The organism is Paraburkholderia sp. BL17N1, from assembly GCF_003634175.1.
Classification (GTDB): Bacteria; Pseudomonadota; Gammaproteobacteria; order Burkholderiales; family Burkholderiaceae; genus Paraburkholderia.
In genome coordinates this window covers 4,183,007-4,404,085 of record NZ_RBIW01000001.1, presented here as the reverse complement: position 1 = coordinate 4,404,085, position 221,079 = coordinate 4,183,007, and the positions used below count along the sequence as shown (strand labels likewise).

Here is a 221,079-nt window from a genome sequence, read left to right as displayed (position 1 = left end):
CGCGCAGACCCGCGACCAGCTCGCGTTGCTGCGCCAGCGCGTGTTCGGCGCGAACGTCGGCGATCACGTGTCGGGCGTCGATTAAGTCGTCCGCGCGCCTGGGGCGCGGCAATGCGCCGCGCCCGGTTAATCCATGCCGGGCACTCGCCCGCCATCGCCTCACTTCCTCCCCAGCGCTTCCTTAAGTCTGCCTTAAGACCCTGCTGCCACAAGGCTTGCCGCGCGCTCTCATTTGTTCTCCCTCGCGATCAATGATAAACTCGACCAATATTGAGAATGGTTCGCATTAACGTTCGTAACGGCCAGCCCGCCGGCGATCGATCGGGGCGCTCATGCGCCGCTGCATCGCAAGGCGTGCGCGACGCACTGTTCCAATGGGTTCGATTCCAGTCTGATAAAAACAAGGAGTTTCAATGCGGATTTCTTCATTTGTACGTGGCGGCGCGGCAGCGGTGGCCGCGGTCGCGGCTTTCTCGGCAGCGGCGGCGGAATATCCCATCGGCAAACAGCAGATTCACGGCGGCATGGAAATCAACGCGGTCTATCTGCAGCCGATCACGATGGAACCCGAAGGCATGATGCGCAAAGCCTCGGATTCGGACATCCACCTCGAAGCTGACATTCACGCGGTCAAGAACAATCCGACCGGTTTCGCGGAAGGCGACTGGATGCCGTATCTGCAAGTGCACTATGAACTGACGAAGGCCGGTTCGACTCAGACGCAAAAGGGCGACCTGATGGCGATGGTCGCCAACGACGGCCCGCACTACGGCGACAACGTCAAGCTGCAAGGCCCGGGTAAGTACCACCTGAAGATGATCGTCGAAGCGCCGATGCAAACAGGCCATATGGCGTTCGGCCGCCACGTCGACAAGGAAACCGGCGTGGGTCCGTGGTTCAAGCCGATCACCCTCGAATACGACTTCGCCTATGCCGGCATCGGCAAGAAGGGCGGCTACTGATCGCCGCGCATCATCGCGCGCGAGCACGCGTGGCCGCGCGTGCGCGGGTGATCAGCGAGTGTCAATGAGTGACCGAACGAGGCTGAACGAGCCATTGCAGCAGACGGCGCGTCGGCGGTCGACCGCCAACGCGCTGCGTTTTCCGGAAGGGCTAATGAGAATCAACCGAAAGATCGCGACCTTCGCCGCCACGATTTTGCTGGCAAGCGCGGCCCATGCAGCCGACCTGCCGACCTTCAAGCTGGAAATGAACGACGGCAAGCTGAACCCGGCCCGCATCGAAGTGCCGGCGGGGCAGCGCATCAAGATCGAAGTGCGCAACACGGGCAAAGGCGCGGCCGAATTCGAAAGCGTGCAGTTGCGTAAAGAAAAGGTGTTGGCGCCGGGCGCGGATTCGTTCGTTGTGATCGCGCCGCTCGAACCGGGCGAGTACAAGTTTTTCGACGATTTCCACCAGCAGGCGCAGGGCGTCATCGTCGCGAAGTAAGGGCTTGGGAGGCGAGTGCAGGCCGTGAACGGCCCGTCGTTCGCACAAGCAGTAGAAGGGCAGAGGGAGAGCTTGATGGGGCAGATTCTATTCATCGTGTGGCGGGAAAGTGTCGAGGCGTTGCTGGTCGTCGGCATCCTGTACGCGTGGCTGAAAAATGGCGACGACGACGCGCGCCGCGGTTTGCCGTACCTGTGGGGCGGCGTGGCGGCCGGTTTGATTGCGGCGGTAGCGCTCGGCGCCGCGCTGGTCGGTTTCACCGAAGTGCTCTCCGGCGACGCGCAGGATTATTTCCAGACCGCGATGGTGCTGGTCGCCTGCGTGCTGATCGTGCAGATGGTGCTGTGGATGAAGCAGCACGGCCGCACGCTCAAGCGCGACATGGAACAGTCGCTGCAGAAAAGCCAGCGCGATTCGAACTGGTGGGGTGTCGCGTTGCTGGTGGCCTTGGCGATCGCGCGTGAAGGCAGCGAGACGGTGATCTTTCTGTACGGACTCGGCTTCGGCCAGTCGGGTCACGTGGACGCCAGCCAGATGCTCGCGGTCGTGATCGGCCTGGTGCTAGCGTTCCTGACCTTCTACGCCCTGCAACTGGGCGGCAAGATCTTCTCGTGGCGGCTCTTTTTCCGCATCACGGAAATCATGCTGCTGTTCCTCGGCGCGGGTCTGTTTCAGACCGGTGTGGACAAGCTGATCGACAAGGAAATCCTGCCGACCATCGTCGACCAGATGTGGAATTCGTCGGCGATCCTCGACGATTCGAGCACCTTCGGTTCGCTGGTCGCCACGCTCACCGGCTATCGCGCTCACCCGGCGCTGATGAATCTGATCGCTTATGCGGCTTACTGGGGCGTGGTCTACCTGCTGCTGCGCCGCGCGAATCGCAAGCCGGCACGACAAGCCGCTGGGCGCACGGCATGAGTACGGTAATGACCCGCCCGGGCCGCCTCGCCGCGGCCGGGCAGTGGATGCAGCGTCACGGTGCCGCGATTCGCGGCATTCAGTGGGTCGTGGTGGCGGTGTACGCGTTTCTCATTCTGGTGCCGGCAGTGATGCCGCTGCCGGACGACTCGGCGCACTTGTGGAACAACCTGACGCTCGCGGCGCAGTTCGTGTTCTGGGGTATATGGTGGCCGTTCGTGTTGCTCTCGATGGTCATGCTCGGCCGCGTCTGGTGCGGCGTGCTGTGCCCCGAAGGCGCGCTCGCCGAATTCGCCAGCAAGTACGGGCGAGGCTGGGCGATCCCACGCTGGATGCGCTGGGGCGGCTGGCCGTTCGTCGCCTTCGGCATCACCACCATCTACGGACAGATGGTGAGCGTCTACCAGTATCCGAAAGCCGTGCTGCTGGTGTTAGGCGGCTCGACCTTCGCGGCGATGATCATCGGCTTGCTCTACGGGCGTGAGAAGCGTGTCTGGTGCAAGTATCTCTGCCCCGTCAACGGGGTTTTTTCGCTTCTGGCGCGGCTCGCGCCGTTTCACTACAAAGTCGATGAAGAGGCATGGCGCCGTTCGTACAAGAACGGCGAGCATGGGCATCGCGTGATTCCGATCAATTGCGCGCCGCTCGTGCCGTTGCGCAACATGAAGGGCGCATCGGATTGCCATATGTGCGGCCGTTGCAGCGGCCACCGCGACGCGATTGCGTTGACGTGGCGCGCGCCGTCGTCGGAAGTGGTGCAGTTGGGCGACAAGCAGGCCAACCCGTGGGACACCGCGTTGATCCTGTACGGCCTGCTCGGCATCGCGATCGGCGCGTTCCACTGGACCGCGTCGCGCTGGTTCGTCGATCTGAAGATTTTCCTCGCGAACTGGCTGGTCGATCACGACATCACATGGCCGCTCGACACCAACGCGCCGTGGTTCCTGTTCACGCATTACCCCGAGCAGAACGACGTCTTCTCGTGGCTCGACGGCACCATGCTGATCGGCTACATCCTTGCCACGGCGCTGGTGTACGGCACCGTGCTGCTAGTGCTGCTGATGGGCGCGACGCGCATGCTGGGGCGCTTCGATGGCGTGCGTCTGCATCATTTGACGCAAGGACTGATTCCGATTGCCGGCGCGGGCGTGTTTCTCGGCCTGTCCGCGACCACGCTGTCGCTGCTGCGCGCGGAGCATCTGTCGTTGTGGTGGGCGTCGGATATGCGTATCGCGATTCTGGCGATTGCCAACCTGTGGAGCGCATGGCTCGCCTGGCTCGTAACGCGCCGCTACAGCGAGCGTTTCGTTCAACGCGGCCTCGCGATGGTGTGGTTCGCCGCGGCACTGGCCGTGGTCGACAGCGCGTGGTGGCTGATGTTCTGGGGCTGGGCTTCCAAGTAACTCATTCGACGCATTAGCGCGCTTGCAGTAGTCCGCGCTTGCCCAAACAAAAAGCCGTGGAGATGAAATCATCCCACGGCTTTTTCATTTTTCGCATGATCGACGCACGTTCAAGCGTGTCGCCGTATCGAGTGAGAACGAAAAAAGCGGCCTGGCTTGCTGCGACGGCTGGCTTGGTGTCTGCACGAAGGGGTCTAGTTCTCACGTGCAAGCCGTCGTGGCTGGCTACTGCCCAACACCTCTCTGGGAGGTGGTCCCCACAATACCCGGTACTAACTGCTATTCGTTCCTACTTCGTCAGAATCAGCTTGCCTAAGCGCGTTGCCCGCAGCTGGTAGGTCTCGCCGTTATGGACGATGCTGACGTGGCTATGTCCTTGCAGCAACGTGTCGCTGTGAACGACCCGCTGCGATGTCTCGCCCGACCCGTTGGTGCGATCCGACGCGCCGGGCTTCTGACCGGTCACCGTTGCCGTCGATGTTTTTGGACGGCTGGTCAGCGCGGCAGCCGGGCGGCGCAGGCTGAGTGTGGAAGGGCGCGTGAGATCGGTCATTCGTTTTAGCTGTTAGTCGATTCGATGAACTAATTCTAAATGATAACTATTCCTATTTACAAGAAAGAGAAATTGATCGGATTTGAGTTTCGATAGTCAGAGAGGTTTTAAGGCGGAACAGCGTCGGGAAAACGACCGCCCGGTCGTTGGGCGGTCTTGCGCTCGCTGGCGGGCAGGGCTGCCCGCGCGATGTTCAATGCAACGTGCCGGGCTCCTGCTTCGCCTGCACGTATTGACGAATCAGCCGAACGGTATCGATATCGTTCTCGCGATACGCCGACTTCACGATCTCCTGCGTCTGATGCGCATCCGGATCGGTAGATTCGGGCAGCGTGGTCGCGTATTCGAAGCGCAGGAACAACTGCAACTCGTCCGGCTGCTCGATGGTCATGGTGAGCGAGCCGCCCACGTAGTCGGCCGTCGGCAGAATGTCGTAGCGCACGCTCTGGCTTTCCTCGAGCGTGACGCGGTCGCGCACCGTGGCTTGGCCGTAGTGCAATTCCCGTTCGAGTACGTTGCCTTCGCGCGAAAGGATCGTGCAACTGTCGAGCCCCATCACGAACAACTGCGGCTGTTCGGCGCGCAGCACGAGACCTTCCCACAATTGCGCGCGGGTCATCGATTCGACAAACGGATTCAACGGGTCGTTGATCTGGATAAGGTGTTCGAAATTCAAAACGACAGCTTCCTATGAAAGCGTTTAAGCGACGGCGAGCCCCGAACGGATCGTGATCGAATGCGTGAGGATCTTGTGAACCGGGCACTGGTTGGCTATCTGCAAAAGCCGTTCCCGCTGCTCGTCGGACAGATCGCCTTCGAGCACGATCTTACGGTCGATGGTCGTGCCCGCGTCGCCGGTTTCGAGCGAGAGCGTCACGCGCACGTCGGCGAGCGGCCAGGCCTTGCGCTGAGCGTACATCTTCAGCGTAATCGACGTGCATGCGCCGAGGCTCGACAGCAGCAGCGACACGGGCGTCGGCCCGCGATCACCGCCGCCGAGCGACTCGGGTTCGTCGGCCAGCCATGTGTGCTTGCCGTCGTCGAAAAGAACCTGGAAATTCGTCGAGCCGATGTGGGCGGTGACGGTGGACTCTGCCATGCGCGCTCCTGAACAGGGACGGAAATTGCCGCGCGCCACGGCCCGTTATCAGTGAACGGCGTGGCGCGCGGCCTGAATTGCTATTGTGAACGAATTTACCGGCCTTCGCGCCTTAGCTGCGACACGCCCGCTGGCGATTCAATGCGTGATCGTGCCCATGCGCCCAGCCTGGTAGTCGACGACGGCCTGGCGAATCTCGTCTTCCGTGTTCATCACGAACGGTCCGTAGCGCACCACGGGCTCCTTCAGCGGCACGCCGCCTAGCAGCAGCACCTCGAGTGGCTCCGCGCCGGCCGTGAGCGTCACCGAGTCGCCATCGTTCTGAAACACGACCATTTTCTGCGCGTCGATTTCCTGACGCGCTTCGCCTTCGCCGTAAAAGCCCTTACCGGACAGGCTGTACGCAAACACGCGATAGTCGTCCGGCACTGGCTGCTGGATCGTGGCTCCAGGTTGCAGCGAGAAATGCTGGTACAGGATCGGCGTACGCGTTTCGATTGCTGCTTTAACGCCGAGCGCTTCGCCGGCGATCACCTTGACGCGCACCTTGCCGTCCGCGGAGGTCGCCACGGGAATGCTCGCTGACGGCATTTCCTGGTAGCGCGGCGCGATCATCTTGTCGCGACGTGGCAGATTCACCCAGAGCTGCAGGCCGTGCACGCGTCCGCCCGTGCGCACGAACGACGGGTCCGGCATCTCGCTGTGCACGACGCCCGCGCCCGCGGTCATCCATTGCACGTCGCCGGCGTGCAGGGTGCCGGAGTGGCCGGCAGAATCCTTATGGCCGAACTGGCCCTCGAGCACATACGTGACCGTCTCGAAGCCGCGATGCGGATGGTCCGGTGCGCCTTTTGCCTCGCCCGGCGCGTAGTCGATCGGCCCCATTTCGTCGAGCAGCAGGAACGGATCGAAGTCCATCAACAGGCGGGTCGGAAACGGGCGGTGGACGATAAAGCCGCCACCCTCGGTCGTGCGAACGGCCGGAAACGTACGTTCGATCGTGCGGGTCGTGCTCATCAAAGTCACCTCAAAAAATCGGGAATAGCGTTATTTTTGAAACATGGAGCTATTATAGGGACCGTTTTCGGGGGTGCCAGCCGTCCTCACGCAATGGATTGTTCTATTACTGGAACGATGAGATGAAGATCGATTCACACAATCTGAATGACCTGATGTATTTTTCGCAGGTCGTCGAACACGGCGGTTTTTCCGCCGCCGAACGCGTGCTGGGAATTTCCAAGTCGCGCCTGTCGCGCCGGCTGACCGAACTGGAGGCGTCGCTCGGCGTGCGGCTGCTGCAGCGATCCACCCGCAAGCTGGCGTTGACCGAAGCTGGTCAACTGTTCTACCAGCATTGTCAGGCGATGCTGAGCGAGGCGCAGGCGGCCGTCAACGTCGTCCAGCAACTGCGCTCGTCGCCGCGCGGCACGGTGCGCGTCAGCGTGCCCGTCACGGTTTCGCAGACCATCCTGTCGCAGATCCTGCCCGAATTCATGCATCGCTATCCGGAAGTGCGCGTGGTGATGCGCGTGACGAACCGCGTGGTCGATCTGTTCGAGGATTCGATCGACGTCGCGCTGCGCGTGCGCTCCGATCCGCCCGAAAATGCCAACATCGTCGTGCGGCCGCTGTGGCGAACGGAACAGATGCTGGTCGGCGCGCCGAGCCTGTTGCAACAGAACGCGCCGCCGTTGCTGCCGGCCGACCTGAACGGTTTCGAAACGCTCGACGTGCCGACCGGCGACGGGCGTCACGTCTACAACCTGATCGCGCCCGACGGCACGCGTCACGCGCACGAACACGAACCGCGCCTCGTGACCGCCGATCTGATGACGATTCGTGAAGCGGTGCTCGCCGGCGTCGGTATCGCGGCGTTGCCGGAGATGATGTACGGCGCTGCGCTGCGAGCCGGGCAATTGTCGCCGGTGATGCCGGGCTGGACCTTTCCGACGCCGCAGTTGTACGCTGTATTCGTGTCGCGCCAGGGAATGGTGCCGGCCGTGCGCGCCTTTGTCGATTATCTGGTCGAGATGCTCGATCCCGACGAGGGTAAGCACATCATGGGCGAGTGTCCGGCGCGCGAGGAAAAGGTCGTTCCTGCGCAGCCGATGTTCGCGATCGCGTCATAGCAGTTCTCACGGGCCGTGGCATCGCTTTTAGCATTTAAGCGTGGCCTGTCATGAGTACTTTCAATGGCTGTTTGCTTGATTGCGCGGGCTCACGGGCATATAGTGAAATCCCTTCGCTAAGGAGTCTCTTATGCGGAAACTCATGGCCGCTATGATAGCCGGCCTGATAGGGCTGACCGCGCTGTCCGTGTCGATCACGGCTGTCGCATGTGGTGATTCGAGTAGCTATCAATCTTCGACCGATGGCAAATGATCCCGCCGCCCGAAGGCGCCGAGTGCGCACAAAAAAGGCCTTCATCGTCAGATGAAGGCCTTTTACTTTTTGGCCCTTGTTTCAAGGGCTTTTCACCACATTACCTGCTTTTCGGCTCGGTCACGAAGCCGATCTTCGTGAGGCCGCCGGCCTGTGCGGCCGCCATCACTTGCGCCACTTTCTCGTACGGGACCTTGCGGTCCGCGTCCAGATGCAGCTCAGGCTGCGGGTTCGCTTGCGCGGCTTCCGCGATCTTCGCGCTCAGCGCGGCTTCGTCGACCTTCTTGTCGTCCCACGTGACGTTGCCGTCCGCGTCGACTGTGACCGTGACTTGCGCGGGCTTGGTGTCTTCCTTTTGACTGCTTGCGTGCGGCAGATCGATTTTGACCGCGTGACGGATCACCGGAATTGTCACCATGAAGACGATCAGGAGAACCAACATCACGTCGACGAGCGGCGTCATGTTGATTTCGTTCATCAGGCCGTCGTCATCGTCGCCGGCGAAGGGGCTCATTGCCATCGGAGTGCCTCGTCGATCAGTTCGTGCGTGCGGCCAAGCGCAGGCCGTCGCCGCGCTTGGACGACGACAGGCGCGCGCCCGTCACGAAGAATGCATGCAGGCCATGCGCAAAGCGGCTCAGTTTGGCGACCACGGCCTTGTTGGCGCGCGTCAGTGCGTTGTAGCCGAGCACGGCCGGAATCGCGACGAACAGGCCGAACGCGGTCATGATCAACGCTTCGCCGACCGGACCGGCGACCTGATCGATCGACGACTGACCGCTCGCGCCGATGGCCAGCAGCGCGTGATAGATGCCCCACACCGTGCCGAACAGACCGACGAACGGCGCCGTGCTGCCGATCGACGCGAGAATCGCGAGACCGCTCTGCATGCGCGCGACGCTTTCGTCCATCGTGTCTTTCAGGCAGCGCGTGACCCAGTCCGACACGTCCATGCGGTCATGCAGATGCGGCTGCGTCTGATGATGATGATCGGCCGCTTCCTGGCCCGACAGCGCCAGCGCGAGGAACGGATTGTCCTGCGGCGTCGACGAACCGGCGCCGAGCTTCTTCACGCCGTCGGCGAGATCGTCCGAATGCCAGAACGCCTGTTCGGCGTTCTTCGTGAGTCGGTTCAGGCGCATCACATTCCAGCCTTTGATGACGATCACGCTCCACGACATCACCGACATGATCAACAGCGCGAGCGCGATGCCGCGCGTCACGAAATCCCCTTGCGCCCAGACGTGCGCCAGTCCGTAGTTTTGCATTGCAATTCCTTTTTTTAAAAGCTGCCTCAATCGTTCAGATTGAAGTCGTAACGCTGGGTGGTCGGGACCCGTACCGGCTGCCCGTTCTCAAGATAGGGTTGGCAGGCGCTCGCGCGCACCGCTTCGAGCGCGGCGTCGTCGAGGCGGCTGAAACCGCTGCTCTTTTTCAGAGCGACGTTTTCGAACTTGCCGGTCACGCCGACCACGAGACTCACGATCACCGCGCCAGTCTCGCCGCGGCGCCTGGACAGCGCCGGGTAATCCGGCTTGACGATGTTGCACGTGAGGTGCGATATGTCTTTGGGCGCGCTGATCTCCATCGTCTGACGGCCGATCGCGGGAGCAGCAGGCGCGGGCGGCGCAACCGGTGCGGCAGGCGCGGGCGGCGTCGGATCGGGCGCGGCGACGGGCGTGGGTGACGGCGCGGCGGCCACCGGTAGAGGTGTGGGCGTCGGTCTGGGCGTGGGAGCCGGTTTCGGCTGAACCTTCGGCTTGGTGCGAACCGGTGGCGTCGGCGTGGGTGGCGGCGGCGCGATCGACTGAATCGCGACCGGCGCGGCAACCGGCGCCGGCGGCAGCAACTGCGCGGTCATGACGCGCGACTCGAGCACGGGCTGCACGGGCTCATGACGCAGGGTCATGATCACGGCAAGCAGCGCGACGTGAATCGCTGCAACCACGGCGGTTGCGGTCAGGACGCGGGAGTTCAGTCGGGTAGACGAAGCCGGCACGGCGCCGGCTGAAACGATAGGCGAGGCCGGCATGTTAACGTGGTGGCGCGCTGTCGATGCAGCGCGTCAGACAGGACATCGTCATGTTCGAAAAATCAGCAGCGAAATGAACAAAGTAGTCACGAAACCAATCAGCAATTCCATCTCGAACTCCTGTGACGGGTGAGCGGGTAGCTGGCTGGTACGAATACTGGCTTGCTGACGGCAGTGGGATAACGCTGGAACAGCGAGAACGGCATTGGGCGCGAGGCGCCCGAGGCGCGGAGCGAGCCGCGCCTTAAGGGCTGGCTTAGGCCGCTTTGCGTTCGTAAAACGTCAGCGGTACAGCTTGCGGGTGATGCTCGAAACCACAGCGGCTCGCACAGACGCCGCTTTTCATCATGACGTCGCGCACGGAATCGGCGCACTTGCCACAGCAGGATGCGACGCCGAGCTCGAACTGGAGCTCGTCGAACGAATCCATGCCTTCCTCGATCGAAGCACGGATCTTTCGGTCAGAAACAGACTTGCAGACACAGACAATCATGGCGGGCGTCATAGCTAACGTTAATGCGAATTATTATCATTTTGTTTGGGCCGTTTGGCAAGCGTCCTGCGTGATTTTTTGTAACAAAACCAGACTCTTAGAAGGGTTTCGTCTATGGAGCGGTGGCGCGCGTAGTTGGCGGGCGGCGCGCGAAGTGGCCTAAAAAGCCGCCGAAAAACCGCTCGGTGCCCTGAAAAAACGCGCTTGGGCGGCAGTTATGCGGCTTGGGAATCAGGCGCTGCCGTGCGGCGCGAGGGGATCGACACCTGTTCGACCGTGGCGTCGATATGCAGCAGGGTAGCGGCCAATTGCTGCTGATGTGTGCCGTCGCCCGTGGAAAAAAAGCGGGGCAGAACGGTGGCCGCGCTTTGCGACGCCGCGCGCAAACCATGTTGGTCGAGCACGCGTTCAAGCTGCCGCGCAATGGCGACGCTCGTGTCGATCAGCATCAGCCGATCGCCGACGATATCGCGAATCGCCGCATCGAGAAACGGGTAGTGCGTGCAGCCGAGCACCAGCGTATCCGCGCCCGCGTCGAGCATGGGCTGCAAGTAGCCGCGCAGCAGCTCACGTAACTCGGCGGAGCCGATGTCGCAGCGTTCCACGGCCTGCACGAGCCCATGGCCCGGTTGGCAGAGAAAGCGGCAATCCGCGGCGTAACGTTCGAGCAGCGCCTGAAAGCGGGCGCTGCGCAGCGTCACTTGTGTGGCGAGCACGCCGGCGACACGGGTTCTGGATTGCAGCGCCGCGGGTTTGACACCCGGTTCGACGCCGACCAAAGGAATAGGCAGCTTTTCGCGAACCATCGCGATGGACTGCGCGGTAGCCGTATTGCAGGCAACCACCAGCGCTTTCGCGCCTTGCTTGACGAGCCATTCGCCGATGGCGAGCGTGCGGTCGGCGATGAAGTCGTCGTCACGCTCGCCGTAGGGGGCGTAGAGCGAGTCGGCGGCATACAGGATCGCTTCGTCAGGCAGTTGCGCCCGGACCGACCGCAACACCGACAAACCGCCCAGCCCCGAATCGAAAATGCCGACCGGTGCGCGCGACCCGGCGCCAGACGTGAACGTTCGTGTATTCGCGGAGGAGGATTCTGCGGGCATAGACGGAGAGGACGCGTGCGGCACAGCGCTCAAGGGAGACTCGGAAAAACGGCAAGGTGCGCAAGTATATCGCCCGCGCGGCGTGGGTCATCGCAAATAAGCGGAGCCATGAACGGCGCGCGGGCGGATGCGGCTTAGGGCGATCAGGACTCGACCGAGCCCATTGCCGTTTGCTGGTAGTTCTGGATGCCGACCTTGTCGATCAGGTCGATTTGCGTTTCGAGCCAGTCGATATGTTCTTCGGTGTCGTCGAGAATCTTCGTGAAGATTTCACGGGAGATGAAATCGCGCACCGTTTCGCAATACGCGATAGCTTCTTTACAGGTGCTCTGCGAAATCTGTTCGAGCTTCAAATCGCATTCGAGGATTTCTTTCGTTTCCTCACCGATCAGCAATTTGTGCAGGTCTTGCAGATTCGGCAGACCGTCGAGCATGAAAATGCGTTCGATGAGCCAGTCGGCGTGCTTCATTTCACCGATCGATTCGTCGTATTCGTGCTTGCCGAGTTTCTCGAGACCCCAGTGCTTATACATCCGCGCATGCAGGAAGTACTGATTGATGGCGGTCAGTTCGTTCTTCAACTGCGAGTTGAGATATTCGATGACCTTCTTGTCGCCTTGCATGGTGTGTCCTTATAGGGGCTTTGAATTTCCCAGAACAATAAACGGCGAAACGCAAAAAGCCAAGGCAAAAAATCAGATTTTCGCCGGATTTCAGAGGGTTTTTCGCGTGATGCGTACCGTTCTCATTTCATCATAAAGAAGCCGGGGTTTGAGGCCCCGGCTTTGAGTTATTCAGCGGATGTCAATAGTTCAAACCGTCGCGACCGGAATCTTGCCGATCTTTGCTTGCCATTCCTTCGGCCCGGTTTGATGAACGGAAGTGCCGTTCGAATCGACGGCCACCGTCACCGGCATGTCCTGCACGTCGAACTCGTAGATCGCTTCCATGCCGAGGTCTTCGAACGCGAGAACCTTCGCGCTGCGAATGGCCTTCGACACGAGGTACGCCGCGCCACCCACCGCCATCAGATACGCGGCCTTGTGCTTCTTGATCGCCTCGATGGCGACAGGACCGCGTTCCGCCTTGCCGATCATCGAGATCAGGCCGGTTTGCGACAGCATCGTCTCGGTGAACTTGTCCATGCGCGTTGCCGTGGTCGGGCCTGCGGGACCGACGGCTTCGTCGCGCACCGGATCGACCGGGCCGACGTAGTAAATCACGCGGTTCGTGAAGTCGACCGGCAGCTTCTCGCCCTTCGCGAGCATGTCGGCGATGCGCTTGTGAGCGGCGTCGCGGCCCGTCAGCATCTTGCCCGACAGCAGCAGCGTCTGGCCGGGCGTCCACGCAGCGACTTCTTCCGGCGTCAGCGTGTTCAGATCGACGCGCTTGCTCTTCTCGGTGTCCGGTTCCCACTGCACCTTCGGCCATGCGTCGAGCGACGGCGCTTCGAGCTTGGCCACGCCCGAACCATCCAGCGTGAAGTGCGCGTGACGCGTAGCCGCGCAGTTCGGGATGATCGCGACCGGCTTGGACGCGGCGTGCGTCGGCGCGGCCATGATCTTCACGTCGAGTACGGTGGCGAGACCGCCGAGACCTTGCGCGCCGATCCCGAGCGCGTTGACCTTCTCGTGCAGTTCAACACGCAACTCTTCGATCCAGTCCTTGGGGCCGCGTGCGATCACGTCCTGAATGTCGATCGGGTCCATCAGTGATTCTTTCGCCATCACCATCGCTTTCTCAGCAGTGCCGCCGATGCCGATGCCGAGCATGCCCGGCGGGCACCAGCCCGCGCCCATGGTCGGCACGGTCTTGAGAATCCAGTCGACGATCGAATCCGACGGATTCAGCATCGCGAACTTCGACTTGTTTTCCGAGCCGCCGCCCTTGGCCGCGACCTGCACGTCGACGGTATTGCCCGGCACGATCTCGTAGTGGATCACGGCCGGCGTGTTGTCTTTCGTGTTCTTGCGGCCACCTTCCGGCGGGCTCACGATCGACGCGCGCAGCACGTTGTCCGGGTTCAGGTAGCCCCGGCGCACGCCTTCGTTGATCATGTCGGTGACGCCCATCGTCGCGCCGTCCCAACGCACGTCCATGCCGACCTTCACGAACACCGTGACGATGCCGGTGTCCTGGCAGATCGGGCGCTTGCCTTCGGCGCACATGCGGCTGTTGGTGAGAATCTGCGCGATGGCGTCTTTCGCGGCGGGGCTCTGTTCGAGCTCGTAGGCGCGGCCGAGCGCCTGGATGTAGTCGAGCGGATGGTAATAGCTGATGTACTGAAGCGAATCAGCAATGCTCTGAATCAGATCTTCCTGTTTGATGACGGTCATGGCTAGCTCAGTGGGGACGGTGGCGCTTGTTGTCAGACTTGCCGCGCAGGGCGAGTCAGTCGCGCGCCTTCAGGGGAGTGGAACCTTTAGCGGAGCCCACGGCGTGCAAGACGGCGGGCTCTTCGAAATGCTTTGGATGCGTGTGCGTGGTGAGGCGGTCGACCAGCGCCATTACGAGCGCAGACACAAGGAATGCGACGTGGATGATCACTTGCCACATGATCGTATGCGTCGAATTCTGGTCCGGGCTGATGAAGGTCTTCAGCAGATGGATGGACGAAATGCTGATCAGCGCCATCGACAATTTGACTTTGAGGACGCCGGCGTTCACGTGATCGAGCCATTCCGGTTCGTCTGGATGACCCTCGACGCCGAGGCGCGACACGAACGTTTCATATCCCCCGATGATCACCATGATCAGCAGGTTCGAGATCATGACCACGTCGATCAGGCCGAGCACGACGAGCATGATGTTGGTTTCGTCGAGCGTCATGGAAGCCGTGACGAGATGCCAGACTTCCTTGAGGAACAGCACGACGTAGACGGCCTGGGCCACGATCAGGCCCAGATAGAGCGGCAACTGCAGCCAGCGGCTCATGAAGATGATGGAAGGGATCGGGCGCATCGGGCGGCGCTGATGGGCGAAGTCGGATCGCGGAGCGGTCATGGGCAAGAGTCAGACGAAACGCAGGTGACGGAACATGGACTAAATGCGCGGACTAAATGCGCCGGCGCGGCATGCACGGTATGCGGCACATACATGACAAACACGCGGCCTATACGCGGCCTGTGCGCGGCGGACCAGGCGCGCAAACCACGGAGTGGACGGCGCGACCCACGGCCGGAGAAGACCGGACAAGCTCGCATCAGGCGCGCTATTGTACAGCGCCGGGTGAATTTGCTGCGTTGCGGCGGGCAGGATGGCGGCGCGGCGACAGGCGGCGCGCTTGACCCAGTACCTTGCGAACGGCGGCCAGCGCCTGGCGGCCGCGCCTTAAACAGTCACGACACCACGGGCGGCACCCGTCTGACCTTCAGGCTCGCCAGCCCGATCCCCGTGACCACGCAGGCAAGCGCGATGCCGTGCGCCAAGGTGGGCCGCTCGCCGAGAAACGCGATGCCGTAGATCGCGGCCGCCACGGGCAGCACGGCGCTGAACACGCCCGCGAGACTGCCCGGCACATGACGGATGCCCTTCATCCACAACCAGAACGAAAAGATGCTCGCCGACAGTCCGTACCACAGCACCAGCGTCCAGACGCTGAGCGGCACGGCGCGATAGTCGAAGTCGAGCAGCGCGCTCGCGCCGAGCGGCAGCATCAGCAGAAGGCCGAAGAGATGCGTGTACGCGCAGATGTCGATCGGTGCGAGCGTTTGCGTGAGACGCCGTGACAGGATGATGTAAAGCGATTCGCAGCACACAGCGCCAAGCACCATCAGGTTGCCCGCGAACGACGTTTCGCCGCCCGAACTCCGATCCACGTGCGCGAGATTGATGACAACCACGCCGACGATCGCCAGTGCGATCGACGCAAGCGCCCGACCGTTCGGACGCTCTTTGAGGATGAGCCACGCGAGCAGCGCGACCACCGCGGGGATCGTGCTCATGATGACGCCGGCCGCGAGCGCGCTCGTGCGTTGCACGCCGCCGAGCATCAGCAGCGTAAACCCGAAGGTGCCGAACAGGGCCTGCAGGAAAAGGTTGAACCACTCGTCACGCTTCACGCGGCGCAGTCTGGACACGCGCAGAAGCGGCCACAGCACGACTATCGCGATCACGAAGCGCAGTAGCGCGAACAGAGGGACGGGGAGGAACTCGACGATCGATTTACCGATTCCGACATTGCTGCCGACCAGCAGCATCGAGGTGATGAGAAGCAGGGAGTAACGATTCAAGCTGGAATCCGGACGGCTAGTTCAGTTAGCATTGTAAGAGGCCGTGCGAGCCAGCGTAAAGGCGCGCCACGGGTATGCGAGGTTCGCACGGCGTCACGGCATGCGGCGTGTTCGGTCCGCGCTCGGTCTGTCTATGCGCGGGCTCGGATACATGATCGTCGTGGAACGCGTAGCATGCGTTGCTTCGCGCTGCATTCATCATTCGACGCTGGAGTCACAGGAGCGGCGTTAGGGTTTTCGCTGGCTATCCGGCGCGTTGCGCGTAAGTGGCCGGTAAGTTGCAGCGCTTATGTTTGAGCATGAGGGCGGAACGTCGTCTGACATGCATTCATGCTGCGGTGCCGCATGAGTCATCGGTGCAGACGGACGGCCCGTGGCGCAATGATCGGCGATCGGCGCGCGAGGGTTGGAGACAGCGCCGCTCGTTGCGGCGTCAACAAGACAGAGGGCGCGCCAGAGGCGCGCCGGCACAGGTTTTACGTTTCATCTTCACCAAGGGGTTGTCGATGTCTGCGATTGAATCGGTTCTTCACGAACGCCGTGTTTTCCCTCCCTCCGCTGAAGCAGCGGCAGGTGCCGCGATCTCCGGCATGGACGCGTACCGCGCGTTGGCCGCCGAGGCGGAACGCGATTACGAAGGTTTCTGGGGACGCCTCGCTCGCGAGACGCTAAGCTGGAACACGCCCTTCACCAAAGTGCTCGACGAATCGAACGCGCCGTTCTACACGTGGTTCGAGGACGGCCAGATCAACGCGTCGTATAACAGCATCGACCGTCACGTCGAGGCCGGCAACGGCGAGCGCGTCGCGATCATTTTCGAAGCCGACGACGGCACCGTTACCAACGTCACGTATCAGGATCTGCTGCAGCGTGTATCGCGCTTCGCGAACGCGCTGAAGAAGCGCGGCGTGAAGAAGGGCGACCGTGTGGTGATCTATATGCCCATGTCGATCGAAGGCATTGTCGCGATGCAGGCATGCGCGCGGATCGGCGCGACGCATTCGGTGGTGTTCGGCGGCTTCTCGTCGAAGTCGCTCAACGAACGGCTGGTGGACGTGGGCGCGGTCGCGCTCGTCACCTCCGACGAACAGATGCGCGGCGGCAAAGCGTTGCCGCTGAAGAACATCGCCGACGAAGCGCTGGCAATGGGCGGTTGCGAAGCAGTCACGAGCGTGATCGTCTATCAGCGCACCGGCGGCAAGGTCGCATGGAACGAAGGCCGCGATCTGTGGATGCACGAACTCACGCAGGCTGAATCGGATCAATGCGCGCCCGAATGGGTCGGCGCCGAGCATCCGTTGTTCATCCTGTACACGTCCGGTTCGACGGGCAAGCCGAAGGGCGTGCAGCACAGCACCGGCGGTTATCTGCTGTGGGCCGCGCAGACGCTGAAGTGGACCTTCGACTGGAAGGCGTCCGATGTGTTCTGGTGTACTGCTGACATCGGCTGGATCACCGGCCATAGTTACATCACGTATGGTCCCTTGACGCTCGGCGGCACGCAGGTCGTGTTCGAAGGCGTGCCGACCTATCCGAACGCCGGCCGCTTCTGGGACATGATTGCGAGGCATAAGGTCTCGCTGTTCTACACGGCGCCGACCGCGATCCGCTCGCTGATCAAGGCCGCTGACGCTGACGAGAAAGTGCATCCGAAGAGCTACGACCTGTCCACGTTGCGCATCATCGGCACGGTTGGCGAGCCGATCAACCCGGAAGCGTGGATCTGGTATTACGAGAACGTCGGCGGCAGCCGTTGTCCGATCGTCGATACGTGGTGGCAAACCGAAACCGGCGGCCACATGATCACGCCGCTGCCGGGCGCCACACCCTTGGTGCCGGGTTCATGCACCTTGCCGCTGCCGGGCATCATGGCCGCGGTCGTCGACGAAACCGGCCAGGACGTGCCGGACGGGCAGGGCGGCATTCTGGTGGTGAAGCGCCCGTGGCCGTCCATGTTGCGTAACGTGTGGGGCGATCCGGACCGCTACAAGAAGAGCTACTTCCCCGAGGAACTCGGCGGCAAGCTGTACCTTGCGGGCGACGGCGCGGTGCGCGACAAGGACACGGGCTACTTCACGATCATGGGCCGTATCGACGACGTGCTCAACGTGTCGGGCCACCGGCTCGGCACGATGGAGATCGAGTCGGCGCTGGTGTCGAACCCGCTCGTCGCGGAGGCCGCCGTGGTGGGGCGCCCCGATGCAACGACCGGGGAAGCCGTGTGCGCGTTCGTCGTGCTGAAGCGCGCGCGTCCGGATGGCGAGGAAGCGGTGAAACTCGCCAACGAACTGCGCAACTGGGTCGGCAAGGAGATCGGTCCGATCGCCAAGCCGAAGGACATCCGCTTCGGCGAGAACCTGCCGAAGACACGTTCGGGCAAGATCATGCGCCGCCTGTTGCGCTCGCTCGCGAAGGGCGAGGAAATCACGCAAGACGTATCGACGCTGGAGAACCCGGCGATTCTCGATCAACTGGGCGAGTCGCTTTAAGCTTGCACGGGTCTGTGTGAAGGGCAAGGGTTTGTCGACGGCATACCCTTGGTCCCACGCGGATTGCTGGTCATGAAGCCACGTTGTTGAAGCCACTGGGCGGACAATCCCGATTGCCTGGCCGGTGGCTTTTTGATACATAGGCGCATGGCCGCGCCGCATCACTCCTCTCACGCCACGCTCAATCCCCTGCCTGAACCGCCCGCGGTCTCGGCAGCGATGGCGCGCGCGCATCAAAAGTATTGGCGCTTCAACCTCGCATTGATCGCGACGTTGATGACCTTGGGCTTCATCGTGTCGTTCGTCTTGCCGCTGATGGCGCCCGCTCTCGCGCAGGTGCGGGTCGGCGGCTTCAGGTTGCCGTTCTACTTCGGCGCGCAGGGTGCGATCCTGATCTATCTCGCGCTCATCGTCGTGTATATCGTGCTGATGCAGCGCGCCGACCGCCAGTTGAAACGCGCCTTTGACGCGGATGCCAGCGCCAGCGCTAGCGTCGGCACCGACGCTTCGGTCGCGCGCGGAAACTGAGCCGATGAAGCTCACGAACCGGCTGATCAGCTCCTACGCCCTTTACACGCTCGGCTTCCTGCTTTTCATCTATGTGATGTGGCGCATCGAGCGCACCACCGGCCCCGGCGTGTGGATCGGCTATGTGTTCCTGTTCGTGCCGATCGCGGTCTATGCGGTGATCGGCCTGCTGTCGCGCACGTCCGATCTGGTCGAATACTACGTGGCCGGGCGGCGCGTGCCGTCCGCCTTCAACGGCATGGCGACAGCGGCCGACTGGCTTTCAGCAGCCTCGTTCATCGGCCTTGCCGGGTCGATCTATGCGACCGGATATGACGGTCTCGCTTATCTGATGGGTTGGACCGGCGGCTATTGTCTCGTCGCGTTCCTGCTCGCGCCGTATGTGCGCAAGCTCGCGCGCTACACGATTCCCGATTTTCTCGGCACGCGGTTTTCGAGCAACGCCGTGCGCGGCCTTGCCGCGCTGGCGGCGATTCTATGTTCGTTCGTTTATCTGGTCGCGCAGATCCAGGGCGTCGGCCTGATTGCGACGCGCTTTATCGGCGTGGATTTCGCCGTCGGCATCTTCTGCGGACTGGCGGGCATTCTGGTGTGTTCGTTTCTTGGCGGCATGCGCGCCGTGACGTGGACGCAGGTCGCGCAGTACGTCATCCTGATCGCGGCGATTCTGATTCCGGTGTCGATGATCGCGCACAAGGACGGCCTCGGCTGGGTGCCGCAATTCAACTACGGCCGCTTGATGGAGCGTGTCGAAGGCCTCGAGAAGCAGGTGCGCGACGCGCCGCTCGAGCAGACCGTGCGCGACGATTATCGCCGCCGTGCCGCGTTCATGCAGATGCGGCTCGACACCTTGCCGCAATCGTTCGTCGACGAGAAACTGCGTCTCACGCAGGAAGTCGCCGATCTACGCCGCCATAACGGCCCGCTGCGCGAGATCAAGGAGCGCGAGCGGGCGCTCGAACAGTTTCCACGCGATGCCGCCGCCGCGCAGATCGTCTGGACCCAGCGACGCGATGAAATGCTGATGCGCGCGGCCGCGCCGGTGCCGATGCATGAGCCGTTCCCCGCCGTGAGTGATGAAGACCGGCGCATTCACGAACGCAATTTTCTTTCGCTGCTGCTATGCCTGTCGCTCGGCACGGCGAGCTTGCCGCATATTCTGACGCGCTATAACACGACGACCTCGGTGGCCTCGGCGCGACGCTCCGTCGGATGGACGCTGTTCTTCGTCGCGCTGTTCTATCTGACGGTGCCGGTGTTGGCGGTGCTGATCAAGTACGAGATATTGACCAACCTGGTCGGCCATCACTTCTCCGACTTGCCGCAGTGGCTCATGCAATGGCGCAAGGTGGAGCCAAGCCTGATCAGTCTTGCCGATACGAATGGCGACGGCATCGTGCGCTGGAGCGAGATTCAGATGCAGCCTGACATGGTCGTCCTTGCCGCGCCGGAGATTGCGGGGCTGCCGTATGTGATGTCGGGGCTGATCGCGGCGGGCGCGCTGGCTGCGGCGCTCTCCACCGCAGACGGTTTGCTGCTCACCATCGCCAATGCGTTGTCGCACGATGTGTACTACCACATGGTCGATCCGAATGCGTCGAGTCAGCGGCGCGTGACGATCTCGAAGATTCTGTTGCTGGGAGTGGCGCTGTTCGCGTCGTACGTGGCGTCGCTGAATACGGGGAACATTCTGTTTCTGGTGGGCGCGGCGTTTTCGCTGGCGGCTTCGAGTCTGTTTCCGGTGCTGGTGCTGGGCGTGTTCTGGAAGCGCACCACGCGGCTCGGCGCGGTGGCGGGCATGGTGGCGGGGCTGGTGGTGTGCATCTATTACATTGTCTCCACGTACCCGTTCTTCACGCAGATGACGGGTTTCGCCGGCGCGCGGTGGTTCGGGATCGAGCCGATCAGCTCAGGCGTATTCGGCGTGCCGGCGGGGTTTCTGGTGGCGATCGGCGTGAGCCTGATCGACCGGAAACCGGACGCTTACACGCGGGCGCTGGTGGACTATATCCGGCATCCTTAGGCCGGTTCGCGCATGGGTATGGCGCGGCGCGCGAAGTTTGCTATAATTCGGCTCCCCGCCGGAGAGATGGATGAGCGGTTTAAGTCGCACGCCTGGAAAGCGTGTATAGGTTAATAACCTATCCGGGGTTCGAATCCCCGTCTCTCCGCCACCGGATATATAAGGCTCCCAGCATGGGGGCCTTTTCTATTTGGGTTATTCAAACTGGGTTGGGTTATTCAAATGCCGCTGATACATCGAAATTGCTGCGTTTTTGGAGGTCTGCAATGAAGTTTAGTCAGCGGTACGGCCACGCGCGTCTACCGGAGTCGTTGGGACCGGAAGATATGCCTGATGCGCTTCACAACTCGTTATGGAACCTAGTTGACGATTGGCGCGAAGGATTGCGTTCGCAGGAGGAGCCTTTCCTTCGAAGCGTCTGGCGAAACTTCTGGAAAATCGCAGCGGATCGAATGCCTATAAATCGTGGGCCCGGTGGAATTTTCTTTAGGGACGCCTGGCAGCGGGTACGCGATCGGTTCTTCGGAGACGAATGGTTTTACGTCTACGACTTTCTTGAATTCATCATGTGCTACTTCGACCGGGATGGGCATTTTGCAGCGGCCGCCAATGCGATCCTCGGACGAGAATTGGCTGCTTATCGCGTGATAGACAAGCAGTTCGTGCAGATCACGGATGGAGAAGAAGTCGCGGCACTCGTATCGGCGCTTTCGCATAGGGGTCCGTTTGCAGGCGTGAGTGAGCACCTGTCGCGAGCGCTGTCGCATCTGTCCCATCGCACAGATCCGGACTATCGAAATTCCATCAAAGAATCAATCTCTGCTGTCGAGGCAGCCGCCAAAGTGGTCAGTGGCGACGATAAGGCAACTCTGAACAAGGCGCTAGTCGTGCTTGAGAGGCAAGGCAAATTACATCCTTGCCTGAAAAAAGCATACTCGGCGCTCTACGAGTACACGAACGATGCAGATGGTATTCGCCATGCGCTGATGGACGAGCCGAATCTTACCGCGGCGGATGCGAAGTTCTTCCTGCTTGCCTGTACTTCCTTCGTGAATTATCTGAAAGCATTGATTTGACAGAGGTGACGGCGAGTTTGCGGCATACCATATACTGTACATCCATACAGTATTCAGCCTCGCAGCCATGCGACATCGCAAGCCACTCACCGCCGCCGAACTGGCCGAGATCTATGATCGCGAGCCGACCCCGACCGTGCTTCGTTTGTTGCAGGAAATCCATCGGCTGCGATCGACGGTCCTGCGCGCAGACCAGATTCGCCGGATGATCGGCAAGCAGGGCAGCGCGTACGTGGCGGGGAGCGTGTGGGAGTGTTTCGAGAGAGAGTTGGACGCAGAGCCGTGCCTGACAGATCCGCAGACGCCAAGGCAGGAAAAGAGGATCGAGGCGACGATGCGCCGCCTCGATGAGTGGCGGAAGAATGGGCGGAGGGATTAAGCGTGTGCCGGCGTCAATTGAATTGCTGACAGCGCGGCCTTCGTCGCGGCGTACCCATCATTGAACAGCCGCTGCCGGATCTCGGTCGGCATGTTTCGGTCGAGCGTCGATGCATACCCGGTTTCCACAAACGCCATGCAGGCGCCGGCCGCCTGCGCCGCGCTGACGTGAGTCGATTCGCACGCAGACAGCATCAGGTCGATCAGCCGCGCCGCGAACTGGTGCGGCCACAGCTTGGACTGCGGCTTGAGCGGCAGTTCCATGCTCACGAGCTGCACGCCGAGCCGCGGCACCGCGTCCACCTTCAGGCGGTCCACCGGAATGTTATTGACCATGCCACCGTCAGAAAGCAGTGCATCGGCGACGGCCACCGGCTCGAACACAAACGGGATCGACGTCGACGAGCGCACCGCCAGAGCGACTGGAACGTCCGGCGTTGCCGCGCGCGAGAAGTCGAACGCGCCCTCATTTGCGATGTTGGAGGCCACAGCTGTCAGGTCGATCGACAGTTCGGCGAACGTCTTCCCGCCGGTATGCTCGGTCATCCACGCCAGCAACGTCTTGCCGTCGCAGAAGCCGCGCATACGCAGCGCGGCGAGCGGGCTGAACGACATCATGCCCGACCAGTCGTGCGTCAGCGCAAGCGTTTTCATGTCCGACAGCGACATGCCGGCGGCATACAGCGCCGCGCAGATGCTGCCGCCGGACGTCCCCGCCAGCTCGATCGGCTGGTAACCGGCGTCCGCGATCGCCTGCAAGGCGCCGCAATGCGCCGGCACCTTGAAGCCCGAGCCGGAAAACGCGACTCGGATCGGCTTCATTGCAGCGGCGCGCCGGCGAGCGGCGTCGAAGCAGCGGCGGCCGCGGAAGCAGTCGGCACCGCATAGACCTGCAATCCAATCGCCAGCGTGGTGTTCACGAGCGTCAGGGCGCCGCCAACCTGCTGGATCTGCGCAGCCGTCAGACTCGGAATCGACGCCAGCGCCTTGATCGCCGCAGGCAGCGTTGTTTCCGACAGGGTTTGCACGGTGGACGGGTCGATCGCCGCATTCGCCACGCAGAGGGCATTGATCCCATCGATCGCAGCATCCACTTTGGGGTTCAGGGCATAAAGCGCGACCACGTCCGTCGAGAGGGGCTTGAACACGGAGCAGGCCTTCGCGACCTGGCCGTTGATGGTGGTCGCGACCGTTGCGACTTTTGCTTGCTGAACGGCCGAACATGCGCAGAGCGCGAGCGCAACGACGCCAGCCGCGAACGCGGCGAAAAGCTTCTTCATGGGATTTCCTTCGGAGTTGAGCCGCGAGCGCGGCGGAGGTTTGCTGTTAGGCGGTTGCGCCGGGTTGCTTGGCGGCGTACTGCCGCACGAGCCAATGCGCGCCGACCACGATGCCGCCGGCGATCGAGACTTGATCCTGCGCGGTCAGGCCGAGACCCAAGCGCGCGTTCAGCGTCGAGATGACAGCGACGAGACAGGCGATCGCCGCGCCGGTCGTGCCGGTTGCGGCTGGAGAGGTTTGATTCATCGAGGCTCCTATACTGCGTGGTGAATTACTTCGGCTGCCGAGAACTGATAGCCCTCTTTGCCGTACTTTTGCGCCACCCAGATCGGGAACGGCAGCGCGTGCATGCCTTCGTCCTTTCCGATGTGATGGGCCTTGCAAAGCAACATGCCGTTGACCGTCATGTCATCGACGAACTGGGTCCAGTCGGTGAAATGGTCCCAATCGAATGCCTTGATCGCGTCGCCCCAGACGCCGGCCTGCGCATCGAACTTGAAACGCTCCCAGTCGATCATTTCAGCGAACGAACGCTCGATCGGATGGTGATGCGCCTCGAGCGGATGACCGCTCTCCTCTGCCGTGGCGTTACAAATGAAGCACCGGCCGCCGTCGCGCGCGAGCAGCGCCTTGCGCGAGCGCTCGAACAGCGCCGTCGTTTTGCGCGGCTCGTGGCCGGGGATGTTGACGTCGACGGTCAACGTCTCTTTCTCTTCGTGGATCTGGGTAACGTCGGTCATTTTTCAGGCGTAAAAAAAGCCGCCCGAAGGCGGCTTGTGTGGAGTGCGGGAGACTACGCGTTTGGCGTTATGCCCTGAGAGGCAAACCACGCAATGCACGCGGCTGAATAGCTCGCCAGGTGCATGGTCAGTTGGATGCTAAATGCCGACTCATAATCTGTCGCTGGAGCGCAGTCCCGCGAGTAATTGCGGGATGCCTCAAGAAGCCCGAATACCTCTTCATGAAGCGCAGCATCATCAATCGCCGACATCGCATCGAACAATCCGGATGAGGTCATGTCCACTCCGTCAGTTGTAGTAGAGCGGCGTGAGCGCGGCGGCGTCGGCGACAACATAGCCGGTCGTGCCGGTGTTGCTCACAACGAGCTTATTGTTCGCCGGGTCGTTCGCGGTGAAGGCATAGGTGCCGATCAGTTTCCACGCGCCGGAATTGATCTGATTCACATTGACGACAGTCTGAGCAGCGCCAGATGCTGTCACCGTGTGCGGGACCGCTCCAGATCGCGTCGATGACTCAGGAAAGAACGCATAGACGCTGTACGTTCCCGCTTTCGCCAGACTGAACCTGAATTCGACAGAACAGGTTCCTTTGTTCGCGGCGTTGTCAGACAGATAAGTCGGCCCGTAGATGGACGACTCCGCGAACGTGGCGAGCGTCTGAACTTCGAGCCATGTGCCCGCAACGACCATTTGCCCGTTGCCTGCTGGATCGGTATATGTGCCTGCGACGTTACCGCCAGGAGGAATATCCAGAACGATTGAGCCTGGCGGGAAATATCCCAGCCCCTCGCGGATCTTGTACGGGTCAACTGCTTGCACAGTTGTTGCTGTGTCGATCGCTCTGGCCGCTGCGAAGCCTGCAATCTCACCAAGTTGCATGGCGATCGGCTCAACCCGAATCGATGCGAATGCCGCGTGTGAAGCCGACACCGCGAACGTAACCAGCAGGTTCGTGCATTCCGCTGCTTTCGGGCAGAGGGCCCTATAGCTGATCCAGTAGCGCCCATCCTGGCCACCGCTTGCGGTTTTCTGAAAGAAGCCACCTTCCAGAGCGACATAGCCGTTGTAGACGACCGTCTGACAGTGGTGCGAGTCCATCGCGTAGAAACCGATGGCCACGCCATCATTTACTGGGTCGATGCGCTGGCAATGGCGGTCCGTCATCACGAAGTCGCCGATCATGCGGCGCCCTTCGCGCACATAAAGCTGGGCGGGCAGGCCGTGCCGCGTCGGAACCTGAGTGTATGGCGGCAACCCGAAGCCCGCCAGCGTGGTCTTGATACCGGCCGGCACGCGGGAATCTTCGCGCAGAAACTTGAACAGGCCCAGCGTCCAGTCAACGTGCTGCTGATAGATCGTAGCGCGCTGCGCATACGTTGCGCCTGGCCACGCGTCCGCGCCACCGATATAGTCGAGCTGCTGCAATGCAGAGCCCGCATTCAGGTCGGTCACGCCGTCTTTGCACAGGTGGTCATTGAACAGTCCCGGTGGGTTGCTGTTGTCGCTCCACGCGGTGATCTGCCCCGCTGCGAACTGGCGCCCCAGCACCTCATAGTTCAAGGCGCTGTACGTCGTCGGTTCCGGAAACCTGCGATACGTGCCGGGGCCACCCGTCGTCGCTACAACGCTCACGCGAAAGCCATATGCCTGCACGCGACTGTCGCCCGTGCCGACCGCCGCTACAGTCGGATTGATGCCAGGTAGCAGCCCGGATGCAGGAACACCCGGCGTGACATATGGGTCGACCTGCCACGCACCCGACTTGTTGTAGGGCGCAACGACACCGTTATACGTCTCGTTGTACTGGCTGTTAGGCTCGCGTCCGACCGTGAACGAACAGCCTGCCGCAGCCATCAGGTCGCCCTCGTACGTGGCATCAATGTACATCGCAGCAGTCACATTCAGATGCGGCGCGATGGTCGGCAGCAGAGCATCCTCGAACCGGACAGATTTGATGGCAGTCCCGGCTTTAGTCACGCCCGCAGGTACCACACGATAGTTATTGCGGATCGTCAGGCGGCTGGCGGAGATCATCGCCTGAATCTGTGCGATGAACGTTTTGGCCGAGCCGTTCAGGCTTTGCCCCCAGTACGTCGGATAATCGGGCGCGTTCGCCGTGTAGTTGCCGCTCCAGATCGCCCGGTATAGTGTGTTGGCGAGCCCCTTCAGGACATTGCAGTCACCGCCCGCGCGGTCGGTATAGATCAGACCGCCCATTGCCGGCATGCCGGCGAAAGTTGCATCGGGATTGATCAGTTCGACGGTTTTGCCGTTCTGCACGGCAGAGATCGCAGCCATGATGCCGCTTGCGGTCGCGCCGTACACGCAGACGTCAACGTTGCGGATTGAGTCGAAGTTGGGGTTGCTTAACATTGTCTTACCACTCCGACGCGCTAAAGGATTGCGCAACGGTCGCGCCATAGATGCTGATAGCCGACTGCGATGCGCCACCATTCGGCGTTTCGTAGTAGCCGCCAGACGCAACCTTGAACGATCCCGCGCCAGCGATGCTCGCCGCGTTGCCGGTATCGTTAAACCAGAGATCGCCGGTAGACGTGTTCTGCAGCCGCCAACCCCTGCGCGCCGCGTTGGCCGCAGCAAGTTGCTGCGCGGTGCCGCCAGCGGTGATCGAGCTACTGCGATCGGTTAGCGCAGCGGGCGCTGGAGTCGATTGAACGGGAAATAGTGTCGTCATCTCTTAAGCGTCCAGAACCATGGCAGACCAGTACCGATTTCCACTGGCATCGAAGAAATACTTGATCGGACCGCCACCCTTCGTCTCGTCGGCAACGACGAACACTTCGCGCGGGAACGTGATCTTTCCGCCGGCGATCGCCGTAGCGAGAGCGGCGAATGTTCCGAAATAGGGGAACGCTGCGAGAGCGCCGCGGCTACCTGCTACTTCGGCTTGCTGGCCCGACGTGCCCTGAGCCATGTAGACGAGATCGGCGTCGGCCACCGGCGCGGCGGGGTCAAAGCCGTTGAGGCGAGCAGTCCCAGTCATGAAACCCCCAATGCGGCTTTCGCCGCGATATACAGCGCCTGTCGATCGGCAAGTCCGTTCTTTCCGCCGTTGATGCGCCGTGTCAGCGTGACGAAGTCGCCCGCGTTAGCGATCGCGCTCAGCTTGTTGTTGAACCAGAACCAGCCTGCCGACATTGCGGCGTGCTCGGGCTGCTCGAGCAACTCCGGATGGTTCAGCAGATCGAGGTCGAGCCCGACTGCGGCGAGCGTGTAGTTGCGGCGCCCGGTGATCTGTATTAGCCCGCGCCCGCAGAACCGCACGCCGTCGCCTCGTTGCGTGTTGCCCAGTTCGTTCGCTTTCTGGGAAGGCGGCTCGTACGCGCGCTGCGCGACAGTCGGGCCCCAGAGTTCCTTCGTGTAGAGCAGGCGCTGTGACTCGTGGCCGGTCTGCGCGAGAAACGCCGCAACGTCGAGGGGCGTGCTGATCTGGTAGTGATCGCAGGCCAGTTGCATGAACGGTGCGAACAGTGCCGCGCGCGACGGCGCCGCGCCGCAGCCGGCCGCGATGATCTGCGGGGTGAGATTCATACGATCGCCATCAGGAACTTGAAGCAGTCGGCGAGCCACCCGGGGAACCGGTGGAACTGCGTGTAGTACCAGAGGCCATACATCCCTAGAAACGGCAATCCGATCGGGATAAAGACCTGCCGCTGGAAGAATCGCCACGCGGCCGCGAGGCGGCACATGAATCGCGCGCCGGCGGCGACGTCGCCCAGAATGCTGCGGATAAGCGCGGTGTCCTCAGCGACCTGATCGGCTGTCGCTTCCACCTTGCGAGTGACCTTGGTGTTCTCCGCGATCGCTGCGTCGTGAGCAACGAGGTATTCGACAACGTGCGCGCGGAACTCTGGATCGGGCATCGTCAACATGTCTTTGGCTTCCATGAATCCCCGGAAATAAAAAAAGCCGCTCGAGGGCGGCTGGTGGTCGTGTGATTCACTACTTGACGACTAGGCGGATTCCGCCTATCTTTGTTCGCATAGGAAGCGCATTCGCGCGGCCGCTATCCGAAAGGAACTCATCATGAAACGCTGTTTTCGCGCGCTCGCGCGTATTGGATCAATTCACCATGCTTTTTCGTCCGCCGACCGTGGCTCAAATGAATCAGTGGAAGGAGAGGCTGAACTTCTCCGGCACACAGATGGCCCGGATTCTCGGATTGAAAAGTGCCCGCCGCTGGCGCGAGTACGCGGACGAGAACAAGCAGCAGGGCATACCTCCGGCGAACCTATTCATGGGAGCCGCACTCGTGACGCTGCCTCAACCGGATATCGATCGCGTCCTCGCAACCATGCGCGAGATCGGCGCGACTATCGACCTGGATGCGGATCCGGAATCGTCGGCGCCATCAGGAGAGCCGCAGCCCTGAATGTGTTGCCGTGTATCATCTCGCGCTGGAATAAAAACAACGTGAGAGCAGCCATGGCGAAGGGTTTATGCGTATCGGTTCTGGGTATGTTCGTAATGGCTTGTAGCGGATGCGGTGGAGGAGGCGGTGGTTCGCCGGTTCCGGTTGCGCAGACTGCGCCGCCCGCGGCAAAGGCCATCACCATCGGCGCGAACGGTGACTCGATCACGCATGGAACTGTCCAGAATCCTGACGGGACCTACCGCATCACCGACAACACTGCACCCGCAAACCTGCAGAAATTGTTGCAGGCTAACCTAGGACCAACTGTTACTGTCTTGAACCGCGGCCTCGGCGGTGCCACCGTCGCAGATGTCATCCAGGCGGCCGCCGGGTACAAGCAGTGGTGGAAAGATGTTTTGGCGACGGATCCAGCGCAGATCGAGATTGCGAAGTGGGCCGTCAATGATTCAAATCCGATCGTCAACGAATCGACGACGGTGTTCGAGAACGATCTGATCTACTGGATTCAGATCACTCAGGCTGCCGGCAAGACAGTCGTTCTGGAGGAGCCGAACCCCGTCTGCAATCCTGCCATGGCGGCGCTGCCGCAGTACGTCGAAGTGATCGACAAGGTAGCCGCGCAACTGAGCCTGCCGCTGATCAAGCAATACGACTACATCCTCTCGCTGCCGAACTGGCAAAGTTACCTGGGCGCGGACTGCACACACCCGGCAGATGATCGCCTGTACCAGCTCACGGCCCAGCGTGAATACGATGTTGTTCAGCCGATCGTCGCTAGGCTGCTGCAATAGAGCGCCGTGCTAGTGCTGGTAAGATTCCGAAATCTTTCGGAGCCTTACCAGTGGAATCCCAGAAAATCGATACGCTCACATCGCTGCGATTTTTCGCGGCGGCGACCATCGTCGCGGGCCATGGTCAACACCTTTTCGAGCCGTGGTCCTTTGTGCACAAGCTCTCGCTCGATCACGCGGTTTCGTTCTTCTTTGTCCTATCAGGGTTCATTCTGGCGTTCACCTATGACGAGCGCCTGGTGAACAATGCCTCCGTACGTCGATACTACGTATCGCGCATCGCGCGAATTGTGCCCACGCATCTGCTCACGGCAGTCGCCGCCATGCTACTCGTTATAGGCGCTGCCCCGTCGCTATCGGTCGTCGTCGCAAACCTGCTCCTGGTTCAATCGTGGATTCCATCAATTAATTTCTTTTTCTCCGTCAATGGCCCCTCTTGGAGCATCTCCGATGAAATGCTCTTTTATGCACTGTTCCCGTTGCTGATATGGAAACTCCCGACCACGTGGCGACTTAAGCTTGGGCTTACGTCTGGATTGGCAGCGGCAATAGGGATCGCCGCGTGCGCGGCAGGGGTGTCCGGTTCCACCGCCTTGTGGGCCGGCTACGTGCTTCCACTTACCCGGCTCCCCGAGTTCATGCTAGGAATTGCCGTCTATAGAATCTTCCGCCGGGTAGGGTCAAACACGCTGGATCATCTTTCCGGGTTCACCGTCGGCCTCATGGAGGCAGCCTGTGTTGCATCGGTCGTCGGATGGACGTATCTGAGTCAGCAGCTAGCGTCGAGCATTTCAGTGCAGCACCACCGGTTGGAGGTAGTATCCCAGTGGCTGCAAAGCGGCGCTGGCGCCCCCATCGCCGCAGCGACGATCTTTGTATTCGCGTTCCAGAGAGGATTTCTTTCCAAAGCCCTACAGAACCGGGTCGTGGTCTATCTGGGAGAGGCCAGCTTTTCCCTGTATATGGTGCATCAGATTGTCCTGCACATCATGCTTGACCGCATCCCGTTATCGCCCACGAGAGACCACTTTGTTTTGTGGATCGTCTATGCGGCCGTCTCATTGGCGATCGCTTCGTTGACGCACTCTTATTTTGAAGACCCGATAAGACGGCTCATCGCAGGCTGGCACCGCGTCAAAAACTCATCTGCCGCTCAGGTGTGAACTGGCGGCTGGCCGTTTCGTTATCTGCGCCTGCCGACGCTTCGGCAACGCATCGTCGGCGACTTTGATCGTCCAATGATCAGGACAGAATCGGCTGCGGCAGGTACACCTGAACGGTGACCGTCTGCCTGTTGAAGTACGAAACGTACCGGGCATCACTCGCCGACACTTCTCCTTGATTCGGCCAATATGCAGGATCCTGTGCGCAGCCAAACAACGCAATGATTGTCGATTCGGTACCGTCTGAGAATGCCACGAACATGTCATCGTATCCCTAGATTTCGTAAGCGTTAATGCTTACCGTGAAGCCTGGCGTTCCAGCGCCGTTCGTTGCCGTGTAGTAAAACGTCTGCGGCGTAACTACGGGGACGCGATTGAACGGAACAGCTTGCGAAGTACCCGCCGCAACATTGCAGGTATTGAGTTGCCCAGCAACGTTTGCATTCATTGGATATATAGCCAGCGAAATTGCCGATGCTGCGCTTGACCCGATTTGAAGAAACCCAGAAAACGTCTTTGCGTTTTTCGGAATCACAGTGGTACTTACAGAGATCAGCGTGCCCGTAGCAGAGCTATTGACGGCTAGTCCGCCAGCAAACCCGAAAAGCCTATCAACCTGTACACCCGGTACAAACTGGCTGCTGGCATTTGTCGGCCACACTGACAGCAACGCGCTTGCCGTGTATCCGGCCGGCATGAAGCCACCGCCATACACGTTCGGCTGAACCGCTGAGGCAGCGTTCGTATAGAGCAGTCGTGGGTTTGTGCCCGAGATTGCGGCATTTGGGTTGTAGATCACATACTTCGCAACGAAGCCCGATGCGGGCGCGCTGCCCGTATCCATCTGCGTTGCCAAGTTACCCGTCAGATTGAGGCCTGTCAGGCAATAGCGCAAACCTCCCAACGCCGTCTCGACTATTACCTCATCCGCAGTGACCGTCGCCGTCGCGCTCGCCGTTGCGACGGTCATCGAGAAGTTGCGCGCCTGCCCGACGACACCCGACACCTGACCGAACTGCACAGCATGTTGGTTGGCGGTGGCCGGCGCGACCTGAACGGCAGCGCCGGTGCATTCGATCAGAACCCAGGACGTGATGTCCTGACGCCAGACGAGATTCGCCCGGCCGTTGGCGACGAGCTCTCCGCCCTGCAGCGCAGCGTGGGCGGCACCGACCACCGGCGAAGCGCTGATCACACCCGGATTCGGCGTGAAGGTCGTGGCGCTCGTATTTGCGGCCTTGATCTTCACCCAGACGTCCATCCCGTCCGTCAGCGTCGTGACTGGAATCGGGAACGAAGCCTGGATCGTGTTCGCCGAGCCATTATCGACGCCGTACGTCAGGTTGCTGGTCAGGATCGACTGCAGCATCCCGGTCGGCAGGATGGGCGCTGCGGCGTACTGGCTGATGTTCCCGGCAGTGAGGGACGAAGCTCCGAACGGCACCGTGACGACCCACAGACCGATCCATCCGGTGTCGGGCGAAGGCGTCACCTGCGAGCCAGTGGTGGCCGCCACGCCGGCCTTGATCTGGTAGGCGACAACGCCGTCGCGGAACGTGTTGCTGGTCGAGCCGGTGTTGTTTGGCCCCGACCACGGCGTTGTGGGGTTGAGCGAGTTGTAGAACTGCAAAACGACCGGCGAGGTGCCAGTCGTCGGGTCCAGGCTGATATCGGAGTCTTGGTACTGGGCTTCGATCAGGTAGTTGATCGACTGGCCGCTCGTGCCAGGGGTCGCAAACGTGCCAGTGGTGAACGTGCCGAGCTGGATGCCCTGCTTGAGGATCGTGTTCGCCGTGTTTGCGGGCAGCGTGCCGCACACCGTCGCTTCGAGCGGTTCGATCTGATAGATCTCGCCCGCGCCGATCTGCACGTTCATCGTCGCGGGGCTCGTCGGCGTGCAGGCGAGGCCATTCACCGTGCCAATCACGCCAAACAGCGCGGCACACACCTTGGCGATGCTCGTCATGGTGTACTGGGCCTGGGCGGAGAAGGCCCACTCGTACACTTGCTGGCCCACGTACGTTTCGATTCGACGCATGAATGCTCCGGACAAAAGAAAAGGGCCGCGCTAGGCGGCCCTTCGGGGTGAATTTGAGAAACTGTCAGTTCGAGATGTAGAAGCCGATGTTCGTCGCGATCGGCTTCGTGGCATTGATCGCTGCGATGATGTCGGCGTCAGAAGCTGCGGTCTGCTCTTCTGAAAGCGAGCCTGTGTATCCGTGTGAAAGGGGCGTCGAGAGTGCCGACCATGCCGCTGCGTTGCAATACGCTGCGCCTGCCGAACCACCGGTCACGAGCGGGCGAAACGCAGTGATCAGGCAACTGAATGGCGCGGCAATTGAACCCATGCGCGAGACGCCGCAGAAGCTCGCGACTCCGGTGTTCGCACCCATGCAGCCTGAGTCGAGCGGCCGCGCCGGCTCGAAAATGATCGGCGCGCGGCCGGTCAGCTGCGTGAGCACACTGATCATCGCGGGGCGCGTCGCGCGATCCTGAAAGAGCGCGACTTTGATACGTGCGATGTAGCTCGCGTCCGACTCGCTGGGCTTACGCGGGAGGCTGCCGCCGAAAAAGTCATCCGCCCACAGGTCGATCCAGCCTCCGCTCGATGTGTCGAGTCGCGCTTGCGCCTTGAAGAAGACGATCAGCAGGTACATCGTCACGAAAACAGATGCGATGCCCTGCAGCAGCGCGGTTACGATCGGCGCTTCGCTCCAGTCCCCGAACCAGCCACGCGGGATATACGATTGCAGCCGCGAAAGGATGTCGTTTTGATCTCCAGTGGCCATGTGTCAGTTCACAGTGATGGTGCCGGGTTGGAAGGCCTGCTGGTACGTAATGGAGATATCTGATGTACCGCCATTGACCTGCACCGCGGTGACATTCGTCACGCCATCGACGCTGTATGCCTGCGTTGCGATCGCGGAGTAAGGCAGAAGTGCGCCGCTCGACGTGGTCTTGATGCTGCTGATGTAGGCAGCGACTGCAGCTTGCACCAGCGGAACGGCCGTAGCCTTCACGTGATCCGAATCGACCGAGATCGTCATCGACACAGTGATGACCTGTGCTGTCGGCGCATGCACGCTATAAGTCGAGCACAGCGGCCGCACCGCTTCAACGGCGTTTTCAACGTTCGTTTTCTCGGTCAGGTTGAGAGAACCGCTCCCGTCATTCGCAATCACCGTGAAATAGCCGTTCTGTGCCATCCCGTTGTATTGCTGGTTCTCCGCGACGATCCCCGTCATGCCAATCTGCACGCTCTGGATCGCGTTGAGGACGGCCGCGAGTGTCGCGCGTTCGAGGCTCGCGATGAAGAGTACGAAGCGCGAGCGTGCTGCGGCGTCCGACTCTGCATCCGATCCGTTTGATACCGCGACGCTGTTCGAGACAGTGTCGACTCCCGAGATTGCCGTTCCCAAGGTGTTGAGCGCGCCGCTTGCCACGTTGCCGACGGTGCCTGTAACCGTACACTGCACGGCAACGCTAACGCTCGCCTGACCGGCTGGCAGCACATAGCCGTTCTGTGCAGCGCTGTACGCCGGGTTGGACGTGTCCGCAACAACGGCAAACTGCACCGAACCATCCTGAGTCTGGACGATGTCACCGACGAGAATCAGAGCCTGACTCGTCGGCGTGAAGCGCGAAAACGTCTCCTGCGTCGTCGCCGCGTCCGCCGGCAGGCGTGAAAACCCGAACTGCGCGAAGAACGAGTCGAGGTCTGCGCCGCTGGACGTTGCTGCGCGCGTGAGGGCCGCAACCTGCAGGATCAGGCCTTGCAGCCAGAGCGCGACGCCGCCGGTCGCCTCCGCGATCGCGCGGAGCACCGAACCGATGGTGAAGTCAATGAGCTGCGAGGCCGAACCCTGCACGGCCGTCGCGAAGTTCGACACAAGTGCCGAGAACGACTGGGTATTGAGATTGGCCATTGCGTCACGTATTGATGTCGAAGTTCACGAGCTGCGTTTGAGCAGTGTTCGAGTCGGTGTAGCTGATCGCCGTGCTCACGACATCCTGCGACTGGGTCATGTCGATCTGCGGTGCGGGCTGCCGCGCGACGGCCGATTCGAGCAGCATCTGCCCTCGGATCAAGGCGCGCGTCGCAGGCACATTGCCGGGCAAGCCCACCTTCCGCGGGACACCCGCGCCGTAATCCGGGTGCCACGTGTAATCAGGCGATGCCACGGGTTGTCCGGCGGCATTCGACAAAGCGGAATTGGTCAGCAAGCGCCGATACACGCGCTGAGTGCCCGTCGTCGGAATGTCAGCGAGCAGCAGATCTCCCGACGGTGACTCAGAGAGATCGCCGCCGTAGTAATGAAAGACGTCCACCATCAGCCACCCTTGACTGTCGAAGTGAGGTGCGAGCTACCCATCTGCTGGTTCGGCGCAAGCGTTACGCTGCCGGTCTCGTTGTGCGTGTGTCCGTTGAAGAGCGACATGAAGGCGGACGTGACGAACGAGAGCAGTGATTGAGCGGCCGCGCCCAGTTGGATCGATGGCGCCGTGATGCTCGCGGTGCCGCCGGCTTGAACGTTGACGTTGCCGGTCGCCTGAATGTTGATCGTTGGCGCAGTGATATCGGCTTCCACCTGACCGTTCAGCCCGACCTTGCCGTCGTTTGTCAGCTTCAGGTAGCCGCCCGTCTTGTGCACTGCCCACACTTCGCCGCTCGGCACGGCCGGAGCCTGCTGCGCGACTGAGAAGATCCGCGCGACGATCACGCCCGACGAGAAGTCGCCATGCTCGAACACAACGAGCACCTGATCTCCGATCTGCGGGCCAACCGCAAAGCCCCAGCCGTTGCCGATGCCGATCGCGCCGAGCGGCATCCAGTTCGATTCTGTCGGCTGCGTCCCCGGGTCGACGGGCTCAATGGTCACCTTTACTGCGTGGCTTGATGCGTCGTAGCTGCTGATTGTGGCGAGCGTCGGCCACGACAGATGATTACCTGCGATGCTCGCCTGTTGGCGGACCGCGTTCGCGAGCGCGTGAATGCCTCTCATAGCGTCGCGATCTCCGATTCGGGTGAATGGTTCTTGGCGTTGACCGTCATTCCGTAGCCGCCCTCAAAATTCATGCTGCGCTGGATCGAGTCGGGAAAGTACTGCTGGTCAAATGCCGTGCCCGTGCCGCTGAACTGGATGATCGACGTGATATCTAGTCCGTTGTCACCGGGCAAGTCGAGATCTTCGAGGCGCATTTCGTGCGCAACGAGCTGCTTATACCACTGCTGCGCGCGCTGCAGCGCCTGATCCTGCGTGAGGTTCGGGACCGTCTTTGAATAGATCTGCGCGCCCGTGCCCACGGTCGACGATCCGACCTTGATGGTCTTCACGTTGGACGGATACGAGACGACGAAGCCTTTCGCATATTTCTTGTTCCACGAACGGATCTTGACCTGTATGCCGCGCGAAACCGTGAGCGCGCGCTTCATCTTCAGTCGCTCGAAGTTGGCCTTCGGCGCCCCTCCAGCCGTTTGCACGACCTGATAGACGATCGGATAGGGCGTGGCCGAGGAAGGGTCAGGGGGAGGCTGAAAATAGAGCGTCTGCCCGCGCACCCAGACGCGGAAGCCTTCCGAATCGGCGAGATAGTTCAGGATGTCCCACTCGGACCGCTCGTCGGCCATGTTGACGTGGTCGATCTCGTAGTACTTGCCAACCTTCGTCGTCGTGGGCTTCACGGCGGTGGTGAGTCCGTGCTTCGTCGCCAGCATCGTCGCAATCTGCGACGCGGTCTGGTTCGGCCACTTCTCGGTGGTCTTCGTGTCGATGAACACTCGCGTCAGGTCGCGCCCGTCCACTTCGACAGTGTTCGTGATCGGGTCGACCGTGATGTGATCGGTCTGCCCATAAATCCAGCTGGTCAAATCGTCGGGGGTGTAGACCGCCGGATTCTGCGGAAAGCCGATGAATAGCTCGACAAACATGTCCTCCTGCTGCGAAAACCATGCAACGTTGCGATCGGCGGGCAGTCGTGCGCCCGAAAAGCTGCAACGGAACGTGTCTGCGCTGAAGAAGTTGTTGTTGTCGACATCGAAATTGATCCAACCGGGAATTAGTACGCCATTGACCTTCACCGCACCGCGCGGCGTGCGCGCGGACGGTTGAAGGAATGCAGTCATGGTCATTTACGAGCCGAGGATGCCGCCACTGGTGCCGTTGCTGTACGGCGGGATGATCAATGCGTTGACTCCGACGAGCGTCGGGTCGCTAAGACTGTTCGCCTGCGCAATTTGCGTCCATGCCGTCGGATCGCCGTATTCCTTCGCCGCCAGATCGAAGAGATTGCCGCCGCCGACGGTGACGACGCGCCCGCTCGAGCTGATCTTCGCGAGGTTGGTCTGCATCCGACCTAGCAACGCGTTGATCTGCGTGTACTGCACCTGCTGCTGCGTCGCATTGAAGATCGACTCAAACTTCGAGACGTTCTGCGCGATGGGCAGCGAGGGCAGCACGCCTGCTGGCACGCCGACGCTCGCCAGAAGGCTGTCCACCTGACTGATCGAGGTGGAAACGTAGCGCACCGCATTATTTAGCGGTTGCAACACCGTCGAGATCTGACTCATCGTCGCGCCGACGAAGGTCTTTACATTTCCGACAGCGGTACTGAGCGTGCCCATCAGTCCCGACAGCGTGCTATCGCCGGTACTCGCCGTGAGCGCGTTGGCCGAGTCGAGATCGCCGTTGATCACGTCGTCGGCGTCAATGCCTGCGTCGGCGTAAATCGGAGCCGTCAGATCCTGCAGCACCTCACAGGTGATGCGGTAGGGAATCTGATAGAACCGGTAATCGGGATCGAACGACCGGATCACCACGAGGAAGTACAGCTCGTCCCATGAGAGAGCGACCGGTTGCGCCGCATCGACCATCGCTCGGAGCGTGCGCGCGCGATCGAGTGCAGACTGACCGCCCTCGGTCGGCATAAAGGTGCCGGTCCAGGTGATGGGCGGCCAATCGCTACCGAGCATCTGAATATCGCGCACGCCGCCGACCATCTTCTTGATCGCGAGCCTCTGCTCCGTTGGAAACGGAATGCGGTCGGGGACTTCGAAGTCCTGAAACGTAAAATCCCCGAGAACCACGGTGATATCGCTCATTTGAGACTCGGCATCGGGAGGCTGAGGCTGCTGTCAATGCCGCCGATATGCAGCCCCGATCCAAGCGGGCCAGCAAAGTACGGCGAAACGGCATCAGCTATCTTGCGACCGTCGAGGTGGACCGACGTGTGGACATTACCGCTGGGACTGCTTGAGCCACCGGACACTGACGTGCTCGTGTGCGACTGATCCGTTGGTTTGTTCCAACCGAACATGTCACCCAATTTGCCCCAACGACCGACCGTCGGATGATCAGACTGCGGTACCTGGTCGATCTGCGCTTGCGCCACCGTCATCGGACTGCTGGAAATCGAATTAATCGCGCGCAGGATGCTCGCGCCAGTGAGCAACATCTTCGTGATCGCCGGCAGCATGGTCCTTCCGAACTCAGTTTTGAAGTCAGTCCAAGCGGCGGTGAATTCTGCTTCCGCGCCGGCCGGAGACTTCTTGTACTGATCTTCGAGGTCTTTCAGTCCCATTGCACCTTCCGTTACCGCGACGTTCTTGTCGATCTTGTGACGCTGCAGGTACATCTGCGCAAACGCGTTACTGGCTGTGCGCTGGCTGAAGATGGTGTTCAGCTCGTTGACCATCATCTCGTCGGTAATTGCGTCGCCAGTTACCAGTTTCTTGCCCGGACCGACGACACCCGCCTGTCGAATCGCAGGAACGAGCACCTTCAGCAAGTACTCGAACTTCGACGTGTCGTACAGTTGCGAGTCTTTGAGCGCGCCCGGCAGCACGCGCTTGAGGGTGCCGATCTTCGTGTACTCGACCATCTTCGAGTCGATGATTCCGAGGCGCACTGCTTCCTTCATGGCCTGCACGGTGCCGCGCCCCATCGCGAGATTCTGGTGTGCGCTCATCAGTGCCGTCCCGTAGCGGGAGCCACCCATTTCCTGAATCATCGGCGCCGACTCTTCGTAAAACGCCTTGTTCGACAGCAGCCGCGTGGCGACGCCACCAGTTTTCATGAAGGCGAGCAGGTCCGTGGGCGTAACGAGACCCGCCGAGCCCGTCAACACCTTCTGCGCGAAATCGGCTTGCTTGAACATTTCCGATTCGGAATTCGTGCCGCCGCGCATTTCGATGACCTTGCCGAGCGCCTGGAAAGTCTTGTTGTCGAATCGATTGCCTTCCTCGCCGAAAACCCCCTTGTTGGCGGCCAGCATGCGTGCGAAGAGCGGCGTGATTGCCTTTGCCTCTTCGTAGTTGCCCATCACCTCGTGCATATCGCGCAGCATCGTCATGCGCTCAGTCATCGAGATGCCGAACTGCTGAGTGCCGCGCGCGAATTTGTCCGCGTCTTCGTTGACCTTCGCGCCCAGATTCAGCGTCTTGAAGCGGTTGAAGGCCATCTCGTAGTCTTTGCCGGCCTCGTAAAACTTGTGGCCGACATATACAGCGACGCCGGCCGCCGCGAGCGGCACAAGCATGTCGCTCGCCAGTCCCATGCCGACGCCACCAACACCAACGCCGTGCGCGCCGAAATGCAGATTGCCGCCGTGCAGGCCGCCGCGGTGACGTCCGCCGCCACCGCCACCGCCAGGCAGAGCGGCAGGGAACCCGCCGGCGCCGCCGCCCATGAAGTTGTGACCGACGCCCCGCAGAGCATGCAACTGGCGACCGAGGATATTGACCTGAGTGTTCGCTGCAACCAGTTCTTTCTCGATACCGAGGGAGCCGGGGGGCATGGCGGCCTTGATACCGTGCAGGGCACGACCGGCGTTCAATGCTTCTGCGTTGACGGACTTCAGGCTACCGTCGAGCGCCTTGGTAGCCGCAGAAAGATTGCGCACGCCGACCACTTCCGTCCCCATCTTCTGCAGGCGCTTATTGACCTGCAGAGCGATCGCATCTATTTTCGCGAACCCCTCGGACAACTTGAGCAGTTGCGGCGTGATGAGGTCGTGGAGTTTGAGGGTAGTCCCGATCGAATAGACGTCCATAATTCTGGATTACACTCAAGTACTTACGTTGGAGGGGATATGGACGTCTTCTATCGGGCACATGAGTGGCTGGCCGACCGTTTCTCGTGGGTTCAGTACCCCAAGCCTCGTGTGCGAAGCCTTAGCGGTCATCTGCACGGCTGGCGCGCGCGATGGGCCACGCGACCGCCGATGAACAAGGCCGCCGCGATCTGCATGCCGACGGCGATGCTGTTCATTCCTTACATCGGCGTCTTTCTCGCGATCGCGAGCGTCATCTTCCTGTTCGCCTACTTCAAGAGGTGATTCGCGGGCGTCGCCAGCCGCGCGCCGCGAGCCACGCGAACACTGTCATCCCGATGATCCGTTTGACCCGTTCCCGGCTATGGATTGCGGCTGGTCCAAGCACCGGCCGCGGTGGCTGCTTGGTCGTACCGAGGTCGAACCAGACGAGGTTCTGATCGTTCGAGCCGACCTCGGCTTCGCTGGAGGATGCGGTGCGACGAATCGAGCGTTGCATCTTGCCGTCGCGGTAGCCGGGATCGTTCTCCGAATAGCCAAGCCGGGAGCGTTCCGCTTGCGTCGAGTCTGCGAGCTCTTCCCACGCCGGATACGGACCGACACCATGCTGGTATTCGCCGATCAGTCCTTGTGCGGTTTTCTGGATCTCTTCGGCCGCCCGGTCGACGGCGTGGTGCTTCACCTCGGCAGATTCAAGCGCAAGGCGCTCAAGATGCGCGGCGAACGCACCAAAGCTCTTGAACTCTTTCATTCATCGCCCTCGAACTGTTTCGTCGCGAAGTTGTAGCGTTTGTTGCTTCTCTGCTCTGAGCAGATGATTGACCACGCAGTACGCGTCGTGCCGTCGACTTCAAATGCGACATCAAACGGCACGCCGTGACGAACCAGCCACAGGGATTGGCGCGTCGCGGGGTCAGCGACTATTTTTTTGCGAGATCCTCGTCGACGTCTGTCTTCTCGGTGAAGTGTTGCTCGAACGCCTCGGAGACGGCAACGATACCGTCGTCGTCCAGCCTCTGATAGAGCGCTTCGATCTGGTTCTTGTTCGTCGGCGTCGGAACCGGATTCCCGTCGACCGCCGTGACGAACATCAGAGCCCAGATATTGCTCACCCACAGGCGATTTGTCGAAGATTCGCCCATCGCGTCGATGAAACGGAGCTTCGTGATCGGATTAGGCTTTCGCATCGTGATGGTGCGACCGCGAGCATCGGAAACGAGTACTTCGGATGCAGCTTGCGTGACCACCTGAGCCGACGGCGCCATAGGCGCTTGCGGATGGACTTTTACACTCGACATGAAGCGATTCCTTTAGGCAATGCGAATCTTGCGACCCGCTTCGAAAGAGAACTTCTGCGTTACCTTTTCCTGACCGCGCCAGCTGCCGCCGTCTTCCGGATACAGGGCAACATCGCTGTACTGCCACTGCGTGACGGACCCGTCCAGTTCGTTGACGGTCTGCGTGATGTAGACCTGCCCCGGTGGCAATCCGGCGAAGTAGGACGCTTCTGCGTCGGCGAAGTAAGCGTCGTACGACGGATCCTGACGATCGATCTCAAACGTGCCCGAGTGGCCGTCGTAGATCGCGCGGCGCAACACGCGGCCAGTGACAGGCACGCTCTTGAGTTTGATCATCTCCGGTTTGGACTCGAACGAGACGATGTTGCTGATCGTGACCGGGCCGACGTTGGAATCGATGATCGTGACCTGCGCGCCGTCGCGGCCAATATTGAAAGTGTTTTCGCCCGCCATGTGCGGCTCCTGAAAAGGAAAAGCCCGCACAAGGCGGGCGGAAAGGCTGGGGATTTAAGGCTTAGCTGACTGACACACTGACCGTCGAACCGCCCTGCAGCGAGATCAGGAACTCCCGGACAATCGACTGGTACTTGACCTGCACCAGACATTGCATGAGGCCCAGCGAAACGTTGTTGTCAGGGTTGTTCGAGGCGTCAAGCGTCACCTTGAACGGCTGTTTCGTCGGGTTGTTGACGTCGCTGATGTACTTGCTGACCAACCACAGGCCCGACAGGAACGACGAGATAGCGTCACGAACTTCCGTGCGCAGGTCGTCGGTCTGAGGGTTGCCCACGACGTATCCGAAGTTCGCCGCGAGCGTCAGTGCGAGGAAGTTCGTCATCGTCGTGTACGCCTCGCTGTTCGTCGCCGCGTCGCTCGACGTATTCCGATCCGTCTGGAACGAGAAGTAGTTGCCGCCCGGCGATGGATTGGCGAGGAAGTCGAGGCGAGCCTGCACTGCCGATAGCGTTTCGGGCCCGGAGTATTGCACCTGCTGAACGGAGCGCTGCGTGCCGATGATCCCCTGAACCGGCTTGTTAAGTGTCGACTGGTTCGGCGCGAGGTTTGCTCGCATCGGCCCCCAGATGGTGGCGGGGCCAAGCAGGCGCTGCACGTTATTGACGTTGTCCTGCCAGTACACCCAGTCACCAACAAGACACTTGAGGCCGTATGTATCGGCACCGGCAGTGTTCAGGTTCGTCGATACAGTCGAGACGGACTGGCCAGGTTGCCCCTGCGCAGCTCCAAAGACACCGAACTGCTGGCCAAACAGGCCCATCGTGCTCCATTGCGATGATGTGGAGTGGTCCACAAGATTCATCGTCTGTGCGCCCGAGTTCTGCAAGGCATACATGCCGGTCGGCGGCGTCGAGTTCGTGCCGACCAAGGTCGCGTCGGTTACACCCGCAGCGCCGTCGGTGCCGCCGGACAGCGTGACAGAGGTGAGCGCGGGCGCCGCTGCGGAAGTACCGATGGTTGCGATAGCGAGCTGCGACGGACCGCGCACGCCGGATTGACCCAGGTTGATCGCATTCACCAGATTCAGCCACACGCTGGTCACGAGCGTGATTGAACCGCCGGTACCGGCACCGCCGCCCGAGAGCGTTGCCGTTGCGCTCGTGTATCCGCTGCCCGGGTTCGTGATGGTAACTGCACCGAGTCCCCACACCAGATTGATCAGCGTCCCGGTACCGGCCCCGGACGTCGACTGCGGCGCCACGGGGTTCGTCGGGATCGGACCTCCTGACAGCGAGCCGGCGTTCGTCACAGTCAGAGCCGTGATCACGCCTGATGCGGCGGTTACGGTCAGAACGACTCCGTTGGCCAGCGTGACGGTATCGCCAGTCACGTAACCGGTGCCCCCGCTCGCGCCGCCGCCCGTAACCGTGGCCGAGATGACCTTCAGCGAAGCGTTGGCCGTGGCCTGCACGCCGTTTGAGCCTTGCGGCGCGGAAACCGCGATGTTTGGCACCGACGTGTAGCCAGTGCCGGCCGTGACCGTCGCGTTGCTGACGCCCTGCGTGAGGTTGTCGAAGACCTCGGGCTGGAAACCAGGCAACGCCAGCGTGACCTTGTAGCTGCTCGGCTTCGTGCCGTTGGACGTGGTCGCGACGAGGCTGTTGCCGAGCGAGCCCGTGTAGTAACCCGTCAGCGTGGCACCGGTGGCGTTCGAGCCATCCTTCAGCGCGCCGGTGGCTGCGGTATCCGTGCCATCCGTCACGCGCACTGCGACGTTATTGTATTGGCCCAGCATGAACGCGATTGCGATCGCGGTGGCGAGGTCGCGCAGGCGGTTCGTGACCGGCCCCCAGTTCGCCTGGTTTGCTTGCGGCGAGCCGGTGACGACCGGACTGTTCACCGCCCCCCACGATGCGACACCGACCAGACCGTATCCATTGGTCGCGACGCCGGCCACGACGGGCGGCGGTTTGACGATCTGCACGTAGGCGCCGGGCGCCATTGCACCAGCCGTGTTTAGCTGGCCATACTGGTAAATCATCGTGCCCATGTAGCGGCTCCAGAATGCAAAAAGCCGCCCGAAGGCGGCCTGATGCGCGGTGTGAGGTGGATTACTGCGGGATTACCTTGCGGCAGTGGTGTGCGTTCTCGCTTTTGAGAACGTCCGCTACCTCGTCCGGATCGGTGATGCTGTCGCCGCGGCGATAGTCGCCAAAAGCGTGCACCACAACGAGCGTGCGATCTGCGACGGGCTTTTTGGTCTGCTCGTCAGCCTGGTCTTTCGTTGCCATGTCGGCTCCTAGTAAGTGCGGGTGAGGATCGGCGTGCCGTCCTGCGTTTCGAACTTGACGCGTGTTGCCACGACGGTCGCAATCTGCTTTGTGGTGGTCGTCGCGAATTCGATCTCGTAGTACAGATCACGCCGGTAGACGCGCACCTTCTCTGATTCGTCCGAGAGCACGCTGCGGTGATACCGGATCCGCGCACCGTAGCCGTCAGGCATCGTGATGAATGCAATCTGGGACAGGGCGACCTTGATGGCGTTGCCGATAGTCTTGCGCGTCACCGGGTCGGGTGCCCAGACGGTGATCTGGAATATCTGCGCCTGTCGTTCCCATTCGGTTGTGACAGATCCCGTCGTGCCGACTCGCGTCGTGGTCGGATTGACTGGCGACAGATCGGCGATCAGCAGATTGCCTTGCGCATCGACCACCTGGGCGCCGCTGGCCGTGAAAACGAGAGCCGCATCGTTGATCGTGACGTTCGGACCGCTGCTGCTCGTGCCCGGGTATTTGACGGCTATCAGCGTCGCGAGCCCGGTGGCGATGGAGGTCAAGGTGTCCGTCGACTGTACCGGATAGATGAACGGGCAGCCATCGATCAGCACCGCGAGGTTGTGCGGCGTGAACGGCGACGGCATCGCACCACCAACCGTGACAACGTTCGTCGCCGCCGTCAGCGTGAGAGTCGGCTGGGCAATTGACATGACCTTCTGCTTTGGCCGGTAGCGCGTCGTATTGCGCTCAGTCGGTGTGGCGTAGACGCTGACGTCCGCTATGCCCTGCGGCATGTCGATGTCGACCTGGCCGGGCAGCGGCCAACCGGGAAAAACGTTGATGTCCTTACCTGTCACCGACGCGTTGCCGGTGCCGCTCGGATAGACAAAACCAGCGAGTTGCGCTGCGACCGTATCGAGAACGTCCTGAACGTCAGCCATTACGCCTCCAGACGTTCGACAAGGAAGTTGGGCCCGAGCGAGTTGATATACGGTGCCGAAACCATGTAGCGCTGTCCCGTCTCATCAGTGATGATGTCACCGCGCAACACCGATTCCGGCGGCAGGTTCACCGAGCGCGGCATGAACACTCGCCACAGTGAACGATTCGCGGCGTCAGCCGGCAGATGCGGATCCGGCCGCGCGCCCGTGCTCCTTTGCTGGATCGACGCAGGCAGACCGGAGAACAGAACCTGTTCCGCCGTCGGCTGTACGCCTCCATACGGCTTGAGACCGCCGCCTGTCTGAACGGGCTGCCGCGAGATCGAGACTGTACGCGGATAGATGAAACTCATACGAACAACTTTGCGCGAAAGGGCGCGAGCATGGCCTTCGTGTCATCGTCGATGACGGTCGCGGCGAAGCGCTCGATCGACGTGTCGCCGGCGGCGTACTTCTTCGTCTGGCCGAGCTGCGGAAGGGACGCCTGCGCCATGATGATGTTCGCGCATGCGGCCTTGACCGCGCCCGGCAGACCGGATGCAGGGTAGCCCGCCACGTACCAGAGGTTGATCTCGCTGTAGTACGCGAGCATCACACCGGCCGGCACCCACACCATACCCGTCTCGAAGTCCACGCCCGTATTGATGATCGGAAAGAACTCCCACACCGGCGGGCCGCCGAAGTGCGACAGCGACGCAAGCAGGTTGAACTCATCGACCTGATAGCGCGATGACGCGCCGCGGCGTCCGTAGCCGTAGCGGCCCTGTCCGGCGAGCAGGCGCGCGACCGGCGTGAAGGCCAGATTCGTCACCGGCCGCCCGTCTGGCATGAACTTGTGCTGCTTGATCGTCAAGCCCTTGTCGGCGGTCGCCCCTTGGGCATGCGCGAACACGACGCTTTGCAGCGTCACGTTCTGGCCAGCGATCGACACGATCGCAACGGGCTCGCCGACCTCGCTGTTCGCGCGGTCGAGGACGATGACGTCGCCAACCAGCAGCGACGCAACTCCGCCAACCAGCGGCACCACCACGTTGTTGCCGGGGGTGATCGCAGCCCCCAGCGTGAAGCTCTGCGACGGCGACAGCGCGGCCATCCAGCCCGGCGCGCCAGTACCGTCCGGCACCCACACCAGACCTTCCGGCCGTTTCAGGTACATGTCGATCAGCGTCGATGCCGTCGTGACCTGTGCCGCCGTCGTGCCGGCCGGGAGGCCGTATGCCGCGTAGTCGCCGGTGGTCAGGTAGGAAGAGGGCATCTTAGTTCGCTTGCAAAAGGCCTGCCACGTTCGACAGCGTCGCTGCAGCGCCGCCGGTATTGGTCACAGTCACCTGGTAGGACATGAACGGGAGAGTGTCGGCAGTGCCGATCGACACCGTTTGAGCCGTGTTCGCAGTCAATGTGGCCGTAACCGGCGCGCCGATGGCGACCGTGCCAGCCGCGTCGAGGAAGCGCTGGATGGTGACCGCGCCCGCCTGCGTCGACTTCAGGCCCAGCGCAAAATACTTCCAGCCATTTGACAGCAGCACTGCGGACTGCAACTGGCCGCTGGCCGGCACCTGAGCATTCAGGCCCAGCTGGGCGGCACTGATTACAGCCTGCAGCGATGGCCCGAGTTCGCCGCCAAGGCCGGTGTTGTCTGCGCGAAGTGTCATGTCGAGGTGAGGATCCGGTGGGTGCGTACGCGTTCGTCCTGCACTTCCAGACGCTTCGCCATCGCGAGGTCGGTCATGATCGGCGAGCGCTGCACCATGCCCTTGTCGAGCAGGTACTGAGCGACGTCATGGCGCACGTTGGACGCTTTTCCTTCAACGAACTTGACCGAGAAGGTCAGCGGCGTGCCGTCGGGCCCGCAGAAGTCGGAAGTCGGGAATTCCTTGCCGGGCTGGACGATGATCAGGTGATCGCGTTTGCCCGTTGTCAGATACAGGTGCATGCCGTTCCTTTGGATTGGGGAATAAAAAAGGGCACCGGCGCGAACCGGTGCCCTCGCTATGCCGCCGTTAGACGGCGCACAACGTCAGGTGACAGGTTTAGGAACCCACCACCGCGACCACAGCGTGTGCATAGCTGTAGCCCTTGACGATCAGTGCGTCGAACTGCACGCCAACGAACTGGCCAGCCAGATTGCCGGTCAGGCCGAGTTGGAAAATACGCGGTTTGCCGTCCGTGCCCTTGCCGATGTACGCGATTTCGAGCATCGACTCGGTCACGATCGCAGCGTAGTAGTTGTTCAGGCCGCTGCCCGGATTCGCGAAGCCGTACTGGCCCGTGGAGTCCGTCGGCATATACGGATCCGGGATCAGCGGCAGGTCGCCGGCCTGGGTCGCGATGGCCTTGACCGACACACCGACCGTCACATTCATCGTCTTCAGCTCGATGTGCGAGGCCTTCGCTTCCTTCTCGATCTTGTCGATCAGGAGCGGGTTCATGTAGATCGCGGTGGGCTTCGGCTTGAACGTCTGGTTCGCCATCATCGTCGCGACCATCGTCTTCAGGCCGTCGATGATCGACGAGCCGAACGGGATCGTCGCCTGTTGCGTGATCTGCTGGAGCGCGCCGACCCATTGCAGCGTGGTCGGGACCAGCAGCGACGTGTCGGTACCGTTCCAGAACATGTGCGCGCGCAGCACGATGATCGCCGTGATGATGTCCTCGACGTCCTTCGCCTGCAGCGATGCGAACTGGCCTTGCTGCTCGGTCACGTCGCGGTCGAACAGCGACAGGTTCGATTGCGCAACGCTCGCCTTGATAAACGCGGCGCGTTCGACGCGCGTCGGGCCCGATGCCGTCGCGGACAGGTTGCGCGGGTCGTTCGACGTCGCCGTGGCGATGGCGATCTGTTCGAAATAGCGATGCGGGTGGCCGGTTGCCGGGACATGCGGCGTGCGGTCGAGCGCGACGGACTCGCGACGGATCAGGTCGACGATCTCGCGTTCGAATACCGGCACTTCAAGAGCGCCCGGGCCGCTGTAGTCGGCGGCAGCCGACAGGTTCGACACGTTGCCGCCTGCGCCCAGCGAGTTGCCGAGCGCGATGAGCGCGTCATCCGACGAAGCGTCGGCCGCGCGTGCAATGATGGTCATGGTATTTCCTGTGAAGTCTGGATGTGTGGTGCGGCAGGCGCGCTTACTTGCGCAGCAGGCCGGCGGCGGCGATCGACTGCTTGGCAGCGATTCGGGCACTGATGCCCGTCACGCCAGCGGCTTGCAGCATCGTGTCGATCTGGCCTTCCGTCAGGCCTTCCTTGGTGTCCTCCACCTTGATGCCGCCCTTGGCGAGCAGCGTCATCACATCGGACGGGATCGTCTTGCGCGCCGGGGCTTCGGCAGCCTTGAACGCTGCGGCCTTGATGTCGTCCACCTTGGTGCCGAGCGCGGACAGCGAATCCGTCAGCGACTTGATCACCGGGTTTTCCGCGTCGAGCGCGGCCGGTGCCGGCGTCGGGGTCGGTGCAGCGGCAGCCGAGAACCCCCAGTCGTGATCGCGGAAGATGTGCGGCAGCTTGCCGGCGGCGGCATCCGCTTCCATCGACGCTGCCATGTGATGCAGCACCTTCACGTGGCCTTGCGAGCTGTGCAGGCCGATGCCCGACGCTTCCATCGCGGCCGCGCAGTTGCGCAGAGCGGTGGCGTGCGGTGCGACGCGATCGCGCGTTTCGCGATTGGCTTGCAGCGCGGTCTCGCCAGCGGCCTTCATGGTGGCGACGTCTTTCGTCACGCCTTCAATTTGCGTGGTCAGCGGCTTGATTGCAGCAGCCAGCAACGCTTCCATTTCTTCTTTGGTCATTTCGATGTCCTGTTCAGCCTGTGCGGCTAATGATGTTGACTGGTAGGCGGCCTTGTCCTTGTAGAGAACGGCAGCGCCGGTGAACACGCAGCTCACAATCTGAAGCAGGTCGCCCATCGGCCGAGTTTTAGCCGTGACTTCATAGCTGAAGCCAAGGTCCTCTTTCTCGGACTGGATGCGGGCACATTCCTGCGGAAAGTCATGCGCGTAGAAAAACCCTTCAATCCGCACCTCATCGCCGACGATCTCAGCGCCCGTGATGACCCCGAGTTTCCGGGTGACGTCGTGGGCGCTCAGGTCGGCGGAGAAGTCCACCGCCATGCCGAGCAGGCTTTCAAGGGCCTTTTCGGCAACGTCCTTCGGCAGGTAGGTGCGCTTGCCGCCAGACCCACCAGGAGGCAGGTCAGACGGCTGGTTCACGAACGTGAGCACGCCAGAAAACGGCATGCGGTTCGGATGGTTTGCAACTTCGGGCACGTTCAGCGACATGCCCCAGAGCGTCATCGCGGCAGCGTGGACGCTCTTGTCCCAGTCGGACGTGTCGATGCCGAGTTCCTTCGCGCGGCGCAGAATCCGGGCGCGCGCTTCCGAGCGCTCGGCTTCCGACAGGCCCTGCGTGCGGTCGACCTGATCCCAGGCGAGAGACGTATGTGTCTCGTCGTTGATCGGCAGCTTGCGCTTGCCGGGCACCGCGAAGTGCTCGGGCGGCAGGGCGTCGCGTTCTTCTTTCGAAAGCGGCATCTTCGTGTCCTCTTACAGCGCCCGGACCTGTTCGAGCAGGGCGGCCGCGTCCCCATCCACGCTGGACAGCGCGTGATACGCGAGGTATTTCACGCCCGCCAGTGCGACGACGACCGGATTCAGCGCGTGGTGCAGGGCGTGATCGCCCGCTTTCAGCGCTGCTTCGGATGCCGATTCGAGATCGGCATAGAGGCTCGACGCCTTCGGTGCGTCGCCAGCCTTCGATGCTTCTGCTGGCTTCGCTGCTTTCGTGGTCTTCGTTGCCATGTCGGCTCCTGCTGAACCGGCGGGTTACCGGATGGTTGGTGGGACGTGCTGCTTAGGTCAGTGCGGTGACCGCAGCCTGCACAGCGGTCTTGTTGCTGCCCGCCGGGATGAAGTCGAGGATCGCGTTGAGCACCTGAATGGCATCAGCGCACTTTTCAGCGCTGAAGTTCAGCATGCCCGGCAGGTCCTGCCCGTTGGCTGCGCAGGTTGCGGTTTCGGCCGAGAGTGCGGTCAAGGCCAGAAGGTTGGTGCGGACGCCCATGGCGTTCTCCTATGCGTGGTGGGGTACTACGAAGGTCGCGCACAGGGCGCGAAAGGGATTACGCGAGGATCGCGATGTCGATCGTGCCGGCCGCGAGCGTGTTGGCTGCGAGGCGCGGGTTCAGGTTGACCGTGAAGCCGGTGTTCGTCTTGGCGGATACGTACCAGGTCGCGTCCTGATTCGGCGAGACCACGACGGTGTACTTCGCCGGCAGGTCCAGCCCGGTGACAGCGACCGTGACGGCTGCACCGGCGCTGCCGCCAGCTACGTTGGCGAGGCCTTCGATCAGCGCGAGCGCGAGACGATCGGGCCGGGCCAGCGGCGTGCTGCCGTTGAGCACCTCGACGGTATGAACGGGAAGTCCCATTTTGTTGCTCCTGTGTCGGGCGAACGCCCAGAGGGTTGCCTTGCGGCGGTGAACAGGCGTTCGGCCTGCTATTCGATACTGGTCAATGCGGGGTTGGCGATCTTCGCGCCGCGAGCCGCTTCGATGGCGATCTGCGCGTCGGCGCTGATCATGTCGCCGAACTTGCTCTGCAGCGGCGGCAGGTTGCGGCGCGCGCGGTACTCGTTCGGCGTGATCGCGTTGTTCTTGTATTCCTTCTCGTAGATGTCGGCCGTGGCCTTCTCATCCTCACGATCAAGACCACCCGGCGTGAGCTCGATGTTCGTGTAGCCCAGCCGGCCCCAGATCACCTCGCGGTTGATGTAGGCGCAGACCGTGCGCGTCACCGGCTTGATCGACAGGTCCCAATCGCGGTCCTCGGCCACCTCGCCGTTGTTGCGATTGATGTTCTGCTCGACGCCGAGGTTCTGCGCGCTGATGCCGAACGCCACCGCGATCTCGCGGATCACGAATTCCTGGTACTTCAGGAAGAGCGCGGTGTCGTCGCTGCCGCGCAGGTTCAGCACCTTCGCATCGGCGCCGCCGATGACCGGCGTTTGGCCTTGGCCTTCGATATCGTTGCGCCAGTAGCCGCGGAATGCCTCAATCGTGGTCTGGTCGGCCTGCTGCAGAAAGATCAGATTCTGCGGGTGCGCATTCGCTGCGACGTCGCCAGCGTACTCGGCCACGCCGAGCAACCGGTTGATCGTCTCGAATGCCACCTCGAGCGCGCCGAACGCGAACGGCGAGTCGGTCGTGATCCGGTCGCGGATGTACACGAGCTCGCGGTTCAGCAGGTCGCGGCCCTGTGCGACGCCCACGTTGCCGAACCCGAAGGTCTGGCAGTAGCGCGGCTTCGCTTCGTCGCCGTCCCAGTCCGCATAGATCTGGATCGACAGCGCATCAACCGGCCACAACCAGAGCGGGCGCAACTTGTCGCCGCCGACCTGCTGCTCGAACGCGCCGGCACCACACACCAACAGATCCTCGACAACCTGCTGCAGCAGCGAGCTGAACGTGTCGTCGTGATTCGGGCTGAAGAGGCACGCAGACGTGACGTCGATCTGCCGCTTGATCTCGCTGTTTTCAGCGATGTCCTTTTTCACGCGCACCGACCAGTCGAGCGAGCAGATCGACCGGGTATAGAACTGGATCGCGCGCGTCGCGTACGGCGTGCGGGAGAAATACCGCAGGTTCGCCGGTACAGGCTTGATCATCGGGCGCGAATCGCGCAGATTCCACGATCCGACCTGCCGCATGCGCGCGTACTGCGAGGTCACGCGGTTCGGTTCGTGCCGAGGGCGCCCGGCTGTGATCGCGCGCACTGCGCCGGTGACCGCACGCTTGATGCGCGTCCAGCGCGACGGCGGCGGTCGCTGATGCAGCTTCGTGTGATCCATGAAAGGTCCGTTAGATTGAGCCGAACGCCAAAGTGCTGCGGTGCTCGGCGAGCGCGTAGCACGCGCTGTCGCCCTTGTCCGGACTGCGGCCGATCCGCTTCTTGATCTCGTCTTTCGTTTCGACCTGAATGCCACGCGGCGTGCGTTTGTAGCGCGGCGCGCACAGGTCCGCGAACAGTTCTCGATCAGGCGGCAGCGCCAGGTCGTATCCGTTCACCGGGTCCAGCGCCTCGCGCATGCGCCACCAGAGCAGCGCGCGCGTATTGGCGAAGCCGAACACGCCGGTGATGTCGAGTTCGTCGGTGCCAGCCGCGCCGCTGATGCCCCAGATCCTGTCGCCGATGGCAGCGTGGATGAGGTCGTACGGCGATGCGCCGACGCCCACCACGTCAAGATTGACCACCGTCGACACGTCGCGCAGGTTGAACACCTGGGCCGCCACCACGTGGCCGTCCGGTGTGTCGGCGCCGGGATAGCAGATCTGCTCGGCGAAATAGTTGCCGTACCGCGGCGAGTGGATCGTCTGATCCTTGCCACCGCGTGCCACGTCGACGCCCAGCGCCGTCATCGGGATGGTCGGCTGGTGCCGCGCCTTCCAGCGCTCTTGCGCCGCGCGTATCCACTCGGACGGGATGATCTGGTAGGCGTCATCCTCGCGGCCCGCCGCAAAGTCGCCCAGCAGCATCTTCGAACGCAACGGTTCGGGTAGCGCCTGCAGCTTCGCGATGTACCCCGACTCCATATAGAAGGGGTTGTCGGTCACCCGCGCGGGAATGAACGTGCGCGTCTGCGGTTGGATGATGTCAACCGCGTCGAACTTCGAGCGGTCAAAGTCGTAGACCGGCTGACCATCGACAATCACGAACTCGCTGCCGTCGGGGCACTCGATCTGCCTTCCTTCGACCGCCGCGTACCATCGCAACTCGCCGGCCGCTGCCGGATTCGGGTGTTGCGGGTCGAGCCATGCCGCAAACCAGTCGATGAGCCAGTCGCCGGTCGCATCCGTCGGCGGGTTCGAGCACAGCAACACCTGACAACGTTGAGACGGATCCTCGCTCCGGTTCCAGCCTGCGATGAACTCGACCTGCGATTCGAGAAAGTTGGCCGCCTCGTCGAACACTTTCAGATCGTGCGGACGCCCCTGATACTTGAGCTTGTCCGACTCGTGCTGCACAGAGCCGAACTCGACAATGCGTCGCTTGCCGCCGAACTCGCAGCGCCAAATTCCCTTCTGGTTGAACACCCCATACTCGCTGTACACCTCCAGCGAGCGGTCGATGATCCCCGACAACTGTGGAAATTCGCGCCGCAGGATGAGCGCCTTCTGATGCTGCGTCAGGGCCTTGCCAAGCGCCAGATCGGTCTTGCCGCCTCCAGCCGCGCCGCCGTACAGGATCACGTCTGCGCGGCACTCATATGCCTGCGTCTGCGGGCCGGGCAGCGGCTTCCACGTGAGCCGGTTACGTGCCTTGAGCGTCTGCAGGAGCGCCAACTTGTCGGCCGCGCTCCATGTTCGCCAGTTCTGCCTCGATTGCTGCATCGATGTCTTTCATGTCGGCAGAGTTGGGAGCGTCAAGGCCACGGATCTTGCGGATGGCAGCGACCGCAAGGCTGGCCGCTTCGACGATGACCTTGATTTCCTTTGGGTCGCTCGCCTTCTCAGCGCTCACCTCCAGGTTGATCAGGCAATGCCGGTGAATGCGCAGTCCGCGCTCCATATCGGCGATGTCTTCGTTTGCTGCACCCTGAATGGTTTCAAGGGTTAAACCTGAAACCTGCGGTGAAACCTTGTCGCCGGAAACCTTTGCGGCGCCGCTGAAGTGCGCGTCGACAATAGCGCGCTTAGCCGTGCCGGGGTTACGCACCCAACCGTTCGCCTTAGCCCGCTTGTTGATAGCGGTATGGCTGATGCCGTGCTTCGCGGCGATGGCAGTGACTGGTTCGACACCGGCGCGGTAAGCGGCCTCAATCGCTACCCAGTCGATATCACGTTTTGGTTTCGCCATGATGTTTCAGGGGTTGCCGCCGCCCGTTGCCTTTTGAAACCCGCTTTGCGCGGGAAAAGGAGGTGGCCACATTTCGTCGGCGGCTGCCGGTGTTTCTAGCCCACCGCCGGCTGGGGCAGGAAAAGAAAGTGCCCGCGTGGATGAGGCGCGGGCGAATCCGTTGGCTCTCGCCATTCGGAGGAGACTCGGTCGCGAATGCGTAACTACAAATAATGCTTGCGCATTCGATTAAACGTAACTACAATTATTCACATGGACATCACCTACGACCCGGCCAAAAACGAACTGAACATCGCCAACCACGGCGTGTCGTTCGAACTCGCGAAAGAACTCGACTGGTCGGACGTGATGGCATACGTCGATGCGCGCCGCGACTATCGCGAAATTCGTGAAGTTGGTTTCGGCCTGATCGGTGAGCGTCTCTACTGCGTGGTGTTCACGCAGCGCGGCAACGCGATGCACATCATCAGCATGCGTAAGGCAAACAAGCGCGAGGTGAAAAGCTATGTCGAACAAACGTAAGATCGTCATGCCGACGGACGAAGAGGACGCGGCAATCAATCGCGGCATTGCCGCAGATCCGGATGCCTACGAGGTGCCCGCCGAAGACTTCAGGAAGATGAAACGCCTTGGTACGCGCGGTCGCCCGAAGCTCGATAAGCCGAAGGTGTCGCTGACCGTCCGTTACGACGCCGACGTTGTGGACGCGTTCAAGTCCACAGGAGACGGCTGGCAGACGCGGATGAACGACGCGCTGCGCGAGTGGCTCACGGAGCATCACGCTTGATCTGGTTGCGGGGCGAGGAATCGAACCTCGTGCTTTCGGGTTATGAGCCCTACGGTCTACCGGTGGCGTACACCCGCATTCGATGGTTGAAGGCTAATGCGATCGGCCCGCATGGCGCAGTGGCCCGCTATCGCGGCGCGCGACCGATGATGCTTCACCCTCAGTGAAACCGCCAACCCGTTCGCCGCGTGGGCGCGCTCGGCCGGCCATGCCAGCAGTCGGCGGTTTCGTTGAGGGTGCCCGTGTCGCAGGGCCAGCGGCATGCTTTGGATGCTTCACCCGGATCGTCAGGCCCGGCAGTGTGCTGCGACCTCGTGTTCCTATGGCGCCGTCATCTGGTTAGCGAGGGTGGGTACTCCTCAACCATCGGGCAATTTCGGACCCATGCCGACTCTCGTGCGGCTCTCAACGGCGCCATCCTGCGGCGCTCCGATGGGTTTGCTGCCATCGGACGATGCTGGGTAGCCAGTCCGGGGGTGTTCTGCGGCGCCGGCCGCCGCGTGACTGGCCTGACTGCGGATTTACTTCTCGGCAGGCGTGAAGTCCACGTAGAACTTGTCACCCGGCTTGAATTTGCCGAACAGTGCGGGATTGGCGATGTTGATCGCCAGCGTCGCGCCCGGCGAGTACTTCGCGAAGGTGTTGTCTTCGTCCAGCCCGTCAGCTTCGTATCCCGTCGATTTGCACACGGCGTGCATCGTCAACGTCTCCATCGACTTTTCCGGCTTCGCGCCGGTGGTCGGATCGACCCAGCCCATGTGTTCCTGAACCATGCTGACCTGCAGCTTCGCGCGCATCGTCGTGCTCATGCTCTTTACCTCGCGGAAATGAAAAAGCCCGCACCGATTCGGGTGCGGGCTGCCTTGTACTCTCTATTACTAGAACGTCAATCGAGAGTGACGCTACTCAAACGACGCGCGACGATAGTAATCCGTGGTCCCCGAGGGAAGGTTGCAGGAGCCGGACCTTCGAAATGAAGTTCCTGCCCAACAACCTTTCCATTCAGGTACAAATCATATTTCCCGTCACGCGTGTTAAACACATTGACCGCATCGGGTGCGTACGCTTTAACAGCCAGTTTGACCTGAATCTGGTCATCCGGTCCCGTCATGGTGCCTGCGTACAGGTATTGATCATCTGCGCCGCGAACGCTTCCATTCTCGACGATGACGATGCCGCGTGCCCCCCGTGTAACCGCGCTGAAATCAACTTCGTAAAACCCGTCTAGAGCCATTTGGCCTCCTGGTTATCCCGCAGAACTTTGCGGTATAGCCATGGTAGGGAGCGGCAATCAGAACGGCAACCACTAATGGGAATGAAAAAGCCCCGCGCGGCGGACCGGGCGGGGCTTGATGGCAACTCGTGCAGAATGGCGAAAATGATAGTCTGCTGTAACACGCACTGTCAAGCGCTAATCGGTCCTCTTGTATCCCATCCCGACGGTTTGTTGAAACCCGCCTTCGTTCCACGTGATCCGATCGCGTTCCTTGGCAATTGACAGCATCTTGGCCGCGTCGCGCAAGAGGTCTACGGGCACGTGCGCCACGTCGCCAGACGCACCGTCTGCGGCCCCCTCCAACTGTTCGATCACTTCGCTGATTGATCCCACGCTTACCCCCGATTGATGGTCAAGCTTCGATTGTCGCAGGTTTGTCCGTGGGCTCGATCAAACCGGTGTTTTCGAAGTAGGGCGTCAGTTGGTCGATGGCCCGCTTCTCCAACTCCCGCATCCGCAGATTGATTTTGTCGTATGCCCGCTTATACGTCATGTGACTGGCACCGAACGACTTGGCCAGATCGCGGAAGCTGATGTCGACCTTGGCGTGGTTCGCGAACAGGCGCGCGAGGATGCAGTCGAGCGCCATCGTCGACACGCCATCGAATGACGGTGCGAGCCACGCGGACAGGTTCTGGATCGCTTCGGCGCGCTCCTGCAGGAAAAAGTAGCGCTTCACGCCGTCCGGCAGCCGCTCGTCACCCATCTGGCCGAAACGCGCCAGCACGGTCCAGCGTTCGATACTGGCCAACTTCGAATGGACCGCGCTTACCACCTCGGCGCACTGCGCGCGCACGTCGTCGCCACTAAGACCGCCGAAGTTGACCGTCGAATCGGATACATCGCCGATGAGCTGGTCGAGCCACTCGCGCTGCCGGCGCGTGAGCGTCGGTTGAATCTCCATGATGCGGATAAGCGCCGTCCGGAACACGTTCTTCGCGCGCGGATCGGTCGACAGAATGAGAAAAGACACGTGCAGTGCCTGACGGGTGTCGCGGAAAATGGCGTCCATGTGGTTTCTCTCTTTAGCGTGCGGGCGCTTTGCGCTTTTTGGCCACCTTCGTGGCAACTTCCTTTACTGAGTACTTTGGGCACCGGTCCGTCTCGTACAGGTCGCGCGCCGCTTTGCGCATCCCTTTCTTGCAGGTGAACTTCTCGAATCCTGGTGTGCGGTCCTGCTGGTTGAACCTGCAGCCGTGGCAGCAGTCGCGCTGCTTGCGCTGGAGCACGATGCAAGGATCGTCCGCGAGCGGCCAGTTCTTGCTCAAGCGTCTTCCTCGCCGGTCATGCCAAGGAAGCGGTAATCGACGCCGCGCTCTGCTGCCTGACCCACGTCGAACAGCGTCGGCTCGTGATTCACACTCAGTACGTTCGTCGAAATGTAAGTAGCCGGCGGCGACACTGACGTGCCGCCCCCCTGTGTGCGAGGCGCGCCATGGGTTGGCGCTGCGTTCTGGACGAACCAGCGCGCCCGCTTGCCGCATCGGTTGTTCAGAACATCAAAGATCACTATGACGGCACGCTGGTCTTCGCACGCAGTAACGTCGCGAACACGCATGCCCGTTACAGGATCGAAACGGCTTCTGTTCTGCGGGGCGCGACACCAGTCCAATGAGCCTGTGCCGTTGGAATGCTCACAATGCAGACAGTCCTTGCAGAGTTTCATGTCAGTGTCCGCAGGGAAGGTTGCCGTAGGGATCGGTCGTCGCACCACAGCTAAGGCAGGTCCGGGGCGTAGGGTCAATCTGAACGGTAAATTCAAACCACCGGAACGGTTCCCGGAAACCGATGTCGGCTTGCACAGTCATGGTTCCGTCTGGACCTGCCTTTGCGTCGCAAAACTTGACGTCGTATGACCAGCGAGGCACCCAGCCGATATCAGGGATTTTCTCGTCGATGATCAGACCGGCAGCGCGGAGTTCACCGGCTGTAATGCAGTCGGCCTCGTTGTATTGTTCGGTCATATGACTCCTTTGGCATGCAGCCTGACGATTGAACGGATGTGGCCTTCAAACCACGCGACGACGACTTCCGCGTAGGTCATGCCGCGCGGCGGCGGCCGCTGGCCGTCGTACACCGCATCGCACGCCGTGCACGCATACGCGCCACACAGATCGTCGGCTTTGAGTGCGCCGGCCTTGCCGCCCGCGACGCCGCGGTAGTGACTCCAGATAGTCGCGGCCGGATCGCAGAGGCATGCGCCGGGCAGCCGAACGAGACATTCCTCGTCGCGCGCCGAGTCGCGGATCTTCTGGTTGCGATAGGTGAGGGTTTTCGGGAACACGATGCGCGCGGTCATTCCCCGAACTCCGCAAAGATCGCCTCGATCATTCGTTCGCCGCCGGCGGCGTCGAGGTGCGGCCAGAGGTAGCGGGTCGCGTGCTCGCTGCGCAGGAACGCGATTGCATCATCGTGAAATTGGCGCATCGTGTCTTCGTCGCACTTCCTGTAGCTGATCGAGCGCGGCACCGGCACGACGCCGCCGCGCGGCCCGGCCATCCAGTCGACGAAGCCCGCGCCGATCTTCAGCCACGTGCGGAACTGTTCGAACGATCGGATCCGCTCCTGGCATTTGAAGACGGACGTCTCCAGCACCATGTGGCGTCGGTGGAAGCCACCGTGCCGCGCCGTCCATGTTTCGATGCTGAACATTTCGCCGACGCCGGCGCGCGTGATCCAGTTCCAGAATCGGCGCCACGACTTCTGATCTGTCTCAGCGAGACCATCGATCATTTCGAACAGCGCAAGGCGCAGCGTGGCGCGCTGCTCGTCGCTGAGCTGCAGGTCGGTCCGCTTGACGAGCGTGATTTCGCTCATGGATCAATAGCCCTTGTGCGGGTTGCGCTTCGAGTCCGCCTCGGCGCGTTCGCGCTCTACACGCCAACGAGCTTCACGCGGTGTCTCTTGACGCGGCGCCGGCTTGCTTTCAGCCTGCTCGCGGATGACTTTGGCCTGGTCACGGATGATTGGATCGTTTGAATTCATGCTGCCTCCAGTTCATCGTCGTGCGCGTTCATCGTCTGGCAGTAGACGCGGCCAGTACAACCGACGGGCGGCTGAACCAAACCGGCGGCGATGGCAAATGGATTGACCAACTTTCGCTTCTGACGGTGGGTCAGCGGTGGAGTGGCGTCAGGTAGTGCGCCGAGAGCCCAAACGGCGGCCGGCTTCCTGGCCGCTGGTCGCCAGTCACACACGTAGGCGATCCGACCGCGCCTGTGGTTGAGCAACTTGTACACAGCCGAGGTGTGGATTCCTGTTGCGGCAGTAATCTCGTCGGCCGTCATGCCGGCGTCAGCCGCGCGCAATGCTTTCTCAATGCGCTCCCAGTTCTCGCTGTAGTGGGGCTGAACGTAATCGGCAGGGCGCTTGAGGCCAAGGTGATACGCGCGGCTTCGGACACCGTCTTCGTTGTGCCGTGAGATGGACGCCGCAATGTCGCGCACCTCGACGCCAGCCTCGTACATCTTGCGCAAGGTCGCCTCCTCGGCGTTTGTCCACAATTCGTAGGTGGTTCTCGCACCCATCACGCAACCTCCAGATCAAGCGCTCGCGCGATCACGTCGACTCGCGGCGACAACGCGTAGCGCTTCTGCAGCACGACATCGGTGATGCGTGCATCGTCCACGTAGACCACGCCGTTCATGCCGTCTTTCAAGGCCTTTAGCACGTTGTCGGCATCCGGTTTTTTCGTCGCGCCGACCGCGCCAGTACGCGCCTTCTCCTGTTTCTTCTTCGACCAACTCTGCGGGATCGGCAGGTAGATTGCGACCGTGAGCGCGATGGGCCGGTCGAACGGATCCGCACCGGCCATCGCTTCCTGAGCAGCGAGCCGCACGAGGTTTTCGTACTGGACGGTTTCCTTCGGCGTGTAGGCGGTCACGAAATTGCCACGGCGCGCGAACTTGGCGCGGCCCTTCGCGACCGGCGTGCCTGGCACCGAGAAAATGATCTGGTTCAAGCGGCACCTCGTGCGTTGGATAACAGGGCAGGTTGCTGACGGATCTGCGTGATTTCGATCAGAGGCTTATTGCCGCCGCCGGTCATCACCGCATAAGCTGCGCGCGCTTCGCCGATCAGCACCGGCGGCTGGCTGTTCAGGCGTGCCTCGTTATTCGACGCTTCGGCGATGCCGATCAACACGGGCAGGTACTCCGGCGTCTCGCTGCGCATGCGGAACCCGCGGTAGCGATTGACGAACTCATTGCGAACGAACGGCCACGCTTCATCGTCCTTACCGCCGATAAGCACCCAGCCACCCATGTCCGTCACCACGCGGTGAATCACCGGATCGTCGAAGACCACGCTACGGTACGTGCCGACTTCCCGCACCGCGCGGTCGACCTTCGACCATGCGACCAGTGCCGCGTCCTGTGTCGAGCCGGACAGCATTTTCACGACGTCAGCGGGTTTCGGCGCGAACTGGCCGCTATCCGGGTTCACGCAATGGCGATTGAACGCGTCCTGCACCGCCGGCAGGTCGTACGCCCGAAGCGCTTCCCACCACACACGGCCTGCAAAATCGGAGAAATCCTTGCCGTAGAAGGCTAGGACGTCGGCCATCAGGTCGAAAAACTTTGCCTTGTCGGTTGTGATCACGTTCCCTCCTGGGCGAGACGCGCAGCAACGGTGCGGTTGCGTGCTTCGAGGTCTTCCTGCCGGTTGGGGCGGCCAGCACCACCGGGCTTCATGCGTGCGTTGATGGCTGCGGAAATCCACGCCGCAGGCTCAACCGGCTTGTCGCGCATGAACTGCCGCGCGAGCTCCCACGCCGAGTCGTCGCCAAGCTGCTTGCGGGCGGCGCCCATCAGCGATCGCGCGTTTCGGTCCGGCACGCCTCGTTCGACCAGCCACGGAACGGCGATCTGGAAAACCGCTTCTTCGGCGGTGAGGCCGGGCGGCAACTCGGTGGGCTGCGACGCGACAGCGTCACCTCCGATAGGAGGTGTATGTCCCTGTCCCTGTCCCTGTCTATTGCGATCCTCTGCCGAGTCGGGGGGCGAATCGGGGGGCGACGAATCCGGTGATCGGGGGGCGATCTTTTTTGGATCGGGGGGCGATCCCGCCACGATGGAAAGAACCTGCTTCTTTCGCAATGTTTTGGATTGCGGGGCGATCGCGGTGAGAAGTTGGGCGGCCTCGATAACGCGGCCTTCGAGTGCGACCGTGTCGATGTCGATGCCCCAGCGTTTTGCGTTGCCAGCGGATCCGGAAAGGCTGTTGAGCAGCTTCTCTATCCATGCCTCAAGCACTTTTTCCGCGACGACGCGATGATAGAGTCGCCCATCCGTGCATTTCTCCCATCCGCGAAGCGCGTGCTCCTTAACGCGCTTCCACGCTTTGGCCTTCGACAGGTGCTCGAGCATGCGGTCGTTATCTGGCAAACTCGCCGCCGGCACCTGGTGCCAACTTTCAAGCCATAACGTGATGGCGGCCGCGCGCTCGTCGCCGGTACCGAGAATCCACGTCTCGGAACTGAGCATCCGCTTCACGTCGACCGGCATGAACGCGAAGTCCTGCAGGTTGCAGTCGATGGGGGTGAGTGGTGACGGCAGTTCGATCATGCGGATTCCAGCAATAAGTCTGTCTGGATAGGAGCGTGCTCACGCACCCAAAACGTCTGTGACTGATTGGCCTCGATACGGTCGCGCATTACCTGCGCGCGCGATTCTTTGGTGGGAGGGGTGTACGGGCCGCGCCACGCACCGTCCATGCCAATATTCCGGGCGATATTGGTGCTGTCGGCGCTGGCGAAGGGGAAGCGTGTGAAGACATCCGGATTTAGCATGCGAAGGCCATGCAACTTGCAAACCGGCCTGCCGTCTCGATCGCACACGACGTCCATCGCTTCGGCCATGCGCGTGTACCAGATCGGCGTGCCGACGGTTGCAAACTCACCAGAACTGCCGAGGCAGACGCGTGGCCACGCGAGTGCCAAACGCTCAAGACGATCCAGACTCTCATGCAAATGCCAGACAGGAGCGCCGACCCAAGCGGCTCGCTCACGCCACGGCCATTCGGCGAGCAGCGCATCGTTAGCCGCTTCGTCGCCGTCGATGACGTCAGGGATAACTGCGAAGTCGAATGACGGATAGCGATGGAGCTCCGAAACCCAAGCGTAGTAGCGGCTCCAGTCGGTGACCGGCGCACCGCTTCGCCACGCTGAAAACGCGCCGTTGTCAACGGCGAACGACTGCGCTACGTCAATGACCAAGCCGAGTTGCTCCGGATGCTGAAATGAAACGAATGCGTGACCACTGGCTACGGCTCGCGCAGCGGCGGTGGCGGGGGTGATAGGGGTGCCGTGGTAGTGGATCATGAGTCCCTCCACACCCGGGATTTGACGAGGTCGGAGTGCGCTCTCATGCTGCGGCTTCCAATGTGTCGAACAGGGACGGCATTGAGAACTCGCGCTCCGCCGACTTCAGGTAGTGCACCTGGTCCATGAAGTAGGTCGAATTGAGTTCCGAGCCGCCCCCGCGGCGCCCTTTCAGAATCGCGCGATAGGGCACGGTGCCGAGGCCGCAGAACGGGTCGTACACGAGTTCGTCCGGATTGCTGTAGCGGTCGATCAGGCGATCAACGATGTCGAACTGCAGCGGACAGACGTGCTTCTCGACGGCGCGCTTCGCCTGGTCGCCATTGAGCGTCAGCATGCGCGTGACGTCGTGCCAAACGTCCGGATGGTGCGATCCCGGAGCAAGGCTCATAAAGGTCGACGGCAGCGCGCCGCGCGCCTCGAGTTCCTCGCCGATCCTGACGTGGAATTCGTAGTCGTAGACGTTCTGCAGGCTGTATTGCGTAAAGAGGCTCGCGAGCTTGTCCGGACCGAGCGCCGAGAGCTCCTCGGCAGTGATCTGCCGGTTGCCGCTACTGCGCCACAAGGCGTGTGCATCAACCTGCCAATGCGCGCGGGTGTATTGCTCTTTGGATTTCTTGACCGGCACGTCAGCGTAGCCCTTCGAGCGGTCTGTCTGCGGCTTGCGAAACAGCACGATATATTCCGGCGACCCAACGCCCATCTTCGTGCCATCCTTGCATTGCTCGGACCAGCCGAGGCGATACGTCTGGTTGTTCTCACGGACCACGTCCGTGACGACCGTGACTAGACCCATGTAGTCGAACCCGTGTTTACGGCCGTGCATGATGGCTTCGCAATGGAACGGGCTGACGGTGGGCGCACCGGCGCCGGTCACGTTACCGAACAGGATCCGGTCCTTGACGTGGCACGCGTAGATGCGGCCAGGCTTCAGGATGCGAAGCAGTTCTGGCGTGAGGTAATCCATCTGCGACCAGAAGTGGTCGTTATCGTCGGTATGGCCGAAGTCGTTGTAGCTCGGCGAATATTCGTAATGGTTCGCAAATGGGATCGACGTGACGATCAGGTCGACGTGGTTCTCTGGCTGCAGCTTCGCTTCTTCAACGCAGTCGTTATTCGCGACGACGAAGCGGTCACCGGCGACCTCGATGCGCTCGACACCTATCGAGCGCGCGAGTGTATCCTGCATGGCCAACTGGTTCAGGCCGTACTTGCGAATGATTTCGGTCATTTTTTGCACCATCTCGTCGTGCTGCACCCACTTTTGCTGGAGCGTGCGAAGTACTTCGCGCTCGGCCTCGCTGTAGACGACGTCGATGCGCACGCGGTACTTCTGCTGGAATCTCTGAATGCGGTGAACTGCCTGGATGAAATCGTTGAACTTGAAGCCGATGCCGCCAAAGATGGCGCGATGGCAGTGGCGCTGAAAATTGCAGCCGCTGCCGGCGATCACCGGCTTTGTCGACAGGCGTCGGTACTTCCCGTTACCAAAGTCCACAATGCGCTGCTCGCGCTCGTCCAGGTCCTGCGTGCCCCAGACGCTGACGACATCAGGGATGGCGGCCTGAATGGCGTGCCGCTCGGATTCGAGGTCGTGCCAGATGACGAAGTGATCGTCCGGATCTGCCGCGACAATTTCGGCAACCTTCGCGACGCGTGCGGGAAGACTTTCACGTTTCTCTGCTGCGGCGGCGCTGAGCCCGAGAGCGGGATCCTGAAACATCAACGTCTGGCCATCGCGATCCGCTCCGGCCTTCGCATAGTCCGTTGGCACCTCGTGATAACGGACGTCGAGCTCCGGAAGGTCGTAGCCTTCGTCGCTGTATCCGAGGTCGCTCGGAAACTGAATGAACACGGCCCAACTGGACACCCACAGCCAGAACTCCTGTTCCTTGTGCGGGTACAGCGTCAGGTTCCCGGCTTTCTCGCTGTCGCGCTGGAAAAAGCGGGTGAGAGCCTGCCCGGTGTCCATTACGCCGAGAAACCCGGCGTAATGAATGAGTTCCTTGAAACGGTTTGGGCTGGGCGTCGCGGTGTTGACCAGTTTGAATTTCACGGCTTCGAACAGCGGCAAGAATTCCTGGTAGGTCTTGCTGCCGAAACTGCGCAGCACGCTCGCTTCGTCCAGGCTGACTGCTGTGAACAGAGCCGGATCCAGCTTGCCGTCGCGGATCGTTTCGTAGTTCGTGAGGTAGAACGCGTGGCCCTCGGAGATTTCGGAGGCGCTCCGGATGAAACGCAGGTCGATGCCCAGCATCAGCGCGTCGCGGATCAATTCTTGGCGCACGCCGAGCGGACAGACGATCAATCCGATCCCGCCGGCCGCCGCGATGATCTGGCGAAGCCACTCACACTGCATCACCGACTTGCCGAGACCGAACTTGGCGAAGATCGCACGGTTGCCGCCGAGCACGGCCCAACGAACGATGTCGCGCTGATGGTCGAACAGGCATTCGTGCAGAGCAGACAGCTCTACGCGGAACCCCGCGAAGTTCGCCATCTTGATCTTCTGCCGGAGGAAGCCGGCGTAGTCGGGCGTGTTCATGCCGAAATTCCGGCTTGCCGCAGCAACTCGATCAGATGCGGTCCGAGTGCCTGAATCTGCTCGACAGCAGCCGCCTTTTTGTTGGCCTTGTCGCTGAGGAATTTCTCAACGAGGTAATAGATGGGCGACATGTCGCCGGTCTTCTCGAGGTACTTTTCGAATGAATCGATTGAGAAATGCCGGGAACCGTCTTCCGAAAGCTGCACGCTCAGATTGCTGGGGGCTTGATCGAGATCGATGGCGATACGCTTGAGGCCGCGCTGGTACACGCCAGTCGCCACGCAGTCTTTAAGGCTGCCGTAGCGGTCGATGAGCCCAGGTTCAAAGTCGAGTTGCATCTGGTTGCCCTTGTCTTTGATAGCCGCTGATTTCATCTGTTATCGCCCCAATTCACCGGTTATCAATGCGCCCGGTTAAAAATGGCGCCATATCTGACGCCACTGGAAATTTGAAATGCAACCTAAAAACACCGGTCGTGCCCTTCGCAGTACTAACGCCGGTCCGCGTCAGTACGTGCGCCCGATGTCAATCGGTCTTGTCGTCTACGCCGCCAACAGGGTTCTGGACGTCGTCGCTCGCCTTGATGCGGTCGATCAGTTCCGTCAAAAACAACTCGGGAAATTTGACCTTGACTTTGTCGGGGATACCCCGCGTTCTCCAGTTCTGGATACGTTGCACGCCACCGGATTTGTCGTAGCCCAACTTCTCAGCGAGCTTCGCGGGTCCGCCATGTGCGTCGATGATCGCGCTGTCGGGATGGAGATCAGGGTGTTTGCTCATGACGTCAATTAAACACCATGTTTAAACAAATTGCAAACACCATGTGTATCAACAAGACGTTTACTCAGGCCACAATCTCGCCATGGAAAAAGTGATGCACGAGACGGCAAAGCGTCTGTTCAGGGCGGCAAAGATCGTCCGTCGAGAGATCGAAGGGCCGGCCGATCTTGCGCGAGCGCTCAATGTGAGCGAGCAGACAATCAATAACTGGTCCTACCGCGGAGAAATCGGGGTTTCGAAGCCAGGACGTTTGGCCGCGCAAAAGCTGCTGGGAATCAGCGCGACGTGGATCGAAGACGGGACGGGGGAAATGTTTGCGGCGACCAGCCACAAAAGTGTCACGCATGATGCATCGATCAGCGCAACCAAAAGCGGGGTAATTGTTAAATCGACGGTCGAGCACGGGAATACGATGGGTGCCTCACACGCAGAGCCCGGCCTGGCGATCCGAGGGGAAGTTCCTCTTATCAGCTGGGACCAGGCCCGAACCTGGGACCCCCTGATGAACTCCTTCAACGACGTTGATGTACAACGCTGGATGCCGTGCCCAGCGCCGCATAGTCCAGCCACTTTTTGCATCGCAAACAATACGGAAACGATGGACGATGGAACTGCCATTGGCTATCGGGAAGGGGAAATCCTCTTCGTCGATCCGGAGGTGAAAGCCGTCCCGGACAGGGACATAATCGCCATTCTGCCCAATGGCAAAATGCTGTTCCGACGGTTGAAGGAAGACGGCGAAGGAATGTATTTGCTCGCGCTCAACGGGAAGCGGATTGAGCGATGGGAGGAAGGGACAACCGTCCGAGGCGTCGTCATCTTCTCTGGCGTGTTCCGTTAAAAAATCAATACTCAGCAAAACAAAGGGGAAGCCATGAAAGTGGTGGTGGCTATGTGTCTGAGTGCGTTCGCATTACTGGGATGCCAGCAAAAACCGGATGAAGCGGTGATGGCCGAATGCTGGTCTCAAGATACGAAGTCGGAGTTTTTGAAACTGGCAAGGCGCGACATAGAAGGGAAGATCGCAGACATTATTCGTGGAGGCGGTGAGACGGTCGACGACGCAGTAAAAAAGCGGATCGACAATTCCTTGGACGTAACTACATCGAATTTCTATGTGGCCGCAGTGGACCGGAACGCCGACAGCATCCGATGCGGAGCTGAGGTTGCCATGACTTATACCGGAGCCAACGGCAAAAAGTTCAACGCGGCCGGCGGGCACGCTGAGATGGACGTCTATCGATCTGAGGGCGGAAAAGAATATTCAATGCCCGGTCTACCGCTCATGCAACTTGTTTCAGATGCTACGAAGAGCAATTAGCCGCCTCAAAAATTGTCGTCGCTGTGCCCGATAAGCCCCGCCAAGTGCGGGGCTTTTTCGTATCTCCACCCGTTGCGCCAAGTGTCTCGGGGCAGACCCATCCTCGAGCCTCCATAGCGATTCTCGCCCATGAACAGCGGCGAACCCGCGCACCTCCTCCGCAGCGTGTGCGTTGTTACAAATTTCCCGGGAAAAATTAAACGCGGCGTTTGACATGTGTATAAACATGGTGTTTAATTCAATCCAACGCAGCACACAAAACACCTCGGGAGCCGGACATGATCAAGAACAGCAAGCAGTCGTGGGAAGTGGGTTCGACCGTCAAGGTCGGTTTCCTGTCGCTGACCGTAAAGGCAGCGATCGCCACGCCGGGGGACTTCGCTCCGGATGCCTACATCCTGGTCAACAAGGCCGGCACGCAGCTCTACAAATTTGTGCCTCACAACGGCGTCGAAAAGATTTCGCCGACCGAAGCGCGTGAGCTGATCGCTGATGCGTGGGTGCATGCCGACAAGATCGCTGCGGCGTGCGTGAAGCGTGCGGCGGATAGCGCCCGGGCCATCGCCGAGATCAACGAAATCATCTTTGCCTGAGCATCGCTCGGGCAGCGGAGCCAGCCATGGCCACCACGCTTCACAACTTCATCGTGATCGGCTGCAACGCGTACGACGAGTACACGTTCGTACCGTGGCTGAATCGCAATGTTTATCGGCGCACGGTTGATCTGAACCGTGTCTGCCTGCTGTGAGGGACCAAATGCAAGTTCTTGGACAGCACTACCCGAACGGCGACTACACGGCATTCCGCGCGCCGGTCCCCGTGGTCTTGATGGGCGATTCGCTTGTGGATTGCGCCGGCATTCCTTGGGCAATGAAGGATGCGTTCGGTACCTGGGTTTCGCCCACGCTTGCGCGCTGCGGAATCCGGTCAGTGGTTGAGGTTTCGGAATAGTAGGCGCCCTGAAGTGTGGATGCATGGCGGCGATCGGTGGGCGCGATCGCACCACGACTGACACGTTGCGCGGCCAAACGCTGCCTTATGCGAGCGCCACGCATCCACGCTTGAGGGCTGTCTTATCACGTTGATGAAGTTACCGGGCTGATGTGGACTGGCCCTCTCGAATAGGAGTACTTGGGATGGCTCGTCGCGGTCTAACGAAGGCAGTAAGCGGCGTCTACAGGATCACGGGATCGGACGGCGGTTTCTATATCGGAAGCAGCCAGAACATTCTTGCTCGCTGGAACGGACACAAGACCTACTTACGCAAGGGCGACCACCGGTCGAAGCAACTCCAAGCAGCCTTCAATGCGAGCGGTCTGGAATCTCTCAAGTTTGAAATCCTGTTCCTTTGTGACCTGAAGGATCTTCTGTTCTACGAGCAACGCGCACTGGACGTTTTTCGTCCGCCCTATAACGCGTCTCCGACAGCCGGAAGTTGCAAGGGGATTGCGCGGACGGCGGAAACCAAGGCGAAGTGCGCCGCAGCAAAAATTGGAAAGGTGCGTGGGCCAATGAGTCCCGAAACGCGCGAAAAGATCGCGGCGGCGGCTAGAGCCAGATCTGCACAGCCCGAGTATCGAGCGATGTTGTCGGCATCCATGAAAGGAAAGCCGAAATCGGCAGAGCATCGGGCCAAGCTGGCCGAGATCAACAAGGGCAAAGTGCTGACGCCTGAACACCGCGAAAAGATCGGCGCATCGAACAGAGCCACCAATTCTGCGAAGCGCAAGAACTCTGGTTCAGATGGAGCGTGAAATGGGCAAGTTCTTTAACCAAGAAATCTATCGCCAACTTGAGCGCCAGGTGGATCGTGGACTGGACGAGGCGATGGGCGATGCGGAACCGCCGCTTACGGAAGAAGAGCGCGCGGCCGAATGGGATCGCGACTACTGGGACCGGGTGGACGCGGTACCGCGCTCGGTTCGCCTCGGCGACGAAATGTACGCCCCGGGCATCAACCACGTTCGGTTGGGTGACACGCAATGAGCGGCCTCGCCGTTCCCGCTTCCATCTGGTTATTCCTCGCGTGCTGCGCGTGGGCATTTTTGAAAGGTGCGGCGTGAATCGCTACTTCTTCCATCGTCTCGTCGGCCGGTTCGTGCGCCGCGCAATCGGCATCCAGCGCGTTCCGGTTCGGCAGTTGACCGAGGCTGATCGCCGTGCGCTCGACATGGGTTATGGCCTCATCGCTGGTCTGGCCGCGATGGGCGTCGTGACGATCGTTCTGTTGCTTATCTCTGCGAGGCAGACATGCTGAAAGACCGCGTTCTCGATCTGAAGTACGAAATGCTTTGCGAGCGCACCAAGCGCCGTCAGGCGGCTGCGAAGGCTGAACTGGTTCGCCGCGGCGTCCAACCGCGCACGCCGATCGCCACCGGCTACGTTCCGCCGTCGGTGGCGCGTGTCTTCACGCACACGAACGTTCGGGGGTTGGCGTGATCCGCGCAATGGACCGCTTCTACGCGAAGCACCCGCACATCTCTTTTGCGATCGCAGTTGCGGTCGTCGTCGGGATCATGTGGATCACGAGCGAATGGGATCGTGCAGACACCGCCGCGCTGCGCCTGCAGATGTGGGCATCGAAGGGTGCGGTATGAGCGACCTTCGTATCCGCGCGTCGTCGTTCGGCAAGTTTTTCGATTGCGCCTATTCCTGGGAGGGTGAGCATCTGCTCGGCATCCGCAAGCCTGCGGGCCTGCGCGCGCTGCTCGGTACCAGCGTTCACGCCGGCACCGCCGCCTTCGACAGCGCACGTCTCAACCAAAGTGAGATTCGGCCCGACGACGCCGCCGGCGTTTTCATCGACACGCTGCATCACCCGGAGTACGACGTCGACTTCTCGAACGACAACATCAAGTTCACGGAAGCCGAGCGGATCGGACTGGTGCTCACGACGAAGTACTGCACCGAGATCGCGCCGCAGTTCGATTATGTCGCGGTGGAAATGTCGCTTGAACCGCTGGTGATCGATTGCGGTGGTGGTGTGTCGATCACGTTGACCGGAACGATGGACCGGGCCCGCGTCGCGGAGACTCACGACGGCACGATTATCCCGGACGTGAAAACCGGCGCGCGTGTCGTGACGAACGGCGAGGCCAACATCAAGTCGCGCTCGGCGCAAACCGGCACGTACCAGCTGATGTACGAGCACACGACGCAGCAGCGCACGGCGGGCGCCCAGATCATCGGCCTCGGCACAACGTCGAAGACGCCGATCGCCGTCAGTCCGGTGTTTGACGCGCGGCGCGTACTGGTCGGCACCGACGAAGCGCCGGGCCTGATTCAACTCGCCGCCGACATGTTCCGCGCCGGTCTCTTCCCACCCAATCCGCAGTCGTACCTGTGCAGCAAGACCTATTGCGCGCGCTGGAACACCTGCATCTATCACGAATAAAAAGGACGCTTCCGATGAACGCCCCAGCACAACCGCGCACGTTGCAGGACGTTGCGCAACAACCGAACCGCGACGCCAACCTGCCGGCTGTGCAGATGGGTTTCGCCAACAGTCAGTCGTTTGAGCTCATGCAGCGAGCGGCAAAGATGCTGACCCATTCCACGCTCGTGCCCGTCGCTTACCGCGCGCGCACCGAGATCAAGGAATACGGGAAGGTGACCGGTTACGAAGACAACCCGAGCGGGCTGTCGAACTGCGTTGTCGCACTCAACATGGCGCAACGCATGGGCGCTGACCCGCTGATGGTGATGCAAAACCTGTACATCGTCGAAGGCCGGCCGTCGTGGTCGTCGCAATTCATCATCGCGGCGATCAACTCGTGCGGCAAGTACTCGCCGCTGCGTTTCGATCTCAGCAAGGCCGGTGATCTGGAAGAGGTCACATACACCGCCACCGAGTGGCAGGACCAGCCGAATGGCGGCCGCGCGAAGAAAGTCCAGGTCGAGAAGAAGGTCAAGGTTCGCCATCAGACGTGTGTGGCCTGGGCGATCGAGAAAGAGACCGGCGCGCGGCTCGAATCGCCAACGATCAGCATCCAGATGGCGATCGACGAAGGCTGGCTCACAAAGAACGGCAGCAAGTGGATGACGATGCCCGAAGTAATGCTTCGCTATCGCTCCGCCGCTTTCTTCGGCAAGTTGTACGCGCCGGAACTTCTGATGGGCCTGCAAACAGCCGAAGAAGCGCAGGACATCATCGATCTGGAGCCGCAGGCGGATGGCAAGTTGGCGGTGGATGTCGAGTCGCTGCGCGCCGCTTCGATGTCGCCGGCCGCGCGCCGCGCGGAATCGGACGCTACCGACGTTCAAGCGACCGACGTGGGCAGTCAGGGGCCCGCGCAAGCGACACAGACTGGTGAGGCTGAGCAGCAACCTACCCAGCAGCAGGCAACCGACGCAGGCGCTCCGTCCAGTGCGGCTCCGGCGGCAGCAAGTGCCGAGTCGAGTGGCCCGCTCTCCGAATCGCAGATCGCCGCGCGCCTGAACGCCGCGAACAACAGCGACGAGTTGACCACCGCGATCGCGCTCATCGCCGATGTGCCGGACCCGGATGCCGAAGAGCGGCTGAGCGCGATCGCTTCCGAACTGCGCAAGAAGTTCGACCGGGCTGGCCGCCGCACGCGCGGCGCCGCGCCGAGCGTCGAGTAACCGTCAATGGGGTTGCCGATCGGCGCTCGGCGTATGTAGCTCGCGAGCGTTGATCTACGCCTTCCGCCGTCGGCGTGCCCCGCCCAATATCCGAGAGAAAGAAAATGCAGATCCAGCACATCACCGCAAAGCACTTTATCGGCGCACGCGCCGTAGACCTCGACCTCGACACACCCGTAACAATCTTTGCCGGGCCGAATGGCGCCGGCAAGAGCAGCCTGCGCGAAGCGATCAGCGCGGCGCTGACCGGCGATATCTCGCGCGTCGCGTTGAAGAAAGACTATCCGTCCATGGTGACGGAGGGCTCGAAGAAGGCGGTGGTGTCCGTCGACACCGATGCCGGATCCGCGAGCCTGACACTGCCGGATGGAAAGCACGTCGGCCTGAAGGTGTACACCGGCGCGTTGCCATACGTCCTGGAGCCGTCCACGTTCGCCAGCATGAAGGCCGACGATCGCCGTACGTTCCTGTTCGACCTGACTGGCCTGCGGGCTACGCCCGAAACCGTGAAGGCTTCGCTGCTCGAGCGCGAGTGCGACGCAGCGAAGGTTGAGAAGGTCCTGCCGATGCTGCGCTCGGGCTTTCCGGCCGCAGTGAAGTTTGCCGAAGACGAAGCGCGCGAGGCGAAAGGTGCCTGGAAGACGGTGACCGGCGAGCAGTGGGGTTCCGACAAGGGCGAAGGATGGGAAGCGGAGGTGCCGCTCTTCGACGTCAAGCGGCACGACGACGTGACGGAACAACTGGTCGCGGTCGAGGGCCGGCTCGCGGCGGCGAACAAAGACGTCGGAGCGCTGCAGGTGAAGCACGACGCATACAAGGCGGCCACCGCGAGCGCAGAGCGCAACGCGGAGCTGGCCGAGAGCGTCACGCGCATCGAGGCGAAGTTAGCCACCGACAAGCAGCACTTCGCCCAGGTCGAAGCAGCGCTGCTGGAAGCGCAACAGCGCGCCGGCGACGCGCCGCGTGAAGGCCTCGTGCACGAACTCGCCGCAGCAGTGCGCGAATTCACGGTGATCATCGACGACGCGCAAAGTTTGGTGCAACGAGCTACTGGCACGATCAAGCCGTGGTCTGACTATCGGCTCGATGTCGTCGAAAGCGCCTACGCAGCTTATGTCGAACAGTACGGGGAGCCGGGTGCGGATGGCGACGCGGACGCGCGTGCCAAGCTGCCGGAACTGATTCGAGCGCGCGATCTGATGAAGCGCTCGGTCGAGAACGACGAGCGGGATCTCGCCGCCGCGCGTGCAGCGTCCGAGTCGTTGAAGTTGAAAGCCGACGTGGAGACGGTCACCGAAGAGCATGTGACCGCCGCGCGCCGCAGCGTGACAGCCGCGACCGACCAACGCGCAAACCTGCGCGCTGAGTTGGACAAGCTCAACAACGCGAAGCGCGCCGCAGAGACCGCCGCCTCGAAGACAAAAGACGCTGCCCGGCACCACGCCGATATCGCGCAGTGGCTGGCCATCGCCGTTGCGCTGTCACCGGACGGCATCCCGGGCGACATGCTGGCCAAGGTGCTCGCGCCCATCAACCACCAACTCGCTTCGCTGGCTGCGTTCGCCGATTGGGCGGTACCGGAGATCGGCGCCGACATGGCGATCCGCGCCGGCGGCCGGCTGTACTCGCTGCTCAGTGAATCTGAGAAATACCGCGTCGATGCGCTCGTCGCGCTGACGATCGCGGTGCTGTCGGAAAGCCGGCTTGTGTCGTTCGACCGGTTTGATGTGCTCGACATCCCGGGCCGTGGCGATCTGCTCGCGCTGCTGGACGACATGGCCAAGGAAGGCGAGATCACCACCGCCCTGGTGTTCGGCACGCTGAAGAAGGTGCCTGAGGGTCTGCCGGCCACGACTCGCGCGCACTGGATCGAGCGGGGCGAATTGATCGCGACGACCTCGGTCGCCCAAGCCGCCTGACGCCACCACCAACCAACCCCCCATCACCATAGGACTCGCGATGAACGCACCGAAAGACTTCCGCGCCATGACAGCCGACACCGTCGGCCGAGACATCCTGCAGGCGCTCGTTCTCGAATTGAAGCTGCTGCCGGAGGTGTGGACGAAGCTGTCCGAGGCCAAGCAGAACGACATCATCGACCGCCTCCGCGCCCGCGTGCAGGCAAACATCGCGATGGCCGTTCACACGTTGGCTAGCGCCGGTCGAACGGTTGTCGCGGGTGATCTCGACCAGATCACCATCAAGGATGGCGTGAAGGCCGTCATCAAGTTTGGTGCCAACGCACCGTCTCTGCACGAGCTGTACGACGCCCAGAGCAAAGCCGTGCTGGTCGTCGTGGCCAGCGCCGGCGACCACACGACCGGCATGGACGACGTGAAGGGAGAGGGCGATCAACGCGGCCTTGACCTCGGCGGCGAATACACCTCCGAAGACGGCGACGGCATGAACGGACCGACTGGTCTCAACGCTGACGATGTTGTCGATGCTGAGTTGAAGGCGATCGAGCACCAGCCGCTGCAGGAAGAGCTCGACGCAGCCGAAGAAGCAGGCTACATCGCTGCCAGTGAAGGCAAACCGCAGGGCGATTGCCCTGTCATGGCCGGCGCCCTGTGCATTGCATGGGTTAAAGGCTGGAAGCGGTGGCACGAAGAGCAGAAACCCGAATAAGCCCGCGCAACGACCCGCCATAACGAAAAGGATCGAACGTGAATACAGCGCTTTTCTACGACACCGAAACCAACGGTCTTCCGAACTGGAGCATGCCGTCCGAAGACCCGAGCCAGCCGCACATCACCCAACTGGCCGCCGAGTTGTGCGACGAGGCCAACGGCAATGTGCTGGCCTCCATGGACGTGCTGATCAGCCCGGACGGCTGGGCGATTCCCGAGGAAATCGCGGCGCTGACCGGAATCACAACGGAGCGCGCGCTTGCGGAAGGCATCCCGCTGTCCGAGGCATTGGCACAGTTCACCAGCCTGTGGCGTCGTGCAGCGCTGCGCGTCGGCCATAACGAATCTTTCGACGCGCGGATGGTGCGCATCGAGTACTTCCGCGAGCTGGATCACGACGATCCGTTCCACGACGAGTGGAAGTCCGCGCCGGCCTTCTGCACCCAGGGCAAGTCCACGAAGATCATCAACCTGCCGCCCACCGAAAAGATGCTCGCTGCTGGCCGCAAGCACGCGAAGTCGCCGAATCTGGCCGAAGCATACGAGTTTTTCACCGGCACGAAGCTCGAGGGCGCGCATAACGCCGCGGTCGATCTGGCCGCATGCAAAGCGGTCTACTACGGCATCAAAAAGCATCTCGCGGTTGCCGCATAACAGTCGTCGCGTGGCGCGCGGTCAAGGGCGCGCCACGTTAGCAAATGCAGAGGAGATTTCTTGATGCAACGCAAACCCTACGCGGTGTCGATGCCGAGCTCGCGCGAGCAGCGCCGCGCCGAGATGCGCGCGGCGACGAAGCAACCGTTCACGCCGAGCGCTGCCGCTATGTCTACGCGGCCGCTGACGCCGAACGGCCATCTTCATACCGAAGCCTTTTGTCTCATGTGGTACGCGTGCGAATGCGGTCATCGCGAGCGCATCTGGAACAGTCGCGACGGCGTCACGCCGTTCGGCTTTCAGTGCCCGTCGTGCAAGGAGCCGAAGCTCAGGCACGTCAACTGGAATCTCGACCAGTACGCGCCGAAACATGTGCCGGCGCCGGGCCAGCGTGTCTGGATCGACCTGACGCGCGACCGCGCTCTCGAGATTGCGCGGCGCACCGTGAACCAAGTGGCGAAGGGCAACGTGCCCGTCGGCACGGACCTGAATCGCATCGCCGATGCTGTCTACAACGAGGGCAGGGCGCCTGATCTGGTGGTGTACGGGTACGTGGAGGCAGTCTGATGGAAGCGATCAAACACGGTGGTCCGGCGTTTCCGATCTCAAATCACGCGATGGTGCATTCGGTTGCGACCGCGGCGATTCAAGGGGTGACCGACTCGGCCGAGCGTGACCGCCTGTACATCGAAGCGCAGGCGCGCGCAACTGCTGGCATGACTCTGCGCGACTACTTCGCGGCGAAGGCGCTGACAGGCTGGATGGCAACGTATGCCACGGACGCGAATCACCCGTGCGGGAAAGATTCCCCTCAGGAATGGGCTGACGCAATCGCGGATGCGTCTTATCGACTAGCCGACGCCATGCTCCGCGCCCGAGGTCAATCATGAGCATAGAGATCGAAAAGTATTTGGGCACCGTAATGGAATCGACCGCCAAGACGATTGCGAGCCGGGTCGGCCTTGATCAACTCGACGTGTCGCGTGAACTGAACAGGATGGTCAAGGACGGTGTGCTCGAGCGTGAAATGAAAAAGGGCGAGTACGCGTACTGGCTCACACGCAAGGATTCGGCGCCTTCCGTCCAGCAGTCCGATACCGATGCTCGCCCGAAGTCCCTGATCGAGGCGGTCGTGACGGCTGCGAACGCGGCCACGCCGAAAGCAGCCAAGCCCGAGGCAGACGACATGCGTGAGCTAAGAGTGTCGGACCTGCTGGTCGTGCTGGGTGTTTCTCCGGACTCGCAGTTCAAGCTCATCGACGCGATCGACAACGCCAAGGCGCTCGTTACCGCACGCGATGAAGCAACCGTCGAGCGCGACGCGGCGCGTGCCGAGGTCGAAGCGCAGAAGACCGTCATCGCCAAGTTGAAAGAGAACGTTGCCGCGCTTGAGCAGTCGATCGACGACCTGACGGGCGTGGCGGATGTTCAGTTGCCGAAGGTCTACGTGACGGTCGGCCGCTATGCGAAGCCGAAACGGCACGCCGACCTCCCTCGCGCGCAACGGCGCGCCGCATCTCTGGTGCGCAACGAAAAGGAATCGGAAGTACTCGTGCTGGCACCAGTGGGTCGCATGGTGCGCGGCAGCGAGTGGCGATCGCAGTAAGTACGGCGCTGTGCTTAACCCGAAGGGCACGGCGTGTGTTTGGAAGGGGTGCGGTCCCGGCCCCGCTTTTTCAACAGGACAAAAATGAAACGCGATCCGATTTCCCTTCCGCTGGACCTCGGCAGTGAGTTGATCATCGACAACTTCGCCGGCGGCGGCGGAGCAAGCACCGGCCTCGAGCGTGCGTTCGGCCGACCGGTCGATGTGGCGATCAATCACGACCCGGAAGCGATCGCTATGCACACGGCCAATCACCCGCACACGACGCACTATTGCGAGAGCGTGTTCGACGTCGATCCGTCCGAGATCACTGGAAATCAGCCGCTCGCGCTGGTTTGGTTGTCGCCGGATTGCAAGCACTTCAGCAAAGCCAAAGGTGGCAAACCGGTATCGAAGAAGATTCGCGGCCTCGCGTGGATCGCGCTGCGCTGGGCGGCCAAGGGTAAGCCGCGCGTGATCATGCTGGAGAACGTCGAAGAATTTCAGACCTGGGGCCCGCTGGCGGCTGACGGAAAGCCAGACCTGAAACAGCGCGGCCGCACATTTCGGTCGTTCATCAATGCGCTACGCGCGCAGGGTTACACGGTCGACTGGAAGGAACTGCGCGCGTGCGACTTCGGCGCGCCGACCATCCGCAAGCGCCTGTTCCTCGTCGCGCGGCGAGATCACCTGCCGATCGTATGGCCAACGCCGACGCATGGCGATCCGAAGAGCGCCGCAGTGCGCACCGGCAAGTTGCTGCCGTGGCGCACGGCCGCCGAGTGCATCGACTGGTCGGTACCGTGCCCGTCGATATTCGAGCGGGCGCGGCCGCTGAAGGACGCGACGCTGCGGCGAATCGCCAAGGGCATCATGAAGTTCGTGGTGAACAGCGCGGATCCGTTCATCGTTTCCTATTACACCGCCGATGATCGCTTTCGCGGAGCGCCGATTGATGCGCCGCTCGGCACCACGACGACGGCTAACCGATTCGCCGTTGTCGCACCGACGCTCATGCACGTCACGCACCACGGCGCCGACCGCACAGCCGACATCACCGGGCCGCTCGCGACGGTCACCGGCGCCCACCGCGGCGAGCAGGCGCTTGTATCGGCGACGCTGATCCAAACGGGCTATGGCGAGCGCGCAGGCCAGGAGCCGCGCGTTCCCGGTCTCGACAAGCCGCTCGGCACCGCCGTCGCCGGCGGCGTCAAGCATGCAGTCGTGTCCGCTTTCCTCGCGAAGCACTACGGCGGCGTAGTCGGTACTGGCGTGGACGTCCCGACAGGCACCGTGACGACTTCGGATCACCATTCAGTTGTCACCGCGCAGTTGGTCGGCTGCGGCGGCCGCGCTGGCCAGTCCCGGCCGCGTGATGCGAGCGAGCCGATGGCAACCGTCACCAGCAAAGCCGACACGACCATTGTCACTTCGCATCTGCTGAAGCTGCGCAACAACCAGTTCGGCCAGGACGATCGCGAGCCGATGCCGACGCTCACCGCCGGCGGCGGCCATGTTGGCGAAGTGCGCGCGCTGCTCAAGAAGTATCACGGCCCGGAAGCGCTCGGCCTCGTGACCATTCGGGGAGAGACGTACGCGATCGTCGACATTGGCATGCGCATGCTGTCGCCGCGCGAGCTCGCACGTGCCCAAGGCTTTCCCGACAGCTACGTGCTGGATCCCGTGGTGAATGGGAAGCCGCTGTCGAAGAGCGCGCAGGTTCGAATGATCGGCAACAGTGTCTGTCCGGATGTTGCTACGGCGCTGATCGTCGCGAACTTTGCACACGAAAAGCAGATGGCTGGCGCGGCAGCGTGACAGACCGCGACTGGCATATCCGGATGGCGCGCACGTACCTCGCTCAGGCGATGGCCGTGCGTCGGTACCCGCAGCACTCCGGATGGCACGCGACGCTTTTGCACTGGGTAGCTAAACGACGACTTCAAGCGGCGGCGATCAGCAAAGAGCCTGCGCAAACCGAACTGTTCTGAGAGGTAAATCATGATGACGCTCAACCAATACTTCCTCGTCAAGATCGCAGAGGAAGCCTCGGAAATCGCGCAGATCGCGCTCAAGACGGCCCACTTCGGCCTGAGCGAGATTCAGCCGGGGCGCGCCGAGACAAACGCCGAGCGTGTGTACGGCGAACTGAACGATCTGCTGGCAATGGTGCATCGCCTCGGCGAAGTATCGAACGGCGAGTTCTGGTTCGACATCGGCTCGCCGGATCACGTGGCGATTGCGACGAAACTGGCGAAGGTCGAGCACTATCTCGCCTATTCTCAGTCGCTTGGCCTAGTTGAAACCGGAGGCCAAGCATGACTCCGTTGGACCTTATCGTAACGATCGCCCTCGTGTTGGCGCTCGGGCTGTCGCTGGATGCTTGTTTTGAGGTGTTGCTCGGGGAACGTCGATGAGCGAGAACAGCAAAATCGAATGGACCGATCACACCTTCAACCCGTGGGAGGGTTGCCAGAAGGTCGGCCCGGGTTGCGATCACTGCTATGCGGAGACGCGCAACGCACGCTATGGCGGAGGCGTCGCGATCAACTGGGGGCCCGGCGCGTCGCGTCGCCGCACGTCGAAAGCCAACTGGCGCAAGCCGCTTCAGTGGAACGCGAACCACGCCGATTTCTTCGCGGAGCACGGCCGCCGGCAACGCGTCTTCTGCGCTTCGCTCGCGGACGTGTTCGACAACGCGATTGATCCACGGTGGCGCGCCGATCTGTTCGACCTGATCGACGCGACGCCGAACCTCGACTGGCTGTTGCTCACGAAGCGGATCGGCAATGTCATGTCTATGGTCAGCGAGACGGCCCAGTATCAGTTCGACCTCGATTGTCTCGAAAAGCCGCGGCTCCCGGAGAATGTCTCGATCGGCGCGACGATCGTCGACCGCGACGAGATGTTGCGCGATGCAGGAAAGCTTCTCGCCGTGCCGGCTCGCGTGCGATTCTGGAGCGTCGAGCCGATGCTCGGTGACCTGGGAGAGATCCCGCTGGAACTGATGCCCGAGTGGGTGATCTGCGGGGGCGAAAGCGGCGCGAACGCACGCCCCATGCATCCGGATTGGGCTCGTGACCTTCGTGACCAGTGCGAAGCCGCTGGCGTGCCCTTTCTCTTCAAACAATGGGGCGAATGGGCGCCGGGAGAGAACTGCGGTGGCCCGATGAAGCGCACGGAGCGCGTTGCCGACTGGTTCGCTGACGAGTGGTCATTCAGCACGTTGACACCGAGCGCCGCGGTCGGCATGCACTACGACGACGAGCCGACGGTGTACCGCGTCGGCAAGAAGACAGCCGGCCGCCACCTCGATGGCCGCACACACGACGAATTTCCGCGAGGTGCCGAGTGAGCCAGTTCGACCTATTCGGCGATCCCATCGCAGAGGCACCGGCGCCAGCAGCCGATCCGTTCGCCGAAGTCCGCGCGGAGCACGCGGCCGCGATCGCCGCGCTGCCGGAGAAATTGCGCCCGCAGTGCGCTTCGGTCGGGCCGGTGCCGAGCGACAAGCCTCAACTCGAAGCGTTCTATCGCGTCAATCAGCGCCTGTACCTGCTATGGCTGATCGGCGCGATCGCGCGCGGCGTGTATCGGACTGGGAGCGAAGCCAACGCACCGTATGTGCTGATGAAGTTGAACGGACTGGGAGGGGAGTGGTGATGCAGATGGCTACAGGGACGAAGGAGCGACCGATCCTGATGAACGGCGAAATGGTGCGCGCGACGCTGCGCGGCGAGAGCCCGAAAACGCAGACGCGACGCATTGTGAAGTTGCCGCATAACAACCCGCTTGGCGTCTGGGAGCCGACGGTTATCGGTGGCCCGAACGGCGGTGTTACGGCGGCGGGCGAGACGATTCCTGAACAGGGCGCCATCTGGCATACGCGGACTGGCGACTGTTTGGCATGCCCGCACGGCCAGCCTGGCGACCGTTTGTGGGTGCGCGAGACATGGAGTAACGACTTCGCCGCCCATTACCCATACGACCGCGTTTGGTACGCAGCGGACGACGACCGGACGCACGAAATCGAAGTACGCGACGGCGTGCGCGGGATCTACAGCCCCGAGAGCGACGAGCACGTGCCGTTTCGTTGGCATCCGTCGATCCACATGCCGCGCTGGGCGTCCCGCATCACGCTCGAAGTCACCGGCGTGCGCGTCGAGCGGTTGCAGGACATCAGCGAGGCAGACGCCGAGGCCGAAGGCGTTCACGCAGGCTCGTGGGAATACGACAACGGCGAAGGCACTGAAACCGCACGCGAGTCGTTTCAATGCCTGTGGGACAGCCTCAACGCCGCGCGTGGCTATGGCTGGGATGCGAACCCGTGGGTGTGGGTGGTGAAATTTCGGAGGTTGCCGTGACGGACGTTTACTTGCCCCAAACGAGCGCCGCAACAGACACGAGTATGGCAATGGCCGAAACGACCAAAGAGAGCACGGAAATTATGATCGCACGCCGAGCATGCTCTGCTTGGGCCTCTGCCGCCGTTGCTGCTCTCGCTGCATCGGCTGCTTGCGATTCCGCAGCCTGTACCGACCTGCGCGCCAGCGCAACTTCATGCTGTCTGGCCTCTTCAGCTTTGGCGTCAGCGATCTCTTTATCGATGTACCCGAGAACTTGTATCGCTAAAACCCTGCGGTCGGCTCGAAGCCGCGTGCCGCTTACCATTTCTCGAAGAGCCTCAACACCGTTGAGCTCTGCATATGCGCGGATTCCTTTGGGTGAGTTGAAGTCCCAGTCTGACATTTCGATAGCCCCTGTCGCGAAGGCCACAGTATGCAATATCTGACAGACCATGATCTCGCCGGCGAGCGCGGCGCGCACATCAGCGATTGCGGCACGTACCGGTATCGGCTTTGGCGCGAGTGGGATCGTAGTAAGCCGACGCTCGCGTTCCTGATGCTCAACCCATCGACGGCCGATCACCTGACCGACGACCCGACCATCACGCGTTGCATGTCGCGCGCAATCGCTGGCAAGTACGGGCGGCTCGAAGTGGCCAACCTGTTCCCGCTTCGCGCGACGGATCCGGACGAACTCCTGACCCATCCAGAGCCGGTCGGGCCGAAGCGCGGCAGCGGACCCGCCGAAGGCGCCATTCTCGACGTCATCGAGAGGGCCCACACGGTGATCTGCGCGTGGGGCGCGCACCCTGCGGCTGCGCCGCGCGCCGCAGAAGTCATGCACATCATCCGACTCGTGGGCATGCGCAACAAGCTTTATCACCTTGGCCTGAACAAGGACGGCAGCCCGAAGCACCCGTTGTACATCGCGGCCAGCACCCGGCCGCAGCTGTTTCAGATTTAACAAATGAATGCCGCGCAACAAATTTGGAAATCACCCGCTGTATGTGGGAGCTGGAATGGACTCGATGTTCCTGACCGACGAAGAATTGACAGAGTTGACCGCCAAGCGCCAGAGCGCCGCACGGATCCGGGCGCTCCGTGGTATGGGTGTCGAACATAAGGTTCGCCCGGACGGCTCGATCGCCGTTCTCCGCGCGCATGTGGAACGTCTTTTCGGCGAAAAGACGAGCAAGCCTAAAATGAAAACTTGGCAACCCGCCTTTCACTGACCATGCCACGCGCTCGAAACAAAGAGAATGACGGCCTGCCGAAACGGTGGAAGCATCACCACGGAGCCTATTACTATCTCGTCCCCTCCGGGCAGGAGCCCGCTTGGGACGGGAAGAGAAAGTTCCGACTGGGTAAGACTCTCCCCGAGGCCTATAAAATCTGGGCGGAGCGCATCGGGCGAACCGACAACGTTCGCACTGTCGGCGATCTGCTGGACCGTTATGCGCTGGAAGTGATCCCGGCCAAGGCGCCATCAACGCAAACGCAGAATATGGCCGGGCTGAAAAACATCCGTGCGAAGTTCGGCACGGCACCCTTGGATGCCGTCGAACCAACGCACATTTATCAGTATTTGGACTGGCGCCCGGCAAAGACAGCGGCGAAGCGTGAGATCGAGATCCTGTCGCACGCCTTCACGATGGCCGTGAAGTGGGGCTATATCAAGACACACCCTTTCGCATGGCAATTGCGAATCGAGTCGGACGCGCCGCGGACCCGCTACGTGGAGGACTGGGAAATCGTCGAGTGCCTGTCGATCGACAGTAAGCGCAAGAAGGGCAGTGTGTTAGCCGTCCAGTCGTACATCCGGGTGAAGCTGCTCACTGGGATGCGCCGCGGCGATCTGCTGCGTCTGAGGATGGCGGACATGCAGGACGACGGCATTCACCTGGCGCCGAACAAGACCCTGAAGTCGACCGGCAAGCGAGTGATCATCCAGTGGTCGGACGAACTACGAGAGGCGGTCGCGATGGCGAAAGCCGTGCGTCCAGTGATGATCGGCCCTTACCTGTTCTGCAATCGGAGCGGGGAATGCTATATAGACGAGACGACTGGCAGAGCGGGAGGTTGGGAGTCTCTATGGCGCGGATTCATGGCGCGCGTCCTAAAGGAAACGAAGGTCACGGAGCGATTCACCGAGCATGACCTCCGGGCTAAGTGCGCAAGTGATGCGGAGACTCTCGCCCATGCACAGGCTTTGATGACGCATGCCGACAGCCGGATCACTGAGCGCATCTACAGGCGCAAGCCCGAGATGGTGAAACCGCTCAGGTAGGCTAAAAGTGGGTTATTCGAGGGGGTGGGTCGTAAACAAATCAACGGGTTACGCGATGATTTTAATTTTTGAGTAACCCACGTTGATTGGCTGATAGGCTTATCTGGCAAGGCGCGGCGGCGAATTGGCGGACCGGTTAATAACCTATCCGGGGTTCGAATCCCCGTCTCTCCGCCAGGAACGAATGATAAGCCGTTGAATCCCCAAGGATTCAACGGCTTTTTGTTTTCTCGCCAGCCTTTCTGGCATCTCGCCGCCGCAAACATTCTGTAATCTGTAGAATGCGCGGATGGAGACACATAGCATCCGAGACGCAAGCTCTTTGCGCTACGTGACCGGCCTCGATGGACTCCGAGCCATTTCGATGATGCTGGTCGTTCTATTCCACTACACGAGCTATTTTTCCAGCAGCCTCTCGGAGTCGGGTGGCGCATGGTCCGGCATCGTGCGTATCGCGTCGACCGGCTGGATAGGCGTGGACGTGTTTTTCGTGATCTCGGGCTTTCTCATCACCACGACGCTACTAAAGCGGCCCGTCAATTCAGTCGCGTCCTACGCAAAATTCATCCAACGCCGGGCCATCCGGTTGCTGCCGGCCTACGTCGCGAGCTTGCTGATATTCACGCTTGTCGCGCTGCTGATCGACCCGCATAGCAAGGTGTTGAAAAACGAGTACCTGCTATGGACATTCACGGCCAGTCTGCAGTCGCTGTTCGGCGATCGGGTCGCGCTGGCCGATCAACATTTCACCATGGCGCATTTCTGGACGCTGGCCGTGGAATGGCATTTCTATATTGTCTTCCCGATTCTCGTCGCCCGTTTTCATTCGTACTTTCGCCCGGCCTTGGCGCTCCTGCTGGTGGCGATATCGTTCAGAGTGGCGTGCCATTTTGCCGGAATTTCCGACAACGGCATCTATACTTTCACGCTTTGCCGGATCGACTCGATTGCAGTAGGCTGCCTGCTGGCGCTCGTGCCTTCCCACCTTCGTTCCAGGCAGTCCGCAGCGGCAGGCGTACTCGGTGCGGCGATGTTCATGGCGATCTGGATTGCGTTGGCATGTTCAAATGTCCCGTTCAAAACCCTGGCGTGGCTTCAGACGTTCGGATATACGCTGCTAGCCGTGTCAGTCGCATTGATGATTTACCGGGTCATCCATTCCTCTCCGCGTTCGCCGATCGTGCGTGCGCTGGAATTCAAGCCGCTTGCCTCAATAGGGCGCGCGAGCTATAGCCTGTACATCTGGCACGTGCCTTTTTATCCCGCCATTGCGCTGCTGGCGCAACGCAATTTCGCGGACATCCGGCTTGCGTATCTGGTCGCGGTAGCGGCCGGCGTCGTGGTGACGGCGGCGCTCGGCGGCCTCTCGTATCTGCTCGTCGAATCCCGATTCACCCGGGCGCGTCCGCCGGTTCTCGCCTGAAGGCGCCGAGCCGTTTTGTCACTGCCGGCGACGCGCGCCGCGCGAGGCCGTAAACCAAAACAAATCATCTTGCTCTAAACTGGCGGCCGTCCAAGCCCGCCCAGTCAACAGCACGAACACCATGCCTCCAGCGCCCGCCGAACCGCCCGGCTCTTCATCCGTTAGTTTGCCGAAACACCCCGCCTTTCAACGTTTCTGGTGCACTCGCATCCTCTCGTCGCTGTCGTTCCAGATGCTCGCGGTGGCAATGGGCTGGCACATTTACGCGCTCACGCATAGCGCCTTCGCACTCGGCCTCGTCGGCCTCGCGCAATTTCTGCCGATGTTCGTGCTGACGCTCGTCGTCGGCCAGGTCGCCGACCGTTACGACCGCCGCCGTATCGCGGCCATCTGCCAAAGCCTCGAAAGCGTCGCTGCGTTTTTATTCGCTGTCGGCACCTTCGGCGGCTGGATCAGCGCACCCATGATTTATGTGCTGGCCGCATGCGTCGGCGCGGCGCGCGCCTTCGAATCGCCCGCGGTCGCTTCGCTATTGCCGGGCGTCGTGCCGCGCGGGCAGTTGCCCAAAGCGACGGCATGGGCCACTTCGGCGAATCAGACTGCGCAGATCGCGGGCCCGGCGTTGGGTGGTCTGCTCTACGGCATCGGCCCCGGCGCGGCCTATCTCGCCTGCACGCTGTCATTCGCGGCTGCGGCCGCAGCCGTGTCGGGCATCTCGCTACAGGCGAAGCCGGCAAACCGCGCACCCGTCACGCTTGAATCGGTGTTCTCGGGCATTGCCTTCATTCGCCGCGAACCGGTGATTCTCGGCGCGTTGTCGCTCGATCTGTTCGCCGTGCTGTTCGGCGGTGCGACCGCGCTGTTGCCGATCTTCGCGCGCGATATCCTGCACACGGGGCCGCTCGGACTCGGCCTGCTGCGTTCGGGCACCGCCATCGGCGCACTCGCGGGCACTATCTGGCTTGCGCATTTTCCGCTGCGCAACCGGCCGGGCGCGGCGATGTTCGGCGGCGTGATCGCGTTCGGCGCGGCCACGGTCGTATTCGGTCTGTCGCATCAATTTCTCGCGTCGCTCGTCGCGCTGATGGTGCTCGGCGCCTCCGACACCATCAGCGTGGTCGTGCGTCTGTCGCTCGTGCAACTGCGCACACCAGAAGAAATGCTCGGACGCGTCAGCGCGGTCAACTCGCTTTTCATCGGGACGTCGAATCAATTGGGCGAGTTTGAATCCGGTGTGACGGCGGGGTGGTGGGGCGCGCAACCGGCCGTGCTGGTGGGCGGCGTGGCAACCATCGCGGTCGCCTTGCTCTGGATGCGCTTCTTCCCGGAACTCAGACGCACGCGCTCGCTGGAGCGCGAAGAGGATCTGGCGCCGAGCCGTTGACCGACGCAGCACCCTGCTTCAGGCCTGCGCGGCGCTCACGCGCAGCGCGGTCCATCGCACCGTCGCCAGAATCGATGCCGCGACGATCAATGCCCCGCCGACCCACGCCGTCACCGAAATTCGCTCGCCCAACCAGATGCAGGCAAACAATGCCCCGAACGCCGGTTCGCTGCCCATCAGCAGCGAGACGCGCGTCGGACTGCTGCGCTTGATCGCGAAGTTCTGCGCGAAGAACGCGAACAGCGTGCACGCGATCACCAGATAGCCGACATAGCCCCAGAACGCCGCATGATCCGCAATCGAGGGCACAGGCTGCCACTGCTGCGGCGCGAACAGCCAGGCGGCCGCGGCGCTGCCGAATGCCACCACGCCAGACTGAACCGCTGTCACCGACAGCGCCGGCAGCGCCGAATCGCGCATCACGCGTTTGGTTACACACACCGTTAACGCGCGCAACAGCGCGGCAAGCAGAATCAGCGCGTCGCCGGGATTGAGGCTCAGTTCACCGTCGCCGGCGAGCAGCCACGCGCCCAGCAGCGAAAGCCCCACCGCCAGCCATTCGATGCGGCTCGGCTTGCGCTTGAGCAGCAACCATTCGACGAGCGGCGTCAACACCACGCACAAGCTGATCAGAAACGCGGCGTTGGCCGCACGCGTCATCAGGATCCCGAAGGTTTCGCACAAAAAAATCCCGAGCAGCAGCGCGCCGGCGACCAGCACGCCGCGCAGCGTGCGGGCGTCGGCCGCGCGCAGGTGGCGCAGGGCAGGCGAGAGGATCACGAATGTGATACCGAAGCGCAGCGCGAGCAAACCGAGCACCGGATAAAACACCAGCGCGCTTTTGACGACACCGTAGCTGGTGCCCCACACGACGGCGACGGCAAGCAGCATCAGATCGGACAACATGAGCAGGCGTTCTTGTTTCGACATGGACGACCTCGAGCTAATAAGGTCGTATTGTCGAACTTTGCGCCAAGCGTGATAATCGGGTCTCGGCGCACAGCATTTGTGTCGAAAACGCATCAATGAATGACCACACTCACGGACCCGGAACGATGACCCCAAGCGAGCTTTTCGCCTTGCTGCCGGACATGGCGGTTTTTGCGCGCGTCGTCGACGCCGGCAACTTCTCGGTGGCGGCGCGGCAACTCGGCAGCACGCCGTCCACGGTCAGCCGTCAGATCAAGCGGCTCGAAGACGCGCTGGCGAGCCGGTTGCTGGAGCGCTCCACGCGCACGGTGCGGGTGACGGAATCGGGCGCTCAGGTGGCGCGATTCTGTCGCGACATGGTGAGCGCCGCGTCGGGCGCGGTCGACGCCGCCGGGCAATTGGCGGGCAGGCCGCAAGGCAAGGTGAGCGTGAGCGCGCCGACCCAGTTCGCGAGGTCGGTGGTCCACCCGCTGATTGCCGGCTTCTTGCGCGCTTACGACGAAGTGGATCTGCAACTCCTGTTCACCGATCACGACGTCGACCCGCTCGCCGACGATGTCGATCTGGTGATCCGCCTGACCGAGCATCCGCCGCAGGGACTCGCGGGGCGCCGGTTGGGCGCGGTGCGCTGGCTGCTGGTGGCGACGCCGGCGTATTTGCGTGAGCGCGGCACACCGGCGCAGCCACGCGATCTGCAGAAGCACGCCTGCATTTACCTCGGCGAGACCGCCGACGACAACCGCTGGCGCTTTCGTCGCGGCACGGAGACACAGAGCGTCGACGTGAAGGGTCGCTACATTGCCAATCATGCCGGCGCGCGACTCGAAGCCGCGCTGCAGGACTTCGGCATAGCGTGTGTACCGGAATTTGCAGCCGTTGAATCGCTGCAGAGCGGCGAACTCGTGCAGGTGCTGCCCGACTGGAATCTCGAAGCGCGCGCCTACGTCGGTTCGGTGTGGCTGCTGTATCCACCGAATCGTTTTCTGCCGCCGAAGGTGAGGGCATTGATCGACTACCTCGTCGAGCATCTTCACGACACGCTCGATACCGCATGAGAACCACCGTGCGCGCGACGAAAGTGGAATCGCCCGCGTAATTCATGATTCAATGCAGTCCCAGTGATTCGATCGATGACGAGGAGAACCAGCATGAGCACGCGCGAAACCGGGCCGATTGCGGCGACGGTCTACCGTGGCGCTTCGATTGAGAACACGCATGTGGCGCACGTCGCGGTGGTCGATGCGAGCGGCCGCGTATTGGCGTCGTTCGGCGATCCGTCACGCGTGACGCTGGCGCGTTCCGCGGCGAAGCCTGCGCAAGCGTTGGCGGTGTTGGAGACCGGCGCACTGGAGCGTTTCGGTTTCGACGAAGCCGACCTTGCGCTGATGTGCGCCTCGCACAGTAGCGAAGCGCGCCATATTGAACGCACGCGCCAGATGCTGGCCAAGGCGCAGGCGAGCGAAGCCGATTTGCGCTGCGGCGGCCATCCGCCGTTATCCGACGCCGTCTACATCGACTGGCTCAAACGCGACTTCAAGCCGGGCGGCGTATGCAGCAACTGCTCCGGCAAACACGCGGGCATGCTGGCCGGCGCGCAATCGATCGGCGCATCGATGGAGGGGTACGAACGACCCGATCACCCGATGCAGGTGCGAGTAAAACACACGGTCGCGGACGTCTGCGATTTACCCGACGAAGCGCTGCAATGGGCGACAGACGGCTGCAATCTACCGACACCGGCTTTTCCGCTCGATCGCCTTGCACGCCTGTTCGGGAAACTGGCCGCCGCACAAGACGACGTATCGTCGAACGCACAGTCCGTCACAGCGCGCACGACGGCGCTCGCCCGAATCTACCGCGCGATGACAACGTATCCCGAGTGGGTAGCGGGCGAGGGCCGTTTCTGCACGCAGTTGATGCGGGCTTTCGACGGCGCGCTGGTCGGCAAGGTTGGCGCGGACGGCAGCTACGCGATAGGCGTCCGTACATCGGAGCAGACAAAGAACGCGGGCGCGCAAGGCGCGCTGGGCCTCGCGATAAAAATCGAGGACGGCAACGTCGGCATACTGTACGCGCTAGTCGCGGAAGTACTCGCGTTGTTAGACATCGGAACGCTGGAGCAACGAACGAAACTCGCGGCGTTCCACGCCCCGAAGATGTTGAACACAATGGGCATCCAAACGAGCCGAATAACATACACGATCGCACTCACCCGCGCACCGAACGCCGCCGCTCGCTGAACGACCGCAACGGCGCGCGCAGCGCCGCCGGAAGAATGACGCACTTGTCACTGAGGCGGAATGCGCGAGAGCACAGATTCCAGATGCACCACTACCGCGGCTGCGCGGGGGACCCGCTTATGGGCTGGCGGTGTAAAGCCGCTTTCTTTGCCTACTTTCTTTGCGGCATGCAAAGAAAGTAGGTGCCGCCCCGCACAGGGGCAACGCCAATAGATGACAAAGAACTCAAGGAAAGGCCAACAAAACTTAGGAAAACAGACAAAAAACCCCACTCAAGCAGCAACCCCACAACCCACAACCCCAACCGCATTCCGAATAGCGTCCGCCAACTCCGCCGCAGCAAACTTCGCCACATACCCGTTAGCCCCAGCATTCTTCACATGCGCCTCATTCGCAGCACCAGTAAGAGAAGAATGAATAATGACTGGAATATCCCTCATCCGCTCATCAGCCTTGATCTGCCGCGTGAGCATAAACCCATCCATCTCAGGCATCTCAAGATCCGTCAAAACAAGCGCAATGCTATCCTTGACACGAGTCCCATTAGCCTGCGCCTCACGCGCAACCTGCTGCAAGGTATGCCAAGCCTCTTCCCCGGTCTTGGTCATCACATAATCCGCGCCAATAGCACTCAAAGCCTGCTCAATAAGCTTCCGGGCAAACCCGGAATCATCCGCCGCAAGAATCTTCGCCCCCTGCGGAATCCCCAACGCATCTCCAACTGAAGTCGGATCCACACTAGGATGCTGTGACGGAAACACATCCCGCAAAACCTGCTCGACATCGATCACTTGCGCCAAGCGTGAATCCCCGGTATTCCCATCGATCCGCGCAATGCTGGTAACCAGGTTGCCCCCAGCCGCACCTTCGGCGGACAACACCTGATTCCACTCCAGCCGCACGATATCGTCGACCTCTTCAACCGCAAACGCCTGGGTCGACCGCGCAAACTCCGTCACCAGCAAAATATTCAGCCCGCGCGTGGGCTCACACCCCATCAGCCGCGGCAAGTCGATTACGGGAATGATCTGGCCGCGAATATCCACCGCGCCCATCACGAACGGCGACGAACCGGCGATCGGCGTAACCGTCGGCATCGTCGAGATTTCCCGCACCTTGAAGACGTTGATGCCATAAAGCTCGTGCGCGTCGCTGCCGGGCACCGAGCCCAGGCGGTACAGCAATAACTCGAACTTGTTGGAACTCGTCAGATTGCTGCGTTCATCGTTCGCGCGGTTTTCTACTGCCATCGAATCTCTCCAGGATTGCGGTGCGTGTGATGCGCCATCCAACCGTGTCGTTCGATGCTGGCGCGCGCCCTACCTTTCTGTTATCGGCGCGGCGCACGGAAAGTTCAGCGATTCCGCACGGTTTTCCTTACATCCTCTGGTTAACACGCAACCGATATCGAGGACGAGGCGACACGAACACATTGGCCGCAATACAGGCCTGTCAAGGCATTGATATGAAGGTTACCTGCCGTTACAGAAGCGACAGCGTCGTATCACATGCCGCACGGCGCGCCTCATAGAATTCACAGCGATTAAAGCGTGGTGCCGTCAGCGGCCCGCAAGCCGACTGCAAGGAAAGCACGTAGTCGGCCCGACGCCTGAGGCGCACACGCATCGCCGTCGTTTCGCTTCCACCCCAAGGAGAACGTATGATCCGCTTGCCTCTCGCCACTATCACCAGCGCCTGCATGGCTGGACTGCTCGTCGTCGCCGGCGCGGCCAACGCTCAAACAACGCCGGCGGCACCGGCAGCGGCCGCGGCAGACGCCGGCCGTCTGCATGCCGCCGACCAGACGTTCATCGCGGACGGCACCAAGGCCATCGCGACGCAACGCGACGCCGCGCGCATTGCGACCTCGCGCTCTACCGACCGCGACGTCAAGGCCTTCGCGGAGCGCGTCTCCACTGACAACGCGAAAATCTCCGACGCACTGCGCGCGGCGAGCCCACGCGGCGTCGACGTGCCGAAGAACGATCCCGACGCGGCCGTGCTCGCGAGCATCAACAATCTGCGTGGCGCCGATTTCGACAAAGCGTATATCGAACAGGTCGCGCTCGCCGGCGAACAGAAAGCGCTGTCGGCATTCCAGGCGGAAATCGCCTCGGGCCGCGACGAGCAGTTGAAGGATGCGGCGAAGAAGGCATTGCCGACGATCCAGGAACACTACGCCATGGCGCAGGATCTCGCCAAGCGTAAGCACCTGCCGACCGCGCAGTAAGCGGTTGAACGCGCGTCACGTTGCGGCGTGACGCGCGGCCGTCTGGATGCGTGGTTTTCGGCGATAATCGGCTTCGCTCTTTCGAGTCCGCTGCGCGCCTGGTCTTGCACGGCGCCCGCAACCCGAAAGCTCTCACGATTTTCACGCGCATTCGATCGAAGCTCTCCGCATGAGCAAGCCCGCCAATCTGCCGCAACAGCTGGACCATATGCTTCGGCAAGCCGTCGCGCTTCAACAGAACGGCGCATTCGCCGAGGCCGAAGAACTCTATCGCGAGATTCTCGAACTCAAGCCCCGTCATTTCGACGCGTTGCAATTGCTCGGCGCGTTGGCGCTGCAAGCGGGCCGCCTGCAAGAGGGCGTCGAGTTGCTCAGAAAAGCGCTTGCCATCAATGCGAAACAGGCGCCGCTTCATTCGAATCTCGCCTATGCGTTGAACGCCTTGCAGCGTTTCGACGAAGCTCTCGCGAGCGCCGATCGCGCATTGGCTTTACAGCCGCAATTCCCCGACGCCCTGAATAACCGCGGCAACGCGCAAGCCGGTCTGAATCGTCCGCTCGATGCGCTCGGCAGCTTCGATCGCGCGATTGCACTGACGTCGGATTTCGCGCAGGCCTGGAACAATCGCGCGTGCGTGCTGCGCGATCTGGGCCGTCCCGCCGATGCGCTCGCAAGCTGCGATCACGCGCTCGCGCTGCAACCGAATTATCCCGACGCGTGGAGCAATCGCGGCAATGCGTTCAGCGACCTGAATCAGCCGGCGGAAGCGGAACGCTGCTACCGTCGCGCGCTCGAGTTGGCGCCGGCATTCGCCGATGCCTGGAACAACCTCGGCCTCACGCAGATCGATCTCAACCAGCACGCGCTCGCGCTCGTGAGTTACGAACGCGCACTGACCGTGAATCCGGATGCTGCGGAAACGCATTGGAACGAAGCACTGTGTCTGCTGCAAATGGGACAGTTCGAAGCCGGCTGGCAAAAATATGAATGGCGCTGGGAGCGCAGCCGCATCAAGGCAAGCCGGCGCAGTTTTGCGCAGCCGCTGTGGCTGGGCGATTTTTCGATCGACGGCAAGACGATTCTGTTGCACGCGGAGCAGGGTCTCGGCGACACGCTGCAGTTCTGCCGCTATGCCGCGCAGGTGTCGAAACTCGGCGCGAAGGTCGTGCTCGAAGTGCCGCGCGAGTTGATGCGTCTCATGGCGACGCTCGACGGCGTGGACCAGTTGGTCGAAGCCGGCCAAACACTGCCGTCGTTCGATTGTCACTGCCCGCTGCTGAGTTTGCCGCTCGCATTCAAGACCGGCCTCGACAGCATTCCATCGGCAACGCCCTATCTTTTCGCTGACGCCGAAGCGGTTCGCCGATGGCGCGACCGCCTTCACGCGCAAGCAGACGCGCGCCTCAAAGTCGGACTCGTGTGGGCCGGCGGAAACCGTCCGCATGTCGCGGAACTGCGCAAGAACGATGCGCGCCGTTCGATCGCTTTCGCGCAACTCACGCCGCTTCTCGACGTGCCGAACGTGCAGTTCTTCAGCCTGCAAAAAGGACCGGCGGCGCGGCAACTCGACAGCGCCGCGCGGGGCGAACATGTGATCGACTACACAGAAGAACTCGACGACTTGGCGGACACCGCGGCATTGGTGGCGAACCTCGACCTGGTGATTTCCGTGGACACGTCCACCGCGCATCTGGCTGGCGCACTCGACAAACCGGTCTGGATTCTGAACCGCTTCGACACCTGCTGGCGGTGGATGCTGGAGCGCACGGATACGCCCTGGTATCCGCGCGCCCGCCTGTTCAGACAACCGGCGCTCGGCGATTGGGACAGCGTGGTGCAAGCCGCGCGTGATGCGCTGAACGCATGGGCAGCGGGCGCGGCGCATTCACGATAAGGACCCCGCTCGCACCCGCCACGATCCCTGCTCGCTGGCCGACGCAATTGCTCTGACGCGCGTAGACTGAACGTCCGCTTATCGACGGCTAAGCCATGGGGAGTCATCAATGGAATACAGACATCTGGGTGCGTCCGGTTTCAAGGTGCCGGTACTGAGTTTCGGCACGGGCACGTTCGGCGGCAAGGGCGAGTTCTTCCAGGCGTGGGGCGCGACCGACGTCGCCGAAGCGCGGCGTCTGCTCGACATCTGCTTCGATGCTGGCGTCACCATGTTCGACACCGCGGACATCTATTCGACCGGCGCGTCCGAGTCAGTGCTCGGCGAGGCGCTCAAAGGTAAGCGCGACAAGGCGATCATTTCGACCAAGGCGACCTTCCGTTTCGACGACGGCCCGAACAGCGTCGGCTCGTCGCGTTTCCATCTGATCCGGGCCGTGGACTCGGCGCTCAAGCGCCTGCAGACAGATTACATCGATCTGTTCCAGTTGCACGGCTTCGACGCCAGAACGCCGATCGCCGAAGTCATGTCCACATTCGACGATCTGGTGCGCGCGGGCAAGATCCGCTACACCGGCGTGTCGAATTTTTCCGGCTGGCATCTGATGAAATCGCAGGACGTGGCGGACCGCTACGGCTATCCGCGCTATGTCGCGAATCAGACCTACTACTCGCTGGTCGGCCGCGATTACGAGTGGGAGTTGATGCCGCTCGGCATCGATCAGGGCGTGGGAGCGGTGGTGTGGAGTCCGCTCGGTTGGGGGCGTCTCACCGGCAAGATCAAGCGCGGCCAGCCGCTGCCCGATTCGAGCCGCCTGCATAAAACTGCCGGCATGGGGCCGCCGGTGCCGGACGAATATCTGTTCCGCGTGCTCGATGCAATCGATGAGATCGCGGCGGAAACCGGCAAGACCGTGCCGCAGATTGCGCTGAACTGGCTGCTGCAGCGGCCGACAGTGTCGACGGTGCTGATCGGCGCGCGCAACGAGGAACAGTTGCGGCAGAACCTCGGCGCGGTGGGCTGGAATCTGACGCCCGAGCAGGTGGCGAAGCTCGACGAGGCGAGCGCCGTGCGTCCCGCGTATCCGTACTGGCATCAGGAAGGATTCGTGGAGCGCAATCCGAAGGCGGTGTAAGCGGGCCTTCGCCCGAAGGCACGCTGGCTGAACATGTCGAGTTCGAGCGGATGCGACGGAACGCCCTGCGCTTTCGCGAACTCGCGCATCGTCGCGTAGCCGATGTGTCCGGCTTCGGCGAGAGACTGTGCGCTGAGTTTGCCGATACCCGTAGCGGCGCCCGCCGCGAAGATGATCTGCTTCTGCATTTTTCTTCTCCGATCGACGAGAGTGGGGCGGCTCGTCGGAGCCCGCCCAGACAAAAAACTTATCGAGCGCGTCAGGCAATGCCGCCGTTGGCGCGCAGAATCTGGCCGTTGACCCAGCCCGCGTCCGGACCCGCGAGGAACGCCACCACCGACGCGATGTCGTCCGGCTGGCCGAGGCGTTGCAGCGGCGGCATCTTCGCGAAAGTCTGAATCTGTTCTTCGGTCTTGCCGTCGAGAAACAGTGACGTCGCGATCGGACCCGGCGCCACGGCATTGACGGTGATGCCGCGGCCGCGCAGCTCCTTGGCGAACACATGCGTGAACGCCTCGACCGCTGCTTTCGTCGCGTTGTAGATCGCATAGCCCGGCATGTTGAGCGCCAGCGTGGTGCTCGAAAAATTGACGATGCGGCCGCCGTCGTTCAGGCGCGCCGCAGCTTCGCGCAAGGTGTTGAAGGTGCCGCGTACGTTGATGTCGAAGGTCTGGTCGAAGAGCGCGTCGCTGGTGTCGGCGAGCGGCACGGTCTTGAGCACGCCCGCGTTGTTGACCAGCACGTCCACCTTGCCGAGCCGCTGTTCAGTGAGTTCGAACAGCCGGCGCACCTCGTCGGCGTTCGATACGTCGGCTTTCACCGCGATGGCTTTGGCGCCGGCCGCCGTAAGTTCGGCGACGAGCTGATCGGCTTCGGCCGAGCTGGATGCGTAATTGACCGCAACGGCGAAACCGTCCTTGGCCAGACGTTGAGCAACCGCTGCGCCGATGCCGCGCGATGCGCCGGTGACGATTGCGACCCGAGCGTTGTTGAGCATGTTCACGATTCGCTTCCTTGAGTCCGATGAGTGGGTGAGATAAATCATGGACGTTTTCGACACCTAGATAATCGGGGTAGACTTGGTATTACCATTCCATTTGCTTTAACAATAGCCCGTGCCGACCTCCCTACCGGCGCCACACACAGGCAACAACAGGCACCGACCATGGATCGTTTCGAGGAAATGCGGGTTTTCATCCGGATCGCCGAGCGGCAAAGCTTCACGCGCGCCTCGGACGATCTGCAGATCCCGCGCGCCACCGTCACCAACCTGATGAAGCGCATGGAGCAGCGGCTCGGCGCGCGGCTGCTTGAACGCACCACGCGCACCGTGCGTCTCACGCACGACGGCGAGGCGTATTACCGCCGCTGTGTGCGTCTGATCGCCGACATGGAGGAGGCCGAGGGCTCGTTTTCGAACCTCGCGCCGAAGGGTCTGTTGCGGGTGAATTTGCAGGGCACGCTGGCGCGGCATTTCGTGGTGCCCGCGCTGCCGGCGTTTCTCGCGCGCTTTCCGGGCATCGAACTGACCATCGGCGAAGACGACCGACTCGTCGATCTGGTGCGGGAAGGCGTGGACTGCGTGTTGCGCGCGGGCAATCTGCAGGATTCGTCGATGGTGGGGCGCCGCGTCGCGCAACTGGCGCAAGTGACGGTCGCGAGTCCGGCGTATCTCGCCGCGTTTGGCGAGCCGGCCGAGCCGTCGGCGCTGTCCACGCATCGGGCGGTCAACTACGTGTCGAGTGCGACCGGCAAGGCCGTGCCGCTCGAATTCAGCGTGGCGGGCCGCGAGGTGGCGATGGTCCTGCCGTCGGCGGTATCGGTGAGCGGCACCGATCTCTACACCGGCTCGGCGCTCGCCGGGCTCGGCATCGTGCAGGTGCCGCAATACCGGGTGGCGGCCGAACTGGCGACGGGGCGGCTGAAAATCATCCTTGCGGACTTTCCGCCGCCGCCCATGCCGGTGTCCGTGCTGTATCCGCAGAACCGTCAGTTGTCGTCGCGGGTGAGGGTGTTCGCGCAGTGGCTGCGCGATATTTTCGAAGCGGCTGCGGCGACGTCGGGCGGCGCGCTGTGAACGCGCTCGCTTAGGCGGCCGTGCGGCGCGGAGAAATCCTGAACCGGGCCGAGCGGCACGATGCCGGTCGGGTTGATGCCGCGATGGCTCTCGTAGTAATGCTGTTTGATATGCGCGAAATCGACGGTCTTCGCAATGCCGGGCAACTGGTAGATGTCGCGCGTATAGGCGGACAGATTCGGGTAATCGGCGATGCGGCGCAGATTGCACTTGAAGTGGCCGACATACACGGCGTCGAAGCGGATCAGCGTTGTGAACAGCCGGATATCGGCTTCGGTGAGTTGCGCGCCGGTCAGATAGCGCTGTGTCGCGAGTTGCGCTTCGAGCCAGTCGAGCGTTTCGAACAGCGGTGTAACGGCTTCTTCGTAGGCTTGCTGCGTGGTGGAAAAGCCGGCCTTGTAGACGCCATTGTTCAGCGTGTCGTAAACGCGCGCATTGATCGCGTCGATTTGCGGACGCAACGGCGCCGGATAAAAATCGCCGGGTTTCGCGCCGATGCCGTCGAACGCCGAATTCAGCATGCGAATGATTTCCGACGATTCGTTGCTGACGATCGTGGCCCGCTGCTTGTCCCACAGGATCGGCACCGTGACGCGGCCGCTGTAGTGAGGATCGGCGGCGGTATAGACCTGGTGGAGCAGCTTTGCGTGATTGACGCTGTCGGGCACGACGCCGGGGCCGTCCGCGAAGGTCCAGCCGTTCTCCAACATCAGCCAGTGCACGACCGAGACATCGATCATTGCTTCGAGGCCCTTGAGCGCCCGCATGATCAAGGTGCGATGCGCCCACGGGCAGGCGAGGCTCACGTACAGGTGGTAGCGTCCCGCTTGCGCTTCGAAGCCGCCGCTGCCGCTCGGACCTGGCGAGCCGTCGGCGGTGACCCAGTTGCGGAACGCCGCGTCCTTGCGCACGAAACGGCCTCCGGTCGAGTGGGTGTCGTACCAGCGGTCCTGCCATTTCCCGTCCACTAAAAGTCCCATGTCGCTGCTCCTTGTGCGTGCGCGTCGGCGTGCTACGGCCGTGCGCAATGAATGTTCCAGACGCGGCGCCGGCGGCGTTTGCGGTGACGCGTCGGCGGCTCGTGCGGCTTTTCCGAAAGCTTACGCGAACTGTGCTCGCCACCGACGCTGCCGTCATATCACCATTGTGGACTGGCGTCGACGCTTTGCCGTACCATCGTTTCGTCGAACTCGTTCGAAGGAATGGAACATGTTGTCGGAAGATGAACTGGCTTTGCTCGACGCGATTCGCGAGACCGGCAGCCTGTCGCGCGCGGCGGCGCGCCTCGGCAAGGCGCCGTCCACGGTCTCGCACGCCGCCCGGCAACTGGAGACGCGCTTCGACGCGCTGCTGTTCGACCGGCGCCGCTACCGCTTGCAACTTACGCCCGCCGGCCAGCTTCTCGCGGATGAAGCCGCGCGATTGATGCTCGACATGTCGCGCATGACGCAGCGCGTGAAGCAGATTGCGAGCGGCTGGGAAGACCGTCTCTGGATCGTCACGGACGAGATCATCGAATTCGAACTGCTGATGCCGGTGGTGCGCACATTCGATGCGCTCGACTCCGGCGTCAAGCTGCGCTTTACGCACGAAGTCTTGAGCGGCACCTGGGAGGCGCTGCGCGACGGCCGCGCGGATCTGATCGTGGGCGCGACCAATGAGCCGCCGGCGATTCCCGGCCTGCGCTGGTTCGAACTCGGCGTGATGGAATGGGTGTTCGCGGTGTCGCCGCGGCATCCGTTAGCGGCCGTCGAGGGACCGCTCGGCCGTGAGCGAATCCTCGAACATCGCGCGGTGGTGGTGGCGGATTCATCGCGTGCGACGGCGGGGCGTGCTTATGGTTTGATCGGCGGACAGGCGTCGCTGGCCGTGCCGTCGATGCGCGCAAAAATCCTGGCGCAGCGCGACGGCCTCGGCGTGGGCTGGTTGCCGCGTCAGCGCGTCGCGTCGCTATTGAAGCAGGGCGAGCTGATCGAAAAGGCCACGGCCGATCCGCGCGAACCGAACGTGCTGTACGTTGCGTGGCGCGGCGATCATGAAGGGCGCGGGTTGCAGTGGTGGCTCGAACAGTTGCGGCAACCGCGGCTGGCGAAGCGCCTTGTGCGCGGCGTCGATATGTCGATCGGCGCGTGACGCCCACGCCGTTGGTTCGCGCCTGAGCGGCGTTTTTTATGCAGCCATTAGCCGCGTCTCGTGGGATCATACGCGCCGTGCTGGGCGATTCTGCTTTCCGCACGGTACGCAACAAGAGGAGCAGGGCGATGATCGATGGACTGGTGGGCGGGCGGCTGTACGGCGAGGCGCAGATTCGCACGGGGCAGAACGGTAGGCGTTTCGTGACCTGCAAGGTGCGCGCGGCCACCAACGACGGCGACACGATTTTCGTCAACGTAATCGCTTTCGACGACGACGTGCAAACCGCGCTGCTCGCGTTGAGCGACGCGGACAGCGTCGCGCTGAGCGGCACCTTGACGCCGAAAGTCTGGACCGACAAGAACGGCCTCGTCAAACCGGCCGTGGACATGGTCGCCCACAAGCTGCTGACGGCTTACGAAGGCCGCAGCGAAGCGGACGAATGAGCGCTGCCCGGCGGCTTGCCGCTGGCGTCCCTGAGATACTCGACGAAGCGGTCCGCCACAGGTTCCGCGTCGCCGCTCCTGCGCAACAGCAGCACTTGCGACATCAGCGTTTCGCTCATTAGCGGCAAGAAGCCGACACGCGGATCGTGCATCTGACGCAACGTGTACGGCACCAGCGCCACGCCCATGCCGAAGCCGACCATCGTCACGACGGTCTGCCACAAGCGCGCCTCGTGGCGAATCAACGGACTGAAGCCCGCTCCCACGCACTGCGCGATGATCAGATCGTGATAATGCGGCGACACGGTGCGCGGAAACAGAATGAAGGGCTCCTGCGCCAACGCGCGCAGATCGACCTTGCGTTTGCGCGCCAGCGGATGAGCGGCGGGCAGACAGCACAGGAACGGCTCGGAAAAGATCGGCGTGGAAATGACGTCGGCCGGGAAATTGCCCCAATGCGCGCAGCCCATGTCGATCTGCATGCGCTGGATCGCGTGCACCTGTTCGCTGGTGTTCATCTCCTTCAGGACGATTTCGACGCCGGGGTAATCCGCCTCGAAACGCTTCACCGCCTGCGGCATGCCGCGATACAGCATCGAATTCACGAAGCCGATTCGCAGGCGGCCGGCAAGGCCATGGGCCGAGCGAACCGTCATGCGTTCCGCCTCGTTCGCCTGCAATAACAGGCGGCGCGCTTCGCCGAGCAGCACCTGGCCGGCATTGGTCAGCGACACCGTTTTGTTGGTGCGCGCGAGCAACTGCACGCCGAGTTGCGCCTCGAACTTGCGAATGTCGAAGCTGAGCGCCGGCTGCGAAATGAACAGCCGCCTGGCCGCGCGGCCGAAATGCAGTTCTTCGGCGACGGCCACGAAATAGCGCAATTGCTTCAGGTCCACGGCTGTCTCCTGCTTGTTGATCGATAAGCTGCGTCTATCGTACCGGATATAAGTTGTATTAGACGATTATCGACGCCGCTCATATGCTCCTCTCACAAGCACTAACGTGCATAGCAGGGTAAGGAGACACGCATGAGCGAAATCACCGCGCAGCCGGCACACGGCTCGTCCAACATTCCCGATAGCCGGGGCATCAATTTCTTCACCAGTGATCCCGACTTCGCGCGCCTTCTGAAGCTGCATCTCGGCGACACGCTGTTTCGGGAACTCGAAAGCCAACTCGTGTCGCTGGGTCAGCGTGCTTCCGAAGAACTCGACGTATGGGCGCTTTCCGCTGACAAGAATCCACCGCAATTGCACCATCGCACACGGCGCGGCGAAGCGCTGCAAAGTATCGACAAGCATCCCGATTACGTCGCGCTGGAGCGGGTGGCTTACGCGGAGTTGGGGCTTGCCGCAATGAGCCACGAGACGCGCGACGGCAAGAAATCGCCGCCGCCGCTCGTGAAATACGCGCTGACCTTCCTGTTCGTGCAGGCGGAATTCGGCCTGTGCTGTCCCGTGAGCATGACCGATTCGCTCACGCGCACGCTGCGCAAATTCGGCGCGCCGGAACTCGTCGCACGCTTTCTGCCGATGCTCGCCTCACGCGATTTCGACACGTTGTTTCAAGGCGCGATGTTCATGACGGAACAGGCGGCGGGCTCGGACGTCGCGCGCATTGCCACGCGTGCGTCGCGCGAAACCGATGCGAACGGTGACGAAACGTGGCGTCTGTACGGCGACAAATGGTTCTGCTCGAACGCCGACGCCGATCTCGCGATGGTGCTCGCGCGTCCCGACACGGCGCCCGCCGGCATCAACGGACTCGGACTGTTCCTGCTGCCGAAGACGCTCCCGGACGGCTCGCGCAACCGCTATCGGATCGTGCGCCTGAAGGACAAGCTCGGTAGCCGTTCGATCGCGAGCGGCGAGATCGTGCTGGAAGGCGCGCTCGCGTATCTGATCGGCGAAGTGGGGCGCGGTTTTCATCAGATGGCCGACATGATCAACATGTCGCGTCTGTCGAACGGCGTGCGCGCCGCGGGTTTGATGCGCCGCGCGCTGACCGAGGCGCTGCACATTGCGCGTAATCGCGAAGCGTTCGGCCGCAAGCTGATCGATATGCCGTTGATGCAGCGTCAGTTGCTCAAGATGATGCTGCCCGCCGAACAGGCGCGCTCGATGTTCATGCGCATTGCGCTGCTGCTGGAGCAGGCCGATGCCGGCGACCGGCAAGCGGCGAAATGCGTGCGCATTCTCACACCGCTCATCAAGTTCCGCGCCTGCCGCGACGCGCGCCGCGTGACCGGCGATGCGATGGAAGTGCGCGGCGGCACCGGCTATATCGAAGAATGGAGCGACGCGCGGCTCGTGCGCGACGCGCATCTCGGCTCGATCTGGGAAGGCACCAGCAACATTGTCGCGCTCGACATCGCGCGAGCCGCGAAACGCGACGGCGCGCTGGCACCGTTGCGCACCTATCTGCAGGATCTGCTCGGCGCGGCAGGATTGCCGCCGGCCAGCCTCGCGTTGCTGCGCACGACACTCGCGCGGGCGTGCGATGCGCTGGCGAGCGTCGCGGATTCGGGCCGCGACGAGTGGGTTCGGCAGGCGGGCACCGCGTTGTATCACGCGAGCGCCGCCGTGTTGATGGCGTGTGAAGGCGTGCGTCTCGCGCCGGATTATCGGCGTCTCGCACTCGCGCATCTGGTGGTGCGGCACAAACTGCTGCCATTCGATCCGCTGGCCTTGCATTCGGAGACGGATGAAAGCGAAGTGATCGACACGTTGGTCAACGGCCGCAGCGTCACGCTCGAACAGGCACTGAAACTGTTGCCGCAAGGGAGCGAGCAATGACCGCACCGCTCGCCAACACCGGCACGCAAGGCGCATTGCAAGGCCTCAAAGTCGTCGATTTGAGCCGCGTGCTCGGCGGCCCGTACTGCACACAGGCGCTCGCAGATCACGGCGCCCAGGTCATCAAACTCGAACCGCCGGACGGCGACGAAACGCGCGGCTGGGGGCCGCCGTTCTACGGCGACACCGCGTGGTACTTCGCGGGCGTGAATCGCAACAAGCAGGGCATCGCCGTCGATCTCTCGCGTGAAGAAGGCCGCGCGATCCTGTGGAAGCTGCTCGAAGACGCCGACGTGCTGGTCGAAAACTTCAAACCCGGCACGCTCGCGCGCTGGGGCATGGACTACGAGCGCGATCTGAGCGAACGTTTCCCGAAGCTGATTCACTGCGCCGTGTCGGGGTTCGGTCCCGATGGTCCGCTCGGCGGCTTGCCCGGTTACGACGCCGCGATTCAGGCGATGACCGGCCTGATGAGCGTGAACGGCGAGCGCGACGGTCCTGCCACGCGCGTCGGCTTGCCGATCGTCGACATGGTCACCGGACTGAACGCGCTCGCCGGCATTCTGCTCGCACTCGCCGAACGCGCGAAGAGCGGCCGTGGCCAGTCGATCGATATCGCCTTGTATGACTGCGGCGTCTCGCTGCTGCATCCGCATCTGCCGAACTATTTCGGCTCGGGCCGCACGCCGCAGCGCAGCGGCAACGCGCATCCCAACATCACGCCGTACGACAGCTATCGCACCGCGACCGCACCGATCTTTCTCGCGGTCGGCAACGACCGGCAGTTCGCGAAACTGTGCGCGCATCTCGGCGCGCCCGAACTCGCCGACGACCCGCGTTACGTCGACAACCGCAGCCGCTGCGCGCATCGCGAGCCGCTGAGGGCCGCGCTCGAAAGCCTGCTCGCCGCGCACGAGTGCGAGCCGCTCGCGCATGCGCTGATCAATGCGGGCGTGCCATGCGGTCCGGTGCAAACCGTCGATGTCGTGGCGCGCCATCCGCATACCTTGCATCGCGGACTGGTGGTCGAGATGGGCGAGTATCGCGGCACCGCATCGCCGATCAAGTTGTCGCGGACGCCCGCCACCTATCGCAGCGCGCCGCCGTCGCTCGGCGCCGATACGCGCGACGTGCTCGGTAAATTGGGCATCGACGCCGCGACCCAGCAGCGTTTGCTGGAAGCAGGCGTGCTCAAAGCTTAGACCGCGCAGTTCCCGGCGACGGCACGCAAAAGCCGCGCCACATCCAGAAAAAAGACCTTGGAGACAGAGACATGAATCGCGAGCAGGACGACCACGCCGCCGGCCGGCAACCGACACGCGCCGCAGCCGCCGCGTTTGTCGGCACCACGATCGAGTGGTACGACTTTTATATCTACGCCACGGCGTCCGCGCTGATATTCGGCAAGCTGTTCTTTCCCGGCGGCGATCCGTTTTTCGCTACACTCGCTTCGTTCGGCACCTTCGCGGTCGGCTTCTTCGCGCGACCGTTCGGCGGGCTGGTATTCGGCCACCTGGGCGACCGCATCGGCCGCAAGAAAGCGCTTGTCGCGACGCTGGCGATCATGGGCATCGGCACCGTCGGCATCGGCTTCCTGCCGACCTATGCGAGCGCCGGCGTGTGGGCGCCGGTCCTGCTCGTGCTGTTGCGGGTCGCGCAGGGCATTGCGATCGGCGGCGAGTGGGGCGGCGCGGTGCTGATGGCGAGCGAACATGCACCACAAGGACGGCGTACGTTCTTCGCGTCATTTGCGCAACTCGGCAGTCCGGCGGGCCTGATCCTGTCGCTGCTCGCGTTCCGCGCGGTGGCCTCGATGGACAAGGACGCGTTTCTCGGCTGGGGATGGCGCCTGCCGTTTCTTGCCAGTGCTGTGCTGCTGGTGGTCGGACTGCTGATCCGCGCGGGTGTCGATGAATCGCCGGAATTCAAGGCGCTCAAGGCGCAACGTCGCGTGGCCGCGCTGCCCGTCGCCGAAGTCGTGCGCGACGCGTGGCGCACGCTGTTGCTGTGTCTCGGCGCGAACGTGATCGGCGTGGCCGGCGCCTGGTTCGTCAACACGTTCATGCTCAATTACACGACGCAAACGCTCGGCCTCGACCGTTCGTTGATTCTCGATTGTCTGTTCGTGGTGGCGTTCATCCAGTTGTTCACGCAACTGGGCTCGGGGTGGTTTGCACAACGTATCGGCACAGGGCGGTTTCTGAAGGGCGCGGCCGCGCTGGCGATGCTGTCGCCTTATCCGATGTTCGCGCTCGTTTCGACCGGGCGGCCGGTGGCGATCGTGATCGGCATTGCACTGGCGGTGATGTGCATGTCGAGCTCCTACGCGGTGATGGCCGGCTTCATGTCGACCGCGTTTCCCGTGCGCGTGAGGTATTCGGCGATTTCGCTGTCGTATCAGGTGTGCGCCGCGCTGGCCGGCGGTCTGACGCCGCTGATCGGAACGTTGCTCGCGCATCGTTATCCGGGTGCATGGTGGCCGTTGGCCGTGTTCTATAGTGTTCTGGCCGGGGTATCGCTGGTGTGTATCGGCACGCTGGAGCGTCGCAAGCGCGGCGCGGCGCACGGCGTCGTCGAAGCGGTCTAGCCGGTCGGCGGACGGGCCGTGCGGGGAACACGAGGTAATTCGTCGGTCGTGGTTAACCCCACGTCATAATTGGCCCACATAATGTCATCCTCAACCGCGCAAAAGCCGCCTACCATCAGGGCGGGCGGCAAAAAAAATGTCGGGGGGAAGTCATCATGAATCGCTATCGTTCGCTGGGCGTAGTGACGGGCGCGGCGCAGCTCGCCAGCGCCGATGTTCTGTGCCGCTTGACCGCTGCCTGGGACCGGCCAGGCGCGGCGCGGTCCTACGATCTGATTCTCGAGCAGCGGTCCTGGCAAGGGCCGGCCTCGCAGAGCGAGGCGAACGCCCAGTTCAAGATTCACGTGTTCGACACCATGCGCGCGTTTGAAAAGCGCGGCGTCGAGGCAATCGTGCTGCCATGTTTCCTGAGCCATACCTTCATCGAAGAACTCTCGGCGAACGTCGCCGTGCCGGTCGCCAACATCATGACGGCGCTGTCGGCGCACGTGCGCCAGGCGTTTCCGTCGGTGCGGCGGATCGGCGTGCTGACTTCAGACGCCATCCGCGATAACGGTCTTTTCGAGCGTTATTTCGACGCCACGCGGTTCGACGTCCTGCATCCGCGCAACGAAGCGGGCGTCGATTGCGTGACGAGCGCCGTCTATAGCGATGAAGGCATCCGCAACGGCCGTCTCCATGGACGCCCGGTCGAGTTGCTGCGCGCGGCGTGCGCGGACCTCATCGCACAGGGCGCGGAAATCATTCTGCCGGGTCTCGCTGAAATCGCGCTGGTCGCGCGCGCGCTCGGCCGGCTCGACGTGCCGCTCGTCGACGCCAATCTGGTCTACGCGCGCTACGTCGCGGCAGCTCAGTTTTCGCAGCACGAGCGGCGCTTCAAGGTGGGCGTGCTGGGCGGCGTCGGGCCGGCGGCGACGGTCGACTTTCTGGGCAAGCTGGTGCGCAATACGCCCGCCGCGTGCGATCAGGACCACATCAAGATCATGGTCGAGCAGAATCCGCAGATTCCGGATCGCACCGCCGCGCTGCTCGGTAACGGCGACGATCCGACGCTCGCACTGTATGCCGCCTGCAAGACGCTCGAGAACGGCGGCGCGGATCTCATCGCGATTCCGTGCAATACGGCGCATGCGTTCGTCGAGCGGATCCAGCCGTCGCTCAGCATTCCGATTGTGAATATGCTGACCTGTACCGTGGATTATCTGCACGAGAACTTTCCGGGGCTGCGTGAAATCGGCGTGCTCGCCACTTCAGGGACGCTCGCGAGCCGCGTCTATGAACGGTCGCTTGAAGCGCGGGGGCTCGTGCAGGTTGCGCCTGGCGAGGCGGCGCAGGCGCGGCTGATGAGTGCCGTCTATGGGCCGAAAGGCGCGAAGGCGGGCTTCACGTCGGGCGAGTGTCGCGACGATCTCGCCGCTGCCGTCGACGATCTGGTTGCGCAAGGCGTGCAGGTGATCGTGCTGGGCTGTACCGAGTTGCCGCTGTTGCTGCGCGATGCGACGCTGGCGTGCGCGGGTGGCTTGGTCGTCAGGCTGGTCGATCCGACCGAGGTGCTGGCCCGGCGGTGCGTGGCGTATGCGCTTGGGGAAAGCGGTGCGCTGGATGCGACGCCGCCGGCTGCGATGCCGTCAGTGGGCCGATCAGCGCGGAAAGCGTTTGGCGTCAACCGCGACGCGCTCGTGCCGACCTCTCGCCGGCTTGCAAAAGCCTAGCGCGACAGCGGCTCTCATTCCCGCGCCGCTTCGAACGGCTTTAAACCCTTCTCATCCCGATCGGCACAACGCTTGCTGCCGTGCTCAGCGGCGCGCGTTTTTCGCCGCCGGCCACCGCCTGACGCGCCTCCCAGGCACCGCTTTGCCGCGTCGTGGAAAACTGTATAAATATACAGTATAGTATCCCGTTGCGAGCAGGGCTTCGGCGTGCGTCTCCGCCGGCCAGCCGCACCGAACTTGCGCGGTCGCGAGGCGTCCGTGAGAGGTGGTCCACTCATTCAGACGGTCGGAAAAATTGGCATCTAACGGCAAACACGGCACAAACGGCACTATCAGGATTCGCGGCGCACGCCAGCACAACCTCAAGAACGTCGACCTCGACGTACGAACCGGCGAAATGACGGTCGTCACCGGCCCGTCCGGTTCCGGCAAGTCGAGCCTCGTGTTCGACACGCTGTATGCGGAAGGGCAGCGGCGTTACGTCGAAACATTCAGCGCTTACGCCCGGCAGTTTCTCGACCGTATGGACCGGCCGCAAGTCGACCGTGTCGACGGCGTGCCGCCGGCCATCGCGATCGACCAGACCAATCCGGTGCGCAGTTCGCGTTCCACCGTCGGCACCATGACGGAGCTCAACGATCACCTGAAGCTGCTGTACGCGCGTGCCGCCGAACTGTTCGACCGCAAGACGGCTCATCAGGTGCGTCACGACACGCCGGAAACGATCTACGCGGAGTTGCTCGAACGCACGGCGGAGAGCGAACCGAGACTCGTCGTCACATTCCCGGTCGAGTTGCCGGAATCCGCGTCGGAGCAGGAAGTCGAGCAATGGCTCTCGGCCAGCGGCTACACGCGCGTGCAGGCGCAGCGCGAAGTCGATTCGCCTACCGGCAAACGCAAGCTGCTCGACGTGGTGGCCGACCGCTTCCGGCTTCGTTCGGTGGACAAGCAGCGGGTGGTCGAGGCAATCGAGGCCTCGCTCAAGCGCGGCGGCGGGCGCGTCAATATTTATGTGCTGCCGGCCTCGCCGGAAGGGCCGGAAAGTCAGGAAACCGAACCGAAAATCTGGCGTTTCTCCACCGGCTTGCACAGTCCGGAAAGCGATCTGCGCTACGCCGACCCGCAGCCCGCGCTGTTCTCGTTCAACTCGGCGTACGGCGCGTGTGAAGTCTGCCGCGGCTTCGGGCGCGTGATCGGCGTCGACCTCGGGCTGGTGATTCCGGACGCGCGCAAGACGCTGCGCGACGGCGCGATCAAGCCCATGCAAACACCCGCGTGGAAGGAGTGCCAGGACGATCTGATGCGCTACGCGGCGAAAGCCGATATCCGTCGCGGCACGCCGTGGGGCGAGTTGACGGACGCCGAGCGCGACTGGGTCATCAACGGTTCGCCGGACTGGAACGGCAAGTGGCAAAGCCACTGGTACGGCGTCAAACGCTTTTTCGAGTATCTCGAATCGAAAGCGTACAAGATGCATATTCGCGTGCTGCTGTCCAAGTACCGCAGCTATACGCCGTGCGAAACCTGCGGCGGCGCACGCCTGAAAACGGAATCGCTGTTGTGGCGCCTCGGCAGCAAGGCGAACGCGGACGAGGTGCTGCCGCCCGGCAAGCGTTTCCTGCCGCGCGGCGTCGACTGGACGCGCGGGCAACTCGAAGCGTTGCCCGGTCTGACCGTGCACGATCTGATGCTGATGCCGATCGAGCGCATCCGGCGCTTCTTCGACGAAATCAGCTTGCCGAGCGCCTTGCTCGACGACGCACTCAAACTGCTGCTCGCAGAAGTGCGCACGCGCCTCAAATATCTGTGCGACGTGGGCCTTGGTTATCTGACGCTCGACCGGCAAAGCCGCACCTTGTCGGGCGGCGAGGTGCAGCGGATCAACCTGACCACGGCGCTCGGCACCTCGCTCACCAAGACGCTTTTCGTGCTCGACGAACCGAGTATCGGCTTGCATCCGCGCGATCTGAACCGCATCGTCGAAGCCATGCACCGGTTGCGCGATGCGGGCAATACGCTGGTGGTGGTCGAGCACGATCCCTCCGTGATGCTCGCGGCGGATCGGCTGATCGACATGGGGCCGGGGCCGGGCGAGCGCGGCGGCTCGATCATTTACGACGGCGTGCCCGAGGCGATCCGTTCGTCAGGCACGCTCACTGGCGAGTACCTCGGCGGCCGGCGGCATGTGGCCGACGCGGCGCACTGGTCGCAGCGGCCGGTGGATGCCACCACGCCGCGTATCGTGCTCGAAGGCGCGACCGAACATAATTTGCGCGATGTCACGGTGGAGATTCCATTGGAGCGGCTCGTCTGCGTGACGGGGGTGTCGGGTTCCGGTAAATCCACGCTGCTGCAAGACGTGCTGTATCCGGCCATGGCGCGGCACTTCGGACTCGCCACGGAATCGCCCGGCGCTTTCAGAAGCCTGAGCGGCGCCGATCAGGTCACCGACGTCGTGTTCGTCGACCAGTCACCGATCGGCAAGACGGCGCGCTCGAATCCGGCGAGTTACGTCGGCGCGTTCGACGAAATCCGCAAACTGTTCGCCAAGGCACCGCTCGCACAGCAGCGCGGCTACGGCCCTGGCATGTTCAGTTTCAATTCGGGCGAAGGCCGCTGCCCGACCTGCGGCGGCTCGGGTTTCGAACATATCGAAATGCAGTTTTTGAGCGACGTGTACCTGCGCTGCCCCGATTGCGACGGGCGGCGTTATCGCGCTGAATTGCTCGAAGTGAAGATCGAACGTGGCGAACCGGCGCGCGCGCTGAGCATTGCCGACGTGCTGGAGTTGACGGTGAGCGAAGCCACCGCGTACTTTGCTAAAGATGCCGAAGTATTGCGCGTGCTGCAGCCGATCGTCGACGTGGGCCTCGAATATGTGAAGCTCGGCCAGCCGGTGCCCACGCTGTCAGGCGGCGAAGCGCAGCGGCTCAAGCTCGCCGGTTTTCTCGCGGAATCGGCGCAGGCGCGGACCGCGCGCAGTGCGAAGCAAGCGGTGGCGAAGCGTCTGTTCATGTTCGACGAACCGACCACGGGCCTCCATTTCGACGACATTGCCAAGCTGATGCAGGCGTTCGGCAAGCTGCTCGCGAGCGGTCATTCGCTGATCGTGATCGAACACAATCTCGACGTGATCCGCGCGGCCGACTGGTTGATCGACCTCGGTCCCGAAGGCGGCGACGGCGGCGGGCGCGTGCTGTGCGCCGGCACGCCGGAAGACGTCAAAACATGTCCGGAGTCGCATACCGGCGAAGCGCTGCTGCAATACGACCGCGCCATGGGCGCGGCGGCCGAACCGGCGTCGCAAGGCATTCCGCTGCAAAAAGCGCTGAGCGCCGCGCGCGCACGCCGGGCGATCGAAGGCGAGGACGTGGTGCGCATCGTCAACGCGCGCGAGCACAACCTGAAATCGCTGGACGTGGACATTCCGCACGGCAAATTCAACGTGATTACCGGCGTGTCCGGCTCGGGCAAGTCCACGCTCGCCTTCGACATTCTGTTCCACGAAGGGCAGCGCCGTTACCTCGAATCGCTGAACGCCTACGCGCGTTCAATCGTGCAGCCGGCGGGACGTCCCGAAGTCGACGCGGTGTACGGCATACCGCCGACCGTCGCGATCGAACAGCGGCTCTCGCGCGGCGGCCGCAAGAGTACGGTGGCGACCACGTCCGAGGTGTGGCACTTCCTGCGTCTGCTGTATGTGAAGCTCGGTCTGCAGCATTGCATTCACGACGGCACGCCGGTCACGTCGCAGAGCGTCGAATCGATCGCCGCGCAGTTGCTGCGCGATCACAAGGGGCAGCATGTCGGTTTCCTTGCGCCGCTGGTCGTAAATCGCAAGGGCGTCTACACGGATCTGGCGAAGTGGGCGAAAGCGCGCGGCAATACTCATCTGCGTGTGGATGGCGAATTCGTGCCGGTGGACCCGTGGCCGAAGCTCGACCGTTTCCGCGAACATACGATCGAGTTGCCGGTGGCCGACCTCGTCGTGTCGCCGGACAATGAAACCGAACTGCGTCGGGCACTCGACCAGACGTTGGAAGTCGGCAAGGGCGTGATGCATCTGCTGGCGCCTTTGGACGGTTTGCACGACGCGATCAGCGGTGGCCGCGCCACGGCGAAACTCGGCGCGGTGAAGGTGCTGTCCACCAAGCGCGCGTGTCCGATGTGCGGCACCAGCTATCCCGAACTCGACCCGCGCATGTTCTCGTACAACAGCAAGCATGGCTGGTGTACCACCTGCGTCGGCACGGGCCTGGCCCTCACGCGCGAACAACGCGCGGTGTACGACGATACGATCGTCGTCGACGACAATCGTGGCCGCGAACAAAGCCTGCCGTCGGAAGAGCAGGAGCCCGAAGGGCTTGTCGACGAACCGTGTCCGGATTGCGCCGGTACGCGTTTGAACCCCACCGCGCGCGCGGTCACGTTCGGCGCGCAGGCGATTGTCGATGTCGCGCAATGGACCGTGTCCGACACGCGCGCCTGGATCGACACGCTGGAGATGACCGGTCGCGACGCGGAAATCGCGCGTGACGTGGTGAGCGAAATTGGCAGCCGTCTGCAGTTTCTCGAAGAAGTGGGGCTCGGCTATCTGAGTCTCGATCGTGCGGCGCCGAGCCTGTCGGGCGGCGAAGCGCAGCGCATCCGGCTTGCCGCGCAACTCGGCAGCAACCTGCAAGGCGTCTGCTATGTGCTAGACGAACCGACCATCGGTCTGCATCCGCGTGACAACCAGATTCTGCTGAACGCGTTACGCAAGCTCGGTGACAAGGGCAATACGCTGGTGGTCGTCGAGCACGACGAGGATACGATCCGCCGTGCCGATCACATCATCGACATCGGGCCGGGCGCTGGCAAACGCGGCGGCACGCTGGTCGCGCAGGGCAGTGTGGCGGATCTGTCGGCGCAGCCCGATTCGCTGACCGGACAGTTTCTCGCGCAGCCCATCGTGCACCCGTTGCAGCCGCGTCGCGAAGTGGTCGCGCCGGGCAAGCGCGCGGCTGCGGTGCCGGAGAACTGGCTGACCGTGCATGGCGGCAAGCTGCATAACTTGCGCAACGTTACGGTCGGCATTCCTTTGTCGCGACTCGTCGCGGTCACTGGCGTCAGCGGTTCCGGCAAGTCCACGCTCGCACGCGACGTGCTGATGACCAATCTGCTGGACGCCGTGGGACGCTCGGTGTTGTCATCGCCGGCCACGCGGCGCGCGCGCGCGGCGGCCGAGGAAAAGCCCGCGGCGAACCGCCGTTCCAGCGTGCTGGCACGCACGGCGCCGCGCGCGCCCTTGAACGTGACGCATGCATGGCAGGGATGCGATTCGATCACCGGCTGGGAAACCATCGACCGTGTACTCGAGGTCGATCAAACGCCGATCGGCAAGACGCCGCGTTCGTGTCCGGCCACCTACATCGGCGTGTGGGACGCGATCCGCAAGCTGTTCGCCGGCACGCTCGAAGCGCGCGCGCGTGGCTACACGGCCTCGCGTTTCTCGTTCAATACCGGCGAAGGCCGTTGCCCGGCTTGCGAGGGGCAGGGCGTGCGCACCATCGGCATGAGCTTCCTGCCCGACGTGAAAGTGCCTTGCGATGTGTGTCACGGGCAGCGCTTCAATCCGGAGACACTCGCGGTCACGTGGCGCGGCAAGAATATCGGCGACGTACTGACCATGGAAATCGACGAAGCCGTCGAATTCTTTGCGCCCATCACGAACATTGCTCATCCATTGCAGTTGATGAAAGACGTCGGGCTCGGCTATCTCACGCTGGGTCAACCGTCGCCCACGTTGTCCGGCGGCGAGGCGCAACGCATCAAGCTCGTCACCGAATTGAGCAAGGTGCGCGACGACATCACGCGGCGCGGGCAGAAGCCGCCGCATACCTTGTATGTGCTGGACGAACCGACCGTGGGTCTGCATATGGCCGACGTCGCCAAGCTGATTCGTGTGCTGCATCGTCTCGCGGACGGCGGCCATAGCGTTGTCGTCATCGAGCACGATCTGGATGTGATCGCCGAGGCGGACTGGATCATCGACCTCGGTCCGGAAGGCGGCGTAGGCGGCGGCTCGATCGTCGCTGCTACCGATCCCGAAGGCTTGTCGCGCATTGCGGCGAGTCACACGGGCGCCGCGTTGCGGCCGGTTCTCGCGCGATCGCGTGACAACAACACTGTCGCGGCGGGAGAGGGCACGAACGGCTAATGCAGCAGAGCGGCGCGATCGAGGGCGCGCCGCTTCTCCCTGCTCGTTTATTTGTTTGTTGAACCCGCGGGAGTTTGCCGACGCGTGATTCATGTCGCTCTGGCGAGGCCATTCGGTCCGCGCGGAACTGCTCTGCTTGTCACGTTCACGTCGCGCGGACGTCACTCGTGTCCGGCATTGCCCGCTTTGTTGGCGTAATGTAATTTATTGGAATTGTTTTGTAATTCAATTCAACGTGTAATTGGGATGCGTATAAAGAGTGTCGTAAATACCGCTAAAAATATTTTTAAAGGCTTCTTTCCTTCTGCTATCGTCTCGCCGTCGGCGGCGGTCATAGCCCGGCGCCCGATTACCACGACAACGTCCTGCCCACCATCCACGTACATCACGCTGCGAAGGCGTCTAAACGCCTGCCCAGTGGGACCTCCGCATTCCGGTTTAGACGTTCGTCGGGTAGTTTTTCGTGCATCGATGCACGCCGGAAGTGCAGTAAATTCCCAATTGTCGGGCAGAAACATCCGAATGCTTATCTGCTCCACAAACGCTTATTCTTTTAAAGCGGCGCGAATTTGGCATGAGTTAGAGTTACCTCTCTAAACTAAGTATGCCGCCATCAAAAAAAGTTTGACCGTACATTTTTTGTCCTGCTATTGTTGCCTCCCATGAAACGCGTGTGACGTTTGCGCAAAAAGTTCCAGGCGCTACGAGTTATAGAGATCAGGTTCTCTCCAGCGTTCATGCAAGGCAGAAGCGAACGGCTCAAATTTAATCTATTAGTAGTTCTACTTAGATCGGTTGTTCGGCTCACATGACGCACGGCCACCGTCTTCCAGAGAGGCGTCCGTGTCGTCGGATCGGAGCCGGGTAGTGTCACGTCCGTTTTGGACTCCGAATCAAAGGCCACTGGTTGCCAGATGGTTGAAGTGAATGCTGTTTGTGGCAGGTAAGCGCACTGCAGTTACAGAAATGGACGGTTCACGCCGGAGGAGTAAAGGTGGGTACGAAAGTCGAAGGGCATTTTCCGGCAGCAGCGGCCCGTATGGAGAGGCCGGGGCGCCCGCGCGAGTTTGGGCGCAAGCAGCAAAACCCAGTACGCCGCTTTGGCGGCATCGCAGTTGTTCTGCTTTTGCACATCGTGCTGATTTATGCGCTGATCAACGGCCTCGCCACCAAGGTCGTGCAGGTCATTCAGCATCCGATCGAAACGAAAATCATCGAACCGGTGAAGCCGCCGCCTCCGCCGCCGTTGCCCACGGTGCAATTGCCGCCGCCGAAGTTCGCGCCGCCGCCGCCGCCGTTCGTGCCGCCGCCGGAAGTGCAGGTGCAGACGCCGCCGCAGCAACCGACTATTACGCATCAGGCCGCACCGGTCGTCTCGGCGCCCGCCGTGGCGCCACCCGCACCGCCGGCGCCGCCCGCGCCGACGAAGCCTGTGAGCACCGAAGTCGGCGTGGTGTGTCCGAACTCGGATCAGATCCGTTCGTCGATCCGCTACCCGAAGGAAGCGCAGGAAAACAACGTGACGGGTGATGTTGTTGTTGAATTCGTCGTCGACCCGCAGGGCCATATTACGAATGAACGCGTTGCCAAATCCTCGGACGACTCCTCACTGGATCGTGCCGCATTCAACGCAGTCAAGCAGTTCACGTGCGTTTCCCAAGGCCAGGCTGTCCGTGTGCAAGTTCCGTTCTCGTTTAACCTGAACTGAATTCACAGGCTGTTCGGTACCGGTAGCGATTTATCAGTCTTAGTTTAGAAGTTGTACTAATGAACTTGGAGCAGGCATGAAGAAGCGTACTCTCGCCGCACTGGCGGCAAGCATGTTGATCGCCGTGACCACGGTGGATTTCGTTGCACCGCAGATGGCCCACGCGCAGGCCAGCGACGCCACGGCGTCGGCTGCCGCGGCACCGGCCACCGCCGCGCCGCAAACCGCCAGCGCGGCCGCTGACGAAGCAGTGCCGCCGCCGGCACCGGCTACATCTGAAACGGTCAGCAACCCTTACGGGCTCAGCGCCCTCTGGAATAACGGCGACTTCGTCGCTCGCTTCGTGCTGATTCTGCTGGTGCTCATGTCGATGGGCAGCTGGTACATCATGATCACCAAGTTCGTCGAACAGTTCCGCGCGAACCGTCGCGCGAAGAGCGCGGACGAACAGTTGTGGACCGCACCGTCGCTGGTGGAAGGCGCGAAGCTGCTCGACGAAACATCGCCGTTCCGCTTCATCGCCGAAACGGCTATCGAAGCGGGCGAGCATCACGAAGAAGCATTGCTTGAGGCCGTGGACCGCAACACGTGGATCGATACCTCGGTCGAGCGTGCGATCACCAATGTGTCGAACCGGCTGCAAGACGGCTTGGCGTTTCTCGGCACGGTGGGTTCGACGGCGCCGTTCGTCGGCCTGTTCGGTACGGTGTGGGGGATCTATCACGCGCTGACGGCCATCGGCATTGCAGGTCAGGCGTCGATCGACAAGGTCGCGGGTCCGGTGGGCGAGGCGCTGATCATGACGGCGATCGGTCTTGCGGTGGCAGTGCCCGCGGTGCTCGGCTACAACTTCCTGGTTCGTCGCAACAAATCGGTGATGGAGCGTGTCCGTGCATTCGGCGCGCAACTGCATACCGTGTTGCTGGCCGGCAGCCGTCGCCCGGCGCGTGCTACGGCTCGCGAAGCGTCGCTGGTTCAATAAGCGGAGTCCGTCATGGCAATGAGCGTTGGGCAGGACGACAACGACGAGGTCATCTCCAGTATCAACACCACGCCGCTCGTCGACGTGATGCTGGTTCTGCTGATCATCTTTCTGATCACGATTCCGGTCGTGACGCATACGGTGCCGGTGCAATTGCCGAAAGAGACGATTCAGCCGCTGCAGACCACGCCGAAGAGTATCGTCATCGCGGTGAATCGTGACGGCGACTTCTTCTGGAACGAGAAGCAGGTCGATGCTCCGACGCTGCTGGCGCGTTTGAAGACCGTGTCGGTCATGACACCGCAACCGGAAGTGCACGTTCGCGGCGACCAGAGCGCGCGTTATGAGTTTATCGGCCGGGTCATCACCGAGTGCGAGCGTGCCGGTATCGCCAAGGTTTCGTTTATCACTGAGCCGCCCGCACGCGGCGGCTGATTTTGAGCCCGACAGGAGCCAAAAATGGGAATGAACGTATCGTCGGGCGGCGGCAGCGAACCGGATGTGATGGTCGACATCAACACCACGCCGCTAATCGACGTGATGCTGGTGTTGCTGATCATGCTGATCATCACGATCCCGATTCAGACGCACGCCATCAAGATGAACCTGCCGGTCGGCAATCCACCGCCGCCGATCACGCAGCCTGAAGTGGTGCAGATCGATATCGACTTCGACGGCACCACGACATGGAACGGCCAGCCGGTGCCGAATCGCGCGGCGCTCGAATCCAGGCTCGCGCAAGTGGCCGCCGAACCGGTTCAAGCCGAGATCCATCTGCGGCCGAACAAGCTGGTGCCGTACAAAGATGTCGCGGAAGTCATGGCGTCCGCGCAACGGCTGGGCGCGACCAAGATCGGCCTGATCGGCAATGAGCAGTACATGCAATAGGGAAGGGCAATGCAAACGATTCACCACCGCTTCAAGCGCGCCGTCATCGCGGCCGCTCTCGTGCTGCCGCTCGCCGCTCATGCCGCCGACACCTTGCGGCCGGACGTGGCGAAGCCGCTGAATGCCGCGCAGGATCTGTATCGCGCGCACAAGTACAAGGACGCGCTGACAAAGATCGATCAGGCGGCGGCCGTGCCCGGCAAGACGCCGTACGAAAGCACCATGATCGAGCAGATGCGTGGCGCGGCCGCGGCGGCGGCGGGCGAAACCGGCGTGGCTGCTCAGGCCTACGAAACGTTGCTGGGTTCCGGCAAGCTGAGCGGCGCTGACGAACAGCGCACGACGGCGGCATTGGCGGGCATCTACTTCCAGCAGAAGAACTATGCGCAGGCGGCGAAAGTCGCGCAGCGCTATCTGAAGACCGGCGGCAGCGATCCGGACATGCGCACGCTGCTGGTTCAGTCTTACTACCTGTCGAACGATTGCGCGAGCGTGGTGAGCCTGCTCAAGCCCGGCATCGATGCACAGGTGCGTGCGGGTCACGCGCCTGACGAATCGCAACTGCAATTGCTCGGCACGTGTGCGCAACGCGTGAAGGACGATGCCACGTACCGCAGCACGCTCGAGAAGCTGGTTGCCTATCATCCGAAGCAGTCTTACTGGGAGGATCTGTTCTCGGCGATTCGCAATAAGCCGGGCTATTCGTCGAAGCTCGATATCGACACGTATCGCCTGCGCCGCGCTACCGGATCGCTCTCGACCGCCGACGACTATATGGAAATGACCCAGCTGGCGATCGTGGCGGGCACCACCGCGGAAGGCAAGCAGATCATCGATCAGGGCTTTGCGTCGGGTGTTCTGGGACGTGACGCGCAAGCGGACCGCGAAAAACGTCTGCAGGCACTCGCGGCCAAACGCGCGCAAGCGCCCGCCGATCCGGCAAATCCCGTTGCCCCCGTCGACGTGGGTTTCAACCAGGTTTTCGCGGGGCAGGCGAAGCAGGGGCTGGCGGCGATGGATGCCGCGATCGCCAAGGGTGGACTCGACCATCCGGACCAGGCGCAGCTGCATCTCGGCGAGGCGTACTACATCGCGGGCGACAAGGCTCGCGCGGTGCAAACCTTCCGTGCGGTGAAAGGCACCGATGGTTCAGCCGACCTCGCGCGTTTGTGGGTTCTGGTGGCGTCGAAATAAGAGCACCCCCGCTCCCTTCAGGTTTTCTCAGTTGAGGCGCGTCCCCTCGCGGCGGACGCGAGGGAGTGCGCGCGTTCCAATTAACGTGGGCTCGTCTTCGATGTCGATGTGTGGTTGCAGCCGCAACTATCAAAAGGATTGTTGGGAGCGGGCAAAGTCTTCTGGATAACAGATTGATGCGGTTATCCATGGCGGACTGTCAGCAGGGCTATCAGGGACGTTTTAGGGAGAACGTTGCGCTCGACGAAACATAATTTGTATATATCAAACTATTTTTGACTACGGGATTCTGTCTTGCTATGGTCTTGCCACTCAATAACAAGGCACATGTTGCAATCTCTATAGGAAGCAAAATCCGCGCGCTGCGCCAACGGCTCAGTCGCACGCTGGATGAAGTGGCAACGACCGCGGGTATTTCCAAGCCCTTTTTATCGCAGGTGGAGCGGGGTCATGCAACACCTTCGATTACCTCGCTAGTCGGTATTGCGCGAGCTTTGGGTGTCACGGTGCAGTACTTCGTCGACACGCCGACCGAAGACAAGTCGGTGCGTAGAGGAAGCGAGCTGAAGTACTTCGGATTTGACGGAACCGCCAATCTGTTTGGAAGGCTGACGAACCTGTCGGTCGGCGGCAAGCTGGAAGTGATCCTCGTCAGGATGCCGGTGGGGCAGAACCCGTCGGAAGTCACCACGCATGCCGGCGAAGAATTTTTGTATGTGATGAGCGGCCAGATCTCGCTCACGCTGGAAGGCACAACGTTCGTATTGCAGGCAGGCGACACCGCGCATTACGAGTCAACCGTGCCGCACTCCTGGTCCAATACCGCGCGTGAAGAAGCGGTGGTCGTGTGGGTCGGGACGCCGAGATTGTTTTAGTGTCGCAGGCCGTGCTTTAGAAAAAAGCAGTCACTCGATATTTGTAAGCATTACTTAAGTGTGTGCCCGCGATTTGGGAAGCCGGACCGACGCATGGCGGAACCCACTCGCGCGGCAGTAGATATGTAATCGATTGGAAAGCGCTGCGCATTCCGATTGCAATAAATTAGTAGTCCGACGCTGACTTATTTGAAGTTGCTTTAACGGAACGCGGCGCAAGATCGCCGTATATCGAGTAGAGCGGTTCACGAGACCACTCTTCACATACTGCTGTGGCCTTACTGACGAGCGAGAAGGGGAAAAATGAAACAAAGGGCATTGGCGCTGGCCATTAGAAGAATAGTCTGGGCTGAACTGGCGTTGTCGGCCGCAATCGCCGTACCGGCGTTTGCGCAAAGCCAGCCGGCGACCACCGGCACCGCGGCAGGCGCGACGACGACGGAAAGCACCCCGGCAACGGGCACGGCCGCCACACCGTCTGCGGACAACACCACCGCGACGCCGGCGGGCAAAGGCGTCCAGCAACTCAAGAAATTCGAGGTGACCGGGTCGCTGATCCGCACGGCGGACAAGGTCGGCAACACGGAAGTTCAGACCATCACGACCAAGGATATCCAGCAAAGCGGCTACACGACCGTGGCCGATTTCCTGCGCGGCACGTCCGCGAATTCGGGGAGCAGCTGGGGTCAAACGACAATGAATAGCTCCGCGCAAGGCGGCGGCGGTATTGCATTGCGCGGTCTGAGCGAGAAGTACACCCTGGTGCTGGTGGACGGGCAACGGGTGGCGAATTACGGCAAGGCGGTGAACTTCACCGACACGTTCTTCGACGTAAATTCGATCCCGCTCAACATGATCGACCACATCGACATCGTGAAGACCGGTGCGGTCTCGGTGTATGGTTCGGACGCCATTGCGGGCGTGGTCAACATCATCACCAAGAAAGACTTCCAGGGCTTGCAGATCGATGGCCAGCTCGGCAAGGCGCAGCATCCGGGCGACGCGCAGGGCAACTTCAGCGTGCTCGGCGGTATCGGCGACCTGAATGGCGACCGCTTCAACGTGACAGCCGCCGCGAGCTACTACCGCGACACCGGCTCGTCGCTCGGCGATCGCGACATGACCGCGGGTCAAGACTTCAGCCAGTTCCCGGGTGGTCTCGCGGGCCCGCTCGGTCCGAACCAGCAGTCGTACTGGACCACGGCCGACGGCACCAACATGGCGCTCAATCCCTGTCCTCCGGGCAGCGTGTCGGCGAACGGCGCATCCACGTGTAAATCGAATCCGGCCAGCACCACCTCGCTCGTGCCGGCGATCACGCGCCTGAACGCGAAAGTGCGCGGCACGTTCAAGATCAATGACGACATGCAGGCTTACGCCGATTTGTGGGTGAGCCGCAACGAAACCGTGCAGAACGAAGGTCCGGCCGTGCTGAGCAGCCAGACCAACGCGTTCAACCCGGCCACCGGTTCCGCGTTGCCGATCTCGCGCACGGTCTCGGGCACCAACCCGTACAACCCGTTCGGCGTGCCCACGCTGATCAACTATACGTTCCCGAATACTGTCTCGGCGGATACGGTGTCGACGTTCTGGCGTGCATCGACCGGCGTGAAGGGCTCGTTCACCACCCCGAAATTCGGCGATTGGGATTGGTCCGCGGATTACGGCCATTCGCAGAGCACGGTCGACACGACCTACGGCAATGTGCTGAATGTCGCAGGCCTCGAGAACATTCTGCAGAACGGCGTATTCAACTTTTCGAACCCGTCGGCCACGCCGAACGGTTTGAACGGCGTCTTCCAGAACGACTATGAGCAGGCGATCTCGAAGCTCGACAGCGTCACGGCGAAGACCTCGACGACCAACCTGTTCACTCTGCCGGGCGGTCCGGTTGGTGTCGGTTTCGGTACGGAATTCCGTCACGAAAGCAACATCATCAACTCGCGTACGTATAGCGCGCTCGGCATTACGGCGCCGGCCAACGTGCAAACGGTCGACGGTGAGCGCAATGTGGCCGCCGTGTACTATCAGGTGGATATTCCGATCATCCACAACCTGACGTTCACGCAGGCGGGCCGCTACGACCACTACAGCGATTTCGGCGGTGCGTTCTCGCCGAGCTTCGCGTTGCGCTTCCAGCCGGTGCGGGCACTCACGGCTTTCGCATCGTATAGCCGCGGCTTCCGCGCGCCGACGCTGGTCGAAAACTCGCAGGCAACCTATCTGGCTCACCAGAACCTGGTGGACCCGAACGACCCGAGCGGCACGCCGACCAAGCACTTCACGACGGAACAGGTCAACGGCAATCCGGCGCTGCAGCCTGAGCGCACCAAGAACTACAACATCGGCTTCCAGCTTTCGCCGGACTCGTCGACGGATATCGGTGCGGCGTTCTACAAGATCCACATTGACGGTGTGATCGGCACGGACGATCCGAACGCGGTGATGGATGCGAACAACCCGTCGAACGTGATCCGCAATCCGGACGGCACGGTAGCGTACATCAAGGAACAGTTCGTCAACCTCGGTTCGCTCGACACCGACGGCTTCGACATGAACTTCCGCAAGTCGGTGGGCACGAAGTACGGCACGTTCACGCTGGCAGGCGACTGGGCCTATGTGTGGCACTTCAAGCTGAACAGCCCGGGCGCGCCGACGCAGGACTTCGCCGGCAACAACCTCGCGCTGTTGCAACCGTTCGGTGCGTCCAATCCGCGCTGGAAGGGTAATACCAGCCTCTCCTGGGATTACCGCAAGCTGACCACCACGCTGACGTGGCAGTACACCGGCCCGTACACCAACGCGGTGGCGTCCGAGTTCGGCGACGGCGGCACGCTGTCGGTGGCGTCGTATAGCCAGTTCAACCTGATGGCCACGTATCGCGGCTTCAAGAACTGGACGATCTACGGCGGCATCAACAACATCTTCGATCGCAAGCCGCCGTTCGACGTCGAGTGGCAGGCCACCCCGGACATCACGGGCTACGACCAGTCGCTTTACACTAACATCGGCCGCTTCTTCCAGGTCGGCGCGTCGTACCGCTTCTGAAGTCCTCGATGTTTGTGATGCACCCGCTGTCTGTCCAGGCGGTTGGCCGCTCCGGCTTCCATTGTTGGTGCCGGAGCGGCGCAAATTGGTTAGCGATGTACCGAGGCATGCCCGCGTGCACAATGCTCGTTCAGAACCACGGCGAGCGGCAACGAGTTAGCGCGCAGAGCAGCGCTAGCGGGGCAAAGCTACAAGGGCGAAGGCGTCAAAGCCGGCACTCTTGCCGATTCGATTTACCGCGCGCCGGCCTGAAGCCGGCGCGCGTTCTTACGCATTCCGAAGATGAGACTTGTGAAGTTTCACTGGTCGCGCGCCGTGCGAACTGCAGCGGCCGCGATGCGCCTGCCTGGCACTGCCGCGCGAATCGCGCTGTGCGCAGGGGCGTGTCTGGCATTGGGCGCGGTCTGCGCGCAGGCGCGGCCCTCGATTGCGCAGTACGACGAGCCCAAATATCCCGCCGGCTTCACGCACTTCGATTACGCGGATCCCACGGCGCCGAGCGACGGCAAGCTCAGCTTCCAGAACTTCGACGAACTGCAGAGCTACGATTCGCTGAATCCGTTTCTCGTGCGCGGTGCGCCCGCGCCGGACATTCAGCATCTGATGTTCGATACGCTGATGCAGCGCAGTTGGGACGAACTCGCTTCCGAGTACCCGCTGATCGCCGACGATGTCGAGGTCGCGCCGGACCTCGGTTCGGCCACTTTCCACATCAATCCCGCCGCGCGCTTTTCGAACGGCGATCCGATCACCGCGGCCGACGTCAAATACTCGTTCGACACATTGACGAGTCCAAAGGCCTCGCCGCTCTTCAATGCGCAGTTCTCGGTCATCAAGAGCGCGACCGTGATCGACAAAAACACGATCCGCTTCGAATTCAAGCACGCCGAACGCGACGCAGCGCTGATCGCCGGCGATTTACCGATCTTCTCGCCGAAGTGGGGCATGCGCGCGGACGGCACACGTCTGCCGTTCGACCAGATCGCGAACGAGCCGCCGATCGCGAGCGGCCCGTATCTGATCGAGTCGCGCAAGAACGACAAGCAGATTACCTATCGACGCAACCCCGATTACTGGGCCGCGAATCTGCCGTCGCGGCGCGGCATGTTCCGCTTCGCGAGCATCACCTTCAAACTGTATCGCGACCATTACACGCAACTGGAAGCGTTCAAGGCCGGCGACACCGACGTGCTTGTCGAATACAGCGCAACGCAATGGGCGCGAAAATACGTCGGCAAGAACTTCGACAACGGACTACTGAAGAAAGGCGAATTCGCCGACGGCCCCGCGCAAATGCAGGGCTTGCTGATAAACCTGCGCAAGCCGATGTTTCAGGACCCGCGCGTGCGTCACGCGCTGACAATGGCATTCGACTACGACTGGATGAACCGCATGATGTTCTACGGTCAATACCGGCGCACCAGCAGCTATTTTGCGGCGAGTCCGTTCGGTGCGACCGGCATGCCCGGTCCGAAGGAACTGGCCTTGCTTGAGCCGTTGAGGGCCGACGTGCCGCCGGAAGTATTCGGCCCCATGCTCAAGCAACCCACGACGATCGCGCCAGATTCCTTGCGCGGCAACTTGCGCGTGGCGCGCGATCTGTTGGCGCAAGCGGGCTGGCACTATCGCGACGGCGCCTTGCGCGACGCCAACGGCACGCCGATGACGATCGAGATCATGGACGATCAGCCCGGTATGGATCGCCTGATCCTGCCGTATATGCAGGCGCTCGGCATGCTCGGCATTCAGGCGCATATGCGCGAGATCGACAGCGCGCTGTACCAGAAGAGGCTGGATAACTTCGACTACGACATGACCACGTTCATCTATCCGCCGGTGACGATTCCCGGCGCGGAATTGACGCGCCGTTTCGGCAGCGCGGCGGCGTCGGAAGTCGGCTCGGAAAACTATCCGGGCATCCGCTCCAAAGCGGTCGACTCGCTGATTCACTCGGCGCTCTCCGCCAACAATCTCGACGACCTCGAAGCGGCAACCCGTGCACTGGACCGCGTGCTGATCTATTCGTTCTACATCGTGCCGGAGTATTACGCGCCGGGAGCGCGGATCGGCTACAAGTCGACGCTCGGTCATCCGGACAAAGTGCCGACGACGTATGTATACGAAGACTGGGTGATCGACTACTGGTACAGGAAAACGCCGGCCGCCCAGACCGCATCTTCCACCGCGGCTACGGCCGCTACGGCTCACTGAGGCACAGCATGCTTGCCTACATTCTCAGACGCTTGTTGTTGATGGTGCCGACCCTGCTCGGCGTGGTCACGCTGACCTTTGTCGTCACGCAGTTCGTGCCGGGTGGGCCGGTCGAACAGGTGATGACGCAACTCCGCCACGGCGCTGGCCGTGGCGGAGAGGCGGGGGCGGGCGGCGGCGGTTATCACGGCAGCCAGGGCGTCGATCCGCAGCAGATCGAACAGATCAAGAAACAGTTCGGTTTCGACAAGCCGCCGCTCGAACGCTATCTGCTGATGCTCAAGCACTACGCAACGTTCGATCTCGGCCAGTCCTACTATCAGCACGACAGCGTGTGGGACGTGATCAAATCGAAGCTGCCCGTGTCGATCACACTTGGCTTATGGACGGTGCTGCTCACCTATCTGATATCGGTGCCGTTGGGGATCGCGAAAGCGGTGCGCAACGGCTCGCGCTTCGATACCGTCACGAGCGTGCTGGTGCTCGCCGGCTATGCGATTCCCGGTTTCGTGCTCGGCGTGCTGTTATTGATGTTATTCGGCGGCGGTACGTTCTGGCAGGTGTTTCCGATGCGCGGCCTTACCTCGGATAACTTCAACGATCTCAGCGCATTCGGCAAGGTGCTCGACTATCTGTGGCACATCGTGTTGCCGGTCACGGCTTCGGTCGTCGGGAACTTCGCGATCGTCACCATTCTGACCAAGAACACGTTTCTGGAGGAAATCGGCCGGCAATACGTGCTGACCGCGCGCGCCAAGGGCGCACCGGAGCGCGATGTGCTGTGGAAACACGTGCTGCGCAATGCGGCGATTCCGCTGCTCACCGGTTTGCCGGCGGCCTTCGTCGGCGCGTTTCTGAACGGCAATCTGCTGATCGAAACGCTGTTTTCGCTCGACGGCATGGGCCAACTGTCGTACGACTCCGTGATTCGCCGTGACTATCCGGTCGTGCTCGGTTCGCTGTTTCTGTTCACGCTGATTGCCCTCGTAACCAAACTCATTGCTGACGTCTGCTATGTCCTCGTCGACCCCCGCATCCAATTCAACCGCCTGGACCGCTGACGCGGCCGGCGCGGCGCACGCGGCGTCGCCGTCTCCGTGGCGGCGTACGTGGCTGCGCTTCAGGCGGCAGCGTCTCGGTTACTGGAGCCTCGTGATTTTCGTGTCGCTGTTCGCCATCAGCCTGCTCGGCGAGGTGTTGTCCAACGACCGCCCGTTGCTCGTCCGTTACGACGGGCACTACTACTTCCCGATCGTGAAGGACTACCCGGAGACGCTGTTTGGCGGCGACTTTCCGGCGCGTGCCAATTACCTCGATCCGTATATCCGCTCGCGACTCGAATCGAATGGCAACTTTGCGATCTATCCGCCAAATCATTTCCACTACGACACGATCGACTATTTCGCCGCGCATCCGTATCCGGCGCCGCCCACCGCGAGCAACTGGCTCGGCACGGATCAGTTCGGGCGCGACGTGCTGGCGCGGCTGCTGTACGGCTTCCGCTTGTCGGTGCTGATGGCGCTGGCGCTCACGGTGTCCGGGGTGGTGGTCGGCGTGCTGACTGGCGCGGTGCAGGGCTTTTACGGCGGACGCACCGATCTGATCGGTCAGCGCCTGATCGAAATCTGGAGTTCGATGCCGGACCTGTACCTGTTGATCATCTTCGCGTCGATCTTCGAGCCCACGTTGTGGCTGCTCTTCATTTTGCTGTCGATGTTCGGTTGGCTCGTCCTGTCCGATTACGTGCGCGCCGAATTCCTGCGCAACCGTTCGCTCGATTACGTGAAGGCGGCACGTACCATGGGTCTCACCAACTGGCAGATCATGTGGCGTCATGTTCTGCCGAATAGTTTGACACCGGTGATTACCTTCCTGCCGTTCCGCATGAGCGCCGCGATTCTCTCGCTGACCAGCCTGGACTTTCTTGGCCTCGGCGTGCCGCCGCCGACACCTAGCCTTGGTGAACTGCTACAGGAAGGCAAGAACAATCTCGACGCGTGGTGGATCTCGATGTCGGCGTTTGCCGCGCTGGTGATCACGTTGCTGTTGCTGACCTTCATGGGCGACGCATTGCGCAATGCGCTCGACACGCGTTCGCGCGGTTCGGCTTTCGGCGGAGGTCCGCGATGACCGCCACTCAGGCGCCGATCGCTCGGCCGTTGCTGGAAATCGATCGCTTCTCCGTGCGTTTCGGCGACAAGGTCGCGGTGCATGAACTCAGCCTCTCAATCGCACGCGGCGAGCGCGTGGCGCTGGTCGGCGAATCGGGCTCGGGCAAGAGCGTCACCGCGCTGTCCATTCTGCGGCTCGTCGAGCATGCCGAATTGAGCGGCCGCATGTTGCTCGACGGCGAGGACCTGCTGCAAAAAACCGAACAACAGATGCGCGGTCTGCGCGGCGCCGACGTCGCAATGGTCTTTCAGGAACCGATGACGGCGCTCAATCCGCTCTTCACGATCGGCAAGCAGATCGCCGAGAGCCTGCGTCTGCATGAAGGTTTGAGGCCGAATGCGGCGCGCGAGCGCGGCATCGAGTTGCTCAGACGCACGGGCATTCCCGAACCGGAGCGGCGCATCGACAGCTTTCCGCATCAGTTGTCCGGCGGCCAGCGGCAGCGCGCGATGATCGCCATGGCGCTCGCGTGCCGTCCGCGTTTGCTGCTCGCCGACGAACCGACCACCGCGCTCGACGTCACGGTGCGTCAGCAGATTGTCGATTTGCTGATTTCGTTGCAGGAACAGGAGGCGGCCGAACGCGGCATGGCCGTGCTGTTGATTACGCACGACCTGAATCTGGTGAAACGTTTTGCGCAGCGCGTCGCGGTGATGGAAAAGGGCGTGCTGGTCGAAACCAATACGACCGACGCGCTATTCGCGAGCCCGCAGCATCCGTATACGCGGCGGCTGCTCGACAGCGATCCGCAACGCGCGGTCGAACCGGTCGAGGCGGGCGCGCGCCGGCTGCTCGAAGTGCAAGGACTGGCCGTCGATTACCGCACGTCGGCGAAAGGCTGGCGGTCCATGTTCGGGCGCTCCACGTTCCGTGCGGTGCACGATGTCGACCTGAGCGTGCGGCGCGGCGAAACGCTCGGCATTGTCGGTGAATCGGGTTCGGGGAAATCGACCTTGGCCGCGACCGTCCTCGGTCTGCAACAGCCGGCCGCCGGCCATATTCATATCGACGGTTTGCCGCTGTCCACGCTCAAGACGGCGAGCTCGCGCCGCGCGCTGTATTCGCGCATGCAAGTCGTGTTTCAGGACCCGTTCGGCTCGCTGTCGCCACGCATGACGGTGGAGCAGATCATCGGCGAGGGCTTGGCCGTGCATAAGCCGGAAGTGGATGCGAAGGCGCGGCGCGCGCGCGTCGGCAGCCTGCTCGAAGAAGTCGGCATGCCAGCCGACGCGATGCTGCGCTATCCGCACGAATTCTCCGGCGGCCAGCGTCAACGTATTGCGATTGCGCGCGCACTGGCCGTCCAACCGGAATTGATCGTGCTCGATGAGCCGACCAGCGCGCTCGACGTGTCGATCCAGAAACAGGTGCTGAATCTGCTGACAAATCTGCAGAAAAAGTACAAGCTAAGCTATCTGTTCATTACGCACGATCTGGCGGTGATGCGAGCCATGGCGCATCGCGTGATCGTGATGAAGTCCGGACGCATTGTGGAGGCGGGCGACACACTCGATGTGTTGCATGCGCCGTCGCATCCTTATACCCAGTCGCTGCTCGCCTCGTCGCTCAATGTGCCGGAGCCCGGCACGGCCGCGACTCATACGGGACCTGCCAATGATTGACGAACGTTGGGCGCAGGCCGCCCAAACGCTGAAAAGCCGCGCGGCGTTCTGGTCGCTGCGCATTGTGGACGAACAGATCGACGACCACGAGATTCGCAACGACATCGCGCAACCGCTGCGCACCGTGCGCGATCGCGGTGCGATGCTGATCGCGTGGGCGGGCGCGGGGGCGGGTTATGCCGCGACTGCGAATCTTTCGGCAGCGGGTTTGCAGGCCGCGCTCGATTTAGCCACCGCACGCGCTGAGGCGAGCGCGGCCTTGTCGCTGATCGACCATCGGGAAGTCGCGCGACCCGCGGCGAGCGGCCAGTACGTGTCGCCGAATGCGCAACGCGCGTTGCCGAACCGTGCCGAATGGCTCGAGCTTCTCGGCGCGGAATGCGCGGGCGCGAACCTCGATGCAAAAATCGTCGAACGCGTGGCGGCAGTGCAGATCACGCACACCGATCAACTCTACATCACCGGCGACGGTGTTCGCATCGACCAGCAGTTCCGTTTCGTCATGCCGCAATTGAGCGTCGCCGCGCACGCGAACGGCGATACGCAAGTGCGCACGCTGGGCGGCAACTACGGCACGCTCGGACAGGGCGGCATGGAAGTGCTGACGCGTTTCGGCTTCGAAGGCTCGGGCGCGCGCGTCGCAAACGAAGCGCTGCAATTGCTGGCCGCGCCGAATTGCCCATCGGGCAAGCGCGATCTGTTGCTGATGCCCGACCAGATGATGCTGCAGATTCACGAATCGATCGGCCATCCGCTCGAACTGGATCGCATTCTCGGCGATGAACGCAACTTCGCGGGCTGGAGCTTCGTCAAGCAGGACATGTTCGGTTCGTATCGCTATGGCTCGGAACTGCTGAACGTCACCTTCGATCCGTCGCTGCGCGAAGAAGCCGCAGCCTACGCATTCGACGACGACGGCACCGAAGCGCACAAGCAATATCTGATTCGCAACGGCGTGCTGGAACGTCCGCTCGGCGGCGCGTTGTCGCAACAGCGCGCACGCATGCCGGGCGTCGCGAACTCGCGTGCTTCGAACTGGAACCGGCCACCCATCGACCGCATGGCGAATCTGAATATCGAACCGGGCGAGAGTTCGCTCGAGGCGATGATCGGCAATATCGAACACGGCATTCTGATGCGCACCAACACGTCCTGGTCGATCGACGACCATCGCAACAAATTCCAGTTCGGCTGCGAGTTCGGCCAGTTGATCGAGAACGGCAAGCTCACGCAGGTCGTCAAACAGCCGAATTACCGCGGTATTTCCGCGAATTTCTGGCGCAGCCTCAGCGCAGTGGGCAACGCGAGCACGCGCGAAGTGTATGGCACGTCCATGTGCGGCAAGGGCGAGCCGGCGCAGATCATTCGCGTCGGCCATGCGTCGCCGGCTTGCGTGTTCAGCAACATCGACGTGTTCGGAGGCGCATGATGAGTCAGTTCATCTCTTCGCGCGCTGCCACGTCGGTGGATTGGGAGCGGCATTTCACTTTGCTCGCCGATGCGATCGAGCGTCTGCAGCAAGGCGGCGAAACCACGCTCAGTTCATTTGCCGGCGAGCAGTCCGACTTCATCCGTTTCAATTCGGGCAAGGTGCGGCAGACCGGCAGCGTGTCGCAAGGCAAGCTGACCTTGCGTCTGATCGACGGCGCGCGTCAGGCCTATTCCACGCTGACCGTATGCGGCGATCTGCAGCAGGATCTCGACGAAGTGAGCGCCGCCCTCGCCACCTTGCGCGAAGGTCTGCGCGGTGCGGCGGACGATCCGCATCTACTGTTCGACACGTCGAAATGGCAGCGCACCACGCAGCGCTCCGGCAAGCTGCCGAACACCGACGGGCTCGCGCACATCGTCGCGGAATGCGCGCGAGGGCTCGACTTCGTGGGCTTCTATGCGGGCGGCACCATCGTGCGCGGTTTCGCATCGACGAACGGCAGCCGCGGCTGGTATGAAGTGGACAACTTCAATTTCAGCTGGTCGCTGTACGACCCGAGCGGCCGCGCGATCAAAACCACCTACGCCGGCGACGACTGGAGCGATGCCGTGTTCGCGGGCAAAGTGGAACAGGCCGCGACACGTCTTGCCGTTCTGGCGCGCACGCCGCGCACGTTGGCGCCGGGACGTTACCGTTCCTATCTGGCGCCCGCCGCGCTCGCGGAGCTGCTCGGCGTCACCGCATGGAGCGGCTTCTCCGCTCGCGCACAGGCGAGCTCGCGCAGCGAGTTGTACAAGCTGCATGTGGGAGAAGTCGTAGTCGACCCGCGCGTGACGATCAGCGAAGATCTCGGTCTCGGCATCACGCCAGGATTCAATGACGACGGTTACCTGCGTGACAGCGTTCCGTTGATCGAGGCCGGTCGCAGCGCCGAACGCCTGACCAACGCACGCAGCGCACGCGAATACGGTTTGACGCCGAACGGCGCGTTGGCCAGCGAATCACCGGCCGCGCTCTCGATGCTAGCGGGCGACCTGCTGGAAGAAGAGGTGCTCGCAAAGGTCGACACGGGTCTCTACATCGGCAACCTCTGGTACGTGAACTTCTCGGACCGCATGAATTGCCGCCTCACCGGCATGACGCGCTTCGCGACGTTCTGGGTCGAGAACGGAGAAATCGTCGCACCGCTGGAAGCCATGCGTTTCGACGACAGCCTGTACCGTTTGCTCGGCAGCGAACTCGAACAACTCGGCGCGCAAGCGGAACTGCTATTGAGCGATTCGACATGGGGCGAGCGCGCCACGGGCGGCATGCAATTGCCGGGCATTCTGGTGAGGTCATTCGAATTGACGTTATAAGCCTATGGATCAACACGAAAAAACAAAATCAAAACCTGAGAGCTTGCCGGAGGGCCTGACGCTGCGCGCACGGCGCGTGGCCGACGCGGAACAATTTCACGCCATGCTGCAATTGCCCGTGGCGATGAACGGCAATCCGCAGGTGCCGTTTCGGACCGTTGCCAGCACACGCGAGCACCTGGAAAAATTCGAGGCCCCTGGCATCGCGATCGCGGCGACGGTCGGCGACACGCTGGTCGGTCAGGCCAGCCTCAGTCCTTTCAAGGGACGCCGCGCGCATGCCGCCTCGCTCGGCATTGGCGTGCACGACGCATGGCAGCGGCGCGGCATCGGTCATGCGCTGATGGCGGAGCTGCTCGATCTGGCCGACAACTGGCTCGGTCTGCGCCGTGTCGAGTTGCATGTCTACACGGATAACCACGCGGCACTCGCGCTATACCGCAAGTTCGGCTTCGAGATCGAAGCGCATCAGCGTGGTGCCATATTGCGTCGCGGCGTGCTGATCGACTGTTACTTCATGGCGCGGCTGCGCGAACCGGCGCCGTGGATGTCGCCGCCATCTGTCGCCCATCTCGCAGCGGAATAAAACCATGAACGAAACAAGGTTGCCGGACGACGCCGAACATTACAAATGTATTATGGTGCGCGCGTTCGAATCGTCGGACATGGATGCGTTCGCCGAAATCATGAGCTTGCCTGGCGTGCGGCGCGGCACGCTGTCGGTCGGCTATCGCAGTCCTGAACAACTCGCGGCGTGGCACGAGCGGAGCCTCAAAGGCGGCGTGAACGTGTGCGCGGTTATCGACGGACGCGTGGTCGGCCACGCGGGCCTGGAGGTCCACCGGTCGAGCCGCGCGCACTGCGCGCATTTAGGCCTCGCCGTGCACGACGCATATCATGGCCGCGGTGTCGGCACCGCGCTTTTGCAAGGCTTGATCGACTGCGCGGACGCGTCGCTCGGTTTGCGCCGCATCGATCTCACGGTGTTTGCCGACAATGCGCCGGCCATCGCGCTGTATCGCAAGTTCGGCTTTGTCGAAGAAGGCCGCTCGCGCGGTTTCGCCATGCGTGACGGTGTGCTGGCGGACGCGCTGCATATGGCCCGCGTCGTCGACGCACCGCGCCTCCAGACAATCTGAACGGATTCATTGAGTGCCATTTTTCTTCATCGACCGCCCGGTCTTCGCATGGATCGTCGCGCTCGCCATTGTCGTGGCGGGCGCGCTAGCTATCCCGCAACTGCCGGTGGCGCAGTATCCGCGCCTTGCGCCGCCGCGCATCGTGATATCCGCCATGTATCCGGGGGCGTCGACTGAAGTCGTGGACGAGAGTGTCGGCAGCATCATCGAGGAGAGTCTCGATGGCGCCGACAATATGCTGTACTACCAAACGACCAGCGACAACCTGGGCGAACTCGAAATCGACGCGACCTTCGCGCCTGGCACCAATCCGGATCTCGCGCTGGTCGACATCCAGAACCGGCTCAAGCAGGTCGAGCCGCGTCTGCCGCAGCAGGTGGTGCAGCAGGGCATCAGCGTGTTCAAGGCGGCCAACACGTTCCTGATGCTGGTCGCGCTGAGTTCCACCGACGGCACGCGCGACTCCGTGCAATTGAGCGACTATCTGAGCCGCTACGTGTTGCGCGAGTTGAAGCGCGCGCCCGGCGTGGGCTCAGCCCAACTCTGGGACGCCGACGAAGCGCTGCGCATCTGGCTCGATCCGATGAAGCTGCGCGAATACGGCCTCGGCGCCGCCGAAGTCAACGCCGCCATCGCCGCACAGAACGCGACCGTGACGGCGGGCACGCTCGGCGACGCGCCGTTCGTGCCGGGCCAGCAATTGACCGCCTCGGTGAGCGTGAAAGGCCAGTTGATCTCGCCGGCCGAATTCGGCCAGATCGTGCTGAAGGCGCGGCCGGACGGCTCGGCTGTGCGCCTGCGCGATGTCGCGCGCGTCGAACTCGGGCGTGACAACTACTCGTACTATTCGCGCCTGAATGGCAAGGCTGCGGCAACGGTCGGGATTCAACTCGGGCCGCGCGGCAACGCGCTCGAAACGTCGAACGCGATTCGAGCGCGGCTTGCCGAACTGGCGAAAGGCCTGCCTTCGGGCGTCGCCATCGAAATCCCGTTCGACAACGCGCACTTCGTGAAGATCGCCATTCACGAGGTGCTCGTCACGCTCGCGGAAGCGGTCGTGCTGGTGTTCTTCGTGATGTGGCTGTTCCTGCGCGATCTGCGCTATACGTTGGTGCCGACCGTCGTGATTCCGGTCACGCTGATGGGCGCGTTTCTCGCCATGTATGCGTGCGGTCTGTCGATCAACGTGTTCACGATGTTCGGCCTCGTGCTCGCCATCGGCATTCTGGTCGACGACGCGATCGTGGTGGTGGAGAGCGTGCATCGCGTGATGGAAGAAGAGGGCTTGCCGCCACGCGAGGCCACGCGCAAAGCCATGTCGCAGATCGGCGGCGCGATTGTCGGCGTGACGGCGGTGTTGACGGCGGTGTTCGTGCCGATGGCGTTCTTTCCCGGCGGCGTTGGCGGAATCTACCGGCAATTCGCGGTGGCGATGATCGCGTCGATGCTGGTGTCGTCGTTCATGGCCTTGTCGCTGACGCCCGCGTTGTGCGCGAATCTGCTGAAGGCGCACACGCAATCTGTGCGTCAACGCGATGCGCGCCGCGGCATTCGCGGTTTCGCGGCGCGCGCGGCAAGCCGCTTCACGTCCGGCTTCGATCGCGCCGCGCGCGGTTATCGCGGGTTGACCGCGCGCACGTTGCGTCGTATCGGCCCCATGCTGGCCATCTACACGGTGCTGGTCGGAGTGTGCGGCGTGCTCTACTGGCAGATGCCCGGCGGTTTCCTGCCAAGCGAGGACGAAGGCCAGTTGCAGGTCATGATTCAATTGCCCGCCGGCGCTACCCAGGCGCGCACGCTGGCCGTGGTGCAGCGCGCGGAAAACATTCTCCATGCCGAGCGCGCAATCGCGAACGTCACGAGTGTGATCGGCTGGAGCTTTTCGGGCAGTGGTCAGAACGTGGCGATGGGATTCGTCGAACTCAAGGACTGGGGCAAGCGCGATATCGATGCGCTGGCCCTGCGCGACCGGCTCAACGCAAAGTTCGACCAGATTCTGGACGGTAGCGTCGAGGCTCAATTGCCGCCTTCGGTGCCAGGACTCGGGCATTCCGACGGTTTCGTGTTCCGCCTCGAGGATCGCGGCGGCGTGGGGCTCGACGCGCTGAAGGCCGCGCGCGAGCAACTGTTCACGCAGGCCAAGGCGAGTCCGGTGCTGGCCTCGGTGCATTCGGAAGATCTGCCTGACGCGCCGCGCGTCGAGCTTATCGTCGATCGTGCGAAGGCCTACGCGCTCGGAGTGTCGTTCGACCGCATCGCGGACGTGCTGGGCAGCACCTTCGGCTCGACCTATATCGACGATTTCCCGGCCGGCGGCCGCATGCGCCGCGTCATGATCGCCGCCGACGCCGCCGCGCGCATGACCGAAGACGATTTGCTCGCGCTCTCCGTGCCCAACTCGACGGGCGGCATGGTGCCGCTCTCGGCTATCGCAACGCGTCAGTGGACGATCGGCCCGGTGATGCTGACGCGCTACAACGGCTACCCGTCGCTCGATGTGAGCGGCCACGCGGCGCCCGGTTACAGCTCCGGCGCGGCCATGGCGGAGCTTGAGCGGCTGGCCGCTTCGTTGCCGGTCGGCGTGAGCTATGACTGGGTCGATGCGGCACGCGAGGAAACCGCAGCCGCGAGACTCACGCCGCTGTTGATCGGCCTGTCATTGCTGGCGGTGTTCATGGCGCTGGCCGCGCTCTACGAAAGCTGGACGATTCCGCTCGCCGTGCTCATGGTCGTGCCGCTCGGCGTGATCGGCGCGGTTGCGGCGGTGCTGTTGCGTGGCATGCCTAACGATGTGTACTTCAAGGTCGGCATGATCACGGTGATCGGCCTCGCGGCGAAGAACGCGATTCTGATCGTGCAATTCGCCCGCGATCTGTACCAGGGCGGCATGCCGTTGACGCGTGCGGTGACCGAGGCCGCGGGCGCCCGGTTCCGGCCGATCGTGATGACCTCGGCGGCGTTTCTGCTGGGCGTCGTGCCGCTCGTGGTGTCGAGCGGCGCGGGTGCCGAAAGCCGCCGCTCGATCGGCACGGGCGTCTTCGGCGGGGTGCTGGCTGCCACGCTGTTCGGGCTGGTGTTCGCGCCGGTTGCGTTCCATGCGGTCGCTTCGCTCACGCACGGACGGCGGCGGCTGGCGGCATTGCATCGCAGGCGCGCCGAGCGGCAGGGCCGCCGTGTCGCGACCGCGATCGAACGCGAGTCGCTCGACGAGTCGCCGACGGCCTGAGCGTTCGATAGCTGCGTCGTGACCGGCGTGGTGCGCTGGCCGGCGCCGTCACGCGGCGGCTGCGCAACTTCAAACGCGCCCGATTCTTCGGGCGCGGCAAGCCTTCAATCCTCCGATGTTTATAGTTATTGTGCACTGCAAGCACGAATTGTTCATACGTATAAAACCGCCAATGTTTCAATATAGAAACATTTTTGGACGTTCGAAAAATGCGTTTGGAAACGATTAATAGATATCGATTGGTTAAATACAGGCCGCTTGCACCCGGTGGTCAACAAATTCCCGATTTGCGAATAAATCGGCTATTGAATGCTCATTATTTGCGAGGTTTGCATTTCAAGTTTGAAACACTTTTGGATACCGCTTTGCCATACGCAGGTCATAATCAGGATGCGTTGCGGGGCCCCGGCACGCGCTCCGTCAGTGCCTGGAAAGCCTTGCTGGCGGTGGTTTGGCGGCAAGCTGCCGAGATCGCCGGGTGTGCCCGGCTGAGGCGCGGACTCATCACGCCGTTGTCATATCAAACGCGAGATAACGGTTTTCTTCATACGTTCTATTTCTCGACAGTAATTTGTTTTTCAAATTTACTATAGCGAGCCATTCCGCTACCATCACGCTTAATCCGTTAAGCGGCCAGCTGCGATTTCCGCTGGCAATAATCATTCCGTCATAACGGCGGCTAACGGCGATCGGGGTCCACAATGTACGACAGTTTGGGGAAATATCATGCCGCACATGCACCTTGATACTGCGAGGATCACCTGGTTACATACGCCGACGCTGAACGTGCGTAGTGCGACGCGGCGCATCGGCGTGTTGCTGTTTGACGGCTTCTGGCTGCTCGGCCCAGGCACGGTGGTGGAGATGTTCCAGACGGCGAACGAACTCTCGGGTTCGCGCGCCGGTGAGGAGCAGCCTTACGAAGTGCAATTCCTTTCCATGGACGGCGGCAGCGTCGCCAGTTCTTCTTCCGCGCGCATCTGGACGGACCGTATCGACGCGCGCTTCGCCAGCGGTTTCGACGTGCTGTTCATCGCAGGCGGCTACGGCGCGCATGTGGCCGCGCGCGACGAGCGGGTGCTCGGCTGGCTGCGCGCGGTGCAATCGCGCACGCGTGCGATCGAAACGATCGGTGAAGGACGGCTCGTGCTGGAAGCGGCTGGCCCGACGGATAGCGACGGACCGCAAGTGAACCGCTATCTCGGCAGTGTCACGGGCGAGTCCGCGCTCAACGCGTCCAATGACCGTAACGACTGTGCCCGCAGCGCGCTCATGTTTATCAAACGCGATCTCGGTGCGGAGCTTGCCCGCAGCGTCGCCGACCGCGTGATGCCCGGCATGGCTGCCACCTGGGTGCCGCTACCGGCGGAGGGCGGCACGCTCAGCGTGGCCGAGAAGATCCGCGCGGCGGCCCGCTGGATGGAGGCCAACTGCGACCGTCCGGTTTCAGTGGCCGACGCCGCGCAGGTCGCGGCGATGAGCGAGCGCAATTTCCTGCGGCGTTTCAAGCATGAAATGCAGGTCACGCCGTCGGACTATCTGTTGCAGGTTCGCCTGCGCATTGCCTGCAACTTCCTCACCGAGACTGAACTGCCTGTCGACAAGATCGCGCGGCGCAGCGGTACGGGCAACGGCGATCGTCTCGCGAAGATTTTCCGCAAGCGCATGGCGCTGTCTCCAACCGAATATCGCGCGCGCAGCCGCGTGGCGAGCGAGGCGTAACATCATGCAGGCGCCCGAGCCGGCGGCGGGGCGCCTTACGACACTTGGACGCGTTCTCCGTCGTGGCGGCAGCGTTTTCGCCGGTCAGGCTTCTTACGAGCACAGCGGCAATGGGCAACAAGGTGATCGCGACGGCATTGCCGGAGGTGAAACTCATCGAGCCCGAGGTGTTTTGCGACGAGTTCGGCTTCTGCTTCGAGAGCTTTAGCTCGGACGAGTTTAGCGACGACGTCTCGCAAGCTTTTCAATGGGTGCAGGACCGGCATTCGCGCGCGGTGCGCGGCGTGTTGCGGGGCTTGCACTACCAGGTGCAACGCCCTCAGGGCCGGCTCATGCGGGTCGTGGTGGGCGAAGTGTTCGCCGTCGCCGTCGACGTGCGGCTCAATTCGCCGAACTTCGGCAAGTGGTGCGGGGAATATCTGAGCGCGTCCAATTACCGGCAAATCTGGGTGCCTCCTGGCTTCGCGCACGGTTTCGTGGTGCTGTCCAATACCGCCGAGTGTTTGTGGAAGACCACGGAATACTGGTTTCCCGAACTGGAGCGCTGCATTCTGTGGCGCGATCCCGACATCGGCATCGAGTGGCCGATCGATTTCGAGCCGACCCTTGGCGCGAAGGATGCCGCGGGCCGGCGTCTTTACGAAGCGGAAAACATCGCCTGAGCCAGGCGCACGGTCTTGCGCGCGCCGAGGTGTGCGCCGAGGTGCGCACACGACCGTGCCGCGGATTTTCAGCGCGCCACCATCACGGCGCCGACGCTTGCGGTCACCACCAGCAGCGTGCCCATGATCTGCAGAATCCCCATCGGCTGATGCAGTACGACGAAGCCGGCCAATGCGCCGATCGCCGGTTCGACGCTCATCAGGATGCCGAATGAAGCGGCCGGCATGTGCCGCAACGCCACCATTTCCAGCGCGTACGGCAGAAGGGGGACCAGCAGCGCGAGGCCCGCTGTCGCCATGACCTGGGCCGCCGCCACATGCAGACCGCTTTGCGCCAATCCGAATGGCGTGGCCACGAGCGCCGCAGCGATCAGCGACACGGACAGTCCTTCGAGTCCCGCGAACAGGGTGCCGGTCTTCTTCATCAACACGATATAGGTGCCCCATCCGAGCGCCGCGCCGCAGGCGAGCAGCACGCCGAGCGGTTCACCGATCCAGCCGGCCCGATCGCGCGAGAGCAGGATCACGCCGGCGATCGCCAGCACGGGCCAGAGCAATGCGCGGGCGCGACGCACCGCGAAAGTCGCGACGGCGAGCGGTCCGAGAAAGTCGATCGCGACGGCGAGTCCCAACGGAATGCGCTGAAGCGCCGCGAAAAAGCACAGTGTCATGCCCGCCATCGCGGCGCCGAGCACACCCGCGGCAGTCCAGTGAGCGCGCGAGTAACTCAGAAGGCGCGGACGCACCAGCAAGGCGAGTACCAATGCAGCCCAGCACAGGCGCAGCCAGGTGGTGCTGAGTGAACCGTACGTGGCCATCGTCGGTGCGGAAAGTGCGGCGCCGAACTGCACGCACGACATCGACAGCACGCACAGCAGGGCCGCACCGGCCGCGCTGCGAGCGGGTTTCGCGCTGGTTTGCGCGGGATTCAACGCGGGTTGGAGAGTGGTGTCCTGCATGGGTGTCGGCGAGTTGGCATTCGGTCGGGGTTCGTCATTGCTATCTTATCGGTGCTCGCGGTATTAAGATAAGTTGATATTTCTTATGCTGACTTCAAGAACCTTTATGACCCGAGATCTCGACAGCAGCCTGCTGCGCGCCTTTGTCACCGTGGCGGAGACGGGCGCGGTGGGCGTGGCGGCGACGCGCCTCGCGCGCACCCAGGCCGCGGTGAGCATGCAACTGCGCCGGCTCGAAGATGAACTCGGGCAGCGCTTGCTCGACCGCTCGCCGCGTGGCGTGCAACTCACCGAAGCGGGCCATCTGCTGTTGCCCTATGCCCACACGATACTCGGCGCGGGCGCCGATGCGCGCCGCGCGTTGAGCGCGGGGCAGGTGTCCGGCACCGTGCGGCTCGGCATGCTGGAGGACATTGCCGTCGGCCGATTGCCGCGGGCGTTGCGGCGCTTTTCGATTGCTTATCCGCAAGTGGCGTTGGAGATCGTCGTTGACAGCAGTGCGGCGCTGTCGAACCGGCTCGCGGATGGCAGCCTCGATGTAGTGGTCGGCGATCCCGCGCTGGTCGACGCGGCGCCGCATCTCACGTGGAAGCAGCCGCTCTTCTGGGTCGGCGCGCGCGGCTTCAACCGCGACGCGCAGGCGGCGTTGCCGGTGGTGGCGTTCGGCGACGCGTGCCTGTGGCAGCAGCAGGTGTTGACGGCGTTGCGGCGCGCGGGGATCGCATGGCGCATCGTGTGCACGAGCACGAGTCTGCCAGCCGTGCAATCCGCGGTTGAAGCGGGGCTCGGTGTGTCCGTGCTGCTCGACGGCAACATTCGCTCGGAGTCGATGCGCGTGCTCGGCCAGGCCGATGGTTTGCCCGACGCGCCCACCGCGGACTTCGGGCTCTTCATGCGCGAGGTTGCCGGCGCGCAGGCGGCCGCCGTGCAAACCTTGCAAACGTTCCTCTGCGAGGAATTGCATCTCGGTCTGCGCGAAGGCGAACCGCAGCTTGCGCCGGCTTTTGGCTAATACGTCCGCAGCGGCTTTCATGTGAGTTTTTACGACATTTTTTCTTGAGACGCACCCACGCGAAATCTACACTTCGGGCATCTTGATACCGCGAGGTGCTCAACGTGAAGCGACGTGCAGCGAAGCAACAATCCGTTCGTATCGACTACGTGTGTCACGGCGTGGGTCGTGTCGAGTTGCGCCGCTTCGATCCGGCTCGCGATTCGTTCGTGGCATTGACGGCGCTGTTGCATCGGGCCTTTACGCAACTCGGCGCGATGGGCCTCAATTGCACGTGCGCGGATCAGACCGTCGAGACGACACGCATGCGCGCAACGCGCGGTGATTGCTACGTGGCGGTGTGCGACGGGCGCATTGTCGGCACGATGACCCTCTACGCGACAGAGCGTGGATCGGCGTGCGAGCTATACCGGCGCGACGGTATCGCGAGCTTGCGCCAGTTCGCGGTCGAGCCCGCGTGGCAGGCGCGCGGTATCGGTACGTTGCTGATTGCCTTCGCCGATCATTGGGCCGCGGCGCGCGGTTATGCGGAGCTTGCACTCGATACGCCACAAGCGGCCGCGCATCTGATTGCGTTTTATCGTGGGCAGGGGTTTCGCATCGTCGATTTCGTACGCTTCGATGGCAAGAATTACGACAGTGCGATCCTGAGCAAGCCGTCGGTGGCGACGCGTACGCTCGCTAACTGGTCGCATCGGTTGAGTGCGCGTGCGCCGATTGCGCGCGCGGCGTGAAGACAAGGAAGGTCCAACGAAGCGATAAAGAAAACGAGGAAGTGGTGCAGTGCAATGCTGGGTGAAAACGTTTGAATGCAGGGCTAGCCTGAAGTGAGAACCCCGGCGCGGTCAGCAACAATTGCAATACGGTACGGCAAGTATTGCAACGGAGTGCCGGTTTGCGCGCCGGGGCAAGTGTGACTCAACCTAGACAGTCGACGCGTCCATCAGCGTCGCATCACGCCCATCAGCAAGGTAACGAGGAAGATCACCACGAAGATGAAGAACAGGACCTTGGCGATTTCAGTCGCGCCTGCGGCAATGCCGCCAAAGCCGAATACCGCGGCGATGATCGCGATGATGAAGAAGATTGCAGCGTATCGAAGCATGGGGCCTCCCACCGATGGATTGCTGGATTAAATGGAAAACGGCGACTCGTTGTGGGCACTGCGTGCTTTGACGGGTTATTTGCCGGCGAGCGGAATAGAGCAATAGGTGTGCCCAGACCGAACGCACCAGAGGGAGACCGTGCGCATGGTGGCGGCAGCGTCGCGTTTCTGCCCGGTCGCGTGATGCACGGCGTCAAGACCGATCTGTCGCGGCGGCCGAGCTAACCCGATCAGGTGGAAAGCGATCCGCTATACCGCGAGTACGTTCTGCGGTTGTCGAAAGGGAGGGTGTGTTCTGGTCACGATCGCGATCACGACGCGGCGGCTGCGTCGTGCACGAACTGCAGCGGCCGGCCACGCCGGCCGCTGCAGACGTCATGTCGACGTCGATATAAGTCAGCTCATCAACGCGCGGCGGCGCCTGTGACTTCATCGTTCCAGTAGGGCGGTAATGCCTTATACGGATTGCCGCCGGAGAGCGACGTGACATACACGCCGCCCGCGCCATGCGTCTTCGCGTATTGCACGACACCCGGCAACTGGGCAGCGGTCGCGCCGTACACCATGTGCACGAAGCGGCTCTTCGGATAGGCGGCCTGCCAGCTCATCGGCTGATATTTCGCGTAGCTCTTCGCGGTACTTTCGAATACGACGAACTGGTCGGCCGTCGGCAAGCTCGCGTAAAGCTCGGGAATGTTGGTGCCCGGATTGGCTGTCACCGAGTAGGTGGCGTTCAAGCCTTTGATGTAGTTGTAGATCGACTGATAGAACTGGATGTGCGACATCTGGCTGTCGGACGTCATCTCGTCGATGAAGAAGCCGTCCACCTTATACATCGCCACGTAGGCGTTGATGTCGGTCACGACCGCGGAAAGCGAGCGCTTGCCGTACGAGGTGGAGATATAGCCCAGCACCTTGCCGCCGGCGGCGCGAAGCCTGGCGGCGGCCGCCGCGTAGTTGGGATCTTCCTTGGCGCCAGGGCCGCTGTTGGGATTCAGGATGGCCGTGGTCGGCACCTTGCGCGCCGAGGTCACGAGACTGTTCCAGTTCGCGACGCTGCTGGTGGCATTGAAGTAGGAAGGTACGACGAGACTAGTGGTTGTCGTGGTCGTCGTGGTGGCCGCGAAGGCTGTGCCGTTCAGGCATCCCACAACTAGCAGGCCCGCGATCAGTCCGGCCCGTTTCAGACTTCTACTTGTGCGGCCCAAAAGACGGATTGCTTCCGCCGATTCCGAAGCCACAAACGCAACTGCACCGATTCCCCGATTGTCCAGCATGTAGCCTCCTGACGCGGTGTGGTCACCGCTGTCGATTGGCCCGCCGTGGATACGGCGGGCAACTGGCAAACTCCCGTGAGGGAGTCCCTGTAGTTTTGCGTCGCCGGATCGCTCCGGGTTTGCCCAAACTGCGCTTACGGCATCTCCTGAATTTTCTTTAGGGTGCCGATTTATTTATTCGCAGCGTTTGAATCGAATGCCCGTGAAGGATATCGGAAAATTAATTCCTGTCTATGCGTTTCGGTACTTATTGCTGGGTGCGGTGCCCGAGCCGAGACGGCGAGCAGTCAAATGCGCGTGTTAGACATGTCTTAAAAAGATTTGGCGATTTCGACGAAGTACTGGGGCACATCTGATTTAATGATCAGAAGAATTAAGCGCCGCGAGCGTGATCGGGACTGTCTGAGGTGATTTTCCAACACACCGTCGATTCGCTTGACGAATTAGTTTCAGGCAGTGCCGCCTTTACTGTCCGGCTTTTAGAGCCGCGCAATCGTTTGCCTTTGAATTCAAGCGGATGCATTTGCCTTTATTTAACTATCTGGATTCACGCGATGGCATAAGCGAGCTTGAGACACCCCATGTCATGTGATATCTTCCACCGCCTTACCAGTAAACAAACAAAAAGTCGGTATCGCATCCGCCGCAACGCTGCTTTTGCGCGATGTAAATAATGCCGACGGGCCGGCTAGAAAATCCGCAAGCGGAAACTTTCTCCCCATAGGGAGAACGCCGCTCGCGTTCAGACTGAACGGGGAAAAGATTTTGGCGATGAAGAAGCGGACCCGGGCATGCGCCGGCGGGGACTCTTGCGGGGTTGTGGAACGTGCGGGCGAAAGATTTCTTACGCGAACCTTGATTGCGGTAGTGCTTGGCGCGGCCGGTATTGCACCGCTTGCGGCACACGCAGTGACTCAAGCAGCGACGCAGGCTGAAGCTGCACCGTTGCAGTCCGCTGCGGCGGCTCACTCCGCCGCGTCTCAACCGAACCTCGCTTTCTTCTATGCAGCCAATCCGCCTGTCGGCGAATTGCAAGCATTCGACGCCGTCGTGATCGACCCCGCCACGGGTTTCGAACCGGCGGCTCATCTGCTGGCGCACACCACGTGGATCGCGCGCACCAGTGGCGCCGAGTCCGCGGGTTCAGTCGAGGCGTTTTTCACCAGCCAGATCGAGCCGTTGTGGCAGCGCGGCTATCGTGGCTTCCTGCTCGACACGCCCCTCGCTGTGGCCGCAGCCAGCCGCATTCATCAAGCTCATCCGGACGCGCGCCTCGTAGCGGGTGGCGCCGATGTCATGCGCAACGCGCTGCCGGTGGCGAAGTCGCTTTACGCGGTAGTCGGCGATTCGCTGGTGCGCGGTATCAACGATAGCGGCCAGCTTCTGGAAGTCCCCGAAGCGTTGCGCGCACAACGCATCGCGGATGCACGCGCGTTCACGCAACAAAGCGGTGTGCCGGTGGTGTCCGTCGAATATTGCGCGCGCAACGACCGCGAATGCGCCCGCGAGACCGCCGCGCGCGTCGTGTCGGCCGGCATGCTGCCTTATGTGACGAGCACGGCACGCGACGTGGTCGGCATCGGCAAGATCGAGGTCCTGCCGCGCAAGATTCTCGTCGTGCAGGACCGCGATACCAAAGATCCGCTCGACCTGAGCGCCGGCGTGCGCGATCTGGCCACGCCGCTCAACTATATGGGTTACGACGTCGAGTACGCCGACTTCTCGTCGCGTCTGCCCGACGCCATTACGCCGGACCGTTACGCCGGTGTCGTCGCGTGGATCCAGCGCGGCGCGGTGCCGGATCCCGAGGCGTGGCAGCGTTGGGTCGCGGCTCGCATGGCGGATCACGTGCCTGTCGCCTTCCTCGGCGCGTTCGGTTTCGACGCGGCCGGTTCGGCAGGCGCGGCGCTCGATCTGCAAGCCGTGGGCGGCACGCTGGCCGCACCGGTCACGGTGGTCAGGAGCGACCCGATGGTCGGCTTCGAAATCAGCCCGAAGCCCGAACCGCGCGATCTGCAAGGCGTGCGCGTGGGCTCGCACAGCCAGTCGTTGCTGCGTGTTTCGGCCAACGGCGTGCTGGTCGATCAGGTCGCGCTCACACCGTGGGGCGGCTACGCGCTCAGTCCGTACACGGTGGCCTCGCTCGACAGCATAGAGCAGGAACGCTGGGCGATCCAGCCCATGGCGTTCATGAAAGCCGCACTGCATTTGCAGGACATGCCGTCGCCGAGCGTCACGACTGAAAACGGCCGGCGTCTGCTCATGTCCCACGTGGACGGCGACGGTTTCGCCTCGCGTGCCGAATTCCCCGGACCCGACTATTCCGGCGAAGCGCTATACCAGCAGATCTTCACTCGCTATCAGGTGCCGATGACGCTCTCGGTGATCGAAGGCGAAGTGGGTCCCAAAGGGCTGCATCCGGATATCTCGCCGCGTCTCGAAGAGATCGCGCGCAAGATGTTCGCGCTGCCGAACGTCGAGATCGGCACGCACACGTACTCGCATCCGTTCCAGTGGGAGCAGGTGGACAGCAAGACCGGCGCACAGGTGGATCGCGGAGGCGGCGACGCGGCGTTCTCGCTGAACATTCCGGGGTATCACTTCAATATCGACCGCGAGATCACCGGTTCGATCGACTACATCAACACGCGCCTCGCGCCGCCCGGAAAGAAGACCGTGCTGCTGCAATGGTCGGGCGACTGCCGCCCGCCGGGTTTCGTCGTGCGCAAGGTGTACGAAGCCGGGGTCTACAACTTCAACGGCGGCGACACGGTCATCACCCGATCAGCCAATAGCTGGACCAATATCGCGCCGATCGGCGTGGACAAGGGGCCGGGCGCTTATCAGGTGTATGCGCCGAATCAGGACGAGAACGTTTATACGAACGACTGGCAGGGGCCGTTCTATGGCTTCACGCGCGTGCTCGAAACTTTCTCGATGACCGACAAGCCGCTGCGCTTCAAGCCAATCGACATCTACTACCACATGTATAGCGGCACGAAAGTGGCCTCGCTGCGCGCGCTCGACCAGATTTTTTCGACGGTGCTCAAGCAGCCGGTCATGCCGGTCTACGTGAGCGAGTACATCCGCAAGGTGCTCGACTGGCACACATTCGCGGTGGCGAGAGAAGTGGGTCCGCAAGCCGGCGAGTGGCTCGTGCGCGGTAATGGCGAGGTGCGCGAATTGCACTGGCCGCAAGCGACGAAACCGGTGCTGGCCGACGCATCGGGCGTGACTGGTTTTGCAACGGGCCCCGACGGCACCTATGTCCATATCGACGGCGGCAGCGCCCGCTTTGCGATCGGCGCTGTCGCGAACGCGGCGCCGTATATCGGTGAAGCCGACGGTTTCGTACGCAATTTCCAGCGCACGGCACAGGGCATGCGTTTCGAGTTCGCCGGTCACTACCAGCCGTTCGTCAAGCTGGCCAACGCGCAGCAGTGCAAGGTCAGCGTCGACAGGCAGGCTGTCGCCACGCGTCGTGAAGGCGAATTCCTGCGTTTCGATACGCGGGCTGACCTCGGATCCAAATTGAACTACCAGTCGATCGAGGTCGCTTGTGGTCGATAATCGCCCTCGCATCGCGCCCACGTGGCTCGTCCTGCTGCTCGCGGGCGTCGTGTTGATCACGCTCTATCTCGTGCATCCGCGCGGCGGTCTGCGCAGCCGGATGACGTCGACCGACGCGCCGAGCGATCTCAGCATCGCGTATCTGGAAGCATGGCTGCGCGTGCAGCCTGGCAACCCGGAAATCCTCTCGGTGCTCGGCACGCAGTACGTGCGTCTGGGCCGCAACGAGGACGCGCGCCGTATCGCTGCCCGCATGGAGGCGATTCCGGACGATCACCTGCGCCGCGCGGCGCAGTTGCTTCGTCTGACCGTCGACACGCGCGAGACGTTCGCGCTGCCCGCCAACGATCCGGGCCGCGAGGCCGCGCTCGGCCGTTTGCGCACGCAGCTCACGAATGCGGCTGCGCTGACGTGGTCGAATGCCGATTTGCAGATGCTGGCTGAAGCGGCCGCTTCGGTGAATGCGCAACAGCTTGCCGGGCAGCTCTACGCTCGCCTCGCTGCACAGGATCCGGCGCAGCAAACGCGCTGGAACCGCGAAGTCGTGCGCTTCGCCATGTATGGCGGCGACTATCGCGGCGCGGCGAACGGCTGGTTCCGTTTGCAAGCCAGCGCGGCGACGTTCGATGCGAGACGTCAGTGCTTTATCGAAGGCATCAAGGCCTTGCAGTCGGGCAGTCTGCTCGATGACGCGCTCGCTGCCGCCGATCAACACGGTGCCGAATTCAGGCACGATCGCGACACGCTCGTGGTGCTGTTGAATCTGGCGCGCGCGGCGCATCGTCCGGATCTCGTGGACCGTTACGCGAAGGCGCTGGCCGGCTACGCGCAGGCTCAGCCTGAAGAGGACGGCGCGCTGCGGCTCGTCGACCTTATCCGCGAGCGTGCAAGTGAAGAGGGCGCGCAGGGGCAGTACGCCTATATGGATGGTCCGCAAGTTCGGGCCGGTTTTGCCATGCGCGCGAGTACCCATGGTTCGCGCGAGGTGCATGTCGTGCGCGTCGCTGCGTCCATCGCTGCACCGGCGTCGGCGAAACCCGCTGCTGCGGCGTCCGCCGCAACGGCATCAGGCGCTGCGGCTGCGCCGGCTGCCGCGTCGAACTCCGCCGCTTCCAACGACGTGCCGGGCCTCCTCTATCAGTCGTTCCTCGAATCGAGCGATCTGCCCAACGCTCAGCGCGTGGCGGCGGAGCAGGTCAGCAAGAACCCGGGTTCGCCGGTCTGGACCAGGCGCCTCGCTCAGGTCGCCGAATGGAATCACGCGTCGCCGCTCGCCTTGCAGATGTGGCTCGCTTACGCTCAAGCCACGCACGACCCCGAAGGCTGGAAAAACGTGATGCGCCTCGCGCCGATGCTCAACGACGACAACGCCTATCTGGCCGCGTTGATCCAGGCATCGAATGCTTCGCCCGGCGACCTGAAGCTGCTCGACTCCGTAGTCGCAGCTTACGAACGCCTCGGCCGTCCTGACGACGCGCTGGCATTCCTGCGCGGCCGCCAACGCAATTCGCCGGCGCAAGCGATCGACGCGCGTCTGGGTCAGCTCGCCGAGCGCTCGGGTCACGACGACGAAGCGCTGGCTCACTACCGCAAGCTGAACCAGCTTTATCCGTCGAACACGCAATACGCACTGCGCACGGCGAGCCTTCTGTATCGTCACGGCGACTACAAGGGTGCGCTCGACACGCTGCTCGCCGCGCGCCGCGGCGCAAGAGACGACGACGTGCTGTTCTGGCGCAACGCCGCGCAGCTCGCGCGCCTGCTGCAGCGTGACGACATCGCGAACGACGCCTACAAGCATTTGCTGGCAAGCGGCCAGGCGGCGCCTGAGGACCTGAGCGCGATGACGTACTTCTACGACGCCTATCCGGTCGACGCGGCGCGTACGTCCGAGCTGCAGTTCCGTCGCGATCACTCGCAGCGCGCGCTGCAGAGCGCGATTCACTATTACACCGATGCCGGGCAATACGACCGCGTCGACGCTTTGCTAAAGAGCCTGACACCCGAACAATTGACGGCTGGCGAAGCCGACCCGGCATTCCTGCGCGTGCGGGCCGAATACTATCGCCAGATCGATCGTCCGTTCGACGCGCTGCACGATTTGCAGCACGCTGTGTCGCTGCCCGGCGCGACGCTCGACTTGCGCGCCGCACTGCTCTGGACGCTGGTGGACTACGGCAGCGAAGCGCAATTGCGCGAGGCGGTCGTCGAATGGCGCGATGCGCCCGCCCAGGCGCCCGTTTTGTGGGGGCCGCTCGCCGCCGCGCAGATGCGTTTGAACCGGCCGGAAGCGGCGCTCAAGTATCTGCGCCTGCAGTCGGCCTCGATGTCGCGCGATCCGTTGTGGCAACTCGCCTACGCCGAAGCGCAGGAAATGGCGGGGCGCAGCGATCTCGCCTGGTCGATCCGCCGCAATGTCTGGCGTCAGATGCAGCAGGAAGAGGCCGAGGTTCGCGCCAACAGCGCGCAAGGCCAGATCGTGCTGCGCACGCGCGCCTCGCAGGGCGGCGAAGTGCGTGAGCAGATGCTCGGCCGCCGCGTCACGCTCGCGTCGATCTTCGAAAACGCGGACGTGTCGAAGGCTTTCCTGATCGATCTGCTCGCGAGCGACGCGGGCCGCAACGACAACACCGAGGCCCGCCGCACGTTGCTCGGCGACGCGGCCGGCCTGCCGCCCGCGCAGCCCGTGAAGACGCAAGCGGCGGCGAAGTCGCCGGATCAGGCGCAATTGACTTCGTCGGTGGCGCGCGACGTGGCGCTCGCCTGGGCGATGTCGCATGAAGCGAGTCCGCTGGCGAAGCGCTGGCTGGCTCGCCAGTACGCCGACGTGCTGATGCAGCCTTCGGAACAGTTGATCGCGATCGCACTCGCTGAAAACGACAAGCCCGCGATGGGGCGTCTGCTCGACCAGCAAGGTGCGCGCTTGCCGCTCTACAACCGCATCGATGCTTCGATCGCGGTGGATCGTCCGGGCGCGGCGGAAAACCTCGCGTTTCAGGGCCTGGAAGGCGCGCCCTACGATCCGGAGTTGCACAGCCGCCTGCAGCAAACCGCGCTGACCTGGCCGCAATCGCTCGACGCGACCGTGACGAGCTTCGTCGAACATCCGCTCGACTATATCGAGCAGACGTTGGCGGGCAGCATCAAGGTCGCCGACCTCTACATGGTCGGCGTGAACGGTGTCGAACGCTTTCAGCACTCGACGGATGAGTCGCAACTGACCAACGTGCCGTCGGTGGATCGTTCGGTGGAGTTTTACGCGCGCCGTCAAACGTACGACACCGCCTTCATGGTGACCGCCGGCCGCCGCGAAGCACTCGACAGTTTTTATAGCGTGTCGGTGGGCGCGGAGTGGGGCAGGAACTCGCCGCTGTCGATCGCGCTGAAAGCGGGCCGCAATCAGACGGCACGCGAATCGCAGGCACTGCTGGTCGGCGGCATGAAGGACAACGTGGTCGGCACGATCACGTATCGCGCGACGCAGCATCTGTATGCGACGGGCACGGTCGAAGCCGATCGTTTCTATAGCCAGGCGCGCAACTACCTCGGCAGCGGCGTGCTCTCGACGGGTGAGATCGGTTATCGGATCCGCACGAACTATCCGGACTTTACGGTACGTCTGATCGGTACGCATGGCGACTACGGTGCGAGCGGCTCCGCCGACGGTCTGATTTCGCGGCTGATTCCGGCGAGCGCCGGGCCGGTCGATGCATCGACCTTCGTCCCGCAGACGTACTCGCAATACGGGGCGTTCTTCGGTTTCGGTAACGATCTGATCGACCAGTACACGCGCGCATGGCGGCCGTTTCTCGACGTCGGCGTGCTGCACGACTCGTTCCAGGGTTGGGGGCCATCGATCAGTCTGGGCCTCGCGGGCACCGTGTTCGGCGGCGATCACGCGGCACTCTTTTTCTCGCATCAGCGCGTCTCGCGTCTCGGCACGCCGGTGACCCAGATCGGCGCGCGCTATAGCTGGTTTTATTGAACCGGATTTCGCATAGTTATCCCAAGGAGAATTCTTCATGTACGGCATTAAACGATTGGCTCGTACGAGCGCCTGGTGTGTCGCGGCAGCCGCGCTGGCCCTGATGGCGAGCGCCTGCGGCACGGTGCGCCAGACCTCGGGCCCCGCGCTCGCGCGCGGCGACAAGGTGGCGGTGGTGTCGATCGCCAACTACACTGAAACGCCGGATGCCGGTCACAGCGCCGCGTCGATCGCGGCCAACACGCTGCGCGCGGGCGGGATCGCCGATGTGCGCATCGCGCCGGCCGATTCGAACCGCAACTCGCTGTTCGACACGACGCAGCGCGCCGACAGCGACAAGGCGCTCGAATGGGCGCGTTCGCAGAACGCCCGCTATGTGCTGTCGGGCGCGGTCGAGGAATGGCGCTACAAAACAGGCGTGGACGGCGAGCCGGTGGTCGGCGTCACGTTCGAACTGATCGACGTGTCGAACGGCGCCGTGGTGTGGAGCGCGACGGGCACGCGTACGGGCTGGAGCCGTTCGGGTCTGTCGAGCGTGGCGACCTCGCTGATCGCCAAGGTTCTGTCGCCATTGCAAGCGCGTCAGTAAAAGCATCACCAAGCATATCCCCAAGGTTGCGGTTTGCGCCCGAAGTGCGGGCCGCCGGCCGCAACCCGACATGTGAAAAGGAAATGGCCGTGAATACCGCAGCCGTGGAAAACAACCCAGGCGCCTCGAAGCCGCGCCATGCGCATCCGTTCGGCAATCTTGGACGCGTGCGCCGCTTTCTGGCGCCCGCGGTGGCGCGGCCGTTCGCGATCGTGGAGACTGTCGTGCTCGCGCTGGCCGTATCGGCCGTGGCCCGCTGGCTTCATCCTGAAGACCCGTTGCTGCTGCACAATGGGTTTCCGTGGCTATGGCTGGCATCGCTGCTCGTGGCCTTGCGCTACGGCAGCCTGCTCGGCCTGCTGAGCGGAGCGTTGATGCTCGGCGCGTGGGCGCTCTTTTATCCGCACGGCGGCCCGTTCCCCACGCTGTATTTCGCGGGCGGTTTGATCCAGACGATTCTCGCGGGGCACTTCGGCGATACGTGGGGCAGCCGCGCCGAGCGCGCGTCCTCGCTGAACGATTACCTGAACGACCGTCTCGTCGCGTTGACCAACAGTCACTATCTGATGCGGCTCTCGCACGAGCGGCTCGAAAAGGATTTGCTGTCGCGTCCGACCACGTTGCGCGATTCGATTACCGAGTTGCGCCGTCTGTCGGTCGCTACCGATACTGCACTCGCCGTGCCGGCCGCGGGCAAGGAAAACGATCCGCCGGGCGGCGATCCGCAGGGCGGCGATCCGCTCGGCGGCGCGAGCGGTCTGCTCGAATTTGTCGCGCAAGCCTGCCAGATCGAAGTCGCCGCGTTGTATCCGGTGCATCACGGCAAGCTCGGCGCGCAGGCCATCGCGCGGATCGGCGATCCGTTCGAACTCGCCGTGCATGACGAACTCGTCACCCATGCGCTGAATACGCTGAGCGTCGCGCATCTGAAGAACGAAGACACCGTCGTGCCGGTCAGCCAGTACCTGGTGTGCGCGCCGCTCGTATCGGCGGACGGTGAACTGCGCGCGCTGCTCGTCGTCAAGCGCATGCCGTTCCTGTCGCTCAACTTCGACAACCTGCAGTTGCTGCTGGTGTTGCTCGGCTATTACGCGGACGGTGTCGAGCATTCCGCATTCGTACAGCGCATTCTCGACCGTGTGCCGAACTGCCCGTACGAATTCGCGCTCGACCTGAGCCGCCTCACGCGTCTTCAACAGAAGGCGGGCGTGGCGTCGTCGCTCGTCGCGCTCGCGTTTCCGCGCGATGAAGAGGGCGACTCGCTGTTCGAGCACGTCATGCGCCGCCGCCGTTCACTCGACGTGATGTGGCCGGTGCAGACCGCGAAGCAGTCGGTGCTGGTGAATCTGATGCCGGCCACCGATACGACCGGCATCGACGGTTATCTCGCGCGAATCGAAGCCAGCCTGACGGCCCAGTTCAACACCGACCTGGAACGTGCGCGCGTCGGCGTTCATACGCTCCACCTCGAGGGCGACGAGCCGGGCGCGGCCCTGATGCGTCTTCTCAAACGAAGCGGCCTCGATGTCTAAGACCCTTTCTCTCATCGTCGGCGCGCTCGCGGCCGTGGTGGCCGTGATCGTGCAATATCTGGCGATCGCGAGCCTGCTGCAACCGGCCGGCGCGATCGATCCGCTGCTGCGCTTTTTCGCGTTGCAGGCGTTGGCGGGACTCGCGGAGGCGGTCGCGTTCCGCTCGTGGCTACCGTTGAACTATCGCGAGCCGCGCGGCATTACGTTGCTGTTCCTGTGGCTCGCCTGCACCGTCGTGCCGCTGTTCGGCGGCCTCGTGGTGCTGATCAGTTGCGTGTGGGCGGCGCTCTTTCCGGGCAGCAAGGAGAGCGATCAACTCGCCGATGTGCCGCGCCCGGAATTCGTCACTTACCTGGTGTCGCGCGTATCGCACGGCGGCGGCGCGCGTCTGCAGGCGCGCCTCGCCAACACTCAGGTATCGCCCACCGACCGGCTGTCCGCGCTGGTGGCGATCCAGAGCATGCCGACCCGCACCACGGGCACGTTGCTGCGCGAGTTGCTTGCCGATCCGCTCGAAGACATTCGGCTGATCGCTTACGGCACGCTGGACCACGCCGAAAACGAGATCATGCAGAAGATCTTCCGCACCAGCAAGGCGCTGGAAGCGACGGACAACGACGTTGAGCGCCACGCACTGAACCGCCTGCTCGCCGAGCTGTACTTCGAACTTGTGTACCAGAACCTGGTGCAAGGCGCGGTTTACCGCCATACGCTGCAACAGGCCGACCGCTACGCCCAGGCGGCGCTCGAAACCGATCCGGGCGACGCCGCGCTGTGGCTGATTCGCGGCCGTCTCGCGCTGGCGAACGGCTTGCCCAATGCCGCGCATGAATACATTGGCCAGGCGCTCGCACTCGGTTTCCCGCGCGAACGGCTGGTGCCGTGGCTCGCGGAAGCCGACTTCCTGCGCGGCGACTACGCTCGCGTCAAGCAGCTTCTCGCATCGCTGGGCAATGCGGCCGCGTTGCCCACACTCAAACCGGTTGTGAAGTACTGGTCATGATGAAAGAACTCCCGATCCGCCGTGCCGCCGATGCCGATGTCTGCCTTCTGCTCGAAGGCACGTTCCCGTTCGTGCGTGGCGGCGTGTCGAGCTGGGTCAATGAAATGATCCGCTCCTACCCGGAGACCCGCTTCGCGATTGTGTTCATCGGTAGCCGGGAACAGGACTACAACGGCGCCGCGTATGCGCTGCCGGACAACGTGGTGCATATCGAAACGCACTTCCTGTACGAGCAGGTCGTGGCGGATTTTCAGCCGCGTGCCGTCGCCGGCGACACCGCGGCGTTCGCGCGCTCGCAGAGATTGCACGACGCCTTGCGCGATCCGCGCGGCGGGCTGGATGTCGGCGCTCTGATGGCGAGCATGATTCCGATGCTCGGGGCGAATGGCGCGTTGAACGAAGAGCAGTTCCTGTCCAGCCGCGCGGCCTGGGACACGATCGTCGATCAGTATCAGAAGTACTGTACCGATCCGTCGTTCACCGATTACTTCTGGACCGTGCGCATCATGCACAAGCCGCTGTGGCAACTCGCACGCGTCGCCGAGAAGCTGTTGCCGGCGAAGGTCTATCACACGGTATCGACGGGATACGGCGGCTTTCTCGGCGCATTGATGCATTACCGCACGGGCCGTCCGCTGCTGATCTCCGAGCACGGCATTTACACGAAAGAGCGCAAGATCGACCTGTTGCAGAGCCAGTGGATTCGCGACAACCGCGGCGTGTTCGAACGCGATATTTCTCGCGTCAGCTATTTCCGCGAACTGTGGGTGCGTTTCTTCGAAGCGATCGGCAAGCTCGCGTACGACGCCGCTGACGATATCGTCGCGCTGTACGAGGCGAACCGCCAGCGCCAGATCACGGACGGCGCGCGCGCCGAGCGCACGCAATGCATTCCGAACGGCATCGACGTCGACGCGCTCGTGCCGCTGATAGCCGAACGCAAGCCGCGCTCGCACCGCGTGGTCGCGTTGATCGGCCGCGTGGTGCCGATCAAGGACATCAAGACCTTCATTCGCGCGATCTTCATTGCGTCGCGCACCATGCCGGATCTCGAAGGCTGGATCATCGGGCCGGAAGAGGAGGATCCCGCTTACGCGCTCGAATGCCGCGCGCTCGTGGAGAGTCTCGGCTTGAGCCGCAATGTGAAATTCCTCGGCTTCCAGCGCATCGACGACATGATGCCGCAGATCGACGTGATCGCGCTGACCTCGATCAGCGAGGCGCTGCCGCTGGTGGTGCTGGAAGGTTTCGCGGCCGGCGTGCCGGCCATCACGACGGACGTTGGCTCGTGCCGTCAACTGATCGAAGGCGCGGACGACCAAGATCGTGCGCTCGGCTCGGCGGGCATGGTGGTTCAACTCGCCGATCCGGCTGCCTTCGCGCAAGCGGTGCTGGCGCTGCTCGCCGACGAAACCCGCTGGCAGGCCGCGCAACAGGCCGGCCTCGCACGCGTGCGCCGCTATTACACCAGGAAGCAGATGATCGACAGCTATCGCACGCTGTATGAGCGTCTCGCCGCCATGCCGGATCGCGAGCGCAACTATACGGCCGCCGATGCGGCGCGCTGCCCGATGCATCACCGCACCCAATCAAAGGCGGAGCCGCACGCGAGTTCGGCGCAGCCCGTTCAATCGCAGGAGACACGCTGATGGCGGGTATCGGCTTCGAATTACGCAAGATCATGCGCCGCGACACGCTGGTGGGCGTGGCGCGCGCTTACGCCTACGCGGGCCTGATCAGTTCGGGACCGTTGATCCTGTCGATCTTCGGCATCCTGATCATCGGGCTGATCAGTCTGACCTCGGTGATTCCGAGTTTCGCGATCGTGCAGTTTCAGGTGTCGGTCACGTATCTGATCGCGCTCAGCCTGATTCTGACCGGGCCGCTGCAACTGTCGTTCACGCGCTTCATCTCCGACCGGTTGTTCGAAAAGCGCGACGACCTCGTGCTGTCGAACTATAACGGCGTGGTGCTGGTGTCGTCGGTACTGGCGAGCGTGGTCGCGCTGGTCGCGATGCTGGTGAGCTTTCGCGAGGAGCCGCTGATCTACCGTTTGCTGATGATTACGGGCTTCGTGGTGGTCAGCAATATCTGGATCGCTGTGATCTTCCTGTCGAGCGTGAAGCAGTACCGGCAGATACTGATGGTGTTCGCGATCGGCTATGCATGCGTGGTGTGCCTCGCGCTCGCGTTGAACGGCTATGGACTGGTCGGCCTGCTCGGCGGCTTCGTGGCGGGGCACATCGTGCTGCTCGCCGGTCTGTCCGGTCTGATTTATCGTAACTACCGCAGCGAGCGTTTCGTTTCGTTCGAAATGTTCGAGCGGCGCTTCGCCTATCCGAGCCTCGCGCTGGTCGGTCTGCTATTCAATATCGGCGTGTGGCTCGACAAGTTCATGTTCTGGTACGCGCCGGGCACGGGCGCGCACGTGATCGGACCGCTGAACGCGTCCGTGATTTACGACATTCCGATTTTTATCGCCTACGTGTGCGTGATGCCCGGCATGGCGACGTTCCTCGTGCGCATCGAGGCGGATTTCGTCGAGTACTACGACGCCTTTTACGACGCCGTGCGCAGCGGCGCGACGCTGCGCCATATCAACGAAATGCGCGACATGATGGTGGGCAGCGTGCGGGCCGGCCTGTATGAAATCATCAAGGTGCAGACAGTCGTGCTGCTGCTGATCATCGCTTTCGGTGAGCGCGTGCTCGGCTCGCTCGGCATTTCGCCGCTGTATATGCCGCTGCTTGTCGTCGACGTGGTGTCGGCGAGTCTGCAGGTGTTGCTGCTCGGTCTGCTCAACGTGTTCTTCTATCTCGACGGACGGCGTATGGTGCTGCGGCTCACGGGCGCATTCGTCGTGCTGAATGGACTCTTCACCGGTATCACGCTCAGGCTCGGGCCGGATTTCTACGGCTATGGATTTGCGCTGGCGTTGCTGGTCGTGGTGGTGGCAGCCGTGAAGGTACTGGACCGCAAATTCATGTCATTGGAATACGAAACGTATATGTTGCGGGGTTGAAGGGGCGATATATCGTTTCCGAGGCTGATCGGCGGCATGTTCGCGGAACAGGTATTCTTGCCGTCGACGGCGTTGCCTGAATAACATGACAGGGGAGCCGGATTTGTCAGAGCACGATCACGACCGACGTTTCAGCCTGCGTGCGCTGCTGCGTCATGTCAGCCGGTTCGCGCGCATGGCCGCGCTCGGCGCGCTGGCTTCGGTGGCGCACGCGCAGAGCGCGGCGCACGCGCCAGCGGGACCGTCGGTAGCGCTGTACTACGGCACGAATCCGCCCGTCGAGGAACTGGCCGCATTCGATATCGTGGTGGTCGACCCCGACGCGCACTTCGATCCGCGCGCTCACGCGAGTGCGCATCCGGCGTGGTTCGCATATGTGAGCGTCGGCGAGGTGAACCCGCATCGCGCGTATTACCGCGCCATGCCGCGGCAGTGGCTGCCGGGCGTCAACGAGGCATGGGCCTCCCATGTGATCGATCAGACGGCCGCGCAATGGCCGGCGTTTTTCGTCGACAAGGTGATCGCGCCATTGTGGAAACAGGGCTATCGCGGCTTCTTCCTCGACACACTCGACTCCTACCACCTGATCGCCAAAACCGATGCCACGCGCGCCGCTCAGGAGGCGGGGCTGGTGCGGGTCGTCCGCGCGATCAAGAAGCGTTATCCCGGCGCGAAGCTGATTTTCAATCGCGGCTTCGAGATCTTGCCGCAGGTCCATGATCTCGCCTGCATCGTGGCGTTCGAATCGCTGTACCGGGGTTGGGATGCCGGCAAGCAGCGTTACACGGAAGTGCCGCAAGCCGATCGCGACTGGCTGCTGACGCAGGCGGCAACGATCCGCGACCAATACAGGCTGCCGGTGCTGTCCATCGACTATTGCCCGCCCGCCGACGGCGCATGCGCGGCCGCCACCGCCGCACGGATCACAGAGGCCGGCTTCGTGCCTTACGTTACCGATGGCGGACTCGCGACCGTCGGCGTGGGTGCGGCCGGAACCGGCAACGCACGGCCGTGACAAGCGGATTGAATCAAGACGGCTTCTCTACCTGCCAAAGCCCACTCACAGTTTGCTAGTCGCTCGCAATCCAGGCGGCGGCTAGGTTCTCATCCTCAGTACGCATGGGCGTCATGCCCGGAGCGCAAACTGCTCCGCGACGATCATTGGATTGCGCAAAAACCTGTATGAATGTACAGTACCCTGCATGAAATCTCGTCGCGCTGCTGCAACGGCGGCGGCGCGTGCGGCGGAGCATAGGGAGAGAACATGTTTCGATTTTTGGGCTTGGGCATCATGCTGTGCGCGGCGGCTTCAACGGCAATGGCCGGCGAGCACTATGTCGAGGTCTGGAACCCACCGGAAGCGCGAGTTGGCAAGCCGCATTGCGCAGTCGTTGCCCGTCGGCCTGTCGCGAGTCGGCACATCGTTCCCCACGCAATGAAAGCTCGCACGCGCACCGCGCCGGCGCCGGTTGGGAGACTCGTCGCGAAATCGGATCGGCGCGAAAGCGTGCCTGCACACGCACCGGACATGTCCGAGATTCCGCGGCAGATCACGCCCGAGGGCAATGTGCTGCGAGTCAGCTCTGGAGGTGTCACGCCTGGGGTGACACGTTAATGGAGTCCCAGACTTATCACGGCTACACCGTCTGGGGTCACGCCATCTTGCAGCAGGAGGACATTTTGCAGCCCGAGCGGTACGGCGCTAGCGGAACCATTACGCTCGCCGGCAAGCTGGTCGAAGCGTCGGGCATTCTCGCCTACTTCGATACCGAAGACGAAGCGCAACGCGCGGGTCTCGAATGGGCGCGTGCGTGGATCGACGGTCACGGGTGAGCGGCGCGAATCCGACGCGCGGACTTCTGACTCGTCGAGCGCGACCACCGGCCGTGATAAGGCGTTCATCGCACGCATGCGGAAAGCGTTTTTCGTAATCTCGAATGTTCAACGCGCGCCGCTGCTGCGTTGAAGGTGTCCGCGCTCGGCTGCATCCAGGCGGGAACGCTATAGACGGTTCGCCGTGGCGCAGGGCGCTCCGTACTGCGGGGCGTGCTGTGTGCTCACCGACATCGTGCAACGACGACCGCGCTCACGCCGCTTACCGCAACTGTGTCACCGCGAGCAGGAGCACCATGCTGCCGATCGCGCCATCCAGCACGCGCCATGCCGTCGCCCGCTTGAAGAGCGGCGCGAGAGCGCGCGCACCGTAACCCAGACCGATAAACCAGATTCCGCTGACGGCCATCGCCCCTAGCGCAAAGGCGACCCGCGCGCCTTCGGGTTCGCGTGCGCCGGCCGTGCCGATCAGCAGGAACGTGTCGAGGTACACGTGTGGATTGAGCCACGTGAACGCGAGCGTCATCAGAATGATCGGCACGGCGCGCTGCACGGGCGCCGCGCTGACGTTCTCGCCATCCAGCACCGCATGCTCCGGCCGCACCGCGCGTCGCAATGCATTGATCCCGAACCACGCCAGATAGGCGAGCCCGACGTACAGCATCGCGTGGACGAACAGGGGATAGCGCTCGACCAGCACCGATGCGCCGCCCACGCCCGCGCCGATCAGGATGAAGTCCGACAAGGCGCACAGCACGACGATTTTGCCGACATGCGAGCGCATGATGCCCTGACGCAGCACGAAGGCGTTCTGCGCGCCGATGGTCACGATCAGGGATGCGCACAAGGCGGCGCCGTGGGAAAAAGACAGCCAGTTCATAATCGATCCAGTAGACGGGAGCCGGGAACGAAGCTAGTCTGCGGGTTTGCCGATCATAAGAGAAGCTAATTCACTTAATGCCGATTAAGGAACGCTAATGCTCGACTATGCGTTGCTCGATGCGCTGGCCGCCGTGGTGCGCCACGGCTCGTTCGACCGTGCCGCCGGCGAACTGAATGTGACGCCGTCCGCGGTATCGCAGCGGGTCAAACTGTTGGAGGAGCGCGTGGGCAGCGTGCTGGTGAAGCGCGGCCAGCCCTGCGTCGCGACCACCTCGGGCGCGCTGCTGTGCCGCCACACCGAACGCGTGCAATTGCTCGAAGCGGAACTGACCGGCCGGCTGCCGGCGCTGCCCGGCGCGCTGGTCGAACCATGGCCGGCGCTGCGCATCGCCGTCAACGACGACAGCGTGGGCACCTGGTTCATCGACGCGGTCGCGCCATTCTGCGTCGAGCGGGAGATGCTGCTCGATCTGGTGATCGACGATCAGGACCACACCGCGCAGCGGATTCGCGACGGCAGCGTGCAGGGCGCGGTCACCACGCAAGCCGAGCCGGTGCAGGGTTGCCGCTCCACGCGTCTCGGCCGGATGCGTTATCTGGCGGTCTGTTCACCGGACTTTCTCGCGCGTCACTTTGCCGACGGCGTGACGCGCGAGAGCTTGCGGCGCACGCCCTGTGTCGATTTCAATCCGAAGGACCAGTTGCAAAAGCGCTTCATGCGCCGCATCACGCGCGCGGAAGTCGATCCGCCGTTGCACTGGATTCCGCACGTCGCCGGTTTCTTGCGTGCCTGTGTCACGGGCCTCGGCTGGGGCATGTGCCCGGAGCGCATGATCGCCTCGCATCTGACTAGCGGCGAACTGGTGGAGATCGCGCCGGGCAAGCATATCGACGTCGATCTCTACTGGCAGAGCTGGCGTTTGTCGATCGGCTGGCTCGACGACTTCGGCGCGATGCTGCGCAAGCGGGCGACCGAGTTTCTGGACTGACCTGCAGGGACGCCGACCGGTTGGCGCAGAAGCAATCAGCCCGCTGCGGCCTCGGCATTCGTGTCGTAGTTCGCGGGCCAGGGCGTGTCCGTCAATGTCTTCAAACGTCCTTCGTGCATGGAGAAGATCCAGCCGTGAATCCGCACCGGGCGCGGTGCGCGCTGAATCAGCGACATGGCTTGCAGCGCCTGCACTTGCGCCAGCACGTTGAGCTCGGCGAGTCGATCCGCGCGCGCCTCGAAGCTCGGCAGCTCGCGCAATTCGGCGGTGTGCAGCGCGCACAACCGGCGAATTCCTCCTATGCGGCGATTGACGTTCGGCAACTCGGGCGCGGGCGGTCGCAATGCCGCCTGCACGCCGCCACAGCAGTGATGCCCGCAGACAATCACATGTTCCACCTGCAGCACGGTGACCGCGTATTCGAGCACGCTCGACAGGCTCTCGTCGTTATCGGCGACGAGATTCGCGATGTTGCGATGTACGAAAATCTCGCCGGGCTTCGCCCGTGTAATGGCTTCCGGCACGCGGCTGTCGGAGCAGCCGATCCACAGCACATTCGGTTGCTGATTGCCGGCGAGGCGCCGGAAATAAGCGGGATCGCGGGTAATGATTTCGTCGGACCAGGCGAGGTTTTCGACGAGCATGTGTTTCGGAGATGTCATGAACGGGCTTCCGTTGATGCAATATTCGCGTTGGGGAGTGCGCTTGCACAATGTTTCATCGACCCCTCTGCAGGTTGATTGGGATGACTGAGCAATATCGAACAGGCACGGACATTGTGCGGCACGCGGGATGAGACCGTAGTGATCACCGCATGATAGTTTTGTCATCGTGCGGGCGCGTGCTTCGCCTAGCTGATCGGCGGATGCTTCGGAAAGCGCAGGCTGAAGGTGGTGCGCAAGTGCGGTACGCTTTCCACGCTGCATTCGCCGTCATGTTCGTCCATGATCGACTTGACGATGGCGAGTCCGAGGCCGGTGCCGCTCGCCGAGTTATGCCGCGATGGATCGACCCGGTAGAAACGGTCGAAGATGCGCTCCAGATGCGGCGTCGCAATGCCGGCGCCGGTGTCCGACACCGATATGTGCGCATGGCGCCGGCGTTCCGCGCATCGCACGTCGACAATGCTGCCGCGCGGCGCGTGGGTCAACGCGTTTGAAATCAGGTTGCTGAGCGCCCGCTGCACCATCAGCACATCGCCTTCGAAGCGCGCGTTGCCCGAGACGACGATCTCGACGCCGGCGTCGGCGGCCATGACTTCGTAATAGCCGGCAATGCGCAGCGCTTCGGCGCCTGCGTCGACACACTGCAGCGTCAAGCGGTGGCGAACGCTGTCCGCGCGCGCGAGAAACAGCATGCTGTCGATCAGGCGCGCGAGGCGCTGGCATTCGTCCACGCTCGATTCGATCACGCTGCGATATTCGTCGGCGGAACGGGGTTGAGAGAGTGCCACTTGCGCTTCAGCCAGTAGATTGGTGAGCGGAGTGCGCATGTCGTGCGCAAGGTCGGAGGAAAATTGCGTGAGACGCGTGAACGACTCATGCAGGCGCGCGAGCATCCGGTTGAACGCCCGGCTCAGTTCCTTCAGTTCGCCGGGCATCTCGTGTTCGGGCAAGGGCTCCGCAAGATGGCGGCTGGAGATCTGCTCGGCGCGCGCCGTCAAACGGGCTAGCGGCCGCAGTCCGAAACGCGCGATCGACCATGCAAGCAGCGCATTCACCAGCGTGCCCGTCACGATGACGACCAGAACGTTGAGCGCATAGGCGCGCAACAGCGCGCGTTCGCCGCTCGCGTCGTATTGGACGACCACTCGCACCTGCGTGCCGGCGCCATCGCCGAGCGGCGCCATCGCCACCAGAAAGCGCAGCGGCAGGTTTGCGATCGACACGCGCACCGGCGCGAGGTCGGTGCTGACGGTCATCGTCTGCGCATTCGGCAAGTAGCCGTTGGTGCGGATGAGCGGTGCGCTGTGCGCGTCGAATAGCGCGATATCGAGGTTCTGATGACCGTATAACTGGTTGTGCCACGTCTCGCGATCCGCGCTGACCGCCTGGATGCTGGGCATGGTGTGGAGACGCAATTGCAGCGCGGCGAGGGTCGTGGTCATCTCGCGAGCCGACGCCGCTTCGATACGCGTTTTCAGGCCGTGATACAGCAATACGCCATTGAATATGAGTAGCACCGAGGTCGAAAGCGCGAACAGGATCGACAGCCTCGCACGCAAAGTCCGCGGCACGAGCAGCGCCGCGAGTAGACGTCGAATCATGGCTGCGCCGGGCCGCGCTCTTCCAATACGTAGCCCATGCCTCGCACGGTGTGGATCAGCTTGGGTTCATAGTTGTCGTCGACCTTTGCGCGCAGGCGGCGGATCGCGGCGTCGACGACATTGGTGTCGCTGTCGAAGTTCATGTCCCACACCTGGGAAGCGATCGTCGAACGCGGCAGGATTTCGCCCTGACGGCGCATCAGCAGCCATAGCAATGCGAATTCCTTGGCCGTGAGCAGAATCATGTCGCCGTGGCGTGTGGCCTTGCGGCGCGTCAGGTCGAGCACCAGGTTGGATACTTGCAGCGAGGCAGCGTCGCGGGTTTGGCCACGTCGCAGAATGGAGCGGACACGGGCCAGCAGTTCGGCGAAGTCGAACGGCTTGACGAGATAGTCGTCGCCGCCCATGTTGAGGCCGCGCACCTTGTCGTCCACTTCGTCGCGCGCGGTGAGCAGCAGGACCGAAGTCGAATGGGTGCGGCGCAGGTTTTTCAGCAACGTCCAGCCGTCCTGGCCGGGCAGCATGACGTCGAGCACGATCAGATCGTAGTCCTCCGTCAACGCCCGGTGCTGGCCGGTCACGCCGTCTTCCACCCAATCGACGATAAAGCCCGCTTCGGTCAAGCCTTTCCGAAGATACGTGCCGGTTTTGATTTCGTCCTCGACGATCAGGATGCGCATGATTTTCTTTCAGTGCTGCTGGTCAGCGGCCGGCGCGAGTGGGCGCGCATGACGCGGACGCATTGGGTGCATCGAGTTCGTGATGCGCTGCGGCGGGCGGACCGGAGGGCCGCGGCATGGTGCGGGTCATCGTGGAAAATACCTCGAGCGAAAGCAGGCCTCGCTCGATGAACGGCTCCTGCGGACCAGCCGGCGGTCCATATGCCGAAGGACAGGCGGGGTCGCCGCCGTCGAACAGCCCGTCAGGTTGATTCCACCAGAACGCCAGCGAACTGAGTGCAATGACGAGCAGCGCGGCCCCGAGCGAGACCGGATGATCGATACGCAGTCGCTCCCAGCGCTCCGGGACGTTTGCGCCGAAGTGCGTGATGCGCGTCGTCAGGCTTCGCATTCGTTGAAAGTGGCGCATACGGTTCACTTTGAGGACGGGACGAACCTATCGTACGGATACCTGATCGCTGCCAGCATGAGATAAACATGACAATTCCGTCATATATGTCGTGTGCATCTTTTGTTGCGGTGCGTGGCACGCATGACAGGATCGTCATGGCGCGATCGCGTTCAGCGAGTCGCTCCGACCTGGCATGAGGACTGGATCGAACGGAAACGGAGATTGGATTGTGCGGAATGCGAGGGAGTTGGCAGGCGTCGCCGATACGGCGCCGAAGACGTGAAGCGCGAGCGGGCCGTGGTGCGCGCGTTCCACGGCGGACGCGTTTCAGATGCGGTGGATTGAAGCAGGGAACAGGCCGCTCACTTGCCGAACCGATCGCATCGGTCGGCCCATGAGCAGCGAAGTGTTATCTAGTGCAGACGAATCACCGGGTGCACGCGTCTGCGCAACCAGTGGCTCGCCGAATCGAGCGCCATGCGCGCGAAGCCGGTCAGTGTCATCACGTGCCGCCGATAGATGAGCTTGTAGACCGCGGTGGCCAGCCATCCGTCGACGAACACCGGCTGCGTCAGCAAGCTGCTGCTGAGGCTGCCTATGGTGCCCTCACGCCCGAAGCCGACCAGCGTGCCGGCGTCGCGGTACACGAACTCGGGCAGCGCTTCGCCCGCAATCCGGCACTTCAACACACGCGCAAGAAACAGCGCCTGCTGATGCGCGACCTGCGCGCGCGGCGCGAGGAACGCGCCGGCGTCGTCGGCGGGACAGGCCGCGCAGTCGCCGAGGCCGAATACGTTTGCGTCGTTCGTGCACTGCAAGGTGCGATTCACTTGAATCTGCGCGTTGCGATTCACCGCGATGCCGTCCAGCGTGCGCAATACAGGCGGTCCCGAGATGCCCGCCGTCCAGATCGCGATGTCGCTCGCGAGCGGAGCGCCGCCGTCGGTCAGCACGGCGTCGGCGCGCACTTCGGTGACGCGTGTTGCGCTCAGCACGTCCACGCCGAGGCTGGCGAGCATGCGCTGCGCGCGCGCTGAAATCGTTTCGGACAAAGCGGGCAGCACGCGCCCGCTGCTTTCGATCAAACGGATGCGGAAGTCACGTACCGGATCGAGCGAGAACGGCGTGTAGCGATTCAGCAGACGTACCGTGTCGCGCACCGCGGCGGCGAGTTCGACACCGGTTGCGCCCGCACCGATGATGTTGATCGACACCGGCGTGTCCGCCTGCGCGGTCCGCGCCCGGCGTGCGTGATTCGCACGCAGACAGGCATCGAGCAGCTTGCGGCGGAATGCTTCCGCATGCGCGACCGATTCGAGGGGCAACGCATGTTCGGCGGCACCTGGCACGCCGAAATATTGCGTCACGCTGCCCATGGCCAGCACCAGCGTATCGAAAGCGATCTGTCGCGACGGCAGAATTTCGCGGCCGTCGGCGTCATGCAACGCACTCAGCGTGATATGCCGCTCCGCGCGATCGAGCGCGGTGAGTTCGCCCTGTTCGAATTCGAAGCCATGGCGTTGCGCCTGCACTGCGTATTGCAGTTGATGGGTCGCGGGATCGAGTTGGCCTGAAGCGGCTTCGTGCAGCAGGGGCTTCCAGAAATGCGTGGGCCAGCGGTCGACCAGCACGATTTGCGCGAGACCCGCACGCCCGAGCGATTCGGACAGACGCGTGGCCAGACCGAGCCCACCCACGCCACCGCCGACGATCACGACGCGATGCGCCGCCGTCTTGTCCATGCGTTGCGCGGACTGCGCGTGGTGCGCCCGTTGCGCCTGTTGCGTTGTCGTGCCTACCGGCTGATCGATTGCGGCCATGATCGCTATCCTCCTGAGGTTGTTCGTGCCGGGCCGGTGCTGGCGCCGCGTTGCGTGCGATTCCATACATTTCCCGGCTCATCTGTGAGGCCAGTATAGAATCGGCGGAAACCGCAGCACAATTTAATGTTTATACAAAACATATAGGTTTTCACTTATGTTAAAAGCCGCGACGTTTCGTCAGTTGAAGACCTTGCATACGATTGCGAAGCTCGGCAGCGTGTCGCGCGCGGCCGAGGAATTGCGGCTCACGCAACCGGCTGTTTCGCTACAGGTGCGGCTGCTGGAAGAGGCGGCGGGCGCACCGCTCCTGCAGCGTGTGGGCCGCGGGGTGCAACTGACCGCGGCCGGTGAGATCCTCGCCCGCTATGCGCTGGAGATTCTCGACCTGTGGAACGGCGCGGCCGACGATCTGGCCGCGTTGCACGGCGAGCAGGGCGGCACGCTGCGCATTGGCGCGATTACCACCGCCGAGTATCTGATCCCGCCGTTTCTGGTGCGATTCACCGAATCGCGTCCGCAAGTGAAGGTGCAGTTCAAGGTCGGCAATCGTGCCGACATCATCCGTATGCTGGCGACGCATGAAATCGATCTCGCGGTGATGGGTAGCGCGCCGCGCGAATTGCGCACGGCTGCGACCGCGTTCGCCAAACATCCAATGGCATTCGTCGCCTCGCCCGCGCATGCGTTGATGAAGAAAAAACGGTTGTCGCTCGACGATCTGCAAAGCGCGAATCTGTTCGTGCGGGAACGCGGTTCGGGCACGCGTTCGACCGTCGAGAATCTGTTTCGCCTTGCGGGCCTCAAGCTTCATATCGGCTCTGAACTATCGAGCAATGAGGCGATCAAGCAGCTGGTCGAAGCGGGACTCGGTATCGCATTCCTGTCGCTGCACGCCTGTTCGCTGGAGTTTCAGGCGGGCTTGCTCGCGCTGTTGCCCATGTCCGCCAACCCGATCGAACGCGACTGGTATGTGATGCACGTCTCGGACAAACGTCTGCCGCATGTGGCTGGGCTGTTCCGCGATTTTCTGATCGAGCATGGCATGTCGGGCGCGGTGCCGGTGCCGCTGCCTGCTGTGGCCGCCGCCAAAAAACGCCGCCAGGCGCGCCAGGCGGGCGGTGCGGACGCGGCGTAGAGCCGCCAAAAAAGCGTGGGGCTTCTCGCGATTCGCTTCGACGTTTGCGCTTCGCCAGCGCTGCGGGAAGTCCCTGTACGGCCTTTCCGTTGCCCACGGAGCCTTACCGGACGGGACTTGCGACTTACATCGCCGGAGATCGAAGTAAAGGTTGGGCAGACGATATTTTTGCCCGCGCCGATTGTCTTTACAGTGGCGTCCAGACATCTGAGAAAAGTGGACGCCGCATCCCCGTGGCGAGCCATTGTGATTGACCTGGCCGTTACAGGAGTCGGAGACAATGAGCAGCAACAGCATCACTCAAGTCGAAACGTTCGGTTTCGAACGCATTCCGGATCGCTCGCGTTATGCGCGGCCGATCGATCTGTTCCGCTTACTGTTCGGCGGGTGCAACACCTTTTCCACTTCCGTGCTCGGCAGCTTTCCGGTGCTGCTCGGTTTGTCGTTCAAGGCGGGGGTCTGGTCGATTGTGCTCGGCGTGCTGATCGGCTCATGCATTCTCGCGCCGATGAGCCTGTTCGGTCCGCGCAACGGCACGAGCGACCCGGTCTCGTCGGGCGCGCATTTCGGCATTCACGGGCGGATCGTCGGCTCGTTTCTGGCGGTACTGACAGCAGTGGCGTTTTTCTCGCTGGCGGTGTGGAGTTCGGGCGATGCGCTCGTGGGCGGCGCGAATCATCTGCTCGGCTTGCCGGTCAACTGGATGACGCTGAGCTTTGCGTACGGCCTGTTCGCGGTGCTGGTGCTGACCGTATGCGTGTATGGCTTCCGCTTCATGCTGTGGGTCAACAAGATCGCGGTGTGGGCGGCGAGCATTCTCTTCGTGGTCGGTCTGTTCGCCTTCACCAAGTCGTTCGATGGCGCATACGCCGGCAAGGTCGCGCTCGGCTCGGTGGGTTTCTGGCCTGCCTTCGTGAGCGCCGTGCTGGTCGCGATGAGCAATCCCGTATCGTTCGCCTGCACGCTCGGCGATTGGGCCCGCTATATTCCGGAGAACACGCCGAGAAAGCGCACGATCCTCGCGGTGATGCTGGCGCAACTGGCCACCTTCGTGCCGTTCTTCTTCGGTCTTGCCACGGCGACGATCATCGCCAGCAAGGCGCCGGATTTCATCGCGTCGAATAACTACGTGGGCGGTTTGCTGGCCATCTCGCCGAACTGGTTCTTCCTGCCGGTGTGCCTGATCGCAATCATCGGCGGCATGTCGACGGGCACGACCGCGCTGTATGGCACCGGCCTCGATATGTCGAGCATGTTTCCGAAATTCCTGAACCGCGTGCGCGCCACGTTGCTGATTGGCAGCCTCGCGATCGGCTTCATTTTCGCCGGCCGCTTCGCCTTCAATCTGGTCGAAAGCGTGTCGACGTTCTCGGTGCTGATCAATGTGTGCAGCTGCCCGTGGATGGTGATCATGATCATCGGCTTCGTCACGCGGCGCGGTTTCTATCTATCCGACGACTTGCAGGTGTTCAATCGCGGCGGCCGCGGCGGTCACTACTGGTTCACGCACGGCTGGAACTGGCGCGCGATGGGCGCGTGGATTCCGAGCGCGGCGATCAGCCTGTGCTTCGTCAATCTGCCGGATCAGTTCGTTGGTCCGTTGGGCAAGCTCGCCGGCGGTCTCGACATCAGCATGCCGGTTTCGCTGACGCTCGCGGCCGCACTGTATATCGCTTTGTTGCAGTGCTTTCCGGAACCGGACGGCGTGTATGGACCGCAAGGCCGACGCTGGCTGCGTGGTGGTTCGCAGCACAATGTGACCGTGCATCCCGTGGTGCCTGCGACTAAGCTTAAGGTAGTCGCGCGGTCGCGGGCGCGTGCGGAACGCGAGCGTGAGGCAGAACTGGATACACAGGACGCGGGTTGAAGCGCACGCCAATGTGCGTGGCTGCGTAGTACAAGCAATGGTATTTAATTTGAGTAGGCAAACAGGATGAGCGAGTCAGTAAAGCGCGCGTTTGAAGGGGTAAAACTGTTTCCGTTCTGGCTGGACAATCCGCGCGCGCCGGCTGTCGAACGGGAATTGATCGGTCCGACCACCGCCGATCTGGTTGTGGTGGGCGGTGGCTTCACCGGTCTGTGGGCCGCGATTCAGGCGAAAGAAGCCGACCCGTCACTCGACGTCGTGCTGGTCGAGGCGGGCAAGGTGGCCTATGGCGCCTCGGGGCGTCCGGGCGGCATCATCTCGACTTCGGTGATGCACGGCCTGCCGAATGCGACGCGCGTCTTTCCGCAAGACCTCGACGTACTCGAAAAGCTCGGGCAAGAGAATCTCGACGGCTTCAAGGAATCGTTGACGCGCTACGGTATCGAGGCGGACGTCGAATGGAACGGCGAGATGACGGTCGCGGTCGATCCGGGCCACCTTGGTCATCTGAAGGGCGATTACGAGCTGCATGTCGCCCATGGACACGACGTGGTTTTACTCGACAGCAAAGGCGCACGAGAGCAACTCGATTCGCCGCTATTTGCCGGGGCGATGTGGTCGCGTAATCGCAGCGGCACGATTCATCCGGCGAAGCTCGCATGGGGTTTGAAGGCCACCGCACTGAAGCTCGGCGTGCGTCTGCATGAACATTCGCCGATCACGCGTCTCGAAGATTGCGGCGCGAAGATGATCGTGCACACGCAGGCGGGCCGCATCGAAACGCCGCGCGTGCTGCTCGGCACGGGCACCGCGGACGTCGGCGTGACCGACATCAAGCGCCGCGTGATGCAGGTGCGCGATCACATCATCGCGACGGCGCCGTTGAGCGAAGAACAGATGGCGCGCATCGGCTGGAAGAACCGCCAGGGGATTTACGACACACGTACGCAGCTCAATTATTTCCGACTCACGAAAGACAATCGCATCATCTTCGGCGGACGGGTGAGCTATCACTTCGGCGGCAATCCGAACCCCGCGGAAGATCGCGACGAAAGCACCTATTACAAGCTGGCCGAAGCGTTCTATCGCACCTTCCCGCAGCTCGACGACGTGCGCTTCACGCATGCGTGGGGCGGCCCGATCGATTACTGCTCGCGCGGCGCAGTGTTCGCGCGGCGCTATCACGGCGGCAAGAGCGTGTTCGTCGCCGGTTATACGGGCTTTGGCGTGGCGGGCAGCCGCTTCGGTGCGAAGATGGGCCTCGATATGCTGTGGAATCGCGAGACGGTGATTACTTCGCTCGATATTTCACGCAAGGGACCGTCGTACATTCCGCCGGAACCCGTGCGCTGGATCGCCGCGAAGATCACCTTCAACGCCTTCGACGGCGCGGATGATCGCGGCGGCTGGCGTCGTCTGTGGATCAATTCGATCAAGGCGCTCGGTTTTCCGATGTAATGCGAAGGCGTCCGCGCAATGCGCGTGGACGCGGTTCTTTTCTGAGGCATAAAAAAACCGCATCTTGAAGAATGCGGTTTTCGATGAAGCGGCAATGCAATGCAGTAGTCGAATCAACCGCAGTACACGATGCTGTACTTCTTGGTCGCCACCGGCATATGCCACGTGCCCGAGAAGCCTTTGTGCAGGATGAAGGCGTCGCCGGCGGCATAGCGTTCGCTGCGGCCGTCGTCGCTGGTGATCACGACTTCGCCTTCGATCAGCACGCACACTTCGTGAATGGGCAGGTCGGCCAGCTTCAGCGTGCCCGCATCGCATTGCCATACGCCGGCGGACAACATGTTGGTGGCGTCGGAGTAAGCGTTGAGGGCGTGCGGTGCCTTGGCGCCGTCGAGAATGACGTCGGCCGGATCGTGCAGCGCCGGGTTCAGACCGGAAGCGCCAGGGCCTTTAGCGTCGATGCGGGTGAAAGTAATGTTGCTCATGTGTCTCTCCTGGTTGATTGGATCGAAGTCGCACTCGTTGAGACGAGGCGAAAAATGGATTCGAAGCCGGAGTCTGAGCCAAAGCTGCGTAGCGATGAATTTCGATTTGAAGACATTCAGATTGAGCGGCGTCGATGTATAGCAGGCGATGCCGCCGCGGGTGCGATTTGCTCCGCGTCTGACCTGAAACTTTCATGTAGAGGACAAGCCCCATGCAACACGCCAAGCAGTTTTACATCGACGGTCAATGGGTCGATCCCATTGGGCAGACCAAAGCCAGCACGCTCGACGTGATCGATCCGTCCACCGCCGCCGCGTTCGCGCAGATTTCGCTCGGCAGCGCGGCGGATGTCGATCGCGCCGTCGCGGCGGCGAAGCGCGCGTTTCCCGCCTACAGCGAGACGACGATCGCGCAACGCATCGACTTGCTGCAAGCGCTCCTCGACGTCTATCGCAAGCGCTATGACGACATGGTGCATGCACTCAGCCGCGAGATGGGCGCACCGCTGCAGTACGCGAACGACGCGCAAGCCTGGACCGGCGTCGCGCATCTGGAAACCATGATCCGCACGCTCGATACCTTCGAGTTCGAGTACGTGAAGAGCGGCATTCTGATCCGCAAGGAAGCGGTCGGCGTGTGCGGGCTGATTACGCCGTGGAACTGGCCGGCCTTGCAGATCACCACCAAGGTCGCGCCCGCGCTCGCGGCCGGCTGCACGATGGTGCTCAAGCCTTCGGAACTGGCGCCGCTGTCGGCCATTATCTTCGCCGAGATTCTCGACGAAGCGGGCGTGCCGGCCGGCGTGTTCAACCTCGTGAACGGCGAAGGCCGCACCGTGGGCGAAGCGATGTCGTCGCATCCGGATATCGACATGATGTCGTTCACCGGTTCCACGCGCGCGGGCGTGCAAGTCGCGAAGGCCGCGGCGGATACGGTCAAGCGCGTGCATCAGGAACTGGGCGGCAAATCGGCCAACCTGATTCTCGAAGACGCCGATCTGAAAGAAGCCGTGATGCGCGGCACGCGCGCGTGTTTCGACAACAGCGGCCAGTCGTGCGATGCGCCCACGCGGATGTTCGTGCCGCGTGCGCGCGAAGCCGAAGCACTCGCCTATGCGAAAGAAGCCGCGCAAGCGCTGACCGTCGGTCCCGCGGATGCGAAGGGCACGGACCTCGGCCCCGTGATCAGCGAACAGCAGTTCGACAAGATCCAGCGGCTGATCGGCGTCGGCATCGAAGAGGGCGCGGCGCTGGTGGCCGGCGGCGCGGGCCGCCCCGAAGGATTGAAGGACGGCTACTTCGTGCGTCCGACGGTATTCGGCAAGGTCACACCCGATATGACGATCGCGCGCGAGGAAATCTTCGGGCCGGTCCTGTCGATTCTTGCCTACGACTCCGAAGACGAAGCCATCGCCATGGCCAACGACAGCCTCTACGGTCTCGCGGGCTACATTCAATCTGGCTCGATCGAGCACGCGCGTGCGGTGGCGAAGCGCCTGCGCACTGGCACGATCTATCTGAACTACGCGGACTACAACCCCGAGGCGCCGTTCGGCGGCTTCAAGCAATCGGGCAATGGCCGCGAGTACGGTGAGTTCGGTCTGGAGGACTTTCTGGAGATCAAGGGCGTGGTCGGTTACGAGGCTTGAATCTCTACCGCGCGGCGAAATCACTAAAGCAGCAACTCGATCGAATGAAACAGCCGGCGCTGCTCGGGCTCTTGCGAGCGCGCCCCTTCGTCGATCACTTCACGCAGGCATTCGAGAAAGCACGCGGCCGCCGGACTCGTCGGCGCGCCGCGGCGTGAGGTGATGCTGACGATGGTTTCATCGACCGTCTCGCGCAGCGGCAGCGCCCACAACTGCTCCTTCGCGAGCGTCACTTCGACGAGCGGCCACGGAAAAATGCTGAGCATGTCCGTGTGCGCAAGCAAACCGAGTACGACCGCCAGCGAATGCGCGAGCAGAATGGTATGCGGCACCTGCATGCCGCGCTTGCGGAACACATTGTCCGAGATCGACTCGCGACTCGCCGGGTCCCAGTTCAATATCCACTCCGCGTCTTCGAGTTCGAGCAGCGTGCGGCAGCCGGCCTTGGGATGATCGCGCCGCGCGACCACGGCCGAATGCGTGGAAAACAGCGGTACGTTGTGAAACTCCGATTGCGGCGACGCCGGTGGCGGGCGGCCGATTGAAAAGTCCAGGCTGCCGTCGCGCAAACGCGGCTGAACGACCGCCAGCAAACCTTCGAAGAACTCCAGTTGCACTTCCGGCATGCGCTGCCGGAAGCGCTGCACTGTGGGCGGCAGAAACGTCAACGCGACCCATGGCGTGACGCCGATCGACAGTTTGCCGGCCGCTGCGCCGCGAAGTGCTTCGATCTCCGCTTGCGCCCGCTGCAGTTGCCCCAACACCAGGCGCGCATGCACGACCAGCGCGCGACCGAACTCGGTGAACGCGACGCCGCTCGCGCTGCGTACCACCAGCGGCGCTTGCAGATCGGCTTCCAGTTCGCGCATCGCCTTGGTCACAGCGGCCGGCGACAGGTCGAGCGAACGGGCCGCGGCCCGGATACTTCCAGTATCGGCAATGGCCGCTAAGGTGCTGAGTTGATGAAGTTTCATCTGACAAGGCGGGCGGTGGGGTGGCAACCACGAGTTGCTGCCGCAACGATTCTACGCCTGCCACCGGAATTTCGGCATCGTTATGCTGGGTTCACGCTTTCAATGACGGAGACACGACGTGAACACCATGGCCATTCCGGCGGGCATCGCCGAACTCGAAGACGAAATGATCGCGCTGCGCCGCCAGATCCACGCGCATCCCGAGCTGGCTTACGAAGAGTTCGCCACCGGCGACCTGGTCGCCGAACGTCTGCAGGAGTGGGGCTACACCGTGCATCGCGGGCTGGGTCAGACAGGCGTTGTCGGTCAGTTGAAAGTCGGCAATGGCGCACGCAAGCTAGGGCTGCGCGCCGACATGGACGCATTGCCGATTCACGAAACCACCGGTCTGCCGTACGCGAGCAAGCTGCCCGGCAAGATGCACGCATGCGGACACGACGGCCACACGGCCATGCTGCTTGCCGCCGCCAAACACCTGGCGCAGGAAAAGTGCTTCAACGGTACGTTGAATCTGATTTTTCAGCCTGCCGAAGAGGGCTTGGCCGGCGCGAAGAAAATGCTCGAGGACGGCCTGTTCGACAAGTTTCCGTGCGACGCGGTGTTCGCGATGCACAACATGCCGGGCTATCCGACCGGCAAGTTCGGTTTCCTGCCGGGCTCGTTCATGGCTTCGTCGGATACGGTGATCATCAAGGTGACCGGGCGTGGCGGTCATGGCGCGGTGCCGCATAAGGCCGTCGATCCGGTGGTGGTGTGCGCGCAGATCGTGCTGGCCTTGCAGTCCATCGTGTCGCGCAATATCGCGCCGCTCGACATGGCGATCATCACCGTCGGCGCGATTCACGCGGGCGAAGCGCCGAACGTGATTCCAGAAACCGCCGAGATGCGCCTTTCCGTGCGCGCATTGAAACCCGAGGTTCGCGATTATCTGCAGGAACGCATCACGGCGGTGGCTTGCGCTCAGGCGGCCGTGTTCGGCGCGCAGGCGCACGTGGACTATCAGCGTCGCTATCCAGTGCTCGTCAACGATATGGCCATGACCGGGCTCGCGCGGCAAGTCGCGCTCGACTGGCTCGGCGACGACGGCCTGATTGCCGACATGCAACCGCTCACCGGCAGCGAAGACTTTGCGTTCCTGCTCGAGCGTTGCGCCGGCAGCTACCTGATCATCGGCAATGGCGACGGCGAGGGCGGCTGCATGGTCCACAACCCTGGCTACGATTTCAACGACGCTTGCCTCGCCACCGGCGCCGCCTACTGGGTGAGGCTCGCGCAGACGTTTCTGGCCTGAGGCCGCAGCGTTTGCATAAGCGGGCAAAACCGCCGCGCATCAGCAGGAAGACATCACGGAGACACAGATGGACTATTCCGCCGCACCGCAATCCGCCGGCACCGACGCGTTGAGCATGCAGAGCACGCCGGCCGCGCAGCCTGTCGAACGTACGAGCCACGCCAAGGCGATTGCCGCGATCACGCTCGGCAACGGCCTCGAGTTTTTCGACTTCACGATTTACAGCTTCTTCGCGACGATCATCGGCAAACTGTATTTCCCGGTGGAAGGGCAACTCGCGCAACTGATGCTGGCGGTCGGCACGTTCGGCGTCGGTTTCATCATGCGGCCGGTGGGCGGCATCGTGCTTGGCGCGTATGCGGACCGCGCGGGCCGCAAGGCCGCGATGAGTCTCACGCTGTGGCTGATGACGCTGGGCTCCGCGATCATCGCGTTTGCGCCGACGTATGCGGCGATCGGGGTTGCCGCGCCATTGCTCGTGATTCTCGCGCGGTTGATTCAGGGGTTTGCTTTGGGTGGTGAGGTCGGCGCGTCGACGTCGTTGTTGCTGGAGTATGGAAGCAATAAGACGCGTGGGTTCTACGGCAGTTGGCAGTTCGTGAGCCAAGGGTTGAACACGGTGTGCGGGTCGTTGTTGGGTGTCGCGTTGGCGGCGGCGCTCTCGACCGCGGCGCTGGAGAGTTGGGGGTGGCGCGTGCCGTTCGTGATCGGCATGGCGATGGGGCCGATTGGGATCTATATTCGGCGGCATTTGAATGAGACGCTGCCTGGTGTGGAAGATGGCGCGGCGGGTTCGCAGCCAGGTTCACAGCCTGCCTCGCAGCCGGTGCGCAAGTTGTTTCGCGACCATTCGCGCGTGATCACGACGGGTGTGTTGACGACGATCGGTGGGACCGCGGCTAACTACATCGTGCTGTTTTATCTGTCGACCTACGCGATCAGGATTTTGCATTTGCCGATGTCGTCGGCGCTCTGGGCTGCGTGGACCGCTGCCGTGGTGACGGTGATCTGTTCGCCGTTCGCCGGCGCGTTGTCCGATCGCGTTGGGCGCAAGCGTGTCTTGTGGATTTCGCGCGTGTTGCTGATTGTGGCGGTGTATCCGGCGTTCATGATGATCAATGCTTCGCCTACGGTGCCGGTTCTGTTGTCCGTGGTCGCCGGATTGGCCGTGCTTGTTGCTTTTACTGCTGTGCCTAATATCGTTATGTTGCCGGAGATGTTTCCTCGCGAGATTCGTGCTACCGGGATGTCGATTGTTTATTGTCTCGGGGTATCTATCTTTGGCGGGTTTGCACAGTTTTTCGCTACGTGGTTGATCCAGGTTTCCGGCAGCAACCTCGCGCCGGCTTGGTATCTGATTGGGTGTGGGGTGGTTTCTTTGTTGCCGTTGCCGTTTATGCGGGAGACCGCGGGGCAGGATATTGGGTAGGGGCTTTGTTGCCTCTGCTTGCGGAGGCGCGACGCCCGGCAGGAACCCGGTCGGTCCACCGGGCGCACCGTGAGTGTCTGAATTTTTGTGTGCAAGGCGGATAAGGGCCTGCCTGGTGACAGGCCGATCAGTTCATTCTACAAGTGACTTCTGATGAAGCAATCCTCGTAGAGGGCCGCGATTTTTCACCATATACGACAATTGCCGGTTGCCAGGAAACAGAAAATAACGCTTCCTGACGGATCGCATCACATCAGAAGTTCTCGAACCGCTTTTCGAAAAGCAGTCCGTCCCGGAACAGGAACGCGACATGAAGCTGGCCGGATGCGCCGCCAACGTAATCCCACCGGGAAAGGTTGCCCGCAGACTTGGTCGCAAATGGACCGCCAAGCTTTTCGAACACGTGCTTTTGTGATGTCCCGGCCGGGAAACGCTGATCGATGCTCTCCCGCGTCCAGCCGCGTGAATGGATTTCGTCATAGGTGTGCGTTGGCGTGACACAGCCGCCCAGCCCGGCGAGGCACGCCGCAACCATCGTCAGCACAGCAAATCGTTTCATGTCTTTCTCGCATCGATTCAGGATGCGATAACGATCGCATATCCGGGACGGCGGTACGATCAGACTTGTCTCAAATTTGCACGTAATGCGCGGCTCTTGCCGGGTATTCCAGTTCGCGCGTGACCGCCATTACGGCGGTCGCTCAGTGCTTCGCCGGCCCGAGACTACGTTCACACCGCAACTCGCCACGCCGGCAAAACTTAACCCCAATCACCGCACCGCCGACTTCCCCCCATCCGCCACCGGCGCTTCATCCTCAGCCGCCGCATCGCGGGTTTCGGGCATCGCCGCCCACACCAGCAAAACAGCCAACGCGCCAGCCGCAGCCAACCCAAAAAAGCTGACAGCATTGCCAAAACGATCGGCGATGAAACCCGCAGCGGTAGTACTCAACGTAGCCCCAATCCCAGCCGCCAGCCCAAACAACCCGATACAGAGGTTATAACGCCCCTTACCGCCAGCCACATCGGCGGCAATCAACGGCAGCATCACGCCGAACACCGCGGCGCTCAACCCGTCGAGCATCTGCACCGGCACCAGCAAATAAGGGCTGCTGATCCCGGCAAACAACAACGCCCGTATCGGCAACGCCGAAAACCCGAGCAGCAGAATCGGCCGACGCCCCCAACGCTCGGCCGAACGTCCGACCCACGGCGACATCATCGCCACGATCGCCTGCGGCACGATGATGCACGCCGCGATCACGAGTTGCACGTTATCACCCATGCCGGCCGTCACTTCGCCGGCCGCGAGATTCAGCATCGCCGCATTCGACAAATGAAACAGCACGATGCACGCCGCGAACAACAGCATCCGCTTGTCGCGCAGCAACTCGCGCAGACTCTCGCGCCGCTCGATCTGCTGCGGCGTCGGTCCGGCCTTGGGAAGCTCGACGGTGTCGGTGCGCTGGATCATCGTCAGCGCGAACAGCGCGGGCACGGCGAGCGCGGCGGTCAGCCAGAACACCGCGCGCGGCGAATAGTATTCGCCGAAGACGCCCATCAGCCCGGCCGCGACCGCGCTGCCGATCGACGCCCAGCGCGCGTTGCGCCCCAGCCGGTCGCCGAGATTCGCCCGTCCCACCAGCGCGAACGAGATCGCGGCGAGCGCCGGCGTCAGCATGCAACTCGCGAAGCCGTGAAAGACTTCGGCGGCGATCACCGGCAGCACCGTCGGACTGACGGCGAGCAGCACCGCGCTCAGGATGATCGCGACGATCGCCCAGGCCGCGGCGCCTTTCTTGTTGCGCAAGGCATCGACAGCGGCGCCGCCGGGCACCTGGCTCACCATCGCGCTGATGGTGCCTACGGAGAGCGCCATGCCGATCTCGCCCTGCGTCCATTTATGCGAGGCGAGATAGGAGGCGATGAACGGTCCAAATCCCGTTTGCACGTTGGCGACGAAAAAATTCAGCCAATCGAGCGCGCGCAAGCTGCGCGCCGTTACCAGAGTGCGGCCTGTCATCGGGCCGCCCGTGCGTTGGACACCGCCGTGGACGTAGCCGCGGCGGCCGGCGCCACCGCAGCGGCGGGCACGGAAGCAGGAGCGGGCGACGGTGGTGGCGCCGGCGACACCGCGCGTATCGGTTTGTCGCTCGCGTAAGGCGGTGTCGCGTTGATCTGCGCATCACTCAGATCGATGAGCGGATGCAATTCCTTGTCCTTCGTGACGAAACGCAGCGCCGACCAGTTGGCGGCAATCGTGCGCCGTTCGGTGCTGACCATGCCGTTGACGTCGAGCACGACCGCCTGCGGTTGCGCGTTGGCGTCGATCAGCACGTCGATCACGCGGCCGACCTTGGCGCCGTTCGAGCGCTCGACCGTGGCGTCGATCAGCGGCAATTGCACGGCAGCCGCGGCCGCCTTGGCCGCGTTCGCCGGAACCGCGGCGGCATTGAGCGTAATGGGAGCGGTTTTCGCCGCTGGCGTGAAGCGGAATGCGTTCCACGGAAAGGTCACCTTGCGGTCGCCGACACCCAGGAAGCCTTGCAGGTTCACGACCATCTCGCGCGGCTTGCCGCCGGCGTCCGCGATCAGATCGACCGCGCGCCCGACCACCTTGCCATCTGGCTTTCGCACTTCGCTATCGAGCAGCGCGTGCGCCTCATTGCGCTCGATGGTGCGCAGCACGATCAGCGGCGGGGGCGGCGGTGGAGGCGGCGGAGGCGTCGTGACAACAGGCGGCGGGGGCTCGACTTTGTGCGGCTTGACGACCGGCTTCTTCGGCCTTTTCGATTGCTCGGGTTCGGCCGCCTCGGTCTCGACAGGCTCGGGCGCGGAGGCGGCCACGGGCGCGCTGGCGGGCTCGACGGGCATCACCGTGGCTTCGACAATCGGCGCCTGCTGCGGGCCCCACAGCAGGCTGCAACCGGACAGCGCGAACAGCGCGAACACAGCGAGAAGCAAGAGACGCCAGGCAGGACGCGAAAAACCGCCGCTCATCAAGAAAGACTCCATGGGCCGGTGCGGTCGGGCGCAGTGGGCCGCCGCAGTTAGACAGGTACGGGCCAGAGTGTAACCCGCGGCGTCGGGCGGCCCCGGTTTGCAGGCGATCTGACAGGTTGCCCCAAGCACGGTTTGTGCTGCGGCTGGCCGATTGACCGGCTCGTCGAACTCCGTTTTCAGGCGTGAAAACCCTCAAAAGCCTTTCAGATCTATGTGACCCACCGTAGGTGTAAACGAGCGGGCCGCGAAGCTGCTTTGGCGTCCGCTAAAGGATATAAGCATCGCGACATGTCAGGCATGCCATCCATGCGATGGGAGATATATTTGTGTTGCCCTACATTTCGAGACAGCAGAAAGACTCACCCACATTAAACCAACGCAACGAGACGACCCTGATGGCGGCCGCACCGCGACCGCTTCAGCACGCTGATAAAGGAGGCACTCATCATGATGGAACCCCACGCCCAACCGATTTCTGACGTCGGCGCCGAATCATTCGACGGAAAGGGCTTTCTCGACCGCTACTTTGAAATCTCTTCACGCGGCAGTTCGCAGCGCCAGGAAATCGTCGCGGGTATCACGACCTTCCTCGCGATGGTCTATTCCGTGTTCGTCGTGCCGGGCATGTTCGGCAAAGCGGGCTTCGACACCAGCGCGGTGTTCGTCGCCGTGTGTCTGACCACGGCGTTCGGCTCGCTGCTGATGGGCGTATGGGCGCGCCTGCCGATCGCGATCGGCTGTGCGATTTCGCTGACCGCGTTCACCGCGTTCGGCCTCGTGCTCGGCAAGGGTCTGCATCCGAACGTCGCGCTCGGCGCGGTGTTTCTGATGGGCGTGGTGTTCACCGCGATTTCGGTGACGGGTGTGCGTTCGTGGATTCTGCGCAATCTGCCGACGGGCATCGCGCACGGCACGGGGATCGGCATCGGCTTGTTTCTGTTGCTGATCGCCGCCAACGACGTGGGCCTCGTGGTGAAGAATCCGGGTGCGGGTTTGCCGGTTGCGCTCGGCAATATCACGGCGCTGCCGGCCATCATGTCGGTGGCGGGTCTCGCGGCCATCTTCGGTCTGGTGCGTCGCCGCGTGCCGGGCTCGATCCTGATCGTGATCGTGGCGATTTCGGCGATCGCGTTTGCGATCGATCCCGCCATGTCGTTTCACGGCGTGTTCGCGGTGCCGTCGCTGAGCGCGCCGGGTCACGCTTCGCTGATCGGTGCGATGGACATCAAGGGCGCGTTGTCCATGGCCGTGCTGCCTAGCGTGCTGGCCCTCGTGATGACCGCGGTGTTCGACGCTACGGGCACGATCCGCGCCGTTGCGGGACAAGCGGGGCAACTCGATGAAAACGGCCGCATCATCAACGGTGGCCGCGCCTTGACGGCCGACTCGCTGAGCTCGATTTTCTCGGGCCTGCTCGGCGGCGCGCCGGCTGCCGCGTATATCGAATCGACGGTCGGCGTGGCGGCAGGCGCGAAGACCGGCATGGCCGCGGCGGTGGTCGGTCTGCTGTTCCTCGTGGTGATGTTCTTCTCGCCGCTCGCCGCCCTCGTGCCTTCGTATGCAACGGCGCCCGCGCTGATGTACGTGGGTCTGCTGATGCTTTCGAACGTCAGCAAGCTGCATATGGACGACATGGTCGACGCCATGTCGGGCCTGATGTGCGCGGTGTTCATCGTGCTGACCGCCAACATCGTGACGGGCATCATGCTCGGCTTCGCGACGCTGGTGATCGGCCGCGTGGTCAGCGGCGAATATCGCAAGCTGAACGTGGGCACGGTTGTCATCGCGATCGTGCTGGTCGGTTTCTATCTCGGCGGCTGGGCGATCTGATCGTTGTGTCGTGAACTCGGGCGCCGCCTGGGTCTCGCCGGGTTGCCGTATCGGACCGTTGAATCTGTGCTGGAAAGCGAGAGCAGGGCGGTGCGTTTCTGGCTGCTTTGCTTGAGCCTGTAGTCGTTTGTTCTCCACCTTTGACGCGGCGCGTTGCAGACTTGATCTGCGGCACGCCGCGTATCTTTTAGCCTTACTTCCCACTTTACGTTTCGCGGGTTTTACGGAAAACGCGCACCTGTCCTTGACTTTGGTTGCTTCGTTTCTATACTTAACCTCATGGTTAAGTTTAACGAAGCGCTACTGGATCGCACCTTTGCCGCGCTGTCCGACCCGACACGGCGTGCGTTGCTCGCGCGTCTGTCGTCGAAAGATCTGTCGGTTAGCGAACTCGCCGAGCCGTTTGCGATGTCCTTGCCCGCTGTGATGAAACACCTCGACGTATTGAGCGAGGCGGGTCTCATCACGCGCAGCAAAACCGGCCGCACAGTGGCGTGCCGTCTGTCTGCCGGGCCCATGGAAGAAGCCATGGAATGGCTTGGCCGCTATCAACGCTTCTGGTCCGAATCACTCGATCGTCTTGCCGCTTTCGTCGAAGAGGAACAAGCTCCATGTCCACCCAGCCCAGCCTCACCCTCCAGCGGCGGCTCAACGCCGCGCCCGCCAAAGTCTTCCGCGCCTGGACGGAACCGGCGCAATTCATGACGTGGATGCATCCGGGCGGAGCGGACGTGGTGCGCGTGGAAATGGATGTGCGCGTCGACGGACGTTACGCGATCGTCTATCGCAAGCCGGACGGTAACGAGGTCGAGGTCGGCGGTGTGTATCTGGAGGTGGTGCAAGACCGCAAACTCGTTTTCACATGGGTGTGGCGCTACAACCCGGAGCATGAATCGCAGGTCACGCTGCTGCTGGAACCGGACGGCGACGCCACATGGCTCACGCTCACGCACGAACGTCTCGCCGACGACGCGCAGTGCGACGATCATCGCCGCGGCTGGGCCGATGGGATCGATTCGCTGGAACGCTACGTGGCGTGAGTTCGTTTGTTGTCGTTAGTCTGCTCGATGCAGCAAAGGAGACGCATATGGAACCGCAACACCGTACGGGATCGAGAGAGGAATGGCTGAGCGCCAGCAAGGCATTGTTAGCCGAAGAGAAAGCGCACATGCGCGCGGGCGACGAACTCGCGCGCAAACGCCGCGCGCTGCCTTGGGTCAAGGTCGACAAGACGTATACGTTCGATACGCCGCAGGGCCGCAAGACGCTAGCCGATCTGTTCGATGGACGCAGCCAGTTGATCATTTATCACTTCATGTTTGGCGCGGACTGGGAAGAGGGCTGCGTCGGCTGCTCGTTCCTGTCGGATCACATGACGGGGATCGTCACGCATCTGGAGCATCACGATGTATCGTACGTGACGGTGTCGCATGCGCCGCTCGCGAAGATCGAGGGTTTCAAAAAACGCATGGGCTGGACCTTCCCGTGGGTGTCATCGGCCGGCAGCGATTTCAATTTCGACTATCACGTGTCGTTCACGCCCGAACAGTTGGAGAGCAAGAATGCGTTCTACAACTTCACCGAGCAGGACGTCGGCATCGACGAGCAACACGGCCATAGCGTGTTCTACAAAGACGGAAAGGGCGACGTATATCACACGTATTCCGTCTACGGACGCGGCGACGAACGCTTCATCAACACGTACGCGCATCTGGATGTCACGCCGAAGGGCCGCAATGAAGATCACAGTCTGACCGATTGGGTCAGACATCACGACCGCTATGAAGAGAAGCCGCAAGGCGGCTGCGCCGCATGTGGTTCTTGATTGCGGGGCAACGCCAGCCTCGATCTGCGCGGTTAGAGGGGGCCGTCAAACACCCTGGCGTCCCGCTTCGTAAAACAGCGCGAACATTTGTCGTGCCTTGATGGAACGGCTAGCGTCCAGTTTCAAAGCGACATGTCGAAGGCGGGCCTGAAAAACAGTTCGATCGCCATCACGACGAGTCCCATCGCGGCCGCTGACAACGTCAGTGTGCCGTATTCGTCGTAGCGTGCATCGTAGAGACACGCCACGACGAAGAGAATCGCCAGCAGATTAGTTAGCCAATCGAAATTCAGCGCCAAAGTCATCGATCAAATCCGGGCTCATGTGCGGCTCGGATTGTCGAATCGCACCATCAGGTGAGCGCGATTCTATCGAGTGGAGCTTACGGATTCGCAACGACAACGCTTACACTAATTACGCCCTGGCCATCATGTCGTGTTCGATCCAGTCGATCACCGACGTGCGCTTCGGTTCCCACCCGAGTAGCTTGCGGGCGCGTTCACCGCGCACGCGGCTATTCGAGCCGAGGCCGTACGAGGCCATTTCGTAGCCCCATTCCTTTTGCGCGTCTTCGAGCGGCCAGTCTTGCGGCTCGCCGAGCTTCATCGCGCGCGCAATCGCAGCGCTCATGTCGCGGAACGACGCCTCGCCGCTTTCGACGAAGTAGAAGGTACCCGCCGGCGTTTTGTCCAACGCGAGGCGATACAGTTCGGCGACATCGTCGATAAACACGTTCGACCAGATATTGCCGCCGCTGCCCACATGACGCACCACGCCGCTTTTCCGCGCCTGACGCACGAGGCGCGGCAGTTGCACGCTCGCGCTGCCCGGCACCGCGCCGTGGCCGTAGATCAGCGTGTTGCACAACACGGCCGAGCGGATATTCAGCTTGGCCGAATTGAGCACCAGCAGGTCGATCGCGACGCGCGCCACTTTGTCGGGAGTCGGCTCGGGCAGCGCGTCTTCGTGATAGATGCGCGCCTGACCCGCCTCGCCGCCCGACGCATCGCCGACGATGCTCGAACCGCTCGTATGCAGAAACGTTTTGCCGGAGCCGGCGAGTCCGTCGATCAGCGCCTTCACCGCGCCTTCATGATCGCTGCTCGCGGCGTTGATGACGGCGTCGGCGGCTTGCGCTTCGGCGATCAGCAACGCGCGGTCGTCGAGCGTGCCGATCACGGGTTCGATGCCGAGGCGTTGCAGCTCGGCGCTATGTTCGGGGTTGCGGATCAAACCGTGCACGGAATGGCCGGCGCGCGCCAGATGCGCTGCAATCGAACCACCGATAAAACCGCTTGCACCTGTGATGAAAATCTTCAAGACGTTCTCCTTGATGAGAAACACGATGACATGCACGCAGTATCCGCCGACTTGATTCTCGCAAAAACCGTGTTAGTCTCAAATCAATCTTGATTTCAAATCAACAATGAAAACTTCGACGGACGAGTTGCTGGTGTTCGTCACGGTGATCGACAGCGGCTCGATCACCGCGGCTGCGGAGAAATTGAATCAAACCGTCTCCGGCGTGAGCCGCGCGCTCACGCGCCTCGAAAAGAAACTCGACACCGCGCTGGTGCGGCGCACGACGCGACGTCTGCAACTCACCGAGGAGGGCGAGACCTTCCTGCAGCGCGCGCGAGCGATTCTCGACGCGATGGAAGAGGCCGAGGAGTCCGTCACGCGCGGACGCGCACGGCCCTCGGGGCGCCTGCGTGTCGATGCCGCGTCGCCCTTCATGCTGCATTGCGTGGCGCCGCATATGACGGCGTTTTCGGCGCTTTATCCGGAGATCAGACTGGAATTGACCAGTAATGAACGGATCGTGGACTTGCTGGAGCAGAAGGTGGACATCGCGATCCGCATCGGCGAATTGCAGGATTCGACCTTGCACGCGCGCGCCCTCGGCACCAGCAAGCTGCGTGTGCTCGCGAGTCCGGCGTATCTGGCGGAATACGGCGAACCGAAATCGGTGGAAGCGCTGCGCGAACATCGGCTGATCGGCTTTACGGCGCCGGAGCATCTGAATCGCTGGCCGTTGCGGGAGGGGCGCAAGAGCGGTGCCGATTCGCTAAAGATCGAGCCGGCGATCACCGCTTCGAGCGGCGAGACATTGCGGCAACTGGCGCTATCGGGCTGGGGCATCGCCTGTCTCGCCGATTTCATGAGTGCGGCCGACGTGCGCGAAAAACGTCTCGTGCCGATCCTCGGCAACGTGCTGGCGGACGAGCGGCAACGGGTGAGCGCGGTGTATTACCAGAGCGCGTCGTTGGCGGGGCGCGTGCAGTGCTTTCTGGATTTCATCGCGGCGCGCGTGAAGCTTTAGCGATGCTGTTTCATCACTAGTCCGATCAGCAAAAGCCTGCGGCTCGCCTGAGCGCGCGGGCTTTTTGCGTCGTCTCCAGTCGTCGCTTCTACAACGCTTTTATAGGCCCCGAAACGCGCGGTTTCTGGGCGAGATCTTTTTGTCCGCCTCGCGCCTGCCATTTTGAACGTGTATATACAAGCAGAAACGCGCGGGCGGTGGGAGCGCCATCCGCAATGCGCGGCGGCGGGAAATTACGGCAGGGGCAAGATCCACGCCAAGCTTGCGTTTCGCCCTAATGGAAACCCCTAGGCGAAATCCTCAAAAAACAAGTTGTATATACAAGCCGACGCCGCTAGACTTCTCTCAAATTGTATAGACAGGACGACAACCATGATGACTCTGAAGCCCGGCTACCTGACCCTCCCGCAACTGCGCCAGATCGCTCGCGAACATGTCGCGTTGCAGCTCGATCCCGCTAGCCACGCCGCGATCGACGCGTGCGCGAAAGCCGTGGCCGATATCGCCGCGAAGGGCGAGCCGGCCTACGGCATCAACACGGGCTTTGGGCGCCTCGCCAGCACGCACATCCCGCACGATCAACTCGAACTGCTGCAGCGGAATCTGGTGCTCTCGCATGCGGTCGGCGTGGGCGAGCCGATGTCGCGTCCGGTTGTGCGTCTGCTGATCGCGCTGAAGCTGTCGAGCCTCGGCCGCGGTCACTCGGGCATCCGCCGGGAAGTGATGGAAGCGCTGATCACGCTGTACAACGCCGACGTGCTGCCGGTCATTCCGGTGAAGGGTTCGGTCGGCGCGTCGGGCGACCTCGCGCCGCTCGCGCATATGTCGGCCACGCTGCTCGGCGTCGGCGAAGTGTTCGCGAAAGGCGAGCGCATGCCGGCCACCGAAGGCCTCGCGCTCGTCGGCCTCAAGCCGCTCACGCTGCAAGCCAAGGAAGGTCTGGCGCTGCTGAACGGCACGCAAGCTTCGACCGCGCTCGCGCTCTACAACATGTTTGCGATCGAAGACCTGTACCGCACCGCGCTGGTGTCGGGCGCGTTGTCGGTGGACGCGGCGATGGGTTCGGTCAAGCCGTTCGACGCACGCATTCACGAACTGCGCGGCCACCAAGGCCAGATCGATGCGGCCGGAGCCTACCGTTCGCTGCTGCAAGGCTCGGGCATCAACGTCTCGCACGCCGATTGCGACAAGGTGCAGGATCCGTACAGCCTGCGCTGCCAGCCGCAAGTGATGGGTGCGTGTCTGGATCAGATGCGCCACGCCGCCAACGTGCTGCTGCTGGAAGCGAACGCCGTCTCCGACAATCCGCTGATTTTCCCCGACACCGGTGAAGTGCTGTCGGGCGGTAACTTCCACGCAGAGCCGGTCGCGTTCGCCGCCGACAATCTCGCGCTCGCCGCCGCCGAAATCGGCGCACTGGCCGAACGCCGCATCGCGCTGCTGATCGACGCGACGCTGTCAGGTCTGCCGCCGTTCCTCGTGCGCGATGGCGGTGTGAATTCGGGCTTCATGATCGCTCACGTCACGGCGGCCGCGCTCGCTTCGGAGAACAAGACGCTGGCACATCCGGCATCGGTCGACTCGCTGCCTACGTCGGCGAACCAGGAAGACCACGTGTCGATGGCCACGTTCGCTGCGCGCAAGCTCGGCGACATTGCTGAAAACACCGCGAACATTCTGTCGATCGAACTGCTCGCCGCCGCGCAAGGCGTCGATCTGCGCGCGCCGCACAAGACCAGCCCGAACCTGCAGAAAGTGATGGACGCAGTGCGCAAGGATGTCGCGCATTACGAACTCGACCACTACTTCGCACCGGACATCGCGGCGGTCACGCGTCTCGTGCAGGACGGCACGATCGCGAAGCTGAGCCCGCTCTCCTTCGCGTCCGAACAGTAAGCAGCCAGCGAGGCACAGCAAGCCAATGAACGCACCGGCCTATCAGGGCATCAAGGACTTCATCCTCGCGCGCATTCATGCGGGTGAATGGGGTGAAGGCGACCAGGTGCCCTCCGAAAACGAGCTCGCGCGCGAATTCAACGTGGCGCGCATGACGGTCAACCGCGCGTTGCGCGAGCTGACCTCGGAGCAGGTGCTTACGCGCGTGCAAGGTTCGGGCACTTTCGTGGCCCGTCCCAAGTACGAATCGACGCTGGTGGCGATCCGCAGCATTTCCGACGAAATCGTCGCGCGCGGTCATCGCTATCAGGCCAACGTGCTGCACATCGGCGCGAGTATCGCCGACGAAGCGCTCGCCGAGGAAATGCAGGTGAGCGCGGGCAGTCCGGTGTTTCATTCGCGCGTGCTGCATTTCGAAAACGACGAGCCGGTGCAACTCGAAGAGCGCTGGGTCAATCCCACGGTCGCTCCCGAGTACGCTTTGCAGGACTTCACGAACACCACGCCGAATCAGTATCTCGTGCGCGTCGCGCCGTTGCAGCGGGTCGAGTACCGCATCGAGGCATTGGCCGCCGATGGCGACACGCGCGAGTTGCTGACCATGGACGAACTCGAACCGTGCCTCGTGCTGCATCGGCGCACGTGGTCGCAAAGCCAGGTCGCTTCGATCGCGAATCTCTGGCACCCCGGCAGCCGTTATCGCTTCACCGGACATTTCTGATATCGCCGTTTTTGCCGTACCTGAATCTTTTTCGACCATCTTCAAGCATTCCGAGGGCCATCATGAACAACCCGAAACACATCGACCCGCGTCTCGATCCCACCCGCACGATCCGCGCACCGCGCGGCGCGGAGAAGACCTGCAAGACCTGGATTGCGGAAGCCGCGTACCGGATGATCCAGAACAATCTGGATCCGGAAGTCGCCGAGCATCCGCATGCGCTGGTCGTGTACGGCGGTATTGGACGTGCCGCGCGCAACTGGGATTGCTTCGATCAGATTCTCAAGTCGCTGAGGGATCTCGAAGAAAACGAAACGCTGCTGATCCAATCGGGCAAGCCGGTCGGCGTGTTCCGCACGCATGCCGACGCGCCGCGCGTGCTGCTGGCGAATTCGAATCTGGTGCCGCATTGGGCGACGTGGGAACACTTCCACGAACTCGATCGCAAGGGCCTGATGATGTACGGCCAGATGACGGCGGGCAGCTGGATCTATATCGGCAGCCAGGGGATCGTGCAGGGCACCTACGAGACGTTCTTCTCGGTGGCGAACCAGCATTTCAACGGCGATCCTTCGGGCCGCTGGATTCTGACGGGCGGCCTGGGCGGCATGGGCGGCGCGCAACCGCTGGCGGCGACCATGGCCGGCTTCTCGATGATCGCGGTGGAATGCGACGAGACGCGCATCGACTTCCGTCTGAAGACGCGTTACGTGGACAAGAAAGCAGCCACCCTCGACGAGGCGCTCGCCATGCTCGAGGAAGCGAAGAAAGCAGGCAAGCCGGTGTCGATCGGCCTGCTCGGCAACGCAGCCGATGTGTTCGCTGAATGCGTGACCCGTGGCATCACGCCGGATTGCGTGACCGACCAGACCAGCGCGCACGATCCGATTCACGGTTATCTGCCGCAAGGCTGGAATGTCGAAGACTGGCGCGAGCGTCAGAAGACCGTGCCGGACAGCATCGTATTGCCGGCCAAGCAGTCGATGGCCAAGCAGGTGCAAGCCATGTTGACGCTGCAGGAACGCGGCGCCGCCACGCTCGACTACGGCAACAACATCCGTCAGATGGCGCTGGAAATGGGCGTGGAAAACGCGTTCGATTTCCCGGGTTTCGTGCCGGCGTATATCCGGCCGCTGTTCTGCGAAGGCAAGGGCCCGTTCCGCTGGGTCGCGCTGTCGGGCGATCCGGAAGACATCTACAAGACCGATGCGAAGGTCAAGGAACTGATCCCCGACGATCCGCATCTGCACAACTGGCTCGACATGGCGCGCGAACGGATCGCGTTCCAGGGCTTGCCGGCGCGGATCTGCTGGGTCGGCGTGAAGGACCGCTATCGTCTGGGCCAGGCGTTCAACGAAATGGTGAAGAACGGCGAACTGAAGGCGCCGATCGTGATCGGCCGCGATCACCTTGACACCGGTTCGGTGGCGAGTCCGAATCGCGAAACCGAATCGATGAAGGACGGCTCGGACGCGGTCAGCGACTGGCCGCTGCTCAACGCACTGCTGAATACGGCAGGCGGCGCTTCGTGGGTGTCGCTGCATCACGGCGGCGGTGTGGGCATGGGCTTCAGTCAGCACTCGGGCGTCGTGATCGTCGCTGACGGCACGGATGCAGCGAAGGAGCGCCTCGGTCGCGTACTGTTCAACGATCCGGCGACGGGCGTGATGCGTCACGCGGATGCGGGCTATGAACTCGCGCAGGAAACGGCGCGCGAGGCAGGGCTGAATCTGCCGATGCTGGGCCGTTGAGCGTGGCTTTTCAAGGCATGCCTCACAGCGCATCTGTCGGCAACGGCTCAAGCCTCACGCTGATTCGCGGCGCCGACCTCGTGGCGGCGCCGTGGAAGAACGGCGGCGGTGTCACGCGCGAAGTGGCGGCGTTTCCCGAAAGCGCGGGGCTCGATGCCTTCGTGTGGCGGGTGAGCGTGGCCGATGTGGCGCAAGCCGGGCCGTTCTCGCGCTTTGCCGGCATCGATCGCACGCTTGTGCTGTTGTCCGGCGCGGGCATGTTGCTCGATGAAGCGGGCGGCGCGCAGGGCATGCAAGGTGTGAAAACGCACGCGTTGACGCAAACGCTCGACATGGCTCGCTTCGCCGGCGAGGCGCAAATCGACGCGCGTCTGGTCGACGGCGCGACCCGCGACTTCAACCTGATGGTGCGGCGTGACGCGGCGCAGGGTGAGGTAGAAGTGTGGCGCGGCGCAACGCAACGCACGCTTTCCGCCGACGCGGTCCTGCTGTATTGCGCGGAAGGTTCAGTCTCGGTCACAGCAGGCGACGCTCAACCGCTGCCGCTCGCAACTGGCGACACGCTGCGCATCTACACGCCGAGCGCGCTGTCATGTGCGGTTGAAGGCAAGGGCGCGTTGCTCGCAATCAGCATCCGCTACACGCAACGATGACGACGATTCGCGTGCGTGCTCGCCGCCGCTTATGTCATGGCAGCCACGGCCCGCGCACGCGAATCACCACAGACACGCAACAAGCTGCAAAGAGCACGCGATGAAGCAAACCGTCTGGCATCACCTGAAACTTTGCCCGCAGGGCGATCCCCAACACACGCTGCCCGATGCCGCGATCGCCGTTGAGAACGGCACGATCGTGTGGCTCGGTGCGGCTTCGTCATTACCCGCCGACTACGCCGCGTGGTCGCACGAAGATCTGCATGGCGCGTGGGTGACGCCGGGTCTCGTCGATTGCCATACGCATCTCGTGTACGGCGGGCAGCGCGCGGACGAATTCGCGCAACGCCTCGCGGGCGTCAGCTACGAAGAGATCGCGCGGCAGGGCGGCGGCATCGTCTCCACGGTGCGCGCCACGCGTGCCGCGGACGAAGCCACGCTGTTCCGCCAGTCGGCCGCGCGCCTCGAACCGTTGCTCGCGGAAGGCGTGACCACGGTCGAGATCAAATCCGGCTACGGCCTCGACCTCGTCAGCGAGCGCAAGATGTTGCGCGTCGCGCGGCAATTGGGCGAACGTTATCCCGTGACCGTCTACACGACGTTTCTCGGCGCGCACGCGCTGCCGCCCGAGTTCGCCGGCCGCGCCGACGCGTACATCGATGAAGTCTGCAACACCATGCTGCCCACGCTCGCCGATGAAGGCCTCGTCGACGCCGTCGACGTGTTCTGCGAGCGAATCGGTTTTTCGCTGGAACAGAGCGAGCGCGTCTTTGAGGCAGCGGAACGTTACAGGCTGCCGGTGAAAATGCATGCCGAGCAATTGTCGAACGGCGGCGGCACGGCACTCGCGGCGCGCCATCATGCGCTGTCCGCCGACCACCTCGAATTTCTCGACGAAGCCGGCGTCGCCGCGATGAAGGAAGCGGGCACGGTGGCCGTGTTGCTGCCGGGCGCGTACTACTTCATCCGCGAGACGCAGTTGCCGCCTTTGGAATTGCTGCGGCGCTATCAGGTGCCGATCGCGATTTCGACCGACAGCAACCCCGGCACATCGCCCGCCACGTCGCTGCTGCTGATGATGAATATGGCCACTACGCTGTTCCGCATGACAGTGCCGGAAGTGCTGCAAGGCGTGACGTCGCACGCGGCGCGCGCGCTCGGCAAGGCGGATCGCCACGGCTTGCTGGAAGCGGGACGCGCGGCCGATTTCGCGGTGTGGTCGGTCGACTCGCTGGCCGAGCTGGCTTACTGGATTGGACGTCCGCTATGCGCGCGAGTCGTGCGCGCGGGCGAGACCGTTTATACGCGGCGTGAATTGAGCCAGGGCCTGAAATGACTGAACTGCACAAGCAAACGAATCAATCGCTGTTCGCCGAGTACGCATACCTGCCGGATGGCTGGCGCCGCAACGTGCTGCTGGAGTGGGACGCAACCGGCACGCTCACCGCCGTCACGCCCGATACGCCGACGCCGCCCGCCGGTGTGCAGAAGGCCGCGGGTCCGGTACTGCCTGGCATGCCGAACCTTCATTCGCACGCGTTTCAGCGCGCGATGGCCGGTCTCACCGAATATCGCGCATCCGGCGCGGGCGCCACGGATAACTTCTGGAGCTGGCGCGATCTGATGTATCGCTTCGCCGCGCGCATCACACCGGAAGGCCTGGCGAGCGTCGCGCAATGGCTGTACATCGAACTGCTGAAAGCGGGCTATACGTCGGTGTGCGAATTCCATTACGTGCATCACACGCCGCAAGGCAGCCGCTATGCGAATCAGGCGGAACTCGCGCAACGCGTAGTGGATGCGGCGTCGGCGAGTGGCATCGGCATGACCATGCTGCCGGTGCTGTATCAGTACAGCGGCTTTGGTTCGCGCGCGCCGCGTGAAGATCAGCAGCGCTTCACCAATACGCCGGAGAGTCTGCTCGATCTGCTCGGCACGTTGCGTACTGCGCGGCCTGAAAGCGGCGCGTTGGGTTATGGCGTGGCGCCGCATTCGCTGCGCGCCGTCTCCGCTGAGTCGTTGCATACGCTGCTCGGTGGTATCGAGGGCACGGCGCCCGTTCATATCCATATCGCCGAGCAGACCGGCGAAGTCGATGCCTGCCTCGAAACCGAAGGCGCGCGTCCGGTGCAATGGCTGCTCGATCGTTTCGATGTCGACAGCCGCTGGTGCCTTGTGCACGCCACGCATGTCGATGCGAACGAGACCTTGGGGCTCGCGAAGAGCGGCGCGGTCGCCGGTTTGTGCCTGACCACCGAAGCCAATCTCGGCGACGGCATTTTTCCGGCGCAGGAATATCTCGATGCGCACGGGCGCATCGGCGTGGGCTCGGATAGTCATATCGGCGTCGATTGGCGCGCGGAACTGCGCTTGCTCGAATATGGCCAGCGTCTCACGCGCCGGCAACGCAACGTGCTGGCGTCGGCGCAGGCCACGCATGTCGCCGATCGTCTGTTCGACGCCTCGCTCGAAGGCGGCGCCCACGCAACGGGTCGCGCGGTCGGCGCGCTGCAGGCGGGCCGCCGCGCCGATTGGCTGGTGCTCGACGCGGATCATTCAAGCATCGCCGAGCATGCGCCGAACGCCTGGCTGTCGGGCGTTGTATTCTGCGAGCATGGTGAAACGCCGATTCGCGACGTCTACGCGGGCGGCGACAAGGTCGTCGACAATCGCAGGCATCGCGATGAAGAGGGCGCATACGCACGGTATCGCGTGGCGCTGGCGGACCTGCTCAAATGAATGGCGTGCCAACGTTGCGCGCATTGACTCGCTGAACCGATCCTTCGAACTATCGATTCCGGACTGACATGACTGCTTCGAACACTCCGCCGGTTTTCTCGCTGCATCAGGGAAGCCTGCCACTGCTTATTTCGATTCCGCATCTGGGTACGCAAATTCCGGCCGACATCGCCGCAACGATGACGCCCGCCGCGCAGCGCACCGACGATTGCGACTGGCATCTGGACCGTCTCTACGCGTTCGCAAAACGCATGGGCGCGTCGATTCTCGCGCCTACCTACGCGCGTTATGTGATCGACCTGAACCGTCCGCCCGACGGCGCGAATCTGTACCCGGGCCAGGACACCACCGGTCTGCTACCCGTCGATACGTTCGACAAGGAACCGTTGTATCTGGACGGCCGTCTGCCGGGCGAGGCCGAAGTCGCGCGCCGTCGCGAGGCTTACTGGAAGCCTTACCATGAGGCGTTACAAGGCGAACTCGCAGCGCTGAAAGCGAAACACGGCAAGGTGCTGCTGTGGGAAGCGCATTCGATCCGCTCGCACGTGCCGCGTTTTTTCGAGGGACGTCTGCCCGATTTCAATTTCGGCACCTCGAACGGCGCGAGCGCGGTGACGGGACTGGCCGAGGAGATGGCCGCTACTGTCGAGCGATACGACGGCGGCTATACGGCCGTCGCCAACGGGCGCTTCAAGGGCGGCTATATCACGCGCGAGTATGGCCGGCCGTCGCAAGGCGTGCATGCACTGCAGCTCGAACTTTCGCAGATCACGTATATGGAAGAGCATTTGCCGTATGCGTATGACGAATCGCTGGCCGCGAGAGTGGAACCTCTGCTGGAAGCGCTCGTCGTGAAAGCATTGGAACGCGTCAGGACGGCGTGACACGCCGCTCGTTTTCTCTTCTTTTCCACGCGCTTCACGGTCGCCACGCAAGCTGCGCGGCTTGGTGAAGCGCGTCGGCTGACACCGCAAAGGTGTAACAGCATGTGTCCGTGATTGCATGCTGCCGTTTTCGCGCAGAACGTATAGAGCGCGTTGAAGAGATCTGCCTGCTCCGCATCGACTGGATGGCGAAAAAAAGCCCCGCATTGAGCGGGGCTTTACGATGTGCCGTGCCGGTCAGAGCGTGGCACCGCCATTAATGGCAGCGTTTTTCCCAGTGATGATGAACGCGCACCTTGTGGCACTCAGGATGATGATGATGCTCATAAGCTTGTGCGGGAGCGATGGCGCTCAGGGCTGCGACGGCTGCGGCGATGGCGAGGACGATCTTCTTCATTACAGAATCCTTAAATCGGTGTTGGGGTACAAACGGTTAAGCACGGGGCGTGCCGCGACCGCCCGCAAGCATGCCACATCGCGCGCGTGGAGCGGAGGAACGCTGAGCAGATGCAGGTGTCAATTCAGCACGACGATCGTTGCGAGCCGCCACCGGCAATGGATGACGGCCAACGCCGCGCAATCGCGCAGTGGCGTGTATTTACGACAGATCGGCGCTCACGCAACGGCATTCCGGGATTGCGCGCCATGCGGTGAAGCGTCTACCCTTTCAAAACTATAACGCGCGCAAGCGTGCGATCTCTACAGCGGGCAAAAGATGGAAGACCCAGCGATGGAAGATTCCGACGAATTGCTGCTCCCGGTCTGGCGAGCAAACCTGGTGCTGTTGACTCGCGAAGTCGGCGCGGCGACACGACTCGCGCGCATGATGACCTTCTCCGCGAGCTATCTGAAACTGATGTTGTCGGGCCAGCGCGAATTCAGCGAGGAATTCGTGCGCGGCATCGAAGCGGTTACGGGACTGCCGGGCGGCTGGATGAACGTGCCGCATACCGAGCAGGACGTCCCGCTCAAGGCGCGTGAAGCGATCGACAATGAACAGCCGCTCGCGCGGTTTCGGGGCACGGCGCATCCGGTGCGAAAGAAGTCGGTGCTGCGGCCGCCCGAACCGATTTTTGGCCAGCCGGGGCCGGCCAGGCGCGTCGAGGAAGAAATCCTCGACGCGGAAGCGCATCGACGTCAGGCGTATTTTCGCAAGGTCCGCGATCTGGCGATTCAGGACGTGCGGCGTTTCGAGAGGCATCTGACGCACGCGCCGGTCGAACTGGCAACGATGCGCGCCAAGGTGGAGGACGTGATCGCCGCCGCCGATCTCGACGACCCGATCCAGGCCGATCTCGCGGGACGGCTGGAGCAGATCGAAAAGCATCGGCATCTGCTGCTCAGGCACGTCGAGCGATTGCAGGCATTGCTTGGGCAACTCGGCGAGATGGAGTGAGGCGGCGCGCCGCGAGCTAGTACTCGCTTACGCCGGCTGATAGGCACTCCTGCGCCGGGCGTGAAACTCGGCCTCGAGTGTCCATATCACGCCGTCCTGCGCGAGCGCCATGCCGGTCCGACGGAACGAATCCCAAGTGATGCCGGTAGAGGTTCATCGAATCGGCGTGCCGTCGCATCGATCGGCGTCTGCGCAGCGAGGCCGGATCGCGCAGGCCATCATGTGCTAAAACCACGATACGGACTCAGCCGAGGTGCATCTTGGGGAAAATTGCCGTCACGCTGCAGCGGGCGCTTGCCCGCAGTCGACAGGATGGCGCGCGGGGCAGGGCGCGGCGCACATGACGCGGTGCATGGCGTTTGTTCTCAGGCTGGCCTGCGGGTCGGCGCTGGGCGTGTGCGTCGCGTTCAGCGCGTTCGCCGACGACAGCGCGTCGACCGCATCCGGCGACGATCGCGCGCCTTCCACGATCGAGCGCGACGTCCATCTCTTCACGATCCAGAAAGACGGCTCCGTCGAGGAGCATGACGACACCGTTCTGCGCGCCAATACGACGAGCGGCGTCGACGATATCGCGCAACGCTACGTGTGGTTCAACAAGGACATCGAGCAGGTGCAGTTGCTGGCCGCCGAAACGATCGACGTGAACGGCGTGGCGCATCCGGTCGGTCCCGAGGCGATCCGCGACGTGCAGGAGCCGCGCTCGGCAGGCGCGCCGAGTTTCGAGGACGGCGTGTTGCGCACGGTGATCTTCCCAGGCGTGGAGCCGGGCTCGCGCGTGCATCTGGCGTTTCGCAAGACGCGCACGAAGCCCTTGCAGGCGGGCACCTTCGCGTACCTCGTCGAGCCGACGCGCGACCCGGTCGAACTGCAGCGCCTGATTTTCGATCTGCCTGCCGACGTGCCGCTTTACGCCGACGCGCGCGGCTACGTCGCCGTGCCGCCGGTCACGGCAAACGGCCGTACCCGCTACGAGTTCGACTACCAGCACGGACCGTATGCGCCGCTCGAAGCGGGCGCGGTTGGCTACGCGAACTGGGGCGATCGCCTGATGGTATCGACAGTGCCGGACTTCGCGAATTTTGCCGCGCGCTATCGCGGCCCGGCCACCGACGCGACGACTGGCGATCCGGCGATTGTCCGCCTCGCGCAAGCGCTGAGCGCCGGCACCGACGATCCGCGCGTGAAGGCGCAACGGCTCTACGACTGGATGCGTCTGAATATCCGCTACGTCGCGTTGTTTCTTGGCGAAACGGCGGCGATCCCGCACAAGGCGACCGACATCCTGCGCAACCGCTATGGCGACTGCAAGGACCACGTCGCGCTCTACGGTGCGTTGCTGGCCGCGGTCGGCATCCGTAGCGAGGCGGTGCTGCTCAACCTCGGGCCGTACTACAGTTTGCCGGACGTGCCCGGCTACGGATCGAGCGCGATCAACCATGCGATCGTCTGGATTCCTGAGTTGTCGTTGTATGCGGACACGACGGCGGGCGGCACGGCGTTCGGCTATCTGCCTCCGGGCGTGATGGACCGGCCGGTATTGCTGGTCGGCGAGGGCGTGCTGTCGCGCACGCCGGCCACGCAGTCGCGCGAACGCAGCGCGCGCGTGCAGATCGAGATCGATGAAAGCGGCGCGGCGAATTACGCTTACCGGGTCGAGGACGCGGGTTTTACCGCCGAGATCGAGCGCAATACTTTTCGGCGCTCGACGCGGCAACGCACGCAGCAGATCGCCGCGAACCGTCTATTGCAGACGGGTTTGCACGGCACGACGCAATTGCGCACGGCGGATCTCGGCGCCACGACCGGACCATTCGCCACGTCGATGCAGGGGAAGGTGGAACACTTCGTCTGGACCGACGGCACCACGGCCGTACCCGCGTTGACGAGTTTCTCCGGCGGCATGGGCTCGCAGGTGCAGGCGTGGCTCGCGGAGCCTGCGAGGACTCAGCCCTGGACGTGCATCGGCGGAGGGTTCGACGAGACCCTGGAAATGACGCTGCCGCGCTTCGTACGAGTGACGGATTTGCCGTCCGACACGGCGGTGCAAGACCGCTTTCTGATCTTTTCATCCAGCTACGTCTACGATCCGGCCGCGCGGGTCTTGCAGGTCAGGCGGCACCTGCGCGCCGCCTTTGATCATCAGATGTGTTCAGCGAGTGAATTCGCCGGGATGCACGACGATCTCGTCCGAATCCAGAGAGACCTGGATGCCGAACTGGTGGTCAAGGTCGCCAATTCCAGGAAGCCACAGTGATTCCACCGGCACGGCGCAAACGAGCAAACCGTGCCGGAATCGTAACCTGGCTTAACTTCCGCTCTTGGTCACGATGGGCACCCACGCTCCATTCTTGACCTGATAAAGCGTCGATGCGCCGCTCTTCAACGCGCCGGTGTTGTCGAAGGAAATCCTGCCGGTTACGCCTTCGAAATCGATGGCCTTGAGCGCGGGCCGGTAGTCGTTCGGCGAGCTGGACTTGGCCTTCTGCATCGCCTTGATCGCGGCCCACGCGCCGTCATAGCCGAACGGCGCATAGGACAGGATATCCACGCCGAAACGCTTCTTGAACTTCGCGGAGAAATCCTTACCGCCCGGCAACTGTGCGAGGGGCCGTCCATATTCCCAGGCCATCACGCCTTCGGCGGAATCGCCCGCGAGCTTGATGAAGTCCTGATCCATCACACCGCCGCCGCCCACCAGTTGCGCGTTCATGCCCAGCTGCTTCATGCGCTTGGCGAAGCCCGCGGCCTGCGTGTCCAGGCCGCCGAAGAAGATCAGGTCGGCATTGGTCGATTTGATCTTGGTGATCTGCGTGCTGAAGTCGACCGCTTTGTTGTCGGTGTACTCACGCGCCACGAGATTGCCGCCGTGCGCTTTGACGGCTTTCTCGAACTCGTCGGCCTCGCCCTGGCCGAACGCGGTGCGGTCGTCGATGATCGCGATGCGCTTGGCCTTGGTCACTTCCACGGCATAGACGCCTGCGTTGCCGGCGTTCTGCGCGTCGGTGGAAATCACCATGAAGGTGTTCGCGAAGCCGCGTCCGGTGATGATCGGATTGGTGGCGGCCGGGTCGATCACCGGAATGCCGGCTTGCTCGTAGACCTGCGAAGCGGGAATCGTCGTGCCCGAGTTGAAGTGGCCCACCACGGCCGACACGCCCGCGTCGACCAGTTTCTGCGCGGCTTGCACGCCGATGCGCGGGTCGGCCTGGTCGTCTTCGGAGACGATCTGGAATTGCGCCACCTTGTCGCCGATCTTGATCTTTTGCGCGTTGGCTTCCTCGATTGCGAGCCGGACACCGTTTTCGAGGTCCTTGCCGTAGCCGGCGTTGGCGCCGGTCAGCGGGGCGGCGAAGCCGATCTTCACCGGCAGGTCGTCGGCGAAGCTGGCCGGCGGCGCGATGGCGAAGATAGCGCCAACGAACAGGGCAAGCGGTTTCAGCGTGTAGCGAAGACTCATGGTCTCTCCTTCCATCGACAGTTTCAGGTAGTGAAAGCGGCAAGGCGGTAACGCTGGATCGACGCGCGCGCATGGACTTCGCATGGCGCGCATCGAGAGACTACGAATGATCGGTCGCTTTGAACAATGCGGGAATGCGCGCACTTGCGCGCATTTGCGTTCAAGCGGCGATCAATCTGGCGCGAATATAGAAAGCCAATTTGCCACCGTCTTGGCAGTTCGAGGCGCTTTGAATGAGCATTTCGGCATAACCCGCGCAGCGCGTTGGCTGGCGGCGTCCCGGCGCGGGCGCGCGGGTGCGGATTGCTGCATATGAACAATGCGCGGGCAGCGTGGCCGCCGCGCTGTGGCGGAGCAAGGTCGCTGCCGCCTGTCAGTGTGGAAACTCGTAACGGCTTCGAAACCAGCCGTTCAACGCTCGCCTTGCTGGCGCAACAACTCCTCGCGCAGACGCAGAAGCGGCGCCTTGGTGTCTTCGTCGGCCCATGTGTCGAGATCGTCGAGGGCGCGCTGGCAGCCGTCGAGCACAAGGTCGATATCCACCGGCACGCCGTTGTTCAGCGCGAATTCGATGGTCTCGGCGAACTGCTGGCATTCGTCTTCGCCGTACGAGATGTCGAGGTTGTCGGCGATCACTTCGGCGATATTGCTGCGCGCCTTGTCGTCCGGCGTCACCATATCGACGATGCCGCGCGCCACCGCCGGCGAATAGTACAAAGCGATGTCGAGCCACTGCGCGGGATCGAAGTCGGCCTGGTCGAACTGGCTCTCGAAGAACTCGATCGCTTCCTGTTCGTGCGCCTCGTCGGCGTCGACGCTGATGCACAACTGCTCAAAAAATTCTTCCCGCTCGCTGCGGATATAACCGTCCATCGATGCCTCGTCTGCTGAAAACTGAATGCCGGATGCCTGAGAAATGCGCTGCGGGCGGGCTTGTGCCTTGTCCACGCGGCACGCATTATAGGACGGCCGGCTGACAGTCGAGAGACGCGGCGCGAATTGATTGCCACGACGCGCACAAGAGACGGTTTGCGTGGGCTGCTCGAATCTGCGCTTTGCTAGCTCTGAGGATGGCCTGAAACCTCTTGCGCGCCCGCCACCTACGCCGTATCCGCCACCCACGCATCGAACCACTCGCGCGGCTGCGCGATTTCATTCTGTGCGGCCACCAGTTCGAGCTCATAGCGCCCAGCCTGCCAGGTCGTCTTGACCACCGCGTTCACGGCGGCGAGCGTGTGCTCGAAGGCCGCGCGAATCGAGTCGCCGAGCAGCGTACGCGCGACGAACACCGCGCTCGTCAGATCGCCCACGCCCACCGGTTGCCGCGCGAACGGATAGAGCGGGCGTTGCGCCATCCACGATTCGCGCTCGGTGACGACCAGCATGTTGAAGCGGTCGGCGGGACTGTTTCGATCGAGCAGATGCTTGACCAGCACGAGCTTCGGCCCGCGTGCGATAAGCTCGCGGCATGCCGTCACGGCTTCTTCCAGCGTATCGATCTCGCGCCCCACGAGGCGCTGCAATTCTGTGTGGTTCGGCGCCATGGCGTCGGCCATCTCGGGCATGGTGCGCACGAGAAACTCCTGGATGCCCGGTTCCACCTTGCAGCCGCTCGCCGCACCCATCACCGGGTCGCAGAAGTACCAGGCGCGCGGATTGACGGCCTTCACGGCCTTGACGATCTCCAGCACCGACTGCGCCTGTTCGGGCGTGCCCAGATAGCCGGATAGCACGGCGTCGCAACGCGGCAGCATGCCGATCGCGCCGATGCCGTCGACCAGATCTTCCATTTGCAAGCCGTCGATCGCGCTGCCGGTCCAATGGCCGTATTGCGTGTGGTTCGAGAACTGCACGGTATTGAGCGGCCAGACGTTGACGCCGAGCCGACGCATCGGAAACACCGCCGCGCTGTTGCCGGCGTGACCGAAGACGACATGTGACTGGATGCTCAGAACGCTTTTGGTCATGGTATGGCCCGCGCAACGGGTCTGCGCGATCAATGAAAACGGGAAGGGTGCACCGCGGCGGCGATCCGGCAAGCACCGGACGCCTCGTGCGGCAGGAATGCTTCAGATGGTGCAGGAAACCCACACGCGCTGCATTGTCAGGAAACAATACATGACTTTGCCGCGCGCGAGTCGATCCGTCCCCGAGTTGTTGCGCCGAACCATCACACGCGCACGCGGCGGAGGATGGCTGCGAAGTCAGCCCCGGCCCGCGAAATGCTGCGGGGCTGCTTGCTCAACGGCTTTTCCAACTCATGCGAGATCGCGGTACAACGCCAGATAACGCTCCGCCGAGGCGCCCCAGCCGAAGTCCTGGCGCATCGCGCGCCGCTGGGCCGCCTTCCATTCGGTACGGCGCCCATAGAGGGCGAAGGCGCGGCGGATGGCTGCGCCGATCCCCTTCGGTTCGAATCGTTCGAACACGAAACCGGTGGCGAGGTCGTCGGCGAGATTTTCGAGCGACGCGTCCACCACCGTGTCCGCGAGACCGCCCACGCAATGCACGAGCGGCAGCGATCCATACGCCAGCGCATACAGTTGCGTGAGGCCGCACGGCTCGAAGCGCGAGGGCACCGCTATCACGTCGCTGCCCGCGACGATCGTATGCGCGAGCGTTTCATCGAATCCCAGCTCCACCGCCACAGACTCAGGGTGCGACTGCGCGACGCGTTTCAAACCGTTCTCCAGCGCCGGGTCGCCGGTGCCGAACACGACCAGCTGCCCGCCGTGTTTGATGATTTCCGGCACGGCTTCGAGCAGCAGGTCGAGGCCTTTCTGCTCGGTCAGCCGGCTCACCACGCCGAACAGCAGCGCGTCGCTTTTCTGCGCGAGGCCGAAGCGTTTTTGCAGCGCGTCCTTGCACGCAAGCTTGCCGGCGAGCCGCGTCGCGCTGTAGTGGTTCTCGAGCAGCGTATCGGTGCCGGGACACCAGACCGTGTAGTCGACGCCGTTCAGAATGCCGCTCAGATCGTGCGCGCGGTGGCGCAGCAAACCGTCGAGGCCGCCACCCTGGGCGAGCGTCTGGATTTCCCGTGCATAGGTCGGGCTGACCGTGGTGATGCGGTCGCTGTAGTAGAGGCCCGCCTTGAGAAACGACATTTGCCCGTAGAACTCGACGCCATGCACGCTGAAAAAATCGTCCGGCAGGCCGAGCTGACCGAACTGGTGCGCGGGAAATACGCCTTGATACGCGAGGTTGTGCACCGTGAAGACGCTGCGGGCGAAGGGCCTGCCATGCTGGCGTTCGGCCGCCTTCAGATAGGCCGGCGCGAGCCCCGCGTGCCAGTCGTGCGCGTGAACGATCTGCGGCGACCACGCCGGGTCCAGTTGCTGCGCGAGTTGGGCGGCGACCCAGCCGAGCAGCGCAAAGCGTTGCGCGTTGTCGCCGTAGGGCACGTGCTCGTCATTCAGATACGGATTGCCGCGCCGGTCGTACAGCGTGGCCGCGCGGATCACATAGACGACCAGGCCGTTCGACGCCAGCGTGCCCCGTTCGAGCGTGACGCCCGGCGCGTCGAAGCGGCGGCCCAGTTGCGCGACCGGCGTCAGGTCGGTCAAGCCGGCGACTACCGCCGGAAAGCCTGGCAACAGGACCCGCACATCGGCGCCGCGCTCGATCAGCGCAGGCGGCAACGCGCCCGCGACGTCGGCGAGACCGCCCGTTTTGAGGAGGGGATACAGCTCGCTTGCGACGTGCAGGGCGCGAATCGTCATAGGCTCAGTCTCTGTCCTGTTGGTTCGGGTTGGGCGCGGCTGAGCCGGCGGCAGCCGGCCCTGGCTAGATCTTCTGCTTCAGCGCCTCCGGCGTGACCAGCACGACGCCGTCCTCGGTACGGTAGAAGCGCTCGGCGTCGCTCACCGGATCTTCGCCGATCACCGTGCCCTCCGGTATCGCGCAGCCGCGGTCTATCACCACTTTCTGCAGCCGGCAGCTCGCGCCGACGGTGACCTGCGGCAACAAGACTGCCTCATTGATGTTACAGAACGAACTCACTTTCACATTCGACGAGAGCACCGAGCGCGAAATCTGCGAGCCCGAGATCACGCAGCCGCCGCACACGATCAGATTATTGCCCGAGCCTTGCAGCCCCTTCATGTCGCGCACGAACTTGGCGGGCGGCAACTGTTCCTGGTACGTCCAGATCGGCCAGTTGCGGTCGTAGAGATCGAGCGTCGGGATGGTGGAGGCGAGGTCGAGATTGGCGGCCCAGTAAGCGTCGATCGTGCCGACGTCGCGCCAGTACGGCTCCACGTTGGGATCCGACGACACGCACGACATGCTGAACGGATGCGCGATCGCCATGCCTTGCGTGACCACACGCGGCAGGATGTCCTTGCCGAAGTCGTGATCGGTGTCGATGGTGGAGATGTTCTCTTCGAGCAACGAATACAGGTAATCCGCGCTGAACACGTAGATGCCCATGCTGGCCAGTGCCGTATCCGGGCGGCCGGGAATGCAAGGCGGGTCGGCGGGCTTCTCCAGGAAGTCGGTCACGCGGCGGTTTTCATCCACGTGCATCACGCCGAAGGCCACCGCCTCCATGCGCGGCACCTCGATACAGCCGACCGTGCAATCCGCGCCGCTCTCCTCGTGGTCGGCGATCATGCGCGTGTAGTCCATCTTGTAGATATGGTCGCCCGCCAGCACCACCACGTATTTCGGCCGGATCGAACGGATGATGTCGAGGTTCTGGAACACCGCGTCCGCGGTGCCGCGATACCAGTGCGCGCCTTCCACACGCTGCTGGGCGGGCCACAAGTCGATGAATTCGCCCATCTCGCCGCGCAGGAAACTCCAGCCGCGCTGCAGATGGCGTAACAGCGAGTGCGCCTTGTATTGCGTGACGACCGCGATGCGACGGATGCCGGAGTTCAGACAGTTGGAGAGCGCGAAATCGATGATCCGGTATTTGCCGCCGAAGTGCACCGCCGGCTTGACGCGTTTGTTGGTAAGCGGCCCGAGCCGCGTGCCCCGTCCGCCCGCAAGGACGATGGCGAGGGTGGTGCGTTGCAGATCGTTCAGCCGTGCCGGAGTGTGCATGTCTGTCTCCTGATTAGTATGCCCCGGATGCGTGGGTCGCTTGTTCTCCACTGATGAATCGTGCTGCGCGCCGGCTCCGTCTTCGCGGGCCCGTCTGCTAGTTCTAGCACTGATTTGCCGCGGACGAGTAGTCTGAATTGTGCCGATGCCGCGCGAGCGCCCATCTTGCGCACGATCACCTGTTGCATCGCGGCGATCCGTGCGCCACGACACATATAAAGCGTGCGGTGCCGAGCCGCAATATGCGTGCCACGAGCGCCGCGCCGCTGTCAGCCGGCGCCGGCGGCAGCAGAGTCGGGCGGCGCGTCGTAGAATCGTGCGCTCCCGGCCGGGGTTTCGGCGATGGTCGCGCCGTGCGTTTGCCCCGCATGCCTCCTGTGCTTTTCCCTTCAGAAATAACTTCGATGAGTTTTCGCCGCCTGTCCTTGCTTGCCACGTTGAGCGTTTGTGCACTAGCCGCCGCTTCCGCGCCCGCCGTTTTTGCGGCTTCCGCCGCCACGCCTGCGAGTGCCGCCGCGTCCGCGGGCGTCGACGCGCGGAGTCCGGGCAGCCCCGCCGCTTCCGCCGCCGCGAGCATCGCGGGCGATACCGGCCCGGCGTACGGACCTGAGTTGCAGGGCTTCAACTATCCGGCCCCGGTCAACCAGTACGACTTCACCTCGCAAGGGGTGGCCCTGCATATGGCGTACATGGATATCAAGCCGGCCAAGGCGAACGGCCGCACAGCGGTGCTGCTGCACGGCAAGAACTTCTGCGCGGCGACGTGGGACGCGACCATTCATCGGCTGAGCGACGCCGGCTATCGCGTGATCGCGCCGGACCAGATCGGCTTTTGCAAGTCGAGCAAGCCTGAGCACTATCAGTACAGTTTTCAACAGCTCGCGCGCAATACGCATGCGTTGCTGGAATCGCTCGGCGTGACCGACGCGACGGTGATCGGGCATTCCACCGGCGGCATGCTGGCGATCCGCTACGCGCTGATGTATCCGCGCGAGACGCAGCAACTGGTGCTGGTCAATCCGATCGGTCTGGAAGACTGGAAGGCGAAGGGTGTGCCCTCGTTGTCAGTAGATCAGTGGTACGAGCGCGAGTTGAAGACGACCGCCGAAAGCATTCGCCGCTACGAACAGTCCACCTATTACGTGGGGCAGTGGCGCGCCAACTACGAACCGTGGGTGCAGATGCTGGCCGGCATGTATCGCGGTCCGGGCAAGCAAATCGTCGCGTGGAATTCGGCGTTGCTGTACGACATGATCTATACGCAGCCGGTGGTGTATGAGCTGGGACAGTTGAGCATGCCGACGCTGTTGCTGATCGGCCAGAAGGACACCACGGCGATCGGCAAGGACGCCGCGTCTCCCGACGTACGCGCGAAAATCGGCCATTACCCGGAACTCGGCAAGGCCGCCGCCAAGGCAATTCCGCACGCGACGCTCGTCGAATTCGCCGGACTGGGGCATGCACCGCAGATGCAGGATCCGCAGGCGTTTCATCAAGCACTGCTGGACGGTCTCGCGGCGGTGCCGGCGAACCGTTGAATGGATGGCCGGCCGAGTGGCGCCGATCGACAAAAAAGGGCGGCCACCGGCTGCCCTTTTTTGCATTCGTGGACGGAGTTACCGGTCTTATTTGCCGGCCGCCAATTCCTCACGCACTTGGGCGCCGATCTCGAATGAGCGCAGCCGCGCCTTGTGATCGTAGATCTGCGCGGTGAGCATCAACTCATCCGCACCGGTTTGCTCGATGATCGACTTCAAGCCTTCGCGCACCGTATCGCGATCGCCCAGCGCCGTGCAGGCGAGCGAGTGCGCCACGCCATTCAATTCCATCTCCGACGCCTCGAGCCGTTCGACCGGCGGTTGCAACTGACCCGGCGTGCCACGTCGCAGATTGATGAACTGCTGCTGCAGTGAGGTGAAGAGACGCTGCGCTTCTTCATTCGTATCCGCGGCGAACAGATTCACGCCGACCATCGCATGCGGTTTATCGAGCGTAGCAGAAGGACGGAATTGCGAGCGATACACCTGCAACGCCGTGAGCATGTAATCCGGCGCGAAATGCGAGGCGAAGGCGAACGGCAGACCGAGCGCCGCCGCGAGTTGCGCGCTGAAGAGCGACGAACCGAGCAGCCACAGCGGCACGTTCAGGCCCGCGCCCGGCACGGCGCGAATGCGCTGCCCCGGCACGGGGTCGGCGAAATAACGCTGCAATTCGACGACGTCGTCAGGGAACGAGTCCGCGCTGTTTTGCAAGTCGCGGCGCAAGGCGCGCGCGGTGCTCTGATCGGTGCCGGGCGCGCGGCCGAGGCCCAGGTCGATACGGTCGGGATAAAGCGATGCCAGCGTGCCGAACTGTTCGGCGATGACGAGCGGCGCATGGTTCGGCAGCATGATGCCGCCCGAGCCGACGCGGATCGTTTTCGTACCGCCCGCGACATAGCCGATCACCACCGCAGTCGCGGCGCTGGCAATGCCCGTCATGTTGTGATGTTCCGCGAGCCAGAAGCGGCGATAGTTCCAGTTTTCCGCGTGCTGGGCAAGGTCGAGCGTATTCCTGAACGCGTCGGCCGGCGTGGCGCCCGCGGTGACCGGCGAAAGGTCGAGGACCGAGAAGGGGATCATTGTCTGTTCACTTGTTGTTTCCGGCGCTGTCGCGCGATGGGGCATTCTCGCAAAGCTTGCGCTTTTCTGCTGACAGGGTCGCGATGTCCACGTTCATGAAAGGGGGTTTGCTCGCGCAGGCGTGACGAGGGCGAAACGCCAAACGGGAACCGCTTAGGCGTTACATGCAAACCCGCATCGCAGCGCGAGCGAGCAGCAGGTGGCCGATATCTTCGCACGTGGCGCCGTGATCGAAGGGCGTGCCGATGTGTCGCACTGTTGTTGACCGACACCTTCAACGCCGGACTCGCTCGTGGTGCGTAAGCGCCGTCAATCAGCGTCATCCAAACCTGTCTTCTCAACTACCGACGACCCAAGCCCTGATGGCCGGACCGCCTGCGCGCGTTAGCCGGCCGGATTGCGGCGCTCGTCGCGATCACACCGTCTGGGGCTCGATCCACGCGCCGCGTGGCGCGGAAATTGCACGGCATCACCGTACCGTCGAAGACGGCACGCTAAAAAAAACAGCGCGGCCAGGCAGTTCGACGGCGGCGCCGTGGATGCGATGTCGCCGCGCATCGGCGATATTCATCATGTGAGCGACGCGTTTAGTGACCGTACGTCGATCAGCATTCACGTGTACGGTACAAATATCGGTGCGGTGACACGCGGTCCGTCTATCCGGGCGGTGCGCCCGCAAGCTGCTTATCTCCGGCTACGCGAACGACGTGTCGCCGAACATCTGGAATGTGGCAAAGGAGTCCTTCATCTCATGAGTTTCGTTCACGCATTTCGTACCCGATCATTCGAAGACGTGCGCCGCACACTGCTCGATCGCGAGGAAATCGCGCTCGTGGACGTGCGCGAGGAAGATCCGCACGCGCGCAGTCATCCGCTGTTTGCCGCCAATCTGCCACTGTCGCGGCTCGAACTCGACGCGCCCGTGCGCTTGCCGCGCCAGGCCGTGCCGATCGTCGTATTCGACTCTGGCGAAGGACTCGCAGAACGTGCCGCGCGCCGTCTGGACCAGTTGGGCTATACCGACGTTGCCTTGCTCGAAGGTGGTTTGCAAGGTTGGCGCGAGGCCGGCGGCGAGCTGTTCCAGGACGTCAACGTGCCGAGCAAGGCGTTCGGCGAACTGGTGGAAAGCGTGCGGCATACGCCGTCGCTCACGGCGCCGCAGGTGCAGGCGCTGCTCGATCAGGAAGCGGACGTGGTGGTGCTCGACGCACGCCCCTTCGACGAATATCAAACCATGAATATTCCCGGCAGCATCAGCGTGCCCGGCGCGGAGCTGGTGCTGCGCGCGCGTCAGCTTGCGCCGAATCCGGCGACGCGGATCATCGTCAATTGCGCAGGGCGCACGCGCAGCATCGTCGGGGCGCAGTCGTTGATCAACGCGGGCGTGCCGAATCCGGTCGCGGCGCTGCGCAACGGCACGATCGGCTGGACGCTGGCCGGCCAGGCGCTGGCGCACGGCAGTTCGCGCCGCTTCGAACCGATTGCCGACGATCAGCTGCGTCTGGCGGCTGCCGATTCCGCACGCGCGGTGGCGGATCGCGCGAGGGTGGGCCGCACGTCACGCGACGAAGCACGCCGCTGGGCCGGCGAAGCGGTACGCACCGTATATCGCTTCGACGTGCGTACGCCGGAAGAATACGAAGCGGGCCACGTGCCGGGGTTTCGCAGCGCGCCGGGCGGCCAGCTCGTGCAGGAAACCGACATGTTCGCGCCAGTGCGCGGCGCGCGCGTGATCCTCGCGGACAATGACGGCGTGCGCGCGAACATGACCGCGTCGTGGCTCGCGCAGATGAACGTCGAGGTATATGTCGTCGATGGTTTGATGGCCGCGGACTTCGGCGAGAAGGGATCGGCGCCCGCGGTCCGCCATGCTCCGACGCCGCCCGACGCCGATGAGCTCACGCCGGCCGGCTTGGTGACGCTGCTGCAATCGCGCGGCACCGCCGTGCTCGATTTCACCAGCAGCGCGAGCTATGTGAAGCGTCATATTCCCGGTGCGTGGTTCGTGATTCGCAGCGAACTCGAGAAGGCGCTGCACAAGCTGCCGGATGCGCAGCGTTATGTGGTCACCTGCGGCAGCAGCCGGCTCGCGCGCTTCGCCGCGCCCGACGTTGCGGCATTGACCGGCAAACCGGTGCAGGTGCTGAGCGGCGGCACGGCGGCGTGGATCGAAGCGGGCTTGCCGGTCGAGAGCGGCGAGACACGCATGGCATCGGCGCGCATCGATCGTTACCGGCGGCCTTATGAGGGCACCGACAACGCGCGCGAAGCGATGAACGCGTATCTGGAATGGGAGTACGGTCTCGTCGCGCAACTCGGACGCGATGGCACGCATGGGTTTTGCGTGATCTGAGCGCATCAGCCGCGCGCGGCGCGCTTGCTTGCTTGAACCGCCGCGCGTGAGCGCGTCGCGCCGCGCGAGAAAATCTCGCATATTTGCTTGGCAGAATAACGCGTTTGTCTTATACAAAGGCCTGCCTTATCGTCGATGGCAAATCCACTCGTTGCCACGACGTACGCGCTGCCCATGACCACCTCCCGTTTTTGTTTCGCAATCCGATCTGTTCTGAAGCGCGCGTTGTTTGCAACGCCCGGCATTGCGGCGCTCGCAGCGTCGGCCTTGCCGTGCGCGGCGGAATCACACATCGCAGAATGACTCGCTGCTGCAGGCGGTCGGACGCACTGCCTTTACGTCGATTTCGCGCCCTTGAAACGCACCGTCGAAAAGCGCTGAGAACCTCGCGGTCCAACGCAAATCATCTGCCGATTCGGTGTAAACGCGCTCTCGTCTAAAACCGCCAATGCGATTAGATTAGTCACACTTGGAAGGCTTATCGAGGGACCAGGACGGCCAATCAAGCAGCGGTTTGCCATTCCGGCGATGGCGCAAGGTGAGCAGCCAAGGTTGCTCGCCGCTTCGTCCGGAACCAGACCGCTGCGCGTCGTCCGCGGTGCTTCGTTGTCAGGCGGCCGAAACGGGCGCTTCCATTTTCCGGTTGACCGTATCGACCGACCCGGCGACGCTTTGCACAGCGTCGCCTTTTTGCTTGTGGCGACGGTTTTTAACGTGCTTCGCCGCGTGAACTCCCGCCATCGCCGCCGCCTCCCTCCGCCATCGTGTACGACGGCCCACACCGCCGTGCCGCGCCCGCTCGCGGTTTTCCTCGTGCGCGGTTATCCTGTAGCAGACACTACACAACGGGATGCGCGCCTTTGCGGCCCGCGTCCGTACAGGAAAAACTCGCTGTGAGCCTCAAACTGCTGACTGTCGCCATGCTGGCCGCGTGCGTCGCGTTGACCGGTTGCGACGACCAATCGAGCGACCGCGCCGTGCAAAAACTCAAGGAATTCTTCAACGCCGTCAAACCGGATGCGTTGCTGCTCAAGGACATGACGCCGGGCGTCACGACCGAAGCGCAAATCCGCGACCAGATGGGCAAGCCGGAAACGGAGCGCACGTTCACCGACGGTTCCAAACGCTTCGAATATCCGCGCGGCCCGCAAGGCCTGAATACGTACATGGTCGACATCGATCGTGACGGCAAATTGCACGCGATCACCCAGGTGCTCACGGCGGCCAATTTCGCGAAGATCCGCATGGGCATGAGCGAGGACGAAGTGCGCCGGCTGCTCGGAAAGCCCGGTCAGGTCGCGGTGTTTCCGCTCAAACCGGAAACCGTGTGGAGCTGGAAGTGGCGCGAAGGCGGCGTGACCGAAGAGGGTATCTTCAACGTGCATTTCGACCAGTATCAGAAGGTGTACACGACATCGCGCTCGGACGTGATCCGGGGACGATAGAAGTGAGAAGACACAAGCGGGGAAGAAGATGATTCGTCGACGTCGATACAGCCGGATCGGGCTGGTGTTAGGGGGCGGCGCCGCGCGCGGCTGGGCGCATATCGGCGCGATTCGCGCGCTGCACGATGCGGGCATCAAGCCCGATGTGATCTGCGGCACGTCGATCGGCGCGCTGGTGGGCGCGGTATACGCGAACGGCGACCTCGACTGGCTCGAGGAGTGGGTCTCGCGGCTCACGTGGCAGACGGTGGTGCGCCTGCTCGATCTGCGGCTCTCGGGCGGCCTGCTCGGCGGCCGCAAAGTGATCCAGCTCTTCGCCGACAAATTCAATGGCCGCTCGATCGCGCAACTGAACATGCCGTTCGCGGCCGTCGCCACCGAACTCGATTCGGGCCGCGAGAGCTGGTTGCAGGACGGCAGCGTGGTCGACGCGGTGCGCGCCTCGATTGCGATTCCCGGCATTTTCACGCCGGTGTGGCACAACGGTGTCTGGCTGGTGGACGGCGGCCTGAGCAATCCGGTGCCGGTTTCCGTGGCGCGGGGCATGCGCGCGGACTGCGTGATCGCCGTCGATCTGAACAACGACATTCTGAATGGCCGCGATTTCGGCGGCGCGGTGGTCGATACGCCCGCCATCGATCCGACAGCGCCGCCACCGCTCGCGCTGCGCCGCAACGGCAAACCCTGGCCAAAGTGGCTCGCGCCCGCCGACGCACGCACCACCGACGACGTGCGCGTGCCGCCCGCGCCGAGCGCCCGCGTGCCGTCCATGCTGAGTTCGATCGCGCAGAGCATCGACATCATGCAGGTGCGGATTACGCGTAGCCGCCTCGCGGGCGAGCCGGCGGATATCCTGATTCAGCCGCGCCTGGGCGGCATGGGGATTTTCGACTTTCACCGCGCGGCGCCGGCCATCGAGGAAGGGCGCGCCGCAGTCGAATATATGCTGCCGGCGATCCGCGCGAGGCTGGGGATCGATTAGGAAGATGCGGCGCCGTGACCGAGTCTAACGGAGCAAGGCCGCGAGCGTCGGCGGCGCATTTTCAAATACGAATGGATTGAGGAACTGGCGCCGCCACATCAGGTTACGATCCACTTCGCTCAGTTGAGCCTCGGTGCAAACCGGGTTCCACCGATCGCAGATCACCTCGATCTGATGCTCGGCCAGCGCAGCGGCTTCGTCGTTCGAGAGCAGAAATAGCGGCGCCGCCTTCAGGCAGGTTTCAATCCTGCTGAAGCGCTCATTGCCGACGATCAGCATGGCCTGGGTGGCTTCGTTGCCGGCTCGCGCCTGTGGACAGATGTCGTACGCCGGCGTGAGCGCCAACTCCTTTCCATTCCAGTAGGCTGCGTGGTTGCGCGCATGGTCGTCGGTATTGCCGCACAGCACGTTGAAGAGCATGCGCGCGAACAGTTCTTTGAGCGTCGCTTTCGGGGCGCTGAAGCGATGGCGGATCAGCGTGGCGAAGTCCTCATAACTTGCATAGCGCGCCATCATTTCGTCGAGCCCGAATAGCGTCAGCGCCGACACCATCGCGCGGCGTTGCCAGCCGTCTGCTGCGCGCACGCGGTCGAACCGTTCCACGAGCAATACATCCTTGCCGCCGACGTGCTTGAGCGTGACCGGCGCGGCATGAATGCCGACTTCGGACGCAAGGCGCATGGCAACGTATTCGGCTTTCACGACGCTGTAGACGTCGCTTTGGGAAGAAAACTTCGCGATGAATTTCCGGTTGTGCGTGGTGATCAGCGCTTTGGGACGCGCGCCGCCGATCGAACTTCCGTGAAACAGGGCGCGCTCGAGATCGGGACTCAGCGGCACGCCTCGTTCGACACTTGCAACTGCGTTCAATAGATCGCTGAAGGATGCAGTGGCCGTTTCCCGAGGTACGTACTCGGTTGGCGACAACTGGAAGTCCAGGGCCCCGATTCGATCCGAGCCCGACTCGAGCAGATACGTCAACTCGTCGAGGTCGGTGGTGCCGATCTGGGAACCCCGCACGCCAAGCTTGCGACTGATGATGACCCGCCGGCCCCACGCGTCCGGGGCTCCGTCGCGGATGCTTCCCGGAATCGATAAACCGTCGGACAGAGGGATCGTCCCGCGTTGCAGCGGCAACTCGGGCGCATAGAGCGGGATGGCGTCGTCGCGTCCGAGGTAACTTTGGCCGTAGTTGAAGAGAATCCGGTCGCCGACAACGGCCAGTCGCCCAGCGACCACGGGTTCGGCTGCGCCCGGGAGCCAGAACCAGACAAAGGCTTCCTTATACGAGGCTTCAGAAATCATCTTTTGTTTCGATGCGAGGTGCGCGCGCGGCGCGTGGCAGCAGCGTCAACATGTCTGCGTTGGCCTGAATAGCATTTGCCAGACTCGTGCGGTCGGCATCGAAAAGACGTACGCCGACCACGGCGGCTGCTTCGAATACCGCACCGATCGAGCAGGATGGATCGCCTTTCTCGATCCGCTGTATGAGGCTACGGGACAATCCTGTGCGCTCGGCTAACTGGACCAGGGGGATTTTTCGTTCGAGGCGCGCGCGGCGAATCAATTGCCCGAGCAGCAAGGCAGCTTCCAGACTGTAGCGCGAGGCGGGACGTGTCACCGAGTTAGGCATAAGAGCGGTATGGTTCATATATGAGTCACAAAGGGCCTTCGTGACTCGTTTGTGAACCATTATGGGTCAGTTCAAAGCGAAAAACAACGAATGACTCGTATATGAACCACGAAGGCCCTTCGTGATTCATATACGAGTCGCCGAAGCCATTTCCGAGCGGCTTATCGCCTCGCGCCGACCGCCCGTGATCTATCGAAAAAGCGACCCGAAACTTGCTAATTCGCGGCGGCGCTCGCCGCGCGCGTCCCGCTTTACCAACGCCAATTCCCTGCAAAACCAAGCCCTGCAAGCCGCGCCGCGCGCCTCAGCACGTCTTGCTGCATCGCAACAAAGCTTCCGCCCGCCTTTGAGAAAATAATTTTCGCTTGCGAGACTGCGCGCCATGCTGGACGAGTGGGGCAGATACAAGCCGACGCCGTCCGAGACATCCTCAAACAACCTGGATGGAGACACGCGTGTTCCTATACGGCTTTGGTCCGGTGTTGCTGGCCGGCACGATCCAGACGATCGAGCTGTCCGTCCTGTCGCTGGCGGCCGCCGTGCTGCTCGGCCTCGCGGGCGCGGCGGCGAAACTCTCGTTCAACCGCCCGCTGCGGGCAATCGCGACCGGCTACACGACACTGATCCGCTCGGTGCCCGACCTCGTGCTGATGCTGCTGCTGTTCTACAGCATCCAGATCGCGGTCAACAATCTCACCGACGCGCTGAATCTGCCGCAGTTCGATATCGATCCGTTTGTGGCCGGCGTGCTGACGCTCGGCTTCATCTACGGTGCGTACTTCACCGAAACCTTCCGCGGTGCGTTTCTGGCGGTGCCGCGCGGCCAACTCGAAGCGGGCAGCGCCTACGGCATGAGCGGCGCGCGCGTGTTCACGCGCATCCTGTTCCCGCAGATGATGCGGTTCGCGCTGCCGGGCATCGGCAACAACTGGCAGGTGCTGGTGAAGGCGACGGCGCTGGTGTCGATCATCGGTCTCGCGGACGTGGTCAAAGCCGCGCAAGACGCCGGCAAAAGCACCTTCAACATGTTCTTCTTCATCCTGGTCGCCGCGTTGATCTATCTGGCGATCACCACCGCGTCCAATCTCGTGCTGATCTGGCTGGAAAAGCGCTATTCGATCGGCGTGCGGCACGCGGAGCTCTAAGACCATGATCGACATCCTCAATCAATTCTGGCGCGCGTTCCTGTACTGGGACGGCCAGCGCATGTCCGGGCTCGCCGTCACGCTGTGGCTGCTGGTGGCGTCGATCGGCATCGGCTTCGTGCTGGCGATTCCGCTGGCGGTGGCGCGCGTGTCGAAGAAGCGCTGGCTCTCTACGCCGGTGCGTCTCTACACGTACGTGTTTCGCGGCACGCCGTTGTACGTGCAACTGCTGCTGATCTACACCGGCATGTACAGCCTTGAATTCGTGCGCTCGCATCAGGTGCTGGATGCGTTTTTCCGCAGCGGTTTTCATTGCGCGATTCTTGCCTTCGCACTAAACACCTGCGCGTACACCACGGAAATTTTCGCCGGCGCGATCCGCTCGACCTCGCACGGCGAAGTGGAAGCGGCGCGCGCCTACGGCATGAGCTGGTTCACGATGTACCGGCGCATTGTGATACCGTCCGCGCTGCGCCGGGCCTTGCCGTTGTACAGTAACGAAGTGATCCTGATGCTGCACGCCACCACCGTCGCTTTTACGGCCACGGTGCCGGACATCCTGAAGGTGGCGCGCGACGCGAACTCGGCCACTTACCAGTCGTTCGATGCGTTCGGTCTCGCGGCGCTGATTTACCTCGTGGTGTCGTTCGCGCTGGTGGCTTTGTTCCGCCGCGCCGAGCGTCATTGGCTGGGTTACCTGGCGGTGCGCACGCATTGAAACGCGCCGTGTTTGCACACGATGGCGCGCGCAATGTGCGCCGTCACGAAGATTGATCCGTATTTTCAAAGGGAGAGCATCTTGCTCCACACGACTCAAACCGAAGCTTGCAAGCTCGCCGTACAGGACATCCACAAGCGCTACGGCGACAACGAAGTGCTCAAGGGCGTGTCGCTCAATGCGAACAAGGGCGACGTGATCAGCATCATCGGCGCGAGCGGGTCGGGTAAGAGCACCTTCTTGCGCTGCATCAATTTCCTCGAGCGGCCGAACGCCGGGCAGATCGTCGTCGACGGCGAGATGGTGAAGACGAAAACCGATCGCGCCGGCAATCTCGAAGTCGCCGATCACAAGCAGTTGCAGCGCATCCGCACGAAGCTCGCCATGGTGTTCCAGCACTTCAACTTGTGGGCGCACATGAATGTGCTCGAGAACATCGTCGAAGCGCCGATTCATGTGCTGGGTCTGAAGCGCAAGGAAGCCGAAGACCGCGCGCGTGAATATCTCGAGAAGGTCGGTCTCGCGCCGCGCCTCGAAAAGCAGTATCCGTCGCATCTGTCGGGCGGGCAGCAGCAGCGTGTGGCGATTGCCCGCGCGCTGGCCATGGACCCCGACGTGATGCTGTTCGACGAGCCGACTTCCGCGCTCGATCCCGAACTGGTCGGTGAAGTGCTGAAGGTCATGCAAAAGCTCGCCGAAGAAGGCCGCACCATGATCGTCGTCACGCACGAAATGGGTTTCGCGCGCAACGTGTCGAACCATGTGATGTTCCTGCATCAAGGACGTACCGAAGAAGAGGGCTTGCCCGCCGAAGTGCTCAGCGCGCCGCGCAGCGAGCGGCTCAAGCAGTTCCTGTCCGGCAGCCTGAAGTAACGCGCGGGTCGCGCGGATTCACTCGATGCCTCGCACGTCCAGCCCGGCTCGCACCACGCAGGTCGCCATTGTCGCCTTGCCGCCCGTGTCGATGTCGGGCGTCGGGCCGATTGTCGACGCGCTCAATCTCGCCAATGAAATCGACGGCCGCGCGCTGTACCGCCTGCAGGTGTGCTCGTGGGACGGCCGCGCGGTGCCGCTCGCGGGCGGCGCCCAGTGGCCGGCGGACGCCGCCTTCGGCGACGCGATTGCGTGCGACTGGCTGATCATCGTCAGCGAGCGCTTTCAGCAATTTGCCGACTATCGCCTCTTTCTCGCCAGCCTTTCGCGCGTCGGCCAGCGCACGCCGCTCGTCACCGGCATTCATCACGGCGTCTGGTGGCTCGCCATGGCAGGGCAGTTGTCCGGCTATCGCGTGAGCGTCAACTGGGAAACCTATCAGCAGTTCTCGGAGCAGTTCGAGCGTTCCATCGTCACGCAGCAGATCTTCGAAATCGACCGCGATCGCGCCACTTGCGCGGGCGGCCAGGCGACCGTCGACTTCATGCTGGCGATGATCGGCCGCGAGCACGGCCCCGAACTCGCGGACCGGATTGCCGACACGCTCGGCGTCGGCGTATTGCGCGCGGGCGAGGAGCGTCAGCGCATTCCGTTCGTGACCGCGCCGGGCGAGCGTCATCCGCGCCTGAACGACGCGCTGCTGCTGATGGAAGCGAATATCGAAGACCCGCTCACCACCGACGAGATCGCCGGTCTGGTCGGCGTGTCGCGGCGGCAGTTGGAACGCCTGTTTCGCCAGTATCTCGGCTCGATGCCGTCCAAATACTATCTGGGACTGCGGCTTTCGAAAGCGCGCACGCAATTGCAGCGCACCAGTAAGTCGGTGGTGCAGATCAGTCTCGCTTGCGGGTTTTCGTCGGCGGCGCACTTTTCGAATGCGTACCGCGAACGCTTTGGTGTCACACCGCGAGAGGATCGTCGTAACTGGATCGACAAGCAGACGGGCGCAAGCGGTGCGGCGGCCAGCGAGCCGCGGCCGGGTGCGCTGATCGAGCGGCCGGATCAGGCGGATTGATCCGAACGAGCGCGTGGCCAGGGCTCAAGCCCGGCCGATTCGCGTGGAACCTCATAGAAAGCGTCGCGTATGCGCAAGACGTATCGCGTGCGGTTTCCTACACTACCTGTATTACCTCTCACCTGTAACGAGGATTTGCCATGAACGACCTGACAGTGACACGCCAGACCTTCGACGAAGTCATGGTGCCGGTGTTTTCGCCCGCCGCCTTCGTGCCGGATCGCGGTCTCGGCTCACGCGTCTGGGATACGCAAGGCCGCGACTATATCGACTTCGCCGGCGGCATCGCCGTCACCGCTCTCGGCCATGCGCATCCCGAACTGCTGAACGTGCTGCACGAGCAGGGCGGCAAGCTGTGGCACATCGGCAATGGTTACACCAACGAACCGGTGCTGCGCCTCGCCAGACGCCTCGAAGACCTGACGTTCGCCGAGCGCGCATTCTTCGCCAACTCGGGCGCGGAAGCGAACGAGGCCGCGCTGAAACTGGCACGCCGCGTCGCGTTCGACCGCCACGGCGCGGATAAATACGAAATCATCTCGTTCACGCAGTCGTTCCATGGCCGTACGTTCTTCACGGTCAGCGTCGGCGGCCAGCCGAAGTATTCGGAAGGCTTCGGCCCGGTGCCGGCCGGCATCACCCACTTGCCGTACAACGACATCGAAGCGGCAAAGAAAGCCATCGGCGCGCAAACTTGCGCGGTGATCGTCGAGCCGATTCAGGGCGAAGGCGGCGTGATCCCGGCGGATCCGGCGTTCCTGAAAGCACTGCGCGAAGCCTGCGATCAGCACGGCGCACTGCTGATTTTTGACGAGGTACAAACGGGTGTGGGCCGCAGCGGCTATTTCTACGCGTACGAAGAAACCGGCGTGACGCCGGACATTCTCACCACCGCCAAAGCGCTCGGCAACGGTTTTCCGATCGGCGCGATGCTGACCACCAACGAACTGGCCGCGTATTTCAAGGTCGGCGTGCATGGCACGACGTACGGCGGCAATCCGTTGGGCGCGGCGATCGCTGAAAAGGTGGTCGAGTTGGTCAGCGACCCGAAGCTGCTGGAAGGCGTGCGCTCGCGCAGTGAAGCGTTGAAAGGCCACCTCGCGAAGCTCAACGAACGCTTCGGCCTGTTCACGGAAGTGCGTGGCCGGGGTCTTCTGATCGGTGCGGAATTGACCGATGCATTCAAGGGCCGCGCGAAAGATTTCGTCACGGCCGCAGGCCAGCACGGCGTGATCATGCTGATGGCCGGTCCTGACGTGCTGCGTTTCGTGCCGTCGCTGATCATGCCGCCCGACGACATGAACGAAGGCTTCGAACGACTCGCCAAGGCCATCGAAAGCATTGTCGGCGCGAAGGCCGAAGCCACGTCGAACTGATCCACGGCATTGATCATGCGTCACATTCAACAGGAACGATGATGCTCTTCGTACGCCCAGGCCGCCTCGCCGATCTCGACGCGCTCGAACATATGGCGCGCACCGCGCAACCGGTGCTGCATTCCCTGCCGCACGACCGGCGTGCGCTCGAGGCGCGCGTCGCGTTATCGGAAGACTCGTTTCGCGCGGAAGTCGATTTTCCGGGCGAAGAGTTCTATCTGTTCGTGCTCGAAGATGCGCAGAGCGGCAGGCTGATGGGCACGGCGAGCATTGTTGCCGCGGCCGGTTATTCGGACCCGTTCTACGCGTTTCGCAACGACGCGCTGATTCATGCGTCGCGCGAACTGCACGTGAACCGCAAGATTCACGCGCTGACCATGTCGCATGAGTTGACCGGCAAGAGCCGCCTTGCGGGCTATTACATCGATCCGTCGCTGCGTGGCGATGCCGCCGCGCATCTCATGTCGCGTGCGCGAATGATGTACATCGCCGCCAATCGCAAGCGCTTCACGCCCGAGGTGTTTTCGCTGCTGCTCGGCGTGACCGACGAAAACGGCGTGTCGCCGTTCTGGGAAGCGGTGGGGCGCAAGTTCTTCGGCCGCAACTTCGCGGACATCGAGATCGAATCGGGTGGCCGCAGCCGCACGTTCATCGCCGAGGTGATGCCCACGTATCCCATCTATGTGCCGTTGCTGCCCGAGGCGGCGCAGCGCGTGCTCGGCGAGCCGGATTCGAAGGCCTTGCTCGCGTATGACATTCACCTTGAAGAAGGCTTCGAGACGGATCGCTATATCGACATTTTCGACGCGGGTCCGGTGTTGACCGCGCAGGTGGATCGCAGCGCCTGCGTCACGCGCAACGAAACGCGTGTGGTGCACGAGAACGATGCCCCCGCCGACGGTTCGACGTATCTGGTCGCATATAACGGCGCCGATGGCGAGTTCCGCTGTGTGCTCGGCGAATTGACGGCGGGTAAAGAAGCCGGCGCGTCGTTGTCGCACGCGTCGCGAGCGGCGCTCGGCGTCGAAGAAGGCGACACGGTGCGCTGCGTGCCGCTGCACCAGTCGCATCAGGATGAACAATCGGGAGAGGCACGATGATCGTCGTTCGCGTTGTGCAACGAGGCGATGTGGACGCGCTCATGCGGCTCGCACAGGAAACTGGCCCCGGTCTCACCACCTTCAAGCCGGACCGCGACGCACTCGCGGCACGCGTGGAACGCGCGCGCCGCACGATGGAAGACAAGGCCGAGCCGCATGAAGCCGGCTACTTCTTCGTGATGGAAGACACCAACACGGGCGACATCGCCGGTGTGTGCGGCATCGAAACCGCAGTCGGCCTGCAACAGCCGTTCTACAACTACCGCGTGAGCACCGTGGTGCACGCGAGCCAGGACCTCGGCATCTGGACGCGCATGCGCGCGCTGAACATCTCGCACGACCTGACCGGTTATGCCGAAGTGTGCTCGCTGTTCCTCAGCCCGCGTTATCGCACGAGCGGCGTGGGCGGCTTGCTGTCGCGCTCGCGCTTCATGTTTCTCGCGCAGTTTCGCGAGCGTTTTCCGCAGCGTCTGTGCGCGGAATTGCGCGGCCATTTCGACACCGAAGGCACCTCGCCGTTCTGGCGCGCGGTCGGCTCGCATTTCTACCAGATCGATTTCAATGCGGCGGACTATCTGAGTTCGCATGGCCGCAAGGCGTTCCTCGCCGAGTTGATGCCGCGCTACCCGGTGTATGTCGAGCTGTTGCCGGAAGAGGCGCAGGAGTGCGTCGGCCTTACGCATAACGACACGATTCCGGCGCGCCGCATGCTCGAATCGGAAGGGCTGCGCTACGAGAATCACGTCGATATCTTCGACGCGGGTCCGGTGCTCGAATGCCATATCGCCGACTTGCGCACCGTGCGCGAGAGCGTGGTGGTGCCGGTCGAGATCGCCGCGTCGAGCACCGCGGGCGCGCCGCAGGATGGACCGAAATCGATGGTGTCGAATACCTCGTTGGGCGATTTTCGCGTCGGCGTGGTGGCGGGCGTGCCGCAGGACGGCGTATTCCGTCTGAGCGCGATTGAAGCCGCGGCACTCGACGTCAAGGCAGGCGACCTCGTGCGCGTGCTGCCGCAGAAACACAAACAGGGATGATCATGAGCGAGCTTTTCATCGACGGCGAATGGGCCGCCGGCACAGGACCCGCATTCGCGTCGCGCAACCCGGGCACGGGCGCGACGGTGTGGGAAGGCAACAGCGCCTCGGCGGACGACGTCGACCATGCGGTGCGCAGCGCGCGCCGCGCCTTCGCCGCGTGGTCGGCGTCGAGCCTCGACGAGCGTTGCGGCGTGGTGCGCCGCTTCGCCGCGCTCGTGACCGAACGCAAGGAAGCGCTGGCTGAAGCGATCGGCCGCGAAACCGGCAAGCCGTTGTGGGAAGCGCGCACTGAAGCGGCTTCGATGGCGGCCAAGGTCGAGATCTCGATTCAGGCTTATAACGAGCGCACCGGCGAAAAGCGTTCGGCGATGGCGGACGGCACAGCCGTGCTTCGGCATCGTCCGCATGGCGTGGTGGCCGTATTCGGGCCGTACAACTTTCCGGGCCACTTGCCGAACGGGCATATCGTGCCAGCACTGATTGCGGGCAATGCGGTCGTCTTCAAGCCGTCGGAACTCGCGCCCGGCGTGGCCGCGCTCACCGTGCAGATCTGGCGCGACGCCGGCTTGCCCGCGGGCGTGCTGAATCTCGTGCAAGGCGAGAAGGACACCGGCATTGTGTTGGCGAATCATCGGCAGATCGACGGTCTGTTCTTCACGGGTAGTTCGGATACCGGAACATTGCTGCACAAGCAGTTCGGCGGCCGCCCGGAAATCGTGCTGGCGCTCGAAATGGGCGGCAACAATCCGCTCGTGATCGGACCCGTGGCCGATGTGGACGCCGCCGTGCATCACACGATTCAGTCGGCGTTTCTGTCGGCGGGTCAACGCTGCACCTGCGCGCGCCGTATTTTTGTGCCGAACGATGCGGGCGGCGATCGCTTCATGGAACGCTTGACCGAAGTCACGTCGCGCATCACGGTCGGCGAATACAACGCCGATCCGCAACCGTTCATGGGCGCGGTGATCTCGGCCCGCGCCGCGTCGCGGCTCGTTGCCGCGCAGGAACGTTTGCTGGCTGACGGCGCAAGCGCTTTACTGAAGATGGAACAGCGCGACCCGAAGCTCGGCTTCGTCACGCCCGCGATTCTCGACGTCACGAGCGTGAAGAATCTGCCCGACGAAGAACACTTCGGTCCTTTGGCACAAATCATCCGCTACGGCAGCTTCAACGAAGCGTTGGAGCAGGCCAACGACACCGAGTTCGGTCTCTCCGCCGGCTTGCTCGCCGACGACGAAGCGCTCTGGACGCATTTCCAGCGCACCATCCGCGCGGGCATTGTCAACTGGAACCGGCCGACCAACGGCGCCTCGTCGGGCGCGCCGTTCGGCGGGCCGGGCCGCTCGGGCAATCACCGGCCGAGCGCGTACTACGCAGCCGACTACTGCGCGTTCCCGATGGCATCCGTCGAAAGCGCGCAACTGCAAATGCCCGCGAGCGTCTCGCCGGGCCTTCAATTCTAAGGATCGACGATGCAAGCCACTGAAGCCAATTTCGACGGCCTGGTCGGCCCGACCCACAACTACGCGGGGCTCTCGTTCGGCAACGTCGCGTCGCAGAACAACGATAAGTCGATTGCGAATCCGAAGGCGGCCGCTCGCCAGGGCCTGCGCAAGATGAAGCAATTGGCCGATCTCGGCTTTCATCAGGGCGTGTTGCCGCCGCAGGAGCGTCCGTCGATGCGTCTGTTGCGCGAACTCGGTTTCTCCGGCGACGACGCCACCGTGATCGCGCGCGTGGCGAGAGACGCGCCCGAACTGCTGGCCGCCGCAAGCTCGGCTTCGGCGATGTGGACCGCGAATGCGGCGACCGTGAGTCCGTCCGCCGACACTCACGACGGCCGCGTGCATTTCACGCCCGCCAATCTGTGCAGCAAGCTGCATCGCGCGATCGAACACGAGTCGACGCGCCGCACATTGCGCGCGATTTTCAGTGACGCCGACCGTTTCGTGGTGCACGAGGCGCTGCCCGGCACGCCCGCGCTCGGCGACGAAGGCGCGGCGAATCACACGCGCTTCTGCGCGGACTATGCGGCGCGAGGCGTCGAATTCTTCGTGTATGGCCGCAGCGAGTATCGGCGCGGGCCGGAGCCGAAGCGCTTCCCGGCGCGTCAAACCTTCGAGGCGAGCCGCGCGGTCGCGCATCGTCATGGCCTTGCCGAAGCGGCTACGGTGTACGCGCAGCAGAACCCGGACGTGATCGACGCGGGCGTGTTCCATAACGACGTGATCGCGGTCGGCAATCGCAATACGCTGTTCTGTCATCAGTTGGCGTTCGTCGAACAGAACGCGGTGTACGACGAACTGCGTTCGAAGCTCACCGGCCTGAAGGCGGACTTCAATGTGATCGAAGTGCCGGACGCGCAGGTGAGCGTGGCCGACGCCGTCACCTCGTATCTGTTCAACAGCCAGTTGCTGACGCGTCCGGACGGCAAGCAGGTACTGGTGGTGCCGCAGGAATGCCGCGAAAACCCGCGCGTAGCGGCATATCTCGACGATCTGGCATCGCATGCGGGCCCGATCGACGACGTGCTGGTGTTCGATCTGCGCGAAAGCATGAAGAACGGCGGCGGCCCGGCGTGTCTGCGTCTGCGTGTCGTCCTCGACGACGCGGAACGCGCGGCGGTGACGCAGGGCGTGTGGATCAACGACACCTTGTTCGGCCGACTCGATACGTGGATCGAAAAACATTATCGTGACCGCCTCGCGCCGGCCGATCTGACCGATCCGCAATTGCTCGCCGAATCGCGCACCGCGCTCGACGAACTGACGCAGATTCTCGGTTTGGGCTCGCTGTATGACTTCCAGCGCTGAGCGCGATATGCCGGTTCCGATGCTCGACGATTTTCTGGCTTATACGCTGGCGGGCACACGACCGGCTGCGAATGAAAAACAGGGCACGTGTGCCGGCGGCGTGCGCTGGTCGTGGCTGGACGACGGCGTGCTGCTGATGGAGCCGGCGGCGCAGGAAGAGGGCGTGCGCAGCGTGCTCGTCTCCGCCGGCGTGCACGGCGACGAGACCGCGCCGATCGAACTGCTGGGTTTTCTGGTGCGTGACATCGCGCAAGGCACGGCCGCGCTGACTTGCCGCCTGCTGGTGGTTCTCGGCAACGTCGACGCCATGCGCGACGCGTGCCGCTATCGCGACGACGATCTGAACCGGCTCTTCAGCGGGCGTCATCTGCAAGTGCCGCAGAGTTATGAAGCACCGCGTGCCGCCGCGCTCGAACAGGCGGCGACGCAATTCTTCGCGGCAGCATCGAGCGAGCCGGGCGCGCGCTGGCATATCGACATGCATACGGCGATCCGCGCATCCGCTTTCGAGCGGTTCGCGTTGCTGCCGCATACCGGCAAGCCGTTTTCGCGCGCGATGTTTGAATGGCTCGGCGAGGCGCGTATCAGTGCGGTGCTGTTGCATACCACCAAGGGCAATACGTATTCGCATTTCACCGCGCAGGCGTGCGGCGCCGAAGCGTGCACGCTGGAACTCGGCAAGGTGCGTCCGTTCGGTCAGAACGATCTGACGCGTTTCGCCGGCGCCGATCACGCGGTGCGTCATCTGCTGGCGGGCATGCGCGGCGAGGTTCGTGCGGATCTGCCGCGCGCATTCACGGTGATCGATCAGATCACCAAGCAAAGCGATGCGTTCGAATTGCTGGTCGCCGCCGATGTCGCGAATTTCACGCCGTTCGCGAAAGGCACCGTTCTCGCGCGCGATGGCGAGTACCGCTATGTCGTGCGGCACGAAGAGGAACGGCTCGTGTTTCCGAACGCGACGGTCAAGCCCGGTTTGCGCGCCGGCTTGATGGTTGTCGAGACGACGCACGACACGTTATCGAAACTCGTGTAGTCCACGACTACGCAAGCCACTAACGTTGCGCGCCAGGGCGCGCAACGTTTCTCACGGGCGCGGCCGTTTAAGCCGCGTTCGCGCGGATCAAACCTTCCGCCACCATCGCTTGCCGCACCTTCGGCCGTGCCGCAACGCGCTCCAGATACGCCTCCAGCTTCGGATAAGCGCCAAGATCGATC

At 62.7% G+C, this 221,079-nt stretch carries 221 protein-coding genes, 1 tRNA gene and 1 riboswitch (1 of these 223 running past the window's edge); of the genes, 123 read left to right on the top strand and 99 right to left on the bottom strand.

The window, feature by feature from the left end:
• The first annotated feature begins 413 nt into the window (after positions 1-413).
• From B0G82_RS19890 to B0G82_RS19875, 4 genes are all read left to right on the top strand, one after another.
• Positions 414-962, top strand: coding sequence for an iron transporter (locus B0G82_RS19890; protein WP_116142416.1), 549 nt, complete (start codon positions 414-416; stop codon positions 960-962).
• A gap of 154 nt (positions 963-1,116) precedes the next feature.
• Positions 1,117-1,449 (top strand): cupredoxin domain-containing protein, encoded by a 333-nt coding sequence (locus tag B0G82_RS19885; protein ID WP_106285048.1) that lies wholly within the window; start codon positions 1,117-1,119, stop codon positions 1,447-1,449.
• Between the two features lie 75 nt (positions 1,450-1,524).
• Entirely contained in the window at positions 1,525-2,370 is an 846-nt protein-coding gene (locus tag B0G82_RS19880) for an FTR1 family protein (RefSeq protein WP_121308570.1), read from the top strand.
• A complete protein-coding gene (locus tag B0G82_RS19875; RefSeq protein ID WP_116142414.1) occupies positions 2,367-3,773 on the top strand; it encodes a 4Fe-4S binding protein in 1,407 nt (468 codons plus the stop codon). Before B0G82_RS19880 ends, B0G82_RS19875 begins: the two co-directional genes overlap by 4 nt.
• 289 nt (positions 3,774-4,062) lie before the next feature.
• Here B0G82_RS19875 and B0G82_RS19870 read toward each other — a convergent pair whose 3' ends face one another.
• From B0G82_RS19870 to B0G82_RS19855, 4 genes are all read right to left on the bottom strand, one after another.
• Positions 4,063-4,326 (bottom strand): hemin uptake protein HemP, encoded by a 264-nt coding sequence (locus B0G82_RS19870; protein WP_121308569.1) that lies wholly within the window; start codon positions 4,324-4,326, stop codon positions 4,063-4,065.
• A gap of 193 nt (positions 4,327-4,519) precedes the next feature.
• On the bottom strand, positions 4,520-5,002 hold the full coding sequence (locus B0G82_RS19865; protein ID WP_106285027.1) for an SRPBCC family protein: 483 nt from the start codon (positions 5,000-5,002) through the stop codon (positions 4,520-4,522).
• A gap of 24 nt (positions 5,003-5,026) precedes the next feature.
• Positions 5,027-5,425, bottom strand: coding sequence for an OsmC family protein (locus B0G82_RS19860; protein ID WP_121308568.1), 399 nt, complete (start codon positions 5,423-5,425; stop codon positions 5,027-5,029).
• A 138-nt stretch (positions 5,426-5,563) separates the two neighbouring features.
• Positions 5,564-6,442: a pirin family protein gene (locus B0G82_RS19855; RefSeq protein ID WP_121308567.1), complete on the bottom strand. Its 879-nt coding sequence runs from the start codon at positions 6,440-6,442 to the stop codon at positions 5,564-5,566.
• A 122-nt stretch (positions 6,443-6,564) separates the two neighbouring features.
• Here B0G82_RS19855 and B0G82_RS19850 point away from each other — a divergent pair, with 122 nt between their 5' ends.
• A complete protein-coding gene (locus tag B0G82_RS19850; protein WP_121308566.1) occupies positions 6,565-7,554 on the top strand; it encodes a LysR family transcriptional regulator in 990 nt (329 codons plus the stop codon).
• A gap of 353 nt (positions 7,555-7,907) precedes the next feature.
• Here B0G82_RS19850 and B0G82_RS19845 read toward each other — a convergent pair whose 3' ends face one another.
• The 9 genes from B0G82_RS19845 to B0G82_RS19805 all read right to left on the bottom strand — a co-directional run bounded on the left by B0G82_RS19845 (position 7,908) and on the right by B0G82_RS19805 (position 15,667).
• A complete protein-coding gene (locus B0G82_RS19845; RefSeq protein ID WP_121308565.1) occupies positions 7,908-8,327 on the bottom strand; it encodes a biopolymer transporter ExbD in 420 nt (139 codons plus the stop codon).
• A 16-nt stretch (positions 8,328-8,343) separates the two neighbouring features.
• Complete coding sequence (locus tag B0G82_RS19840; protein WP_106285023.1) at positions 8,344-9,075, bottom strand: MotA/TolQ/ExbB proton channel family protein; 732 nt, start codon at positions 9,073-9,075, stop codon at positions 8,344-8,346.
• Between the two features lie 26 nt (positions 9,076-9,101).
• On the bottom strand, positions 9,102-9,839 hold the full coding sequence (locus tag B0G82_RS19835) for an energy transducer TonB (protein ID WP_121308564.1): 738 nt from the start codon (positions 9,837-9,839) through the stop codon (positions 9,102-9,104).
• Between the two features lie 256 nt (positions 9,840-10,095).
• Positions 10,096-10,332 carry a (2Fe-2S)-binding protein gene (locus B0G82_RS19830; RefSeq protein ID WP_012432441.1) on the bottom strand — a complete coding sequence of 79 codons (237 nt, stop codon included), beginning with the start codon at positions 10,330-10,332 and terminating at the stop codon, positions 10,096-10,098.
• Between the two features lie 215 nt (positions 10,333-10,547).
• Positions 10,548-11,435 carry a glutamate racemase gene (gene murI, locus B0G82_RS19825; RefSeq protein ID WP_121308563.1) on the bottom strand — a complete coding sequence of 296 codons (888 nt, stop codon included), beginning with the start codon at positions 11,433-11,435 and terminating at the stop codon, positions 10,548-10,550.
• A 143-nt stretch (positions 11,436-11,578) separates the two neighbouring features.
• Positions 11,579-12,058, bottom strand: a complete 480-nt coding sequence (bfr, locus tag B0G82_RS19820; RefSeq protein WP_121308562.1) for a bacterioferritin — start codon at positions 12,056-12,058, stop codon at positions 11,579-11,581.
• Between the two features lie 189 nt (positions 12,059-12,247).
• A complete protein-coding gene (locus tag B0G82_RS19815) occupies positions 12,248-13,771 on the bottom strand; it encodes a fumarate hydratase (RefSeq protein ID WP_116142409.1) in 1,524 nt (507 codons plus the stop codon).
• Between the two features lie 55 nt (positions 13,772-13,826).
• On the bottom strand, positions 13,827-14,396 hold the full coding sequence (locus tag B0G82_RS19810) for a TIGR00645 family protein (protein WP_219907300.1): 570 nt from the start codon (positions 14,394-14,396) through the stop codon (positions 13,827-13,829).
• Positions 14,397-14,773: 377 nt separating this feature from the next.
• A complete protein-coding gene (locus tag B0G82_RS19805; RefSeq protein ID WP_121308561.1) occupies positions 14,774-15,667 on the bottom strand; it encodes a DMT family transporter in 894 nt (297 codons plus the stop codon).
• A gap of 506 nt (positions 15,668-16,173) precedes the next feature.
• Between B0G82_RS19805 and acs the strand changes: the two genes are divergently transcribed.
• The 6 genes from acs to B0G82_RS19775 all read left to right on the top strand — a co-directional run bounded on the left by acs (position 16,174) and on the right by B0G82_RS19775 (position 22,162).
• Positions 16,174-18,156, top strand: coding sequence for an acetate--CoA ligase (gene acs, locus B0G82_RS19800; protein WP_116142406.1), 1,983 nt, complete (start codon positions 16,174-16,176; stop codon positions 18,154-18,156).
• 147 nt (positions 18,157-18,303) lie between these two features.
• Positions 18,304-18,684: a DUF4212 domain-containing protein gene (locus B0G82_RS19795; protein ID WP_181916770.1), complete on the top strand. Its 381-nt coding sequence runs from the start codon at positions 18,304-18,306 to the stop codon at positions 18,682-18,684.
• 4 nt (positions 18,685-18,688) lie between these two features.
• Positions 18,689-20,707, top strand: coding sequence for a sodium:solute symporter family protein (locus B0G82_RS19790; RefSeq protein ID WP_121308560.1), 2,019 nt, complete (start codon positions 18,689-18,691; stop codon positions 20,705-20,707).
• A 60-nt stretch (positions 20,708-20,767) separates the two neighbouring features.
• Positions 20,768-20,858, top strand: a tRNA-Ser gene (locus B0G82_RS19785).
• Between the two features lie 115 nt (positions 20,859-20,973).
• On the top strand, positions 20,974-21,783 hold the full coding sequence (locus B0G82_RS19780) for a hypothetical protein (RefSeq protein WP_121308559.1): 810 nt from the start codon (positions 20,974-20,976) through the stop codon (positions 21,781-21,783).
• Positions 21,784-21,850: 67 nt separating this feature from the next.
• Positions 21,851-22,162, top strand: a complete 312-nt coding sequence (locus tag B0G82_RS19775; protein WP_121308558.1) for a hypothetical protein — start codon at positions 21,851-21,853, stop codon at positions 22,160-22,162.
• On the opposite strand, the gene B0G82_RS19770 is transcribed toward B0G82_RS19775, so the two are convergent.
• The 9 genes from B0G82_RS19770 to B0G82_RS19730 form a co-directional block, all read right to left on the bottom strand.
• Positions 22,159-22,983, bottom strand: a complete 825-nt coding sequence (locus tag B0G82_RS19770; protein WP_121308557.1) for a patatin-like phospholipase family protein — start codon at positions 22,981-22,983, stop codon at positions 22,159-22,161. The two genes, B0G82_RS19775 and B0G82_RS19770, sit on opposite strands and share 4 nt — an antisense overlap.
• Complete coding sequence (locus B0G82_RS19765) at positions 22,980-23,441, bottom strand: hypothetical protein (RefSeq protein ID WP_121308556.1); 462 nt, start codon at positions 23,439-23,441, stop codon at positions 22,980-22,982. The genes B0G82_RS19770 and B0G82_RS19765 overlap by 4 nt, the downstream gene beginning before the upstream one ends.
• Positions 23,442-23,487: 46 nt before the next feature.
• Entirely contained in the window at positions 23,488-23,688 is a 201-nt protein-coding gene (locus B0G82_RS19760; RefSeq protein ID WP_121308555.1) for a hypothetical protein, read from the bottom strand.
• Between the two features lie 8 nt (positions 23,689-23,696).
• The gene (locus B0G82_RS19755) at positions 23,697-24,182 is read right to left on the bottom strand and encodes a hypothetical protein (protein ID WP_121308554.1); all 486 of its coding nucleotides are present in this window, start codon (positions 24,180-24,182) and stop codon (positions 23,697-23,699) included.
• A gap of 53 nt (positions 24,183-24,235) precedes the next feature.
• Positions 24,236-24,460: a hypothetical protein gene (locus B0G82_RS19750; RefSeq protein ID WP_121308553.1), complete on the bottom strand. Its 225-nt coding sequence runs from the start codon at positions 24,458-24,460 to the stop codon at positions 24,236-24,238.
• Between the two features lie 10 nt (positions 24,461-24,470).
• Entirely contained in the window at positions 24,471-26,783 is a 2,313-nt protein-coding gene (locus B0G82_RS19745; protein ID WP_158608169.1) for an FAD-dependent oxidoreductase, read from the bottom strand.
• 97 nt (positions 26,784-26,880) lie between these two features.
• Entirely contained in the window at positions 26,881-27,186 is a 306-nt protein-coding gene (locus tag B0G82_RS19740; RefSeq protein ID WP_121308551.1) for a hypothetical protein, read from the bottom strand.
• Complete coding sequence (locus tag B0G82_RS19735) at positions 27,183-27,734, bottom strand: glycoside hydrolase family 19 protein (RefSeq protein ID WP_121308550.1); 552 nt, start codon at positions 27,732-27,734, stop codon at positions 27,183-27,185. The genes B0G82_RS19740 and B0G82_RS19735 overlap by 4 nt, the downstream gene beginning before the upstream one ends.
• Positions 27,731-28,090, bottom strand: a complete 360-nt coding sequence (locus B0G82_RS19730; protein WP_121308549.1) for a hypothetical protein — start codon at positions 28,088-28,090, stop codon at positions 27,731-27,733. Before B0G82_RS19730 ends, B0G82_RS19735 begins: the two co-directional genes overlap by 4 nt.
• A gap of 185 nt (positions 28,091-28,275) precedes the next feature.
• Between B0G82_RS19730 and B0G82_RS39765 the strand changes: the two genes are divergently transcribed.
• From B0G82_RS39765 to B0G82_RS19720, 3 genes are read left to right on the top strand one after another with little or no spacing between them, the layout of a single operon-like run.
• Complete coding sequence (locus B0G82_RS39765; protein ID WP_206751617.1) at positions 28,276-28,575, top strand: XRE family transcriptional regulator; 300 nt, start codon at positions 28,276-28,278, stop codon at positions 28,573-28,575.
• Between the two features lie 53 nt (positions 28,576-28,628).
• The gene (locus B0G82_RS19725) at positions 28,629-29,369 is read left to right on the top strand and encodes an SGNH/GDSL hydrolase family protein (protein ID WP_158608167.1); all 741 of its coding nucleotides are present in this window, start codon (positions 28,629-28,631) and stop codon (positions 29,367-29,369) included.
• 50 nt (positions 29,370-29,419) lie between these two features.
• Complete coding sequence (locus B0G82_RS19720) at positions 29,420-30,532, top strand: acyltransferase (RefSeq protein ID WP_158608166.1); 1,113 nt, start codon at positions 29,420-29,422, stop codon at positions 30,530-30,532.
• A gap of 274 nt (positions 30,533-30,806) precedes the next feature.
• On the opposite strand, the gene B0G82_RS40480 is transcribed toward B0G82_RS19720, so the two are convergent.
• From B0G82_RS40480 to B0G82_RS19675, 8 genes are all read right to left on the bottom strand, one after another.
• Entirely contained in the window at positions 30,807-32,570 is a 1,764-nt protein-coding gene (locus tag B0G82_RS40480) for a hypothetical protein (protein WP_241974642.1), read from the bottom strand.
• Between the two features lie 64 nt (positions 32,571-32,634).
• Entirely contained in the window at positions 32,635-33,321 is a 687-nt protein-coding gene (locus B0G82_RS19705) for a hypothetical protein (RefSeq protein WP_121308545.1), read from the bottom strand.
• A gap of 3 nt (positions 33,322-33,324) precedes the next feature.
• Complete coding sequence (locus tag B0G82_RS19700) at positions 33,325-34,458, bottom strand: baseplate J/gp47 family protein (protein ID WP_121308544.1); 1,134 nt, start codon at positions 34,456-34,458, stop codon at positions 33,325-33,327.
• A gap of 4 nt (positions 34,459-34,462) precedes the next feature.
• Positions 34,463-34,864, bottom strand: a complete 402-nt coding sequence (locus tag B0G82_RS19695) for a phage tail protein (protein WP_121308543.1) — start codon at positions 34,862-34,864, stop codon at positions 34,463-34,465.
• Positions 34,864-35,535, bottom strand: a complete 672-nt coding sequence (locus tag B0G82_RS19690; RefSeq protein WP_121308542.1) for a phage baseplate assembly protein V — start codon at positions 35,533-35,535, stop codon at positions 34,864-34,866. The genes B0G82_RS19695 and B0G82_RS19690 overlap by 1 nt, the downstream gene beginning before the upstream one ends.
• A complete protein-coding gene (locus B0G82_RS19685; protein ID WP_121308771.1) occupies positions 35,532-36,656 on the bottom strand; it encodes a hypothetical protein in 1,125 nt (374 codons plus the stop codon). Before B0G82_RS19685 ends, B0G82_RS19690 begins: the two co-directional genes overlap by 4 nt.
• Before the next feature lie 6 nt (positions 36,657-36,662).
• Positions 36,663-37,631, bottom strand: coding sequence for a hypothetical protein (locus B0G82_RS19680; protein ID WP_121308541.1), 969 nt, complete (start codon positions 37,629-37,631; stop codon positions 36,663-36,665).
• On the bottom strand, positions 37,628-39,580 hold the full coding sequence (locus tag B0G82_RS19675; RefSeq protein ID WP_121308540.1) for a hypothetical protein: 1,953 nt from the start codon (positions 39,578-39,580) through the stop codon (positions 37,628-37,630). Before B0G82_RS19675 ends, B0G82_RS19680 begins: the two co-directional genes overlap by 4 nt.
• 39 nt (positions 39,581-39,619) lie before the next feature.
• Between B0G82_RS19675 and B0G82_RS19670 the strand changes: the two genes are divergently transcribed.
• Positions 39,620-39,865 (top strand): hypothetical protein, encoded by a 246-nt coding sequence (locus tag B0G82_RS19670; protein ID WP_121308539.1) that lies wholly within the window; start codon positions 39,620-39,622, stop codon positions 39,863-39,865.
• Here B0G82_RS19670 and B0G82_RS19665 read toward each other — a convergent pair.
• From B0G82_RS19665 to B0G82_RS19580, 18 genes are all read right to left on the bottom strand, one after another.
• On the bottom strand, positions 39,855-40,331 hold the full coding sequence (locus B0G82_RS19665; protein WP_121308538.1) for a hypothetical protein: 477 nt from the start codon (positions 40,329-40,331) through the stop codon (positions 39,855-39,857). The two genes, B0G82_RS19670 and B0G82_RS19665, sit on opposite strands and share 11 nt — an antisense overlap.
• A 169-nt stretch (positions 40,332-40,500) precedes the next feature.
• The gene (locus B0G82_RS19660) at positions 40,501-40,878 is read right to left on the bottom strand and encodes a hypothetical protein (RefSeq protein WP_121308537.1); all 378 of its coding nucleotides are present in this window, start codon (positions 40,876-40,878) and stop codon (positions 40,501-40,503) included.
• Between the two features lie 12 nt (positions 40,879-40,890).
• A complete protein-coding gene (locus B0G82_RS19655) occupies positions 40,891-41,331 on the bottom strand; it encodes a hypothetical protein (protein ID WP_121308536.1) in 441 nt (146 codons plus the stop codon).
• 61 nt (positions 41,332-41,392) lie between these two features.
• Positions 41,393-43,384, bottom strand: coding sequence for a phage tail protein (locus B0G82_RS19650; RefSeq protein ID WP_121308535.1), 1,992 nt, complete (start codon positions 43,382-43,384; stop codon positions 41,393-41,395).
• 61 nt (positions 43,385-43,445) lie between these two features.
• On the bottom strand, positions 43,446-43,625 hold the full coding sequence (locus B0G82_RS19645; RefSeq protein WP_121308534.1) for a hypothetical protein: 180 nt from the start codon (positions 43,623-43,625) through the stop codon (positions 43,446-43,448).
• A gap of 8 nt (positions 43,626-43,633) precedes the next feature.
• On the bottom strand, positions 43,634-44,551 hold the full coding sequence (locus tag B0G82_RS19640) for a hypothetical protein (RefSeq protein WP_121308533.1): 918 nt from the start codon (positions 44,549-44,551) through the stop codon (positions 43,634-43,636).
• Positions 44,551-44,904: a hypothetical protein gene (locus B0G82_RS19635; protein WP_121308532.1), complete on the bottom strand. Its 354-nt coding sequence runs from the start codon at positions 44,902-44,904 to the stop codon at positions 44,551-44,553. The genes B0G82_RS19640 and B0G82_RS19635 overlap by 1 nt, the downstream gene beginning before the upstream one ends.
• Positions 44,901-45,806, bottom strand: a complete 906-nt coding sequence (locus tag B0G82_RS19630; protein ID WP_121308531.1) for a hypothetical protein — start codon at positions 45,804-45,806, stop codon at positions 44,901-44,903. Before B0G82_RS19630 ends, B0G82_RS19635 begins: the two co-directional genes overlap by 4 nt.
• 1 nt (position 45,807) lies before the next feature.
• Positions 45,808-46,203: a hypothetical protein gene (locus B0G82_RS19625; RefSeq protein ID WP_121308530.1), complete on the bottom strand. Its 396-nt coding sequence runs from the start codon at positions 46,201-46,203 to the stop codon at positions 45,808-45,810.
• Positions 46,200-46,484: a hypothetical protein gene (locus tag B0G82_RS19620; protein WP_121308529.1), complete on the bottom strand. Its 285-nt coding sequence runs from the start codon at positions 46,482-46,484 to the stop codon at positions 46,200-46,202. Before B0G82_RS19620 ends, B0G82_RS19625 begins: the two co-directional genes overlap by 4 nt.
• Positions 46,485-46,581: 97 nt before the next feature.
• On the bottom strand, positions 46,582-47,634 hold the full coding sequence (locus B0G82_RS19615; protein WP_121308528.1) for a hypothetical protein: 1,053 nt from the start codon (positions 47,632-47,634) through the stop codon (positions 46,582-46,584).
• A 43-nt stretch (positions 47,635-47,677) separates the two neighbouring features.
• Positions 47,678-49,027 carry a hypothetical protein gene (locus B0G82_RS19610; RefSeq protein ID WP_241974640.1) on the bottom strand — a complete coding sequence of 450 codons (1,350 nt, stop codon included), beginning with the start codon at positions 49,025-49,027 and terminating at the stop codon, positions 47,678-47,680.
• 63 nt (positions 49,028-49,090) lie between these two features.
• On the bottom strand, positions 49,091-49,345 hold the full coding sequence (locus B0G82_RS19605; RefSeq protein WP_121308526.1) for a hypothetical protein: 255 nt from the start codon (positions 49,343-49,345) through the stop codon (positions 49,091-49,093).
• A gap of 52 nt (positions 49,346-49,397) precedes the next feature.
• Positions 49,398-49,607 (bottom strand): hypothetical protein, encoded by a 210-nt coding sequence (locus B0G82_RS19600; protein ID WP_121308525.1) that lies wholly within the window; start codon positions 49,605-49,607, stop codon positions 49,398-49,400.
• Between the two features lie 58 nt (positions 49,608-49,665).
• Entirely contained in the window at positions 49,666-49,974 is a 309-nt protein-coding gene (locus tag B0G82_RS19595; protein WP_121308524.1) for a hypothetical protein, read from the bottom strand.
• 68 nt (positions 49,975-50,042) lie between these two features.
• Entirely contained in the window at positions 50,043-51,392 is a 1,350-nt protein-coding gene (locus B0G82_RS19590) for a phage portal protein (protein WP_241974638.1), read from the bottom strand.
• Positions 51,393-51,402: 10 nt separating this feature from the next.
• Positions 51,403-52,932 (bottom strand): terminase family protein, encoded by a 1,530-nt coding sequence (locus tag B0G82_RS19585; protein WP_158608165.1) that lies wholly within the window; start codon positions 52,930-52,932, stop codon positions 51,403-51,405.
• The gene (locus B0G82_RS19580) at positions 52,853-53,398 is read right to left on the bottom strand and encodes a hypothetical protein (protein WP_121308523.1); all 546 of its coding nucleotides are present in this window, start codon (positions 53,396-53,398) and stop codon (positions 52,853-52,855) included. The genes B0G82_RS19585 and B0G82_RS19580 overlap by 80 nt, the downstream gene beginning before the upstream one ends.
• A gap of 252 nt (positions 53,399-53,650) precedes the next feature.
• Here B0G82_RS19580 and B0G82_RS19575 point away from each other — a divergent pair, with 252 nt between their 5' ends.
• Positions 53,651-53,920 carry a BrnT family toxin gene (locus B0G82_RS19575; protein WP_121308522.1) on the top strand — a complete coding sequence of 90 codons (270 nt, stop codon included), beginning with the start codon at positions 53,651-53,653 and terminating at the stop codon, positions 53,918-53,920.
• On the top strand, positions 53,904-54,185 hold the full coding sequence (locus tag B0G82_RS19570; RefSeq protein WP_121308521.1) for a BrnA antitoxin family protein: 282 nt from the start codon (positions 53,904-53,906) through the stop codon (positions 54,183-54,185). Before B0G82_RS19575 ends, B0G82_RS19570 begins: the two co-directional genes overlap by 17 nt.
• A 521-nt stretch (positions 54,186-54,706) precedes the next feature.
• On the opposite strand, the gene B0G82_RS19560 is transcribed toward B0G82_RS19570, so the two are convergent.
• The 17 genes from B0G82_RS19560 to B0G82_RS19480 form a co-directional block, all read right to left on the bottom strand.
• Positions 54,707-54,994 (bottom strand): hypothetical protein, encoded by a 288-nt coding sequence (locus B0G82_RS19560; RefSeq protein ID WP_241974636.1) that lies wholly within the window; start codon positions 54,992-54,994, stop codon positions 54,707-54,709.
• A gap of 77 nt (positions 54,995-55,071) precedes the next feature.
• A complete protein-coding gene (locus tag B0G82_RS19555) occupies positions 55,072-55,419 on the bottom strand; it encodes a GrlR family regulatory protein (protein ID WP_121308519.1) in 348 nt (115 codons plus the stop codon).
• A gap of 394 nt (positions 55,420-55,813) precedes the next feature.
• Complete coding sequence (locus B0G82_RS19545; protein WP_121308517.1) at positions 55,814-56,473, bottom strand: hypothetical protein; 660 nt, start codon at positions 56,471-56,473, stop codon at positions 55,814-55,816.
• Positions 56,474-56,486: 13 nt separating this feature from the next.
• On the bottom strand, positions 56,487-56,729 hold the full coding sequence (locus B0G82_RS19540) for a hypothetical protein (protein ID WP_121308516.1): 243 nt from the start codon (positions 56,727-56,729) through the stop codon (positions 56,487-56,489).
• Positions 56,726-57,127, bottom strand: a complete 402-nt coding sequence (locus tag B0G82_RS19535; protein WP_147439518.1) for a hypothetical protein — start codon at positions 57,125-57,127, stop codon at positions 56,726-56,728. The genes B0G82_RS19540 and B0G82_RS19535 overlap by 4 nt, the downstream gene beginning before the upstream one ends.
• Before the next feature lies 1 nt (position 57,128).
• Complete coding sequence (locus B0G82_RS19530) at positions 57,129-57,425, bottom strand: hypothetical protein (protein ID WP_121308514.1); 297 nt, start codon at positions 57,423-57,425, stop codon at positions 57,129-57,131.
• A complete protein-coding gene (locus B0G82_RS19525) occupies positions 57,422-57,760 on the bottom strand; it encodes a nuclease domain-containing protein (protein ID WP_121308513.1) in 339 nt (112 codons plus the stop codon). The genes B0G82_RS19530 and B0G82_RS19525 overlap by 4 nt, the downstream gene beginning before the upstream one ends.
• Positions 57,757-58,278: a DUF1367 family protein gene (locus B0G82_RS19520; RefSeq protein WP_121308512.1), complete on the bottom strand. Its 522-nt coding sequence runs from the start codon at positions 58,276-58,278 to the stop codon at positions 57,757-57,759. Before B0G82_RS19520 ends, B0G82_RS19525 begins: the two co-directional genes overlap by 4 nt.
• A gap of 3 nt (positions 58,279-58,281) precedes the next feature.
• Positions 58,282-58,446 (bottom strand): hypothetical protein, encoded by a 165-nt coding sequence (locus tag B0G82_RS39760; RefSeq protein WP_158608164.1) that lies wholly within the window; start codon positions 58,444-58,446, stop codon positions 58,282-58,284.
• On the bottom strand, positions 58,443-58,988 hold the full coding sequence (locus B0G82_RS19515) for a hypothetical protein (RefSeq protein ID WP_121308511.1): 546 nt from the start codon (positions 58,986-58,988) through the stop codon (positions 58,443-58,445). The genes B0G82_RS39760 and B0G82_RS19515 overlap by 4 nt, the downstream gene beginning before the upstream one ends.
• Positions 58,988-59,422 (bottom strand): RusA family crossover junction endodeoxyribonuclease, encoded by a 435-nt coding sequence (locus B0G82_RS19510; protein ID WP_121308510.1) that lies wholly within the window; start codon positions 59,420-59,422, stop codon positions 58,988-58,990. The genes B0G82_RS19515 and B0G82_RS19510 overlap by 1 nt, the downstream gene beginning before the upstream one ends.
• Positions 59,419-60,060, bottom strand: coding sequence for a DUF6475 domain-containing protein (locus tag B0G82_RS19505; protein WP_241974635.1), 642 nt, complete (start codon positions 60,058-60,060; stop codon positions 59,419-59,421). The genes B0G82_RS19510 and B0G82_RS19505 overlap by 4 nt, the downstream gene beginning before the upstream one ends.
• Positions 60,057-61,025 (bottom strand): DUF1376 domain-containing protein, encoded by a 969-nt coding sequence (locus tag B0G82_RS19500; protein ID WP_121308509.1) that lies wholly within the window; start codon positions 61,023-61,025, stop codon positions 60,057-60,059. Before B0G82_RS19500 ends, B0G82_RS19505 begins: the two co-directional genes overlap by 4 nt.
• Complete coding sequence (locus B0G82_RS19495) at positions 61,022-61,780, bottom strand: hypothetical protein (protein WP_121308508.1); 759 nt, start codon at positions 61,778-61,780, stop codon at positions 61,022-61,024. Before B0G82_RS19495 ends, B0G82_RS19500 begins: the two co-directional genes overlap by 4 nt.
• A 43-nt stretch (positions 61,781-61,823) precedes the next feature.
• Positions 61,824-64,325, bottom strand: a complete 2,502-nt coding sequence (locus B0G82_RS19490; protein ID WP_121308507.1) for a DNA methyltransferase — start codon at positions 64,323-64,325, stop codon at positions 61,824-61,826.
• The gene (locus B0G82_RS19485) at positions 64,322-64,699 is read right to left on the bottom strand and encodes a hypothetical protein (RefSeq protein WP_241974634.1); all 378 of its coding nucleotides are present in this window, start codon (positions 64,697-64,699) and stop codon (positions 64,322-64,324) included. The genes B0G82_RS19490 and B0G82_RS19485 overlap by 4 nt, the downstream gene beginning before the upstream one ends.
• Positions 64,700-64,850: 151 nt before the next feature.
• Positions 64,851-65,105 carry a hypothetical protein gene (locus tag B0G82_RS19480; protein ID WP_121308506.1) on the bottom strand — a complete coding sequence of 85 codons (255 nt, stop codon included), beginning with the start codon at positions 65,103-65,105 and terminating at the stop codon, positions 64,851-64,853.
• 43 nt (positions 65,106-65,148) lie between these two features.
• Here B0G82_RS19480 and B0G82_RS19475 point away from each other — a divergent pair, with 43 nt between their 5' ends.
• The 22 genes from B0G82_RS19475 to B0G82_RS19375 all read left to right on the top strand — a co-directional run bounded on the left by B0G82_RS19475 (position 65,149) and on the right by B0G82_RS19375 (position 80,261).
• A complete protein-coding gene (locus B0G82_RS19475; RefSeq protein WP_147439516.1) occupies positions 65,149-65,946 on the top strand; it encodes a LexA family transcriptional regulator in 798 nt (265 codons plus the stop codon).
• Positions 65,947-65,979: 33 nt separating this feature from the next.
• Positions 65,980-66,426 (top strand): hypothetical protein, encoded by a 447-nt coding sequence (locus tag B0G82_RS19470; RefSeq protein ID WP_121308504.1) that lies wholly within the window; start codon positions 65,980-65,982, stop codon positions 66,424-66,426.
• Between the two features lie 278 nt (positions 66,427-66,704).
• Positions 66,705-67,019 carry a hypothetical protein gene (locus B0G82_RS19465; protein WP_121308503.1) on the top strand — a complete coding sequence of 105 codons (315 nt, stop codon included), beginning with the start codon at positions 66,705-66,707 and terminating at the stop codon, positions 67,017-67,019.
• A 26-nt stretch (positions 67,020-67,045) separates the two neighbouring features.
• A complete protein-coding gene (locus B0G82_RS41095) occupies positions 67,046-67,174 on the top strand; it encodes a hypothetical protein (RefSeq protein WP_277872787.1) in 129 nt (42 codons plus the stop codon).
• 388 nt (positions 67,175-67,562) lie between these two features.
• Entirely contained in the window at positions 67,563-68,180 is a 618-nt protein-coding gene (locus B0G82_RS19455; protein ID WP_121308501.1) for a GIY-YIG nuclease family protein, read from the top strand.
• Position 68,181: 1 nt separating this feature from the next.
• Positions 68,182-68,412, top strand: a complete 231-nt coding sequence (locus B0G82_RS19450) for a hypothetical protein (RefSeq protein WP_121308500.1) — start codon at positions 68,182-68,184, stop codon at positions 68,410-68,412.
• Positions 68,413-68,485: 73 nt separating this feature from the next.
• Positions 68,486-68,683, top strand: coding sequence for a hypothetical protein (locus B0G82_RS19445; protein WP_121308499.1), 198 nt, complete (start codon positions 68,486-68,488; stop codon positions 68,681-68,683).
• Positions 68,677-68,865 (top strand): hypothetical protein, encoded by a 189-nt coding sequence (locus B0G82_RS19440; RefSeq protein WP_121308498.1) that lies wholly within the window; start codon positions 68,677-68,679, stop codon positions 68,863-68,865. Before B0G82_RS19445 ends, B0G82_RS19440 begins: the two co-directional genes overlap by 7 nt.
• 8 nt (positions 68,866-68,873) lie before the next feature.
• Positions 68,874-69,023: a hypothetical protein gene (locus B0G82_RS39755; RefSeq protein ID WP_158608163.1), complete on the top strand. Its 150-nt coding sequence runs from the start codon at positions 68,874-68,876 to the stop codon at positions 69,021-69,023.
• Positions 69,020-69,820 carry a PD-(D/E)XK nuclease family protein gene (locus B0G82_RS19435; protein WP_121308497.1) on the top strand — a complete coding sequence of 267 codons (801 nt, stop codon included), beginning with the start codon at positions 69,020-69,022 and terminating at the stop codon, positions 69,818-69,820. Before B0G82_RS39755 ends, B0G82_RS19435 begins: the two co-directional genes overlap by 4 nt.
• 14 nt (positions 69,821-69,834) lie before the next feature.
• A complete protein-coding gene (locus B0G82_RS40120) occupies positions 69,835-71,028 on the top strand; it encodes a hypothetical protein (RefSeq protein ID WP_199730112.1) in 1,194 nt (397 codons plus the stop codon).
• A gap of 104 nt (positions 71,029-71,132) precedes the next feature.
• Positions 71,133-72,947, top strand: coding sequence for an AAA family ATPase (locus B0G82_RS19425; RefSeq protein ID WP_121308496.1), 1,815 nt, complete (start codon positions 71,133-71,135; stop codon positions 72,945-72,947).
• A 40-nt stretch (positions 72,948-72,987) separates the two neighbouring features.
• The gene (locus B0G82_RS19420; RefSeq protein WP_121308495.1) at positions 72,988-73,656 is read left to right on the top strand and encodes a cell division protein FtsK; all 669 of its coding nucleotides are present in this window, start codon (positions 72,988-72,990) and stop codon (positions 73,654-73,656) included.
• 38 nt (positions 73,657-73,694) lie between these two features.
• Entirely contained in the window at positions 73,695-74,312 is a 618-nt protein-coding gene (locus B0G82_RS19415; RefSeq protein WP_121308494.1) for a 3'-5' exonuclease, read from the top strand.
• Positions 74,313-74,375: 63 nt separating this feature from the next.
• The gene (locus B0G82_RS19410; protein ID WP_121308493.1) at positions 74,376-74,879 is read left to right on the top strand and encodes a hypothetical protein; all 504 of its coding nucleotides are present in this window, start codon (positions 74,376-74,378) and stop codon (positions 74,877-74,879) included.
• Positions 74,879-75,202, top strand: a complete 324-nt coding sequence (locus tag B0G82_RS19405) for a hypothetical protein (protein WP_121308492.1) — start codon at positions 74,879-74,881, stop codon at positions 75,200-75,202. The genes B0G82_RS19410 and B0G82_RS19405 overlap by 1 nt, the downstream gene beginning before the upstream one ends.
• Positions 75,199-75,918: a hypothetical protein gene (locus tag B0G82_RS19400; protein WP_121308491.1), complete on the top strand. Its 720-nt coding sequence runs from the start codon at positions 75,199-75,201 to the stop codon at positions 75,916-75,918. The genes B0G82_RS19405 and B0G82_RS19400 overlap by 4 nt, the downstream gene beginning before the upstream one ends.
• A gap of 84 nt (positions 75,919-76,002) precedes the next feature.
• Positions 76,003-77,715 carry a DNA cytosine methyltransferase gene (locus B0G82_RS19395; protein ID WP_121308490.1) on the top strand — a complete coding sequence of 571 codons (1,713 nt, stop codon included), beginning with the start codon at positions 76,003-76,005 and terminating at the stop codon, positions 77,713-77,715.
• A gap of 183 nt (positions 77,716-77,898) precedes the next feature.
• Entirely contained in the window at positions 77,899-78,219 is a 321-nt protein-coding gene (locus B0G82_RS19390) for a hypothetical protein (protein ID WP_121308489.1), read from the top strand.
• 91 nt (positions 78,220-78,310) lie between these two features.
• Positions 78,311-79,252 (top strand): phage Gp37/Gp68 family protein, encoded by a 942-nt coding sequence (locus tag B0G82_RS19385; protein WP_121308488.1) that lies wholly within the window; start codon positions 78,311-78,313, stop codon positions 79,250-79,252.
• Complete coding sequence (locus B0G82_RS19380; RefSeq protein ID WP_121308487.1) at positions 79,249-79,560, top strand: hypothetical protein; 312 nt, start codon at positions 79,249-79,251, stop codon at positions 79,558-79,560. The genes B0G82_RS19385 and B0G82_RS19380 overlap by 4 nt, the downstream gene beginning before the upstream one ends.
• A gap of 5 nt (positions 79,561-79,565) precedes the next feature.
• Positions 79,566-80,261, top strand: a complete 696-nt coding sequence (locus tag B0G82_RS19375) for a hypothetical protein (RefSeq protein WP_121308766.1) — start codon at positions 79,566-79,568, stop codon at positions 80,259-80,261.
• Positions 80,262-80,268: 7 nt separating this feature from the next.
• Here B0G82_RS19375 and B0G82_RS19370 read toward each other — a convergent pair whose 3' ends face one another.
• Positions 80,269-80,646, bottom strand: coding sequence for a hypothetical protein (locus B0G82_RS19370; protein ID WP_147439514.1), 378 nt, complete (start codon positions 80,644-80,646; stop codon positions 80,269-80,271).
• A 30-nt stretch (positions 80,647-80,676) separates the two neighbouring features.
• On the opposite strand from B0G82_RS19370, the gene B0G82_RS19365 reads away from it, so the two are divergent.
• From B0G82_RS19365 to B0G82_RS19345, 5 genes are all read left to right on the top strand, one after another.
• The gene (locus B0G82_RS19365; protein WP_121308485.1) at positions 80,677-81,207 is read left to right on the top strand and encodes a DUF1643 domain-containing protein; all 531 of its coding nucleotides are present in this window, start codon (positions 80,677-80,679) and stop codon (positions 81,205-81,207) included.
• 55 nt (positions 81,208-81,262) lie between these two features.
• On the top strand, positions 81,263-81,475 hold the full coding sequence (locus tag B0G82_RS19360; protein WP_241974633.1) for a DUF4224 domain-containing protein: 213 nt from the start codon (positions 81,263-81,265) through the stop codon (positions 81,473-81,475).
• Entirely contained in the window at positions 81,454-82,530 is a 1,077-nt protein-coding gene (locus tag B0G82_RS19355; protein ID WP_241974632.1) for a tyrosine-type recombinase/integrase, read from the top strand. Before B0G82_RS19360 ends, B0G82_RS19355 begins: the two co-directional genes overlap by 22 nt.
• 289 nt (positions 82,531-82,819) lie before the next feature.
• Positions 82,820-83,953: an acyltransferase gene (locus B0G82_RS19350; RefSeq protein ID WP_116142403.1), complete on the top strand. Its 1,134-nt coding sequence runs from the start codon at positions 82,820-82,822 to the stop codon at positions 83,951-83,953.
• Between the two features lie 121 nt (positions 83,954-84,074).
• Positions 84,075-85,337, top strand: coding sequence for an MFS transporter (locus tag B0G82_RS19345; RefSeq protein WP_116142402.1), 1,263 nt, complete (start codon positions 84,075-84,077; stop codon positions 85,335-85,337).
• Between the two features lie 18 nt (positions 85,338-85,355).
• Here the strand turns inward: B0G82_RS19345 and B0G82_RS19340 are convergent, their stop codons facing one another.
• Positions 85,356-86,267 (bottom strand): EamA family transporter, encoded by a 912-nt coding sequence (locus B0G82_RS19340; protein ID WP_121308482.1) that lies wholly within the window; start codon positions 86,265-86,267, stop codon positions 85,356-85,358.
• Between the two features lie 125 nt (positions 86,268-86,392).
• Here B0G82_RS19340 and B0G82_RS19335 point away from each other — a divergent pair, with 125 nt between their 5' ends.
• Both B0G82_RS19335 and B0G82_RS19330 read left to right on the top strand, forming a co-directional pair.
• Entirely contained in the window at positions 86,393-87,322 is a 930-nt protein-coding gene (locus B0G82_RS19335) for a LysR family transcriptional regulator (RefSeq protein WP_121308481.1), read from the top strand.
• Positions 87,323-87,415: 93 nt separating this feature from the next.
• Positions 87,416-88,507, top strand: coding sequence for an asparaginase (locus tag B0G82_RS19330; protein WP_121308480.1), 1,092 nt, complete (start codon positions 87,416-87,418; stop codon positions 88,505-88,507).
• A 272-nt stretch (positions 88,508-88,779) separates the two neighbouring features.
• Here the strand turns inward: B0G82_RS19330 and B0G82_RS19325 are convergent, their stop codons facing one another.
• Complete coding sequence (locus B0G82_RS19325; protein WP_121308479.1) at positions 88,780-89,757, bottom strand: chemotaxis protein; 978 nt, start codon at positions 89,755-89,757, stop codon at positions 88,780-88,782.
• 410 nt (positions 89,758-90,167) lie between these two features.
• Between B0G82_RS19325 and B0G82_RS19320 the strand changes: the two genes are divergently transcribed.
• The 3 genes from B0G82_RS19320 (at position 90,168) to B0G82_RS19310 (ending at position 93,766) form a co-directional block, all read left to right on the top strand.
• Entirely contained in the window at positions 90,168-90,737 is a 570-nt protein-coding gene (locus B0G82_RS19320) for a DUF4142 domain-containing protein (protein ID WP_106285008.1), read from the top strand.
• A 169-nt stretch (positions 90,738-90,906) separates the two neighbouring features.
• On the top strand, positions 90,907-92,631 hold the full coding sequence (locus tag B0G82_RS19315) for a tetratricopeptide repeat-containing glycosyltransferase family protein (protein WP_121308478.1): 1,725 nt from the start codon (positions 90,907-90,909) through the stop codon (positions 92,629-92,631).
• 109 nt (positions 92,632-92,740) lie between these two features.
• Complete coding sequence (locus tag B0G82_RS19310) at positions 92,741-93,766, top strand: aldo/keto reductase (protein WP_116142398.1); 1,026 nt, start codon at positions 92,741-92,743, stop codon at positions 93,764-93,766.
• Here B0G82_RS19310 and B0G82_RS19305 read toward each other — a convergent pair.
• Positions 93,727-93,954, bottom strand: a complete 228-nt coding sequence (locus B0G82_RS19305) for a hypothetical protein (RefSeq protein ID WP_121308477.1) — start codon at positions 93,952-93,954, stop codon at positions 93,727-93,729. The genes B0G82_RS19310 and B0G82_RS19305 overlap by 40 nt on opposite strands.
• 71 nt (positions 93,955-94,025) lie before the next feature.
• Positions 94,026-94,769, bottom strand: a complete 744-nt coding sequence (locus B0G82_RS19300) for an SDR family oxidoreductase (protein WP_121308476.1) — start codon at positions 94,767-94,769, stop codon at positions 94,026-94,028.
• Between the two features lie 162 nt (positions 94,770-94,931).
• On the opposite strand from B0G82_RS19300, the gene B0G82_RS19295 reads away from it, so the two are divergent.
• The gene (locus B0G82_RS19295) at positions 94,932-95,843 is read left to right on the top strand and encodes a LysR family transcriptional regulator (RefSeq protein WP_121308475.1); all 912 of its coding nucleotides are present in this window, start codon (positions 94,932-94,934) and stop codon (positions 95,841-95,843) included.
• Here B0G82_RS19295 and B0G82_RS19290 read toward each other — a convergent pair.
• Positions 95,756-96,823, bottom strand: a complete 1,068-nt coding sequence (locus tag B0G82_RS19290; RefSeq protein ID WP_241974630.1) for a glutathione S-transferase family protein — start codon at positions 96,821-96,823, stop codon at positions 95,756-95,758. The two genes, B0G82_RS19295 and B0G82_RS19290, sit on opposite strands and share 88 nt — an antisense overlap.
• Positions 96,824-97,052: 229 nt before the next feature.
• On the opposite strand from B0G82_RS19290, the gene B0G82_RS19285 reads away from it, so the two are divergent.
• A complete protein-coding gene (locus B0G82_RS19285) occupies positions 97,053-97,976 on the top strand; it encodes a LysR family transcriptional regulator (protein WP_121308474.1) in 924 nt (307 codons plus the stop codon).
• Positions 97,977-98,104: 128 nt separating this feature from the next.
• Positions 98,105-98,422: a single-stranded DNA-binding protein gene (locus B0G82_RS19280; RefSeq protein ID WP_121308473.1), complete on the top strand. Its 318-nt coding sequence runs from the start codon at positions 98,105-98,107 to the stop codon at positions 98,420-98,422.
• On the opposite strand, the gene B0G82_RS19275 is transcribed toward B0G82_RS19280, so the two are convergent.
• Positions 98,392-99,318, bottom strand: a complete 927-nt coding sequence (locus B0G82_RS19275) for a LysR family transcriptional regulator (protein ID WP_121308472.1) — start codon at positions 99,316-99,318, stop codon at positions 98,392-98,394. The two genes, B0G82_RS19280 and B0G82_RS19275, sit on opposite strands and share 31 nt — an antisense overlap.
• Positions 99,319-99,450: 132 nt before the next feature.
• Here B0G82_RS19275 and B0G82_RS19270 point away from each other — a divergent pair, with 132 nt between their 5' ends.
• The 24 genes from B0G82_RS19270 to rfbC all read left to right on the top strand — a co-directional run bounded on the left by B0G82_RS19270 (position 99,451) and on the right by rfbC (position 135,954).
• Entirely contained in the window at positions 99,451-101,217 is a 1,767-nt protein-coding gene (locus B0G82_RS19270) for an acyl-CoA dehydrogenase family protein (protein ID WP_121308471.1), read from the top strand.
• Entirely contained in the window at positions 101,214-102,419 is a 1,206-nt protein-coding gene (locus B0G82_RS19265) for a CaiB/BaiF CoA-transferase family protein (protein ID WP_121308470.1), read from the top strand. The genes B0G82_RS19270 and B0G82_RS19265 overlap by 4 nt, the downstream gene beginning before the upstream one ends.
• A gap of 71 nt (positions 102,420-102,490) precedes the next feature.
• A complete protein-coding gene (locus tag B0G82_RS19260; RefSeq protein WP_121308469.1) occupies positions 102,491-103,804 on the top strand; it encodes an MFS transporter in 1,314 nt (437 codons plus the stop codon).
• A gap of 155 nt (positions 103,805-103,959) precedes the next feature.
• Positions 103,960-105,516 carry an amino acid racemase gene (locus tag B0G82_RS19255; protein WP_121308468.1) on the top strand — a complete coding sequence of 519 codons (1,557 nt, stop codon included), beginning with the start codon at positions 103,960-103,962 and terminating at the stop codon, positions 105,514-105,516.
• Positions 105,517-105,781: 265 nt separating this feature from the next.
• Positions 105,782-111,715, top strand: coding sequence for an excinuclease ABC subunit UvrA (gene uvrA / locus B0G82_RS19250; protein ID WP_121308467.1), 5,934 nt, complete (start codon positions 105,782-105,784; stop codon positions 111,713-111,715).
• A gap of 1,039 nt (positions 111,716-112,754) precedes the next feature.
• The gene (locus tag B0G82_RS19245) at positions 112,755-113,423 is read left to right on the top strand and encodes an energy transducer TonB (RefSeq protein WP_106284998.1); all 669 of its coding nucleotides are present in this window, start codon (positions 112,755-112,757) and stop codon (positions 113,421-113,423) included.
• 76 nt (positions 113,424-113,499) lie between these two features.
• On the top strand, positions 113,500-114,405 hold the full coding sequence (locus B0G82_RS19240) for a MotA/TolQ/ExbB proton channel family protein (RefSeq protein ID WP_116142391.1): 906 nt from the start codon (positions 113,500-113,502) through the stop codon (positions 114,403-114,405).
• Positions 114,406-114,417: 12 nt separating this feature from the next.
• Positions 114,418-114,840: a biopolymer transporter ExbD gene (locus B0G82_RS19235; RefSeq protein ID WP_012432473.1), complete on the top strand. Its 423-nt coding sequence runs from the start codon at positions 114,418-114,420 to the stop codon at positions 114,838-114,840.
• A gap of 24 nt (positions 114,841-114,864) precedes the next feature.
• Positions 114,865-115,293, top strand: coding sequence for a biopolymer transporter ExbD (locus tag B0G82_RS19230; RefSeq protein ID WP_011487696.1), 429 nt, complete (start codon positions 114,865-114,867; stop codon positions 115,291-115,293).
• A gap of 9 nt (positions 115,294-115,302) precedes the next feature.
• Positions 115,303-116,487, top strand: a complete 1,185-nt coding sequence (locus tag B0G82_RS19225; RefSeq protein ID WP_116142390.1) for a tetratricopeptide repeat protein — start codon at positions 115,303-115,305, stop codon at positions 116,485-116,487.
• A gap of 299 nt (positions 116,488-116,786) precedes the next feature.
• Entirely contained in the window at positions 116,787-117,362 is a 576-nt protein-coding gene (locus B0G82_RS19220; RefSeq protein ID WP_012432476.1) for a cupin domain-containing protein, read from the top strand.
• 303 nt (positions 117,363-117,665) lie between these two features.
• Positions 117,666-120,410: a TonB-dependent receptor gene (locus tag B0G82_RS19215; protein WP_121308466.1), complete on the top strand. Its 2,745-nt coding sequence runs from the start codon at positions 117,666-117,668 to the stop codon at positions 120,408-120,410.
• 282 nt (positions 120,411-120,692) lie between these two features.
• Positions 120,693-122,621 carry an extracellular solute-binding protein gene (locus B0G82_RS19210; RefSeq protein WP_121308465.1) on the top strand — a complete coding sequence of 643 codons (1,929 nt, stop codon included), beginning with the start codon at positions 120,693-120,695 and terminating at the stop codon, positions 122,619-122,621.
• 8 nt (positions 122,622-122,629) lie between these two features.
• On the top strand, positions 122,630-123,682 hold the full coding sequence (locus B0G82_RS19205) for an ABC transporter permease subunit (RefSeq protein WP_116116488.1): 1,053 nt from the start codon (positions 122,630-122,632) through the stop codon (positions 123,680-123,682).
• Positions 123,636-124,751, top strand: coding sequence for an ABC transporter permease (locus B0G82_RS19200; RefSeq protein WP_121308464.1), 1,116 nt, complete (start codon positions 123,636-123,638; stop codon positions 124,749-124,751). Before B0G82_RS19205 ends, B0G82_RS19200 begins: the two co-directional genes overlap by 47 nt.
• On the top strand, positions 124,748-126,415 hold the full coding sequence (locus B0G82_RS19195; protein WP_121308463.1) for a dipeptide ABC transporter ATP-binding protein: 1,668 nt from the start codon (positions 124,748-124,750) through the stop codon (positions 126,413-126,415). The genes B0G82_RS19200 and B0G82_RS19195 overlap by 4 nt, the downstream gene beginning before the upstream one ends.
• Entirely contained in the window at positions 126,408-127,844 is a 1,437-nt protein-coding gene (locus B0G82_RS19190) for a TldD/PmbA family protein (protein ID WP_121308462.1), read from the top strand. Before B0G82_RS19195 ends, B0G82_RS19190 begins: the two co-directional genes overlap by 8 nt.
• Positions 127,844-129,205, top strand: coding sequence for a metallopeptidase TldD-related protein (locus B0G82_RS19185; RefSeq protein ID WP_121308461.1), 1,362 nt, complete (start codon positions 127,844-127,846; stop codon positions 129,203-129,205). Before B0G82_RS19190 ends, B0G82_RS19185 begins: the two co-directional genes overlap by 1 nt.
• Before the next feature lie 4 nt (positions 129,206-129,209).
• On the top strand, positions 129,210-129,791 hold the full coding sequence (locus B0G82_RS19180; protein WP_121308460.1) for a GNAT family N-acetyltransferase: 582 nt from the start codon (positions 129,210-129,212) through the stop codon (positions 129,789-129,791).
• A 4-nt stretch (positions 129,792-129,795) separates the two neighbouring features.
• Positions 129,796-130,344 carry a GNAT family N-acetyltransferase gene (locus B0G82_RS19175; RefSeq protein ID WP_121308459.1) on the top strand — a complete coding sequence of 183 codons (549 nt, stop codon included), beginning with the start codon at positions 129,796-129,798 and terminating at the stop codon, positions 130,342-130,344.
• A 13-nt stretch (positions 130,345-130,357) separates the two neighbouring features.
• Positions 130,358-133,570: a multidrug efflux RND transporter permease subunit gene (locus B0G82_RS19170; protein WP_121308458.1), complete on the top strand. Its 3,213-nt coding sequence runs from the start codon at positions 130,358-130,360 to the stop codon at positions 133,568-133,570.
• A gap of 215 nt (positions 133,571-133,785) precedes the next feature.
• Positions 133,786-134,163, top strand: a complete 378-nt coding sequence (locus tag B0G82_RS39445; protein ID WP_206751616.1) for a hypothetical protein — start codon at positions 133,786-133,788, stop codon at positions 134,161-134,163.
• Between the two features lie 133 nt (positions 134,164-134,296).
• Positions 134,297-135,292, top strand: coding sequence for a helix-turn-helix domain-containing protein (locus B0G82_RS19165; RefSeq protein WP_121308457.1), 996 nt, complete (start codon positions 134,297-134,299; stop codon positions 135,290-135,292).
• Between the two features lie 110 nt (positions 135,293-135,402).
• Positions 135,403-135,954, top strand: a complete 552-nt coding sequence (rfbC, locus tag B0G82_RS19160) for a dTDP-4-dehydrorhamnose 3,5-epimerase (protein ID WP_116142378.1) — start codon at positions 135,403-135,405, stop codon at positions 135,952-135,954.
• A 68-nt stretch (positions 135,955-136,022) separates the two neighbouring features.
• On the opposite strand, the gene B0G82_RS19155 is transcribed toward rfbC, so the two are convergent.
• Positions 136,023-136,913 (bottom strand): EamA family transporter, encoded by an 891-nt coding sequence (locus B0G82_RS19155; protein WP_121308456.1) that lies wholly within the window; start codon positions 136,911-136,913, stop codon positions 136,023-136,025.
• Positions 136,914-137,019: 106 nt separating this feature from the next.
• On the opposite strand from B0G82_RS19155, the gene B0G82_RS19150 reads away from it, so the two are divergent.
• Positions 137,020-137,925 (top strand): LysR substrate-binding domain-containing protein, encoded by a 906-nt coding sequence (locus tag B0G82_RS19150; protein WP_116142376.1) that lies wholly within the window; start codon positions 137,020-137,022, stop codon positions 137,923-137,925.
• Positions 137,926-138,029: 104 nt separating this feature from the next.
• On the top strand, positions 138,030-138,659 hold the full coding sequence (locus tag B0G82_RS19145) for a GNAT family N-acetyltransferase (protein ID WP_116148583.1): 630 nt from the start codon (positions 138,030-138,032) through the stop codon (positions 138,657-138,659).
• A gap of 209 nt (positions 138,660-138,868) precedes the next feature.
• Here the strand turns inward: B0G82_RS19145 and B0G82_RS19140 are convergent, their stop codons facing one another.
• Both B0G82_RS19140 and B0G82_RS19135 read right to left on the bottom strand, forming a co-directional pair.
• On the bottom strand, positions 138,869-139,030 hold the full coding sequence (locus B0G82_RS19140) for a DUF1328 domain-containing protein (RefSeq protein ID WP_007182451.1): 162 nt from the start codon (positions 139,028-139,030) through the stop codon (positions 138,869-138,871).
• 404 nt (positions 139,031-139,434) lie between these two features.
• On the bottom strand, positions 139,435-140,307 hold the full coding sequence (locus B0G82_RS19135) for a spherulation-specific family 4 protein (protein WP_121308455.1): 873 nt from the start codon (positions 140,305-140,307) through the stop codon (positions 139,435-139,437).
• Positions 140,308-140,361: 54 nt separating this feature from the next.
• Positions 140,362-140,441, bottom strand: a riboswitch (cyclic di-GMP riboswitch).
• Positions 140,442-141,078: 637 nt separating this feature from the next.
• Here B0G82_RS19135 and B0G82_RS19130 point away from each other — a divergent pair.
• The 10 genes from B0G82_RS19130 (at position 141,079) to B0G82_RS19085 (ending at position 155,841) form a co-directional block, all read left to right on the top strand.
• Positions 141,079-143,877, top strand: coding sequence for a sugar ABC transporter (locus B0G82_RS19130; RefSeq protein WP_121308765.1), 2,799 nt, complete (start codon positions 141,079-141,081; stop codon positions 143,875-143,877).
• A complete protein-coding gene (locus tag B0G82_RS19125) occupies positions 143,867-147,862 on the top strand; it encodes a tetratricopeptide repeat protein (RefSeq protein ID WP_121308454.1) in 3,996 nt (1,331 codons plus the stop codon). The genes B0G82_RS19130 and B0G82_RS19125 overlap by 11 nt, the downstream gene beginning before the upstream one ends.
• 37 nt (positions 147,863-147,899) lie before the next feature.
• Positions 147,900-148,451, top strand: coding sequence for a penicillin-binding protein activator LpoB (locus tag B0G82_RS19120; RefSeq protein ID WP_121308453.1), 552 nt, complete (start codon positions 147,900-147,902; stop codon positions 148,449-148,451).
• A gap of 83 nt (positions 148,452-148,534) precedes the next feature.
• Positions 148,535-149,983 (top strand): PelD GGDEF domain-containing protein, encoded by a 1,449-nt coding sequence (locus B0G82_RS19115; RefSeq protein WP_241974627.1) that lies wholly within the window; start codon positions 148,535-148,537, stop codon positions 149,981-149,983.
• A complete protein-coding gene (locus B0G82_RS19110) occupies positions 149,976-150,986 on the top strand; it encodes a hypothetical protein (RefSeq protein WP_116142373.1) in 1,011 nt (336 codons plus the stop codon). The genes B0G82_RS19115 and B0G82_RS19110 overlap by 8 nt, the downstream gene beginning before the upstream one ends.
• Positions 150,983-152,635: a GT4 family glycosyltransferase PelF gene (gene pelF, locus B0G82_RS19105; RefSeq protein ID WP_121308452.1), complete on the top strand. Its 1,653-nt coding sequence runs from the start codon at positions 150,983-150,985 to the stop codon at positions 152,633-152,635. The genes B0G82_RS19110 and pelF overlap by 4 nt, the downstream gene beginning before the upstream one ends.
• Positions 152,635-154,008 carry an exopolysaccharide Pel transporter PelG gene (gene pelG / locus B0G82_RS19100; protein ID WP_121308451.1) on the top strand — a complete coding sequence of 458 codons (1,374 nt, stop codon included), beginning with the start codon at positions 152,635-152,637 and terminating at the stop codon, positions 154,006-154,008. The genes pelF and pelG overlap by 1 nt, the downstream gene beginning before the upstream one ends.
• Before the next feature lie 103 nt (positions 154,009-154,111).
• Positions 154,112-155,023, top strand: a complete 912-nt coding sequence (locus tag B0G82_RS19095) for an endo alpha-1,4 polygalactosaminidase (RefSeq protein WP_347237429.1) — start codon at positions 154,112-154,114, stop codon at positions 155,021-155,023.
• A gap of 249 nt (positions 155,024-155,272) precedes the next feature.
• On the top strand, positions 155,273-155,623 hold the full coding sequence (locus B0G82_RS19090) for a hypothetical protein (RefSeq protein WP_121308449.1): 351 nt from the start codon (positions 155,273-155,275) through the stop codon (positions 155,621-155,623).
• Positions 155,623-155,841, top strand: coding sequence for a hypothetical protein (locus tag B0G82_RS19085; RefSeq protein WP_116142368.1), 219 nt, complete (start codon positions 155,623-155,625; stop codon positions 155,839-155,841). Before B0G82_RS19090 ends, B0G82_RS19085 begins: the two co-directional genes overlap by 1 nt.
• Positions 155,842-156,103: 262 nt before the next feature.
• Here the strand turns inward: B0G82_RS19085 and B0G82_RS19080 are convergent, their stop codons facing one another.
• Positions 156,104-156,721 (bottom strand): LysE/ArgO family amino acid transporter, encoded by a 618-nt coding sequence (locus tag B0G82_RS19080; RefSeq protein ID WP_106284971.1) that lies wholly within the window; start codon positions 156,719-156,721, stop codon positions 156,104-156,106.
• Between the two features lie 97 nt (positions 156,722-156,818).
• On the opposite strand from B0G82_RS19080, the gene B0G82_RS19075 reads away from it, so the two are divergent.
• Positions 156,819-157,712, top strand: coding sequence for a LysR family transcriptional regulator ArgP (locus B0G82_RS19075; RefSeq protein WP_116142367.1), 894 nt, complete (start codon positions 156,819-156,821; stop codon positions 157,710-157,712).
• A gap of 35 nt (positions 157,713-157,747) precedes the next feature.
• Here the strand turns inward: B0G82_RS19075 and B0G82_RS19070 are convergent, their stop codons facing one another.
• The 5 genes from B0G82_RS19070 to B0G82_RS19050 form a co-directional block, all read right to left on the bottom strand.
• Positions 157,748-158,374 (bottom strand): carbonic anhydrase, encoded by a 627-nt coding sequence (locus B0G82_RS19070; protein ID WP_106284969.1) that lies wholly within the window; start codon positions 158,372-158,374, stop codon positions 157,748-157,750.
• Between the two features lie 188 nt (positions 158,375-158,562).
• On the bottom strand, positions 158,563-159,978 hold the full coding sequence (locus tag B0G82_RS19065; RefSeq protein WP_121308448.1) for a heavy metal sensor histidine kinase: 1,416 nt from the start codon (positions 159,976-159,978) through the stop codon (positions 158,563-158,565).
• Positions 159,975-160,658, bottom strand: coding sequence for a heavy metal response regulator transcription factor IrlR (irlR, locus tag B0G82_RS19060; RefSeq protein WP_106284967.1), 684 nt, complete (start codon positions 160,656-160,658; stop codon positions 159,975-159,977). The genes B0G82_RS19065 and irlR overlap by 4 nt, the downstream gene beginning before the upstream one ends.
• Before the next feature lie 22 nt (positions 160,659-160,680).
• Positions 160,681-161,067 carry a hypothetical protein gene (locus B0G82_RS19055; RefSeq protein WP_241974625.1) on the bottom strand — a complete coding sequence of 129 codons (387 nt, stop codon included), beginning with the start codon at positions 161,065-161,067 and terminating at the stop codon, positions 160,681-160,683.
• Positions 161,068-161,462: 395 nt separating this feature from the next.
• Positions 161,463-162,869: an NAD(P)/FAD-dependent oxidoreductase gene (locus B0G82_RS19050; protein ID WP_121308447.1), complete on the bottom strand. Its 1,407-nt coding sequence runs from the start codon at positions 162,867-162,869 to the stop codon at positions 161,463-161,465.
• 157 nt (positions 162,870-163,026) lie between these two features.
• Between B0G82_RS19050 and B0G82_RS19045 the strand changes: the two genes are divergently transcribed.
• From B0G82_RS19045 to B0G82_RS19035, 3 genes are all read left to right on the top strand, one after another.
• Positions 163,027-164,007 carry a LysR family transcriptional regulator gene (locus B0G82_RS19045; RefSeq protein WP_116142362.1) on the top strand — a complete coding sequence of 327 codons (981 nt, stop codon included), beginning with the start codon at positions 163,027-163,029 and terminating at the stop codon, positions 164,005-164,007.
• Positions 164,008-164,287: 280 nt separating this feature from the next.
• On the top strand, positions 164,288-165,874 hold the full coding sequence (locus B0G82_RS19040) for a cytosine permease (protein WP_121308446.1): 1,587 nt from the start codon (positions 164,288-164,290) through the stop codon (positions 165,872-165,874).
• Positions 165,875-165,940: 66 nt separating this feature from the next.
• Positions 165,941-167,332 (top strand): FAD-dependent oxidoreductase, encoded by a 1,392-nt coding sequence (locus B0G82_RS19035; RefSeq protein ID WP_121308445.1) that lies wholly within the window; start codon positions 165,941-165,943, stop codon positions 167,330-167,332.
• 113 nt (positions 167,333-167,445) lie between these two features.
• On the opposite strand, the gene B0G82_RS19030 is transcribed toward B0G82_RS19035, so the two are convergent.
• The gene (locus B0G82_RS19030; RefSeq protein ID WP_012432544.1) at positions 167,446-167,817 is read right to left on the bottom strand and encodes a cupin domain-containing protein; all 372 of its coding nucleotides are present in this window, start codon (positions 167,815-167,817) and stop codon (positions 167,446-167,448) included.
• A 212-nt stretch (positions 167,818-168,029) separates the two neighbouring features.
• Between B0G82_RS19030 and B0G82_RS19025 the strand changes: the two genes are divergently transcribed.
• The gene (locus B0G82_RS19025) at positions 168,030-169,466 is read left to right on the top strand and encodes an aldehyde dehydrogenase family protein (RefSeq protein ID WP_121308444.1); all 1,437 of its coding nucleotides are present in this window, start codon (positions 168,030-168,032) and stop codon (positions 169,464-169,466) included.
• Between the two features lie 23 nt (positions 169,467-169,489).
• On the opposite strand, the gene B0G82_RS19020 is transcribed toward B0G82_RS19025, so the two are convergent.
• Positions 169,490-170,440: a LysR substrate-binding domain-containing protein gene (locus B0G82_RS19020; RefSeq protein ID WP_121308443.1), complete on the bottom strand. Its 951-nt coding sequence runs from the start codon at positions 170,438-170,440 to the stop codon at positions 169,490-169,492.
• 118 nt (positions 170,441-170,558) lie between these two features.
• Between B0G82_RS19020 and B0G82_RS19015 the strand changes: the two genes are divergently transcribed.
• A complete protein-coding gene (locus B0G82_RS19015) occupies positions 170,559-171,731 on the top strand; it encodes a M20 aminoacylase family protein (RefSeq protein ID WP_121308442.1) in 1,173 nt (390 codons plus the stop codon).
• 67 nt (positions 171,732-171,798) lie between these two features.
• Positions 171,799-173,160, top strand: coding sequence for an MFS transporter (locus B0G82_RS19010; RefSeq protein WP_121308441.1), 1,362 nt, complete (start codon positions 171,799-171,801; stop codon positions 173,158-173,160).
• Positions 173,161-173,413: 253 nt separating this feature from the next.
• Here B0G82_RS19010 and B0G82_RS19005 read toward each other — a convergent pair whose 3' ends face one another.
• The 3 genes from B0G82_RS19005 to B0G82_RS18995 all read right to left on the bottom strand — a co-directional run bounded on the left by B0G82_RS19005 (position 173,414) and on the right by B0G82_RS18995 (position 176,160).
• The gene (locus tag B0G82_RS19005) at positions 173,414-173,704 is read right to left on the bottom strand and encodes a hypothetical protein (RefSeq protein WP_147439511.1); all 291 of its coding nucleotides are present in this window, start codon (positions 173,702-173,704) and stop codon (positions 173,414-173,416) included.
• 225 nt (positions 173,705-173,929) lie between these two features.
• Positions 173,930-175,183, bottom strand: a complete 1,254-nt coding sequence (locus B0G82_RS19000) for an MFS transporter (RefSeq protein ID WP_121308439.1) — start codon at positions 175,181-175,183, stop codon at positions 173,930-173,932.
• A complete protein-coding gene (locus tag B0G82_RS18995; protein WP_116142354.1) occupies positions 175,180-176,160 on the bottom strand; it encodes a PRC-barrel domain-containing protein in 981 nt (326 codons plus the stop codon). Before B0G82_RS18995 ends, B0G82_RS19000 begins: the two co-directional genes overlap by 4 nt.
• Before the next feature lie 450 nt (positions 176,161-176,610).
• Between B0G82_RS18995 and B0G82_RS18990 the strand changes: the two genes are divergently transcribed.
• The 4 genes from B0G82_RS18990 to B0G82_RS18975 all read left to right on the top strand — a co-directional run bounded on the left by B0G82_RS18990 (position 176,611) and on the right by B0G82_RS18975 (position 179,818).
• Positions 176,611-177,993 (top strand): NCS2 family permease, encoded by a 1,383-nt coding sequence (locus B0G82_RS18990; protein WP_121308438.1) that lies wholly within the window; start codon positions 176,611-176,613, stop codon positions 177,991-177,993.
• Positions 177,994-178,272: 279 nt separating this feature from the next.
• Entirely contained in the window at positions 178,273-178,698 is a 426-nt protein-coding gene (locus tag B0G82_RS18985) for a metalloregulator ArsR/SmtB family transcription factor (protein ID WP_106285950.1), read from the top strand.
• Complete coding sequence (locus B0G82_RS18980) at positions 178,605-179,033, top strand: SRPBCC domain-containing protein (RefSeq protein ID WP_116116554.1); 429 nt, start codon at positions 178,605-178,607, stop codon at positions 179,031-179,033. Before B0G82_RS18985 ends, B0G82_RS18980 begins: the two co-directional genes overlap by 94 nt.
• 47 nt (positions 179,034-179,080) lie before the next feature.
• Entirely contained in the window at positions 179,081-179,818 is a 738-nt protein-coding gene (locus B0G82_RS18975; RefSeq protein WP_121308437.1) for a thioredoxin family protein, read from the top strand.
• 122 nt (positions 179,819-179,940) lie between these two features.
• Here B0G82_RS18975 and B0G82_RS18970 read toward each other — a convergent pair whose 3' ends face one another.
• Together B0G82_RS18970 and B0G82_RS18965 are read right to left on the bottom strand one after the other, a co-directional pair.
• Positions 179,941-180,123: a hypothetical protein gene (locus B0G82_RS18970; RefSeq protein WP_116142352.1), complete on the bottom strand. Its 183-nt coding sequence runs from the start codon at positions 180,121-180,123 to the stop codon at positions 179,941-179,943.
• Between the two features lie 109 nt (positions 180,124-180,232).
• On the bottom strand, positions 180,233-181,138 hold the full coding sequence (locus B0G82_RS18965; protein WP_121308763.1) for an NAD-dependent epimerase/dehydratase family protein: 906 nt from the start codon (positions 181,136-181,138) through the stop codon (positions 180,233-180,235).
• A 106-nt stretch (positions 181,139-181,244) separates the two neighbouring features.
• On the opposite strand from B0G82_RS18965, the gene B0G82_RS18960 reads away from it, so the two are divergent.
• The 8 genes from B0G82_RS18960 to hutG all read left to right on the top strand — a co-directional run bounded on the left by B0G82_RS18960 (position 181,245) and on the right by hutG (position 190,785).
• A complete protein-coding gene (locus B0G82_RS18960; protein WP_106285953.1) occupies positions 181,245-182,141 on the top strand; it encodes a LysR family transcriptional regulator in 897 nt (298 codons plus the stop codon).
• 372 nt (positions 182,142-182,513) lie between these two features.
• Complete coding sequence (gene hutH / locus B0G82_RS18955; protein ID WP_121308436.1) at positions 182,514-184,037, top strand: histidine ammonia-lyase; 1,524 nt, start codon at positions 182,514-182,516, stop codon at positions 184,035-184,037.
• A gap of 25 nt (positions 184,038-184,062) precedes the next feature.
• Positions 184,063-184,758 carry a histidine utilization repressor gene (gene hutC / locus B0G82_RS18950; RefSeq protein ID WP_121308435.1) on the top strand — a complete coding sequence of 232 codons (696 nt, stop codon included), beginning with the start codon at positions 184,063-184,065 and terminating at the stop codon, positions 184,756-184,758.
• Positions 184,759-184,820: 62 nt separating this feature from the next.
• Positions 184,821-186,509 carry a urocanate hydratase gene (hutU, locus tag B0G82_RS18945; protein ID WP_121308434.1) on the top strand — a complete coding sequence of 563 codons (1,689 nt, stop codon included), beginning with the start codon at positions 184,821-184,823 and terminating at the stop codon, positions 186,507-186,509.
• Positions 186,510-186,526: 17 nt separating this feature from the next.
• Positions 186,527-187,162, top strand: coding sequence for a HutD family protein (locus B0G82_RS18940; protein WP_121308762.1), 636 nt, complete (start codon positions 186,527-186,529; stop codon positions 187,160-187,162).
• Positions 187,163-187,262: 100 nt separating this feature from the next.
• A complete protein-coding gene (hutI, locus tag B0G82_RS18935; RefSeq protein ID WP_121308433.1) occupies positions 187,263-188,498 on the top strand; it encodes an imidazolonepropionase in 1,236 nt (411 codons plus the stop codon).
• The gene (locus tag B0G82_RS18930) at positions 188,495-189,901 is read left to right on the top strand and encodes a formimidoylglutamate deiminase (protein ID WP_121308432.1); all 1,407 of its coding nucleotides are present in this window, start codon (positions 188,495-188,497) and stop codon (positions 189,899-189,901) included. The genes hutI and B0G82_RS18930 overlap by 4 nt, the downstream gene beginning before the upstream one ends.
• Positions 189,902-189,969: 68 nt before the next feature.
• The gene (gene hutG, locus B0G82_RS18925; protein ID WP_121308431.1) at positions 189,970-190,785 is read left to right on the top strand and encodes an N-formylglutamate deformylase; all 816 of its coding nucleotides are present in this window, start codon (positions 189,970-189,972) and stop codon (positions 190,783-190,785) included.
• Positions 190,786-191,041: 256 nt separating this feature from the next.
• Here hutG and B0G82_RS40115 read toward each other — a convergent pair whose 3' ends face one another.
• Positions 191,042-191,182 carry a hypothetical protein gene (locus B0G82_RS40115; protein ID WP_166679090.1) on the bottom strand — a complete coding sequence of 47 codons (141 nt, stop codon included), beginning with the start codon at positions 191,180-191,182 and terminating at the stop codon, positions 191,042-191,044.
• Positions 191,183-191,515: 333 nt separating this feature from the next.
• On the opposite strand from B0G82_RS40115, the gene B0G82_RS18920 reads away from it, so the two are divergent.
• Positions 191,516-192,181, top strand: a complete 666-nt coding sequence (locus B0G82_RS18920; protein ID WP_121308430.1) for a hypothetical protein — start codon at positions 191,516-191,518, stop codon at positions 192,179-192,181.
• Between the two features lie 340 nt (positions 192,182-192,521).
• Positions 192,522-194,438 (top strand): DUF3857 domain-containing protein, encoded by a 1,917-nt coding sequence (locus tag B0G82_RS18915; protein ID WP_121308429.1) that lies wholly within the window; start codon positions 192,522-192,524, stop codon positions 194,436-194,438.
• Positions 194,439-194,489: 51 nt separating this feature from the next.
• Here the strand turns inward: B0G82_RS18915 and B0G82_RS18910 are convergent, their stop codons facing one another.
• The 5 genes from B0G82_RS18910 to glgC all read right to left on the bottom strand — a co-directional run bounded on the left by B0G82_RS18910 (position 194,490) and on the right by glgC (position 200,687).
• The gene (locus B0G82_RS18910; RefSeq protein WP_106285960.1) at positions 194,490-195,641 is read right to left on the bottom strand and encodes a branched-chain amino acid ABC transporter substrate-binding protein; all 1,152 of its coding nucleotides are present in this window, start codon (positions 195,639-195,641) and stop codon (positions 194,490-194,492) included.
• A 411-nt stretch (positions 195,642-196,052) separates the two neighbouring features.
• On the bottom strand, positions 196,053-196,514 hold the full coding sequence (locus B0G82_RS18900) for a hypothetical protein (RefSeq protein ID WP_106285990.1): 462 nt from the start codon (positions 196,512-196,514) through the stop codon (positions 196,053-196,055).
• Positions 196,515-196,741: 227 nt separating this feature from the next.
• Entirely contained in the window at positions 196,742-197,608 is an 867-nt protein-coding gene (gene pdxY / locus B0G82_RS18895) for a pyridoxal kinase PdxY (RefSeq protein WP_121308761.1), read from the bottom strand.
• A 291-nt stretch (positions 197,609-197,899) separates the two neighbouring features.
• Positions 197,900-199,360, bottom strand: coding sequence for a glycogen synthase GlgA (gene glgA, locus B0G82_RS18890; protein WP_121308428.1), 1,461 nt, complete (start codon positions 199,358-199,360; stop codon positions 197,900-197,902).
• A gap of 64 nt (positions 199,361-199,424) precedes the next feature.
• Positions 199,425-200,687 carry a glucose-1-phosphate adenylyltransferase gene (gene glgC / locus B0G82_RS18885; protein ID WP_121308427.1) on the bottom strand — a complete coding sequence of 421 codons (1,263 nt, stop codon included), beginning with the start codon at positions 200,685-200,687 and terminating at the stop codon, positions 199,425-199,427.
• A gap of 404 nt (positions 200,688-201,091) precedes the next feature.
• Between glgC and B0G82_RS18880 the strand changes: the two genes are divergently transcribed.
• Complete coding sequence (locus tag B0G82_RS18880; RefSeq protein ID WP_121308426.1) at positions 201,092-202,225, top strand: alpha/beta hydrolase; 1,134 nt, start codon at positions 201,092-201,094, stop codon at positions 202,223-202,225.
• A gap of 87 nt (positions 202,226-202,312) precedes the next feature.
• Here the strand turns inward: B0G82_RS18880 and B0G82_RS18875 are convergent, their stop codons facing one another.
• Complete coding sequence (locus B0G82_RS18875; protein ID WP_121308425.1) at positions 202,313-203,308, bottom strand: LLM class flavin-dependent oxidoreductase; 996 nt, start codon at positions 203,306-203,308, stop codon at positions 202,313-202,315.
• A 751-nt stretch (positions 203,309-204,059) separates the two neighbouring features.
• On the opposite strand from B0G82_RS18875, the gene B0G82_RS18870 reads away from it, so the two are divergent.
• The gene (locus B0G82_RS18870; protein ID WP_121308760.1) at positions 204,060-205,661 is read left to right on the top strand and encodes a rhodanese-related sulfurtransferase; all 1,602 of its coding nucleotides are present in this window, start codon (positions 204,060-204,062) and stop codon (positions 205,659-205,661) included.
• Between the two features lie 5 nt (positions 205,662-205,666).
• Here B0G82_RS18870 and B0G82_RS18865 read toward each other — a convergent pair whose 3' ends face one another.
• Entirely contained in the window at positions 205,667-205,906 is a 240-nt protein-coding gene (locus B0G82_RS18865) for a hypothetical protein (protein ID WP_147308675.1), read from the bottom strand.
• Positions 205,907-206,554: 648 nt separating this feature from the next.
• Here B0G82_RS18865 and B0G82_RS18860 point away from each other — a divergent pair.
• Together B0G82_RS18860 and B0G82_RS18855 are read left to right on the top strand one after the other, a co-directional pair.
• A complete protein-coding gene (locus B0G82_RS18860) occupies positions 206,555-207,106 on the top strand; it encodes a hypothetical protein (RefSeq protein WP_121308423.1) in 552 nt (183 codons plus the stop codon).
• A 28-nt stretch (positions 207,107-207,134) separates the two neighbouring features.
• The gene (locus B0G82_RS18855; protein WP_106285970.1) at positions 207,135-208,088 is read left to right on the top strand and encodes a patatin-like phospholipase family protein; all 954 of its coding nucleotides are present in this window, start codon (positions 207,135-207,137) and stop codon (positions 208,086-208,088) included.
• A 24-nt stretch (positions 208,089-208,112) separates the two neighbouring features.
• On the opposite strand, the gene B0G82_RS18850 is transcribed toward B0G82_RS18855, so the two are convergent.
• Together B0G82_RS18850 and B0G82_RS18845 are read right to left on the bottom strand one after the other, a co-directional pair.
• Positions 208,113-209,393 carry a HipA domain-containing protein gene (locus B0G82_RS18850; protein WP_121308422.1) on the bottom strand — a complete coding sequence of 427 codons (1,281 nt, stop codon included), beginning with the start codon at positions 209,391-209,393 and terminating at the stop codon, positions 208,113-208,115.
• Positions 209,383-209,739: a helix-turn-helix transcriptional regulator gene (locus tag B0G82_RS18845; RefSeq protein ID WP_199730111.1), complete on the bottom strand. Its 357-nt coding sequence runs from the start codon at positions 209,737-209,739 to the stop codon at positions 209,383-209,385. Before B0G82_RS18845 ends, B0G82_RS18850 begins: the two co-directional genes overlap by 11 nt.
• Positions 209,740-210,176: 437 nt before the next feature.
• Between B0G82_RS18845 and hisQ the strand changes: the two genes are divergently transcribed.
• From hisQ to astE, 10 genes are all read left to right on the top strand, one after another.
• A complete protein-coding gene (gene hisQ / locus B0G82_RS18840) occupies positions 210,177-210,866 on the top strand; it encodes a histidine ABC transporter permease HisQ (protein WP_012432581.1) in 690 nt (229 codons plus the stop codon).
• A 4-nt stretch (positions 210,867-210,870) separates the two neighbouring features.
• Positions 210,871-211,584, top strand: coding sequence for an ABC transporter permease (locus tag B0G82_RS18835; RefSeq protein ID WP_106285972.1), 714 nt, complete (start codon positions 210,871-210,873; stop codon positions 211,582-211,584).
• A gap of 81 nt (positions 211,585-211,665) precedes the next feature.
• Entirely contained in the window at positions 211,666-212,457 is a 792-nt protein-coding gene (locus B0G82_RS18830) for an ABC transporter ATP-binding protein (protein WP_106285992.1), read from the top strand.
• 25 nt (positions 212,458-212,482) lie between these two features.
• Positions 212,483-213,532, top strand: coding sequence for a GlxA family transcriptional regulator (locus tag B0G82_RS18825; protein WP_116142335.1), 1,050 nt, complete (start codon positions 212,483-212,485; stop codon positions 213,530-213,532).
• Positions 213,533-213,672: 140 nt separating this feature from the next.
• A complete protein-coding gene (locus B0G82_RS18820) occupies positions 213,673-214,908 on the top strand; it encodes an aspartate aminotransferase family protein (protein ID WP_121308421.1) in 1,236 nt (411 codons plus the stop codon).
• A 41-nt stretch (positions 214,909-214,949) separates the two neighbouring features.
• Positions 214,950-216,008 (top strand): arginine/ornithine succinyltransferase subunit alpha, encoded by a 1,059-nt coding sequence (gene aruF, locus B0G82_RS18815; RefSeq protein ID WP_121308420.1) that lies wholly within the window; start codon positions 214,950-214,952, stop codon positions 216,006-216,008.
• Entirely contained in the window at positions 216,005-217,045 is a 1,041-nt protein-coding gene (gene astA / locus B0G82_RS18810) for an arginine N-succinyltransferase (RefSeq protein ID WP_121308419.1), read from the top strand. The genes aruF and astA overlap by 4 nt, the downstream gene beginning before the upstream one ends.
• A gap of 2 nt (positions 217,046-217,047) precedes the next feature.
• Complete coding sequence (gene astD, locus B0G82_RS18805) at positions 217,048-218,511, top strand: succinylglutamate-semialdehyde dehydrogenase (protein WP_121308759.1); 1,464 nt, start codon at positions 217,048-217,050, stop codon at positions 218,509-218,511.
• A 9-nt stretch (positions 218,512-218,520) separates the two neighbouring features.
• Positions 218,521-219,861 (top strand): N-succinylarginine dihydrolase, encoded by a 1,341-nt coding sequence (gene astB / locus B0G82_RS18800; RefSeq protein WP_121308418.1) that lies wholly within the window; start codon positions 218,521-218,523, stop codon positions 219,859-219,861.
• A complete protein-coding gene (gene astE, locus B0G82_RS18795) occupies positions 219,845-220,897 on the top strand; it encodes a succinylglutamate desuccinylase (protein WP_241974623.1) in 1,053 nt (350 codons plus the stop codon). The genes astB and astE overlap by 17 nt, the downstream gene beginning before the upstream one ends.
• 67 nt (positions 220,898-220,964) lie before the next feature.
• On the opposite strand, the gene gstA is transcribed toward astE, so the two are convergent.
• Positions 220,965-221,079: the 3' portion of a glutathione transferase GstA gene (gstA, locus tag B0G82_RS18790; protein ID WP_121308416.1), read on the bottom strand. It continues 506 nt past the right edge of the window; only the last 115 of its 621 coding nucleotides appear in the window; its start codon lies beyond the right edge, outside the window — the gene reads right to left on this strand; it ends in the stop codon at positions 220,965-220,967.

What these genes read in the sequence shown, in the direction of transcription:
- B0G82_RS19890 (WP_116142416.1), top strand. Translation starts at nt 414, where the DNA reads ATGCGGATTTCTTCATTTGTACGTGGCGGCGCGGCAGCGGTGGCCGCG.
- B0G82_RS19885 (WP_106285048.1), top strand. Translation starts at nt 1,117, where the DNA reads ATGAGAATCAACCGAAAGATCGCGACCTTCGCCGCCACGATTTTGCTG.
- B0G82_RS19880 (WP_121308570.1), top strand. Translation starts at nt 1,525, where the DNA reads ATGGGGCAGATTCTATTCATCGTGTGGCGGGAAAGTGTCGAGGCGTTG.
- B0G82_RS19875 (WP_116142414.1), top strand. Translation starts at nt 2,367, where the DNA reads ATGAGTACGGTAATGACCCGCCCGGGCCGCCTCGCCGCGGCCGGGCAG.
- B0G82_RS19870 (WP_121308569.1), bottom strand. Translation starts at nt 4,326, where the DNA reads ATGACCGATCTCACGCGCCCTTCCACACTCAGCCTGCGCCGCCCGGCT.
- B0G82_RS19860 (WP_121308568.1), bottom strand. Translation starts at nt 5,425, where the DNA reads ATGGCAGAGTCCACCGTCACCGCCCACATCGGCTCGACGAATTTCCAG.
- B0G82_RS19855 (WP_121308567.1), bottom strand. Translation starts at nt 6,442, where the DNA reads ATGAGCACGACCCGCACGATCGAACGTACGTTTCCGGCCGTTCGCACG.
- B0G82_RS19850 (WP_121308566.1), top strand. Translation starts at nt 6,565, where the DNA reads ATGAAGATCGATTCACACAATCTGAATGACCTGATGTATTTTTCGCAG.
- B0G82_RS19845 (WP_121308565.1), bottom strand. Translation starts at nt 8,327, where the DNA reads ATGGCAATGAGCCCCTTCGCCGGCGACGATGACGACGGCCTGATGAAC.
- B0G82_RS19840 (WP_106285023.1), bottom strand. Translation starts at nt 9,075, where the DNA reads ATGCAAAACTACGGACTGGCGCACGTCTGGGCGCAAGGGGATTTCGTG.
- B0G82_RS19835 (WP_121308564.1), bottom strand. Translation starts at nt 9,839, where the DNA reads ATGCCGGCCTCGCCTATCGTTTCAGCCGGCGCCGTGCCGGCTTCGTCT.
- B0G82_RS19830 (WP_012432441.1), bottom strand. Translation starts at nt 10,332, where the DNA reads ATGATTGTCTGTGTCTGCAAGTCTGTTTCTGACCGAAAGATCCGTGCT.
- murI (WP_121308563.1), bottom strand. Translation starts at nt 11,435, where the DNA reads ATGCCCGCAGAATCCTCCTCCGCGAATACACGAACGTTCACGTCTGGC.
- bfr (WP_121308562.1), bottom strand. Translation starts at nt 12,058, where the DNA reads ATGCAAGGCGACAAGAAGGTCATCGAATATCTCAACTCGCAGTTGAAG.
- B0G82_RS19815 (WP_116142409.1), bottom strand. Translation starts at nt 13,771, where the DNA reads ATGACCGTCATCAAACAGGAAGATCTGATTCAGAGCATTGCTGATTCG.
- B0G82_RS19810 (WP_219907300.1), bottom strand. Translation starts at nt 14,396, where the DNA reads ATGCGCCCGATCCCTTCCATCATCTTCATGAGCCGCTGGCTGCAGTTG.
- acs (WP_116142406.1), top strand. Translation starts at nt 16,174, where the DNA reads ATGTCTGCGATTGAATCGGTTCTTCACGAACGCCGTGTTTTCCCTCCC.
- B0G82_RS19795 (WP_181916770.1), top strand. Translation starts at nt 18,304, where the DNA reads ATGGCCGCGCCGCATCACTCCTCTCACGCCACGCTCAATCCCCTGCCT.
- B0G82_RS19790 (WP_121308560.1), top strand. Translation starts at nt 18,689, where the DNA reads ATGAAGCTCACGAACCGGCTGATCAGCTCCTACGCCCTTTACACGCTC.
- B0G82_RS19780 (WP_121308559.1), top strand. Translation starts at nt 20,974, where the DNA reads ATGAAGTTTAGTCAGCGGTACGGCCACGCGCGTCTACCGGAGTCGTTG.
- B0G82_RS19775 (WP_121308558.1), top strand. Translation starts at nt 21,851, where the DNA reads ATGCGACATCGCAAGCCACTCACCGCCGCCGAACTGGCCGAGATCTAT.
- B0G82_RS19770 (WP_121308557.1), bottom strand. Translation starts at nt 22,983, where the DNA reads ATGAAGCCGATCCGAGTCGCGTTTTCCGGCTCGGGCTTCAAGGTGCCG.
- B0G82_RS19765 (WP_121308556.1), bottom strand. Translation starts at nt 23,441, where the DNA reads ATGAAGAAGCTTTTCGCCGCGTTCGCGGCTGGCGTCGTTGCGCTCGCG.
- B0G82_RS19760 (WP_121308555.1), bottom strand. Translation starts at nt 23,688, where the DNA reads ATGAATCAAACCTCTCCAGCCGCAACCGGCACGACCGGCGCGGCGATC.
- B0G82_RS19755 (WP_121308554.1), bottom strand. Translation starts at nt 24,182, where the DNA reads ATGACCGACGTTACCCAGATCCACGAAGAGAAAGAGACGTTGACCGTC.
- B0G82_RS19750 (WP_121308553.1), bottom strand. Translation starts at nt 24,460, where the DNA reads ATGACCTCATCCGGATTGTTCGATGCGATGTCGGCGATTGATGATGCT.
- B0G82_RS19740 (WP_121308551.1), bottom strand. Translation starts at nt 27,186, where the DNA reads ATGACTGGGACTGCTCGCCTCAACGGCTTTGACCCCGCCGCGCCGGTG.
- B0G82_RS19735 (WP_121308550.1), bottom strand. Translation starts at nt 27,734, where the DNA reads ATGAATCTCACCCCGCAGATCATCGCGGCCGGCTGCGGCGCGGCGCCG.
- B0G82_RS19730 (WP_121308549.1), bottom strand. Translation starts at nt 28,090, where the DNA reads ATGGAAGCCAAAGACATGTTGACGATGCCCGATCCAGAGTTCCGCGCG.
- B0G82_RS39765 (WP_206751617.1), top strand. Translation starts at nt 28,276, where the DNA reads ATGCTTTTTCGTCCGCCGACCGTGGCTCAAATGAATCAGTGGAAGGAG.
- B0G82_RS19725 (WP_158608167.1), top strand. Translation starts at nt 28,629, where the DNA reads ATGGCGAAGGGTTTATGCGTATCGGTTCTGGGTATGTTCGTAATGGCT.
- B0G82_RS40480 (WP_241974642.1), bottom strand. Translation starts at nt 32,570, where the DNA reads ATGCGTCGAATCGAAACGTACGTGGGCCAGCAAGTGTACGAGTGGGCC.
- B0G82_RS19705 (WP_121308545.1), bottom strand. Translation starts at nt 33,321, where the DNA reads ATGGCCACTGGAGATCAAAACGACATCCTTTCGCGGCTGCAATCGTAT.
- B0G82_RS19700 (WP_121308544.1), bottom strand. Translation starts at nt 34,458, where the DNA reads ATGGCCAATCTCAATACCCAGTCGTTCTCGGCACTTGTGTCGAACTTC.
- B0G82_RS19695 (WP_121308543.1), bottom strand. Translation starts at nt 34,864, where the DNA reads ATGGTGGACGTCTTTCATTACTACGGCGGCGATCTCTCTGAGTCACCG.
- B0G82_RS19690 (WP_121308542.1), bottom strand. Translation starts at nt 35,535, where the DNA reads ATGAGAGGCATTCACGCGCTCGCGAACGCGGTCCGCCAACAGGCGAGC.
- B0G82_RS19685 (WP_121308771.1), bottom strand. Translation starts at nt 36,656, where the DNA reads ATGACTGCATTCCTTCAACCGTCCGCGCGCACGCCGCGCGGTGCGGTG.
- B0G82_RS19680 (WP_121308541.1), bottom strand. Translation starts at nt 37,631, where the DNA reads ATGAGCGATATCACCGTGGTTCTCGGGGATTTTACGTTTCAGGACTTC.
- B0G82_RS19675 (WP_121308540.1), bottom strand. Translation starts at nt 39,580, where the DNA reads ATGGACGTCTATTCGATCGGGACTACCCTCAAACTCCACGACCTCATC.
- B0G82_RS19670 (WP_121308539.1), top strand. Translation starts at nt 39,620, where the DNA reads ATGGACGTCTTCTATCGGGCACATGAGTGGCTGGCCGACCGTTTCTCG.
- B0G82_RS19665 (WP_121308538.1), bottom strand. Translation starts at nt 40,331, where the DNA reads ATGAAAGAGTTCAAGAGCTTTGGTGCGTTCGCCGCGCATCTTGAGCGC.
- B0G82_RS19660 (WP_121308537.1), bottom strand. Translation starts at nt 40,878, where the DNA reads ATGTCGAGTGTAAAAGTCCATCCGCAAGCGCCTATGGCGCCGTCGGCT.
- B0G82_RS19655 (WP_121308536.1), bottom strand. Translation starts at nt 41,331, where the DNA reads ATGGCGGGCGAAAACACTTTCAATATTGGCCGCGACGGCGCGCAGGTC.
- B0G82_RS19650 (WP_121308535.1), bottom strand. Translation starts at nt 43,384, where the DNA reads ATGGGCACGATGATTTACCAGTATGGCCAGCTAAACACGGCTGGTGCA.
- B0G82_RS19645 (WP_121308534.1), bottom strand. Translation starts at nt 43,625, where the DNA reads ATGGCAACGAAAGACCAGGCTGACGAGCAGACCAAAAAGCCCGTCGCA.
- B0G82_RS19640 (WP_121308533.1), bottom strand. Translation starts at nt 44,551, where the DNA reads ATGGCTGACGTTCAGGACGTTCTCGATACGGTCGCAGCGCAACTCGCT.
- B0G82_RS19635 (WP_121308532.1), bottom strand. Translation starts at nt 44,904, where the DNA reads ATGAGTTTCATCTATCCGCGTACAGTCTCGATCTCGCGGCAGCCCGTT.
- B0G82_RS19630 (WP_121308531.1), bottom strand. Translation starts at nt 45,806, where the DNA reads ATGCCCTCTTCCTACCTGACCACCGGCGACTACGCGGCATACGGCCTC.
- B0G82_RS19625 (WP_121308530.1), bottom strand. Translation starts at nt 46,203, where the DNA reads ATGACACTTCGCGCAGACAACACCGGCCTTGGCGGCGAACTCGGGCCA.
- B0G82_RS19620 (WP_121308529.1), bottom strand. Translation starts at nt 46,484, where the DNA reads ATGCACCTGTATCTGACAACGGGCAAACGCGATCACCTGATCATCGTC.
- B0G82_RS19615 (WP_121308528.1), bottom strand. Translation starts at nt 47,634, where the DNA reads ATGACCATCATTGCACGCGCGGCCGACGCTTCGTCGGATGACGCGCTC.
- B0G82_RS19605 (WP_121308526.1), bottom strand. Translation starts at nt 49,345, where the DNA reads ATGGCAACGAAGACCACGAAAGCAGCGAAGCCAGCAGAAGCATCGAAG.
- B0G82_RS19600 (WP_121308525.1), bottom strand. Translation starts at nt 49,607, where the DNA reads ATGGGCGTCCGCACCAACCTTCTGGCCTTGACCGCACTCTCGGCCGAA.
- B0G82_RS19595 (WP_121308524.1), bottom strand. Translation starts at nt 49,974, where the DNA reads ATGGGACTTCCCGTTCATACCGTCGAGGTGCTCAACGGCAGCACGCCG.
- B0G82_RS19590 (WP_241974638.1), bottom strand. Translation starts at nt 51,392, where the DNA reads ATGGATCACACGAAGCTGCATCAGCGACCGCCGCCGTCGCGCTGGACG.
- B0G82_RS19585 (WP_158608165.1), bottom strand. Translation starts at nt 52,932, where the DNA reads ATGCAGCAATCGAGGCAGAACTGGCGAACATGGAGCGCGGCCGACAAG.
- B0G82_RS19580 (WP_121308523.1), bottom strand. Translation starts at nt 53,398, where the DNA reads ATGGCGAAACCAAAACGTGATATCGACTGGGTAGCGATTGAGGCCGCT.
- B0G82_RS19575 (WP_121308522.1), top strand. Translation starts at nt 53,651, where the DNA reads ATGGACATCACCTACGACCCGGCCAAAAACGAACTGAACATCGCCAAC.
- B0G82_RS19570 (WP_121308521.1), top strand. Translation starts at nt 53,904, where the DNA reads ATGTCGAACAAACGTAAGATCGTCATGCCGACGGACGAAGAGGACGCG.
- B0G82_RS19560 (WP_241974636.1), bottom strand. Translation starts at nt 54,994, where the DNA reads ATGAGCACGACGATGCGCGCGAAGCTGCAGGTCAGCATGGTTCAGGAA.
- B0G82_RS19555 (WP_121308519.1), bottom strand. Translation starts at nt 55,419, where the DNA reads ATGGCTCTAGACGGGTTTTACGAAGTTGATTTCAGCGCGGTTACACGG.
- B0G82_RS19545 (WP_121308517.1), bottom strand. Translation starts at nt 56,473, where the DNA reads ATGGACGCCATTTTCCGCGACACCCGTCAGGCACTGCACGTGTCTTTT.
- B0G82_RS19535 (WP_147439518.1), bottom strand. Translation starts at nt 57,127, where the DNA reads ATGAAACTCTGCAAGGACTGTCTGCATTGTGAGCATTCCAACGGCACA.
- B0G82_RS19530 (WP_121308514.1), bottom strand. Translation starts at nt 57,425, where the DNA reads ATGACCGAACAATACAACGAGGCCGACTGCATTACAGCCGGTGAACTC.
- B0G82_RS19525 (WP_121308513.1), bottom strand. Translation starts at nt 57,760, where the DNA reads ATGACCGCGCGCATCGTGTTCCCGAAAACCCTCACCTATCGCAACCAG.
- B0G82_RS19520 (WP_121308512.1), bottom strand. Translation starts at nt 58,278, where the DNA reads ATGAGCGAAATCACGCTCGTCAAGCGGACCGACCTGCAGCTCAGCGAC.
- B0G82_RS39760 (WP_158608164.1), bottom strand. Translation starts at nt 58,446, where the DNA reads ATGAATTCAAACGATCCAATCATCCGTGACCAGGCCAAAGTCATCCGC.
- B0G82_RS19515 (WP_121308511.1), bottom strand. Translation starts at nt 58,988, where the DNA reads ATGGGTGCGAGAACCACCTACGAATTGTGGACAAACGCCGAGGAGGCG.
- B0G82_RS19500 (WP_121308509.1), bottom strand. Translation starts at nt 61,025, where the DNA reads ATGATCGAACTGCCGTCACCACTCACCCCCATCGACTGCAACCTGCAG.
- B0G82_RS19495 (WP_121308508.1), bottom strand. Translation starts at nt 61,780, where the DNA reads ATGATCCACTACCACGGCACCCCTATCACCCCCGCCACCGCCGCTGCG.
- B0G82_RS19490 (WP_121308507.1), bottom strand. Translation starts at nt 64,325, where the DNA reads ATGAACACGCCCGACTACGCCGGCTTCCTCCGGCAGAAGATCAAGATG.
- B0G82_RS19485 (WP_241974634.1), bottom strand. Translation starts at nt 64,699, where the DNA reads ATGAAATCAGCGGCTATCAAAGACAAGGGCAACCAGATGCAACTCGAC.
- B0G82_RS19480 (WP_121308506.1), bottom strand. Translation starts at nt 65,105, where the DNA reads ATGAGCAAACACCCTGATCTCCATCCCGACAGCGCGATCATCGACGCA.
- B0G82_RS19470 (WP_121308504.1), top strand. Translation starts at nt 65,980, where the DNA reads ATGAAAGTGGTGGTGGCTATGTGTCTGAGTGCGTTCGCATTACTGGGA.
- B0G82_RS19465 (WP_121308503.1), top strand. Translation starts at nt 66,705, where the DNA reads ATGATCAAGAACAGCAAGCAGTCGTGGGAAGTGGGTTCGACCGTCAAG.
- B0G82_RS41095 (WP_277872787.1), top strand. Translation starts at nt 67,046, where the DNA reads ATGGCCACCACGCTTCACAACTTCATCGTGATCGGCTGCAACGCGTAC.
- B0G82_RS19455 (WP_121308501.1), top strand. Translation starts at nt 67,563, where the DNA reads ATGGCTCGTCGCGGTCTAACGAAGGCAGTAAGCGGCGTCTACAGGATC.
- B0G82_RS19450 (WP_121308500.1), top strand. Translation starts at nt 68,182, where the DNA reads ATGGGCAAGTTCTTTAACCAAGAAATCTATCGCCAACTTGAGCGCCAG.
- B0G82_RS19440 (WP_121308498.1), top strand. Translation starts at nt 68,677, where the DNA reads ATGCTGAAAGACCGCGTTCTCGATCTGAAGTACGAAATGCTTTGCGAG.
- B0G82_RS39755 (WP_158608163.1), top strand. Translation starts at nt 68,874, where the DNA reads ATGGACCGCTTCTACGCGAAGCACCCGCACATCTCTTTTGCGATCGCA.
- B0G82_RS19435 (WP_121308497.1), top strand. Translation starts at nt 69,020, where the DNA reads ATGAGCGACCTTCGTATCCGCGCGTCGTCGTTCGGCAAGTTTTTCGAT.
- B0G82_RS40120 (WP_199730112.1), top strand. Translation starts at nt 69,835, where the DNA reads ATGAACGCCCCAGCACAACCGCGCACGTTGCAGGACGTTGCGCAACAA.
- B0G82_RS19425 (WP_121308496.1), top strand. Translation starts at nt 71,133, where the DNA reads ATGCAGATCCAGCACATCACCGCAAAGCACTTTATCGGCGCACGCGCC.
- B0G82_RS19420 (WP_121308495.1), top strand. Translation starts at nt 72,988, where the DNA reads ATGAACGCACCGAAAGACTTCCGCGCCATGACAGCCGACACCGTCGGC.
- B0G82_RS19410 (WP_121308493.1), top strand. Translation starts at nt 74,376, where the DNA reads ATGCAACGCAAACCCTACGCGGTGTCGATGCCGAGCTCGCGCGAGCAG.
- B0G82_RS19405 (WP_121308492.1), top strand. Translation starts at nt 74,879, where the DNA reads ATGGAAGCGATCAAACACGGTGGTCCGGCGTTTCCGATCTCAAATCAC.
- B0G82_RS19400 (WP_121308491.1), top strand. Translation starts at nt 75,199, where the DNA reads ATGAGCATAGAGATCGAAAAGTATTTGGGCACCGTAATGGAATCGACC.
- B0G82_RS19395 (WP_121308490.1), top strand. Translation starts at nt 76,003, where the DNA reads ATGAAACGCGATCCGATTTCCCTTCCGCTGGACCTCGGCAGTGAGTTG.
- B0G82_RS19390 (WP_121308489.1), top strand. Translation starts at nt 77,899, where the DNA reads ATGATGACGCTCAACCAATACTTCCTCGTCAAGATCGCAGAGGAAGCC.
- B0G82_RS19385 (WP_121308488.1), top strand. Translation starts at nt 78,311, where the DNA reads ATGAGCGAGAACAGCAAAATCGAATGGACCGATCACACCTTCAACCCG.
- B0G82_RS19375 (WP_121308766.1), top strand. Translation starts at nt 79,566, where the DNA reads ATGGCTACAGGGACGAAGGAGCGACCGATCCTGATGAACGGCGAAATG.
- B0G82_RS19370 (WP_147439514.1), bottom strand. Translation starts at nt 80,646, where the DNA reads ATGTCAGACTGGGACTTCAACTCACCCAAAGGAATCCGCGCATATGCA.
- B0G82_RS19365 (WP_121308485.1), top strand. Translation starts at nt 80,677, where the DNA reads ATGCAATATCTGACAGACCATGATCTCGCCGGCGAGCGCGGCGCGCAC.
- B0G82_RS19360 (WP_241974633.1), top strand. Translation starts at nt 81,263, where the DNA reads ATGGACTCGATGTTCCTGACCGACGAAGAATTGACAGAGTTGACCGCC.
- B0G82_RS19350 (WP_116142403.1), top strand. Translation starts at nt 82,820, where the DNA reads ATGGAGACACATAGCATCCGAGACGCAAGCTCTTTGCGCTACGTGACC.
- B0G82_RS19345 (WP_116142402.1), top strand. Translation starts at nt 84,075, where the DNA reads ATGCCTCCAGCGCCCGCCGAACCGCCCGGCTCTTCATCCGTTAGTTTG.
- B0G82_RS19340 (WP_121308482.1), bottom strand. Translation starts at nt 86,267, where the DNA reads ATGTCGAAACAAGAACGCCTGCTCATGTTGTCCGATCTGATGCTGCTT.
- B0G82_RS19335 (WP_121308481.1), top strand. Translation starts at nt 86,393, where the DNA reads ATGACCCCAAGCGAGCTTTTCGCCTTGCTGCCGGACATGGCGGTTTTT.
- B0G82_RS19330 (WP_121308480.1), top strand. Translation starts at nt 87,416, where the DNA reads ATGAGCACGCGCGAAACCGGGCCGATTGCGGCGACGGTCTACCGTGGC.
- B0G82_RS19325 (WP_121308479.1), bottom strand. Translation starts at nt 89,757, where the DNA reads ATGGCAGTAGAAAACCGCGCGAACGATGAACGCAGCAATCTGACGAGT.
- B0G82_RS19320 (WP_106285008.1), top strand. Translation starts at nt 90,168, where the DNA reads ATGATCCGCTTGCCTCTCGCCACTATCACCAGCGCCTGCATGGCTGGA.
- B0G82_RS19315 (WP_121308478.1), top strand. Translation starts at nt 90,907, where the DNA reads ATGAGCAAGCCCGCCAATCTGCCGCAACAGCTGGACCATATGCTTCGG.
- B0G82_RS19310 (WP_116142398.1), top strand. Translation starts at nt 92,741, where the DNA reads ATGGAATACAGACATCTGGGTGCGTCCGGTTTCAAGGTGCCGGTACTG.
- B0G82_RS19305 (WP_121308477.1), bottom strand. Translation starts at nt 93,954, where the DNA reads ATGCAGAAGCAGATCATCTTCGCGGCGGGCGCCGCTACGGGTATCGGC.
- B0G82_RS19295 (WP_121308475.1), top strand. Translation starts at nt 94,932, where the DNA reads ATGGATCGTTTCGAGGAAATGCGGGTTTTCATCCGGATCGCCGAGCGG.
- B0G82_RS19290 (WP_241974630.1), bottom strand. Translation starts at nt 96,823, where the DNA reads ATGGGACTTTTAGTGGACGGGAAATGGCAGGACCGCTGGTACGACACC.
- B0G82_RS19285 (WP_121308474.1), top strand. Translation starts at nt 97,053, where the DNA reads ATGTTGTCGGAAGATGAACTGGCTTTGCTCGACGCGATTCGCGAGACC.
- B0G82_RS19280 (WP_121308473.1), top strand. Translation starts at nt 98,105, where the DNA reads ATGATCGATGGACTGGTGGGCGGGCGGCTGTACGGCGAGGCGCAGATT.
- B0G82_RS19270 (WP_121308471.1), top strand. Translation starts at nt 99,451, where the DNA reads ATGAGCGAAATCACCGCGCAGCCGGCACACGGCTCGTCCAACATTCCC.
- B0G82_RS19265 (WP_121308470.1), top strand. Translation starts at nt 101,214, where the DNA reads ATGACCGCACCGCTCGCCAACACCGGCACGCAAGGCGCATTGCAAGGC.
- B0G82_RS19260 (WP_121308469.1), top strand. Translation starts at nt 102,491, where the DNA reads ATGAATCGCGAGCAGGACGACCACGCCGCCGGCCGGCAACCGACACGC.
- B0G82_RS19255 (WP_121308468.1), top strand. Translation starts at nt 103,960, where the DNA reads ATGAATCGCTATCGTTCGCTGGGCGTAGTGACGGGCGCGGCGCAGCTC.
- B0G82_RS19245 (WP_106284998.1), top strand. Translation starts at nt 112,755, where the DNA reads ATGGAGAGGCCGGGGCGCCCGCGCGAGTTTGGGCGCAAGCAGCAAAAC.
- B0G82_RS19240 (WP_116142391.1), top strand. Translation starts at nt 113,500, where the DNA reads ATGAAGAAGCGTACTCTCGCCGCACTGGCGGCAAGCATGTTGATCGCC.
- B0G82_RS19235 (WP_012432473.1), top strand. Translation starts at nt 114,418, where the DNA reads ATGGCAATGAGCGTTGGGCAGGACGACAACGACGAGGTCATCTCCAGT.
- B0G82_RS19230 (WP_011487696.1), top strand. Translation starts at nt 114,865, where the DNA reads ATGGGAATGAACGTATCGTCGGGCGGCGGCAGCGAACCGGATGTGATG.
- B0G82_RS19225 (WP_116142390.1), top strand. Translation starts at nt 115,303, where the DNA reads ATGCAAACGATTCACCACCGCTTCAAGCGCGCCGTCATCGCGGCCGCT.
- B0G82_RS19220 (WP_012432476.1), top strand. Translation starts at nt 116,787, where the DNA reads ATGGTCTTGCCACTCAATAACAAGGCACATGTTGCAATCTCTATAGGA.
- B0G82_RS19215 (WP_121308466.1), top strand. Translation starts at nt 117,666, where the DNA reads ATGAAACAAAGGGCATTGGCGCTGGCCATTAGAAGAATAGTCTGGGCT.
- B0G82_RS19210 (WP_121308465.1), top strand. Translation starts at nt 120,693, where the DNA reads ATGAGACTTGTGAAGTTTCACTGGTCGCGCGCCGTGCGAACTGCAGCG.
- B0G82_RS19205 (WP_116116488.1), top strand. Translation starts at nt 122,630, where the DNA reads ATGCTTGCCTACATTCTCAGACGCTTGTTGTTGATGGTGCCGACCCTG.
- B0G82_RS19200 (WP_121308464.1), top strand. Translation starts at nt 123,636, where the DNA reads ATGTCCTCGTCGACCCCCGCATCCAATTCAACCGCCTGGACCGCTGAC.
- B0G82_RS19195 (WP_121308463.1), top strand. Translation starts at nt 124,748, where the DNA reads ATGACCGCCACTCAGGCGCCGATCGCTCGGCCGTTGCTGGAAATCGAT.
- B0G82_RS19190 (WP_121308462.1), top strand. Translation starts at nt 126,408, where the DNA reads ATGATTGACGAACGTTGGGCGCAGGCCGCCCAAACGCTGAAAAGCCGC.
- B0G82_RS19185 (WP_121308461.1), top strand. Translation starts at nt 127,844, where the DNA reads ATGAGTCAGTTCATCTCTTCGCGCGCTGCCACGTCGGTGGATTGGGAG.
- B0G82_RS19180 (WP_121308460.1), top strand. Translation starts at nt 129,210, where the DNA reads ATGGATCAACACGAAAAAACAAAATCAAAACCTGAGAGCTTGCCGGAG.
- B0G82_RS19175 (WP_121308459.1), top strand. Translation starts at nt 129,796, where the DNA reads ATGAACGAAACAAGGTTGCCGGACGACGCCGAACATTACAAATGTATT.
- B0G82_RS19165 (WP_121308457.1), top strand. Translation starts at nt 134,297, where the DNA reads ATGCCGCACATGCACCTTGATACTGCGAGGATCACCTGGTTACATACG.
- rfbC (WP_116142378.1), top strand. Translation starts at nt 135,403, where the DNA reads ATGGGCAACAAGGTGATCGCGACGGCATTGCCGGAGGTGAAACTCATC.
- B0G82_RS19155 (WP_121308456.1), bottom strand. Translation starts at nt 136,913, where the DNA reads ATGCAGGACACCACTCTCCAACCCGCGTTGAATCCCGCGCAAACCAGC.
- B0G82_RS19150 (WP_116142376.1), top strand. Translation starts at nt 137,020, where the DNA reads ATGACCCGAGATCTCGACAGCAGCCTGCTGCGCGCCTTTGTCACCGTG.
- B0G82_RS19140 (WP_007182451.1), bottom strand. Translation starts at nt 139,030, where the DNA reads ATGCTTCGATACGCTGCAATCTTCTTCATCATCGCGATCATCGCCGCG.
- B0G82_RS19135 (WP_121308455.1), bottom strand. Translation starts at nt 140,307, where the DNA reads ATGCTGGACAATCGGGGAATCGGTGCAGTTGCGTTTGTGGCTTCGGAA.
- B0G82_RS19130 (WP_121308765.1), top strand. Translation starts at nt 141,079, where the DNA reads ATGAAGAAGCGGACCCGGGCATGCGCCGGCGGGGACTCTTGCGGGGTT.
- B0G82_RS19120 (WP_121308453.1), top strand. Translation starts at nt 147,900, where the DNA reads ATGTACGGCATTAAACGATTGGCTCGTACGAGCGCCTGGTGTGTCGCG.
- B0G82_RS19115 (WP_241974627.1), top strand. Translation starts at nt 148,535, where the DNA reads ATGGCCGTGAATACCGCAGCCGTGGAAAACAACCCAGGCGCCTCGAAG.
- B0G82_RS19110 (WP_116142373.1), top strand. Translation starts at nt 149,976, where the DNA reads ATGTCTAAGACCCTTTCTCTCATCGTCGGCGCGCTCGCGGCCGTGGTG.
- pelF (WP_121308452.1), top strand. Translation starts at nt 150,983, where the DNA reads ATGATGAAAGAACTCCCGATCCGCCGTGCCGCCGATGCCGATGTCTGC.
- pelG (WP_121308451.1), top strand. Translation starts at nt 152,635, where the DNA reads ATGGCGGGTATCGGCTTCGAATTACGCAAGATCATGCGCCGCGACACG.
- B0G82_RS19090 (WP_121308449.1), top strand. Translation starts at nt 155,273, where the DNA reads ATGTTTCGATTTTTGGGCTTGGGCATCATGCTGTGCGCGGCGGCTTCA.
- B0G82_RS19085 (WP_116142368.1), top strand. Translation starts at nt 155,623, where the DNA reads ATGGAGTCCCAGACTTATCACGGCTACACCGTCTGGGGTCACGCCATC.
- B0G82_RS19080 (WP_106284971.1), bottom strand. Translation starts at nt 156,721, where the DNA reads ATGAACTGGCTGTCTTTTTCCCACGGCGCCGCCTTGTGCGCATCCCTG.
- B0G82_RS19075 (WP_116142367.1), top strand. Translation starts at nt 156,819, where the DNA reads ATGCTCGACTATGCGTTGCTCGATGCGCTGGCCGCCGTGGTGCGCCAC.
- B0G82_RS19070 (WP_106284969.1), bottom strand. Translation starts at nt 158,374, where the DNA reads ATGACATCTCCGAAACACATGCTCGTCGAAAACCTCGCCTGGTCCGAC.
- B0G82_RS19065 (WP_121308448.1), bottom strand. Translation starts at nt 159,978, where the DNA reads ATGATTCGACGTCTACTCGCGGCGCTGCTCGTGCCGCGGACTTTGCGT.
- irlR (WP_106284967.1), bottom strand. Translation starts at nt 160,658, where the DNA reads ATGCGCATCCTGATCGTCGAGGACGAAATCAAAACCGGCACGTATCTT.
- B0G82_RS19055 (WP_241974625.1), bottom strand. Translation starts at nt 161,067, where the DNA reads ATGCGCCACTTTCAACGAATGCGAAGCCTGACGACGCGCATCACGCAC.
- B0G82_RS19050 (WP_121308447.1), bottom strand. Translation starts at nt 162,869, where the DNA reads ATGGCCGCAATCGATCAGCCGGTAGGCACGACAACGCAACAGGCGCAA.
- B0G82_RS19045 (WP_116142362.1), top strand. Translation starts at nt 163,027, where the DNA reads ATGTTAAAAGCCGCGACGTTTCGTCAGTTGAAGACCTTGCATACGATT.
- B0G82_RS19040 (WP_121308446.1), top strand. Translation starts at nt 164,288, where the DNA reads ATGAGCAGCAACAGCATCACTCAAGTCGAAACGTTCGGTTTCGAACGC.
- B0G82_RS19035 (WP_121308445.1), top strand. Translation starts at nt 165,941, where the DNA reads ATGAGCGAGTCAGTAAAGCGCGCGTTTGAAGGGGTAAAACTGTTTCCG.
- B0G82_RS19030 (WP_012432544.1), bottom strand. Translation starts at nt 167,817, where the DNA reads ATGAGCAACATTACTTTCACCCGCATCGACGCTAAAGGCCCTGGCGCT.
- B0G82_RS19025 (WP_121308444.1), top strand. Translation starts at nt 168,030, where the DNA reads ATGCAACACGCCAAGCAGTTTTACATCGACGGTCAATGGGTCGATCCC.
- B0G82_RS19020 (WP_121308443.1), bottom strand. Translation starts at nt 170,440, where the DNA reads ATGAAACTTCATCAACTCAGCACCTTAGCGGCCATTGCCGATACTGGA.
- B0G82_RS19010 (WP_121308441.1), top strand. Translation starts at nt 171,799, where the DNA reads ATGGACTATTCCGCCGCACCGCAATCCGCCGGCACCGACGCGTTGAGC.
- B0G82_RS19000 (WP_121308439.1), bottom strand. Translation starts at nt 175,183, where the DNA reads ATGACAGGCCGCACTCTGGTAACGGCGCGCAGCTTGCGCGCGCTCGAT.
- B0G82_RS18995 (WP_116142354.1), bottom strand. Translation starts at nt 176,160, where the DNA reads ATGAGCGGCGGTTTTTCGCGTCCTGCCTGGCGTCTCTTGCTTCTCGCT.
- B0G82_RS18990 (WP_121308438.1), top strand. Translation starts at nt 176,611, where the DNA reads ATGATGGAACCCCACGCCCAACCGATTTCTGACGTCGGCGCCGAATCA.
- B0G82_RS18985 (WP_106285950.1), top strand. Translation starts at nt 178,273, where the DNA reads ATGGTTAAGTTTAACGAAGCGCTACTGGATCGCACCTTTGCCGCGCTG.
- B0G82_RS18980 (WP_116116554.1), top strand. Translation starts at nt 178,605, where the DNA reads ATGTCCACCCAGCCCAGCCTCACCCTCCAGCGGCGGCTCAACGCCGCG.
- B0G82_RS18975 (WP_121308437.1), top strand. Translation starts at nt 179,081, where the DNA reads ATGGAACCGCAACACCGTACGGGATCGAGAGAGGAATGGCTGAGCGCC.
- B0G82_RS18970 (WP_116142352.1), bottom strand. Translation starts at nt 180,123, where the DNA reads ATGACTTTGGCGCTGAATTTCGATTGGCTAACTAATCTGCTGGCGATT.
- B0G82_RS18960 (WP_106285953.1), top strand. Translation starts at nt 181,245, where the DNA reads ATGAAAACTTCGACGGACGAGTTGCTGGTGTTCGTCACGGTGATCGAC.
- hutH (WP_121308436.1), top strand. Translation starts at nt 182,514, where the DNA reads ATGATGACTCTGAAGCCCGGCTACCTGACCCTCCCGCAACTGCGCCAG.
- hutC (WP_121308435.1), top strand. Translation starts at nt 184,063, where the DNA reads ATGAACGCACCGGCCTATCAGGGCATCAAGGACTTCATCCTCGCGCGC.
- hutU (WP_121308434.1), top strand. Translation starts at nt 184,821, where the DNA reads ATGAACAACCCGAAACACATCGACCCGCGTCTCGATCCCACCCGCACG.
- B0G82_RS18940 (WP_121308762.1), top strand. Translation starts at nt 186,527, where the DNA reads ATGCCTCACAGCGCATCTGTCGGCAACGGCTCAAGCCTCACGCTGATT.
- hutI (WP_121308433.1), top strand. Translation starts at nt 187,263, where the DNA reads ATGAAGCAAACCGTCTGGCATCACCTGAAACTTTGCCCGCAGGGCGAT.
- B0G82_RS18930 (WP_121308432.1), top strand. Translation starts at nt 188,495, where the DNA reads ATGACTGAACTGCACAAGCAAACGAATCAATCGCTGTTCGCCGAGTAC.
- hutG (WP_121308431.1), top strand. Translation starts at nt 189,970, where the DNA reads ATGACTGCTTCGAACACTCCGCCGGTTTTCTCGCTGCATCAGGGAAGC.
- B0G82_RS40115 (WP_166679090.1), bottom strand. Translation starts at nt 191,182, where the DNA reads ATGAAGAAGATCGTCCTCGCCATCGCCGCAGCCGTCGCAGCCCTGAGC.
- B0G82_RS18920 (WP_121308430.1), top strand. Translation starts at nt 191,516, where the DNA reads ATGGAAGATTCCGACGAATTGCTGCTCCCGGTCTGGCGAGCAAACCTG.
- B0G82_RS18915 (WP_121308429.1), top strand. Translation starts at nt 192,522, where the DNA reads ATGACGCGGTGCATGGCGTTTGTTCTCAGGCTGGCCTGCGGGTCGGCG.
- B0G82_RS18910 (WP_106285960.1), bottom strand. Translation starts at nt 195,641, where the DNA reads ATGAGTCTTCGCTACACGCTGAAACCGCTTGCCCTGTTCGTTGGCGCT.
- B0G82_RS18900 (WP_106285990.1), bottom strand. Translation starts at nt 196,514, where the DNA reads ATGGACGGTTATATCCGCAGCGAGCGGGAAGAATTTTTTGAGCAGTTG.
- pdxY (WP_121308761.1), bottom strand. Translation starts at nt 197,608, where the DNA reads ATGACCAAAAGCGTTCTGAGCATCCAGTCACATGTCGTCTTCGGTCAC.
- glgA (WP_121308428.1), bottom strand. Translation starts at nt 199,360, where the DNA reads ATGACGATTCGCGCCCTGCACGTCGCAAGCGAGCTGTATCCCCTCCTC.
- glgC (WP_121308427.1), bottom strand. Translation starts at nt 200,687, where the DNA reads ATGCACACTCCGGCACGGCTGAACGATCTGCAACGCACCACCCTCGCC.
- B0G82_RS18880 (WP_121308426.1), top strand. Translation starts at nt 201,092, where the DNA reads ATGAGTTTTCGCCGCCTGTCCTTGCTTGCCACGTTGAGCGTTTGTGCA.
- B0G82_RS18875 (WP_121308425.1), bottom strand. Translation starts at nt 203,308, where the DNA reads ATGATCCCCTTCTCGGTCCTCGACCTTTCGCCGGTCACCGCGGGCGCC.
- B0G82_RS18870 (WP_121308760.1), top strand. Translation starts at nt 204,060, where the DNA reads ATGAGTTTCGTTCACGCATTTCGTACCCGATCATTCGAAGACGTGCGC.
- B0G82_RS18865 (WP_147308675.1), bottom strand. Translation starts at nt 205,906, where the DNA reads ATGCCGGGCGTTGCAAACAACGCGCGCTTCAGAACAGATCGGATTGCG.
- B0G82_RS18855 (WP_106285970.1), top strand. Translation starts at nt 207,135, where the DNA reads ATGATTCGTCGACGTCGATACAGCCGGATCGGGCTGGTGTTAGGGGGC.
- B0G82_RS18850 (WP_121308422.1), bottom strand. Translation starts at nt 209,393, where the DNA reads ATGATTTCTGAAGCCTCGTATAAGGAAGCCTTTGTCTGGTTCTGGCTC.
- B0G82_RS18845 (WP_199730111.1), bottom strand. Translation starts at nt 209,739, where the DNA reads ATGAACCATACCGCTCTTATGCCTAACTCGGTGACACGTCCCGCCTCG.
- B0G82_RS18835 (WP_106285972.1), top strand. Translation starts at nt 210,871, where the DNA reads ATGATCGACATCCTCAATCAATTCTGGCGCGCGTTCCTGTACTGGGAC.
- B0G82_RS18825 (WP_116142335.1), top strand. Translation starts at nt 212,483, where the DNA reads ATGCCTCGCACGTCCAGCCCGGCTCGCACCACGCAGGTCGCCATTGTC.
- B0G82_RS18820 (WP_121308421.1), top strand. Translation starts at nt 213,673, where the DNA reads ATGAACGACCTGACAGTGACACGCCAGACCTTCGACGAAGTCATGGTG.
- aruF (WP_121308420.1), top strand. Translation starts at nt 214,950, where the DNA reads ATGCTCTTCGTACGCCCAGGCCGCCTCGCCGATCTCGACGCGCTCGAA.
- astA (WP_121308419.1), top strand. Translation starts at nt 216,005, where the DNA reads ATGATCGTCGTTCGCGTTGTGCAACGAGGCGATGTGGACGCGCTCATG.
- astD (WP_121308759.1), top strand. Translation starts at nt 217,048, where the DNA reads ATGAGCGAGCTTTTCATCGACGGCGAATGGGCCGCCGGCACAGGACCC.
- astB (WP_121308418.1), top strand. Translation starts at nt 218,521, where the DNA reads ATGCAAGCCACTGAAGCCAATTTCGACGGCCTGGTCGGCCCGACCCAC.
- astE (WP_241974623.1), top strand. Translation starts at nt 219,845, where the DNA reads ATGACTTCCAGCGCTGAGCGCGATATGCCGGTTCCGATGCTCGACGAT.